Below are 224,268 nucleotides of genomic sequence, written 5' to 3' on the forward strand. Positions count from 1 at the left end.
AGCAATTTCGAGCTCACCACCCAGAAGTTCAGCGCCAACAAGTACAAGGCCAGCGGCCTGGAACTGGAAGCGGCCTATAGCTGGGGCGACTTCAGCCTGAGCGGCGGCGCCACCTTCACCAGCGCCAAGATCAAGGCCTCGAACGACGCCGCCATCGTCGGCAAGAAGCCGCGCCGTCAGGCCAACTTCGTCTACCAGCTGGCGCCGAGCGTGATGCTGGGCCAGATCGAGGTGGGCGCGGCCCTGATTGGTTCGGGCAAGTCCTACGGTGACGATGCCAACACCATCACCATGAAGGGCTACACCCTGGTCAATGCCTTTGTGAATGTGCCCTTGAGCGACAAGGCCCAGCTCTCGCTCTCGGCCAACAATCTGTTCAACACCCTGGCCTACACCGAGATCGAGGGCGACGGCCATGCCGCACGCGCCTTCAACGGCCGCAGCCTGCGCGCCACGCTGAAGTACAACTTCTGATCACGGCGGCCTCATGCAACAGCCTAGCTCTGCCGTCTTGCTGGTGGGCGAGGCGCTGGTGGACGAGTTCCACGAGCGCCAGGTGGCCGGCGGCGCGCCCTTCAATGTGGCGCGCTCGCTGGGGGCCTTGCTGGCCGACGAGGCCGGCGGTTCAGCCCCGGTGTGCCTGGTCAGCCGCATCGGCCATGACGATGCCGGTGGCGCCCTGATCCGCGCCAGCCTGCAACGTTTCGGCCTGGCGACCGAGGCCGTGCAGATCGACCCCACGCACGCGACCGGCCGCGTCACCGTCAGCGAGCAGTTCGCCGCCGACGGCAGCCCGGCCGGCCACAGCTTTCACATCCACACGCCGGCCGCCTGGGACTTCATCGCCTCGGAACCGGCCGTGTCATCACTGGAAGCCCTGCGGCCGCGCTTCCTTTACTTCGGCACCTTGGCGCAGCGCGGCGCGGTCTCGGGCGCCAGCATCCAGGCCCTGGTCGAGCGCGCCCGCAGCCTCGGTTGCACGCGCTACCTGGACCTGAACCTGCGCGCCGGCACCGACACGCCCGAGCTGGCCGCCGCCTCGCTGGCCCAGGCCGATTGGCTCAAGGTCAATGACGAAGAGCTCGGCTTGCTCTTCCGCTGGTTCGGCCGCGACGGTGATGCGGCGCTGAACCCGCTGGGCGATGCTCATGCGCTGGGCCCCGCTCTAGCGGCACTGATGCAGCACTTCGGCCTGGAACGCCTGATCCTGACCCGCGGCAGCGCTGGCTATGCGGCCTTCGCCGCTGACGGTGCATTGCTGGCGCAAGGGTCAGGTCTTGCCATCGCCCAACTGGTCGACACCGTCGGCGCGGGCGATGCCTTCAGTGCCATGCTGCTGGCCGGAAAGCTGCGCGGCCATTCGCTGCCGGACTGCCTGCAACTGGCCAATCGCTATGCCGCGGCCCTGTGTGGCGAACGCGGCCCCATGCCCGAGGTCGACGCCTTCTTCCTGCCATGGCGGCAGGCCCTGCAGCAACCGACGCTGACGGAAAACGCCTCATGAGTCACATGAACAAACCCAGACTCAGCTTCTGGCAAATCGTCAACATGAACATCGGATTCTTCGGCATCCAGTTCAGCTTCGGTCTGCAGCAGAGCAATATGAGCCCGATCTACCAGTACCTGGGCGCGGACGAAGCCAGCCTGCCCTTGCTCTGGCTGGCCGGGCCCATGACCGGCCTGCTGGTGCAACCCTTGGTCGGCGCCTTCAGTGACCGCACGGTCAGCCGCTGGGGCCGGCGCACACCCTATTTCCTGATCGGCGCCCTGCTCTGCAGCCTGGGCCTGCTGGCCATGCCCTTCAGCCCGACGCTGTGGTTTGCCGCCGGCCTGCTCTGGATCCTGGATGCCGCCAACAACGTGACCATGGAGCCTTATCGCGCCTACGTCTCCGACCGGCTCAATCCCAACCAGCATTCCCTGGGCTTTCTGACCCAAAGCGCCTTCACCGGCCTGGCCCAGACCCTGGCCTATCTCGCGCCCACCTTGCTGGTGCTGATGGGCATGGACAAGGACGCGCTGGGCAGCAACAACATCCCGCAGATCACCCTGACGGCTTTTCTCATCGGTGCCGTGTTTTCCATCAGCACGGTCTGGTGGTCGGTGCGGCAGGTGCCCGAGCTGCCGCTCAGCGCCGACGAGCTGGCGCAGATGCGCCAGCAAGCACGCGGCCTGGGCGCGGCGCTGCGCGAGATCTCAAGCGCGCTGCGCGAAATGCCGCGCACCATGCGCCAGCTCTGGTGGATGAAGCTGTTCCAGTGGTACGCCATGATGTGCTACTGGATCTACATCGTGCCGTCCCTGGCCCTGACGCTCTTCCAAAGCAGCGACCCGCATTCCCAGGGCTTCCGAGACGCTGGCCTGGTGAACGGCCAGATCGGCGGCTTCTACAACTTCGTCGCCTTCCTCGCGGCCTTCGCGATGGTGCCCTTCACGCGGCGCTTTGGCCCCAAGCGCGTGCATGCCCTGTGCCTGGTGCTGGCCGGCGCCGGCATGTGGGCCATCCCCGAGATCCAGAACCGCTGGCTGCTGCTCCTGCCCATGCTGGGCGTGGGCCTGGCCTGGGCCAGCATCATGGGCAACCCCTATGTGCTGCTGGCCGGCAGCATCCCGCCCGAGCGCGCCGGGGTGTACATGGGCATCTTCAATATGTTCATCGTCATCCCCATGCTGATCCAGATGGTGACGCTGCCGCTGATTTATCACAGCCTGTTGGGCGGTCGCCCCGACCATGTGATCCGCCTGGCCGGCGCGCTGCTGATCTGCGCCGCGATCGCGATGCTGCGCGTGCAGACCACGCCTCAGCCTTCCCCGTCCGAATTGAAATCATGAAGAACCAAGTCCAACTGATCACCTACGTCGACCGTCTCGGTGGCCGCCTCGACGGGCAGGACCTGCAGCGCCTGCGCCGCCTGCTCGGTGCCGGTGGCGCGCTCGGCGAGGTCTTCGGCGGTGTGCACCTGCTGCCCTTCTTCCATGCCATCGACGGCGCCGATGCCGGATTCGATCCGATCGACCACACCCAGGTTGATCCACGACTGGGGAGCTGGGGCGACATCAAAGACCTGGCGGACAGCCTCGACGTCATGGGGGATGCGATCGTGAACCACATGTCGAGCAGCTCGCCCCAGTTCCTGGACTACTCAGCGCGCGGCGACGCCTCGCCCTATGCCGGTCTGTTCTTGACCCTCGATGCGGTCTTTCCACTCGGCGCCAAGGAATCCGACCTGCTGGCCATCTACCGGCCGCGCCCTGGCCTGCCTGTGCAAGTGGCTACGCTGAAGAATGGCCAAAAAAAGCTGCTCTGGACCACCTTCACCGCTGCCCAGATCGATATCGCCGTGCACCACCCGCAGGGCCGCGCCTACCTGCTGAGCATCCTGCAGACTTTTGCCGAGCGAGGCATCCGCATGGTGCGCCTCGATGCCGTGGGCTATGCCATCAAGAAGGCCGGCGCCAGCTGCTTCATGATGCCGGAGACTTTTGCCTTCATCGACGAGTTCGCGGCACAGGCGCGCGGCTTGGGCATCGAGGTGCTGGTGGAGATTCATGCCTACTACCGGCGCCAGATCGAGATCGCCGCACGCGTGGACTGGGTCTACGACTTCGCCTTGCCGCCGCTGGTGCTGCACGCCTTCTTCTTCGCCCAATCCGGCCCACTGCAGCAGTGGATCGCGCAGCGCCCCTGCAATGCGCTGACGGTACTGGACACGCACGATGGCATCGGCATCATCGACATCGGCGCCGACGCCAGCGACCGCGAAGGCCAACCCGGCCTGGTGCCGCCAGCCGAACTCGATGCCCTGGTCGAGCGCATCCACAGCAACAGCGGCGGCGAGAGCCGTCAGGCCACGGGCGCTGCCGCCTCCAACCTCGATCTCTACCAGGTGAACTGCACCTTCTACGACGCCCTGGGCCGCGACGATGTGCGCTACCTGCTGGCGCGGGCGCTGCAGTTCTTCCTGCCCGGCGTGCCCCAGGTCTACTACGTCGGCCTGCTGGCCGGCCACAACGATATGGAGCTACTGGCCCGCAGCGGCGTCGGCCGCGACATCAACCGGCACTACTACGACGAAGCCGAGATTGCCTCGGAGCTGCAACGCCCGGTGGTGCAGCAGCTGATCCAGCTGATCCGCCTGCGCAACAGCCACCCCGCCTTTGCCGGCGAGTTCAGCAGCGAGGCCAGTGGCCCGCAAGACCTGACCCTACGCTGGAAAGCTGGCACGCAAGAGGCCACGCTGCATGTGAACTTCGCCACCCTGGCCCATGAACTGAGCCACACCGATACGGCCGGCCAACTGCAGCGCCTGCAGTTCCACTGAAGCGCGGCGGGGACGGCTGGAATCGGCACATAGCGGAAATTCAATTGCAACCACAGAGGCACGGAGGCACAGAGCAAAAACCAATTCGGCTTTGTATTTCTCTGTGCCTCTGTGCCTCCGTGGTTGCCTTTTGTATTCGGCTGCTTTGTGCCGACAACTGCCCTTGCCAAGCGACTCAGCGCGGCTCCGCCAGCCAGTCGGTGATCAGCCCCACCACTTCAGATTCCATGCCGACGAAGCCATGCCAATGCTGCGGCTCGCAGGGCTCGCCGCTGGCGGGTCCGCCGCCGTCGGCCCAGATCAGACGCTTGACCGGCGCGCCGCTGAAGCGCTGCAGCAAGGCCGGCACTTCTTGCGGCTTGCACACCCAGCAGGCATCTTTCTCATGGTGCAAGAGCAGCACGGGCTTGCGTATCGCCGCCAGGTCCAGGCTCGGCAGGGCGCCGGGCTTCTTCATGGCGACGATGCTGGAACTGAGCACCAGGCCGGCGATTTGATCGCCGAGGGCGATGGCGCCGGAGGCTGCCGAAATCGTGCCGCGGCTGGTGCCGACCAACCACAGCGGCCGATCGCTGCGCGCCTTCACCGCCGCCACCACATCGGCGATGTCAGCCAGGTGCGCGGGCAAGATGCGGTCTTCGTAGCCGAGCTCGGCGCCGTCGGCGCGCCGGCCAAAGATGGCCACCTGGTAGCCGGCGGCTTGAAACGCAGCCGAGCTGCGCACGAGGAAGTTCCCACCCTGCGGCCGGCCATCGACCAGGCGGCCAAAGCCGCCACCGCCGCCCGGGAACAACAGCACCGTGGCACGCGCCTGATCGCGCTCAGCCCAGAACACTGTCACGCTACTGCCGTCCCGAGTGGGCACCTGCAGCAGCAGACCTTGGGCGGGCGCGGCCACGCTCAAGGCCGAGAAGCAGAGCGTTAGCAGCTGCAGCATCAAGAAGCGAAAGAGAGTCATGGGAATGGCAGCGCAAGGATCGAGGTGCGAGGATCTTAGAGCTGCCACCGCTCACGGTACTGGTGCGTTGTTCCGCCCACCTTGCCCCGAAATGGGGCGCATGCCCTGGCCATGGGCAAAAAAAAGCCCCAGGCACAAGGCCTGAGGCTGGAATCCACCCAGGGGCGGTGGAGGAGACAACTGAAGTTGAGATAGCTATCGCAGCTTCCGTGCCAGCTTTCTTTCACTCCACCGCAGATGCCGGGCGGACTCCCTTTATGGCTTCAAACCTTGCAGGCGCCGCCCCGATGAAGCGAGTCGGAAAGAACTGACGATGTCGGCCAGTTGTCGCGCTTGCTCCTTGAGGCTCTCCGAAGCCGCAGCCGACTCCTCCACCAAGGCCGCGTTCTGCTGGGTGTTGTGGTCCAGCTGGGCGACCGCCGTATTGACCTGGCTGATGCCCGCGCTCTGCTCGCGCGTGGCCGTGCTGATCTCGCCCAGCAAGGCCGTGACCTGGCGCACCTGGCCGACCAGAGCCTCCATGGTGCGGCCCGCTTCGGCCGCCACCTCCGAGCCGCTCTCGACCTTGCTGACACTGTCGCCGATCAAGCCCTTGATCTCGCGCGCCGCTTGCGCGCTGCGCTGAGCCAGGATGCGCACCTCGCCGGCCACCACGGCAAAGCCACGTCCCTGCTCGCCGGCACGGGCGGCTTCCACGGCGGCATTGAGCGCCAGGATATTGGTCTGGAAGGCAATGCCATCGATCACGCCGATGATGTCCGCGATCTTCTTGGAGCTGCCGTTGATCTGGTCCATGGTGCTGACCACGCGGTGCACGGCTGCGCCGCTGAGTTCGGCCGTGCGCGAGGCCAGATGCGCCATCTCATTGGCCTTGTGGGTGGTCTCGGCATTGGTGGTCACCGCCGCGGCCATCTGGTCCATGGACGCCGCGGTCTGCTCCAGCGCAGCCGCCTGCTGCTCGGTCCGCATGCTGAGGTCATTGCTGCCGAGGGAAATCTCACCCGACGCCCCGGACACCGCCTCCGCGCTTTCGCGGATCTGCTCCACCGTTTGCGAGAGCTGGCCCTGCATGCGCTGCATGGCCTGAAGCAGCTGGCCCATCTCGTCCTGACTGCTGATTTCAACGGACGCACTCAAGTCCCGGTTGCTGATCTGGGCCGCCACATGCAAGGCCTGACGAAGCGGCCGCATGATGGACGCGATGATGCGCCAGGCCAGCGCCACGCCGGCCGCCAGGGCCAGGATAAAGACGCCGAGCACCACCCAGATCGACTGCTGGTAGCGTGCCTGGCTGGCCTCGTACTCCAGCTCGGCCACCTTCAGCTGCTCGTCGACCAGGGCCGACACAGCATTGGTGAAGGGGTCGATAGCCGGGTACAGCTCGTGGGTGGCGAACTGCTCCAGGGCCTCGGCATCGCCGGCCTGCAGCAGGCCGCGGAGCTTGAGCGTGGCGGCCTCGGCCTGGGCCCGCAGCGGCAAGGCCAGCGCCAGCAGCCGGGCCTCTTCGCCTTCGATGCGGGTGGCGGTGTAAGCCGCCCATTGCTGCCGCACCAGCTGCTGCGCTTCATCCACCAGCTTCAAACCAGCGGCGGCCTCCAGCTGCTTGGCTCGCACCTTGTGGGTGGTGTCGACGATGTTGACGGCGTAGGCATCCGACACCTGTTTGAGCTGCTTGAGCGGCACGACCCGATCCTTGTAGACCGTGTCCATGCTGTCGTTCATGCGCCCCATGCTGTACAGACACCAGGCCCCCACTCCGGCCAGCAAGGCCATGAGCACAAAGGCCAGAAGAACCAGACGCGATCTGATGCTGCTCAATCGGTTCATGAAGCCCCCCTTCGTCGCAAAGAAGTTCGCGACCGCTTGTGGACTTTAAGACCGCGCTCTCAAGAGGACGAGAATTTTGCACAGGCACAGCACGCAAGCCAGGAAACTCGGCAGAAGTGCGCAATTTGCTTGCAAGCCTGCCACCCGACGGCGAACACCGCCCGCTGTAGCTCCAGGCCCTGGCCCGCGCCGGCCAGCACCACGCTGTTCCTGAGCAGCCTGCTGGGCGTCATGACGGCCGTGAGCCGCCTTCACCAGTCTCTAGACTGAGCGTTCACTGCGGCCCTCAGCCGATCAGTTCCGGGCCGCATCCAGCTCACGCAACACCGCCAGCGCCCCAGCCGCAAAGCCCAGGTCCAGCGGGCCGGGCACCCGTGGCTCCCTGGGGTTGATGCGCAGGAGCCGGCCCCGATGCTGCTGGATCAGGCGGTGGCTGAAGTGCCGCACCGAGGGCACGTCGCTGCCAGCGCCGATTTCGATGACCAAGGGCCGGCGCGAACGGCTCAGCCAGGCGTCCAGACACTCGCCCTGTTCAGCGCTGCGCTCGTCTCGCCAGCCGCCATCGCCGAACATCAGGATGTTGGGCCGGGCCATGCCGCCACAGCGCCGGCAGACCGGGGCGGCGTTGATGAGCAGGCAGGCCTCGGTATCGACCTCGGGTTCGAAGTCCTCGGCCGGCCAGATGGGCTGGCCACAGCCGGCCAGACATTGCAGATGGTGGATGGAGCCATGGCACTCGTGCACAGGCTCCTGCTCGTAGCCGGCCTTCTGGAACTGGCCATCGACATTGCTGGTGAACACCGCCAGGCCCAGAGGCCGCTGTTCACCCCAGCGGCGCAGGATCTGGAAACCAGCATGGGGCTGGGTCCGGCGGTAGAGCTGCAAGCGGTGGCCGTAGAAGCCCCAGGCCAAGCGCGGCTGGCGCTCAAAAGCCAAGGGATTGGCGATGTGCTGGAAGCTCAGCTGTGCACGCGCCAAGGCCGGGTAGGCCTGCCAAAAGCCTTCACGGCCCCGAAAATCAGGCAGACCCGAATCGACGCCCATGCCGGCACCCGCCGCCACGAGCAAGGCATCGGCCTGCTCCAGCAATTCCAGGGCATGGGCGATCACTTCGCCACGTCGCACGTCATCGGAATTCAAGGTGTGATGTTCGGCCATACCCGATTGTTCCCCACGCGCCCCGCTTGTCTGCGCAGGCTTTGCGTCAGCTCAAGTCCGGACCAGCTCAAGAGGCGTTCAATCCAGCCATGGGCCACCCACACCACCGGCCCACAAGGAGCCAGCGATGAGCGTGTTCAAGGATCTGTTCACTTCCGATGTCGGCCTGATGAGTGCCGCCGTGATTGCCATCACCCTGGGCATGGGTGCGTTCTATGTGCGCTACTTTCTGCGCCATATCGCCAGCGACAGCGCCGCTGCCAAGAAGCCGCGCTGAGAACCTCGAGCCCGACGGTTCAAGCCTGAACGATGACATAAGCATCGCGCCCCTCGGACTTGACGCGGTACATGGCCGCGTCGGCACGTGCCATCAGGGCCTCCGCGCCCTCGCCGGAGACGGCCAGGGCCAGACCCAGGCTGGTGCGCACCGCCAGCTGCAGCCCGCCGGCCAGCACGAAAGGCTGACGGACGGCGGCCAGAATTTTCTGCGCCAGCGCATCCAGCTCATGCGCCCGCTGAACATCTTCCAGCAGCACGGTGAACTCGTCACCGGCCAGCCGGGCCACGAAATCGGTCTGGCGCAGGCTCTGGCGCAAACGCCGGCCGAACTCCTGCAGCACCGCGTCGCCGATGGCGTGACCATGGCGGTCGTTGATCTGCTTGAAGCCGTCCAGGTCCAGAAAGCCCAGGGCCAGCTCGCTGCCATGACGCTGCGCCCGCAAGAGACCTTGCTCCAGCTGCTCATGGAAATGGCGCCGGTTGGGCAGGCCGGTCAGGGTGTCGAATCGGGCCTCCGCGGCCAGCTTCAGCTCCAGCTGCTTCATGGCGGTCAGGTCACTGGCCAACACAAAGAAACCCTGCACCGGGCCGCTGCCGTCCAGGCAATCGGGCACGTGGCTGAACTGGAAAAAGCGGCCGCCCTCCGGGTCCAAGGCCCAGAGCCCAAATTCGCGACGTTGCCCCTGCAGGGCCGCCTCCACATGCTCGCGGTGGCGGGCATACTCGGCCTCGCCCAATACCTCGTGCAAGGTATGCCCCAGTACCTCGGACTCGGGCCGGGCACACCATTCCGTCAGCTTGCGGTTGCAGAACTGCACCCGCTGCTGTCCATCGACGTAGGCAATCACGGCCGGCACGTTGTCGGTCACACCGCGCAAACGCGCCTCGCTGATGCGCAGCGATCGCTCCTGCTGCTCCAGCCGAGCCCGCTTGCTGCGCAGCTCGATCAACAAGCCCACCTGGCGCGCCAGCACTTCCAGCGCGTGAATCTGCGAGGCCGTCAGCTCGCGCGGCTGACTGTCGATCACACACAGCGCGCCCAGGGCATGACCCTCGGTGGTCAGCAAGGGGGCGCCGGCATAGAAGCGCACATGGGGCGCGCCCGTCACCAGCGGGTTGTCGGCAAAGCGCGGGTCCAGCCGGGTATCGCGCACCTGCAGCAGCTCATGCGGCTGGACGATGGCATGGGTGCAGAAGGACTGCTCACGCGGCGTCTCGCTGATGTTGAGGCCACAGCAGGCCTTGAACCACTGCCGATCGACATCGATCAGGCTGATGGCCGCCACCGGCACGCCGCACCATTCGGCGGCCAACTGGACGAGATCGTCAAAGGCAGCTTCGCGGCCGCTGTCAAGAAGATCCAATGCCTGCAGGGCCTTCAAGCGTTCGACTTCTTGAGCGGGCAAGGGATAGGACATGGATCGCTCCGCGCGGGGGATGGATGGCATGGTAATCGGAAGCCGCGCCGATCCGCTCATAGGCATTGAAACGCCCCCTATGGCCGCGGCAGCGGCCTAGGCCACGGGAACGCAGCGACGCAAGGAGCGGGCATCCAGCAAGCTCAGCAGCGGCTGGTTCTGGGCAGAAGCCGCCCGTGATCTCAAGGACACCCGCGCCTGGGTCGGACAGTTGATGCGCTGAAGCTCTTCGTCACTCAAACCCGCCATGACCGCCAGCAAGGGCGCCGAGTAGTCCATCGTCGCCGAGAACAGGCCCTGGCCTGCCGCATCGGCGGTGTCGAGCGCCACACCGCGCTGCAACATATAGGCAAACAAGGCTGCGCCTCCGTCGGGGGCTTTGGTATTCAGCGTGGACTCTCGGCGCCGAAGCGCCGCCTCCTCCGGCGTCAATGGGCGCATGCGCTTGTCGATGGACGCGATCTCCGCCTCACTCAGCGGTGGCGGCTTGAACCCATAACGCTCCGTTGAATCATGGCCGAACCGGCGCAAGGTCCAGGACTGCAAGGTCGACCAGTTGCTGACTTCGGTCACCGTCGGCTGTCGCTCGCTGGGCCCAGGCAGGCTCCCGTCCGGTTTCGGTAAACGCACATTGATGAGCAAGCGCGTGGTGACATCCGGCGACAGACCGAGATCCAGCGCAAACTCGATCACGTCGGCGGCCTGGGTCTCAACCGCGAATCTCAAGAGGTCCTGGCCCGATGCGCCATCCCGTTTCAGTTCTACACCCTGGGCCTGCAGGGCGCGCAGCCCGTCGAGCTTCAAGGGCGTGTTTTTCTCCTGCAGCTCCCGCAAGACTTCCTGCCAGAGCCTTTGCCGCGCAGCGGCCGACAGCGGCAGTTGCTTACGTGCGAGAACGGCCAGCAAGTCAGGGTTCATGCTGCGAAACACGGCCGAAGTGATCGCCGCTGGGCCACCAGACTGCTCCTCTGCGTAGCTGCTGTCGTCGAGCAGAAGCGCGAGGATCTCGGCATGCGGGCGCTCAATGGCGCACTCCTTGGCGACGCGGAGCTTCAGGTCCAGCGTGTAGACAGGCCGTGCGGGTGGCGTCGGCACGCTCATCAAGGCCTCTAGCACCGCCTTGGTGTCCGCACAGGCGGCCACTCGCAAGGGCTGTTGTTGCCAGGCCTGATTGGCGAACTGCTCTTCTTGCTTTCTCTGCGCCACATGCCGCTCGGCAGAAAGCCGGTCCCGCTGCAGACGTTCGTAGATGAACCCAGAAATCAGCGCGCCCCAAACCACCAGAGCCAAGACGAAGACGGCAGCACGTCCGAGCCAAGGGCCCCTCAAGGGCTGGTCCGCCGCGCGCGCGTTGTCACGCAACCCCTGGGCAATCCATGACTGGATGGTGGGGCTGGCTGAAGCGATCAGCAGGGGCGGCAGAAAAACACCGGCCAGCACCGCCAGCAGGAGCAGCAAGAGCTGCCCTTCAGAAGCATGGGCAAAGGCCCAGGCCGGCGCGGCCAAAGACAAGGAGACGCCGGCCACGGCCAGCCGAACAGTGGTCTTGTACATTCGCTTGGAAGCCTGCTTCATTGGCTCGGTTCAACTTGGACTCTTTCGCCCCGACACCGGCAGCGCGGGCAGCATAGGGGCCGAACGCCAGTTCTCCATGTGTCCAAAGTCTGCCGTCCGCAAGACTCAGGGCTGGGCCATCAACGCCACCAGCTGGTCCAGCGCCGCGCCCCAACCCTGATGGAAGCCCATGGCCTCGTGGGTCTGTCGGCCGGACTCGTCGCTGTGCATGACCGTGGCGGTGTAGAGCGTGCCCCCATCGGCATGTGGGGCCAAGCTGATAACTGCGGTGAGGAGAAAGGGGTGGGCAGCCGCATCGGCCGGTCGGAAGCCGGCCTTGAGCGCGCCGGTCCAGACCAGGCGCTCGTTCGGCACCAGCTCGAGATAGCAGCCTTCATTGGAGTGCTGCTCTCCGGCGGGCGACTGCATCACGGTGCGGAAGATGCCACCGGGGCGCAGATCAATCTCGCACTCGACGGTCTGCCAGGGCTTGGGGCAGAACCACTGCATCAGCAGGGCCGGCTCGGTCCAGCAGCGCCAGACCTGGGCGACCGGGGTCGGAATGACGCGTTGCAGGACCAAGTCGAGATGGGGCATGGAGCTCATGGCGGGGTTCCGATCGGCCAGGCGTGAGGGGTAGGGGAACAGGAAAGGGCTGCCGGCGATTGTGACCAACCGGGCCGCCCGCGGCAAACCAACGACGGCATTCCTGCGACAGGGCATGGCCAGCCTTGGGCGCCATGTACGCCATCCGCCGTATATGCCGGCGACAGCCGGCTGCCTACATTGGCTTCGTCTGAACGCACCTTCCCACCACCCCGGAACCCTCAGGAGCCCCGCCATGCCCGTCCCTTCCAAGACCCCCAGCCGCCGCGTCTTCTCGCTGAAAGCCCTGGCCGCCGCCAGCGCGCTCGCCGGCCTCAGCGTCACCGGCCTCTCGGCCCAGGCGGCCGACACCATCAAGATCGGCGTGCTGCACAGCCTGTCCGGCACCATGGCCATCTCGGAAACCGTGCTCAAGGACACGGTGCTGATGGCCATCGACGAGATCAATGCCAAGGGCGGCGTGCTCGGCAAGAAGCTGGAACCCGTGGTCGTGGACCCGGCCTCCAACTGGCCGCTGTTCGCCGAGAAAACCAAACAGCTGCTCACACAAGACAAGGTCGCCGTGATCTTCGGCTGCTGGACCTCGGTCTCGCGCAAATCGGTGCTGCCGGTGGTCGAGGAACTCAACGGCCTGCTCTTCTACCCCGTGCAATACGAGGGTGAAGAGCTGAGCAAGAACGTGTTCTACACCGGCGCCGCGCCCAACCAGCAGGCCATCCCGGCCGTCGACTATCTGATGAGCAAGGACGGCGGCGGCGCCAAACGCTGGGTGCTCTTGGGCACCGATTACGTCTACCCGCGCACCACCAACAAGATCCTGCGCGCCTACCTCAAGACCAAGGGCGTGAAGGACACAGACATCGACGAGAAGTACACGCCGTTTGGCCACAGCGACTACCAGACCATCGTCGCCGACATCAAAAAGTTCTCGGCCGGTGGCAAGACCGCCGTGGTCTCCACCATCAACGGCGACTCCAACGTGCCCTTCTACAAGGAGCTGGGCAATGCCGGCTTGAAGGCCAAGGATGTGCCCGTGGTCGCCTTCTCGGTGGGCGAGGAAGAGCTGCGCGGCGTGGACACGAAGCCCCTGGTCGGCCACCTGGCCGCCTGGAACTACTTCATGTCCATCAAGAACCCAGCCAACACCGCCTTCATCCAGAAATGGGGCGAGTACGCCAAGGCCAAGAAGCTGCCCGGCCATATGGACAAGCCGCTGACCAATGACCCGATGGAGGCCACCTACATCGGCATCCATATGTGGAAGCAGGCGGTCGAGAAGGCCAAGAGCACGGACGTGGACAAGGTCATCGCCGCCATGGCCGGCCAGACCTTCACCGCGCCCTCGGGCATCACCTCCAAGATGGACGAGAAGAACCACCACCTGCACAAGTCGGTGTTCATCGGCGAGATCAAGGCCGACGGCCAGTTCGGCGTGGTCTGGAAGACCCCGGCCCCGGTCAAGGCCAAGCCCTGGAGCCCCTACATCGAAGGCAATGACAAGAAGCCCGATGAGCCGATGAAGAAGTAACTTTTCTATTGAGCTGACCAAACGGGCCGCGAGGCCCGTGGTCGGCAGCCTTCCTTTTTGAAACGCGGAGCCCTCATGGCCACACTCGTGCACCGCGCGGCCTCCTTGCTGAGCGCACTGCTGCTGGGCTTGCCGTTGTTGATGCTGCTACCGACGCCGCCCGCCCAGGCGCTGACGCTGGCGCAGGCGCGCACCATGGCCAGCGACGAAGACAGCGAGGCCCGCATCACCGCGCTGCAAGCCGCCTTGCTCGCCGCCGCGCAAACACCCGACCCACGCCTGCAGGCCTTCATCCAGGCCCTGGCCGCCGAGCAACTGAAGACCAGCGGCACCCGCCTGCTGATCCTGCACGCCGACGGCAGCGCTGAGGACGCCCTGAGCGGCGCCATGCTCAGCCCGGTCCCGCAAGACCTGGCCGAGGTGATGATCAACAACCGCCTGCGCGGTGAGTTGGACCAAGCCCTGGCCGCGCTGCAACTGTTCAGCGCCAAGTCTGGCGAACGCCTGGCCGCCGCTCAGGCCCTGCAACAGAATGCCAGCGAACAGCAGCTGCCCTTGCTGGACCGCGCGCTGGCCCGCGAGAGCCATGAAGACGTGCTGGCCGAACTGAGTCTGGCGCGCGCCGCCGCCTTGGCCGGAAGCAGCGACCCGAGCTTGCGTCTGCAAGCTGCGCGCGAGCTGGGCCGCTCAAACCGGCCCGCCACCCAGCTGCTGATCAACCAGCGCCTGGCCGAGGAGACCGACCCCAATGTCAAAAGCGCGCTGGCCGCCTCGCTGCGCAAGCTGGAATTCAGCCTGGCCTGGGGCGAGCGCCTGGGCGAGCTGTTCACCGGCCTGAGCCTGGGCAGCATCCTGCTGCTGGTGGCCCTGGGCCTGGCCATCACCTACGGGCTGATGGGCGTGATCAATATGGCCCATGGCGAGCTGATGATGATGGGCGCCTACGCCACCTATCTGGTGCAGCTGGCCTTCCGCCAATGGCTGCCTGCCGCTGCGTTTGACTATTACTTGCTGGCCGCCCTGCCGGCCGCCTTTCTGGCCGCGGCGGCCGTCGGCGCGCTGATGGAGCGCCTGGTGCTGCGCTGGCTCTATGGCCGGCCGCTGGAAACCCTGCTGGCCACCTGGGGCATCAGCCTGGTGCTGATGCAGGCGGTGCGCAGCCTGTTCGGCGCGCAGAACGTCAGCGTCGAAAACCCGGCCTGGATGAGCGGCGGCCTGCAACTGCTGCCCTCGCTGTCACTGCCCTGGAACCGGCTGCTGATCATGGGCTTCGCCCTGGCGGTGCTGGCCGGCATGAGTCTGCTGCTGCGACGCACCCGCCTGGGTCTGTTCGTGCGCGGCGTGACGCAGAACCGCGCCATGGCCTCCTGCATGGGCGTCAACACCGCCCGCACCGACACCTACGCCTTCGCCCTGGGTTCGGGCATCGCCGGCCTGGCCGGCTGCGCCCTGAGCCAGATCGGCAATGTCGGCCCCGATCTGGGCCAGAGCTATATCGTCGACGCCTTCATGGTGGTGGTGCTGGGCGGCGTCGGCCAGCTGGCCGGCACGGTCTACGCCGCCCTCGGCCTGGGCCTGGGCAACAAGCTGCTGGAAGGCATGGTCGGTGCGGTGCTGGCCAAGATCGCCGTGCTGGTGTTCATCATCGTCTTCATCCAGAAGCGGCCGCAGGGCATCTTCGCGATGAAGGGGCGGGTGGTGGAGGCTTGAATGGGGCTGCTTTTGGTTTCTTCGAGTCTGTGCGTGGGAAGCGGTCTCCGGCCGAGTGCCTCCGCTCATGTCCCCCGGGCGGGGCTGCGCCCCGCCCTCCTCCTTGACTTCGCTTCGACACTCGGCCGAAGCCCGCTTCCTGCCAACGATGGGCGCTCGCGGTGCATGGGTGGGGGGTCTGCCCGAAAGGAAGGGTGGCTGGGTGCTCTGTGGAGCGAAGTCAAGGGGGAGGCACGGGCGCAGCCCGGGCCGGAGGACATGAGCGCAACAGAGCGTCCAGCCACCCTGACCACCCGAACCGAACAAGACCCCACTCAAGCGAGTCGCCAAAGACCATGAAGCCCCAATCCTTCCTCAGCCCCCGCGCCTGGCTGCTCGTCGCCTGCGCCCTGCTGCTGATCTGCGTGCTGGCGCCGGTGCTGAACCTGTGGGTGCCCGAGGGTCAGGTCTTGCACTTGAGCGACTACGGCGTGGCCTTGCTGGGCAAGTTCATGTGCTACGCCATCTGCGCCCTGGCCATGGATCTGATCTGGGGTTTTGCCGGCATCCTCTCGTTGGGCCATGGCCTGTTCTTCGCGCTCGGTGGCTATGTGATGGGCATGCATCTGATGCGACAGATCGGCCGCGAAGGCCAGTACCAAAGCACCTTGCCCGACTTCATGGTCTTCCTCGACTGGAAGACCCTGCCCTGGCATTGGCAACTCAGCGACAGCTTTCTCGCCACCCTGGTTCTGGTGCTGGCGGTGCCGGGCGGCCTGGCCTTTGTGTTCGGCTACTTCGCCTTCCGCTCGCGCATCAAGGGCGTGTACTTCTCCATCATCACCCAGGCCCTGACCTACGCCGCCATGCTGCTGTTCTTCCGGAATGAAACAGGTCTCGGTGGCAACAACGGCTTCACCGATTTCAAGCGCATCCTCGGCCATCCCATCCACACGGCGCAGACCCGCATGGTCTTGTTCGTGCTCAGTGGCCTGGCCTTGGTCGGCTGCTATCTGCTGGCGCGCTGGCTGACGCGATCCAAATTCGGCCGCGTGCTGCAGGCCGTGCGTGACGCCGAATCTCGACTGATGTTCTGTGGCTACTCGCCCCTGCCCTACAAACTCTGCATCTGGACTCTCTCGGCCATGATGTGCGGCCTGGCCGGCGCGCTCTACGTGCCGCAAGTCGGCATCATCAACCCGAGCGAGATGAGCGTGGCCAACTCCATCGAGATCGCGGTCTGGGCCGCGGTCGGCGGGCGCGGCAGCCTGCTGGGGCCGATCGCCGGCGCCTTCGCCGTCAACGGGGCCAAGAGCTGGCTGACGGTCAGCGCGCCCGAGTTCTGGCTCTACTTCCTCGGCGCGCTCTTCATCGCCGTCACCCTCTTCCTGCCGCAGGGCCTGGCCGGACTGGTCACCCGTTTGAGCACCCGATTCAGCACACAGCGAAAGGCAGGCCAGGCATGAGCCCCGATCTGCTCGAACAAGGCCAGGAAAGTCTGGCCGAACAGCAAGGCAAGCACGGAGGCGACCGCAGCCCCGGCTACGCACGCCCGCACCGCGCCGGCGAGTTGGACCTGACCCACGGCCGCATCCTCTACCTCGAAGACGTGCACGTCGCCTTCGACGGCTTCAAGGCCATCAACGGCCTGTCCCTGGACATCGCGCCCGGCGAGCTGCGCTGCATCATCGGCCCCAATGGCGCGGGCAAGACCACGATGATGGACATCATCACCGGCAAGACCCGGCCCGACCGGGGCGAGGTCTTCTTCGGCGGCACCATCGACCTGCTGCGCCACAGCGAGGCCGAGATCGCCTCCATGGGCTTGTGCCGCAAGTTCCAGAAGCCCACGGTGTTCGAGGCGCTGAGCGTGTTCGAAAACCTGGAGCTGGCCCTGCAAGGCCCGCGCGGCGTGGCGGCGGCGCTGTGGCACCGGCTCAGCGGCGCGCAGCGCGACCGCCTGGCCGAGGTGCTGGAACTGATCCAGCTGCAGGCCGAGGCGCAACGCCCGGCCGGCCTGCTCAGTCACGGCCAGAAGCAGTGGCTGGAGATCGGCATGCTCTTGATCCAGGAGCCCAAGCTGCTGCTGCTCGACGAGCCCGTGGCCGGTATGACCGACCAGGAAACCGAGCGCACGGCCGAGCTCTTTCTGCAGCTGAAGGGTCGGCACAGCCTGATCGTGGTCGAGCACGACATGGGCTTCATCGCCCGTCTGGGCGGCACCGTCACCGTGCTCTGCGAAGGCCGCGTGCTGGCCCAGGGCCCGCTGTCCCAGGTGCAGGCCGACGAGCGCGTGATCGAGGTCTACCTCGGACGTTGAGCGGCATGCAAATCAGTTACCTCAACCCATCTTCATCCTTCTGCCTGCCATGCTGATCGCCCAAAACCTCCAGCAGTACTACGGCGGCTCGCACATCCTGCGCGATGTCTCGCTGCGCGTGCAGCCCGGCCGCATCACCGTGCTGCTGGGCCGCAACGGCGTCGGCAAGACCACCTTGCTCAAGTCGCTGATGGGCCTGGTGCCGGTGAAAAGCGGCGAGGTCCGGCTCCAAGGTCAGGACATCACGCGCGCCAAGCCCTTCGAGCGCGCCCGCGCCGGCATCGGCTATGTGCCGCAAGGGCGCGAGATCTTCGGCCGCCTGACCGTGGCCGAGAACCTGGCCCTGGGCCTGGCCACACGGCCGGCCGGCACGCCCATCCCGCCCGAGCTGTTCGAGCTCTTCCCGGTGCTGCAGCAGATGCTGCAGCGGCGCGGTGGCGATCTCTCGGGCGGCCAGCAGCAGCAGCTGGCCATCGCCCGCGCGCTGGCGGCCGGGCCGCGCCTGCTGATCCTGGACGAGCCCACCGAAGGCATCCAGCCCAACATCATCCAGGACATCGGCCGCGTCATCCGCCGCCTGGCGGAGCGCGGCCTGGCGGCCAATGGCGGCCAACCCATGGCCGTGCTGCTGTGCGAGCAGTACTACGACTTCGCCGAGGCATTGGCCGACGACTACCTGGTGCTGGAGCGCGGCGCCGTCATCTCGGCCGGCAGCCGCTCAGAGATGGTCAGCCGCGGCGTGCGTCAGCTGGTTTCAATCTGAGCGCGTGCCCGGGCAGGCGCTCAGGGCCGCGGCCCGGCCGCATTGGCGCGCGATGACGTCGGCAGCCACTCGCGGTAGAAGTTCTCGATGCGCGGACCTTGCTTGCGGATCACCGCATTGATGCCTTCGATGGCCCGGGCGCCCAAGGCCGAGCGCGAACAGCCCACATGCACGGTGGTGGCCGCATCAGCCTCGCGCAGGGGCAGCAGGCGCAGCTCGCTGCTTGGCAGGCCCAGCTCGCGAGCGGCAAAGCTGAGCTCGGTGGGGAAAGCAATGATGGCATCGACCTTGTCGTCTACCAGCATGCGCAGCAGGCCTGAAACACTGGGATTGCCATGGCGCCCGCTCAGACGGGCAGCGGTGGGCAGGTTCTTGATCATCTGGTCGTAGCGCAAGCCCAGTGAGCGCCCACCGGCCACGCCGACCCGCCAACCCTCTTGCGGCAGATGGCCAGGCGGCACCCCCTGCAAGAGCTCGGCCAAGTCCACCCGGCCCTGGGCATCGAGCGCCAGCCGCAGGCGGCCGGCGCGTTCGCGCTGCAAGGTGACCAGCTGGTAGGGCAAGGCGGTCAAATAGGGCTCGCTGAAATGCACGAAGGCCTCGCGCTCGGGCAGGCGCAAGAAGGCCGCCACGCAGACATTGGGTTTGCTGCGCAACTCCACCGCGGCGCGGGCGTAGTTGCCGTCCAGCACCTGGTGCTGCAACTCGGGCAGGCCGGCCTGGAACAGCAGCAAGGCCTTGTCGACAAAACCCAGACCCTGGCCCGAGCCCTGCAGGATGGCCGTCGGCGGGGAATGCACCATGACCCAGAGCAAGGTCTCCTTTTCGGCCGCTGAGCTGGGTGCTGCCGCCGACAGCGGCGCCTGCGCCCAGGCCGCGGACAAACCCAGCAAGGCCAGCGCAAGCCCCCAGGCGCCAGCCCGAGCCACAGCCACTGCTCGATACCTCCCGGCCTTGTTCTGCCTCTTCTTGCTTTGGTCCACGCCCTGTGCCCGCTCTCGCCCTCTTCTGCGGCCAGCATACCCGAGGCCAGCCAGGGCCTGTTGACACTACATCGCCCAGAGCCGCGGTGAAGCCTCGTCCAAATCCCAGAGCTCACGCCGCCAGGCCGCCCGGCACTGGCGCAGCAACTCGAAGGCCGGCTCGACCAGGGGCGCCAGCACGCGCAGCACCAGCAGGCGCTCCTGCGCCGCCGTCACGCCAGCGGTGTCGCGCAGCGGGTGGGCCTCGATGCAGGCGCGCACGGCCTCGAGCGCGCGCTCGCGCCGCTCCCGCGCCAAGGCCTCACCCCCGGCAAACACCAGGCTGGCCAGACAGCGCCGCCCGGCCAGGCCCAGGGAGCCGTCCATCAGCAAGGCGTCGCTGCCGTCGATCAGGCCGCGCTCCAGCCAGATGCCTGGGATCTCCAGATGCTGCTGGAACTGCCCTGTGTCGAAGGGCTGGCCAGCCTGGGGCAGACCCAAGGCGGTGAGGTCCCAGGCCATCAACTCGGCACCCGGCGCCAGTTCGAAGCGCGCCTCGTTGAGCGCCCGGCAGCCCGGGTAGGCCAGGGCCTCGAGAGGCAGCCATTCCAGCCGCGCGCCCGGCGCCAAGCGGGCGCGCAGGCATTGCGTGGCCAGGGCGCCGGTGCTGCTGCGGTAAAAGCGCGTGGCGCCCGGCGTGCTCAGCAAGGCATGGGCGCCCTCGCCCACGCTCAGTTCAATCTCCAAGCGGTCACCCGCAACCAGGCCGCTGGGCGGATGAACCAGCACGTTGTGGCAGATCGCTTCGCCCTCAGGGTAGAGGCTTTTCAGCACCCGCAGCGGCCCCTCGTGGCGGTGCCGCAGCAGACAGCGGCCGCCCTCCAGCCGGTAGTCCAGCGCCAGCCGGGCGCGCCAACCGGGCGTGTCGGCCTGGCACTGCACGCCGGCACCCTGCTCCGCCTGAGGCATGAAGGGCATGAGGGGCCGGGCGGCCGGTTCAGGAGAATGAAAAACGGGGATGCACTGCATCCCCGTCAGGCTCGCAAGAAGCGGGCCAGAGTCAAGCCGACGATCAGCCGCGCTGGCGGCGACGCACCACGGCCAGCAGGCCCAGACCCAGGCCCATCAGGGCATAGGTTTCCGGCTCGGGCACCGGGGCGGTGTTGATGACGAAGGACAGGTTGTCGGCATAGCCGTCGTTGTCGCTGGAATTCAGGCGCTCCATGGACAGGCTCAGATTGATCGTCGTCGTGCCCACGGGCAGGAAGCCCTGGACTTCGCGGAACAGCAGGCCGGTCTGGTTGCCGCGGTCGGCCGGGGTGACCGGGCCCAAGGTGGCGGAGCCGATCTCGATGTTGGCGCCATCCAGGAAGGACACGTAGACCAAGGCGTTGTCGCCCTGGCTGGTCCAGCCGCCCAGATAGCCGTTGAGCTTGAAGCTGGCGGCGCCGCTGCCGATCAGGCCGCTCAGATTGCTGACGTCAAACAGCTGGAAGCCGGCCGAGGCGGGCGAGCTTTGACCGGCGAACAGATAGCTGCCGCGGTCCACGGGGCCCGGCTGGGTCGGCAACACCCAGTTGCTGCCGTAGGCGACCGATTGAAACAAGTCGGTGCCAGCGTAGGCGGTCCAGCCAGCGACGCCGGCTTCGGCATTGCCGTTGACGATCAGGTTCTGGCCCAGGGTGGCGGCGTGAGCGCCGAAGCCGGCTGCGAACAGGGAAAGCGCCAGGGCGCTGCGGGTGATGAGCTTGTTCATGGGTGGGAGGTGGGTGGGTGAGTAAGAGAATCGTGAATGGTGAGTCGTGGGGCGGCGCTTGGGGGTGAACGGGTGGACCGGTGAAGGCGTGAATTCCGGCGATTTCGAGCCGACACGATTCACGATTCACGATTCGCCATTCACCCATTCACTTGTTCACTACGAGTCCTCGGCGCCTCAAGCGCCGAGGCGGTACTGATCCAGCAAGGCCGCGCCGGACATGGCCGGGTCGCTGATCGAGGCCTCGCCGGTTTCCAGATGGCCGGCGAAGCGGCGGCTGTAGTCGCCCTGGCCGGCCACACGCACGCTGAAGTCGTACCAGAAGGCGCTCTCGCGCAGCGGCAGGCGCAGGCTGCTGCTGGTCTTGGCGGCCAGGTGGATCTGCTGGGCCGGCACGTTGTAGTACTTGTTGACCGAAACGATGAAGGTGCAGGCGAAGCTGCCGCTGTTGCTCAGCTCGATCTGCAGTTCGCCGTTGGCGGCATCCGGCGTGACGCGCACTTCGGGGTTGGGCTGGGCAGCAGCGGCCACGCGGCGGGCATTGCCGGTGAAATGGCGGTGGTAGCCGTTCGGGCCCAGCACCCAGAGGTCGTAAGCGCCGTTGGCGGCCGGCTGCCAGCTGCCGCTCAGCTGCTTGCCGGCTTCCACCGTGTAGCGGCGCGGCAAGGCGGCCAGGTTCAGGCGGTCATAGACATGGAAGACGGCGGCCGGGCCGCTGGTGTCGCCGAGGCCGTTGCCGGTGTGGGCAAACTGCAGCTCGACACGGGCGGCGCCGACGCGGCCGGCGCTGACCTTGACGGCGGCCGTGGTGTGAAGCTCATACGGCAAGGCGCGAGCCGGGCGCGGGCCAGCGTCCTGCACCGGCACGTTCAGCGTGGTCGGCGTGGGCGGCGTGGTGGTGCCCGGCAGGGCGCGGGCGCGATTGGCCAGTGCCAGGGTCTGAGGCAGCTGAGCGAAGAAGGCGCTGTCTTCCGGGTCGCGGAAGTTGAAGGCCGAGCTCAGGTCGCCGGCCACGGCACGGCGCCATGCGCTGATGTTCGGCTCCATCACACCAAAACGCTTCTCGATGAACCGGATCACCGAGGTGTGGTCCGCCACTTCCGAGTTGACCCAGCCGCCCTTGCTCCAGGGCGAGATCACGTACATGGGCACGCGCGGGCCGAAGCCGTAGGGCTTGTGCTGGTGGGTGGCGGCCGTGCCGTTGAGGATGTGGTGGTACTCGCCCGTGGTGTCCACGGTGGAGTCGCCGGCGAGATCGGCCTTCTTGGGGTCGGCGTCCCAAGTGATGTAGCTGGGGGCGGCCGGCGGCGGCATGTGGTCGAAGAAACCGTCGTTCTCGTCGAAGTTGATGAACAGCACGGTCTTGCTCCAGACCGCCGGGTTGGCGGTCAGCGCGTCCAACACCTTGGCGGTGTAGTCGGCGCCCTGGGCCGGGCTGGACGGGCCGGGGTGCTCGGAGCCTTCGGCCGTGGCCACGATCCAGCTGACCTGAGGCAGCTTGTCGGCCAGCACGTCTTCGCGCAGCTTGTCCAGATCGCGCGTGCTGATGCCGCGGTCCTTCAATTGCTGGGAGTAGCCAGGGCGGTCGTACCAGGCATCGCGGAAGGGGCGGAAGCCGGCCAAGGAGTTGTCGGTGAAGTTGTCCGCCATGTTCTGGTAGACCTGCCACGTGATGCCAGCGTCCTGCAGGCGCTCGGGGTAAGTGGTCCAGGTGTAGTCGTCCAGCGGGTTGGCGTTGAACCAGTCGTGGCTGTTGTCGGTGGACGGGCCATTGCCCTGGCGCAAGGGGTCGTTCGTGCCGGTCCAGAGGAACAGGCGGTTGGTGTTGGTGCCGGTCTGGCTGGAGCAGTGGTAGTGGTCGCAGATCGTGAAGGCATTGGCCATCGCGAACTGGAAAGGCAGATCGCTCTGCTTGAAGTAACCCATCGAGTGGTTCTGCTTGGCCTTGGGCCAGGCGTTCATGCGGCCCTGGTCCCAGGCAGCCTGGGCGTCGGGCCAGGAATGCGGCGTGCCAGAGACACGCATGTGCGCAAAGGTCTGCTGCGTGTTGAGCGGGAAGGGCGCCAGCGCCACCGGGTTGACCGGCGGGCGGCCCGGTGTGGCCGTCACGGCGTTGGGCTGCATCCACACGCTCTTGCTGCTGATGCCGGTCTTGTCGACCACCGGAACCGGGAAGGGATCGGCAAAACCGCGCACACCGTTGAGGGTGCCGAAGTAGTGGTCGAAGGAGCGGTTTTCCTGGGTCAGGATGACGATGTGCTCGACATCATGGATGGTGCCGCTGCGCACATTGGCAGGGATGGCCAGGGCGCGTTGGATGGCGGGCGGGAAGGCGGTCAGGGCAGCGGCGGCGCTGGCACTGCGCAGAAAGCTGCGACGGTCTTGGGTGTTCATGGCTGGGGGTCCTGCAAATCAGAAGTGGAGACGAACGGCGCTCAGGCCTGACGGCGGCGGCGGACGGCAGCGGCGATACCGATCAAGCCACCCAGCAGCAGCGCGTAGCTCTGGGGCTCGGGCACGGCCGGCGTGAAGCTGAAGTCGTCCATGACGAACTCACCGTGGTTCTGACTCTTCACCTGCACGGCATCGACCAGGCCGGCATAACCGCTGGCCAGGAAAGTCGGGGTGGCCGAGGGGTCGAGGCTCTGCGAGCCGGCGACGCGCTGGCCTTGGAAGAAGAGTTCGAAGCTCAGCACCGCGCCGCTCTGGCCGGCGAACCAAGCGCCGTCGAAGCGCACCGCCTGGCCAAAGCCGATCAGGCTGCTGGCATCGCTGGCCAGGAAGCCGCTGGCCAAGCGGCCGGCGCCCGAGTGGGCGGTGTAGGGGTCGGCCGCGGTGGAGAAGGCCGTCCAACCGAAACTGGACCAGTCCAGGCCGCCATAGTTGAGCGGCACCAGGCCATCGGCCAGGTCATCGAAGTTCAGCACGTCGGCGTGGGCGCCGCCGGCAAAGGACAGGCTGGAAAGCAGCGCGGCAACAAGCGCCACGCGGCGCAAGGTTGAAGGGCAGGACATGGGGAATTCCTCACAATTGGCAGCAGATGCCGCGCAATTTATTGAGAGGATTTGCCGTCCTGATGACAAGGCATGGGCCGAATGGCAGGGGCAGTTGCGACCCCGGGCCCGGGTTCAGTCGCCGGCCAGCTTCTCCATGAACAGCGCAAAAGGATCGGCGCGGTGCGCGCCGAAAGGCCCGCAGCGGCGGAAGCCCAGGCGCTCGAACAGGCGCTGGGCCGAGCGCTGCTGCACGCCGACCTGCAGACGCAGCAAGGGCTGGCCCGCGCGCAAGGCCTCGCGCTGCAGGGCTTGCAGCAGCATTTCGCCCGCACCGCGGCCGCGCCAATTCGGCAGCACCATCAGCGTCAGCACTTCGGCGTACTCGTCATGCAGCAGCAGGCCGACGCAGGCGAGCACGCGCTCCTGGGCATCGCGCAGCACCAGCAGACGCGTCTGCGGGCCGCGCAAGACCTCCAGCTCCGGGGCGCAGGCCGCACGGCTGGCAGGGCAGAGCTGGTGGCGCTCGGCCTCGAACTGTTCGAGCAGCGCCCGCAGCTGCGGCTGATCGACGCGCTCGCACTGCAGGCTCAAGCCCTGCAAGCCGGCCACTGGGCTGCGGATGGCGGCGCGCGGCGGCGGGTCGCCGGCACGCGCCACCCAGATCTGGGACGAACCAAGACTGTGGAAGTTCATGGGGCGGGCCTCCGAGTTTGCGGCGACAAAAGCCATGCGCAGGGGCATGGCACCAAGAACTGGCAGGGCAGAACGGGCGTTGGCGAGACGGGGCATGGCAAGAGCCTTTTTGGGGTGACCTGCACCGCGAGCGAGCAGCGGACAGGCCAAAAGCGGGGAATAGGGCGGATTGCAGGGTTTGTACGCAAGCGCCATGCCAAGTGCGGCGGTCCGCCTGCGCCCTGGTCGCGCTGGCCGACAATGCCCGCCATGCGCCGCGCCGACCGCCTCTTCCAGATCGTCCAATTGATCCGTGGGCGCCGCCTGTCCACGGCCGAATTCCTGAGCCAGCGTCTCGAGGTCTCGGCACGCACCGTCTACCGCGACATCGCCGCCCTGCAGCAGCAAGGCGTGCCCATCGAGGGCGAGGCCGGCGTGGGCTACCGCATGCGCGCCGGCTTCGATCTGCCGCCGCTGATGTTCAGCAAGGACGAGGCGCAGGCCCTGGTGGCCGCCCTGCGCCTGGCCCAGGGCCAGCTCGACAGCGTGCTGGGCCGGCAGGCGGAAGAAGCCATGTCCAAGATCCTGGCCGTGCTGCCGGCGCCGGCCCGTGCGGCGGCCGAAAGCCTGGCCCTGTTCGCACCGCTGACGGGTTTGGACGATGCCATGCGTGAGCGCCTGGCGCGCCTGCGCGAAGCCACCGAAGACCGCCGCAAGCTGCGCCTCGATTACCTGGACCTGGCCGGCAGCGCCAGCCAGCGCACCGTGCGCCCCCTGGCCTGCTATTTCTGGGGACCCAGTTGGACCCTGGCCGGCTGGTGCGAGGTGCGCGAGGACTTCCGTAACTTCCGCGTCGACCGCATCCAGGCCCTGAGCGTGCTGGACGAACGCTTCCGCGACGAGCCGGGCAAGACCTTGGCCGATATGCGCCGGGCTTTTGATGCACCGAACAGCGCCTGAGCGCAGAAGCCGCTACCCTGCTCTGCATGAAGAACACGACAAACATCGCAAGAAGCGCCACACGGTTCTGCCCTGCCCTGCTGATGGTCGCCGGTCTGCTTGGCCCGGGCGCGGCCCAGGCGGCACCCGAGCTGCCCCTGCCCACCGTGGCCCAGGTCGACCTGGCCCGCTACGCCGGCGCTTGGTACGAGATCGCCCTGCTGCCCAACCGTTTTCAAAAGCAATGCGTTGCCGACACGCAAGCGCGCTACCGCCTCGATGGCGAGCGGGTGGAAGTGGTGAACCGCTGCCGCAAAGCCTCGGGCGAGGTGGAGCGCACCGCAGGACACGCCAAGACGGTCGAGGGCAGCGGCAATGCCAAACTGCGCGTCACCTTCTTCTGGCCGTTTTACGGCAACTACTGGGTGCTGGATCTGGACCCGGACTACCAGCAGGTGCTGGTCGGCGAGCCCAGCCGCAAGTACGGCTGGATCCTGTCACGCACGCCGCAAATGGATGAGGCCAAGCTGCAAGCCCTGCTCGACAAGGCCGAGGCGCTGGGCTACGACCGCAAGGCCTTCCAGCGCACGCCGCAGACGCAGCCGCTGGACTGAGAGCTTTCAGGCGCGCAAAGTGCGCGGCCACAGGCGCATCAGCAGCGCCCCCAGGCGCAGGCGCCCGGCCGGCGCTTCGATCCAGCGATGGAAGGGCAAGGCCGCCAGATTGCTCAAGCCCCAGGCACCGACAAAGGCCAGCAGGCCCGAGGCCGGCTGGCTCAGATCGTGCCGCTCCAGCAAGGCATTGCAGAGCAGGCAGATGGGGAAATGCACCAGGAAGAGCGCATAGGAATGCGTGCCCAGATGGGCCAGCCAGGGCCGGGCCGCGGCCGGGGACAGCGGCGCGCGCTGCTCGGCGTGGCGCTGCTGCAGCCAGGCCAGCAGCAAAGCGGTGGCCAGGGCCAGTGCGATGCGTTCGCGGAACTCCAGCAGCAAGGCCACCAGGCCCAGAGCCGTCAGCAGCAGCACGCCGAGGCGGCGCTGCGGCCCGACCAGACCCAGCCAATGCACCAGGGCGCCGAGGCCGTAAGCACCGAAGAAATACGGCGCCCAGTTGTCCAGCCCGGACTGGCGATTGAAGAACAAGAGCGAGGCCGCCATCAGCAAGGCCACCAAGGCCGGGCCGAGGACACGGCGCCAGCCGCGTGGCAGGGCCAGGCCGCGGCTGAACCACAGCAGGCCCAACAAGACGGCGAACAGCTGAAAGTCGATGGCCACATACCAGGCGCCCACGGTCAGCGCTTCATAGCCCAACACGCCATGGCTCAGCGTCAGGTGGGCCAGCAGCTGGGCCAGGCTGACGTGGAACGGCACCAGCTCCGGCAGCCAGCGCGCCACCAGGGCCGAGCAGCACAGGGTCAGCAGCACAGCCGCCATGAAGGGCAAGGCCAGGCGTTGGTAACGGCGCCAGAGCAGCTCGGGCACGGCGCCTTCGAGCAGCTGGCCGCGCGAGGACAAGGCCCGCGCCGAGAGAAAACCACCCACCACCAGGAACACCTGCACCGCCATGCGACCGTACTGGTAGGCCCAGGCCATCAGCTGCGGCAGCAAGGCCTGCATGGCCTCCGCCACCGGGCCGTAGGCGGACAGGTGGTGCAGCACGATCAGCTGGGCTGCGGCGGCTTTCAAGCCGTCGACATGCAATAGGCGGGCAGTGGGGGTCTTGCTTGTGCTCATGGCCAAGCGCCCGAGGCTTGTGGCATCGGGCGCCATTGCTTTTTCAAATCGAGGGGTTCGCGGCAGCCAGGCGTTCTCGGCACCAGCCTTGCACGAAATGCAAAGAGCCCCGGTAGCAGCCCGGGGCCCATCCGCCCCAAACCGGGACGGGCAAATCCAAGAAAACCCTAGATTATAAACGCAGACCAAAAATCGACCGATTTCAGTGCCTCAGACCTTGAGCCCAGCCAGCTCGGCGCTCTTGCGCGGGTGGATCAATTGCACACGGCCGGGCTTGCCGTCGGCCCCGTTCATGCGCTCGGCACCCTGCAGGATCAAGGCCTTGACCTCGCTGGCCTTGAGCGAAGGCTTGAGCGCGATCAGCTTGGCCGCCAGATTGGCCACCTGGGGGCTGGCCATGCTGGTGCCGCTGAGCTTCATGCGCGCGCCGCCGGGGACATAGCTGTCGACTTCGAAACCATTGGCATGCACGACCACGGTCTTGCCGAAGGTCGAGAAGCTGGTCTCCTGGCCGGCCGTGTCCACCGCGCCGGCGGTGATCAGATTCGGCAGCTCAAAGCCAGCCGGGATGTATTCCTGAAAGTCGGCACTGTTGTCTTCATTGCCCGAGCCGGCCACGAACACGATGTCCGGCGCGCCGGCAATGGCCGCGCGCAGGGCGTCGCGCTCGATCTTGAACAAGCGGTTCGCTTCCGCCTTGCGCGCCTCGGGCGCACCGCCGGCGCTGTGGAAGGCCAGCGCGCCCTCGTAGGCGCTGGGGCCATAACGCCAGCTCATATTGACCACGCGCACGCCGGCCTTCTTGAAGCTCTCGACCATCTGGCCATAAGCCGCGGCCGTGGCGCGGGCCTGGGCTTCGGTGGGCAGCTTGGGTTCCAGCTTGGCGCTCCAGAGCTGGGTGGCGGCGAACACGCGGGCAAAGGGGTTGCCCTCGACGGCGATGCCGGCGACATGGGTGCCGTGCACATAGAGGCTGGTCAGGCTCATGTCCTCGCTGAATCCCTTGACCTGCTCGGCCTTGAGGCCGGACATGGTGGCGCGGAACTGGCGCGAATCCGGCGTGTCCAGGGCGGCGCGCTGGTCCATGGCGCCCTTGATCAGGCTGCGCAGCTGCGGCCAGCGGCTTTGCGCTTCACCCAGGGGCCGCAGCAGCTCAGCACTGGGCTTGGCGTCCTCGTCAAACGCCAGGCCGGCCAGCGGCGCGGCTGGCTTGAACAAGGCCATGTCCACACCCGAATCCCAGACCGCCACCACCACCGGCGCGGCCTTCGCCTCGGCCGGGATGGCAAAAGTGCGCGGCGTCCAGAGGTCGGCACGCGCTTGCGTCTTTGTGTTGGCATCGATCACCGCCTGCAAGCCCGCCACGATGGCAGCCTTGTTGGGCGCGAACAGCTCGGCTTGCAAGCGGCTGCTGATGATGGCCAGGGCAATGCTGTCCGGCACCACCATCTTGCCGTTCGTGGCCATGGCGTCGATCTGGCTGCGGAAGGCGCCCAGCACCAGCTCGGGGTTGTAAGTCTCGGCCCCGCCCTTGCCGGACTTGATGCTCTCCTGCACATCGGCCCAAGGCAAGGCGCCATAACGCTTTTCCACCTCGGTGCGCAGCCAGGCGGCGTCGCGCTTCTCCAGGCGCTGCTGCGAGAGCAGGTCGGTCAAGAGGCCGGCGCTGAGCTGGCCGCCGATCTTCTCCTGCAGGGCACGCGATTTGGCCGTCCAGGCCGGCACGGCCGCCCAGTCGCCGCGCAACTGGGCCAGCGTGGCCAAGGCCGAGTAGTAGGCGCGCAGGGTGGCGGCATCCTGGATGTCGTAGCGGGCCAGATCAGCCTGCACCTCGGTCTCCAGCTGCGCGCCCATGGCGCTCAGCTCGCTCAGTGGTGCGCTCAGGTATTCGCTGGGCAGCTTGGCCAGGGTGACGGTGCGGCGCGGCAGCTGGTCGGCGCGGGTGATGGGCTGGCGGGCCGAAGTTGCGGAAGTGGCGCCTTCGGGAGCTGCAGCGGCGGCGGCATGGCTGTCCATGGCCAGCGGGCTCAGGGCGGCTGCGGCGGCCAGGGAAATCAAGGTCTTGGCGTTCATGTCTCAGGTGCTCCAGTTCGGCAAAAAGTGACGAGTGAGGGCACGATAGACAGGCAGCCCGGCCTCGGCCGAGGCCAAGCGACGAGCTGCGGAATGGCCGACATGACTTGCGGGCGGAGCCTCCCCAGCTAGACGCTAGATCAAACGCACACGCGGCTGCGCACTCGCCTCGGCCATGCGGCCGACCACGGCCGCGCGGGCAAAACCATGGCGTGTGAACACCGCCTGCACCGCCGCCACCTCGGCCGGCGCGCAGGCCACGAGCAGGCCGCCGCTGGTCTGCGGGTCGCTCAGCAAGGCCTGGTCCTCGGGCGCGAAGCCGTTCGGCAACTCCACCTCGGCGCCATAGGCGGCCCAGTTGCGGCCCGAGGCGCCGGTCACAAAGCCCTGGCCGGCCAGGGCGCGCACGCCGTCCAGCAGGGGCACGGCCGCCCAGTCCAGCTCAAGGCTGCAACCGGCGCCGCGCGCCATCTCCAGCGCATGGCCGGCCAGGCCGAAGCCGGTCACATCGGTCAGTGCGTGGACACCGTCCAGGGCCGCCAGATCGGGGCCGGGCGTGTTCAGGCGGGTGGTGCTGTCCAGCATCTGCGCATAGCCGGCGGCGTCGAGCGCGCCTTTCTTGAGCGCCGCGCTCATCACGCCCACGCCCAGGGGCTTGCCCAGCAGCAACACATCGCCGGGCCGGGCATCGGCATTGCGCTTGACCCGCTTGGGGTGGATCAGGCCCAGGGCCACCAGGCCGTAGATGGCCTCGACCGAATCGATGGTGTGGCCGCCGGCAATCGGGATGCCGGCCGCACGGCAGATGGCCGCGCCGCCTTCCAGCACCCGGCCAATGGTGGCGACGGACAGGCGCGCAATCGGCATGGCCACCAGGGCCAGGGCCATGATGGGGCGGCCGCCCATGGCGTAAACATCGCTGATGGCATTGGTCGCGGCGATGCGGCCGAAGTCGAAGGGGTCGTCGACGATGGGCATGAAGAAATCGGTGGTGGCGATCAGCGCCTGCTCTTCGTTGAGCTGGTAGACCGCGGCATCGTCGGCCGTCTCAATGCCCACCAGCAGCTCCGGCGGCAGAGCCATGCCGGCCGTGCCACGCAGGATCTCCGACAGCACGCCCGGCGCGATCTTGCAGCCGCAGCCGCCGCCGTGCGACAGGGAGGTCAGGCGGGGTTCTTCAGTCGAGGTGTCGCTGGGCGAAACCGGGGCGGTGCTGGCGCTCATGGCGGGCTTTCTGGCGGGAGGGTCAAAAACGTAGACAAACGAGGCGGCGCGCAGCATAGCCGCTGCAAGAATGCAAACAAGCGCCCAGGCCCGAGAATAGCGGCCTTGCCAACCCGCACACCCACCCCACCATGAAACCGATGACTGCCCTGCCCCGCCGCGCCCTGCTGGGCTCCGCCCTGAGCCTCTTGCTACTGGCCGCCCTGCCCGGGGCCAGCCAGGCCCAGCAAGTGCTGCGCGTCACCGCCATCCCCGACGAGGCGCCGACCGAACTGGCCCGCAAGGCCGCGCCCTTGGTCACCTACCTGGAAAGCCGGCTGGGCATGAAGGTTGAGTTCACCCCGGTCACCGACTACGCGGCCGCGGTGGAAGCCCTGGCCAGCAAAAAGGTCGACCTGGCCTGGTTCGGCGGCTTCACCTTTGTGCAGGCGAATGTGCGCTCGGGCGGCAAGATCATCCCCCTGGTGCAGCGCGAGGAGGACGAGAAGTTCCGCTCCGTCTTCATCACCAGCGAACCGGCCATCCAAAAGCTGGCCGACCTGAAAGGCCGCGACCTCAGCTTCGGCTCGCAGAGCAGCACCTCGGGCCATCTGATGCCGCGCAGCTTCCTGCTGCAGGCCGGCCTGGACCCCGACCGTGACTTGAAGCGTGTCGCCTACAGCGGCGCCCATGACGCCACCATCGCCGCCGTCGCCTCGGGCAAGGTCCAGGCCGGTGCGCTGAACATCTCGGTCTGGGACAAGTTCGTGGCCGAGAAGAAGGTCGACAGCGCCCGCGTGCGCGTGTTCTTCACCACCCCGCCCTATTACGACTACAACTGGAGCGTCCACGCCGACATGCCGGCCGCGCTGCGCGACAAGCTGAGCCAGGCCTTTCTGAGCCTGAGCCGCGACACCGCCCAGGGCAAGGACATCCTGGACCTGCAGCGCGCCACCCGCTTCATCCCGAGCAAGGCCGAGAACTACAAGGGCATCGAGGCTGCAGCCCGCAGCGCCGGCCTGCTTTGAAACTGGAGCTGCAAGGTCTGGCGGCCCGCCACCCGGCGGCCGCCGCCGGCCGGGCGCCCGCCCTGGCGCCGCTGAACCTGAGCGTCAGCGCCGGCGAAGCCCTGGCCGTGATCGGCCCTTCGGGTGCCGGCAAGACCACCTTGCTCCATGCCTTGGCCTGCGCCCTGCCGCCCAGCGCCGGCCGCCTGCAGCTGGACGACGCCGAGCCCTGGGCCTTGCCGCGGCGCGAGCTGCAGCGCCTGCGCGGCCGGTTGTTTCTGGCGCCGCAGACGCCACCGCTGCCGCCGCGCCAGCGCGTGGTCACCGCCGTGCTGGCCGGCGCCCTGCCGCGCATGAGCCTGCTGCAAAGCCTGCGCTCGCTGATCTACCCGCAAGATCTGGCGGCGGCCCATGCCGCCCTGCAAAGTTTCGACCTGGCCGACAAGCTGTTCGAGCGGGTCGACCGCCTCTCGGGCGGCGAGCGCCAGCGCGTCGCCCTGGCCCGCGCCCTGCTGGCCCCGGCCCAGCTCTGGCTGATGGACGAGCCACTCTCGGCCCTGGACCCCAACCGCGCCAGCCAGGCCCTGACCTTTCTGCGCGCCGAGGCCGGCCGGCGCGGCGTCACGCTGGTCGCCTCGCTGCACCAGGTGGAGCTGGCCCTGGCGCAGTTCCCGCGCATCGTCGGCCTGCGCGAAGGCCGGCTGCAGTTCGACCTGCCGGCCGCGCAGGTGAGCCCTGAACTGCTGGCCAAGCTCTATGCCCAGCATGAGGACGAGCTTCAGGCCTGGGCGCCGGCAGACCATGAAGAAGACCTGCCGGCCACCGCGCCTGCGGTGCTGATGCAATGCCGGTGAGCGCGCCCTCTCCTTCCTCTCCCTCTGCTTCGCAAGCACCCCAGCTGCGCGACCCCGCCTGGCAGGGCCGCTTGTTCTGGAGCCTGGCCGGCCTGGCCCTGCTCTGGCCCTTGCTGCGGGCTACGGAGTTCCGCCCCTGGCTGCTCTGGCAGCCCGACAGCCTGCGCGCCAGCGGCCAGTTCCTGGCCGACTTCATGCCCCCGGCCCACAGCGCCGACTTCCTGGCTTTGCTGCTGCGCGAGACCTGGCGCACCGCGGCCATGGCCACCGTGGGCATCAGCCTGGCCTTGCTGCTGGCCGTGCCGCTTGCCTTGGCTGCCACGCGCAGCCTGTCGATCTCGGCGCTGGCCGGGCGCATGGCGCGCGGCCCTTTTTGGCTGCGCCAGTTCCTGCGCGGGCTGATGGTGCTGCTGCGCAGCGTGCCCGAGCTGGTCTGGGCCCTGGCCTTGGTGCGGGTGCTGGGCCTGGGGCCGGCGGCCGGCGTGCTGGCCATTGCGCTGAGCTATGGCGGCATGCTCGGCAAGGTCTATGCCGAGATCCTGGAAAGCGGCGACAGTGCCGTGGCGCAGAACCTGCTGCGCAATGGCTGCTCGCGCCTGCAGGCCCTGGCCTATGGCCTGCTGCCGCAGAATGCCGCTGAGCTGGCCAGTTACACCGTCTACCGCTGGGAATGCGCGGTGCGCAGCTCGGTGGTGCTGGGCTTTGTTGGCGCCGGCGGCCTGGGCCAGCAGATGGACAACTCGATGAAGATGTTCCGCGGCGACGAGATCTGCACCCTGCTGCTGGTCTTCGTCGCCCTGGTGGCCTTGGCCGACCGGCTCAGTGCCGCGCTGCGCAAGGCCTTGGCATGAGGACAACAAGGACAGCAACAAGAATGCCTGCGTCGCCGCTGGCCCTGCCGCCGGAGCTGCGCGCCGCGCGCCGCCGCGCCTGGGCTTTGCTGCTGGCCCTGGCCGGCCTGGTGGTGGCCAGCTTCGCCTCGCTGGATCTGCCCTGGGGCCAGCTGCTCTCGCTGCCGGCCTGGCAGAGCATGGCGCGCTTTGGCGGCGAATTCTTTCCGCCCGAGACACGCCCCGACTTCCTGCTCAAGGTCGCACGCGGCGCCTGGGAAACCCTGGCCATGTCAGCCCTGGGCACCCTGCTGGCGGTGGGCCTGGGCCTGCTGCTAGCCCTGCCAGCCGGCGCCCCGGGCGCCATGCGCGCGCCCACCCGCTGGCTGCTCAACGCCTTGCGCGCGGTGCCCGAGCTGGTCTGGGCCAGCCTGCTGCTGATCTCCGTCGGCCTGGGCCCCATGGCCGGCACCCTGGCCCTGGCCCTGCACACCGGCGGCGTGCTCGGCCGCCTGTTCGCCGAGGCCCTGGAGAACCTGCCCACAGGCCCGGCACAAGCCCTGCGCCACCAGGGCGTGGGCGCACTCAAAGTGTTCTTCTACGCCCAGCTACCGCAGGCCCTGCCGCAGTGGCTGAGCTACACCCTCTACCGCTGGGAGAACAACATCCGCGCGGCGGCAATGTTGGGCGTGGTCGGCGCCGGCGGCTTGGGCCAGCAGCTGGCTTTTCATCTGGGCCTGTTCCAGATGGGCAAGACCGCCACGGTCTTGATCGCGATGCTGGGGCTGGTGGGGCTGGTGGATGGATTGAGTGGGGAGTTGAGGTGGAGGTTGGGGAGATAGTGACGGAGGGGGCGGGGCGCGCATAAACGATTCAAATAATGCCCCGGGGGGATCTCGCCGTTTCCGCCCACAAAAGGTGGAAAGTTACATCCAGGTTCTGCGGGCACTGGCTGCCACAGGCGCATGGTACAAACCCCGAAATTCGACGGGGCGGCTCGCATCTTTGCGTGATTGACCTGTCAAGTTGCCAAGACTGATTCCAGGCGCACTCACTGAGATACGCAGCGTATTGATCGCCCGAACACCGTGCTAAAGGTCTCCCACCGTATGCATCCAACGATTCCTTCTCTGGTCTTTGCTTTTTCCTTCTGCTGCAGCAACTTAGCTTTCGCGCAGGACATTGCTAGCAGTCGCATTGAGCGGATTCAATCGGCCGTCAAGGCTGTGGTTGCACTGCAAAACGCAGAAGGCGAAGCTGCAGTCGTTGCCGCAATTCAAGCCTGCTATGCGTCGCAGCCGGATGCAAATAAGCTTGAGAAGCTCGAAGAATGCATTTCTCAAGACATCGCGTATGCGAACTTTTCAGCCGGAATGTATCGCCACGTTCTTAAGAATATCAAGCAACCGGAATACTTGTCGATGGATGCGCTCAAGAAACGTGTCTATGCCCAGTCAATGCAAGCAGGAATGTCGGCAAGTTTTGCAGACCAGTTTCTCCGAAGGCTCGCGCCTGAGGCAATACAAGCTCTTGTGCCGGCCATTGATGCGTTGAGCTCTAAGTGACCCCTAGCTATTCGCTCAAGCGGGGCCACTACTAAACGCCGACTAAGGGCAAATTTCATTCTAGCCCCTCTAAGCGCTGCCGTTTCAGGTCAGTCAAATCAAACCCTCAAGAGTAAAGATGCGCACTCAATTCCAAATCGCAGCGGTCGCTTGCGCACTTTTGATGTCTGCCAGTTTCAGCAGGGCTGACGAAGTTCTGATCGAAGAAGCCGGTTTGTCGATGACCTTGCCTGTTGCATGGGTTGCAAAGTATGAAACCAGCAGAATCCCTAGCGGTCAATTGATGCAGCGCTGGGTACGCGCGCCGGTTGCGTTGGCTGCCTCAAAGGCTTCCCCGGGCTTGATTGCTTTGGTCTCGCCGGTACCAAAAAATTCGAATTTGGCACTGCTTTCACAAAATGCACTTAGCAAGCCACCCTACGGCTTAAAGCTGGGTGTCGAAACGCAGTGCGTGAAATGCGTGAACTACAAGTTCAAAACGAATGGAGCAATTGTTACCTCTGTTGCCCCAGACGTTCCGCCCAAGTGTCAGGAATACAAGCCAGACATTGATATCGAATCGGACTGCATTTATCAACTAGAAAACAGAATAAACCTAACCATCGAGCCATCCTGGGCCCATCGATTCGAGAAAGAAGCGGCATTCGGAAAGATGTTTATTCTGTCGATACACGCAATCGTTGACAACAAGTTCATCGACATTTCGTTCTTTTACCCCAAAGAAACCGCCGACCAGATACAGCCGGAAATAGCCGCGATCGCGGCTTCTATTAAGAAAGTTCAGCGCTAGCCGCTCATGCGAGTCGACATTTTTCGGAGAATTACCCCCCCAGAAGATGGGTAATCTCAATGAACGGCAACCCGGAGAGAACCGCTCGCACCCAACGGCTTTGTCAATTGGCGATCAATACACAAAATAGACACAGCGTTTATTAATAATTCTTAAAGGTGAAACACTTTGAGCAACAAGATCGCCTTTTATCTGACATTCATGAGTGTTTTGGCGCTGACTGGATGCGCTTCACAACCTCGCCTCTTTGGAAATAGCGAAACCAGCCCGGATCTCGCAAGCAAGCCCATTAGGTCGATCGTGGCCATCACGGTATTGACAGCGGGAAGCCCTTCAACCAGTGGCTCAGATGGAAAGCTTGCCTCCATGACAAGCCTGCTGACTTTTTGCCTGACGAACGAAATCAAAGCCCTCGGTGTTGGTATTGGCACGGCCTATGTTTCAGAGATTGACCTGAACGGACCTGAGACGATTAAGAAGCAGGTTGATCGCGCGCGTCCTTCCCATGTAATGCAGACCACCGTAACTAAAGCCGTAACCAGAGGTTACGTCTTGGAGCGATTCAGTTTTTCGATCGAGATAGTTGATGCGGTAGGACTCAAGCCAGTTTGGAAATACAAGGGCGTCGCAGAGGCTAAAACGGAATGTGGAGCTGTGCAGCCAGTCATTGAGCGAATGAGACTGGACGGGGTATTGCCTCGTTCGGGATCCCGTGGCGGCAGCGCATCGCAGCCCCAAGTAACGAATTCGATGATTCAATACTCGGGTACACCCCTCGAAAATCGACGGATTGACACGGTCGCTGCAGTACCCGGCCGAGATGCCGAGACTGAATATGGAAGTGATCTCGGCAATAAGCAGCACTTGAGTCGCCCGAGAATAAAGTTAGGCACATGCTAAGAATTTTCGCCACCATTTGCATATTTGCATTACTGCACCCATCGGCGCACGCAGCCGATGAGGGGCCATGCTTTTCGGAAGGAGGGTCAGCGCAAATCTCCGCCTGTCTCGACCGAGAGCTTCAGGGTGCTGACAAGCTACTGAGAGATAAGCAAGCTCGACTCGTTGAGCACATCAAGACTATGAAAGCTCCTCATCTGATTGCGGAGGGTCAGTTTCGTTTGAAGTACTTCAACGTGATTCGGAACGCCGACAGGCAGTGGAGAGCTCTAATGGCTACTGAGTGTAGTTCTATTGCGCCAATTGAATTCGAAGGCGCTGGCGCTGGCTCAATGGGGCGCGTTTTGGAGCTGAACTGTCGCGTCAGCCGAACGTATATGCGCATTAAGGAGATCGGTGATGGGGAAGGCTACCGCCATATTTGGTCGCAGTAGGACTGACAGCTAACTCAACCGGACTTGCAACGGCATGCCGCCTGCGGGCCGGTAGATTCAAGCGTTGAACAGCGATAGACGGGAGATTGAGGATGTTCGAAAAAGTACCGCGTACGTTGCTCGTGTTGCTCGGCCTGAATGTATTGGTCATGTTCGTGGGAATCCTTGTCAGTCCCCATTGGACTGCGGGGTCATTCGTAGGTGCCGGCTTGTACCTTTACATTGTTTGGAGCGCGCTCAACGGAAAGCACTTTGCTCTCCGGTACCTAGGCCCGATGACTCTCATTTTTGGAGTTGTCTCGCTTTTGACGTTTATCGGTATGTTCCTTGGCGGACCATTGAGCAGACTTGTCCTCTTTCTAGCCACACCAAGCTTCAAGCCACCGATTCTGATTGCCGTCGAAACCGTCCTTCTACTTGCAACCGCAATCTACATTTGGCGTAGTAGAAAAGTTAGAGCGTATGTTGTCGAAACTGAGGGTTTCGTCCTTTGACTGGTCGTGACTGCTGTGCCTTCGCTTAAGCAGCAATCTGGCCGGTAGCTCAACCGGAACAACAACGGCATACCGGTTTGCTCAAACGTAAAGCAGTTTTCTAGTACCGTGCGGACCAACCGCAGATTGGAAAGCTCCATGCCACACCCGAACAAGCCGAACATGGTAGGTCTGTGGATCAGACTGCTAGAGCTTCTGTATCTTGCTTGCATGGCCTTCGCAATCCTCGTGCTGGTACAGCGGGTGCATCAAGGTCAAACAGTTGCACTGCCGGGCCACTCAGAGGGCTTGCTTGGGTCGCTGCTCTTTGCCTTTATGAGCTTTCTTTTCTTCTATGTTGCAGTCACAGGGTTGGCGCCCGTGAGGTACGTTCCGGTGGGGGCTGTGACCTGGCCCTACTTGCGCGATCGAGTGCTCCGATCCGAGCAGCAAAAGCGGTAGTTTCAACAAGACGCGCACGCGATAAGTCTTACGGAATTCGGGGTCAGGAATTCGGGGTCACAGGAATTCGGGGTCAAGTCTTAAATATTAACCCCCTCCCACCTCCATCCCCGGTCAGCTCAGAATGCTGTCCATGTCCCGACCACTGCGCATCGCAGTTTCCCGGCGCCCTGTACCACGTGACCGCACGTGGGGACAGGCGAGAAGACATTTTTGTGGATGACGCGGATCGGGCGCGATTGCTGACGGTGGTGGCTCAGGGGCTGGGGCGGTTTGATGCAGTAATGCTGTCCTACTGCCTGATGAGCAATCACTATCACTTTGTGATGCAGACAAGGCAGGGCAAGCTCTCACTGCTGATGCGGCACATCAATGGCGTGTACTCGCAGGCCTACAACCGGCGGCACGGCAAGGTGGGGCATGTGTTCCAGGGCCGGTTCAAGGCCATCCTTGTCGACGAGGACGCGTACCTGCTGGAGGTTTGCCGATATGTCGAGCTGAACCCGGTACGGGCGGGCATGGTGGCTGAGCCTGGAGCCTGGCCCTGGTCCAGCTACCGGGCGCATGTGGGCAAGGCTGCAGGAGCGCCATGGCTGGCTACCGCAGCTTTGCACAGCTATTTGTTGGGTCAGGATGCTGAGTCGCCTAGGGACAGGGCTCGTGCGCAAAAGGTGTATGCCGCCCATGTGGCGGCTGGGCGTGGCGTGGCCTTGTGGGAAGAAGCGCTAAACCGGCAGATCTACCTCGGCGACAACGACTTCGTGCAGCGCATGCTGGATGCCGCCGAGCCGGGCGCCGCTGGCAGCCGCGAGGTTCCCAAGGCGCAGCGACCGAAAACCATGAAGCTCAATCTCGCGCAATGGCTGGCTCTGGCCCCAAGCCGTGAGGAGGCGCTGCGCCGGGCGCACACTGAGGGAGGCATGACGATGACCGCGATAGCCGCCGAATTGGGGTTGACCGTGGCGCGGGTGAGCCAACTGGTGAGTAAAGCTGAGCGGGCGCTAGAGACGGATGAGGGGGGCGAGTACTTAACATTTAAGACTTGACCCCGAGTTTGCCGGGAGTCGAGAGGTAGCTGATGGCGGGGCGATCGGGGAAACTTGAGATTAAAGACTTGAATCCAAATTTCGGAAACTACATGTGCGCAAGATATTCAGATGAATTGAGAAAAAGAGGGCCGCAGCCATGAGAGCTTGGAAATCTTTCATTTGTCTTAGTGTTGCAGCTTGCATGCATTCGGCTATCGCGGCAAATGAACCAGCTAGCGCCTCTAGCTTGTTAAGAGTGTCATTGATAGACGTTCGGAGCACCATCGATGAGTTTCGATCCTGCCTCAATCAGACGGACATCAGAAATCAAAGGTTGCCAGACAAAATCTGCGGCGCAGCGGCTGCCGTCAATGCGGATGATTTGCCGCTTGTATCCGCATGCTTGCAGGGTGATCCAATCAGTATTGTGCTGGAAAGCGGGAGCGGGAATCTCGCGGGGTCGGCTGAAAGAGTTTTTCTGGAGTTTCGATGTGCAAAAGAGTTGTTTCTTTCGGTCTCATTGATAAGGGATTATTCGAAGTACCGCATGGGCACAATTGCATTTATTGCCTTTGGCTGAGAATTGCTCATGATTTCTTGGCAATCTGACTGTCGTGAACTCCTAAATTCAGCTCGTTGGTCGTATAAATTGCGAGCGGAGTTCGCCCTTCAGCTTGCCAGTATGGCCAAAAGAGCGAAAGAGCCGAGTTAAATGTTAAATTCCAGGGCAAGAGCTGACCCTAAGCGTATATGCCGGGACTTATCAAGCACCGAGTCTGCACCCTCGCGCGCCAGCAGAGAATGGGTCAGCCTTCACTTTCCTGAAACTCGCCTTCGCATACATACGCAAGCACTAAACGGTGACGCGCCCTGTGAACTTCAGGCTGTTTGACAGCCGCCCTGCTTTTCAAAGCAGAGAAGGCGAAATGCTGAGCGACATCCCCAGCCCCATCGACCTTCGTCTCATGCGCGATGCCCGCGAGTGGGAAGAAACGGCAATGTCCAAGCGCCCATGGCGCACGGAGTTCTTCGAGGCCTTCGCTTCGGAGATCCGGTCCTTAGGCCCCAGCGGCCAGCGCATTCTGGAGCTTGGCTCCGGCCCCGGCTTTTTGGCCGAACACCTCTTGTTGCGCGCAGTTCCACCCCTCGAATATGTGGCCCTGGATTTTTCCCCGGCCATGCACGAACTGGCAGCACAGCGCCTCTGCCCCCTGGGCTCTCGCGTTCACGTTCACGTTCAGTTTGTCGAGCGCAGCTTCCGCGAGCCCGGCTGGTCAGACGGGCTCGGGCAGTTCGGCTGCGTGCTCACGAATCAGGCCGTTCACGAGTTGCGTCACAAACGCCATGCCGCCGAACTTCATCGTCAGGTCAGGTCCTTGCTCTTGCCGGGCGGCGTCTATCTGGTCTGCGACCACTTCGCCGGCGAAGGTGGCATGAGCAACGAGCAGTTGTACATGAGCGTGGCCGAACAGGCCGCCGCTTTGGAAGCTGGCGGCTTCGCCAGGGTTGAACAAGTCCTGCTCAAAGGCGGCCTTGTGCTGCACCGTGCAAGCTAGGGAAGCTCAGCGGCTGTGCTGGGCCATGCCCGCAAGGAACACGAGTTGAGTTCTGTTGTTTTCCCAAAAGGAATCTCTACCTTGAAGCGATTCATGTTTGTGACTTTCACCGAGCCAGATGACGGTGAAGTTCAGGCGCGAGTAGACGCGTTGACGGGCTGCTCGCGGTGAACTTCGAACTGCTCGCCCCGCTGGCCGTACTGGCGCTGATCGACAGCACGAGCTTCGGCACGTTGCTCATCCCCCTGTGGTTGATGTTGGCTCCCGTCCGCCCGAGACCGGGGAGGATTCTCTTGTTCCTTGGCACGGTGGCCGCGTTCTATCTGCTGTTGGGGATTGCCTTGCTCCTCGGAGCTTCGTCGCTGCTCGCCGCCTTGCAGAAGACGGAAAACTTGCAAGCGCTGCGGGTCGCTCAATTGCTTGCCGGTATTGGGCTGATGGTGCTCGGTGTGCTGATGGAGCCTTGGACGAAAGCGGGCAAGGAGCGTCGCGAGGCCCGCCAGGCAGAAAACCTGGCCCGTCACGGGCCCAGCCTCCACATGCGGATGCGGGAGCGTGCGTCCGATGCATCGGCCCCCGTCGGTGCGGTCATCGTGCTGGCCTTAACGGCTGCCGTCATCGAGGCTGCATCGATGATCCCGTATCTGGCTGAGATCGGTGTCTTGATCGCATCGGAGTTGTCGCTGGCGGGGCGCGCTGCGGTGCTGTTCGGCTATTGCCTGATGATGATCGCACCGGCATTGGTGCTACTCGCGGCGCGGCTGTTTCTGCACGAGTATGTCGCGCCCATCTTGACCAAGGTGGAGGCATTTCTGTCCCGCAATGCAAACGAGGCGACGGCTTGGGTGGTGTTTTTGCTCGGCCTGTATCTGGTGAGCGACGGCTGGAACGCGCTCGATGGGCCTTGAGAAACTGTGTCGTCGCACGTAGTGCCGGGGCAGGGGTCAGGCCTTCTGCCGGGGCAGGGGTCATGCCGGGCAGGGGTCAGGCCTTCAGTTTCAAGGCAAGACCTGACCCTCCGTTCGAGTTGCGAGGCTATTCAGCCAGCGCATCGGCAGTGTCGAACCGGTGCCTTCTTGCGAACCGGCGGCACAGCAAGCATCCGCGTCGCTTGAGCTGCCGCGGGCTGGCCGAGGTCAGGACGCCGTGGAGCCTGTATGGCATGGTCCACAATTTTGAGGAGCTCGCGAGGACGGGCTAGGGCAGACCAGGGTTCAGTAATGCGGCCATCAGGCGGCACACTCGCACTCAGGGGTCGCAACAGCCGGCTCCCAGGCGCAAATTCACCGAAGTACCCAGAAATTCAACTTCGTGAGCATGCAGGCGCACGGAAGTATGGAATGGCTGTGGATTTTGGTTTTCTCGACGGCCTCATAGGGCTTCACAAAGGAGACTTCGGTGTCGGACAGCTTTGAGAAAGACGAGTACTTCGCTTTGGTGAAGGCAGTGGCGGACTTTGACCAACGCCTCCTAACCGTGAAGGGGTGGGGCGTCACACTGAGCCTCGCCGCACTCGGTTTGGGCTTTCAGTACCGAGCCTATGGCTTTTTCCTGATCGCAGCAGCAAGCAGCCTTGCGTTCTGGGTCATTGAGCATGCAGGGAAACGTCACCAAATGCGTCACTATGTCCGCATCAGAGAGATTGAATTCAATCAGTACCAGCGAGCTTCAGCTGCTGAGAAGGCCTTCTCGAGTCCAAGAACAGATTGGTCTTGGCAGACGGCCAGTGAGACTCTCGCCGGAGAAGTCGGAAAAGCTGGTAGCCCTCTGGAGCAAAGAGGTAGGAACAAGTGGTATGGCTTCGCTGGTCTCTTGCCCCATGTGGCTCTACCTCACGCAATCACTTTGGCTATCGGTCTGTTTTTCTTTTGTCAGGGCTACCAAGGAAGCCTGCCCACTTTCACGCTAGGCAATCCGCCCGCGGCAACATCTTCAAAGTGAAGCTCATCCCATCGAGTGGAAGTTCTGTCAGCGAGACCCCAAAGTCAGTCTTGCATTTCAAGGCAAGCCCTGACCCTCAGAACAAATGCCAGGACTGATCAGCCTCCGCATCTCCACCAGCGCGACATGAAGCTCAAGCACCTCAAGCGCAGTAATCGGCTGAGCTGCGCGCGGCCATTGCGGCAGCGGCAGCCTGATTCCAAGGAAAGTGTCAGATGACGCTGATTGGCTTTGTCTGGGCCATCTTTGCACCGGCGCTGCTCATCCCCTTGGTTTGGGGCGTAGCCCGCTTGCTCAAGGTTTTGGGGGTCCCGCCAGTTCACCGCCGACTGCCGCGGCTGCCACTGCGCTATGTGCTGGCAGGCGCCGTGGTCTTGCTGCCTATTGCGACGATCTACGTGGAAGACAAACGAGAGTTCCAGGCAATCTGTGCGGCGAATGCCCATCAAGTCGTGGATCCCTTGCAGGCGTCAGAGCCTGTAGAAGGACTGTATTTGGATGACGGCACGGCCAACAGCTTTGGCATGCGCTACCTAGAAACCGAAGGGTTTCGCTGGATGGAGGCGCCCAGCATCTACAAGCCTGAGGGCTACACCCGATACGAGAAGCAGCCGGACGGGGCCATCCGTGCAACAGAGACGGACACGCTGACGGCTGTCTACAAAGTGAGCTCTGAGTCCGCCCCAGTCACCCGGCACACCCGAGTCAGCAGAATCATCGTCAGCGAACGAGAGACCGGGAAGGTCCTGGGATCGGCAGCGAGCGCACGCTTTGATGGCGGCCGGGCCAAGCTGGTCTTGGGCGCGTATGGCTCTTCCAGTTGCCCGGACCCAGCGACGAGCGAGGGACACCACAGGTTCTTGGCGGAGTACCACCTTGCCAGAAACATCCTTCGGCCGGGCACCGGGAAGCCCTAGGGAAGCTCTGCATGAATCAGCCCGGCCCCTGCTAGCGCGGCCTCGGGCGGTCTGCGGCGTTGCGCTTTTCGCCAATAGCTACGGCTATTGGCTTCAAACCGCGCCTTGCAGCCCATCCCGATCCGCACTACATGGTCTCGCCCCGATTTATGCAGAGCTTCCCTAGGGAAGCTCTATCTCGCCTGAACGAAGCCGCAAGCATTCCAAGTTCAGAACGACATCCTCAGCGTGAAGCGGAAGGCGCGCGGCTCGGCCGGATGGATGTGTCGGTCGGCCACCGGTGCCGGCTCGCCCGGCAACTGCGACTCGTAGTGATACTCGATGTCGTTGAGCTTGCGGTCCAGCAGATTGAACACATCCATGCTCAGCTCGGCACGGCTTCCCAGCCAGCGGCCAAGCTGGCGGCTGATGCGAAGGTTGGTCGTCAAGGACGAACGCGAGCGCACGCTGTTGTCTTCTGTCAGTGGGCCGGAGCCAAGGTAGCGCCACTGGACGCTGGCCGACCACGGCCCCAGCTCGCGCACCGTCACGGCCACCGACCCGACCTTGTCGACCGCATTGGGAATACGACGGCCGACCGGGTCGGCATCCGAGAAGCGGGCATGGGTCCAGGCCAAGTCGGCATCGACCAGCAGCCAGGGCAGCGGAATCCAGCGGTTGTTCCATTCGATGCCGCGGCGTGTGCTGGGTCGGGTCGGTTCGGTGGCGCCGGCGTCGCCCACGTAGACCAGTTCAGAGTTGAAGTCCAGCGTCCACAGAGCGAGCGAACTCTGCAGGCCCGGGATCCACTCGCTGCGGGCGCCCAGCTCCATGCCGCGTGAGGCGACCAGGCCGGGCACCTTTGCAACGGCGGCCCCGGTCTTGGGATCGACGCTGGCCGTGGTGCCGCGGGCGTCGTTGCTGTGGAAGCCGCGACCGGCGTTGAAGAAAAACTCGGTCTTCGCCCACGGCCCGGCGATCAGGCTCAGCTTCGGCGAAACCAGGTGGTCGCGGCTGCGGCCCGAGTTGGCGGCCTGGGCCCGGCTGTCCACCGAGAAGTGGGCCGCATCGGCGCGCAAGCCCAGCACGGTGCGCAGCCAGGGCGTCACTTCAAGAGCGGTCTGCGCATAGAAGCCATACAGGCCTTCACGGACCTTGTCGTCGCGGGTGGTGCGCATGAGCTGCCGCTGGACCGTGTCGAACAAGCCCACGCGGATGCGGTCCTGACGCAGCTGCATGCCGACTTCGGAACGTGCAGGCAGCGAGCCGATCTGGTGCTCGACCGCGCGGCTCGCGCTGAAGCCGTAGACCTGGCGACGGTCCTGTTGCGAGAACTGGTCGCCCTCGTCGGGCCGCTCCAAGGCGTAGCTGAAGTTGGAGAACAGCTGGAGCCGGTAGTCGATGACATAGGCAGCGACGCGCGTGGCGCCCGACTCCGTGCTCTCATGCCACTCGCCGGAGAGGCTGCTGCGATGCGTCTTGCCGCCGTCGCTCGGGTCGAGCGAGTCGAAACGGCCGAAGGCTTGGCCCGGATCGCGGCCGGCGCCGAGCAGCCGCTCGGGGATCTGGTCGGTCGAGGTCCAGTGCGCGGCGTAGCCCATCAGGCTCGCGCTCCAGCCGCGGGCAGCTGTGCCGCTGCTGAGGGTGAGCAGACCGTTGCTCTTGCGCAGGCCTTCGGGCACCGTCCAGGGGCCGTCATTGCCTTGCAGCTCGACAGCCGCGAGTAGATGCAGGCTGCCGCCAAGGTCTGTGGACCCGGCGGCGATGGCACGGCGATAGCCATGGCCGCCGAGCGAGATGGCGGCGAATGGAGCATCCAGGCGGCTGCGGTAGGCGATGTCGGTCGAACCGGCGGAGGCGAAGTCGGCGTTCTGGGCGAAGTACGGGCCTTTGCGGTAGTCGATTCGGTCGACCAACTCAGGCATGAGGAAGTTCAAGTCCGAGTAGCCCTGGCCATGGCCGTGTGTCGGCATATTGACCGGCAAGCCGTTGACGGAGGTGGCGAAGTCCGTGCCATGGTCGAGGTTGAAGCCACGCAGGAAGTACTGGTTGGCCTTGCCGTCGCCCGAGTGCTGGGTGACGATCAGCCCAGGGATGAACTCCAGCAACTCGCCCGGGCGCAGCGCGGGGCGGCTCTTCAGCAACTCGGCGCGGATGACGCCCTGCGAGGCCGCATCGGAGCTGCCGATGGCGTTGTCGTAGTGGCGGCCCGCCACCTCGACACGGTCCAGTTTTTCTGCATCGACGGTGACGGCGGGGGCGTCGGGGCCCGCGCCGGCCGGGGCGGATTGACCCAGCGCGGCAGAGGCTTGCAGGCACAGGCAGGCCAGGGCCGCCATCGGCTGAAGCAGCCGGCGCATGTCCGGTCTTCTGCGGGTCATTGGGCTGAGTTGGGACATGGTCACACTGGGGTTCGGCTTAGAAGGTGTTGGCGACTTCTCATACGCAAGGCGCTCGCCCTTGGATGCGTCCTGCCGGACAAAACCAAAAGATGAGCCCGGAGCAAACCTCGTCTGAAGACCGCGCGGGCTCCTGAGCACCGTGCGAATGCGGACGGCCTGAAGAGAAAAGCGCGCGCTTCTGGGGTCAACCCCGACAGGACATTCCCGCAGGCCGTCACAGGCTCGCAAGATCGGGTCGCAAGGCCGCAAGTCGCCATCTGGGCGGCAGGCAGGCGCGGCGCTAGATTGGCATCACGCCACGCAGCAGTTCGCGGGCGCCCTTCACGCCAACCCAACTGGATGCCACGCCCGATGAAATTGCGACTCCTCACTCTCGCCCTGTGCACCAACCTCGGCCTGGCCTGCGCGCCGGCGCAGGCCGGCAAGGTTTTCCTGTCGGGCGGCGGCTATGACGACGCCAACACCGACCTCTTTGTGCAAGGCCTGCGCAAAGCCACCGGGCGCGACTCGGCGTTCACGCCGCTCATCACCAGCACCGCCAACTGCGGCAGCGACTGGGCCACCACAGCCTGCCCGCGCATCGCCGTCATCACCGCCTCCAAAGCCAGCTACGCCGAGGGCCTGGACGCCTTCACCAACGACATCCCCGCCACCAGCACCAGCTCGCTCAAGCGCGGCTACTACAACCTCTTCCAGACCCACGGCTTCTCGCCCAAGTTCATCACCGCGCACATCGACAACCGCGCGGCGCACAGCAGCGCCAGCACACCCGAAGGCCAGGCCAATATCGCCATCCTCAACCAGGCCGATGCGATCTGGGTGGTGGGCGGCGACCAGGCCAAGGTCTCGCGCACCTTCCTCAACGACGACGGCAGCGACACGCCGCTGGCCGCCGTGCTGCGCAGCCGCTGGAGCAATGGCAACGGCGCCATCGTCATGGCCGGCGACTCGGCGGGCAACCACGCCATGAACGTCAAGATGCACGCCGCCGGCATCAGCTACGGCTACCTCTACTACGGCGCCAATCTGCATGACCGCGCGGTCACCGACTACCTCACCCTGGGTGACACCCGCGACGGCAGCAGCGCACTGCGCTACTTCGAGAACGGCGGCACCATGAAGGGCCTGGGCTTCTTGCCCGCCACGCTGCTGAGCGACACCCACTTCGACGCCCGCTCCGGGCGCCTCGGCCGCTTGGTCTCCGCGCTGCGCCATATGGGCATCCAGCAAGGCCTCGGGGTGGACGAGAACACCGGCGTGCTCGTGGACACCGCCGCACAGACCGCACAGGTCTATGGCGCCGGCACCTTGACCGTGGTCGACACGGCAGGCGCCAGCGTGCAGACCGGCACCTACTACAAGGTCAACGGCCTGCGCGTGAGCCTGCTGAGCGCAGGCGACCGCTACAACTACGCGAGCAAGGTCGTCACCAGCAGCAAAGCGCTGATCAGCAGCCGCTATTACACGAGCTTCTACGACTCGCCCGACATCTTCGCGGCCTACGAGACTTCGAAGTCACTGACCCGCGTGGTCGATCAAACGCCGACCAGCAATATCGGCACCGCCCCCAAACCGGTCTACAGCAGCGGCCCGGCCTACCCGAGCGGCGCGCCGGCCATCAAGCTGCGTTTCACCCGCGACGCCTCGACCAAGGGCTATTACAGCGGCGGCAAGTACACGGTGGACAAGGTCAAGGTCGACGTCTATTGAGGGGCGTGCGGCACGCACTGACCGATCAAAGCCCGGATGCATGGATCTGCTGCATTCGGGCGGTTTGCGAACCGAGGGCGGAGTCTCGGAAACCTGACTCTCGATAACGCTGTCAGTAAGCGGCACAATCGCGCTCGGGCGCTGAGAACAACGACTCACACATCCCAAGCTGCCGATGGCTGCGGCCAATCGATGCCATCGGTGGGTGATCGTGCCGATCCAGGGTAGTGGCTGGAGATTCGGCTTCTTGGACAGCCTCCTTGGGCAGCACTCCACAGCCGGGAGCCAGATATGTCAGCCAGCTCTGCATCGCAGACCGAATCGGACAGAAGAACGCATTTCGCCCGCATCGCCGGGGCGATGTATCTCCTCACGGTAGCGAGCGCCCTGTTCGGGGAAGCCTATGTACGCGGCTCCACGCTGGTCAGCGAAAGCGCCGCAGAAACGGCCAAAAACCTGATTGAGGCCAATCAGCTCTTCCGCATTGGCTTGGTGACCGACCTGCTGACCTTCACCGGTGTGGTCGTCCTCGTGTGGGCGCTGTACCAGTTGCTCCGACCCGTGGGCGGGCGACTGGCCGTCCTTGCCGTGTTCTTCCGCCTGATTGAACTGAGTGTGCACTTCTCGGCGGTCGGTCTCGGGATCGTCGCACTCTCCCTGCTGGGTGGCGGGGAGTACACGCGCGGCTTCGACACCGCCCAGCTGCATGGGCTCGTCGGTTTCGCGATTCGCACGCAGATGACGGGCCTCAGCCTTGGATTCATACCTCTGGGCCTGGGCTCGGCGGTCTTTGCCCTGCTTTTGCTGCGCTCGGGCTACGTTCCAAAGCTTCTTGCAGCCTGGGGTGTCTTCGCCTCCCTGCTCCTGGCCGCCTACTCCTTTGGGATCATCTTGTCCCCAAGCACCAGCGACTTCTTCTATGTGGGCATGCTGCCCATGTTTGTGTACGAGGTATCGCTCGGGGCCTGGCTCCTCTTCAAAGGCGCCACGCTGCCTGCGGCGCGTGCGGCTTCAGCGGCCGCGTGAACGTTCCCGAATCGGCTTGCCGCGTTTGGGCCTCATTCGTTTCAGGCCCGACGGGCTCCTGCCATCTGAGCTGGGCGGGTCGAAAAAGAGCAAGACCTGACACGTTTGACAGACTGGATCAGGCGCACATGAAAGCCCAGCACGGCGGACTCTTTCACTGGATCGACGCATCGGGCTAGGCGATGGGAGCGCTGGTCCGCGTTGGCCTCGTGTCTTCAGCCGCCGTGGCCGCCGCACTGGGTCAATTCCTTCTCGCTGCGATTCTTGCCATCATTGCCCTCGGCCTCTGTGAGGCTTCGCGCCCTGCTGGCTGCCGCAGGGCTCGAACTGCTCCTGCTCCTGCTCTCGGGCGCCTGGCTGTGGCTGGGCGACATTTCGCGCGCGCTGGGCCTCTGGGCGGCACTGGGCAGCGTGCTCGGCGTCGGCGTTTGGTACCTGGCGGTTCATGAACTCCTGGTCATTGCCCCGGTCCGACCGCAGCCGCCGGCTGCACCTTAGTCAGCTCAAGTGACCCGCCGCTGCGCCAGCACAGCCGCGCAAGCCAGGGTCAGGCCTAGAGCTCTGCCTTGGTTCCTCCATGTCGAGCTACGGCAGTTCCTGGCTCGCTTCATCAAAACGCTTGCCGCCCCCCAAAAGGTGGAAAGTCACGTCCCGGATTTGCCAACATTCACAGCGCCATTCGCGTGGTACAAACGCCCAAATTCAGCGGATCAGCCAAGGCACCGCAGGGCTCAGCCAAGAGGCCTCAACAGGGGATCGGTGTAAAGGTGGAGACACGCGGCACCTGAGTCTCGCGCGTTGGCCATGAGACCCCGGCACACTTCTCAGGTGAGCAAGCAAGAGTGAAAGAAAGCCAGCCATCTCATGAAGACTTCCGTTCGCCCAATCTTCCTGTTCAGCGCGCTGATCGCCGTCACTTTGGTTCAGGCGCAGACCCCCGCCGTCGTTCCGCCACAGGACTTGGTTCACAACATGACACAGGCCGAATGGTCACGGGCCTGGTGGCAATGGGCCGGTTCGTTTCAGAGGAAGGACAGTCCGGTCGGGGATCGAACCGGTGCCCTCTGTGATCGTGGGCAAGGCGGCCCGGTCTGGTTCTTGGCCGGAACCTACGGCAGCCATCGGGCCATTCGAGACTGCAAGGTCCCCAGCGGCAAGTACCTGTTCTTCCCACTGATCAACTACGTCGTGATGCCCCATCCTGGCGTGCCGATCAGCTGCCAGAGCGTCATGAGCAAGGCCGCTGCGATGACGGACGGGGTTTCTGCCCTCGTTCTCGACATCGATGGGGTTCGTGTTCCTGATCTGGCGTCATACCGGCAAGCGACGCAACAGTGCTTCGATATGGGCGCCCGGTCAGAGGAAAAAATCTCGGTCTTTCCATCCGCCGCGAACGGCTACTACATGATGCTGAAGCCTCTGAGCCGCGGCCGCCACGAGATCAACTTTGGTGGCGCACTGCCCAGCATGATGCAGGCGGTCACGTACACGCTGGATGTGGAATGAAGGTGTCCGATATCGGCACGCTCGCGAGGGCGGCACTAGGGCAAACCGGGATTCAGTCAGACGTCCCCCCGACCACACAATCCCGCCCGAATGGGTAGAGGGTCGGCCCACGGGGCCGCGCCGCCGCACCCGGGAACCCCGTCATCCGAGTTCGTAGACAGGGATTTGCGCCCTAGGGCGGGAGCAGCGGTGACTTCCTCCTTGGTGCGCAAGCTCGTTTGCCGGCGCTCCGTGCGGCGCCGGAGCGAATGGAAGGAGTCGCGGCTGCTCGCCATGGGCGGCAGCGAAGTCCAGTCCGACGGCGGGTAGGCATCGCAACTGACAGAAAACCCCAACCATATGGTTGCCAAAGGAGGCCTCGAATGATTCGCTACACACGCACATTGATTCTTGCATCGGCGCTTTCGGTCGCGGCACTGGCTGCCCAAGCGACGACTGTTTACGACACGCTGGGTCAAGGTGATGCCTACAAACTCAAGCAGACATGGATCCTCGGCAGTGCCGGCATCGGCGCGAACTATTCGCCCTTTGCGCAGTTCTCGCCCTCTCAGTCAGGCTATCTGTTGAGCGCAGTCGCCCCCATCGCGTACACGCAGGGCGATCTTGCCCCGATTCGCTTTGAGCTCCGTTCTGACGCAAGCGGCCGCCCCGGCGCGGTCATCGCATCAACTTTGGTCAACATCAGCGCGCAAGGCGGTCTCGTGTCCGGCTCGTTCGTAGGCGATGTCTTGTTGTCAGATCAGCAGCGCTACTGGTTCGGTTTGGCGACGACGAGCCCGAACACCCAGCTGGGCTGGTACCACAACCCTGTCGGCGCCGTCGGCTTGCAAGCCTTCAGCGGCGCACTCTGGCAAGCGCCCGGAGATTGGTTCGTACAAACCGCCGAGACGGGAGCATTCCAGCTCGATGCACGAATCGTCAGCGATGTCCCGGAGCCGTCCACCACGGCTTTGATGGGTTTGGGCGTGCTGCTCCTGGCCTTCAGGTCTGCAAGTTTGCTGCGTCGCAAAGGCCAGCCCGGTGCAGGGGGCGCTAGCGGCCTCCGCCTTCCCCCCCTGACTCCAGCTGCAGGGCCTCGCGCATGAAGCGCACCAGCGCCCGCGCTGTCTCCGAGCCGGCCGGCATGGGCAGGCTCAGGGCCTGGATCCATTCGCCCTCCTGAACATCCAGGCGCCAGCCGGGCAGCAGCTCGACCAGGCCGCTGCCGGGCACCACGCAGAAGTCGGGGCAAAGCACCACCCCAGCGCCGTGGCGGGCCATGGCCATCAAGGCGTCGAGATCATTGCCCCAGGCGCCGGCGCGCAGCTCCGTCAGCGTCAGGCGCTCGCCGCTGGGCTCATGCAGCCAGCTCAGGCTTGTGTTGTCTTCATGCTGGCCGACCAGCAGGCAGTTCAGCCCCGCCAGCGCCTGCGGCCCGTCCAAGGGCGCGCTGCCGGCCGCCGCATAGGCGCGCACGGCGTAGCGCAGCAGGGGCTGAGCCACCCAGTCCTCGGGCGGGCGGGCGGTGGCGCGCAAGGCCAGATCCACGCCCTCGGCCAGCAGGTCGACACGCCGGTAAGTGAACATCAGCTCGTAGCGCAAGGCTGGGTGCAGGGCCTGGAAACGCGCCAGCAGCGGCGCCAGCACATGGATGCCGAAGACCGGCGGCGCGCTGATGCGCAAGGTGCCGCCGAGCTGGTCGCGCTCGCTGCGCAAAGCCAGGCGGGCGCCTTCGGTGGCCTCCAGCACCACCCGGGCACGCGCCTGCAGGCGCCGGCCGGCTTCGGTCAGGCCGAGGCTGCGCGTGCTGCGGGCGAACAGGGCCAGGCCCACCGCGGACTCGATGGCCGCCACCCGGCGGCTGACGGCCGCACGCGTCAGCCCCAGCTCGCGCGCCGCACGGGCAAAGCTGCCGGCCTGAGCAATACGGGCAAACAGCTCCAGAGCATTGGCGTCCAGGGCCTGGTCGGCCGCCGTGCGGCGGCTCAGGGACAGCCTGGGAGCCTTGGGTTTCGGTGTCTTTGTCAATGAATCAGCACCAATGTGTCGAACCAACGCAGTCTAGTCGCTTGATTGTTGCCAATCTAGACTGGGCCCCAGAGGTTTCCACCGGCCGGCACTTTTTTCCACGCGGTTCCACGCGATTCCACACCGTGCCACCTCACACCACGCCGGACCTCCCCACGCCACATCCCCGCCCCAAGAACCGAGCCCGCCCATGAAAACCCCAACCAGCGCCACCCCTCTGCCCCCGGCCCAAGCCGTGCACCTGCGCTGCGCCGACGGCCGACTGCTACACGCCAGCTGGCAAGAGCCGGCCGGCCCGGTGCGCGCCCTGGCCCTGATCAGCCCGGCCATGGCCGTGGCCAGCCCCTTCTACCGTGGCTTTGCCGAATGGCTGGCCGGCCGCGGCTATGCCGTGCTCAGCTACGACTACCGCGGCATCGGCCGCAATCTGCAGGGCTCGGTGCGGGACGAACGCGCCGGCCTGCGCGAATGGGCGCAGCTGGACATGGCCGCCGCCCTGCGTGCGATCGAACACCGGCGCCAACGCGAGCAGCGGGCGCAAGGCCAACCACTGGGCGTGCTGGCCATCGGACACTCCTTTGGTGGCCAGGCCATCGGGCTGGCGCCCGGCTTCGAGCAGCTGGACGCGGTGCTGGGCGTGGCCGCCCAAGCTGCTGACTTCCGTTACTGGGCTGGCCTGCAAAAAGCCAAGGCTGCGCTGTTCTTTCACGCCCTGCTGCCGACCTTGAGCCATCTGTTTGGCCATGCGCCGGGCTGGGTCTTGGGCGGGCGGGCGCAGAACCTGCCCAAAGGCGCGGCCCTGCAATGGGCACGCTGGGGCCGCCGCCGGGGCTACCTTTTCAGCGACCCGGCCGTGCAGGCCGATCTGGGCTACCACCGCTTCACCGGCCCGGTGCATTTGTGGAATGTGACGGACGACACCTTGTTCGGGCCCGGCCCGGCGGTGGACCAGCTGGGGCGGCAGTTCAGCAGCGCCGAGCTGCAGCGCCACACCCTGGACCCACGCCAGCTGGGCCTGCGGGCCATCGGCCATTTCGGCATGTTCCGGCGCGAGCTCGGCGCCAAGCTCTGGCCCCTGCTGCTGGCGCCGGTGGAGCAGGCCACACCGCGGCTGCGCGACCGCTTGCATGGGGGCCTGCTCTGAGCAGGCATGGCGGAACACGGCTGGCTACACTGGCCGCTCCACTGCCATGGCCCCGCCGGGCCCAGGAGCCGCGCATGAAGAATGCCTTGATGAAGAAGACACGCACCTCCCCTCAGCTGCTGTGTGCAGCCCTGTTGCTGGCCGGCAGCGCGCTGGCCCAGGCCCAGGCCATCAAGCCGGGCCTGTGGGAAATCAAGATGAACCCCCAGCTCAGCCCCGAGCGCCAGGCCGCCATGGCCCAGGCCCAGCAGCAGCTGGCGCAGATGCCAGCTGAGCAACGCAAGATGATGGAAGAGATGATGGCCAAGGCGGGGGTCAACGCCAACCTGGCCACGGGCGCCGTGACGCTCAAGGTCTGCATCACGCCCGAGCAGGCGGCGCTCAATCAGCTGCCGGTCTCCAGCCAGGGCAATTGCAAGCACCAGCTGGAGCGCAAGGGCGCACAGATCCTGAACCGCTTCAGCTGCAGCGAGCCCGAGCTCAGCGGCGAGGGCACGACCACCCTGAGCAGCGCCGAGGCCTACAGCTCCAACATGAACAGCACCACCCGCGTCGGCGGCAAGACCGAGACCATGTCGGTGCAGAGCCAGGGCCGCTGGCTGAGCGGCGACTGCGGCGGCATCGCGCCGATGAAAACCAGCAAGTGAGCCAGCAAGTGAGCACGCGGCGGCCGCGCCACCTCACAGCTTGCCGGTGAAGATGCGGCCCAACCAGCCCAGATACCAAGCCAGCAAAGCCTCGTACCAGCGCGGCTGAGGCTGGGCCGGGGCTGCTTTCTCTGAGGGGGTCGGTTCGGTCATGGCATGCGCCTGATGCAAGAGCGGAAGCCATTGTGCGCCGCGGGCCCGCCCTGCGGCATTTACCATCGCCCCATGGACAACGTCGATCTGCAAATCTTGCGCCAGGTGAGCGCCTGGCGCCACGAGGGCCGGGGCGTGGTGCTGGGCACCATCACCCGTACCTGGGGCTCGGCACCGCGACCGGTGGGCTCCTTGGTGGCGGTGCGCGATGACGGGCAGATCGCCGGCTCCGTTTCGGGCGGCTGCATCGAAGACGATCTGGTCGCCCGCCTGCGCGAGGGCGCCTTGCAGCTGACCGCGCCCGAACTCTTGCGCTACGGCGTCGGCGCCGAAGAGGCCACGCGCTTCGGCCTGCCCTGCGGCGGCACGCTCGAACTCCTGCTGGAACCGCTCCATGCCGATTCGCAGATCGACGAACTGCTGGCCCGCCTGGACCGCGGCGAACGCGTGCAGCGCCGGCTCGATCGGCGCAGCGGCCAGGTCGAGCTGCTGGCGCCCGACTCCAGTGCCGATGCCCTGCAGCTGAGCGAGCAGGAACTGCGCAGCCACCATGGCCCGCAGTGGCGCCTGCTCATCATCGGCGCCGGCCAGATGAGCCAGTACCTGGCGCAGATGGCCCTGGGTCTGGACTACCAGGTGCTGATCTGCGACCCGCGTGCCGAGTACATGGAAGGCTTCGCCGTGCCGGGCACGACGCTGACGCGCGACATGCCCGACGATGTGGTGCAGGCCTTGCGGCCCGACGGCCACACCGCCATCGTCGCCCTGACCCACGACCCCAAGCTCGACGACCTGGCCCTGATGGAAGCCTTGCGCGGGCCGGCCTTCTACATCGGCGCCATCGGCTCGCGCGTCAACCAGAGCAAGCGCCGGGCCCGCCTGGCCGAGCATTTCGGCCTGCAGCCCGAGCAGCTGGCGCGCCTGCATGGCCCGGTCGGCCTGCACATCGGCGCTCGCACGCCGCCCGAGATCGCCTTGTCCATCCTGGCCCACATGACGGCGGAACGCTACGGTGTGCAGCTGCAAGGCAGCGCGGCGCTGCCGGCGTCGGCCGGAGGCAGCGCTTGCGAGACCTGAGACGCCTGCCCCTGCTGGGGCTGCTGCTGGCCGCTTCCGGCCTCTGCTGGGCCGGGCCCGACCTGGCGCTGCGCGAACAGGAGATCCAGCAATGCCGGCCCGAGGACATCGTCACCTGGGGCGATGGCCAGGACCGGCCCGCCCTGGCCTCACCCCTGCTGCTGGCCTATTCGCATGCTGGCGCGCCGGCCTGGTTCACGCCGGCCCAGGTGCTGGCCACGCTGGAGCGGGCGGCGCAGAGCTGGTCGCGTTGCGGCGTGGCCAGCCGGGTCAGCCTGCTGCAGCCCGGCCAGGCCTTGCCGCCGGGCGGCGTCTTCGTGCAGTGGAGCGAGATCGGCAGCGCCGGCAATTTCGGCCTGGCCAATCTGAGCCGGCGCAGCCTGGCCATGAACCCGGCCATGTTCGCCCTGCTGCGCGAGCGCAAACCCAATTACCCGGCCGAGCAAACCCTGCAGATGGTGGTGTCGCATGAGATGGGCCACTTCTTCGGCCTGATGGCGCATTCGCGCCGCTGTATCGACGTGACCTCCTACTACAGCGACGGCAAGGGCGGCGAATGTCAGGTGGCCGACCGGGCCTTGCTCAAGGCCTTCGGCGAGTACCGCTCGGTGCTGCCCACGGCCTGCGATATCGAGCGCTGCCGGCGCGCCAACATCCCGCCCCACCCCTGAGAAGCTTCAGTCGGGCGGGAACATCCAGCGCTCATAGATGCGCTTGGCCGTGCCGTCGTCGACCATGGTCTTGAAGACCGCATTGACCTGGGCTTCGGCCCCCAGCTGGCTGGACTTCTTCGAGAAGGCCACGGTCAAGTGGGTGGTGTTGAGCACCAGCACATCGCCGAACTCGGCCTCCAGCTTGAGCTTGTGGATGATGTGACCGATGGTGGACAGGGAACCGGCCACGGCCATGGCATCGCGGTCGGCCACGGCCTTGCGGATGGCCAGGGTGTAGTCGAGCACCAGGTCCTTGCGGATCTCGGGGTCGATGTCAAAACGCGGGTCGACCTTGAGGCCACGCGGGGCACCAACGATGATTTTCTTCAGGTCTTCATAACTTCGAACCCGCACGCCTTTGCGTGCGCGCACGCCGAACTCCAAGGGCACAATGGCCGTGCCCCGGTTGGCATAGCCGGCGCGCGCATCGCCCCAGGCCATGATGGAAAAATCGCAATCGCCGACTTCGAGATCTCGCTCGACACGGGCGTAGGGCGTCAGGGTCTGGATGGTGCTGTGGCCGCTGCGGCGCTCGAACTCGCGCAGCAGGTCGACGATGATGCCGACATGGGGTTCGGCCGCTGTCGGGTCTGGGTTCCTTTTGGCCCAAGGGTCGAACTGGATCAGGTCAACCTTGAACTCGCGCGCCTGAGCGCTGGCTGCCAGCAAGGCCAGACACAGAGCCCAGGTGGCCCACCGAGTTTGCCCACCACCCACAATGCCCGACCCTTTTCTTGTTTGCTGCCTTGAACCTGAAACTACCTGCCTGCCAATCTAACAGAGCCACAGCGCCGGGGAATCAGGGCTCGGGCCGGTCGCGCGCCACGCCTGCCAAGTAGTCCTGGATTTCACTGTCGCGATCCTGCCCGGCCGCCAAGGGCTTGAGCAGCACACGCAGGCTGTTGATGCGGCGCCCGGCCGGTACGCCCTCGCGGCGGCGCAGCTCGACAAAGCCCTGGCGCTCCCAGAAGCGCTCGCCGCGCTGATTGCCGACCACCACCCCAAGGCGCATCCAGCGTGCACCGGCGCGGAGCGCCCAGTCCTCCAGGCCCTGGTAGGCCAGCGCCGCATCGCCCTGGCCGTGGCGGGCGGTGGCGATGATGAAGAGGCCGAGGTGGCAGACGCCTTCGGCCACCATGTCCTCCAGCAAGCTGCCATAGCCGACCATCGCGGCCTCGCCCTCGGCGTAAATGCCGAAGTGGCGCAAACATCGATAGCTGAGCTCGGGCGGCGGCAGTTCGTCAAACTCCTGCTGCGCTTCGTCAGGTCGCGGCGCCTCGTCTCCCACGGTCCAGAAGTACTCGGGGTTGGCGTCGAGAAAAGCTTGCACGGCCGGAATGTCGGCGGCATCCAGTTCGCGGCATGACAAGGAGCCAGACTTGAATTGCAAAGGCGTGTCGCGCATGGTCACTCAGCTCAAACGGGGCGGCGGTAGATCTCGGGATCCAGGCGTTCCATGAAGGCCTGCGGCTTGGCGGACGGCGTGAAGCCGTACTTGGCGTACAGGCCTGCGGCCGTGCTGGTGGCCAGCAGAAAGCGGCGCAAGGTCTGCAGGTCGGGGTGGGCCATCACGGCGTCCATCAGCGCCCGACTGCAAGCGCGGCCCTGCTGCTCGGGCAGCACGAACACGTCGCAGAGGTAGGCGAAGGTCGTGCGGTCGGTGACCACCCGGGCAAAGCCGACCTGGGCGCCATCCAGAAAAGCCCCGAAGCACAAGGAATGGGCCAAAGCCTGCGCCAATGTCGCCTTGGGAATGCCCAGGCACCAGGGCGCCTGTTCGCTGAGGTAGCGGTGGATGACGTCCAGGTCCTGGTCCTGGAGTTCGGTACTGATGCGGAAAGGGCTGCTGCTCATGACGCTATTTCAGCAGATGTGCGGCCCGGCGCTGTGCGCGCTGCGGACCTCGCGCCAGGGCGGCCCGAGCCTCAACGTTCGCGGCGCTGCTCGCGAATCTCACGCAAGCGCACGCATTCGGCATGACCGGCATAGGCCGGCTTCTCGCAACGCCGGTCCACGCACCAGATGCGCAAGAGGATGTTCTCCTTGGCGCAGGCCTGGCGCGGGTCGAGCGGCGCGGCGGCTGCGTCTTCCGAAGCAGCTGCGGCCGGCGGCTGTGCCAGTTGGACCTGAGCGCTCGGGACAGCGGCCGTCAGGCTGGCATCCTGCTGCGGCATGGCCGGCAGCTTGGCCGCGGCCTGGGCGGGCCCGCCGTCTCGAGGCGGGCGCCGGGCCTCGCCCTTGCCCGGCGGTGCCGAGGCCCGTGCGGCCGGCACCGCAGCCTGCTGAAGCGCGGGCGCAGCCGATGCCAGCACCGTGGGCGAACTTGCCGGCGGCGCGATAGCTGGTGTCGACTGTGCTGGTGCCAGCTCTTGATTCAAGGCCAAGGCCGGCACGGCGGCCGAGGCGGGGCCCGAGGCAGGGTCCGCCAGCGCCATCCCTGGCGACACCAAGGGCGCGGCGGGCCGCTGCAACAGCCACGAGCCCAGCGCCAGCAACACAGGCACGGTGATCCATGCTGCCCAGCGCCAGGCAGCTGGCAGCCCTTGACGCGCAGTCGTCACGGCTGCTGCTGCCGCCGCCGGCCTGGGCTTGCTGCGCCCGGCCGGGCGGGCAGCGGGTGGTGGCGGCGCACTGCGCGGCCGCGGCTCGGGCGCGCTCAGCGGCAGGGGCAGGTCCGCCTCTTGCAAGCCCGGGGGCTCGATGACACCGGTCAAGGCGTCGCGGAAGGCCTCCATGCTCTGCGGGCGCTCGAGCGGGCGCACCGCCAGGGACCAATCCACCGCCGCCAGAAAGGCCCGCGAACAGCCCGCCAGCGCCCGGCCGGCCAGCGGCTCGTAGTCGTCGAACACCGCCCGCGCCGTGGCCGGCGGCGGCGGCTGGCCGGTCAGCATGAAATGCAGCACCGCGCCCAAGGCATAGACATCGGTCCAGGGACCCTGCCGCAAGGCCGTGCTCTCGGCGTACTGCTCGATCGGCGCGTAGCTGGGCTTGAGGATGGCGGTGAAGCTCTGTGTGCGATCGCCGATGGCGCGGCGCGCGGCGCCGAAGTCCAGCAAGATGGGATCGCTGCCATCGTCGGGCAGCAAGATGTTGTCGGGCGCGATGTCGCGGTGGAAGACCGCGGCCCCATGGAGCAGGCTCAGCGCTTCGAGCAAGGGCAGCAGCAGGCGGCGCAGCGCCGCTTCGTCCAGGGCCGGGGCGCGGCCGGCGCTGATGTCCTCGCGGCGTTGACGCAAGGTCTGACCCTGCAGATAGGGCATGGCCATATAGGCCGTGCCATGGGCTTCCCAGAACTGGAAGACCTTGAGCAGGGAGCGGTGGTCGAAGCGGGCCAGCAGACGCGCCTCGTTGACGAAAGAGCGGCGGCCGATCTCGAAGGTCTCGCTCAGCGAAGCGGAACGCACCGACACCGCTGAGCCCTCGCCGCGCTGCGCCAGCTGGCCCGGCATGTACTCCTTGATCGCCAGCTCGCGCTCCAGCGCATGGTCGCGCGCCAGGTAAACGATGCCGAAGCCGCCGACACCCACGGTGCGCAGAATCTCCAGCGAACCGAAGCGGGTGCCGGGCGGCAGGGCATTGACGTCCTCCACAGGAGCGCCCTGCGCGCGGAGGCCGGTGCGGTCAAAGGGGACGTCCGACATGTCAATTCAAGCTGGCTGGGCAAAAAAGAGGCCGGCAGCATCGCCACGATGCCGCCGAGAAGTTCGCCAGCCTACCCGATTCAGCGCGCGCTGCGATTGAAGACGAAACCGAGTGTTAACCAGGATTCCGATCCCCGCAGCGCCCCCACCGTCCGGCGTGCGCGCCAGGCGCAGAGCCCGGCGAACGGCATGGGGCCATCGAAACATAGAGTGGCCTTGCCATGCTGACGCTTCATCTACACTGACTTGAACCGCCACTCCAGCTCGATCCATGAACACCTCTTCGCGCCTTCACACGCGTTGGCCACAACTCAGCACCCTCGCCTTGATGCTGCTGGGCAGCGGCCCGCTTTGGGCTCAGGCAGGTGCAGAGCCATCAGTGACAGCCGCGGCGGCCAGCGCGCCGGCCTCGGCCCCGCTCAACATCCATCTGCGCATCAGCCGCCAGGTGAGCCCGGTCTACCCAGCGAAGGCCCGCAAGGAAGGCATGCAAGGCACGGTCAAGGTCGAAGTCGAGATCGATGCCGAAGGGCGCCAGGGCGAGATCAAGATCCTGGAAAGTCCCGGGGAGCTGCTCAGCGAGGCGGTGCGCCAGGCGATTCAGCAATCCCGTTACAAGCCGCGGGTCAAAGACGGGCAGGCGGTGGCGACCCGCATGCGGCAGGAATTCCACTTCTACCCCTGAAGGGCTGAGCTTCCAGGCGCGCACAACCCCGGCTCAGGGCGCCACCGGCAGCGCCTTCAGGTAATCGTGCAGCTCGCTGGCGATGCGCTGGCGCTCGGCCAGGCTCAAGCCGTCCGGCAGGGCTGGCATGGCGGTGCCAGGCTTGACGGACTGGGGCTGCAGCAGCCAGCTCTGCCAGGTGCGCGAGTCGATCAGCTTGGCGCGCACGGCCAGATTGAGTGGCATCTTGGCGCCGCCGAAGCCGTTGATCTGGTGACAACTCAAACAGTATTTCTGCACCAGGGCGGCCTGCTCGACCCAGCGGCTGCTGTCCATGCCGGCCGGCAGCAAGGCCTCGGGCTTGACCGCGCGCAGGCTGATCTCGGCCACCTGATAAGGCCAGTGCGTGCCACCCTCGACCTGCAGGCTGGGCGCGGCGAGGTTGTCCCAGATCAGGTAGTAGGGACCGAGCGCCACGTTCTTCTCGTTCTGGGCCAGGTTGTCGACCGTGAAGGCCCGGCCATCGGCCAGGCCGAAAGCCAGAAAGGCGCGGTACTTCAGGAAGCGCGACACCGGCATGCGGGCGATGAAGCCGTCCAGGGCTTTGAACTCGAGCTCGCGGTCGGCCTGCGCGTTCCAGTCCGGCCCGAGCACGCGCACGAGCACTTCCTCGATCGGGAAGGCCTGGTAGCGGCGCTGCACGGCATGGTCCTTGCGGCTCAGATGCGGCTCGACCACGGTGATGGTCTGCGGCTTGAGCCCTTGGGCGGCCAGCTGCGCTTGCAAGGCCGGCGGCGTCGGCAAGGCCTCGGCCCGTGCGGCGCAGGGCAGCGAGAGCGCTGCTGCGGCCAGCCACAGAGCGCGCGCGGCGCTGCGCTGGAACCATGAATGCTGCCTTGCCAATGTGCTCATGCCGTGCTCCTGACCCGGGGCGGGTCTGGCCTGCATTGCAGCACAGACCTGCGCTCAGGCGAGCAAACTCGGCACCAGGCCGGTCCAGCGTTTGAAAGAGCGGCGGAAGTTGCTGCGGTCATGAAAGCCCAGGGCCTGGGCCACGCGCTCATGGCTCTGGCCTTGCAAGAGCAGCAGGTAGAGCGCCCAGTGGGTGCGCACCTGGTCAAGCTGGGCCTGGAAATGCGTGCCGTGCTGGGCCAGATGGCGCTTGAAGGTGGCGCTGCTGACGCCAAAAGCCTGGGCGCTCTGCTCCAGCGTGGGCGCTTCACGCAGGCGCGGCAGCAGATGGTCGTAAAGCGCGGCCAGCAGGCCGCGGCCGGCGGCGCCGGGGTCGGCGCCCTGGGCCAGGGCCTGGGCGGCCATGCTGTCGGCCACGCCGCGCGGCCAGGGCTCGTCGAGGCAGGCGGCCGGCACGCGCATGGCGTCGACCTGGCAATCGAACTGCAGGTCGGCGCCGAGGAACACCGCATGCTGCGAGAGGTCGCGTGGGCGGCTGCGGTTGAAGCTGTAGCGCCAGGGCAGGCGCCGGCCGCCCAGCCACTGGCAAAGGGCGGTGACGGCGCTCATCTGCATGTCGACCACGAAATTGCGCTGCGCGGCGCCCACGCCGCAGGCCTCGGTCCAGATCAGCAGCAGCTCGTCTTCATGCCAGAGCAGGCGCGGCGTCAGCAGGGGCGAAAGCCGGGCGCTGTGCGCGGCCAGCAGCTCCAAGGCCTGGCGGCCGTTGCGCGCCTGGCCCAGGGCATGGCTGGCCAGGCCGGCATGGCCGGGCAGGCTGAGCTGGCCCAGCACAAACGCCGTGTCGGGCGCCTGCAGCTGCACTTGCAAGGCGGCCAGAAGATCAAGCAGCTGCTGCGGGCTGAGCAGGCTCGGCACGGTGCTGAAGCCGGCGGCGGCCAGCAGCTCGGACGGCCGCAGGCCGCGGCTGCGTGCGAATTCCAGCAGCAGCACGGCTTGATGCTCCCAGACCAGGCAGCGCGTGCCCAGTTGGTAGACAGCGCCCGGGGCCGGGCTGAGGCCGAGAAGGGCGGCGTTCATAGCCGGGCCGCCAGATGCAGCAGCTGCTGCGCACCGGGCTCTTCAGCATCGACCTCGCACCACACCACCCGCGCCGGCCGCTGGATGCGCTGGCCCTGGCGGCTGTGGTGGGCCAGGCTGCCCAGGGCTTGCTGCAAATGGCCGGCGGTCTGCGCCGCCAAGGCCGGGCCAGCGCCGGGCATCAGCAGGGCGAAGCGGTCACCGGCATAGCGGCAGAGCAGGTCCTCAGGGCGCAGGTTCAAGATCAAGAGATGACCGGCGGCCTGCAGCAGGCGATCGGCCTCGGCCAGGCCATGCTCGCGGGCGATGCTGTCAAAGCCGTCCAGGCTCAGCATCAGCAGGGCCGCGCCGGGCTGGCCCTCGCGCTGCTGTTCCAAGGCGATTTGGCGGGCCAGGTAGTCGGCATCGCCGAGCTGGGTGATGGCATCAAAACTGCGGTGCTCGCGGATCAGGCGCTCGCGCTTGAGCAGTTGATCGCTCAAGGCCCGCTCTTCTTCGCGCCAATGCTGCAGGCCGATGGTGAGCACCAGCATGCCCAGCGGCGTCAGACCCGATTCCAGCCAGTTGTCCCAGACCACGGCCTTGGGCAGGCGCCAGAACTCATCCAGCACATCGACCCATTCGCCCAGCAGGATGCCGGCCAGGCCCAGGCACAGCCAGTTGGTCACACGGCCTCCGGGCCGGCTGCTGCGCAGCTGTGTGATCCAGATGGCGGCCATCAGCACCATGCCGCCCTCGCCGGCCACATCCATCCAGCGCCAGTCCTGCAGCGGCTTGGCCTCGCCGCCCCAGGCGAAGGCCGCCATCAGGCCGGCCATCAGCAAGGCCAGCAGATGGCCGAAATGCGCCAGGCCCAGCACAGGCGCCTGGGGCACGGGCTGCAAAGCCTTGAGCAAAGGTGAGATGAGCATGGGCTGGCGATCCTAAAGAGGCTTTGTGACAGGCCGTCATGCAAGGGCTGGATGTGGACGGCGGGGGTCGAAACAGCTCAGTTCGGGGCCGGATCTGCGCTCTTGCAGCCGCTGTGGCCGCCCGGGGCCCAGCCGTCACGGAACTGCCATGCGGCCTGCCTAAGGTGCGGAGCCATTGCCGATCCGGCGCTTGCCTGTGCTCCACTGCGGAGCCCCCACCCACCATGTCCACCTCCTTCCGCCTGCCCTGCCCGGCCCTGCGCCGCCCTCGCCTGACACCGCTGAGCCTCGGCCTCAGCGCCGCCCTGCTGTCCCTGGCGGCGTCGCCCGCTCTGGCGCAAAGCGCCGCGCCCGCCCCGGCCGGCACCGCCAGCGCGCCCACCACCACGCTGGAGACCGTGCAGCTCAACGGCCAGGCAGCCAATCTGCGCAATGCGCTGGACAAGCAGCGCGCCGCCACCGGCGTGCTGAGCGTGGTCCATGCCGACGGCATCGGCCAGCTGCCCGACATCAATGCCGCCGAGGCCCTGGCCCGCCTGCCCGGCGTCTCGGTCGAGCGCGACCAGGGCGAAGGCCGCTTCATCCGCGTGCGCGGCCTGGGCCCCGATCTCAACGCCGTCAGCATCAACGGCACCCTGGTGCCCTCGGCCGAAGCCGACCGCCGCGCTGTCGGCCTCGATGTGGTGCCGGCCGGTCTGATCCGTTCGCTGGAGGTGCGCAAGACCCTGAGTGCGGACCAGGACGCCAACTCGCTCGGCGGCTCGGTGGCGGTGAACACCGTGTCGGCTTTCGACCAGCCCGGCCGCGTGCTGAACCTCAGTGCCGGCGCCAGCCACGCCGCGCTGAGCGGCAAGACGCGCCCGAACGGCGCCCTGATCTACAGCGACCGTTTCCTCGCCAACACCCTGGGCCTGGCCCTGGCCCTGAGCAGCGATGAGCGCAGCTTCGGCTCCGACAATGTCGAGACCGGCGGTGCATGGAACTTGAGCGCTAGCAGCCCGGCCCTGAGCAAGCTGGAGCGCCGCAGTTACACCATCAGCCGCGTGCGCCACGGCGGCGCCCTGAACCTGGACCTGCGCCCCGATCCCGGCCAGAGCTACTACCTGCGCAGCTTCAGCAGCCGCTTCACCGACACCGAGCAGCGCCAGGCCCAGACCCTGGAGTTCTCGCCCGCCCTGGCCGCAGGCGCCAGCGCCGGCTCGGCCAAGGCGGCTCGCTCGCTGAAGGCGCGCGAGGAGATCTCGCAGGTCGACTCCCTGAGCCTGGGCGGCGAGCGCCGCTGGGGCGACTGGAAGCTCAGCGCCGCCCTGGGCGCCGGCCGCGCCAGCGAGAACAAGCCCGACACCCTGTCCGGCGCCACTTACAAGAACAGCACGGCCTTCAGCGGCCTCAGCTTCGCCGACAGCCAGAAGCCCGTGATCAGCGGCCCGGCCGGCCTGGCCAGCAGCAGCGGCTTCGCGCTCGACAAGATCAAGCTGGAGCAAAGCCGCGCCACCGACCGCGAACGCAATCTGCGCGTCGACCTGCTCAAGGACCTGGACCTCGACGGCGCCGAACTCGAGCTCAAGGGCGGCTTCAAGATTGCCCGCCGCCAGAAGGACAACGGCCGCGAGGTCTGGAGCTACAGCGGCAAGACCTTGGCCAAGGCGCCCTATGGTTTCAGCAGCAGCCAGCTGTCCATGGCCAGCGTGGTGGCCGAGGGCATGCCGCGTTATCCCTGGGGCGAGCTGGGCCCGAATCTGAGCGAGCAAGCGGTGCGCCAGCTGGTGGCCGGCCTCAAGCCGGCCGACTTCCGCGAGGCCAGCGATTCGGCCATTGCCGACTACCGCATCAAAGAAGAGAGCGACGCCGCCTATCTGCAAGCCACGATCGATTGGAAGCACACGCAACTGATCACCGGTCTGCGCCACGAGGCCCTGCGCCTGGAGGCCGACGGCACGGGCAACAGCAAGGGCCAGTTCAGCGCGCAGCACAGCGAGAGCCGCAGCCGCCACTGGCTGCCGGCCCTGCTGCTGCGCCAGCAGCTGAGCAGCGAGCAGCAGCTGCGCGCGGCCTACACGCAATCGGTGGTGCGCCCCACCTTCGGCCAGCTCAGCCCCGGCTTTGTGATCGAGGACAAGAGCGCCGAGTTCGGCAACCCGGCGCTCAAGCCCCTGCGCTCGCGCAATCTGGACCTGGGCATCGAGCAGCGCCTGGACCGCGACGGCAGCCTGTCCGCCTATGCCTTCCACAAAAGCATCCGCGACTTCGTCTACCGGACCAATCTGGCCGGCCAAGGCACATGGGCCGGCTTCGACTCCGCCCTGACTTACGCCAACGGCGAGGATGCCAAAGTCAGCGGCCTGGAGCTGGCCTATGGCCAAGCGCTGCGCGGCCTGCCGGCGCCCTTCAACGGCCTGGTCTTGGGCGCCAACGCCACCCTGGTGCACTCCAAGGCCACCATCGCCGGCTACAAGAACGGCCAGCTGCAAAGCCGCCAGCTGGCCCTGCCCAGCCAATCGGACCGCAGCCTCAACCTCAGCCTGGGCTGGGAAGGCCAGGGCCTGAGCACCCGCCTGGCGGTCAACCACAAATCGGCCTATCTGCTGGAGGTGGGCGATGTGCTGAACCCGGCCAAGGACCTGTGGGTGAACGGCCAGACGCAATGGGACTTCTCGCTGCGCTATGACATCAGCCCCAAGCTGCAAGTCAGCCTGGAGCTGCTCAATCTGAACAACAGCGCCTACTACGTCTACGCCGGCCAGCGCGCCCTGAACGCGCAGTACGAGCAGTACGGCCGCAGCGTCAAGCTGGGTCTGAAACTGGCGGTGTTCTGAGCATGAGGCAGCACACACTCGCACTCTTGATGGCACTTGGCTTGCTGGGCCCGGCCCATGCCACCCAGACAGCCGACCTCAACCCGACCCAGCTCCAGCTCGACAAGAAGGGCCTGCAGCTGCTCGACCGCCAAGGCCGGGAACTGGCGCGTTATGCCGTGCGCGCCAAGCGCTGGGACCAGCGCGCGGAAGGCACCCAGGGCCATGTCGCCGTGCTGCTCGACGCCGACCGCGGCCGGCCGGTGCTGCTTCGCAGCGAGGGCCAGGTCTTGCGCGCCCAAGACCTGCCCGAGCCCGGCTTTGCCGTCGAAGCGCTCTGCCTGCACCGCGACCCGCAAGGCCTGCTGCAGCTCTTCCTGCTCGGCGAGGAAGGCCTGAGCGAGCAATGGTTGATCGCCGGCCCCGAGGGTGCACGTCCGCTGCGCCGCCTGGCCACGGCGCCCGGGGCCAAGGGCTGCGTGGTCGATGACAAGCTGGAGCTGCTGCGCATCGAGGAGCCCGGCCTGGGCCTGTGGGAACACAGCACGCGGGTCGAGGGCAAGCCGCAGCGCCAGCTGCTGCGCGCGGCGAGCCGCTCGGCCAAGGCCCCGGTGGGCAAAACCTGGGACTGGCCCGTGCTGCAGCCCAGCGGGCAGACCGCGCCGGTGGCGCGCTTCGGCGATGCGGCGGACGACCCGGCGATCTGGGTGAACCCGAGCGACGCCCGTCTCAGCCGCATCCTCGGCACCAACAAAAAGCAAGGCCTGCTGCTCTACAACCTGCAGGGCGAGGAAAAGCAGCTGTTGGAAGTGGGGCGCATCAACAATGTCGATCTGCGCCAGGGCCTGCAAGTGGCGCCCGGTCAGTCCATGGACCTGGCCGTGGCCACGCAGCGCGATGAGAACGCGCTCGTGCTCTTCGCCATCGATGGCCAGGGCCATGTGTCCGAGCTGGCCCGGCTGCCCACCGATCTGAAAGACATCTACGGCCTCTGCGTCGGCCGCAGCGCCGAGGGCGAGCTGGACGCCTACCCCAACGACAAAGACGGCCGCGTCCAGCAGATCCGCATCACGCGCAGCGCCGACGGGCGCTGGCAATCACGCCTGCTGCGCCAGTTCCAGCTGGCCAGCCAGCCCGAAGGCTGCGTGGTGGACGAGGCGAACGGCCGGCTCTTTGTCGGCGAAGAGAAGCGCGGGATTTGGCAGTTCGACATCGGCAGCAGTGCCGCAGCAGGCAAGCCACAGCTGATCATGCCGGTCGGCGGCGCACTGGTCGCCGATGTGGAAGGTCTGGCGATCTACCGCGCTCGGCCAGAAGACGCCGGCTATCTGCTGGTGTCCTCGCAAGGCAATCACAGCTATCTGGTGCTGGACGCACAGCCGCCCTACGCGCTGCGCGGCGGCTTTCGCATCGGCATCAATGCCGAGCTGGGCATCGACGGCGCTTCGGAAACCGATGGCCTGGAGGTCAGCGCCACCAACTTCGGCGGCGTCTATGGCCAGGGCCTGATCGTCGTGCAGGACGGCCACAAGCGCCTGCCCGACGGCCCGCAGAACTTCAAGCTGCTGCCCTGGAGCGAGGTGGCGCGCGCGCTCAAACTGCCTTGAGGCGGGCCAGAGCGGCGATGTCGCCGCCGGTGATGGCGGACAGGTGGGCGGTGATCCGCTCGACCGGCCAGTCCCACCAGGCGATATCGAGCAGCTGCTCGATCTGCTCGGGGCTGAAGCGGCGCTTGATCGGGCGGGCCGGGTTGCCGCCCACCACGGTGTAGGGCGGCACGTCCTCGCAGACCACCGAGCGGGCGGCCACGATGGCGCCGTGGCCGATCTGCACGCCGGGCATGATCAAGGCGTCGTAGCCGATCCAGACATCGTGGCCGATCACCGTGTCGCCCTTGTAGGGCAGATCACCGGGCTGCGGCGCGGCCTTCTCCCAGCCTTGGCCGAAGATGAAGAAGGGATAGGTCGAGATGCCCGAGCTCTGGTGGTTGGCGCCGTTCATGATGAAGCGGGTGCCACGGGCGATGGCGCAGAACTTGCCGATGATCAGCTTGTCGCCGATGAAGGGGAAGTGATAGAGCACCTGGCGCTCGAAGTTCTCGGCCGGTTGCGGCGCCTGCCCCGGCTCACCGGGGTCGTCGTAATAGCTGTAGTCGCCGACGATGATGTTCGACTTGCGAATCACCGACTTGAGAAAGCAGACCTGGGGAAAGCCAGGCATGGGGTGAGGCTGGTCGGGGTTGGGGCCGTGCATGGCAGAAGGCGCTGCTGCAGCGCGAGTTCAAGACACCCGGATTGTGCTGGCGCAGGTCGATGCGGCTGAAAGCCATGCCGCATGGCGCAACACGCCCGGGGCCGATTGCCCGCCGGTTCAGAACCTGAACTGCAGGCCCAAGGACAGCACGTTGATGTCGTTCTTCAGGAAGCGGTTGTATTCGAGCTGCAGACCCCAGCTGGGGTTGAAGTCATAGCCCAGGCCGGCGCCCAGGCTGGTTTCGCTGACCGAGTCGTGGCGCATGTTCACCAGCGTGGCTTTCATGGTCGTGCGGCCCACGCCCAGGCGACCATACAGCTGGAACGAATCGCTGAGCGGCGCACTCAGGCGCAGCGCGGCGCCGACATGGTCCTCGGGGTAGACAAAGCCCTTGGGGTCCAGAAAACCAACCATGAAATCGAAATTGAGGGCACGCGTGAACAGTTCGGCCGACAGATTCGGATTGAAGCGGTAGCCGGCCGCCAAGCCGAAGGAAGGCTCTGACTTGCCGTCGTAGACCTTGGACTTGCCCTTGGCCGTGCCCAGATTCGCGCCCAGGTACCAACCGCGAATGTCGGTCTCGGGCCCGGCTTGCGCGGCACCGCCCGACAAGCAGGCCGCCAGCACGACGGCCAGCATTCGCACGCCTTGTTTCCCTTGATTCAGCACAGCCCTCTCCTCGTTCTTGATGAGGGCCGCAGAATAGCAGGGAGTCTTGGCGTTAGGCATCACCCCAAAGCAGGAGCTTGGCTCGGCATGGCACCCGCTGCCGGCTGGCTCAACACGGCCCAGTCACGACGTGCCAGCTGCACCAGCACCAGACCGGCCAGCAGGGGCACCAAGTAGATCAGAGCATCGGCCAGCATCAGGCCTGGCGAGGGCTGCAACCAGGGCGCCACGCCGGCTTGCAGGCCGTCCACCCATCTGCGGCCATACATGGCGAGCAGGGGCAGGACCAGACCCAGCGCCAGCCTTTGCAGGCCGGGGCTCAAGGCCTGGCCCAGAGCCTCACGCCCGGCCAGCAGGAACAGCGCCCCCATCACAAAGAAGACGGTGAAGAACATGCTGGCGATCGCCGCGGCGGCGCCCAGCTCGGCCCGCAAGGCCCAGAAGGGCAGCCAGGCCAAGCACAGCAGGCCCAGGCCCCAGGCACTCTGGCGGGCGCGGCGGTCGGCCAGGGAATCGCTGATCTGCGCGGCCTCGGAGGCCGGCTTCTTCATCAGGTGCATGAGCAACAGGCAGGACAAACCGGCGACCGCATCGATCAGCAGCGTCACCGGATAACCGAAGGATTCGATGGCCTGACCTTGCCAGGTCGCGGTGTAGGCGATGGACAGGTTCATCAAGGCCATATAGGCGGTGAACTGGGTGGCCGCGACCTTGGGGTTGGTCACATCCATGAAGAGGGCGGAGCGCACGCCGTACATCAGGCCCATGAAGACATTGAAAGCCAGCACTGAGACCCAGAGCGCGCTGACCAGGGCCGGCTCCACGGCCTGCTTGCTGTCAGCGGCGCGCGGCATGACATAGCCTTGCTGCTGCAAGACAAAGGCCAGATAGAGCACCGGCAGGCTCATCAAGACCACCGAGACGCTGAGCACCAAGCGGCGGCCGATGCGGTCGGACAACATGCCGCCGACCACCATGGCCACGCCGCTGAGCACGCTGGTGGCCAGGTTCATCCAGGCCACCTGGTCATCGTCCAGACCCAGCTCGACCGAGAGGTTCGACTGCAAAGCCAGGCTCAGCGACATGGCGCCACAAGGCAGCAAGGCGAAGAAGACGCCGGCATAGGCGCCACGCGTGCCAATGAAGGATCGGAAGGAGTCCATGGCAAAGCGGCGCATCTCGCCCAGCGCATCGCGCAGGCCCTTGCCCGTGTGGCTCACTGCATCGCTGGCCTGGGCCAAGGCTTCTTTCATGGGCAGCACGACGAAACCCGTGACCGCCAGGATGCTCACGGCCACGAAGACAAAGCTGCTCTGGAAGCCGATGTAGGCCATCAGGAAAAGTACGCCGCTGCCGCCGACCGCCTGGCCCACGGCCGCGCCGGCAAACATCAGGCCGTTGGCCAGGCCGCGCTCGTCCTCATGCAAGGTGTTGCAGGCCAGGGCGTCGATCGCCACATCCTGCATGGCCGCAAAGCTGTTGTGTACCAGCAGGATGATGGTGAACAAAGCCAGTTGCTCAGGCAGCTTGACGAAGACCAGCACCCCCAGGGTGGCGGCCATGACCAGCTGCGTACCCAAGATCCAGGCGCGACGATGGCCGAAGCGCTGGGAGCGGAACACATCAACCAGAGGACCGAAAGCCCATTTGAAGGCCCAGGGCAGGTAGAAAGCGGCCACGAAGGCACCGATCTCGGCGGGGCCCACGCCCATGCGGCGCAGCTGGGTGGCCACCGCGGTGGCGGCAAAACCGAGAGGGATGCCCTCGGTCATGTAGAGAAAGAAAAAGGCCGACAAACGACCGTTGCGGCTTCCCAGCAGATTGGGCAATCTCATGCGCTCATCCGCGCGCCGGCGGGCGCGCCCCTCATGTTGTTGTGGGGCGGATTATCCCGGTGGGCCGCGGCCGCGGACATGCAGGCCTACCCGCAGGTCGGGCCCGGCAGAAGCTCAGCGCGGGCGCAGGCTGGCCAGGGTTTCCACGCGCTTGAGCAGCTCGCGGTCGTTCCAGGGCTTCTTGAAAATGCCGTAGAGCCCTTGCACCTGGTGCACGCGCGCCTGCATTTCGTCATGGCCAGTGATGGCGATGATGGGCAGGTCTTCGGTCGCCAGGCTGCCCTGGACATCGGCGATCAGCTCAAAACCGTCCTTGTTGGGCATTTCCAGATCGGTGATCAAGACGGCAAAGCGCCGCTCGGCCAGGCATTGCAGGGCTTCCAGACCATCCTTGGCCACGGTCACCTGGTAGCCGACACCCTCGAACAAGCGGGACAGCTTGGCCCGTGCGACGGCCGAATCGTCAACCACCAGCAGCGGCACCGGGCCAGCCGCTGCCTGGGCGACCGCAGGGGCGGCTGGGGCGGTGGGCGCAGGCACTGCGGCCTGTGGCGCAGCCGCCACGCGGTTCACCGGCGCATTGCCTTCCGGCAGCGGTGGCTGCACGGTGTTGTGGCCGGCCGGGGGGATCTGGTCGTCACCGCGGCGCACGCTGATGATGAAGACCACGATGGCCAGGGGCACGGCGATCAGCAGCGGCAGCAAATAGGGACCCAGCAGATCCGGCACTTCAAAAGGCATGGTGAGTTCTCCGCCCTTCCCCGGCCTGGCCTTGTCAGACCGCAGGGAAAAGCTCGATGCGTCGGTGGAGCGCAGAATCTACCACCGCCGCTGCCGGGCCGGCGCGGGAATAGCCCCGTCGCTGGCCGCCAGAACCGAGACTCAGGCCTTTGCCGGCGTGCTGCCGATAGCCTTGTAGGCCACCGCGCCCAGCACGGCGCCCAGGATAGGTGCCACCCAGAACAGCCACAGCTGCTCAATCGCCCAGCCACCCACATACAGAGCCACACCAGTGCTGCGCGCCGGGTTGACCGAGGTGTTGGTGACGGGGATGCTGATCAGGTGGATCAGGGTCAGGGCCAGGCCGATGGCGATGGGCGCGAAGCCGGCCGGGGCGCGGCCGTCGGTGGCACCGAGGATGACGATCAGGAAGAAGGCTGTCATCACCACCTCGGTCAACAAGGCCGCCTGCAGCGAGTACTGGCCGGGCGAATGCTCGCCGAAACCATTGGAGGCAAAGCCCCCGGCCAGGTCAAAGCCGGCCTTGCCGCTGGCGATCAGATAGAGCACGCCGCCGGCGGCGAGGCCGCCGAGCACCTGCGAAATGATGTAGGGCAGCAGCTGGTTGGCAGGAAAACGGCCGCCGGCCCACAGGCCCACCGACACCGCCGGGTTGAAGTGGCCGCCCGAGATATGACCGACGGCATAGGCCATGGTCAGCACGGTCAGGCCGAAGGCCAGGGACACGCCATGCAGGCCGATGCCAACGCCGGGAAAGGCCGCAGCCAGAACGGCACTGCCGCAACCGCCGAGCACCAGCCAGAAGGTACCCAGAAACTCCGCGCCATAGGCTTTTGTATTCATGCTTGCATCACTCCATCCGTTGATTTGAGTCGTTCGCACCGGCACCTGGAGCGGCCGGCGGCGCGCCATGATGGACCAGGCCAGATGTCAAAGCAAGCACGGATACCCCTGGCTTTCGGCACCCCCGCGGCCGGCCTCTCTTTGGGTACTAAGCGGCCGGCCAGTGACGCTGAAACACAGCGCGCACGGCCGGCGCGTCCTCGGTGGCCAACAAGCCCGCATAGAACTCAGGCCGCTGCTGCTGCAGATGCGCGCGGCTGCCCGACCATTTCGACACCACCGTGGCCAGCAAGGCCAGGGCGCTGCAGCGGCCCGGTCCCAGGCAAGCGCTGCCGTACTGGTCGGCAAACAGCTCCCAGAGCTGGTGCAGCCGTGCCCGCGTGCCGCGACGGATGCGCTCCTGCACGGTCTCGTCCTGCTCGGCCTCGGCACACCAGCGCTGCGGATAGTCGATCACGCCGATGGCGGCATAGCAGTTGGCAGCCAGGAAGACCAGGCCGCTCAGAGCCTGGGCGCGTGGCCCCGGCTCGCGCGGCAGCAGTCCGGAATCCGGCGCGGCATCCAGGCCCAGATGCATCAGGATGGCGGCGCTCTCGCTGATGACTTGGCCGCCCGGCAGGCGCAGGGTCGGAATCTGGCGCAGAGGATTGACCCGGCCCAACTCCTCCAGGCCGGGCCCAGGTCGCCAGCTGGCGGCCTCGATCAAGCGGTGCTCCAGCCCCGCAAAGCACAAGGCCGCCTCGACAGCGGCCGAACCGGAACCCTGGCTTCCATACAGCTCATACATCGCTCTGCTCCTTCAAAGCACAGGCCAGGGCCGCTGCGGGCCGCGCAGGCGCTCGAACTCGGCGCAGACTTGCAGCACACCCAGGTCGTCAAAACGTCGGCCAATGACTTGCAGGCCTATCGGCAGGCCGGCCGCGCTGTAGCCGCAGTTGATGCTGGCCGCCGGCTGCTCACTCATGTTGTAGGGCAAGGTGAAGGCGATGTGCTCAAAGGGCCGCGCCGGGTCGTTGAGCGGACTGGCCTGTTCGGCAGCAAATGCCGTCTCAGGGCTGACCGGGCTGAGCACATAGTCAAAGGGCTGGCAGGCCGTCACGGCCGCCTCGCGCAAGGCCTGCATCTGGCTGTAGCCCTGGAACAGCTCGTCCGCCGCCATGCCGGATGCGCCCTCGACCCAGGCCCGGATATAAGGCAGCACCAAAGCCTGCCGTTCAGGCGGCAAGGCGCGGTAGTCGAGCCAGGAGCGCATGCGCCAGAATTTATCCAGGCCGTCGATCATGGCGCGGTGGCAGAACGGGGCCAGCGGCTCCACCTGCGCGCCGGCCTGCTCGAACAGGCTCGCCGCGGCCACGACGGCCGCGCGCGTCTCGGCGCTGGCCGGTGTGCCCCAGCCGGCATCAAGCAAAAGCCCCAAGCGCAAGCCCTTGAGCTCGCGGCGCAAGGCCAGCCAGTCCTGCGCATGCGCGGGCAGGCTGCTGGCATCGCGCCAGTCGGGCCGGCTCAGATGGGCCATCATGCGCGCCGCATCCGCGACCGAACGCGTCATCGGCCCGGCCACTCGGCCGGCATAGGCGGGTTGGATCGGAATTCGGCCCAGGCTGGGTTTGAGCGTGAAGATGCCGCACCAGCCGGCAGGCAGGCGCAGGGAGCCGCCGATGTCGGTGCCAACGTGAAGCGGGCCATAACCCGCCGCCGCAGCGGCCGCCGCACCGGCGCTGGACCCACCCGGGTTCTTGCTCAGGTCCCAGGGATTGCGGCACAGGGCATGGAAGCTGGACAGGCCCGAGCTCAGCATGCCGTAGTCCGGCATGGTGGTCTTGGCCAGCAGCACGGTCCCGGCCTCACGCAGGCGGGCAGCCGGCGGCGCGTCCGCCGGCGCCGGGCTCAGCAGGGAAGCGGCGCAGCCCAAGGGCATGGGCGTGCCACGCGTGGCGATGTTTTCCTTGAGCGTGAGCGGCACGCCGTCCAGGGTGCAGGCCGGGTCCAGGCCCGGCGGGCATAAGGGTTCACCGCGCAGCCAGCGGGCCTCGCTGGCCCGGGCTTGCGCCAATGCGGCCTCGGCATCGAGGGCATAGAGCGCATGGAGCTCGGGTTCGCGCCGCTCAATCTGCGCCAGCACGGCACGCGTCGCCTCGACCGGCGACAGCTGCTTGCTGGCATAGGCCGCAATCAATTCGGACGCAGACCAGAGCTGCAGGGGCTGGCTGGCAATGCTCATGGGCAGACGCCTTTCGCTTCAGGGCCGAGATGCTCGGGGGCCCAGGAATTGTGGCCCAGACCGAGGCCAGCGAAACGCGCCGCTCGGGCGCATCTCGCACGACCCCGACGGCGCTTGTGCATCCAGCCCCCAAGGGGGATGGCGCAGCCCCGGCGACCGTGCCACAGTGCGCCGGCACCCAGGAGTGAAGGCAGGACCGGCAACGAGGCCAGGCCCATCCAGACAAGTCAAACAGAAGCCCGCGTGGACGGGCGCGAGGAACCCCATGAAGCCAAACGACACAAGCACAAGTTGGCGGGCCCATGGCCTGCACGGCGCCGTCACCGCCCTGGCCTTGGCCAGCGCCCTGGTCCTGCAGGCCGGCTGCGGTGGCAGTCCCTTTTCAGATGTCGAGGAAAAGATCGACTGCGCCGTTTTCAATTGCAAGGACTCCGAACTCCTGCAGTCGGACGCACTCAGCCCGCATGCCGTCATCCTGGGCCAGGACGGTCTGCTGAATGTCAGCGTCAGCGTCGGCCAGAGCGCGAATCTGCTGACGCGCATCCGCCTGACCGGCGCCGATCGCCTCTATGCCCAGACCGACAGCCAGCGCATCGAGCTGCGTGACAGCGACGGCCGCGGCAGCAGCTATACCGGCCAGCTTCCGACGAGCCAGGCACAACCGAACATCAGCATCATTCTGGAACGCCGGGGCGAGCAGCATGTCAACAGCGTCACCCTGCCGAAAAGCTTCAGCGTGCTCTCTCCCATAGGGCCGGTGAACCTGGGCCGCAGCGCCGGCAAGCTGATGGTGCAGCTCGGCCAGGAGGCCGGCAGCTCGGTGGACAACCGCAGCAATCTGCGCTGCAAGCGCGCCGACGGCAGCAGCTTTTCGGGTGGCATGAGCGACGCGGTCAGCCTGCCCTTTCTGATCGAAAACCAAGCCGGCACGCCCTGGCTACGCATCAACACCCTGGATCTGGACTTGGCGCTCAACGAGCACAGCCGCAGCCTGGACAAGACCACGCCCAATCTGTCGCCCGTGCAGAGCTGCGAGATCGATGTGAGCTGGCGAGTCTTCCGCATGGGCAGCACCGCCAGCACCTTGTCGCGCTACACGACGGTGCGCGGCGAGCGTGCCGCCCGACAAAGCATCAGCTACGACGCTCGGCTCTGAGCGCTCAGGCGCTCGGTTCTTCCAGGGGCAGGAGCAGCTGATCGGCCAACCAGGCCTGCAACAGGCCAACCACCGCCGGCGCAGCAGCGGCCTCACACCCAAGCTCCAGGGCGGCTTGCTCGCAAAGGTCGCCAAAGACACGACCAGCAGCCAGGGCCTGGAGCAAGCGCCCTTCCAGCGGCGGCAGCGAACGCCAGCGGGTTTCCAATGCCGGGCGCCAGATCAGGCAGACATGGGTCAGCGGATCGGGCGCAGCCAAGGTGGCCTCGCCCACGGGCTCCTCGGCGCGCAAGCGGCGCCAGGCCGGCGCCACCGCCCAGTCCAGGTTCAGCAATTGCACGCCGGGCCGCAGGCGCAGACGCAGGCCGGGCCAGTCCTGGGGCGCCAGTGCCTGCAGGGCCTCTCGGCCCAGGGCCGGGCTGTCGGCGGCGTCAAACGCCATGCGCAAGGCCCAGTCCATGCGAGCCAGGTCGACCAGGGCCGCATGGGGCAAGACCTGACCCCAGGACGAAGGCGATGCCGGCAGACCCTCAGGCGGCCCGGCCAGCTGGCCAGCCATGAAGTCACCCAGGCGATCGCCCCACCAACGCAAGGACGGCGTGCGCGGCGGATGGGCATGCAGATAGGCCAGGCCCAGGGCCTGGAAATCCTCGTCGCCGAGGGCCCGGTGCAGGACCAGATAGTTGTCGCGCAGAGCGGCCAGCAGACGCGCCTGATAGGCATCCTGGTACACCGCCAGGCCCTGGTCCGCGCCGGGCTCGCGCAGCAGGCCATGGCCCGCGCCGGCCTGCCCGCGCACGGCGGCTTGCAAGGCGCGTTGCTGGGCTGCCAGGGTTGCCAGGGTCGCCAAGGGCGGGCTCGTGTTCACCATCATCATGCCGCCTCCCGGGTGGGCGCCAGGGCCTGATCGCTGCGCCGCCGGGCCTGGTCCAGTTCATCCAGCAAGACCTCCAGGGCCGGGATCTGGTCATCCCGTTCGATCATGGTCGGCCGCGCACCCAGGCGCTGCACGGTGTAGGCATAGAGCTGCCAGACCGCTTCGCTGACCGGTTGATCGTGGGTGTCGACCAGCAGCCCATCGCGCTGCTCATGGCCGGCAAGATGGATCTGCCGCACCTGCGTGGCCGGCATGAGGTCGATGTAGGCGTGAGCGTCGAAGCCATGGTTGCGGCTGGAGACGTAAACATTGTTGACGTCCAGCAGCAGGCCGCAGCCGCTGCGCCGCAAGAGCTCGGCCACGAACTCGGCCTCGCTCATCTCGTCGCCGGCAAAACAGACATAGCTGGACACGTTCTCCAGCAGCAAGGGTCGCTGCAGGACATCCTGGACCTCGGCCACACGCGGCAGCAGATGCTGCAGTGCCGCTTCGGTGTAGGGCATGGGCAGCAGATCGTGCAGTTGCTGGTGATCCACGCCGGTCCAGCACAAATGGTCGGACACCCAGGCGGGCTGCACGCGGTCGGCCAGGGCCTTGAGCTCGCGCAGATAGGCCCGGTTCAGCGCGTCACTGCTGCCGATGGACAGGGACACGCCGTGCATGACCATGGGGTAGTCGCGCCGCAGGCGGTCCAGGTGCTGCAGCGGCGGGCCGCCGGGCACCATGTAGTTCTCGGAAATGATTTCCAGCCAATCGGGCCGGCGACCGGCGGGCAAAGGCTGGGACAGCGCCGCGTAGTGTTCGCTGCGCAAGCCCAGACCGAAGCCTTGGATGGGAGCTGAAGGCCCGACCGGGCCCTGCGATCGAGTCAATGGAACAGGCATGGCAGGGCTCCGGTCGGGCTTGGGCTGGCTTGGGCAGATGGGCCCGGCTTACTTCAGCACCTTGCCACCGGCCGTCTTGCATTCCTCGGCGGTCTTCTTCGAGACCCAGCCTTGGCCCTTGCAGCTGTTGTGGCCCTTGCATTCGCTCTTGGCGGTCTTGCACTCCGAGCTGCCCTTGCAGCTGTTGATGCCGGAACACTTGACCATGCCATCGTCGGCCGCCTGTGCGGCGCTGCTGAAGGCGGTGGTGGCGAACAGGGCTGCGGCGGCGGTGGCGATGCTCAGGCCGGTCTTGAGGGTGCTGTGGTTCATGGGAACTCCTGTTGAAGGTCAAGGGACAAAGTTGGAGGGAAACAAGCTCGACAGATCACGCTGTCCTGGTGTGAGTCGCCGCAGTGGCCTCGGCCTTACAAGCGTGCTCAAGTTTTTTTGCAGCTCTAGCGTCCGGCCCGGAAGATGAAGTTTTGGCTAAGGCTGTTGACCTCCATTGAGCCTCCCGCGGGAGGCCCTGCAGTCCGTGCCGCCGCCGGTGGAACACGCCACCTTCGGAGGTGGCTCGGCCCGACGACGGGCGATTTGTGCGCGGCCGAGGGCGCAGCGGAGCGGCTCAGGCGCGCGTACCCGCGCGCTTCAAGCGCTGACTCGGCGCCACTGTTTGACCACAGTGAGCGCAGCGAACGGAGGGAGTTTGGCGCCGCTGAGCCGCGCAGTGAGCACCGAGGGCAGTCGGCTCGCAGAGCCGACCCGCGCACCATGAGCACGGCGGCGGGCCGAGCCACCGAAGCGCGGAAAGCCAGCAAGCGTAGTTCGCCAATGTGCCGAGAACCGACCCCGGGCTAGCTACCGCGAGGGTTTGTCTGCCCACCCGAGATGCATCTGACTGGCCGGCGACCAAGATAATGGGCGGCGCGCACTGAGTTGGCCGGTTGGGGCCGAGCTCAGCGCGCCTGCCCCAGCCCTGTTGCCCCTGGATTGCCTGCCCTTGCCTGCCGCCCGCATGACCGCCCCTCGTTCGCACGACCTGCCCCGCTCCCGCCAGCCCTGGCTCTGGATCCCTTCGCTCTACTTCGCCCAGGGCCTGCCCTATGTGGTGGTGATGACGCTGTCGGTGGTCATGTACAAGAACCTGGGCTTCAACAACACGGACATCGCGCTCTACACCAGCTGGCTCTACCTGCCCTGGGTGATCAAGCCGCTGTGGTCACCCCTGGTAGAGCTGCTGGGCACCAAGCGGCGCTGGATCAGCGCCATGCAGTTTCTGATCGGCGCGGCCCTGGCCGGCGTGGCGCTGACGATCCCGGGCGAGCGGGCGCTGCAGATGACGCTGGCCCTGTTCTGGCTGATGGCATTCGCCTCCGCCTCGCACGACATCGCCGCCGACGGCTTTTACATGCTGGCCCTGCCGCAGCGCAGCCAGGCGGCTTTCGTCGGCGTCCGTTCCACCTTCTACCGCCTGGCCAATATCGGCGGCCAGGGCGGCTTGGTCTATCTGGCCGGCGAGCTGCAGGAGCGCACCGGCAGCATGGTCACGGCCTGGTCCTGGGTGTTCGGCGTGGTGGCGGCCTTGTTCGGCCTGCTGGCCCTGTGGCACAACCTGTTCAGCCTGCCGCGCCCGGCCAGCGACCGACCGTCCGGCATCCAGCCAGGCCAGCTGCTGCCCGAATTCCTGCGCGTCTTTGCGCTGTTTTTCCAGAAGCCGGGCATCTGGGTGATCCTCGGCTTCCTGCTGCTCTACCGCTTTCCCGAGGCCCAGCTGCTCAAGCTGGCCACGCCTTTTCTGCTCGACCCGCCGGCCCAGGGCGGCCTGGGCCTGAGCACCAAACAGGTCGGCATCGCCTACGGCACCGTGGGCCTCACGGCCCTGACCCTGGGCGGCCTGGTGGGCGGCTGGGTGATCTCGCGCCTCGGCTTGAAGCGCGCGCTCTGGCCCCTGGTGCTGGCCATGCATGTGCCCAACATCGTCTTCCTGGCCATGGCGCTGTGGCTGCCCGCCAATCTCTGGCTGATCAGCGGCGCGCTGGCCGTCGAACAGTTTGGTTATGGCCTGGGCTTCACCGCCTACCTGATGTACATGATCCTGGTGGCCGAGGGTGAGCACAAGACTGCCCATTACGCCATCTGCACCGGCTTCATGGCCCTGGGCATGATGTTGCCGGGCATGTGGAGCGGCTGGCTGCAGGACCAGCTCGGCTACACCGCCTTTTTCGTCTGGGTGCTGGTGGCCACCTTGCCCTCTTTCGCCATGGCGGCCCTGCTCAAGATCCCGGCCGACTTCGGCAAGAAGATCGAAGCATGAGGCGACGTCTGCTCCTCGCCAGCGGCCTGAGCCCGGCCCTCGGCTTGAGCCTGGGCGGCTGCGCCGACACACCGCTGCAAGGCAGCAGCTCGCAGGACCCGCCGCGCCTGCGCAGTGCGCCCGAGCTGGCTGCCCTGGCGCCGGCCGCGCCGCGCGAGTTCCGGGCCGTCTGGGTGGCGACCGTGGCCAATATCGACTGGCCCAGCCGCAAAGGCCTGAGCACAGCCCAGCAGCAAGCGGAAGCCCTGGCCCTGCTCGACCTGGCAGCGCAGCTCAAGCTCAACGCCGTGATCCTGCAAGTGCGGCCCGCGGCCGACGCCCTGTATGACTCGCGCCTGGAACCCTGGAGCCAGTACCTGAGTGGCCGCCAGGGCCAGGCACCCGAGCCCTTCTACGACCCGCTGGCCTTCTGGATCAGCGAGGCGCACCAGCGCGGCCTGGAGTTGCACGCTTGGCTGAACCCCTTCCGCGCCCGCCAAAGCCAGGCCGCCAGCGCGCCGGCGGCTGGCCACCTGAGCCGCAACCAGCCGCAGTGGGTGAGGAGTTATGGCGATCAGCTCTGGATCGACCCTGGCGAGCCCGCCGCCGCCGAGCACACCCTGGCCGTGGTCGAGGATCTGCTGCGCCGCTACGACATCGACGGCCTGCATCTCGACGATTACTTCTACCCCTACCCGGTCAATGACAGCAGCGGCCGTGAGTTGGACTTCCCGGACGAGCCCAGCTGGAACCGCTATCGTGAAGATGGCGGCGTGCTCGGCCGCAACGACTGGCGGCGCCAGAACGTCGACCAGCTGGTGCAGCGACTGCAACAGACCGTGCGCGTGCTGCGCCCCGAGGTTCGCTTCGGCATCAGCCCCTTCGGCATCGGCAAGCCGGCGCTGCGCCCCGAAGGCATTGCCGGCTTCAGCCAGTACGACAAGCTCTACGCCGACGTCGAACGCTGGCTGAGCGAGGGCTGGGTCGATTACCTTGTGCCCCAGCTCTACTGGCCGATCGCACAGAAGGCTCAAGCCTTCGGCCCCCTGCTGGACTACTGGCATGGCCAGAATCCGCTCGGCCGGCATGTCTGGCCCGGCTTGTTCAGCAGCAAGGTGACTGAAAAAGCCGACAGCTGGCCGGTGGACGAACTGGTGCAGCAGATTGCGCTGCTGCGCGAACGCCGCCCGGGCAGCGGCCATGCCCACTTCAGCATGGTCGCCCTGGCGCAGAACCGCCGCGGCCTGGCCGATGCGCTGCGCCGGCACAGCTACCCGCAAGCCGCCCTGGTGCCGGCCACGCCCTGGCTGAAAACCGCAGCCGCCGCGCCGCCGACGCTGGCTCTGGACCGCGGGCTGGACGGGATGCTGCGCTTGCGCCTGTCACCGCAGACCGGCGCAGGTCTGCAGCGCTATGCCCTGTGGCTGCACCGCGAGGGCGACTGGGAATTCCTGGCCTCGGCCTTCACCAGCGGCGACCGCGCCCTTGAACTGGAGCTGCCAGCCGCCGGGCTCAGTGGCCTGGTGCTTTCGGCGCTCGACCGCTGCGGCAATGAGAGCGCTCGCCAGGGCTACAGCTTCTGAATCGCCCAGGCTTCCTCAGGCCAAGGGCGCATCGTCATTCAGCGACAGCCCCCACGCGTGAGCAGTGGCGGAGCTCAAACGCGCAGCCCACCGCTCATGCCATCGAGGCTGTGCAGCCAATGGCCATGGGCATGAGACCAGGCCAGCGCGCGCTGGCGCAAGTGCCCCTGTTCGGCCCATTGCAGGGTCCAGAGCGAGGCACTCTCGGCCGATTCGCCCTCGGGTGCCGGTGGCAGGTCCAGGCCGGGTGGGCGCAGCGAGGCGGTTTCAGCGCTGAGCCAGAGCAGGCCGTGGCGGCGCATCAAGCCCTCGACCTCGGCCCGGTGGGCGGCCAGGGCCGGCGCGTCGAAATAGGCCAGCACCCAGCTGTTGAACAGCACCGGCTGCACGCCAGCCGGCAGCGCATCCAACCAGGCGGCCAGTTGCAGCAGCCCCTGCTCGACCCGCTGCACCGGGTGGCGGGCGTCGCGCGCCTGTGCCAGCGCCTGGTCCAGTCGCCGTGCCCGGGCCCGGTCGTGCGGCCAGAGGCAGGCACGCAACCAGCGCACCGAGGCCTCATCCTCCACATCGACCGGTGCCAGATCGACGCCCAGCCGGGCCTGCAGGCGCCAGGGCGTGCGCGGCGGCTCGGCAGCGCTGCGCCACTGGCAGGCCACTGTCGGCCGATCGGGCGCCGCCGGGGCGCCGAGCTGGAAGTGGCCGTAGTCATAACGGTAAGCATCGACGCCCAGGTTGAGGCCGGCACTGCAACCGAAATCGAACAGGGCCAGGTCTTGCCTGCCCGTCTGGGCGGCGATGGCGCTGAGCGCCGGCCAGAGCACGGCGCAGCGGCCGATCTCATTGGTCTGGGTGCTGCGCAGGCGCAGATGCTCAAGCAGGCGCGGCCGCTCGGCCCGCACAAAGCTGTGCAGGGCGTCGGCCAGTTCCGCGTCGGGGGCACGCTCGCCACCCACGCTCGGGTAGTAGGCCGCCAGCGCATGGGGCACGCCGGCCAGCACCCGCTCGTGCAAGGCCGCCAGAAGCAGATTGGGCCGGGCCTGCTGCTGGGCCCGCACATGGGCCATCAAGGCCAGCAGCTCGGGTGAATCGGCCACGATCTCGCACAGGGCCACATAAAGCGGGTCGTTCGGGCATTCCTGTGCGGCGAACTGGCGGTACTGCTGGGCCCAGCGCTGCAGATCGGTGGAAGGGGTCAGGTCGTGATCCATGGCGCCCAGCTTACGAGGCTGGCGCCCGGCACAATGTCCGGAACCCGACATTCATGCAAAGACGCGTCTTTTGCTTTCACCATGGACCGCCCGCCCCCAGCCACCAGCGCCAACGCCGCCTTGCAAGCCCTGATGTGCGCCAACTTCCCCGAGCTGGACGGCGCGCTGATGCCGGCCGAGGCCGTGCTGCAAGGCAGCGTCAGCCTGCGCCGCCTGGCCCGCGGCCGCACCTTGTTCGCCCAGGGCCAGCCGGCCTTGGCTTTCTACGGCCTGGTGGCGGGCGAGATCGAGGCGCGCTTCACCGGCCTGGACGGCACGGTCTCGGTGCTGGAGCATGTGCAGGCACCGCGGCTGTTCGGCCTGGCGGCCTTTGCGGCCGGCCAGGCCGCCAGCTATGAAACCCTGGCCACGCAGAGCAGCCAGGTCCTGGTGATCGACCCGGCGGCCTATGCCATGCTGATGGACCGCTGGCCCGGCTTTGCCCGCGCCCTGATGGCCGAGTTTGCGCGCCGCTACGACGGCACCTTGCGCCTGCTGGAGGCCTCGCGCCACCGCAGCGCGCCCGAGCGTTTTGCATTGGCCCTGGCCCAGCTGCGCCGTGACCGCGCAGCCGGCCCGCCCGACGCCCAAGGCTGGCAGACTCTGCGCGCCACCCAGGCCGAGCTGGCCGCCGTGGCCAACCTCTCGCGCCAGACCGTCAACCAGCTGCTGCAGCAAGCGCAAGCCGAGGGCCGGCTGCGCTGCAGCTATGGCCAGCTGCATCTGCGCGTTCGGCCCTAGCCACGACAGCAGGCCGGCAGCCAGGTCTGTGGCACCGTGCCTGCAAACAAACCCAGGCGCGCCGGCACCTGGCCCGGACGGTACACAAAGCTGCCGAAGATCTGGTCCCACAAGGGAATGGCGGTGCCGTAGTTGTGGGCCTCGGCCTCGACCACGCTGTGGTGCCAGCGATGCAGCTCGGCGCTGCCGATCAAGCAGTTCAGCGGCCCCAGACTGCCACGCAGATTGGCATGCACGGCCAGGCCTTGCACCTGCATGAACAACGCCGCCCACAACATCACCTCGGCGCTGAAGCCCAGCAGCAGCCAGGGCAAGAGCCGCGCTGCCTGGTTCCAGGCGGCATTGAGCGGATGGGCCAGCACCGCATTGGCGGCATTGAGCTTGGCGGGCTGGTGGTGCAAAGCATGAAAGCGCCAGAGCCCCTCATGGCGATGGGCCCAGCGGTGCAGGGCAAAAGGCCCCAGCTCGCCGATGGCGATGGCCAGAGGAAGCGCAACGACGGCCGGCAGCGTCGCCAAAGCGCCCGGCGGACCGGCCTGCCCGGGGGCCCAGCGCAAGACCAGGGCGGTCAGCAGAAAGGCGCTCAGGCTGTCGACCACGGCATTGAGGCCCAAGAAGGCGGCGTCTCGGGCCAGCTCGGGCCGGCGGGCTTGCCAGTCAGGGCGCAGCGGCCACAGGCGTTCGGCCAGCATCAACCAGGCCAGGGCGGCTAGGCTGACCAGGGCCAGAGTCTGCTCATGGGGCCAGCCGTGCAGCGCCCAGGCTGCAGCCGGCAAGGCCGCCAGCAGAAGCAAATGAGGCCAGTTGCTGGCGTGGAGCAGGCGCAGGGCGCCTTGGGTCAAGGTTCGCAGATTCATGCCGCCATGCTGAGGCCGGCGGCGCGCGCATGCATTAACCTCGGTTCATGCCCAAGCCAGAAAGCGCCCCGACCTGCCCGATTTGCGGCCCGGCCCTGCTGGCCTATCTGCAGCAGTCGCCCGCGCGTCTGGCGCGCTGGGCCGCCTTGCCCCGCTTCGCGCTGCAACGGGGTCAGGTCTTGCTGCACGCGGGTGAAACGCCGACGGCGCTCTGGTGGGTGGAGCAGGGTTTGCTGCGCGCCAGCTTCCTCGACGCCGGCGGCCGCGAGCGCAACCATGCCTTCTATCCCGAACAGCAATGGCTGGGCCTGCCCGGCCCGCCCCAGCCCAGCCCGGTGAGCCTGGAAGCGCTGGAAGCCAGCCGCCTGTGCGTGCTGCCCTACGCCGCGTTGCAGCAATGGCAGGCCGAAGAACCGGGGCTGGCCGAGCTGCTCTGGCAAGGCCTGAGCGCCCAGGTCCAGCGCCTGACGGCGCGCGAGCAGCAATGGCTGATGCTGGACGCCGGCCAGCGCTACCAGCGCTTTCTGGCGGAGGAGCCGGAACTGGCGCAGCGCCTCAAGCAACGCCAGCTGGCCAGCTATCTGGGCATCACCGATGTGGCGCTGTCGCGCATACGGCGGCGCCTGCGTGAGCAGACCGGGCTCAGCCTTTGAGGGCCGCCTCGATATCGGCGCTCATTTTTTCAGGTGCGTCGTTGGGCGCATAACGCTTGAGCACCTGGCCATCACGGCCGACCAGAAACTTGGTGAAGTTCCACTTGATGCCCTCGGTACCCAGCAGACCAGGCTTCTCGGACTTCAGCCATTGCCAGAGCGGGTGGGCATCGGCGCCGTTGACTTTGACCTTGGCCATCATTGGGAAGCTGACGCCGTAGTTCAGCTGGCAGAAGGAGGCGATCTCGCTGTTCTCGCCCGGGTCCTGGCCGCCAAACTCATTGCTGGGGAAGCCGACCACCACCAAGCCCTGCTCACCATAGCGCTTCCAGAGTGCTTCCAGGCCCTCGAACTGCGGCGTGAAGCCGCAGGCGCTGGCCGTGTTGACGATCAGCAGTACCTTGCCGCGCTGGCTGGCCAGATCGGCCGGCGCGCCGGCAATGGAGACCGCCTGAAAGTCATAGACGCTTTGGGCCATGGCACAGATCCTCTCGATGTCATCAAGTTTCTATAGTAGCCCGGCTTGGCCGCTCCAGTGCCGAGAGCAGGGCTGCCGCCAGGATGCAGGCGCCGCCGACGGCGGTCTTGAGGTCGAGATGCCCGCCTCCAAGCCAGAGCGCCGACAAAGCGGCCACCGGCACCTCGATCAGCATGACGATGGCGGTGACATTGGCCGGCAGGCGCCCGGCGCCGTACTGCAGGGACAGATTGGAGAAGAAGAACAGCACTGCCATGGCCAGCAAGGGCCAGAGCCAGCCGGCATGGGGCAAAGCGGGCCAGGTGATCAGGCCGCCGCCGGCCATGAGTACGGCCGCGCCGCCGGCCACAAACACACCGCCGCTGAACATGGCCAAGGCGCGGGCATGGGCGCTGCGCCCGGCTTCGCGGCGCAACATCACATTGTTCAGTGCAAAGCAGAAGCCGCCGAACAAGCCCAGACCGTCGGCCAGACTGGCCGGCCAGGGCAGGCCGCCACCCTCGGGCGCCAGCACAAATGCGGCGCCGCCCAAGGCCAGGGCCATGCGCAAGAAGGCCAGGCCAGTCAGGCGCTCGCCCAGGATGAAGCGCGCCAGCAGCACCGCCCATAGCGGCATCAAATAGAAGAGCAGCACCACCCGAAGCACATCGCCCAGGGCGACGCCCCAGTTGAAAGCGGTGTTGGTCAGGCCGGCAGCCATCATCACCAGCCAGAGCGAGGGTGTGCGCAGAAACTCGGCGCAGGCACGCCGGTCGCTCAGCAACACGACCACGAGCGACAGCAGGTAGAGCGCGACCGTGGTCCAGAGCGGGTGCAGGCCGGCGGCTTGGAACTGGCGGAAGGGCCACCAGGACAGGCCCCAGACCAGGGCATTGAACATCAGGGCAAGAACAGGCATGAGCGAAGCAAGCCGAGCACCGCGCAGCGGCAGCCGGACCAGGAAAGCCAAGGGATGGGGGAAGCGCTGGCAGCCGGCGGCCGCAAGCGGTTGGTCGGCCGCAACAGGGCGGCAAAAAAAGGCCGGGAAAGCGCTTGAAAGCACTGGCCTCGTTCGGGTCGGCCGGCCAACAATGCCCAGGGTTTATAGCATGGCGAAATAGGGCCGCCTGGCTTTCAATCGCTGCAAACCCGAGGGTGCGGCCCGCCCGGCCGGCCGCCCGCCCATCTGCAACGCTGAGCTTTGTAAAAAAGGGAGAGTCTTCCTTGGATCATCTGGCCTGCTTCAAGCCGGGGGACCTGCTGTCCACCCCGGCGCCCGACCTGACAAGTTACCGCTGGCGCCTGCTGGCCCAAGGCGATTCCTGGTTCTCGAACTCGGCCGCCAAGCTCAACGCCCATGCCAATCTGCTGCAAGAGATGGTCTTCAAGGCCCCCGTCTGCGCTGTCAACTGCGCCGGCTCGGGCGAAGCGCTCAGCCATATGGTGGACCTGGAGTCGGCGGCCGATTTCGTCGGCCTGCTGAGCGGCGAGGCGGCCCTGGCCTGGGACGGCGTGCTGCTCTCGGTGGGCGGCAATGACCTGATCTCCGCGGCCCAGACTCCAGCCCACGGCGCCGACGGCCAGGATGTGCCCCTGCACCTGCGCCTGATCCGTCATCAGACCGAATGGGGCGCGCCTTCCGCTGGCGTGGCCCGTTACTTCTCGGAACCCGGCTGGCAGACCTACAGCGATTACCTGCGCACCAATGTCCGCCATCTGCTGACCCTGCGCGACCAGGGGCCCTCGGCCGGCAAGCCGGTCTTTATGCATTGCTACGCCGTGCCCATGCCGCGCCCGGCCGGCGCCGACGACGGCGGCCTGGGTGCCTCCGGCCCCTGGCTGTACCCGGCTCTCAAGGCCTATGCCCTGCCCAGCGCCGATTGGGCCGCGGTCAGCCGCCTGATGGTCTTCCACCTGGCCCAGCTGCTCAAGAGCATGGCGGCCGACAAGGAGCAGTTCCCGGGCCTGCATGTCTTCGACTCGACCACCGTGCCCCTGGCCCCGGCCACACCGGGCACCAGCGGCAGCAGCGGCGACTGGCACAACGAGATCCACCTCAACCACAGCGGCTGCTTCAAGATCGCGCGCGCCTGGTCCGAGCACATCGAGGCCGTGCTCGGCGGTGTCAAGACCGTGGAGCCGGCCGCGCGTCGCCGCAACTGAAGGCCAGGCTGCAGCCGAAGAAAAGCCCGCCGCAAGAGCGCTTGCAGGCGGGCTTTCTTTTACCGGCCAGAGCGGGCCGGCAGCTCAGTGGCACTCATCGCAGCGCGCCAGCACCAGCAGGCGCTCCACCTCTTCACGGTGCTGCACACAGTTGCGCTCATGCCAGCGCTTCACGATCCACATGGTCACGGCCACGATCAGGCCGAGAATGGAGATGGCGATATAGGCCGACAGGCCGAGCCTCGTCATGCCGGTGTAGAAGGCGCCCAGACCCAAGATGCAGGCCTGCTCGTTGAAGTTCTGCACGGCGATCGAGCGGCCCGCGCCCATCAGGTTGTGGCCGCGGTGCTGGAGCAGTGCATTCATGGGCACGACCAGATAGCCGCCAATCATGCCCAGCACGATCAGGAAAGGCACGGCCGCCCAGAGGTGGGTGATGCCATTCAACACGATGATGAGCACGCCCATCAGGATGCCCAGGGGGATCACTTTGGTGGCCCGATCCAGGCGCATATACATGGAGGCGACCACGGCACCGACCGCCGTACCGACCGCCACCACGCCGCCCAAATTGGCCGCCTGCGTGGTGTTGTAGCCCAGGGCCACGGCGGCCCAGGCAAACACGATGATGCGCAAATTGGCCGAGACGCCCCAGAACAAGGTGGTGGTGGCCAGGGAGATCTGACCCAGCTTGTCTTGCCACAGGCGCGAGTTGCAAGAGGCGAAATCACGCACCAGCTCGACCGGGCTCAGCGACAGCGGCTGCAGCGCGGCTTGGGTGCGGGGGATGCTGAGATTGAACAGCGCGGCAATCACATACAGAACAACCAGGCTGCTGATGGCGGCTTCGGCAGCCGTGTCGACACCGGTGGTGAAAAAGGGCAGATCCAGGCTCAGCAGCAGAGGCGCCAAGTTCGGACCGACCAACTGCCCTCCCAGGAGAATGCCAAGGATGATGGATGCAATCGTCAGCCCCTCGATCCACCCATTGGCCTTGACCAGTTGCGAAGGGGGCAGCAGCTCGGTCAGGATGCCGTACTTGGCCGGCGAATAGGCCGCGGCACCCAGGCCCACAACCGCATAGGCCGCCAAGGGATGAGCCCCGAACAGCATCATCAGGCAGCCGCAAATCTTGATCAGGTTCGAATAGAACATGACCTTGCCCTTGGGCACGGCGTCCGCGAATGCACCGACAAAGGGCGCCAGCACCACATAGAAGAGCGCAAACATGGGGCCCAGCGCGGGAATCTGCCAGGCCGGCGCTGCCGTGCTCTTCAGCAACTCGATGGCGCCGACCAACAAGGCCTGGTCCGCCAGCGAGCTGAAGAACTGCGCCGACATGATGGAAAAGAAGCCTTTTTTCATGAACCCAATCGGTACTGCGGGGAAATGTCGAGCAAGGCGCGAGAGGACGGGTGCATGCCGGCACTCACGCTGGGACGGTCTGTTCCGGGTTTTCCCCAGGCTGCAGCCACGCCCGTGGCCGCGCCCGGTTTATAGCACGCAGCACTTTCACGCCACTCTCGCCATCCCAAGAACAGGGCGGGCGGGGTGCCACAATATCGGGCATGCCACGCCCGATCGAAGCCCTCATCCATCTCCCCCACCTGGCCCACAACCTGGCGCGCGCGCGCGCCTGCGTGCCGGACGCCCAGGTCTGGGCCGTCGTCAAAGCCAATGCCTATGGCCACGGCATCGAGAACGTCTTCGAGGCCTTCCGGGCTGCCGACGGCATCGCCTTGCTGGACCTGGACGAAGCGCAACGCGTGCGCGCCCTCGGTTGGCGCGGGCCCATCTTGCTGCTCGAGGGCTGCTTCGAGTCGCGGGATCTGGAGCTCTGCTCGCGCCTCAAGCTCTGGCATGCGGTGCACTGCGAACAGCAGATCGACTGGCTGGCCATGCACAAGACGCACGAGCCGCACCGCGTCTTCCTGAAGATGAACAGCGGCATGAACCGTCTGGGTTTCAGCCCGCAGGCCTTCCGCGCGGCCTGGACCCGGCTCAACGCCCTGCCCCAGGTGGACGAGATTTCGCTGATGACGCATTTCTCCGATGCCGATGCGCAGCGCTTTGGCAAAGACGGCATCGCCCACCAGGTCGCCGCCTTCCAGGCCGCCACTGCCGACCTTCCCGGTGAGCGCTCACTCTCCAACAGCGCGGCCACGCTGCGTTACAACCAGATCGAAGGCGTGCGGGCAGACTGGGTCCGCGCCGGCATCATGAGCTATGGCGGCGTGCCCGACTACCCCGAGCATGACGCCGCCCATTGGGACCTCAAGCCCGGCATGAGTTTGCGCGCCAAGGTCATTGGCATCCAACATCTGCAGCCCGGCGACACCGTCGGCTACGGCAGCAGCTTCACCGCCGACCGGCCCATGCGCATCGGCACCGTGGCCTGTGGCTACGCCGACGGCTACCCGCGCCATGCCGGCAGCGGTACCCCGGTGCTGGTCGATGGGCAGCGCAGCGCCACGGTCGGCCGGGTGTCCATGGACATGCTCGCAGTCGACCTGACCCTGCTGCCGCACGCCGGACTGGGCAGCGAGGTGACGCTCTGGGGCCTGAGCAGCCGCGGTGCCGTCCTCGGCATCGACGAGGTGGCCAAGGCCGCCGGCACCATTGGCTATGAGCTGATGTGCGCGCTCACCAAGCGCGTGCCGGTCAGCGTCGTACATGGCGACTGAGCGGCTGCGAGCGGCGCGGTGATCCTGAACTGGACACCCGCCGACTGGGAGCTGGACTTCAGCTTCATACGCGCCAGCGGCCCGGGCGGGCAGAACGTCAACAAGGTGTCGAGCGCCGTGCACCTGCGCTTCGACATTGAACGCTCCAGCTTGCCGCCCCTGATTAAGCAGCGCCTGCTGGCTCTGTCCGACCAGCGCCTCAACAACGAGGGTGTGATCGTCATCAAGGCACAGGATTCGCGCAGCCAGGAGGCCAACCGTGCCGATGCGGTGGCCCGCCTGGTCGATCTGGTCCAGAGCGTGGCCCACACACCCAAGGCCCGCAAGGCCACCAAGCCGACCTGGGGCTCCAAGCAGCGCCGCCTGGAGGGCAAGGCGCAGCGCAGCGGCATCAAGGCCGGGCGCGGCCGAGTGCAGGAATAGGCGATCCGCGGGTATACCCGGATTCCATGCAACTGAGGCGCCGAGCCTTGCAGTTCGTCGCAGCCCGCTGGCCCGACCCTGGCGGCCTGCGCACACTGGCTTCCATGGCAACTCGCCATGCAAGACCTGGAGCCCCGCATCATGTCCCTCAGCAACGAACTGGAACGCCTGGCCGAACTGCATCAGCGCGGCCAACTGTCCGACGATGAGTTTCAGCGTGCCAAGGAGCGGCTGTTGCAAGGGCAGGCCAGCGAGCCGTCCAGCACCTACAGCCGTGCCCAGGCCCAGCCGGATCGCAAGGAGCAAGGCTTGGGCTCGGCCATCAACCGCCTGCAGCGCAGCCGCGATGAACGCTGGTTGGGCGGCGTCTGCGGCGGCCTGATGGAGATCAGTGGCACAGCGGCCTGGATCTGGCGCCTGATCTTCCTGTCCCTGCTGTTCTGCCACGGCGCCGGTCTGCTCGCCTACCTGCTGCTCTGGCTGCTGGTGCCCGAAGCGCCCAAGCCCGTCCCGGGCCTGGGCTGGCAGAACGACGAGGACTCACGCAAGGCACCCTCGCTCTGAGTGCCGACTCAATCGACGCGGAAGGCAAACTCCTGCTCGAAGCGATGGTTGCCGGGACAGACATAGTGTTCGCGCAGCGTGCTCTCAATGGCGCCCATCAGTTGGCGGCGTGTCTTGCCATCGAGGGCGCCGCGCGCGGCCAGCAGCTCGGTGGCCACCACGCGACCCTCGCGCACGGTGGCCAGGATCTTGAACACCGCCTCACCACTCCAACTCAGGGCGGGCAGCTCGGGCCGGGCCATCTGCGTGCAGACCATGCCGGCCTGACGAATCGCCGGCTCAACCACGGGCGGGCTCTGCACGGGCTCGGCCACGGTCGGCCGCGAGCTGTAGTCCACCACCGGCGGGCCGTCGTAGCGGGTCTGGATGTCGGTGGGGCTGGGATCGCGCTGGATCACGATGTCGGGCACCGGCACCTTGATTGGCAAAGGAATGTCGCGCAAGTGCTGCGGCAGCTCCACCGCGATCGGCTGGGGCACAGGCTCGGGCGGCTTGGGCGCATCCATCAGAACCTCCACCTCGGTCTTGGCCGGTGGTTTGGGCAGGCTGGGTCGGGCAAAGCCCTGAATCAAGCCGACCACCAGAGCCACATGCACCAGGACCGCAATGCCCAGGCCGGTGTAGCGGGCCGGGCCCGGCTGAGGCTTCAGTGCGGTGTCGAACACAGAGGAGAGAGAAGTTGAAGTGGAAGCGAGCTGCTGAGTCATGCGATCCATCCTTTCGATCAAGGCAAGAGGGTCTTCGATGAAGGGCCTGACGTCTTCACTGGCGCGGGCCTGAGCCCAGGCTAAAGAGGAGCGGGGCCGCGCGTCAACGGCGAAACAGGCCGCCCACCGCGCCTGTGGCCGCACACTGACAAGCCCAGGCATGACCTCCGGGACCCCTGCGCGCTTGTGCCAAGCTCGGGGGTGCACCGCCCCCGCTTCGGGAAGAATCGCGGCACGCTTCAGGAGGCCCGTCCATGCCCGATTCCTCCGCCGCCCCGCAGCGGCTTGAACATGACAGCTTCGGCGACATCGCCGTTCCTGCCGAGCACCTTTGGGGCGCGCAAACGCAGCGCTCCTTGCAGTTCTTTGCCATCTCCACCGAACGGCAGGCGCCCGAGCTGATCCATGCATTGGTGCTGGTGAAGAAGATCAGTGCCCGTGTCAACGGAGAGTTAGGCCTCTTGGCGCCCGCCAAAGCCGAGGCCATCGTCGCGGCCGCCGATGAAGTACTGGCCGGGCGCTGGGCCGAGGAGTTCCCGCTGTCGGTCTGGCAGACCGGCTCGGGCACACAAACGAATATGAACGTCAACGAGGTGCTGGCCAACCGCGCCAGCGAGCTGCTCGGTGGCGCGCGCGGACCCGCGCGCCGGGTGCACGCGAACGACGAGGTCAACCTCGGCCAGTCCTCCAACGACGTCTTCCCCACCGCCATGCACATCGCCGCGGCGCTGGCGATCGAGCAGCAGCTGGTGCCGGCCCTGGAGAAGTTGCGCAGCCAACTCGACCTCAAGGCACGGGCCTTTGCCGATATCATCAAGATCGGCCGCACGCATCTGCAGGACGCCACGCCCCTCACCCTGGGCCAGGAGTTTTCAGCTTATGTGGCGCAGCTGGCACAAGGCCAGCTGCACCTGCAAGCCGCCCTGCCCCATCTCTACCAACTGGCCCTGGGCGGCACGGCGGTCGGTACCGGCCTGAACGCCCACCCCGCCTTTGCCGAGCGCGCTGCGGCCGGCATCGCCGAGGCGACCGGCCTGCCCTTTGTCAGTGCGCCCAATAAGTTTGAGGTCATGGCGGCGGCCGATGCCTTGGTGCACGGCCATGGCGTGCTCAAGACCATAGCAGCCAGCCTGATGAAGATCGCCAACGACATCCGCTGGCTGGCCAGCGGCCCGCGTTGCGGCCTCGGCGAGCTGCAGATCCCGGAGAACGAGCCCGGCTCCTCCATCATGCCGGGCAAGGTCAACCCGACCCAGAGTGAAGCCCTGACCATGATCTGCTGCCAGGTCTTCGGCAACGATGTGGCGCTCAATTTCGGCGGCGCCAGCGGCAACTTCGAGCTCAATGTGTTCCGACCCATGATGGCCCATAACTTCCTGCAAAGCGCCCGCCTGCTCAGCGACGGCGCGCGCAGCTTCAGCCAACACTGCGTTGCGGGCATCGAGCCGCGGCGCGAGCGCATCCAGCAATTGCTCAACGAGTCCCTGATGCTGGTGACGGCCCTGGCCCCCCATATCGGCTACGACCAGGCCGCTCAGATTGCCAAACTGGCGCATGCCCAAGGCAGCAGCCTGCGCCAGGCGGCCCTGCAGCTGGGCCTCTTGAGCGAGCAAGACTTCGACCGCTGGGTGCGCGTCGAGGACATGGTCGGCCGCTGAATCTCAGTCGACCATGAAAAAGGCGAGCGACCCGAAGGGCGCTCGCCTCGCAGAAAGCTGCGAACGGAAGTTCAGGCGGCCGCGCCGGGCGCCAGCTTACGGCGGCGCGCCAGGGCGCCGATGCCGGCCAGGCCCAGCGCCATATAGACATAGGTGGCGGCTTCCGGCACGGCCGTGACCGAGAAGCTGATCGGGGTCTCGATCGCCTGGCCATCGACCACCTGCAGGTCGAAATGCTGACCCTCGAAGAAATAGACATTGAAGTGGCCGGCGTCACCGCCGCCCACGTCGTAGAGAATGCCGGCGTCGGTGAAGTAATTGCCGCTGTTGGCGAACTGGTTGTCGTAGGCAAAGTTGCCGTCTTCGCCCACGGGCACCAAACCCAGGATGGCCACACCATTGCGACTACCGCTGATGCTGAGGATGTCCTCGGGTACCAGGGCTGCACCGGCGGTCGTGAAAGTGCCAGAGGCGCTCACGCCCGTGCCGGTATAGGACCAGGCCCAGCTCGTGTCGGCCTGCGCCAAGCCAGAGGCCATGAGGGCGGCGCCGCTCAGAAGTGCAGCTGCGACTTGCTTGAGAAACTTCATGGGACGTCCTTTGCGTGAGTGGTACCGCCCGCGAACCGGGTCCTGAAAACCAAATCACGATAGGTCGGACTTTCAGCAGCGTCAACGAGGGCAAAGCCCGAGAGGGCTTGCCCGGCCCCTGAGTTCGATCAAGCCTGCCGACGCCGACGGGCGATCAGGCCCAAGACACCCAACCCGGACAGCAGCAAGGCGTAAGTCTGCGGCTCGGGTACGGCTGCCACGGTGGCCAGAGTCAGGTTGTCGGCGGTGGGCCACAGGACCGCACCGGCCGGCTGGACTGCAGCCAGGGTGGCGGACAAGAGGGCGCCATTGGACACAAAACCGATGAAGCTGCTGGTGGTCGCGCCCGTGATGGTTTGGCTGACCGTGCCGCTGGCATCGGTGGCGGTCAGCACCACGTCGCCGGCCGCAAACAGGCCCGAGATGTTGGAGCCAAAGAAGTTACCGCCGATGGCGCTCACACCGCCGGTGAAGCCGTTGAAGGTCACAGAGTCGGTGGCGAGGTTGGTGGACAACCAGGGATTGGCCACGGTGCCTGCGCCGAAGAAAGTGCTGGTGCTGGCAGTTGCCGTGTAGCCGTAGGAGCCGGCCGTGCGATTGATGGGGCTGGGGGTCGAGCCGGAGATGGAGAAGCCGGTGAAGGTGTCAACGCCGGGCGCCGTCACGGCAGCCAAGAAGGCCGCTTGCGAGGTGTAGACCGTCACCGTGGCCTGGGCGCCGCCAGCGAGGCAGACCATTGCGGCCAAGGCCAGCGGCTGAAGCAGGAATTTGGAAGTGAGCGACATGGACAATTCCCTTGAGGTCAGTGCGTGGAGTTCGCGGAACGAGGCGCCAGAGTGGCGCTTCGAAGCCTCAGTGTCAGCAGTGTGACAAACGCTCACAAGTCTGTGAGCTAGGGGGAGCTGTCCCCGGCAAAGGGCTCGGGCCAACCCTGTGTTTCAGACTGGCACGGGCAGCCCAGGCACCGTGCCTTTGCACTCAAGGCCGCAAGCAGCCCGTCTGATGCAGATCGCAAAATGGTGGGACGCTGAGATTTGATTCGCGGTTAGCATGCCACCGCGCGCCTTCGCCATTGGGGTCAAAGGGCAGCTACGCAACCCTCCGCTTCATGCAATCGTGGCGCCAAGCATTTCGTGAGCAGTCCCTGGCGCGCCAGCTGCTGTTGCAGCTGAGCGCGCTGGTGTTCCTGATGCTGCTGATGCTGGCCGGCATGGCCTACCTCCTGGTCGGGCGCCTGGTGGAGCAAGGCGTCCCGCCGATCTTGCAGCGCAGCGTGGAACTGCAAGCCACCCTGCAAGGCCAGACCTTCAAGTCGGCACAGATCAGCGTGGAGAGGCTGGCCAAGGAATGGCAGCGTCGGATTGACCAGCCTTCAGACGCTGAGATCGAGCGCCGATTCGCACAGCTGTTCGAACGCCAGGCCGATGGCGTCTGGCGCATCCAAGCGCCATGGATCGACACGCTAAGGGCGCCGACCTTCTACCTTCAGCACGGGTCACAGGGGCCTGATGCCTCGGTACGGCGCCGCGCCGTCGTCAGCCATGCCCTGCTCAGCGAGCAAGGGCCGGCGCTGGTGCCCCCGTACTTTTCGGTGTACACCGACTTTGTCGAGAAGGGTCTGATGGTGTTCTCGCTGGGCATCGACTGGGGCAAGAGCGCTAGCTCGGCCACCGACAACTTCAACTACCCCACCATGACCGGCTCGGACCCGGCCCGCAATCCGGAACGACGGAGCTTCTGGACGCCCGTCTACTACGACGGCGAAGCCAAGGCATGGATGGTTTCGGTGATCCAGCCCCTCGATTGGCGCGGCCACTGGGTGGGCACCATGGGGCATGACATCACCATCGACACTTTGCTGCAGCAGATCGCCGAAACCAAGGCACCGCTGGCTTCGGTGTCCATGATCTTCAGCCGCGACGGCCACCTGATCGCCCACCCCGAACTGCGCGAACGAATTGCCGCAGCCCAGGGTCAACTGGCTTTGGGCGATCTGAAAGACCCGGTGCTGAGCTCGGTGCATCAGCTGATCAAGAGCGCGCCCTCCGAGCAGCGCAGCGCACGTACACCGGATGGCCGCTATCTGCTGGTTTGGTCGCGCATCGATGGGCCTGACTGGTGGTCGGTGCAGCTGCTGCCGCAAGCGGCCATCAATGCGCTGCTGGAGCGACTCGTGGGCGCCTTGCTGACAGTCGGCGCCATCACGCTGATTCTGACCTTGCTGCTCCTGAAGGCCTTGATCCGTCAACGCCTGCAACGGCCGCTGAATGCGATCACTGCGTCCACGGAAGCCTTGGCCGCACATCTGTTGAGTGGGGCCGAACCGCAGGCCCTGCCGCCGCAGGCTTCACGGGATCTGCGGCGCCTGAACCAAGCCTTCGACAGCATGGCGACCGAGTTGGCGGTACATCGGCGCCAGGAACAAGCGGCCTTGCTGGCCTTGGAGGGCGAGGTGCAAGAGCGCCGCCACGCCGAGGAAGCGGTGCGCTTGCTGAACCTGTCTCTGGAAGCGCGCGTGCGCGAACGGGGCGACGCCTTGCAACAGGCACAGAACGAACTGGTCCAGCGCGAAACCCTGGCCAGCCTGGGCTCTCTGGTGGCGGGGGTCTCGCACGAGCTCAACACACCCATCGGCAATGCCTTGATTGCTGCCGACACCGCGAGCAGCGCACTCCAGGAGGCACAGCAACAGCTGGCAGGAGGCACGGTCAAGCGCAGCGAACTGCTGTCCCGGATCGCCTTGGCCGAGCAATCACTGGAGCTGTGCCTTGGCAATCTGCGCCGCAGCGCAGGTTTGGTGAGGGACTTCAAGCAAGTCGCCATCGACCGGGCCAGTCTGCAGCGCCGCCCGTTCGAGCTCAGAAAGGTCAGCGAGGAGGTGGTGCACTTGCTGCATTTCGCGCTGAAGACGGGGCAGCATGAGGTCTTGATTGACCTGCCTGAAGACCTCAGCCTGGACGGCTATCCGGGTGCTTTTGGCCAAGTGCTGACCAATTTGGTGCAAAACGCGGTGCTGCATGGCTTCGACGAGCGCACGGGTGGCCGCATCGAGATCAAACTGAAGTCAGCCGATGCACAGAGCGTGGTGATCACCGTCAGCGACAACGGCTGCGGCATTCCGCCCGCGCATCTGGACCAAGTCTTCAAACCCTTTTTTACCACCCGCTTCGGCAAGGGGGGCAGCGGCCTGGGCCTGCACCTGGTCTACAACCTGGTGCGCAATGTGCTCGGTGGTCAGATCGAATTGCACAGCGAGCAGGGAAAGGGCACCTGCCTGACCTTGACCCTGCCGCGCCATGCGCCTGTCGACAGTGGACCGAGCAAAGTGAACGGCTGAGCCGCAGAGGCGTCAGGCAGGCCGTGTCGCCATGAAGATGCTGCCCAGGCACAGCCCCATGCCCGCGAGCGACAGGGCATTGGGCACCCAGCCCTCCAGAGCTGCCGAGATGGCCAAGGCAATCACCGGAATCACCACCCCGGTCAGCGCCGCCCTGGCCGGACCCTGCAATTGCGCGAGTTTGAAATAGAGCACAAAGGCCGTCACCGAGCCGAACACCGCCAGGTAAAGCAGGCTCAGTACATAGGGTGCACGCCAGTCGAAATGCAGGCCTTGGCCGCTCAGCAGCGACATCAGCAGCAGGAACACCGCGCCATAGCCCATGCTCCAGGCCAGGATGGGCACCAGGGGCAGGCCGCGCCGCGTCAAGGTCAGCGTCAGCACATTGCCGATGCAGGCCGCGAGCACGGCCAGCAGCCCCAGACCCAAGCCCAGGGCCGCGGTCGGGCGCGCGCCGGTTTCGGCGATCTCGGGCCAGAAGATCATCACCACGCCGACCACCCCGCCGCTGGCGCACAGCAAAAAGCGCCACGTCACCTTCTGGCCGAAAAAGAAACGGCCGCTCAGCGCATTGCCAAACACCATGAGGCAGAACAAGACGGCCACCAGGCCGGTCGGAATATGGCGTTCCGCCTCGTAGACCGAGTAGTAGTTGCCGCTGTACTGGACGATGCCGGTGGCCAGCATCAAGAGATGCGCGCCCGCCGGCATGCGCAGCGATTCACGGCGCCAGAGCGCCAGGCCGAACAGCAAGGCGGCCGCGATGGCAAATCGCCAGCCCACCGAATTCAGCACCGGCACTCCGCTGTCCAGCTGGTAGAGGATCACATGCCAGGTGCTGGCCCAGATCAGGGTCGGGCCCCAGAACAGCCAACGGGTGGAAATGGTGGGCATCGAAAAAAGAAAACGCCTGCTTCAGGCGTTTGTGAAAGGAAGGAAGGGGGAAGGAAAAAAGGCAGCGCCAAGCGGCCCAACACCAAGTTTCCGTCCCGGCTCAGCCTAACAGGCTTCGACCATAGACCCAGAAGACATAGGCTGTTGCCGCCAAAAGCACAGAAAAAGTCATGGCCATGCCAGCAATGCGAAAGCTGAAATTCTCACGCGCCTGGCTGACACCGTAGGCATGCGAACAGCGGCCAAGCACCAACAGGAAGCCCAAGCCAAGCATCGCCCAAGTCGGAGCGCCCAGGTTCTCGGCGAAAAACAGGAGCAAGAGCGTGATGGGCACATACTCAGCGAAATTCGAATGCACCCGCACCGCGCGCAGCATCTCGCTATTGCCCGCATCACCCAGACCAATCTTCAGCCGATGGCGCAAACGCAGGGTTCGCACACTCAGCGCAAAAAACAGCAAGGCCAGAATGGCTGCAAAGAAGGGGACGATGGGCATCACGAACTGTCCTTCTACAAATCGCCGTCAAACGATTCAAACGCTGCGCTTGAAGCTGGCCAGCAAGGCGCCCGCCACCACAAAGAGGCTGCCGAAGGTGCGGTTCATGGCCTTGATGTGGGCGGGCGATCTCAAGGCCGACAGCACGCGCGCGGCCAGCACGGTGTAGCCGGCCATCACCACCAGATCGGTGAAGCCCAGGGTGGCGGCGATCACCAGGTATTGATGCAACAAGCTGGCCTTGAGGTCGAGAAACTGCGGCACCACGGCCAGCAGGAAGACCGTGCCCTTGGGGTTGACGGCGTTGATGGCCCAGCCACGCAGCACCAGCTGGCGCCGTGTCACCTGGGCCGCTTCGCTGTCGGCCGCCACCATGGGCGTGGCCGGCGCACGCCATTGCTGGATGCCCAGGTAGACAAGGTAGGCCACACCAAGCCATTTGACGATGGCAAAGCCCAGGCTGGATGTGGCGATCAGGGCGCCCAGTCCCGCGCCGACCAGCAGGATCTGGGTCAGGATGCCCAGAATCAGGCCGAAGGTGGTGAAGTAGCCGCGCCGAAAGCCATGGTTGAGGCCTGAGCTCATGGCGGCAATCGCACCAGCGCCCGGCGACAGGCTGATGGCCCAGGAAGCGGCAAAAAATGCCAGCCAGGTCGAAAACTCCATGTACAGCTCCTTGAGGCCCTGGCAAGACGCCGGCCAGGGCCGGATTCTGTCATCTTGGCCACGAACTCGCTGGGGGCGATCTGCGCCCGATGCGCTCCCGGCGTCAGCTCCGCTTGCCCAGCTGCTCCGGCTGAGGAACACTTCAGCCCCATTCAGCTTGACGGCGCTCGCCTTCCTTCCCATGCACAAGACCCGACTTGAAGCTTTCAGCGATGGCGTGCTCGCCATCATCATCACCATCATGGTGCTGGAGCTGAAAGTACCCCATGGCGAAGACCTCGCCACCCTGCTGCCCCTGGCGCCGGTGTTCCTCAGCTATGTGCTGAGCTTTGTCTATGTGGGCATCTACTGGAACAACCACCACCACATGCTGCATGCCGCCCGCCAGGTCAGCGGCGGCGTGCTCTGGGCCAATCTGCACCTGCTGTTCTGGCTGTCCCTGCTGCCCTTCGTCACCGGCTGGATGGGCGAGAACCATTTCGGCGCCCTGCCCACCGCCTTTTACGGTGGCGTGCTGCTGATGGCGGCCATTGCCTACTGGATTCTGGCGCGCTGCATCATCGCGACAGAGGGCCGCCAGTCCCCCTTGGCCCAGGCCATCGGTCGCGACCACAAGGGCTTGCTCTCGGTCGTGCTTTACGCCCTGGCGATTCCGCTGGCCTTCTGGCAGACCTGGCTGGCACAAGCCCTGTTCATTGCCGTGGCCCTGATGTGGTTGGTGCCGGACCGGCGCATCGAGCGCCAGCTTCAGCATCCGGGCTGAGGACAAGCGGGCCGCCTGACGGCGAGCGAGGACAATCGCCCCATGGCCAAAGAGAAATCCATCTACACCTGCTCGGACTGCGGCGGCATCAGCCCCAAATGGCTGGGCAAATGCCCGAGCTGCGGCGCCTGGAACACCTTGATCGAGGGCGTGGCCGAGGCGCCCGGCGCCAGCGGCAAGAACAACCGCTACCAGGCCCTGGCCAAGAGCCAGCCAGTGGCCACGCTCAGCGAGATTGAGGCCACCGATTTCGAGCGCACCCGCACCGGCCAGGATGAGCTGGACCGCGTGCTCGGCGGCGGCATCGTCGCCGGCGGTGTGGTGCTGATCGGCGGCGACCCGGGCATCGGCAAATCGACCCTGCTGCTGCAGGCCATCGACGACCTGTCGCAAAAGCTGCCGGTGCTCTATGTGACCGGCGAGGAATCGGGCGCCCAGATCGCCATGCGCTCGCGCCGCCTCGGTCTGGCCGGGCTCAAGGTGCGGGTGCTGGCCGAGATCAGCCTGGAAAAAATCCTGGCCACGCTGGAGGCCGAGCGCCCGGCCTTCTGCGTCATCGACTCGATCCAGACGCTGTACTCCGAACATCTGAGCTCGGCCCCCGGCTCGGTGGCGCAAGTGCGCGAATGCGCGGCCCAGCTGACACGCACGGCCAAATCCAGCGGCTGCGCCATGGTGCTGGTCGGCCATGTCACCAAGGAAGGCTCGCTGGCCGGCCCGCGCGTGCTGGAGCACATTGTCGACACGGTGCTGTACTTCGAGGGCGACACCCACAGCAGCTTCCGCCTGGTGCGGGCAATCAAAAACCGCTTTGGTGCCGTCAACGAGATCGGCGTCTTTGCCATGACGGAGAAAGGCCTCAAGGGCGTGGCCAACCCCAGCGCCATCTTTCTGAGCACCCACGGCGAGCCGGTGCCCGGCAGCTGCGTGCTGGTGACGCTGGAAGGCACGCGGCCGCTGCTGGTCGAGCTGCAGGCCTTGGTCGACGGCGGCGGGCCCAGCCCGCGCCGGCTCTCGGTCGGCCTGGACCGTGACCGCCTGGCCATGCTGCTGGCCGTGCTGCACCGCCACGCTGGCGTGGCCACCCAGGATCAGGACGTGTTCGTCAACGCGGTCGGCGGCGTGCGCATCAGCGAGCCGGCGGCCGACCTGGCTGTGCTGCTGGCCATCCAGAGCTCGCTGCGCGGCCGGCCGCTGCCCAAGGGCTTCATCGCCTTTGGCGAAATCGGCCTGGCCGGCGAGGTGCGGCCAGCCCCGCGCGGCCAGGAGCGGCTCAAGGAAGCGGCCAAGCTGGGCTTCAGCGTCGCCGTCGTACCCAAGGCCAATGCGCCCAAGAAGCCGATCGAAGGCCTGACCGTCCATGCGGTCGAGCGCATCGAAGAGGCCATGGACTGCGTCAGGGGCTTGTGAAGCCTTCGCCCCCAGCGCCGCTGGCCGGGTCGCGCGAGGGTGCTGCAGGCGCGGCGGGCGGCGGGCCATAGCGGGCCTCGCCCAGCCAGGGTCGACCGGCGCGCTTGTTGCGGTACATGGCGTCGTCGGCGCTCTTGGCCAGGCTCAGCTCGTCCTGGCCGTCCTCGGGGAACAGGGCCAGGCCCAGCGAGCAGGTCATCTCCAGGCGCACGCCGCCGAGTTCCATGGGCTGGGCCACCTGGGTGTAGATCTTGTCGGCCACGCCCTGGGCCGACTCGCGGCTCAAGGGCCCGGTCAAGAGCACCACGAATTCGTCGCCGCCGATGCGACCCACGGTGTCGGTCTCGCGCACGGCCGCCTTGATGCGCCGCGCCACGGTCTGCAGCAGCTGGTCGCCGACGGCATGACCGAACTGGTCGTTGATGGGCTTGAATCGGTCCAGGTCGAGAAGGATCAGGCCGATGGGCTCCTGATAGCGCCGCGCATTGGCCAGGGCAAAACGCAGGCGCTCGTCGAAATGGGCCCGGTTGGCCAGCTCGGTCAGGGGGTCGTGCAAAGCCATGAAACGCACCCGCTCCTCGGACTGGCGGCGCGCATTGATGTCGGACAGGGTGCCGATCATGCGCACCGGCCTTTGCTGCAGGCTGCGTTCGACCACGGTGCCACGGGCCAGCACCCAGTTCCAACGCGCGGCCGGACCGGCCACCCGGTACTCGACCGAAAACTGGGCGGCCGAGCCCTCCAGGCAGGCTTGCGCCTCACTCTGCACCCGGGTCAGGTCCTCTGGATGAATCAAACCCCAGACCTGGCTGATCGGGCATGCGGCTGGCTCGGCCGGCAGACCCATCAGCTGCTTCCAGCGCGCCGAGCTGGCGAGCTGGCCGCTGGGCAGGTGCCAGTCCCAGACGCCGTCGCCGGCACCCTCGACCGCAAAGGCCCAGCGCTGCTCACTCTCACGCAAGGCCTGGGTCATTCGCTCGGCCAGGGCCAGGGCGCGTTCACGGGCGCTGCCCAGCAACCAGGCCAACAAGGCCAGAAGCAGGCTCAGCACCACCCCGGCGCACAGCACATTGGGCGCGTAGTCCGCACCGTGTCGGGCCGCAAAGCCTGGCCCCGCGGCCAGTTGCAGCGTCCAGGTGCGCCCGCCCAGCACCAGGAACTCGCTGGCCTGGCGCACGGCCGGCGGCGGCGCCTCGGCCAAGCCCAGGGGGTCGGGCCGCCAGCCAGCATCAGCACGGCGGTAGAGCAGGCGGCTTTCGTCCAGATCCTGTCCGTCGAACAAGGCCAGGGACAGGGATGCGGGCAGCTCGCCATACAGGCTGGCCATCAGCTCCGCGGCCGCCACCGGTGCCAGCACCCAGGCCTGCAGGGCCTGGCGCCGCTCCTCGATCGAGGCCGGCATGCGCCCGCCACGGTAGATCGGCAAAGCCAACGCAAAGCCGGGCTGCGCCGTCAGGGCCAGCTCACGCAGATTCAACAGCGGCGACAGGGCCAGATGGCCCGAGTCGCGCGCCAGCAGCAAGGTCTGGGACAGGGCCGGCAAGGTGCCCAGATCGAGTGCCATCAGAGCACGGTTGCGCAGCAGGCCAGGTTCCATCTGCTGGATCTTGAATGCCTGACCGGCGCGCGAGGCTTGTGGCAGCACGACGGCGATGCCCTGCAGGCCGGCGAAATCGGCGCCCAGGGGCAAGGCATCCACATAACGCTGTAATGCCACGGCATCGAGCGGGCCGTGAACACCCAGAAAACCCTGCACGCCTTGCAACAGATGCTGCTGTGCGGCCATGCGCTGCTCGATGCGCTCGCTGAGTTCGCGCAAGCTGGCATCAAAGGCCTGGCGCTGCACGGCCTGCTCGCGCGCCTGCTCGGAATGCCAGAAGCTCAGGGTCAGGCTCAGACTGAGCAGCAAGACCGCCAAGGGCAGGCCGCGCCCGCGCAGCCAGTTCGCTTGCGAGTTCAGGCCAAGCACGCCGCTGAAACCTCTGAGGCTGAAACGCTTCATGGCAAGGCCACCATGGCCCGCGCCATCTCGGGGCGAAAGTATTTTTCAAAGATGCGCAGCAGGCTGCCATCGCGGCGCATGCCTTCGATCAGCTCGCGCCAACGCGCCTGCTCGGCCTCGCTGAGGCTGGCGCGCGACATGATCAGGCCATGGGGCACGGGCGCGTCGCCGAAGTCGAGCACCTGGGCCAGCTCGCGGATGCGCGCCGATTGCAAGGTCGGCAGGTCGAAGGGCTCGATGATCATGGCCTGAATCTGCCCGGCGCTGAGGGCATCGAACAAGGCACTGAGGCCGGTGGACTGCACCAGGCGTTGCTGCTCGGCCAGGCTGTCGACGAGGCGGTTGGCGCTTTCGCTGTAACGGAAGCTGCGAATCACCCCCAGCTTCAGGCTGCGCTGCCGCTCGAAGTCCTCGATCTTCTGGACCTGACTGTCACGCCGCAGCAGCAGTTGGTAGCGATTGCTGAAGCACCAGGCGAAGCTGGCAAATTTCTCGCGCTGCGCATTGCTGATGCCGGACAGGCTGAAGTCGAGCGCGCCGCTTTCGACCAGCTGCCAGATGCGGGCGCGCGGCAAGAGCGAAACGAAAAACTTGCAGCCACTGCGCCGGGCCATCTCGTCGGCAATGTCCTTGTCGATGCCGCTGCCGGTCTCGGCCGAGTAGAGCAGGCCATGGTCATGCAGGGCCAGGCTGAAGGGGCGCGAGCAATCCGGGCCGCCGGCGGCATGGGCCGGAGCCACCGGGGCAAGCAGCAGCCCGGCCATCAAGGCGCCGAACCTGATGCACCGCCCGACTCCCATGCTTGCGCTGCACAACTGCACTGCTGCGTCCTCTCTTGCTGAGCCCGGGCCATCACTGGCCCTCCGGCCAGCGGCACCCCAAGCCTGCTGAGGCGCGCTCTGCTGTTGGAGCGCGGCCGCAGCCCTCCCGGAAAAGACTTCGAGAATACGCCAAAGCCATGACCGGCCCAAGACTGGATGGTCAGAAGCCGTAGGATGCAGCCATGAACACATGGATCGGTATTGGTTTGGCGCTGATCGCCCTGCTGGGCGGCGGCTTTCTCTATGGTTGGCAAGGCGTGATGCTCGCCCTGACGGTGGTGGTGTTCTGGCTGCTGCTGCAGTTCTCGCGCCTGATGCGGGTGATGAAAGCGGCGTCAGAGGGCCCGGTCGGGCATGTTGACAGCGCCGTGATGTTGAATGCCAAGCTGCGCAGCGGCATGAAGCTGGTCGAGGTGCTGCCCCTGACGCGCAGCCTGGGCCAGAAGATCAGCGAACAGCCCGAAACCTATGGCTGGACCGACGCCGGTGGCGCCCGCGTCGAGTTGCAGATGGAAAAGGGCACGGTGAGCAGCTGGCAGCTGATCCGCCCCGACGATCAAGCCTCGTAAAATCACGTTTTTGCGTCCGACCTTGTTCACACGAAAGCACCCTCCCATGAGCGAAGCCAAATCCATCGTCGAAGTCACGGCCGCCGATGTACAAGGTCCGGGCGTCGTTGCCTGCCCCAACCCCAAGATGAGCTTGTGGAGCAGCCACCCCAAGGTCTTCATCGACATCAGCCACGACGGCCAGGGCAAGTGCCCCTATTGCGGCACCGTCTACAAGCTCAAGGCCGGCGAAACCCTGCACAGCCACCACTGAGCATGCAGCCGCGCAGCAAAGCTCAAGCCGCCGCCCTGCTGGCCTCGCCCGAGGACACCGAACAGCAGTTCTACGAGGCCCTGCAGCAGGCCGACCTGGAGCGGCTGATGGAGGTCTGGGCCGACGAGGATGAGATCTCCTGTGTGCACCCGGGCGGCCCGCGCGTGGTCGGCCTGGGCGCGATCCGCGCCGCCTTCGAAGCGGTGTTCCAGCAAGGCGCCATCCCAGCCCACCCCGAGCGCGTGCGGCGCCTGCACACCGGCGACACCGCCATCCACCAGGTGCTGGAGCGGGTGCAGGTGCAGGGCCCGGACGGCCAGCAAAGCGCCTGGGTGATCGCCACCAATGTCTACCTCAAGACGGCCTTTGGCTGGCGCATGGTCTTGCACCATGCCAGCCCCGGCAATGCGCATGACATTCAAGAAGTGATCGAAGAGCCCTCGGTCCTGCACTGAGCGCGCCGCAAGCGATGCAGTATTCCGCGCCGCGCTGGCTGCCCGGCGGCCACGCCCAGACCATCTGGTCCGCCCTCTATGCCCGTCACAAGGGTGGCCCCGAGCTGCGCTTCCAGCGCCAGCGCTGGGACACGCCGGATGGGGACTTCGTCGATGTCGACTGGCTGAACTACGCGCCGCCCGAAGCGCCGGCCGGCAGCTTTTTGGCCCACCCCGGAGCAAGTGACGAGCGCGTGCCGCCCCTGTTGGTGCTGTTTCACGGCCTGGAAGGCAGTTCGCAAAGCCAGTACGCGCAAGCCTTCGCCACGGTGGCCCGCTCGCGCGGCTGGGCTTGTGCCCTGCCGCATTTCCGCGGCTGTTCGGGCGAGATGAACCTGGCCCCTCGCGCCTACCATTCGGGCGACTTCGAAGAGATCGGCTGGATGCTGGCCCGCTGCAAGCAGCAGCACGAGGGCCCGGTTCTGGCGGCTGGCGTTTCGCTGGGCGGCAATGCCTTGCTGCGCTGGGCCGAGGAGTCAGGCCAAAGCGCCGCCACCACGGTGCGCGCGGTCTGCGCCATCTGTTCTCCGATCGACCTGGCGGCCTCGGGCCGCGCCATCGGCCGGGGTTTCAGCCGCCTGGTCTACACCCGCATGTTTCTACGCAGCATGGTGCCCAAGGCCTTGCGCAAGCTGGAACAGCACCCGGGCCTCTTTGACGGCGAACGCCTGCGTGCCGCGCGTGACCTGTACGAGTTCGACAACCTCTTCACCGCACCCCTGCACGGCTTTCGCAACACCGAGGACTACTGGGCGCGCGCCTCGGCCAAACCCCATCTGAAGCGCATCGGCATCCCGGCCCTGCTGCTTAATGCCCGCAACGACCCCTTTGTACCGGCGCACTGCCTGCCGCGGCAGCAGGACGTCGGCTCCTTCGTGCGCCTCTGGCAGCCGGCCCATGGCGGCCATGTCGGCTTCACCCACGGCAAGCCGCCCGGTGAAGTTTTCACCATGCCCGAGCAGGTCTGCGACTGGCTGCTGCGGGCCTTGGACTGAGCCGTCAAGGCCATTCATAGCGCATAACCTTCCACTCAGGCGTGCCAGGCCTCCAATCGCCCGAGCCACGCAGCTTGTCATATCGTTCACCGTATGCTGCGGGCGCGAGACATTGAGGAAGGAGGATCGGCAGATGAATCAGAGCTCGACACCGGCCGCAAGGCAGGCGCCGCTGATGCAGCTCAGCGCGGCGGCCAAGCGCTACCAGCGCGGCGGGTCCGCCGTCCAAGCGCTGCAGGATTTCGAACTGCGGCTGGACACAGCGGAGGTGATCGGTTTGCTGGGGCCCAATGGCTCGGGCAAAACCACCCTGGTCAAGATTCTGACCGGCCTCTGCGGCGCCGACCAAGGCGAGCTGCGCTGGCGCGATGGACCGGCCCAGGCCGCCGGCTTGCCCGGCCCGCATCTGCGCGAGATCGGCGTGCTGCTGGAAGGCCGGGGCGCCGCCTACGAGCGCCTCACCGCACAGGAGAATGCGCGTTACTTCTGCGAACTGCGCGAGCAGCGCTTCAGCCCTGAGTACTTTGGGCACTTGGCGCGTCTGCTGGGTCTGGCTGATGTGGACACGCCGATCCGCCAGCTCTCCACCGGCAACAAGCTGCGCGCCGCCTTGATCGGCGCCCTGATCCACCGGCCAGCGCTGGTGCTGCTGGACGAGCCCACCCTGGGCCTGGACCTGGAGGGCGTGGAGCGCCTGCATGAGCTGGTCCACCAGGGTGCATCCGCAGGCCAGACCTTTCTGATCGGCTCGCACGATCTGCATTTCATCGAGCGCCTGTGTCCACGCATCGTCAGCATCCACCGCGGACGCAAGCGTTTTGACGGGCCGCGCGAGACCTTTCTTCATCAGGAGTTCCGCTACCGCCTGCAGGTGTGCAGCGACAGCCCCTGCCCGCCGCCTCCCGACTGGCTGAACGGACGCCCTTGGCAGCAGCAGGCCGGCCACTGGGTCTTGCCCCTGCGCGACCCGGCCGAGGCCGCGCGCCTGATGGCCGAATGGGCGCCCTGGCTGGGCGGCTGCAGTTCGCTGCAGCTGCGTGCCATCGAGCTGCGCGAGCACTACCTGGAACAACTGGGGCTCTCGGCCTCAGAAGGCGTGCAAGAGGAGGCGCTGGCGTCATGAGCAACACCCCCTGGGTTCGCCATCTCCTCAACGAGGCCCGCCGCAGCCTGGCCCTGGCGCGCCGCTACTGGGTCGAAACCTTGCTGAGCCTGGGCTTTGTCTTCAGCCTGTTCGGCGGCTTGGTCTTTGCGGTGCTCAAGGCTAGCGGCCAGTCCTTGGACTCGGGTCAGGCCGATGGGCTGATCACCGGCTTTGCCCTGTGGATGTTCGCCAGCGGCCTGGCCCATGGCTGTGCCAAAGAAATCACCGAGGAAACCCAGCAGCGCACACTGGAGCAGCTGCAGCTGGCACCGCTGAGCCTGGAGCGGCTGCTGGCCGTGCGTTTGCTGCTGGAGACGGCCGTCGGCCTGGTCCTGCTGGTCCTGACCTTGGCCTTGATCGCCCTGCTGACCGAGGGGCGGGTGCAGCTGAGCGCGCCAGCCCTGAGCCTGGCGGTGCTGGGTGCGCCGGCCATGGCCGGCCTGGGCTATGCGCTGGCGGGCCTGAGCCTGCTGGTCAAGCGCGGCGAGCTACTGATGATGGCCGCCTACCCGCTGGTGATCGGCCTGGTGTCCCTGCCGGCACTGCCGCTCTCGGGTCTGTCGGCCCTGCCCTATACGCTGGCGGCAGCGGCGGCGCGCGCGGCATCCGGTGGTGACGCCTTCCCGAGAGAGGTCTGGGGCTGGGTGGCGCTCAACAGCGCGGTCTTCCTGGCGCTGGGCCTGGTGGTGTTCCGTGCCTGCCTGCGCCAGGCACGGCAGCTCGGCGTGCTCGGCCACATCTGAGTGGCGCACTGGCAGCGGAACCTACACTGGGGCTATGGATGCCATCGTCGAAGCGGCCCTGAAGAAGTGGCCAAATGTTCCGCACTGCTACGGCTGGCTGGCCCTGGACGCGCGCGGCAACTGGTATATGCGCGATGAGCGCTGCCAGGCGGCCGGGCCCTTTCCGCAGGTCAAAGGCAGCCGGGTCACGCACGAAAAATTGCGCGAGTTCATCGAGCGCAACTACGCTGTTGACGAGCGCGGCGCCTGGTTTTTCCAGAACGGCCCGCAGCGCGTCTATCTGCAGTTGGAGGCCGCCCCCTGGATCTGGCGTCTGGACGGCGATGCGCTGGCCACACCGTCGACGGTGCGCAGCCACACAGGCTTGAGCAGCACGGTCGACGCGGTCTGGCTCGATGAACAGGACCGCCTGTTCCTGAGCACCCCGCTCGGCCTGGGCCTGGTACACAGCCTGGACATGGACTGGGCGGCGCAAGCGGTCGAACAAGGTTTGTGGGTGCCCGAGGTCCGCAGCCACGAAACCTTGTTGCAACAGTTCGGCATCGTGCTGGCGCCCGCTGCCGACTGAGCCCTGCCGCTGTGGCCCGGGCGAGTCAACCCGCCCTCAGGAAGCGACGTTCAGGAGCATTGCCGCTCGAAGGTCTTGCATGAGAAAAAACACCCTGGTCGCGTCCAAGCTCTGTGCCATCGCCATCGGCGCCATGCTGTTGGCTCCCTCGGCCTGGGCCTTCCGCTGCAACTCCTATGTCATCGACGCCGGCATGCCCAAGTTCGAAGTGCTGCGCAAATGTGGGCAGCCAAGCAACAAGGAGCAACGCATCGACCGCCGCATCGTGCGGGTTCGCGTGCCCGCGCCTGCCGGCCCGAATGTGCCGCTGGGCGGCCAGGTCGAAGTCGAGCGCGAGGTGCAGGTTCAGGTCGAAGAGTGGATCTACAACTTCGGACCCAACCAGTTCATGCAATTGCTGGTTTTTGAAGACGGGCGTTTGATGTCCGTGAAGGACATTGGCTACGGCAGCTGAGGCGCAGCGCTCGCCTTGCCTCGGTCGCTGGCATCGTTCCATCAAAGCAGCGGGCACAAAAAAACCGGCCAGTGGGCCGGTTTTCGGGAGGTAGAGCTTGGCTCAGTTCGCAGCAGAAGCGGCAGCAGCCGGCGCCTTGGGCTCATCGAACTTGGCACCACCCTTGTTGGACATGTAGACCACGGCGCGCGCGATTTCAAAGTCGCTGAAATCTCCGCCGCCTTGGGCGCCCATGGCGCCCTTGCCCTTGAGTGCGGAGCTCAGCAGCGCCTCGTAGCCAGTCTTCACGCGCGGGCCCCAGGCGGCTTCGTCGCCAACCTTGGGCGCGCCCGCTGCGCCGGTGGCGTGGCAAGCCGCGCATTGGGCCTGGAACACTTGTTCGCCGGTCTTGAGCGCTGCGACATTGTTCAGGTCCTTCAACTCGATCGCGCCGACCGGCTGGATGCGGGCAGCCACGGCCTGGGCCTCCAGGGCCTCGGTACCGGCCGAAGGCTTGCTGTCGGTCGTCACGTAGTTGGCCAGCATGATGATCACGATGATGGGCACGACAAAGGCGAAGAACACGGCCCAGGCCAGTTGCTTGGGCGTCTTGATCGGGCCTTCATGGGCTTCGTCAGCATGATCGTGCTCGTGTGCGTGATTCTGGTTTCCGCTCATGAAATCCTCGTTGGCGTCGGCAAGGGAAGATGCGCTGCCCGGCAAATCACCGGACGCAAAACCGACAGATTATATCGTCGCCTACCCCAGAGCCTGGGCAAGCATTGAGCGTGATCACGGAGCTGCCAGCCACTGAGGTTAGAATGCGCGCTCCCGGCGACCGTGGTGAAGTGGATATCATTGGGCCCTCCGAAGGCTTAGGCGCAAGTTCGATTCTTGCCGGTCGCACCACCGGGACACTTCATTCTTCCCCACCAAGCCACCCGGCTGCCTGATGGTGCCGAGCCTGCTGATTCACGCAAGGTCCCCGCTCCACCATCACCATGTCTGCAGACCGCGCTCAGTGGCAACGCTTATCCGCTCTGCTCCATGAGGCCCTGGATCTCAGCGCCGCGGCCCGCAGTGCATGGCTGGAACGCCTGCACCAGGAAGACGCCCCTTTGGCACGCCAAGTGGCCGACCTGCTCGCCAATGACGCCACCCTGCCCAGCGCCAATGTGACGCGAAGGGCCGCCACAGCGGCGGCGCCCGAGTCGCCCACCGAGCCCCCGGTCACATCTGAGTCTGCGCACTCCGCCACGCCCACCACCCCGCAGCCACCGCCGCGGCCACGGTTGGGCGCTTGGTGCTTGCTCGAACGGATTGGCCAAGGCGGCATGGGCGAGGTCTGGTTGGCGGAGCGTGGCGACGGCCTGTATCAGGCGAAGGCCGCCATCAAGCTGCTGCGCAGCGATCTCGACGCCCGTCAGCTGAGCGCCCGTTTTGCTCGTGAGCGCGCCTTGCTGGGGCGCCTCAACCACCCGGCCATCGCGCGTCTGCTCGACGCCGGCATCGGCGAAGCGGGCCAAGCCTATCTGGTGCTGGAACATGTGTCCGGCCAAGCGCTCGACGCCCATGTTCGCGAGCATTGCCCGAGCGTGCGTGAACGCGTGCAGCTGCTGATTCGCGTGGCCGAAGCCGTGGACCATGCCCACGCCCAGCTGGTGGTCCACCGAGACCTCAAACCCTCCAATGTGCTGGTGATGGCCAATGGCCAACCCAAGCTGCTCGACTTCGGCATCGCCTCCCTGCTGGAAGACGAGGGCAATCACGACCTGACCCGCCAGGCCGGGCTCAGCCTGACGCTGAACTACGCCGCGCCGGAACAGGTGCTGGGCGAAGCCATCGACACCCGCGCGGATGTGTTCGCCCTCGGCGTGATGTTGTTTGAGCTGCTGTGCGGCCACCTGCCCTTCGCGCCGCGCGGCAGCAAAAGGGCCGCCAGCGAACATGCTTTGCTGCACGACGAGCCCCGGCGCCTGCTCCCGGCCGGCGAGCACAGCGGAGACCTGCAGGACCCGCTCAGCCCAGGGCCACCGCTTGATGCCAAGCTGGCCCAGGGCGACCTGGAGGCCGTGGTCAGCAAAGCCCTGCGCAAGCGGCCGGCAGACCGCTACGGCAGCGTGCGCGAGCTGATCAACGATTTGCAGGCTTGGCTGGAACACCGGCCGGTCAGTGTCCGGCGCGAGGACTGGCGCCATCGCAGCCGCCTGCTGCTGCGCCGCCATGCTGTCCTGGCCGGTGCCGCGGCCATGGTGGTGTTGAGCCTGAGCCTGGGATTGGGTGCAGCCACCTGGCAATGGCAGCGCGCCGAGCGCTCAGCTCGCCAGTCCGACCATGTGACCCGTTACCTGATGGATCTGCTGGCGTCGGCCACACCGGAGGCCCATGGCGGCCAATGGCCGACCGTGTTGCAGCTGCTCAATGAAAGCCGCGCCGAGCTGCCGCAGAAGTTCGCAGATGACCCGGACACCCGGCTGCGCCTGCTCGAGGTTTTCAGCAACACCTATGCGGCACTCAACCATTTCGATGCCGCATTCCCCCTCGCCGAGCAATGGCTGAAGCTGGCCCTGGAACGCCATGGGGAGGGCACGCCCGAGGCTCTGAAAGCCCAGCTGGGGCAGGCTTGGCTGTGGCAGATCAGCGGCCACCATGTCGAATCGATGAAGCTGCTGGAACCCCAGCTCGGCGCCATCGTCAAAACCTTCGGCGAGGTCTCCGAGCCGCACAGCCTGACTCTGCAAGTGCTGGCCGCGAACGCCATGCACCTGGGCCGCTTGGATGACGCCGAACGCATCCTGACCCAGAGCGGCGCCCTGCAGCAGCGCCTGCACCCGGGTGGCGCCTTGGAGCGCGCCGACTATCTGAACAATCTGCGCGTGCTGCGCAATGAGCAAGGCCGGCCGCGCGAGGCACTGGCCGCGCTGGAAGGTACACGCGACCTTTGGAGCACGAGCGACCCCAAGCTGGCCATGCAGATGCTGGTCATCCGCCAGAACCACTTGACCGACCTGCTGCGCCTGAACCAGTTCGAGGGTGCGCTCAGCACCCACCGCACCCTGGTGGAAGACATGAACCGCGTGCTGGGGCCGGGCAATGCCCTGAGCTTTCTGGAGCATCGCAGCTTCATCAACGAGTACTTCCTGGCACGTGGCCAGTACGGCGAGGCGCACAGCGAGCTGCAGGCCTTGATCGACAAAGCCGCGCACGAGAAGGCCTGGCCCGAAAGCTCACAGCTGCGCCTGCTCAGCATGGCTTTGCTGGCCCAGACCCGCCACCAATTGCAGTCTGCGGGGATGCACAAGCTGCGCGGCGAGCAGGCCATGCCGGCTCCGCTAAGGCAGGAACTGATGCACTTGCTTGATCGGCTGCGCCAGAACAGCGCCCTCACCGCCCGACAGCGCAGCGGCATCGCCCTGGACTTGGCTGAGCTGGCCTTGGCCTATGACGAAGCTGCGCTGGCCGAGCTTTGCATGCAGTCCATCGAAGCCAGCGACCGGCGTGAAGCCCATGGCAAGTCGCGCCTGCTGATGGTGGAAGCGCAACTCGCTCGCGCCCAAGGCGAACTGAGCCGCAGTCGCAGCTTGCAGGACAAGCGCGTGACCGCACTGGAAGCCAGCACCGACCCGGCCAGCGCCTTCAACTGGTCGGCCCATCTGGACCTGGCCTACACCCAGCTGCTGCAAGGCGATACCCAGGCTGCCCAAGCCAGCTTGGAACGCGCCCTCGCACGGCGCCCCGCCACGCTGCCCGGCGGCCATCCACTGGACAGCCTCGGCGCCAGCCTGCAGGCTTGGATCAAAGCCGGCACCAAGGCCTTGCCATCCAAGCCACGCGCTTCACTGGGGGCGGCATTCATCAGCGGCTGAGGGCCTGACGCAAGGTACTCAGGGCTGAGGGCGATCGATCACCTGTTTGAGGATCGTCAGGCTCTCAGCGACCACCCAATGACTGTTGAGATCCAGGCGCAGCACCTGGCCGTCCTTGTCGTCGCTGACTTCGATGCGGGCCGGCTCGCCGGCCTTGATGATCAGAGCCGGTTTTGCAACCACCCGCAGATTGCCGTGCCAATCCTCGCCCGAGGCATAGGGCACGCTGGAATCGCCACGCAGGATGACCAAGTCCAAGCGGAACTTGTTATCGGCCATGGTCGTGGGTTCCAGACGAATCATCCAAACATCCTCCTCGGTCTTCTCGCCTGCTTTTTTGCTGAAGAAGAAGTTGGACTTGGACTGGTAGGACGTCACCCGCAGCGCTCGACGCAACTCGCCATTGACACTCAAGTCCACATCGGTCTCCACCAAGTGATAGCCCTCCTGTACCGGTGGAACGGTCGGCTTCGTGGCCACCGGAGCCGGCGTGGGCTTCAGGGCATGAACCAGGCCGGCGCTGCCGAGGCTGAGCCCCAAGGTCAGGGCCAGGGCCAGGCGGCGACGCCACTGGGGCAGGCGGTGGTGGTCTTTCAGCATATGAACTCTCTCCAGCAAAGGGTGTTGGGCCTGCCAGCTGCAGGCCAAGGTACTGCCATGGGAACTCGGCGTCAGGGACTGCAGGTCTTGGGCCTTGAGCAAAGCGCTGGCGTAGAGCGCCAAGGCGCTGCGCGGTTGCTGCAGGAGCACGCGGGCATCGCAAGCCAGCTCCTGATCGGCACGCAGGCGGCGCAGGCCCCACCAGGCCAGGGGGTTGAACCAGTGCAGGCAGCAGAGCAGACTGGCCAGCAGCTGGCTGAGGTTGTCGCGCCGGCTCAGGTGCACACCCTCGTGGGCCAAGATCAAGGCCTGCTCGGCCGGGCTGAAGCAGGCCTCGAAATCCTCGGCCAGACACAGGCGCGGACGCAAAAGCCCCACGAGGGCCGGGCCAGTGCCGGCCGGCGAGCGCCAGCAACCCGTCGCCGCATCAAAGCGCAGCCGCCCCAGCAGCTGGGCATGGCGCAGGGCCAGCAGGCCCAGGCACAGCAGGGTTCCGAGCAACCAGATCAGGCACAGCCAAGCTGGCAGCCCCAAGCTCGCGCCGGCTGCGGCGCCCTCGGGCAGGCCAGCCCATGCGGGTAAAGCCTCGCTCCAGGTGCCCAAGGCCTGGGCCTTCAGGCGCAGCACCACGGCCGGGCTCCAGGCCTCGGAACTGGGCAGGGTCTGCGCCAGCAAGACCAAGGGCAGGGCCAGCCAGGCCGCATAGCTGGCACCGGCGCCAAGCAGGCGCAGCAGTACCGGCCGAAGCAGCCACAGCAGCAAGACCACGCCGCTGAGCATCAGCGTTTGCACGCCCAGCCCGTGCAACAGCCACGTGGACACCGAGCTCAGGTCTTGGGCCTCAATCATTTTCATAGTCCTGGATCAGCTGCTTGAGCGCCTTCAACTCGGCGGCATCGAGCTTGCGCTGGGCCGAGAAGTGCGCGACCAGCGGGGTCAGGCGCCCCTGAAACAGTCGGTCCAGCAAGCCCATGCTCTGCGCGCTGAGCCAGCTCTCGCGCTGCAGCACGGGGCTGTAAAGATAGCGGCGGCCGTCTTTCTCGGCGCTGATCGCACCCTTGTTGAACAGGCGGTTGACGAGGGTCTTGATGGTGGCCAGCTGCCAGTCCTGGCGCTCGACCAGGGCTTGAGCGATTTCATCCGTGCTCTGTGGATGGCGCTGCCAGAGCACCTCCATCACCTGGGCTTCGGCCTCGGAAATGCTCATCGTCGCGGCTTGGTCTGGCGGGCTCATGAGGATTGATTACTTTTGTAAACGATGAGTGATGTTTACTTATGTAATCGACAGCGTCAAGCAGATTTTTCACTTGATCGATATTTGCAGGCGGCGCTATAGCAATATCTGACACCCCTGGCAAGCCCTGATATGCGGGTGTCACAGAGCGAACTTAGACTCGCGCCCACAAAGTGTGATCAAAGTCACGGTCATTCGGGTCCAGCGCCCTGCGCACCCACCGGACTTTTCAGCACGACAGAGAGGACGTCGTACGTGGAACTGCTTGAAACATCGGCCTTGCTGCGCATGTTTGCGCTTTACACCCATGTGCTGGCCTGCTTTGCCGCAGCCGCCGGCGTGGTTCTCGGCGATATCGCCATCTTCATGCCCAAGCGCGTCGATCGGCTGCTGCTGCAGAAATCCACGCGCCTGGTCAGCCTGGCCTTGCTGGCGCTGTGGATCTCCGGTCTGGGGCTGATCGCCATCGACACCGGTTTCGACCCAGCCGTCATGCTGGACAAGCCCAAGCTTCTGGCCAAGCTCAGCGTGGTCGTGGTGCTGACCCTCAATGGCTGGGCCCTGCACCGCTGGGCCTTCCCCTTGCTGGCCTCGCCCCAGGAGGAGCCACAAAAAGCCGCCGGCCTGCCGGCGCTGCTGGGCGGTATCAGCAGCGCCTCCTGGTTGTTCGCTGCTTTCCTGGGCGTGGCCAAGCCCCTGGCCATCGTCTTGCTTTACCCCGGATTCATGGGCCTCTATGGCGCCAGCCTGCTGGTGGCCATCGGCGTTGCGCTGAGTCTGGGTCGCCAGCGCCTGGCGCGCCAGTTGTTGGTCAGTGACGACGACACCATCTACAGCGTGCTGCAGGACGAACCACGCGGCATTCAGGCCACCTAGGGCCTGGGTTCGGATTTAGCCGGCGCGCTGAACCAGGCGCTGCGCGGCACGAACTTGGGGCTGGCCGGGTCGCTGCGGTAGTGCGGCGACATGATCTGCACGCCGTACTCGTTGAACACATCTTGGATGTGGGCGTGCAGATTGCTGAGCACCTCGGCACGCGGGCGTGGCTGGCTGGGCACGGCCTGACAGACCAAGCGGTACTCGGGGTAGAAATCCGACAGCGCGGTCTGGAACACCCGCGCCGGCGGCATGTCGAGCACGCCCGGTGTACGGCGCGCCGCTTCCAGCAACATGGCCTCAACCTGGCGCCAAGGTGTGTCGTAGCCGATCGTCACCGTGGTGTCGACCACATAACCGCTGCCATGCACGGCGCGCGAATAATTCTTGGTGACCGAGCCCATGACCAGGGAATTGGGCAGGGTCAGTTCTTCGCCCAGGCCGGTACGGATGCGGGTGGTGAACATGCCCAGCTCGGTGATGGTGCCCTCGTGCTCCTGAACCCGCACATACTCGCCGACGCGTATGGTGCGCGAAAACATCAGGATCAAGCCGCTGGCGCCCTGGCCAACGATGCTGGAGGCACCCAGTGAAATCATCAGGCCCAGCAGCACCGACATGCCCTTGAAGGCCTCGCTGCCCGAGCCGGGCAAGTAGGGATAGGCCATCACCAGAGCGAACAACCAGATGCCGGTGTTGATGATGCGGCGCGAGGGCCGCACCGTGTCGCGATCCATCCAGCCCAGGCTGGCCTCACCGGTCTCGATGCGGTCGAACACCGGCTTGAGCATGCCAGTCGCCGCACGCGCCATGCCAAAAATAATCAGGGCGATGAAGAGGTCGGGCAAGGCGCGCAATATGCCGCCGCCGATCTTCACCAGCACCTGCAGCAGGTAGGCGCTGAGTTGCTCGCCCCAGGGGCGTGTGTAGGGGAACTGGCTCAGCACCAGGCTCAGCCACTGGTAGCTGAGCAGGGCAATCAGGCTCCAGCTCAGGCCCAGCACCAGCCAGTGGCTGAAGCTCAGCAGCTTGTCCCGCTGCAGCAGCGGCGTGCCGGCCAGATGCAAGGCGCCGCTGCGCTGCGCCATCTGGGCGGCCAGGCGCCCATCAAGCGCCTGCTGGCCGCGCCGTACCGCCCACACCAGGCCGGCAAACACCAGGCTGGCTGCCAGGCTGAGCAGAGCAGCGTGCCAAAGGCGCGACTGATCGCGGCTTTCGCGCGTCTCGGCAATCAAGAGCTCCAGCTGCCGTTTCGCATGGGCCACGGTGCTGTCGAGCGTGGCGCCACTGGCCACGTCGACATCCTCGGGCGTCAGGATCAGGGCCATCTCGCCGTCCAGCATCAAGACCTGACCCTGCCCCTCCTTGCGCACCAGCACCACGCCTGGCCCCGAACGGGCCAGCACCTCGTTCATGTACAGATGGGTGCGACGCGCACGCTCGGCGGGGCTGACGCCCAAAAACGGCGCACGGTACTCGGCGATACGGCGATTGAGGATCTCCACCGGTGCGTGGGTCGGCGCCGCCGAGGCCGCCGCGTCCGCCGCCAGCGCCTGGGCACTCGAAGGTCCGGCCGAGATCGCCAGCACAAGGACCAGAGCCCCAGAGCCGAACACTGACTTCAATGACATGCGCATGCGACGACGCTCCCCCGGCTGATGGACAGCCAGCGCACAGCTGGCGCGGCAAGCATATCGCCAGGCGCGCACCAATCTGTCTCAAAGCGGATGCACCAAAACCGGTCTCTCTGGCGCCCGGCACCAAACAGGTTCATGCTGGGCCGGAGCAGGCCGCAGCAGCGCCGCAAGCCGGATCAGGCACAGCCCTTGCATTCATCGCCAGCACTGGCCACGGAGACACCATGCACGCCCTCACCCTGCCCGCCCCGGGCCATTACGACGAGATGCTGCTGCCCAGCGGCGCCCTGCGGCCGCATTACCAGTCCTTCGCGCACTGGTTGCATGCCCAGACCCCCGAGGCCCTGGCCAAGAAACGGGCCGAGGCCGACCTGCTCTTCCACAAGGTCGGCATCACCTTCGCCGTCTACGGCGACGAAGCCGGCGCCGAGCGCCTGATCCCCTTCGACACCGTGCCCCGCATCGTGCCGGCGGAGGAGTGGCGCATGCTGGAAGCCGGCCTGCGCCAGCGCGTCAATGCACTGAACCGCTTCCTCTGGGACATCTACCACGACCATGAGATCGTTAAAGCAGGCCTGGTGCCGGCGGAGCAGGTCTTCGCCAACGCCCAGTACCAGCCGGCCATGCAGGGCCTGGATCTGCCGCATGGCATCTATGCCCACATCACCGGCGTCGACCTGATCCGCCACTCCGACGGCGGCTATTACGTGCTGGAAGACAATCTGCGCGTGCCCAGCGGCGTCAGCTATATGCTGGAAAACCGCAAGATGATGATGCGGCTCTTCCCCGAGCTCTTCGCCAAGTACCCGGTGGCGCCGGTGGCCCACTACCCCACCCTGCTGCTCAACACCTTGCGCCATGCCTCGGTGGCCGAGAACCCGACCGTGGTGGTGCTGACACCAGGGCCCTTCAACAGCGCCTACTTCGAGCATGCATTCCTGGCCCAGCAGATGGGTGTGGAGCTGGTTGAAGGCCAGGACCTGTTCGTCAAGGACGAGTTTCTCTATATGCGCACCACGGTCGGCCCCAAGCGGGTGGACGTGATCTACCGCCGCATCGACGATGCCTTCCTCGACCCGCTCGCCTTCCGTGCCGATTCGATGTTAGGCGTGCCGGGCCTCTTGTCCGTCTACAAGCAGGGTCACCTGATTCTGGCTAATGCCATCGGCACCGGCGTGGCGGACGACAAGTCCATCTACCCCTATGTGCCGGACATGATCCGCTTCTACCTCGGCGAAGAGCCCATCCTGCACAACGTGCCGACCTGGCAATGCCGCAAGCCGGCCGATCTCGACCATGTGCTGAACCACATGGCCGAGCTGGTGGTGAAAGAAGTGCATGGCGCCGGCGGCTACGGCATGCTGGTCGGCCCGGCCTCGACGGCGGCCGAGGTGACAGAGTTCAAGGAAAGGGTCAAGTCCAACCCGGCCAACTACATCGCCCAGCCCACGCTCTGCCTGTCCAGCTGCCCGACCTTTGTCGAGGCCGGCATCGCGCCGCGCCACATCGACCTGCGGCCCTTTGTGCTGACCGGCCGCGAGGTCAATATGGTGGCCGGCGGTCTGACCCGCGTGGCCTTGAAGCAAGGCTCCCTGGTGGTCAATTCGTCCCAGGGTGGCGGCACCAAAGACACCTGGATCCTGGAGGCCTGACATGCTGTCGAGAACCGCCGCCCAGCTCTACTGGATGAGCCGCTATGTCGAGCGCGCCGAGAACCTCGTGCGCATGCTGGACGTCACCCATTCCCTGTCCCTGCTGCCTCAGTCGCGTGGCGCCATGACCGAGTTGGCGGCACCGCTGGCCGTCACCGGCACGCTGGAAGCCTTCACCGCCAGCCAGCAACCGCTGGAGGCCGAGCGCCTGTTCAACTTCATGGCCCTGGACCTGGACAACCCGGCCTCGGTGCTCAGCTGCCTGCGCTCGGCGCGCGAGAACGCCCATGCGGTACGCGGCCAGATCACCGCCGAGATGTGGGAGGCCATCAACAGCACCTGGCTGGAAGGACGCGAGTTCCCCAAGCGCGGTATCGCCAGCGTCTCCAGCTTCTTCGACTGGGTGAAAGAGCGCTCGCACCTGTTCCGCGGCGCCACCTACGGCACCTTGCAGCGCAACGATGCCTACTGTTTCATCCGCCTGGGCACCTTCATCGAGCGGGCCGACAACACCGCCCGCCTGCTCGATGTGAAGTCGCAGCTGATCGAGCCTGCGGTCGACAGCCTGATGCCCGTGGATGTGCCGCAAGAAAGCGCGCCTGATTTCTACGCCTGGAGCGCGCTGCTGCGCTCGCTCTCGGCCTTCGAGGCCTACCACGCCGTCTACCGCGACGCGCTGGACAGCCGGCGTGTGACCGAGCTGCTGATCCTGCGCCCCGATGTGCCGCGCTCGCTGCGCGCCTGCTGTGACGAGATCCGCGCCATCCTGCCGCAGATCGAAGCCCGCAGCGGCTCGCTGGACGCCGGCCGCCAGGTCAAGCAGCTGGCCGGCCGCCTGGCCCTGAGCCTGGAGTATGGTGAGGTCGGCGAAATCCTCGCCACCGGCGTGCACCGCTGGCTGACCGGCTTTCTGCAGGAATCGGCCGAGCTCAGCGATGCGATTCGTGCGGCGTATTTGGAGGCGAATTGATGCCAGGGGATTTGGTGAATCGTGAATGGTGAATCGTGATCGGCTGACTGCCAAGTCACGCATGTTCAGCGAACCACTCACCACCACCCATTCACGATTCACCAGTCACCACTCACCACTCACCACTCACCACCCCCACCATGCACCTCGCCATCCACCACGAAACGGTCTACCGCTACCAGCACCCCGTGCAGCGGAGCACCCAGTATCTGCGTCTGACGCCGAGCGAGGGTGCGCGGCAGAAGGTGCTCAGCTGGGACCTGAGCCTGCCGGGCGCGGCCAGCCGATGCCTGGACGCCTACGGCAATGTCATGCATGTGCTGGCGCTGGACCGGCCGCACAGCGAAATCCACCTCTACGCTCGCGGCGTGGTCGAGACCGACGACAGCCCGCCGACGCCCGACCCACAGGACGGCCGCTTCCCGCCCGAGGTGTTCCTGCGCGACTCGCCCCTGACCCAGGCCGATGCAGCCCTGCGTGACTTTGCTGCGGCCCACGCCGCCGCTGTGGCGGCCGACGCGCGCGAAGGCTTGATGGCCATGCTGCAGGCCTTGGCCGTCCACATGCCCTACACCCCCGGATCGACCGACGCCGCCACACCGGCCGCCGAGGCCTTTGCCGCGCGCCTGGGCGTCTGCCAGGACCATGCCCAGGTTTTTGCCACCTGCGCTCGCCTGCTCGGCGTGCCAACGCGTTATGTCAGCGGCTATCTGGCGGCGGACACCGAACATGTGGCCAGCCACGCCTGGGCCGAGGTGCGCCTGCCCGGCGGCGCCGCCGAGGGCGGCGGCTGGCTGGGCTTTGATGTCAGCAACCAATGCCTGGCCGGTGGCCGCTATGTCCAGCTGGCCATCGGTGCCGACTACCTGGATGCCTGCCCGGTACGCGGCATGCGCTTGGGTGGCGGCAGCGAGGCCTTGCGAGCCAATGTGCAGGTGTCGGTCGCGCCGGCGCCTCAGCAATGAACGGCGACGGGGGCCCGGAACCAGCGGAGATAATCGCAGCGCCCCCGTTCTCCTGAACCTTACATTCCCCCGGCTGCCCCATGACCTACTGCGTTGCCATGCGTCTCGACGCCGGCCTCTTGTTCGCCTCGGACTCGCGCACCAATGCGGGCGTCGACCACATCGCCACCTTCCGCAAGATGAATGTCTTCGAAGCGCCGGAAGAGCGCCTGATCGTGCTGCTGAGCGCCGGCAACCTGGCCACCACGCAGAGCGTGATCAGCCTGCTGCGCCAGCGCCTGGAGCATGAAGGTGAGCATCTGCTGAACCGCAAGTCCATGTACGACGTGGCCGAGCTGGTCGGGCGCACGGTCAAGGAAATCGTCGCCCGCGATGCCAATTCGCAAAGCCTGGGCCAGGGCGTGGACTTCGGCGGCAACTTCATCGTCGGCGGCCAGATCCGCGGCGAAGAGCCTCGGCTTTTCCATGTCTACGCCCAGGGCAACTTCATCGAAGCCTGCGAAGACACGCCCTATTTCCAGATCGGTGAGTCCAAGTACGGCAAGCCCATCATCGACCGCGTCATCAACACCGGCACCTCGTTGAAGGAAGCGGCCAAGTGCACGCTGATCTCGTTTGACTCGACCATACGCAGCAACCTCTCGGTCGGCCTGCCCATCGACATGCTGCTCTACCGCGCCCACAGCTTCGCGCCGGCCGCACCGCACCGCGTCACCGCCGACGACCCCTACTTCAACAAGCTGCGCCGCGGCTGGGGCGAAGGTTTGAAGCGGGTGTTCGCCAAGCTCCCAGACGAAGACTGGTTCGCCTGAAGACCAAAGAAGCTAGCAGGACCCAGACCAGCGTCCTTGTTTCGAACGCTGGCCTGGGCCGCTGACACTCAGAACGAGGTTTGAGCTGAGAACGAGAGCAGTTTGTAGTCGCCAAAGAAGTTGTACTTGCTCTGGTCTTCCGAGAGGTCGTACTGCGCCTTCAAAGCCAAGTTCTTGTTGAAGTCCCAGCGCAAGGCCAGGGTCTTGGTGCGCCGACCTTCTATCGCGGCGCCAAAGGCGTTTTCCTCGGTCCGGTAACGTGAGATGGTGTACATGCCCGTCCAGTCGCCCAGCTTGTAGCCAGCCCCGAGCAGGAAGTAGTTGTAGGTGTAGCCCGACACGTCCTGCTTGAACTTGTTGAGTTCGCTACGCAAGATCAGGGACCGGCCGTCATAGTTCAGCGACAGGCCCATGATGTCGGTCTTGTAGCCGTCCAGATTGATCGTCGTGGAGCCATCCGCCTTGATGGTCTTCTGATCGTTCTTAAAGCTCATCATCATCAGCCTTGCGCTGATTTCGCCGTCGCTCAAGGTGGCATAGGCGCCCACAATCCGACGCCAGCGCTCATCCGTCCGATCACCGAAATAGATCTTGGTGTCATAGGGGTTGTTCGGGTAGTTGAACCCACCGGCCCACACATTGGCGTCGAGCGTCCACTTACCGAACACCTGCCGGCTGTAGGCCAGGTTGGCGCCGTCGTAGGCGTAGATGGGCCAGCCGTACACGTCAGGTGCTGGCCGGACCCAAGGATAGGCCGTGCCGATGTAGAGAAAGTCGCTGTAGTAGTAGAGCGGAATGCGTTTGCGCCCGGCCTGCAGCGTCAACTCGTCGCTCAAGGCGTAGGACACGTACGCCCAGTCCACGCTCGGCTGGTAATGGTCATTGTTGGGCCGAGACAGGACTTGCATCGTGGCGGACAGCTTGTCGTTCAGATGAAGGGTGCCTTGCAGACCCAGCAGCGACTCCTGATCGGCCTGCCAGCCACGCGACTTCTGATAGACGCCCACGTACTCCCAGTTCTGGATCGTGCACGGGCAGTTCCACTGCATATAGCTGCCTTGCTTGCCACTCAGGACCTTGGCAACGGTCAAATTGGCGAAGCCAGACCAGGTGAAACGGATACCGCTGTCTTGTTCGGCCTGTGCCGTCATGGGCAGAAGCGCACAAGCCGCCAGAAGTGCGCAATGAAGACTCTTGTTCATGGTGTGCATCCTCTTCTGCTTCACTTGATTTCGGACAGGACTTTGACGCTGCCGTCCACTTGAGCGGCATCGATGTAGCCGACCAAATTCGGATTGGCAGCCACCAACTTCTTGACCGCTGCACCGTCGCCGGCATCCTGTGGAGGCGCTCCCTTGCCAGTGAACACCATGCGCGACCAGTAGGCTTTCATCTGGGCTTCACTGCGACCGGCAGCCCGGTTGTAGAACTCGATATAGCTCGCAGTGCCCGGGCTCTGATCAACCGGCACCGCTTTTTCGCCGCCAGGAAAGCTCTTGACACTGCCAAGGAAGATGGACGCCACCTGATCGACCGTCAGCTTGGCCGCATCACTCTTGGCTGACACAACCACCACCAAGTTCTGTGCCCACGCCGGAGCGCAGAGCATTGGCAGCAACAAGGAAACTGCCAGGGACGGAACCTGGCATCGACGAAGAAATGGACGGAATCTGAGCACGACAACCTCCAGAGCGACGAATTCATCAACACCCAGCCGCAGCAGAACTGCGGCCACCATGGACTCCTCCTCGACAGGCATCCCAGTGTCGGGATGCCCTCGCTTCTGGCGCGCAGTTTCATCTCGCCTGAACCCATGGGTCGGCCAAAGACTCCGCGCTAAGAATTCAGCTCTAGGGCTGTGCTTTCATTGTTGGCGGCCTGTCGGATGGTGTGCAAGCCCGAACTGATGCAACAACACAAAGCAAGTCACGCTTGCCAAGCAAAGCCGACTGCTGTAGTTGACGTTCGCCTCAATGGCAAAGATTGCGCCCGGCTCATGCCGTCATTTTTAGAGGTTATGACAACATGGCGCGGAGCGAACATGTTGCCAGCACACTCAGCCAGCCAGGCCGACGTAGACCTCTTGCACATCATCGTGCGCGTCGATGGCGGCCAGAAAGGCCTCGACCTCTTCCAGCTCGGCACCACTCAGGCTGACGGTGTTCTTGGGCCGATAACCCAGCTTGGCCGAGACGACATTGAAGCCATGCTGCGGCAGGGCGCGGCAGACCAGGTCCAGATCGGCCGCATCGCTGAGGAAAACCGTGGGGGCCACTTCGCCGTCCTCATCAGCCTCGCCGAGCTCGAAATCCTGCGCGCCGGCTTCGATGGCGGCGAGTTCGGCATCAGCGCCTGCTTGGGCCGGGTTCGCCTCGATCAGGCCCAGATAGCTGAAGTCCCAGGACACCGAACCGGCCGCGCCGAGCTGGCCCTTGCGGAACAGCACGCGGATCTCGGAGACGGTGCGGTTGACGTTGTCGGTCAGGCATTCCACGATGACCGGCACGCGGTGCGGGGCAAATCCTTCGTAGGTGACGCGCTCGTAGTGCACTGCATCGCCGAGCAAGCCGGCGCCCTTCTTGATGGCGCGCTCCAGAGTCTCGCGCGGCATCGAGGCCTTGCGAGCCTGCTCGACCACCATGCGCAGTCGCGGGTTCAGATCAACGTCGGCGCCGCTCTTGGCGGCCAACTGAATTTCCTTGGACAGCTTGCCGAAGATCTGCCCTTTGGCATTGGACGCCAGGTCCTTGTGCTTTGCTTTCCACTGTGCGCCCATGGTGCTCGGTCCTTTTTGTTGTTTCGAGGGGATGACTCAGCCCCGATTGTCGCGGACGCGTGAGCAGCGCCGCCCGGTATCGAAATCTGCCTTCTTGGCCCTGCAACGGTGCAGTTAGCGCACCTTATGGGGGCAGGTCTTGCCTCCGACTCGGCCGCTGGGTGCCGGCAATGCGTGCAGTTTGACAAGTTTTGAAACAAATCAAACCCGCATGAGGAATGGCAGACCGGCCACAAGCGGCGATATTTGAGTCCACAACACCCCAGCGACGCTGAAGCCAGGAGCCAGCCATGAACACCAGCGGTCCCACCGCCCCCAGTTTTCTCTACCGCAGCGAGGCCTTTGCCGAAGACCTGCCCGACCTGCCCGTCTGGAGCGCGTCGGAACGCCGGCCGCGCCGTGTGCTGAGATCGCTGTGGGTGGCCGCCGCCCTGTTCATAGGCGCGGGTAGCACCGCCCTGGCCTGGATCGGCTACCGCATTTAAGAGTTCGCGCCTTTTTTACTGCGCGACTGTCATCCGTCGTTGGTCCGGTGCTCGGAATCCTCACGTACAGAAAGTACGTTCCGGTTCCTGCGCTCCGTCCGCCTCGGCCAGAGGCTGAGTCCTTCGCCAGTCAGATCCAGTCCTCAGGACTGGATCCGTCCGGGCTCAGCCTAGCCTGACAGCCGCTCGCTACAAAAAATCGCAAACTCTAAGACTGCACATTCCGGGGCGCTGCTCCCGCAGCCCCCCATTCACATCACATCAAGGCCTCAAGCGTCGCGGCGACGCTTGACCGCGCCCAGCAGGCCCACCAGACCCAAGGCCATCAAGGCGTAGCTGCTCGGCTCCGGCACCGGCGCCATGGCCGACAGCACGATCAGCTGGGACTTGACGCCTGGCAGGGCCGAACCGGTCTGATCCTGTTCGGCGACCAGGTAGATGGTGCCCTTCTCGTCAATGGTCACACCCTCAATGCCGTTGTTCGGCAGCACATTGCTGAGATCGAAGCTGCTCAAGACCTGACCCTGGCGGTTGACCTCGACCAGTTTGCGTGAGCCCAGGCTCAGCAGCAGCAGGTTGTCGGCACCGGCCGTGCCGGTCAGGCTGTCCACGCCCGAGAGGCTGGCCACGTCCGACAGCGTGCTCAGGCCCAAGCTGCTCGGGTCGAACAGGCTGCTCATGGCGGCCACACCGCCGCCCGGCGGGGTGGAACCATCGCCCGAGGTGGACGGCGGGTTGCCGGTGGCCGCGGCGAAGCTCAGGCTGCCGATCAGCAGGTTTTGCGGTGTCTGCTGCTTGACGGTGATGAAACTGCCGCCATTGCGGGCGTCGTAGGCCAGGCCTTCGATGCCGTTGTTGCCGACCGCGTTGTTGGCAATCGAGACAAAGGCGTTCTTCAGTTGGGCGCTGCCGCCATCGACAAAGCTGAAGCGGTAAACATCCTGCAGGCGTTCTTCGCTCAGGGCCAGCACGCCGTCACCCAGATAGGCCAGGCCTTCGGTGTCGTGCTTGGTGCTGCCGGTGCCGCTCCAGTTGAAGGCCATCTTGCCCAGGGTCTGGCCGGTCAGCGAGATCTCGACCACGCCGGTGCCTTCATCGCCCACGTAAAACAGAGTGCCGCGGTCGCGGGCATAGCTGACAGCTGACGCTTCCAAGCCGGAGATCTGACCGGCTGTCGTGCCACCGAGCAGGTCCAGTGCATAGCTGGCTTTGACTTGGTAGTTGGCGAGGTTGAGGCTGTTGCCGGCTTGAGCCAGGCTGCAAGCAGCGGCGAGCATCGCGAGAAGCAGAGGTTTGATTTTCATAAGGATGAGAAGTCCGTGAATGTGAGCGGGCGAGGCGGGCCGGCAATCAGCGCGTGCGCTTGCGTGCGACGGCGGCCAGCAGGCCCAGACCGGCCAGCATCAAGGCATAGCTTTCGGGTTCCGGAACGGCAGCAGCGATCAGGCCGGGTGAGCCGATTTCTTGGCCATCGGCCGAGAGGAAGGCGCCGTTGACGCCGACCACGCTGAGTTGGCTGATGGGGCTGTTGTTCAGGCCGGCTGCGTTGTCGAAGGTCCGCAGCGGCGCGGCTGTGCTGGAAGCGCCGAACTCCACCCGGGCCTTCAAAGTGCCGCTGGCGTCAAAGACATTGACCGCGTCACCGCCGGTACTGAGGCCCACGCCGGCACCCACATACAAGCCGATCTGCAGGCCCGCTGGCGCCAGGGCTGCAAACCAAGTGTTCAGAAAGCTGGCCGTGACCGCTTTCTCGGTGAAGATCACGGACTCGCCCGCGCCGATGCTGGTGATGCCGGTCAGAGCCACTTTGGCCGTACCGTTGGAGTTGTCGTCCATGGTCCAGCCGACCAAGCTCAGGGCGCTATTGCCGAAGTTCGTCAGTTCAAACCAGTCGGCGCCATAGGCGGAATTGCCGCTAGACCAGGCCGAGACTTCGGTGATCTTGAGCTGGGCCTGGGCCGGTGCACTGGCGAAGGCCAGGAGGGCGACCAAGGCGCTCAGGGCGGAAGGAGCGGAGAAGGGACGAGCTGATTGCATGTTCTGCCTTGTGAAGTGATGAGGCCCGGTCGCCTGGGCCAGGGGGCGCAAGCAGGGGCCAGCCCCCAAGCGCGGCGCCAGTGTGTCCAGGGCCTGTGACAGCTTGATGTGACGCACCGGTGGCGGACCGGCCGGCAGCCGGATGCCCCCTGGGTGCGGGGGTACGGCGTTGCTGGCGCCATGAAGCGCGCCGCTTTCGGCACACTTTGCTGCAGTGCACAATATGGCCATCGCCAACAAGCAGGGGTCCCTGATGCGCCGTGTTGTGTTCAATCAAAAAGGCGGAGTCGGCAAATCGACCATCACCGCCAATCTGGCCGCCATGGCCGCGCACCAAGGCCGGCGCACCCTGCTGGTGGATTTGGACCGGCAAGCCAATTCCAGCCGCTACCTGATCGGCGACGCCGCCGACGAGGAACAAGCCGGCGCGGCCGAGTTCTTCGAGACCACGCTCAAGTTCAGCGTGCGCAGCCCAAAGACCAGCGACTTCATCGTCGCCACGCCCTGGGAGAACCTGCACCTGATGCCGGCCAGCGCGGCGCTGGACGAACTACACAGCAAGCTGGAGAGCCGCTACAAGATCTACAAGCTGCGCGACGCCCTGGCCGAGCTGAGCGAGGACTATGACGAGATCTGGATCGACACCCCGCCCTCGCTGAATTTCTACACCCGCTCGGCCCTGATCGCTGCCCAGAGCTGCCTGATCCCCTTCGACTGCGACGAGTTCTCGCGCCGCGCGCTCTACGAGCTGCTCGACAACGTCAAGGAAATCCAGGCCGACCACAACCGCGAATTGCAGGTCGAGGGCATCATCGTCAACCAGTTCCAGGCCCGCGCCGCCCTGCCCCAGCGCACGGTGCAAGCCTTGATCGATGAAGGCCTGCCGGTGCTAACGCCTTACTTGAGCGCCAGCGTCAAGATCAAGGAGTCACACGAACTCTCACGCCCCATGGTCCATCTGGACCCGCGCCACAAGCTGACGTTGGAGTTCGCCGAGCTCTACGCAGGCCTGGCCTGAAGCCGCCGGCAACAGCGGCCCGAGAGCGGGAACCAGGCTGAAACCGCAGCCCCAGGCTTGAAAAGCAAGGAAATCGTGGCCGCACGCCAGCGGCTGTCACGGTTGCGTCACAGAGCGTCCAAAGAATGGCTCGCAGGTCGCGGCATGGGTGTCATAGCGCACACCCGCTGCTCCGGCCTGCGCCCTTTGTTTGCCCCACTCTGAGGACTTTGCATGCTGTCTGCACTTCAACTCAAGCTGGGCATGCGCCTGGCATCCGCCCTTCCTGTCGCGCTCTCCCTCTCGCTATCGTTCTCGCCCGCAAGAGCACAGGTGCTGGAAGTCGCCGGCTCGTCCACCGTGGCCAAGTCCATCGTCGAGCCCAGCCAGGCCAAGCTGCGTGAGGCCACGGGCATCGAACTGAAGATGTTGTCCGTGGGCACCGGCAAAGGCATGCAGATGCTGTTTGAGGGCAAGGTCAAGGTGGCGGCCGTGTCGGCCTCGCTGGACGAGGCCGTGGACGACGCCAAAAAGGCCGGCAGCGCGGCCGCGCCCGGCGGCCTGAAGCTGCACACCCTGCTGACCGATCAGCTGGTGCCCATTGTTCACAACGACAACCCGGTCAAGGAGCTGAGCCGGGACCAACTGCGCGGCCTGCTCAGCGGCAAGCTGCAGAACTGGAAAGAGGTCGGCGGCCCCGACCTGGCCGTGCTGGTCGTGACCGGCGCGCCCGGCTCGGGCACGCGCGGCGTGCTGGAAAAACAGTTGCTGGCCGGCCAGGCCTTCGCCAGCAGCGCCAAAGAGCTTCGCACCAGCGCCGCCGAGCTGGCCGAGGTGGCGCGTGACAAGGCCGCCATCGGCTATGTCGGCTCGGGCACGGCCGAATCGGCCAAGGGCAAGATCAAGGAACTGAAGGCGCCAGCGCTGTCGCGCCCCCTGGGGCTGGTGACGGTCGGTGAGCCCACGCCGGAGGTGCGCAAAGTACTCGACTACCTGCTCAGCACGGAGGCCAAAAAGCTGTTCCTGCAATAGCGCCCCGCAGCCCGTTCGGATCCAGGGAGTTCAGATGAAAAAAGAGACCACGATCCAACGCACGCTGCTCGCCGCCTTCGCCACCGTCATCCTCAGCCTGTCGGCTCTGGCGGGCGTGGCCTTGTGGCAAGTGCACGCGCTCAGCGAACAGCTGCAAGCGGCCACCCAAGACCTGGTGGCGAAATTGGCCTCGGTGTCCAGTCTTGAGGCCAACAACCTGGGCCGCGCCATCACCGTGCGCGACCTGGCCATCAACGAGGACATCAAGGTCCAAGCCCAGCTGCAGGCCGAGCTGAAAGCCCAGGCCGACGCACTGGGAGCATTGGCCACGCAGCTGGACCAAAGCCACTGGACGCCCGAACAGGCAGCCCAATGGGCTCAGCTCAAGGCCGGCACGGCGGCCATGGAAGCCCTGACGCGCCAACTGCCCGGCATGATCGACGAAGGCCGCTTTGACGACGTCAAGGCGCTGGTGGTCGAGAAGGTCCGGCCCGCGCAGCTGGCCTTGAACCAGGTCACGGCGCAGCAGCGCCAACTGGTCAACCAGGAAGCGCAGCAGATGCGGGCCCAGGCCGAAGCCGCCATCCGCGAGGCCCGGCAATCACGGGCCGGCATCGTCCTCGGCCTGCTGCTGCTGGCCAGCGCCTCGATCGCCATCAGCCTCTGGGTGGCGCGCCGCATCAGCCGCCAACTTGGCGCCGAACCGCAGGAGCTGATGCGGGTCTGCCAGGCCCTGGCTCAGGGTGACTTCAGCGTGCCGCTGCAGGGCCGGCCGGGCAGCGTGATGGACAAGCTGGAGCACACCCGACTGTCGCTGGCGCAGTTGGCCGGCGGCATCGCCCAAGCGGTGCAAAGCATGAGCCTGGCGGCGCAGGAGATCAGCGTCGGCAACCAAAGCCTCAGCGGCCGCACCGAGCAACAGTCCTCCTCGCTGCAACAGACTGCCGCGGCCATGGAGCAAATGACCGGCTCCATCCGCGAGGCGGCCGAGCACTCACGTTCCGCCACTCAAATGGCCGACTCGGCGCGCAGCGTGGCCGAGCAGGGCGGCCAGCATGTGCAGCAGGTTGTGCACACCATGAACGAGATCGCCGGCGCCAGCCACAAGATCGCCGAGATCATCGGCGTCATCGACGGCATTGCCTTTCAGACCAATATCTTGGCGCTCAATGCCGCGGTCGAGGCAGCCCGCGCGGGGGAACAGGGGCGGGGCTTTGCCGTGGTGGCCAGCGAGGTGAGGCAGCTGGCCCAGCGCAGCACCCAGGCCGCGCGCGAGATCAAATCCATGATCAACAACTCGGTCGAACGGGTCGAGGTGGGCAACCGCCTGGTCAACGAAGCCGGCTCCTCCATGGAACGCATCGTCGACGAGGTCCGCCAGGTCTCGGCCCGCATCGCCCAGGTCACCCAGGCGGCTGAAACCCAAAGCCGGGACATCTCCCAGATCAACGCCTCCGTGTCCAGCATCGACGCCGGCACCCAGCAGAACGCCGCCCTGGTCGAGCAGACCGCGGCCGCGGCCGAGAGCCTCAAGTTCCATGCCGAAAAGCTGGCGCAATCGGTGGCGGTGTTCCGCTTCGCCTGAGCCGACGCGAGCGCCGTTCAGCCATGAAAAAAGCGGGCTCTGCCCGCTTATCCTTTTCTTTGCGCTGGCCCCGCCGGCAAGCGGCGTGGCCCAGGCCTGGTTCAGACCTTGCGGCTGCGCCGGGCCATGAAGCCGACCACACCCAGGCCCACCATCAGCAAGGCATAGCTGCTGGGTTCCGGCACCGGGCTGACGTCGACGTTGAAGGTGTAGAAGCTGTTGTTGCGGTTGGAAATGCCGCTGACCGTGATGGTGTAGTTGCCCGCGATCGTCGGGCCCGAGCCTTCCAGGATCTGGAAGGAATTACCGCTGGTCAGGTTCAAAGCCACCTGGCCGGGCAAATTGCCACCGCTGACAAAGGCCTGGAAATTGCTGAAGGCAAATTCGGGGCGGGCGAAGTTGGCGCTGATCAGCGCCGCCACATCATTGGCGCCGGTGAGCGAGAAGTTCCAGCTGTCGGTGAAGTTCGCGCCATTGGCGAAGCTCGCAGAATTCTGGGACGCGCCGGTGGCGGTGATGTCGCCGAGGTTGTAGCTGGCCGCTTGGGCCACGCTACCGGCCAGCGCCAAGGCGGCCGCCACGGTCAAGGTCGAGAATTTCATGAGAAGGTCCTCCACTGAGAAACTACGCCGGCAACTTGACCGGCTCTTGAGGGCCAGGATAGCGCAGGCCAGGAAAAACCAGATCCGCAAAAACGGGGGGCTGGGAAAACACGGGGCCCAGGGCCGATCAGACCGGGCCTTCCACCCGCATTGAATAGTCCACAGCCTTGATGTCCTTGGTCAGGCGGCCGATCGAGATTCGGTCCACGCCGGTGGCGGCAATCCAGCGCAGCTGATCGAGGGCCACGCCGCCGGAGACCTCCAGCAAAGCGCGGCCAGCGTTGAGGCGCACCGCTTCGATCATCTCGGCCTCGCTGAAGTTGTCCAGCAGCACGCTGACGGCGCCAGCGGCCAGGGCTTCCTGCAGCTCGGCCAGGGATTCGACCTCGATCTGGATGTCCACCCCAGCGTTCAGCGCCTGGGCGGCACGCAGGGCCTCGGACACGCCGCCGGTCGCGGCGATGTGGTTTTCCTTGATCAGGATGCCGTGATACAGCGCGAGGCGCTGGTTGGCCCCGCCGCCCACGCGGACCGCGTACTTTTGCGCCAGGCGCAGACCGGGCAGGGTCTTGCGCGTGTCCAGCACCACACAGCCGCGCGGGTTGCTGCTGGCGCCGGCGATGGCGTCGACATGGGCGCGGGTCAGCGTCGCGGTGGCCGAGAGCAGTTGCAGAAAGTTCAGCGCCGGGCGCTCGGCCGTCAGCAACAGGCGGCCGTCTGCTTCAATCTGGCACACCCGGGTGTCGGCGACCATGCGCGCGCCTTCCTCGTACAGCCAGTCGATGCGGCTGCTCGGGTCGAGGGCGGCGAACACCGCCTCGAACCAGTCGCGGCCGCACAGCACCGCGTCCTCACGCACCCGCACATGGGCTTTGACGCGCCGGCCGGCCGGCACCAGCTGGGCCGTCCAGTCGCACACGCCGACATCCTCGAACAGGGCGTCGCGCACATTGCGCTGGCGGGCTTGGTCCAGGGTTTCGTTGTGGTCAAACATGGCGGGCGGCTTCCGGCAAAAACAAAGACCGAGAGTCTAGTCGGGCTCACCGATGCGCAGGCTCAGGGCCGGCAGGCCGTCGATATGACCGCTGATCTCGTCGCCGGGCCGCACGGCACCGACACCGTCCGGCGTGCCGGTGTAGATCAAATCGCCCGGCTGCAGGTGGTAGTACTGCGAGAGGTTGGCGACGATCTCAGGCACGCTCCAGATCATGTCGGCGATGTCGCCGCGCTGCTTCTGCGCGCCGTTGACGGCCAGGGTGATGGCGCCCGCTTGCAGCACGCCGGTGTCGCTGACGCGCACCAGCTCGGTGATGACGGCCGATTGCTCAAAGCCCTTGGCCGTGTCCCAGGGGCGGCCATTGGCCTTGGCCTCGGCCTGCAGGTCACGGCGCGTCATGTCCAGGCCGGCGGCATAGGCCCAGACGGCAGCACGCGCCGCCTCGGGCGTGACCTTGAACACCGGCGCACCGATGGCGATCACCAGCTCCATCTCGTAGTGGTAATTCTGCGTGCCGGGCGGATAGGGCACGGTGGAACCCGAGGGCACCAGGGCGCTGGCCGGCTTGCTGAAGTAGAACGGCGGTTCGCGGTCAGGGTCCGAGCCCATCTCGCGCGCATGGGCGGCGTAGTTGCGTCCGACGCAGAAAATGCGGCTGACCGCATAGCGCGCGCTGCTGCCGCGCACCGCCACGCTGGGCTGTTCGGCCGGGGGGAAGATGTAGCTGAAGCTCATGTCGGGAGGTCCTGCATTGCCGTGTGAGGTTGCCAAGCATACGACCGGGCGACGTCGCGGCGCTGCTGCGCACTTGGCAATCCGGTCGCCGGTGTGTAGGGTGGCGGCCATGTCGATCCGCCCCTCGGCGCCAACGCGTCCTTCTGCACTCCTTCACCTCCTCGCCGCCTGCTGCCTGGCCAGCCTCTTCGGCTGCGCCAGCGGCCCGTCCGGCACCAGCGAGCCCAAACCCCGCGCCACGCCCACACCCAGCAGCATCGAACGAGATGGCCCCGAAGCCATCATCCCGCCCGGCTTGGCCCAGGTGCCCGATGCCACGCCCAAACTGGAGCCGGTCCGCAAGGGCGGGCCCAACAAGCCCTACGAGGTCTTCGGCCAACGCTACGAGCCCATGACCGAAGACCTGCCCCTGGTCGAACGCGGCTTGGCCTCCTGGTATGGCAAGAAGTTCCACGGCAAGCCCACCTCCAGCGGCGAGATCTACAACATGTACGCCATGACCGGCGCCCACGCGACCATCCCCATCCCCGGCTATGCCCGGGTGCGCAACCCGGCCAATGGCCGCGAAGTGCTGGTACGCATCAATGACCGCGGCCCCTTTCACCGCGGCCGCATCATCGACCTCAGCTACACGGCCGCGCTCAAGCTCGACATCCTGCGCGGGGTGAGCCCGGTCGAGGTGGAGCGCATCACTTTCGAAGACATCCGCAGCGGCGCTTGGCAGCGCCAGCGCTCGCCCGAAACGCCCGTGTTGCCGGACCAGGAACCGGTCTACGCCGCGACCGGCGCGGCCGGTGCCGCAACCCAGGAAACCACCCAGCAAATTGCCCAGGCCAGCCTGCCTGCGGCGGAAGCACCACTGCCACCGGCCCCCAAAGCCGCCGCGCGCGGTTTCTGGGTGCAGCTCGGTGCCTTCTCGCGCCTGGACGGCGCCGAGGCCATGCGCCGCGATTTGTTGGCGGAGCTGGGCTGGCTGGCGCCCCTGCTGGCGGTCTTCAAGGACAGCGGCCTGCACCGCCTGCAGGCCGGCCCCTATGCCTCGCGCGAGGACGCCCGCCGCACCGCCGAGCAACTCAGAACCGCCCGCGACCTGAAAGCGCTCGTGGTCGAGCGGCGCTGAAACAGGCGGGCGAATCGGCCACAGTTTCGGCGGCCGGGCCATTGTGTCGGCCGCGGGGCTCAGCGATCATGAGGCAGGCCATGCCTGCTGCCCCTCACTTGCCGTTCTGAGCTGTCGATGTCGCTGTTCGATGCCAATACCCTGCTGCAAGTGAGTGCCGCCTTCCACGGCTTCATGGCGCTGGTCTGGCTGATCATGTCGAGGGTGTTCCGCATCGCCCCAGCCGCAGCCTTGCTGCTGGCGGCGGCCTATTTCGCCATCATTCCGGCCCTGCTCTGCCTCGATTGCCAGGCCTGGTGGCCGGATGTGCTGCAAGGCTGGTTGCAGAAACTCCTGAGCCTGCTCGGCTTCACCCTGATGGCCCTGGGCATACGCCGCATGATGCGGCTGCGCATGCGCCGGCTGGACATCGCGGGCGTCGCCGGCCTGGCGTCGCTGGGCATGCTGGCCTGCAGTGCCAACGGCCACAGCGCCGCGGCCCTGGCCGCCACCTCAGCCGGCATGGGTTTGCTGACTCTGCTGGCAGCGAAGGACGTGCACACCGGCGGCCGCGCCACCCTGACCGATGGGGTCCGGCGCTTTCTGCTGCTGCCCTATCTGCTGCTGGCGGCCATGTTGCTGGGTCGCAGCCTCACGCTGCTTTGGATGAACGAGCAGCGACCCTTCTTTGTGCAAGGAGACCACGCCAGCGCTTGGCTGGCCTGGGCCTATCTGCTGCTGACCCTGGCCATCGGCATCGGCCTGGTCGGCATCGTCGTGACGCGGCTGATCGACCGCATCCGCTACATGACCTTGCGCGACCCGCTGACCGATGCCCTGAACCGGCGCGCCCTGGGCAGCGAATTGCAGACCCTGCAGGCCCAGGCCGAGCGGGGCCAGTGTCACTGCCTGGTGATGCTCGATGTCGATCACTTCAAGCGCATCAACGACAGCCTGGGTCACGCCGCCGGCGACGCTGCCCTGCTGCATCTGGTGGGCGTGCTGCGCGCCAATATGCGCGACCTCGACCGCCTCGGCCGCCTCGGAGGCGAGGAGTTTTGCGTGCTGCTGCCGCATACCTCGCTGGCCGACGCCAGCCGGGTGGCGCAGCGCATGTGCGAGGCCTTGCGGCGCAGTCCGCTGATCTGGCGCGAGCAGCCCCTGAAGTTGAGCGCCAGCTTTGGCGTGGCGCCCTGCCAAAGCGGTGACCCGCAGGGCGAACACAGCCTGGCGCTGGCGGACTGGCTGGTCTACCGGGCCAAATCCGAAGGGCGCGACCGCATCTGCGTCGCCGAGCCCGGCGCTGCCCTGGGCCGGGTGCTCAAGCCATGATCAGCAACACGCCCACCGATGCCCTGACCCTCTTGGCCGCCACGGTGCTGGAGTTTGGCGTGGCCAGCGTGTTCTGGGCGGTGATGGCTCAGGGGGCCCGACTGGCGCCGCGCGCCTCCTTCGGGCTGGCGGCGGTCAATGCCTTGCTGGCGGTCTCGCTGAGTCTGCACGCACTGCGCGGCACAGCGCCAAACCTGCTCAGCTTCTGGGCCTCGGACGTGCTGTCGATTGCCTCGCTGGCGGTGCTGCGCGCTGTGTTGCCGACCCTGGTGCGGCGGCCGCTGGCCTGGCGCAGCGCCCTGACGGTCCTGCTGATCGGCGCGACAGTGCTGGCCACGCTGCCCTACACCGGTGACATGCGCATGGAGACCCGCAGCGTGTTTGCGAGCCTGTTCGTCCTGGCGCTGATGGCGAGCCTGGACACCTGGTGGGCGCTGCGCCAGCGTGTCTCGGTGCAGATGTCCCTGCTGCTTTCTGGCCCCCTGTTCCTGATCAGCATCCTGCTGCTGGGCCGGCTGCTGGAATCCCTGCTGCTGCCCGGCAACAACACCGACATCCTGGGCTCGGGCGATTTCAACATCGCCTGGCTCTGGTCCATGCTGGCCATGAATCTGGTGCTCAACGCCACCATGGCCTTTCTGATCCTGGCCAAGCTGATCCGACGCATCCAGCGCCTGACCCGCCACGACCCGCTGACCGATGTGCTGAACCGGCGCGCCCTCAGCGAGGCCATCGACACCGAGCACGCTCGCCTGCAACGCGGCAAGCCCTATGCCCTGGTGATGATCGACATGGACCGCTTCAAGCAGCTCAACGACAGCCTCGGCCATGCCGCCGGCGACGCCGCGCTCCTGCGTCTGGTCGAGGTGCTCAAGCCCTGCGTGCGCGAGGTCGATGTTCTCGGCCGTTTGGGAGGCGAGGAGTTCTGCGTGCTGCTGCCCCTGACCGACATCGCCGGTGCCGCCCTGGTGGCCGAACGCATGCGCCTGAACCTTGAGGAAAGCCAGTTCAGCTGGCAAGGCCGGGCCTGGCCCTTGACGGCCAGCTTTGGCATCGCCGAGGCCGAAGCCTCCGACCCTAGCGCCGACAGCGTGCTCAGCCGCGCCGACCGCGCCATGTATCGGGCCAAGGCGCAGGGCCGCAATGTGGTGCAGGCGCTGGACGCCTGAACCTCGCCTCAGGCCAAGGCGACGCGGTTGCGGCCCAGGTGCTTGGCGCGGTACATCGCACTCTCGGCCCGCGCCACCAGCAGGTCGGTGGCATAGGGAGGCGCATTGGCCAGGCCGATGCTCAGGGTCACGTCCAGGCCCTCGGCCAGCTGAGCCCAGGGGTACTGCTCCACCGCCATACGCAGGCGCTCACAGACCTCGACGGCGCGGTCGGCCACGGTGTCGGGCAAGGCGACCAGAATCTGGTCGTCGGCCAGGCGCAGCAGCAGGTCGCGCGCGCGGGTGTTGTCGCGCAACATCTGCGCCAGCACCTGCAGCACCTGGTTGCCCACGTCCAGGCCGTGCTGGCGGGTCAGGGCGGTGAAGCGGTCGACATCGATCAGGGCCAGGGTCAGCGGTGCCGCGGTCAACTCGGCGGCACGTACCAGGGCCGGCATGCGTGCCGCCATGCACAGGCGATTGCCCAAGCCGGTCAAGGGGTCGCGCCAGGACGCGTCCTCGGGTTCGGCCGGCTCGGCCAAGGCGCGCTGCTCGGCCAGGCCCTGAGTCGCCGGGCGGCGCTCTTCCAGCGAGCGCTCGGCCTCGACCCGGGTGACAAAGAAGCGAGCCTGGGCGGCCAGCTGTGCGACGGCGCGGCCACGCATCAGCGACAGGTGCTGCTCCAGGTGCCACAGGGCCAAGGTGGCGTCACCCTGCATCTGCGCCGCCCGATAAGCGGCATGGTGCAGGCGGATGCGCAGCTCGCTGAGCGCGCGGCCCTCCGACTCCAGCAGGATGGTGGCCAAGGCTTGCTGAGCGGCCGCAGCGTCGCCACGCGCCAGCTGCAGCTCAGCCAAGGAGCAGCGGGCGCGCCAGCCGAGCGCCGGATAGCCATGGGCGTCGATATCGGCCAGGGCTTCATGCAAGACGGCCTCGGCCTCCTCCAGGCGGCCCAGGTGCAGCAAGATCTCGCCACGGTTGCTGTCGCTGATGGCCAGCACAAAGCGCTCGCCAATCGCCAGGGCATGGGGGCGCGCTGCCAGCGTGTGCTGCAGGGCGCGCGAGAGCGCATCCTGGCCCTCGCGGCGCTGCTCAGCGCTCTCGCTGTGGCGCAAAAGCTTGAAGTGACTCAGACCCACGGTGGCGAGGTTGTTGTGGGCAATCAAGCGCTCGGCCGCGCCGGCCTGCTCGCCCACCAGGGCGGCCGCTTCGTTCATCAGGCGCTCGGCCTGCCAGGGGTCGCCCATGCGTTCGAGCACGGCCCCGACGGCGTTCAGGGCCAGCGCAATCAGCTTGGGGTCGGCCAGCTCGCGGGCCCGCGCCAAGGTTTCATTGACATGAGCCAGGGCCGATTCGAAGTCCCCCTGCTCGGCAGCCGAAAAAGCCATCCAGCGCAGCAGCTCGCACAGGGAAGCGCTGTTGCCCTGCTCGCGGAACAGCGGCATCAGGTGCTGGGCGGCGCTCAGCATCTCGACCATCTCGCCACGCCGGTACAGGTAGAAGCAGCGCCAGCGGCCGGCTTCCAGGTACTCGCTGAACTGGCCCTGGCTGCTGGCAATTTCCCAGGCTCGGGTGGCGGCGGCAAAACCCAGGCTGAGGTCGGCCTGTGCTTGAGCGCGCGCCACTTCCAGACAGGCGGTCAGGGTTTCACCGCTGGCTTCCTCGTCGCTGTGCAGTACGGCTTGCATGGGCGTCTCGATTCAATGGAGGCGCAAGCGTAGCCGATTTGCAGGCCGGTTTTGCCCCCGCAGCCGGGCGGTAAGGCCTCAGATGTTTGCGCTGGGCTCCGCGGCCTCGAGCACGCTGACAATGAACCGGCTCTTGGCCTCACGGTAGCCATGTTCGCCAAGGCCGACCGAGCGCCGCTTGACGAGGTTGTACTGCTCGACCAGGGCCGGGTCGGCCCGCAGGGCATCGCGGAAGCGCAGAAAGTCCTCGAACTTCGAGCCCGCTGCCACCACCTGGATTGCATGCTCGGACGCCTGCTGCGGCGCATTGAGCATGCACAGCTCGGGCGTGCGCAAGGTGTCGCGCTGCTCGGTGTAGCCCTGGGCCAGCAGCCGGGCCACGGTATCGGCATGAGCCGCGGCGGCCACGATCAGACAAACGTCCAGATCGCCCTTGGACACCGCACCCGGTACGGCCGAGGAACCGATGTGTTCGAGTCGCCCCTCAGGCACCCAGTCGCGGAGGGCGAGGGCCAGGGCCTCAAAACGGGCGGCCAGCGGGGCTTGGTAAGCGTCGGCGGTGAACAGTTGCATCGGTCGGTAGCGTGGATGAGCCGGCAAAGGCCCGATCCTGCCATCTTCTCCCAAACCGGGCTGAGTCCGACGCCGCTCGCTCAGCGGCTGGTCGGCATCACGAACTCGGCGCCCTTGGCGACGCTGGCCGGCCAACGCTGCATCACGCTTTTCTGCTTGGTGTAGAAGCGCACGCCCTCTTCGCCGTAGGCATGCATATCGCCGAACAAGCTCTTCTTCCAACCGCCAAAGCCCTGCCAGGCCATGGGTACCGGGATGGGCACATTGATGCCCACCATGCCGACCTGGATGCGGCGCACGAATTCGCGGGCGATGTGGCCGTCGCTGGTGTAGCAGGCCACGCCGTTGCCAAACTCATGGGTGTTGACCAGCTCAACCGCGGCCGCGAAATCGGGCACGCGCACGCAGGCCAGCACCGGGCCGAAGATCTCCTCGCGGTAGATGCGCATCTCGGGCCGCACATGGTCGAACAAGGTGCCGCCGGTGAAGAAGCCGCCCTCATGGCCGGCCACCTGATGGCCGCGGCCGTCCACCACCAGACTGGCGCCCTCCTCCACGCCCAGGGCGATGTAGTTCTCGATGCGCGCCAGCGCCTCGCGGCTGACGATGGGGCCCATTTCGGCATCGAGTTCCATGCCGTTCTTGATCTTGAGGCGGCGGGCCCGTTCTGCCACGGCCGGGATGATGCGATCGGCCACATCGCCGACCAACACCGCCACCGAGATCGCCATGCAGCGCTCGCCGGCCGAGCCGTAGGCCGCGCCGATCAAGGCGTCGACCGTCTGTTCGATGTCAGCATCGGGCATCACCACCATATGGTTCTTGGCCCCGCCCAGGGCCTGCACGCGCTTGCCCTGGGCCGCGCCGGTTTGATAGATGTACTGGGCGATGGGCGTGGAGCCGACGAAGCTGAGCGCCTTCACATCGGGGTGGTGCAGCAAGCCATCGACCGCCAGCTTGTCCCCCTGCAGCACATTGAAGACGCCGTCCGGCAGGCCAGCACGTTGCAGCAGCTCGGCCACGAAGAGGCTGGGCGAGGGGTCGCGCTCGCTGGGCTTCAGGATGAAGCAGTTGCCAGTGACCAGGGCCAGCGGCGCCATCCACATGGGCACCATAAAGGGAAAGTTGAAGGGCGTGACGCCGGCCACCACACCGAGCGGCTGGCGCAGGGTCCAGTTGTCCATGCCGGCCGAGACTTGGTCGCAGAAATCGCCCTTGAGCAGCTGCGGCGCACCGCAGGCGAACTCGACGATGTCGATGCCACGCGCCACCTCGCCCTGGGCGTCGGTGAAGACCTTGCCATGCTCGGCCGTGATCATGGCGGCCAGTTCGTCCTTGTGCACATGCAGCAGCTCCAGGAACTTGAACATCACCCGGGCGCGGCGCAGCGGCGGCGCATCGGCCCAGGCAGGGAAGGCGGCCTGGGCCGCCGCCACAGCGGCTTGCACATCGGCGGCATCGGCCAATTGCACCTGGCGCGCCACCTGGCCGGTGGCCGGGTTGTAGACCGGCTGGCTGCGCCCCGAGCTGGCGGCCTGCGCACGGCCGTTGATGAAATGGCCGACGTCGTCGCGGCGCTCGTAGGGAGGAACAGGGTTGTGGCTCATGGCGAGGGTCTCCGGGTCGGTGGCCCAGTCTAGGCAGGCCGGGCTGGGCTGCCAATCCGGATTCAGCAACTTGATTGTTCGGCAAAATGAACAATCATGAAGTCATCCACCAGCACCGAGGCCCGCCCTGACCAGCTCTGGGGCCAGCTCCACGCCCTCAGCGTGATCGCCCAACTGGGCAGTTTCACCAAGGCCGCGCAGCGCCTGGGCCTGTCCAAGGCCGCGGTCAGCCAGCGCATCGCCGATCTGGAACGCAGCCTGGGTCAGAGCCTGGTGGCACGCACCACGCGTTCGGTGCGCCTGAGCGAAGCCGGCCAGCGCCTGGTGGCCGAAACAGCCGCGCCGCTGGCCCAGATCACGACCGCCCTGGGTGCCAGCCGCGACGCTGTCGGCCAGCCGCGCGGCCGCTTGCGGCTGAGCGCACCGGTGGCCCTGGGGCGCCAGCATCTGGCGCCGCTGCTGAATCGTTTTTGCCAGGACTACCCGGAGATCCAGATCGAGCTGGACCTGTCCGACCGCCTCGTTGCCCTGGCCCAGGAAGGCTTCGACCTGGCCGTGCGCCACTGCAGCGCGCCGCCCGACAGTCATGTCGCCGTCAAGCTCTGCGACAGCCGCGCGCTGCTCTTGGCCAGCCCGGCCTATCTGCGCCAGCGCCCGGCGCCGCACGGCCCCGAGGATCTGGCGGAACACGCCTGCCTGGCCTACTTGCGCCCCGGACCGGCGCAGTGGCTGTTCGAGCGCCAGGAAGTCGGGCAGGAGGCGGAGCGCGTGAGAGTGCAGGTGCAAGGCCCGCTGCGCGCCGGCAATAGCGAAATCCTGCGCGAAGCGGCGCTGGACGGACTGGGCCTCGCCCTGCTGCCCGATTTCAGCGCCGCTGCGGCGCTGGCGAGCGGCGAGTTGGTCGAACTGCTGCCGGACTGGCGGCCGGTCGGCTTCTTTGGCGACGCCATCTACGCCCTGCGGCCCTGGAGCAGCGCCACGCCGCGGCCGGTGCAACTGCTGGTGGCGGCGCTGCGCCTGGCCTTGGCGGGCGGCTTTGGCGCACCGGCAGCGCCGGGGCAAAAAAAACGCCCACCTGGCAGGCCAGATGAGCGTTGAAAGTCCTCGAAAGGACGTCGTTGGGACGTTTGCAAGGGTTCGTGGAACGCCTCGCTTGGTCCGTACTCTAGGTGGCGACAGCTGGCCTGGGTATCCCCATTCGGTGGGAGTTCTCCGGCACTTGACCTGACAGCCGTGGACAAGCACAGCTTCGGCCGGACAATAGCGTCATGAATTCAAACACCAAGCCGCCGCGCCCACGTTCGCCCGCCCACGCCCCCCGACAGGCCCCCGGCCGTCGCCCAGGCTCGGCGCCGGGCCATGGCCCCAATGCCCGGGCTGGCAGTCGGCCTGGCGAGCGCCCAGCACCGGCCGCCGCCGTGAAGGCGCCGGCCGAGCCTCTGAACGAAGCCGAACTCGAGCATTTGCAGGCGCTGCTGGACCAGGTGCCTGCGCCGCTGGAACCGCTCGATGTCAGCATGCTGGACGGCTTTCTGGTCGGCGTGCTGCTGCAGCCCAAGGCCGTGCCGGCCTTCCAGTGGACACGCCATGTGCTGGACAGCGAGGAAGGCCGCAACCCGCCCGAGCGCTTCGACAGCCGGCCCCTGCTGGCCCTGGTCAAGCGCCGCTACCAGCAGCTCAACCAGGCCATCGTCGACCGCCAGTGGTTCGACCCCTGGGTGTTCGAGATGCAAGGCGAGGATGAAGAAGACGAGGCCGAGCCCTCTGAAGTGGTCTTCCCCTGGGTGGCCGGCTTCGCCCTGGCCACCGAACGCTTCCCCGAGCTGATGCGCGAGGACGCGGCCGACCTGCTGGAGCCCCTGGCCGCCATCTTCATGCACCTGGACCCGGATGACCTCGAGGACGCCGACGACTTGCTCGAAGAAATCGAGTCGCTGGAGCCGCCCAAGGATCTGGAAGAGGCGGTCGAGGGCCTGGTCAGCGCCTGCCTGATGCTGGCCGATGTCAGCCGGCCTCAAGCCAAACCGGCCGCGCCACAGCGCCCGCCGGCCCGGCGCGGCCCGCCGCCGCGCGGCCGCTACTGAAAAAGCCGGCTCAGGGCTTGGGGGCCCGCGGATCGCGGGTCTGGCGCTTCATCCAGTCGCTCATCTCGCGCAGCACATGGCCTTGCGACTCGCGCGCCGCATAGCCGTGGGACTCCAGCGGCAGGGTCACATAACGAACATTCCCGCCGGTGCCGGCCAGGGCCTGGTACAGGCGCTGGGTCTGGATCGGGAAGGTGCCCGGGTTGTCGTCGTTCTCGCCGTGGATCAGCAGGATGGGTTCCTTGAGCTTGTTGGCGTAATTGAACGGTGACAGGCGCAGGTAGACCTCTTGCGCCTCCCAGTAGGTGCGGCGCTCGCTCTGGAAGCCGAAGGGCGTGAGCGTGCGGTTGTAAGCGCCGCTGCGCGCGATGCCGGACTTGAACAGATCGGTGTGGGCCAGCAGATTGGCCGTCATGAAGGCGCCGTAGCTGTGGCCGCCCACCACCATCTGCGAGCGCTCGCTGACCCCCAGCTCCACCGCTTTGTCGATGATGGCCTGGGCATTGGCGGTGATCTGCTCGACAAAGCTGTCGTTGACCGTCTTCGGATCGCCGACCACGGGCATGGTGGCGTCCATCAACACCACATAGCCATCGAGCACCAGCATCAGCGGGCTGGTGCCGCCGAAGGTGTTGAAGCGCGTGGCCGAGCCGCTGACCTGGCCGGCGGTCGAGGCGTCGGTGAATTCCAGCGGGTAGGCCCAGACGAAGGTCGGACGCGGCTCCCCCTTCTTGAAATCAGGCGGCAGGTAGAGCCAGAAGCTCAGCTCCACGCCATCGGCGCGCTTGAACTTGACCAGCTCGCGCTGGATGTCGCGCAGCTGCGGCGTCGGGTCGCGGTGCTGGGTCAGGGCCTGCATCTGGCCGAAATCGGCACCACTGCGCAGCACCAGATTGGGCGGCTCGTTGAAGGTCTCGCGGCTGCTCAGCAGGCGGCCATCGGCCAGCAGGGTGATGGGCCGCTCGTAGTGCGTGCTGCCGGACTGGAACAGGCGCTCGGTCTGGCCGGTCTTGAGGCTCAGGCGGTCGATGAAAGGCCGGTCGCCGGCCGGGCTGGCGCCTTGGCCGACCAGCAGCAAGCGGTCTTCGGCATCCAGGCGCGCGACGCTGTGACCGTTGGGCAGCACGCGGGTCAGCGGCTGGCCGGGGTCCTTATACCGGTCACGCTGCGAGCGGTCCTGCAGGCGCTGCGGCGGCGCGCTGCCGTCCAGCGCCAGCAGATCGACGCTGAGCCAGCGGCGGTCACGGTCGAACTCGGCCACCAAGGCGCGGGCCTTGGACTCGACAAAACTCAGGTTGACCAGGCGGCCGGCGGTGCGATGGACCTCGCGCGCCTCGCCCTGGTAGGGCGCGTCTAGTCGCATCAGGCGGTCCCGGTGGCTGACCTTGGTGTTCGGGTCGCCACCGTCCAGTGCTTCCACCCAGTAGACGGCGCCATCGGCCAGGGGCGATGCCCAGTAGTCACGCGGGCCAGTGATCACTCCTTCGACCGGCACACCTTGGCGGATCTTGACGGCACCGAGGCTGCGCAACAGCTTGCCCTGGGCGTCACGCAGCTCGACCTCGCGACCGAAGTCATTCGCGCCGACCTGGTAGCTGAAGGGCGGGACCAGGCGCTCGACCAGCAACACGCCTTGCGTGCCCACGGTCTGCACCTGGGCGATCAAGCCCGGTGTGCCGATCTCGCGCGAGGCCCCGCTGCGCAGGTCCACCCGGCGCAGCACGGCGCTGGCCTGGTGCTGGAACAAGGCCTCGTCCTGGCGGTTCTTGAGCAAGTCCTGGCGCGTGAACTCGGGCGAGGTCTGGCCCATGGACTCCTGGATGGACGGGCCGCTGGGCACGCTGAACTGCGGTGCCGGGCCGCGCTGGTCCGGCACCGCCACCACCACCAACTCCTCGGCATTGAGCCAGGCCACATTGCGCTCGAACATGGGGTTCAGGCGCAGGCCGCGCAGCGGCTTGAGCGCGCCGGTGGCCACCTCACCGACCCAAAGCTCGATGGCCTTGTCGGTGCGACGGTTGAGCAGGAAGCGGCGGCCGTCCGGCGACCAGCGCAGTTGGTGGAAGGCACCGCCTGCCGGCAAGCGCACCTCGCGCGCTGGAGCTTCGGGCCGGGCCAGGTCGCGCAGCTGCAGCGATTCGATCGCGGTGATCATCTGCGGGCCGCCGGCTGCGGCGTCATACCGGCCACCGGCCAGGCGATGGATGCGGCGGGCCAGCTCGGCGATCGTGCGGTGGCGCTGCAGCTGGGCCACGGCCAGGGTCTTCTGATCGGGCGAGAGCTGGTGCACCGGCAGGCCCGGCGCATCAAGCACGGCGCGCATGGCCGCGGAGGGCTGCTGATAGCCCTCGGCATCAGCCGCGGCCGTCGTTGCTTGCGGCGCTTGCGCGAACGAGGAATTCAGGCAGCCCAGGGCCAAAGTGATGGCCAGGGGCAGAAGACGGGGGGCGGGGCTGAAGCGCATGGGTCTGTGTCGCCGTTATGAAACGAAGCGAGGACTCTAGCAGCGCCGACCACGGCGCCCGACCTGCCGGGTTTACTGAGTGAAGAGCCGTGCGGCGTGCAGACCCAGGCCCGTGGCCACCGAGGCAAAACGGTCGCCGCGCACATGCTGGGCTTGCGGGTAGTCGGCAGCGATTTTCTCGGCCAGGAAGCGCAGGCCGGTGGAGCCGCCGGTGAAGTAGAGCGCATTGATCTGATCGGGCCGCAGGCCAGCCTGGGCCACGGCCTCGCGGCCGGCTTGGACGATGCGGCCGATGTCAGCCTCCAGAGATTGCACCGCCACCGTTTCGCTCAGGGCGACCTCGAGGCCACTTTCGACCAGACCGAGGTCGATGACGGTGTCGCCACCGCCGGAGACGGCAATCTTGGCGCCCTCGGCACGGCCGGCGAGTTCGTGGCCGAGGTGATCCTCCACCACCGTCATCAGGCGCTGGTGGTGCTTGATATTGCCGTAGAAGCTGCGCATCTGGCGCAGCTCGGCCACGCGCTGCGGGCTGTAGACGGTGTTGATCAAGTGCCAGGTGGCCAGGTCGAAGTAAACGCCGCTGGGCACTTCGCGCGGCGGCGAGCCGGCGCGCTCGGGGCCGAAGCTGCGGTAGCCGAACTCACGCAGGATGCTGGCCAGCTCGATGTGGCGGTCGAAATCAGTGCCGGCGATGTGCACGCCGTGGTTGGCCAGGATGTCGTCGCGGCGGTCCAGGCGGTTCATGCGTTCGGGGCCGACGCGCACGACGGAAAAGTCGGAGGTACCGCCGCCGATGTCGGCGACCAGCACGATCTGTTCGCGGTCGATCTGGTGCTCGAAGTCAAAGGCCGCCGCGATGGGCTCGAACTGGAAATGCACCTCGTCGAAGCCGACCTTGTGGGCGGCCGCTTCCAGCGAGGCTTGCGCTGCGGCGTCGCGCGCCGGCTCGCCATCGACAAAGAAGACTGGCCGGCCCAGCACCAGTTTGTTCAGGGCACCGACGGCACCCGAAGCCTGCGCCGTGTTGCGCAAGCGCTTGAGGTAGCCGGCCAGGATGTCCGAGTACTTGACGCCACGGCCGCCGCCGACGTCGGTGGTCTGTTCGATCAGACCCGAGCCCAAGATGCTCTTCATCGAGCGCATCAAACGGCCGTCCGCCCCCTCCACATAGGCCGCCACTGCCGCACGGCCGAAGGCGCGCGGCGGGCCGTCGGCGTCATGCCGGCCTTCCACAAAGTAGAAAACCGCCGTGGGCATGGTGGTGTTCGCACCTTCCAACTCCACCAGGCGCATGCCCCCGCCCTCCTTGGGCACGGCAATCGCCGAGTTGGAGGTGCCAAAGTCAATGGCGCAGAAGGACGGGGCGGAAGCGTGGCTCATGGGAAAACGGCAGGAATGGGCCGAACGGCAGGGGGGCACGGATTGTACCGGCCCGCCTGCGGCACGCACGCCCAAGCTGCCTGGCTCAGAGGCCCGAACCGTAGAAGTTGAACTCCATGGGCGGGCGGCGTCCGGCCATCAGTTCGGCCAGGGCATGGCCGGAGCCGGCGCCATGGGTCCAGCCCAGGGTGCCGTGGCCGGCATTGAGCCAAAGATTGGCAGCCTTCTTGCTGCGGCCGATGTAGGGGATGTTGGTCGGCGTGCTCGGGCGCAAGCCGGTCCAATAGTTGGCTTCGCTGAGGTCGGCCACACCGGGGAAGAGCTCTTCGTAGCGCTTGACCAGGGCCTCGCAGCGGGTGCGCGAGGTTGGGCGGCTGAGGTCGCTGTCGAAGCCGCAGAGCTCGGCCGTGCCGGCGATGCGGATGCTGTCGCCCAGGCGCGAAATGGCGATCTTGCGGGTGTCGTCGAGCAGGCTGACGACGCTGGCCTGCTCCGGCTTCTTGAGCTTGAGCGTGGCCGAGTAGCCCTTGGCCGGGTAGATGTTGAGGAATTCGCCGAGGGGCTTCACCAGCGCGGGCGTGAAGGATCCCATAGCGGCGACAAAAGCGTCGGCGCGCAGCTCGCGCTTCTTGCCGCTGCGCACGTCGGCGATCTGCACCGCGTCGACCTGCTGGCCGCTGCGCGAGAGCTGCAGGATGTCGTGCTCGTACAGGAAAGTGGCGCCGCGCTGCTGACAGAGCTGGGCCAGCTTTTGCGTGAAGACCTTGGCGTCGCCCGATTCGTCGCTGGGCGTGAAGGTGCCGCCGTGGATGTTGCGGCCGAAGGCAACCAGGGCCGGCTCGATCTTCAGCACCTCATCGCGGCCCAACACGCGGCGGTCCACGCCGTGGCGACGCATGATCTCGGCACCGGCCGCGCCGGCTTCGAAATCGGCCTGCGAGGAGAAGAAGTGCAGGATGCCGCGCTCCAGACGCTCGTACTCGATGCCGGTCTGGCTGACCAGGGCCTTGAGCGACTCATGGCTGTAGCGGCCCAGCTGCACCAGCTGCTCGACATTGCGCTCGAAGGCGGCGTTGGTGCATTGGGTCAGAAAGCTCAGGCCCCAGATCCACTGCTTGGGGTCCAGACTGGGTCGGAACAGCAGGGGCGAGTCGTCGCGGAGCAGCCACTTGGCCACCTTGAAGGGTGCGCCGGCATTGGCCCAAGGTTCGCAGAAGCTGACCGAGATCTGCGCGCCATTGGCGAAGCTGGTTTCCAGCGCCGCATCGGGCTGGCGGTCCACCACGGTCACCTCATGGCCTTGCTCCAGCAGGTACCAAGCGGTGCTGATGCCGATGATGCCGGCTCCCAGGACGACGACTTTCATTGCGTGTACTCCACAAGTTCAAATTCAAACGCCAAGGGGACCCAGCAGCAGTTGTAATCCCAAGGCAAACATCAGCAAAGCGATCAGTGCGTCAATGCCGCGCCAAACCAACGGCCGGCGCAGGGGGCCGGCCGCCGCAGCTGCGCCAAAACCCAAAAGCGTGAACCACATCACGGATGCCAAGGAGGCGCCCGTCGCAAAGGCCCAACGCAAATCGGCCGGCTGCTGGTTGCCAAGCAGGCCCAGGAGCACCACGGTGTCCAGATAGACATGAGGGTTCAGGTAGGTCATGGCCAGCGCGCTGAGCAATGTGGCGGCCAAGCCGGCCGAACCGGCGGCGGCTTCGAGCGCGCCGGCGCCGCGCCAAGCACGACGGGCCGCCTGCACGCCGTACCAGAGCAGGAACAGGGCGCCGCCGTAGCGAAAGGCATTCATCAACCAGGCACTGGAGGCGATGGCGGCGCCGAGGCCGAAGACGCCGAGGCAGATCAACAACAGATCCGACAGCGCGCACAGGGCCACCACCGGCGCCACATGGTTTCTCAGCAAACCTTGGCGCAGCACCAAAGCGTTTTGCGCACCAATGGCCATGATCAAACTGGCTCCGCTGAGCCAGCCTTGGGTCATGGCGCCGAGGGCGCTGGGGCTGCTATCCATCATGGGTGGCGGATTGTCGGCAGAGTCCGTGCAAACCAGAAGCGTGATTCATATTTGTCGGCGTACATTAGCCAAACTTATGAAAGACCTGGATTCCGCCGGACTGGACTGCCTGGCTGCGCTGGCCGATGAGCGCAGCTTCGAGCGCGCCGCTCAGCGCTTGTCCATCACCCAGAGCGCCATCTCGCAACGCCTGCGCAGCCTGGAGGCGCAAGTCGGCCAGTTGCTGGTGGTGCGCTCACGGCCGCTGCGTCTGACCGAGCCCGGCAAGATCCTGCTGCGCTTTGCGCGCCAGCTGCAGGCACTGCGCACCGATGTGGCGCGCGAACTGGGCGCCCAGGTCGCGCCGAACGAACGCATTGCCATCGCCATCAACGCGGACAGCCTGGCCACCTGGGTGCTGCCGGCCCTGGACCCGGTGGTCCAGGCCGGTTTGCGCGAAGGCTATGGCTTGGAGCTGGTGGTGGACGACCAGGACTTCACCCATGATTGGTTGCGTCAAGGCGAGGTCTTGGGCTGCGTCAGCACGGTCAGCCAGGCGCTGCGAGGCTGCCTGGTGCAACCGCTGGGGGTGATGCGCTATGTCGCAGTGGCCAGCCCGGAATTCCTGAGGAGGCAACTGCCTGAGGGCCTGAACGAAGCCAACTTCGCCAGCACGCCCTTTCTGGTCTTCAACCGCAAGGACGACAGTCAAGTGCAGTGGGTGGCGAAAGCCTTTCAGGTGCAGGCGCCGCGGCTGCAGGAGCGCTATGTGCCGTCCAGCGAGGCTTATGTGCAGGCCGTCCGCATGGGCTGGGGTGTCGGCGTGGCGCCGGAGTTGCAGGTGCGGCCCTTGCTGCAGAGCGGTGCACTGGTGGTCCTGCGGCCGGAGTTGAGCGTGGATGTGACGCTGTACTGGCATCAGTGGAAGCTGATGTCGGATCTGGTGGCAGCGCCGGCGCGAGTGGCCTTGCTGGACCAAATCGGCCGGGCGCTGGCCCAGGGGGCGCGCGCGGCCTTGTCGATGTGATACGCGCTTATTCGGCCCGTGCCGAAGATGCAGCCGGCGCCACCGCGGCGGCCACCACCACATCAGCATTCACTTCCGCCTGGGCCAGGCGGCGGGTCGCGGGGCGGGTCTGATCCTGAACCGAGCTGGCTAGCACCACGGCGCTGCTCATGACCATACCGACCATGCTCAGAGCGAGCCACTTCATCAGAGATGCATTCATCGGGACTTCTTAGTTGGTGTTCGTGACGCAGTTGGCGTCTTGGATGGCATGAAGAATAGCCACAATGGTCTGGGCTGACCATCCATCCAAGGGGGGTACGAAGGGTTTTTCCCCTCACATCCTGGTAAGGATTTGTGAACGGGTAATTTTGCCACACCCCAAGACCGTGTCTTTTTACCAACTGCACGGCGAAGAGCACCCAGTTTGGGGATTCGCGAACTCGGCCCATCGCGCACACTGGTTTCGCACCATTTGATGCCCGCTTTACCTACCGATGTGCGAGGTTTGACATGCGATTCGCCCCAGCTTTGCGCTTCTTCCGCCGCAGCTCGCCCACCGCGCATGAGCAAGACCCGGCCGACCTCGGCACCGCCTTCGGCATGGAAGCCAGCCTGGAAGATGGCGACAGCTACCGCGCCAGCATCAGCGAGGTGGAACTGGAGTCGCAGCGCTCCCGCGCTGCGCTTGAATCACCGCTGGCTTGGCTGTCGGCCAAGCGCAGCTGAGGCGGTTTTCAGCGCACCAGCAGAACCGGCACGCTGCAATGGGCCATCACTTTGGTGGCCACTGAACCGAGCACCAAATTGCCGATCGCGCTGTGGCCATGCGAGCCCAGCATAAGCAGATCGAACTTGCCTTTGTCGGCCGCGCTGGCGATCACGTCAGCCGCCGGCCCCACTTTGTTGATGAACTCGGCGGGCAATTTCTGCTTGGCAAAAAAGCTGCGCAGAGTTTTCAGGACCTTCTCGCCTTCGTCGGCGTAGTAACCCTTCAGCAAGTCCTTGTCGAGCACGGCGGCCGCCCGAGCCGGAATGGCCGGCACCGCATGCAGCACGGTGTACTGGTGTGCACCACCCAGCCACTCATCGTGGGCCGCCAGATAGGCCAGCATGCGCTTGGTGTAACTGCTTCCATCAACGGCAACGAGAATCTTCATCGACCACACTCCTTGATAAGCCGGAAACACGTGCCCGGCGCCTGGCTTGGAGTCTGACACAGACGCAAGCCGGACCACTGACGAGGATCAAGTCCGCTCCGGGAACACCTCGATCAGCATATGGGGATCAAAGCCTGCCGGCTCACCTTTTCGACCATGTCCTCGTGCATTGCAGACCACACGCGTGTAGCCGCCGGCATGCTCGAAGCGATAGTCGTTCTGGCAGTGCAGATGGCCATGCAACCACAGACGTGCGCGCGGCAACAGGGCTTCGTCGTCATTGCAAAAACTGGCTGTGCCCGGCTGCTTGCCGTAGCGCGGGTCCGCGCTGCGCAAGCTGGGCGCGAAATGGGTGATGACTACGGTAGCGTCCCAGTCCGCGCCATGCTCAAGCTGGCTCAGCGCGCCCTCCAACCAGTGCAAGCAGTGCAGGGCCTGCTCACGCACGGCGGCAGCATCAAAGGAAGCGCCGCCACGGGTGGCGCCCATGACCCGCTGAAAGTAACTGCCGGCGCGCATGGCGCGTTCGCGCTGCCCCGGGCCGAAAGCGTCGAAATCGCTCCAGCGCGTGCTGCCCAGAAAGCGTACACGTCGCCCGGCTGCATCGCTGCGGATGCAGGCGCTGTCGTCCAGCAAGGTGAAGCCGAGTTCGTCCGACAATGCCTGCAGGCCCGAACGGGCCTGATCAAAGTCGCGCCCGTCGTATTCGTGATTGCCGGGCACAAACAAAACCGGCACGGGCCAGTCGCGAAAACGGCGCAAGCCGTCCCAGCGGCTGTCCACATCGCCTGCCAGCACCAGCAGGTCGGCGCCGGGCGCGGGCTCAGGGTCGAAGGACTCCGTCTCTAAATGGAGATCGGACAGCAGTTGCAGGCGCATCAGGGTTGCGCCAGCTCAGCAAAACCGCGCCACGCTCAGTTGGCGCCGTGGCACTGCTTGTACTTGCGGCCCGAGCCGCAGTGGCAAGGGTCATTGCGGCCGAGCTTGGGGCCTTCCCGACGCAGGGTTTCAACGTGGTAGCGCTGTTCTTCGGTCAGATCGCGCAGATCAGCCACGGTGACGATCAGTTCCTCGATCGCCTCGTCCAGATCCTTGAGCGGGTGCTCGCGGTCCAAGGTGGCGACCACTTCCTTCTCTTCGTCCGTTTCCGCGGGCAGATGGCGGTACAGGCGCGCCAGCGCGGCCATCACGGCATCGTCCGGCATATCGGCCAGATCGGGGAAGCACAAAGCGGCATGCTGGAAACCCGCCACCCAGGGCATCAGCGTGCGCGAAATCAAGCTCATGCCGGCATAGGTGGCCCGGGCCTGGGCGTCTTCCTCGCTGCCATCGGCCGGCGCCGGCGCTGCAGCTTCCACATCGCCTTCAGCAGGCTCATCCAGGTCGAGCACGACGGGATCAAACCAGCCGTCTTCCACCATAGCCTTGTTCAGGGCGGTGTAGCGGCGCTCAACGAGTTCACGGATACGGGCCAGCCAGGTCGCGTCGACTTCCTCGGGCAGCACGCCGCCGTCATAGTCGAAGATATTGGGCAGCCACTCCTCGATGTCGATCATGCGCGGCTGCACCAGCACGCCACACAAATAGCCGTCCAACATGGACGCGTCCAGGGCCTGCAGCGGTGCGGGCGTGGTGGCAAGAAGTTCGTCGAGTTCGGCGAACTCGGTGTCGGTCAGATCGATGCTCATGGTGCGATTGTCGCCGCAGTGGCTTCGTTCGCAAGCACTCCCACCGCCTGGGCTCGCCGAGCGGCCTCGATCACACGTTCACGGAGCCAACTCTCGGCACTGCGCCCTTCGCTCCGCAAATGCCAGAGCATGTCCACATGAACCCGCGACAAAGGCACCGGCAAGGGGCGCTCGATCAACTGACTGCGGTAGCCCGTGGCTTCGATGAAGCTGGCAGGCAGCACCGTCAGCAAGTCAGATTGAGCCACCACCCGCCCGGCTGTGAAGAACTGGTTGACCGTCAGCACGATGCGACGGCTGCGGTTCACGGCATTCAAGGCTTCATCGACAAAGCCATGGGGCCGCCCGGAAAAGCTGACCAACAGGTGGTGGGCCGAGCAGTAGGCATCGAGGTCCAAGGTCTGCTCCGCCAAGGGGTGGCCGCGGCGCATGACACAGACGTACTCGCTGTCGTAGAGCCGATGCTGGCGGATCACCGACTGGCCGCCCTGAGCGCGCAAGGCGGCCACGGCGCCAGGAAAGTAGCCCACGGCAATGTCCACCTCGCCTTGGTCGAGCAGGGCGCGCGGATCGCGTGTGGTCAAGGGCAGCACATGGACATTGGCCAAGGCGCGCGCCTGCTCCAGCTGCGCCACCAAAGGCGGCAAGAGCAAGGCCGCCGTGGCATCGGCCATGGCAATGCGAAAGGTGTGTTCCTCCTGCTCGGGCTGGAACTCCCCCGGCGCCAACAGCGATTGCAGACGCTGCAAGATCAGGCGCACCTCGGGCCACAAGCCTTCGGCCCGCGAGGTGGGTTTCATGCCGAAGGCCTGGCGGACAAACAGGTCCTCGCCCGTGGCCTCGCGCAAACGCTTGAGCGCGTGGCTGACAGCGGGTTGGGTCATGGCCAGACGCTGGGCCGCCCGGGTCAGGCTCTGTTCGGCCATCACAGCATCAAAGACTCGCAGCAAGTTCAGATCGAGATTGCGGAAGTTCACGGCGTTCACCCTGACTCAAGATATATTAATCGTTTATATCTTCAATTCCAACAATTCATTGGCAATCGCACTAGGGTTTACCCGACAATCACGCATCGGTTCAAAAAACCACCCAACAGGAATTGCCATGAGCATCGCGACCCAAACTTTCGGCCTCCCCGCACGTCAGAACCTGCGTCAAAACGTGCGACATGGCGGCACCTTCACCGCCATCGGCGCCCGCGTCTGGCTGCGCTTGATTGAATCCGTCAAGGCCCGTATGGCCGCAGCCGCCGAAGCCCGCGCCCAGCGCGAACTGCTGGCCCTGGCCGACTTTTACCAGGACAGCATGCCCACGTTTGCCGCTGAACTGCGCGCCGCCAACTGCCGCCGCTGAACCGGTTTAGGCAGCCTCGCGCTGCCTACGGACGTAAAAAAGCCCGCTTCTGCGGGCTTTTTGCTTTTCGAACAGGCCTTTGCTGCGATCGCGACAAAGGCCAACTCTGAGACCAATCACTCGGCGGCCAGGCGCGCTTCGATTTTGGCCTTGGTGGCGGGCAGCTCAGCCGGCAGGTGGTAGGCCAACTGCGCGAACAGCTCTTCATGCAGACCCAATTCGACGGCCCAGGCGGCCTTGTCGATGTGGGTGGTGATGTTGAACTGCTCCTGGCTGAAATCCAGGCCTTGCCAGTTGATGTCCTGGTAGCGCGGGGTGACACCGAAGGCATGCTTCTCACCTTGGCCCGTGCCTTCGACGCGGTCCAGCATCCACTTCAGCACGCGCATGTTTTCGCCGTAGCCGGGCCAGACGAACTTGCCGTCGGCGCCCTTGCGGAACCAGTTCACGCAGTAGATGGCCGGCAGCTTGGCGCCAGACGTCGCGCAAAGGGCATGCAACTTCTTGCCCATGTCCAGCCAATGCTGGAAGTAGTCGCTCATGTTGTAGCCCATGAAGGGCAGCATGGCGAAGGGGTCGCGGCGCACCACGCCTTGCTGGCCGGCAGCGGCTGCAGTGGTTTCCGAGCCCATGGTGGCGGCCATATAGACGCCTTCCACCCAGTCACGGGCTTCGGTCACCAGGGGAACGGTGGTCGAGCGGCGGCCACCGAAGATGAAGGCATCGATGGGCACGCCGGCCGGGTTGTCCCAATCGGCATCGAGCGCCGGATTGTTGATGGCCGAGACGGTGAAACGGGCGTTGGGATGGGCGGCCTTGGCGCCGGTTTCCTTGGCGATTGCCGGGGTCCAGTCCTTGCCTTGCCAGTCGATCAGGTGAGCCGGGGGGGTATCGGTCATGCCTTCCCACCAGACATCGCCGTCGTCGGTCAGGCCGACGTTGGTGAAGATCACGTTCTTGTTCAGGCTGGCCATGCAGTTGAAGTTGGTCAGCGTGTTGGTGCCGGGGGCGACACCGAAGTAACCGGCTTCGGGGTTGATGGCGTAGAGGCGACCATCGGCACCGGGCTTGATCCAGGCGATGTCGTCACCGATGGTGGTCACCTTCCATCCGTCAAACGCGGCCGGCGGGATCAGCATGGAGAAGTTGGTCTTGCCGCAGGCGCTGGGGAATGCGGCTGCGAAGTGGTACTTCTTGCCCGCAGGCGAGGTCACGCCCAGGATCAGCATGTGCTCGGCCAACCAGCCTGGGCTACCGGAGGGCCCCTGCGAGTCCGCGCGGCCCATGGTCGAGGCGATGCGCAAAGCAAAACACTTCTTGCCCAGCAAGGCGTTGCCGCCGTAGCCCGAACCGTAGGACCAGATTTCACGGGTTTCCGGGAAATGGACGATGTATTTGGTCTGGTTGCACGGCCACTTCACATCGGCCTGGCCCGCCTGCAGCGGCGCACCGACGGTGTGCACGCAAGGCACGAAGGTGCCGTCTTGGCCCAACACATCCAGCACGGCACGGCCCATGCGGGTCATGGTGCGCATGTTGACGGCAACGTAGGGGCTGTCGGACAGCTCGATGCCGATGTGGGCAATGGGCGAGCCGATCGGACCCATGCTGAAGGGCACGACGTAGAGGGTGCGGCCGGCCATGGCCCCCTTGAACAGAGCCTTGTCGCCGGTCTGCAGCCGGCTGCGCATCTCGGCGGGGTCCATCCAGTTGTTGGTCGGGCCGGCGTCTTCCTTCTTGGCCGAGCAGATGTAGGTGCGGTCTTCCACGCGCGCCACATCGCTGGGGTCGCTGCAAGCGAGGTAGCTGTTGGGGCGCAGAGCCGGGTTGAGTTTCTTGAAGGTACCGGCGGCGACCAGCTGGACGCACAGGCGGTCGTACTCTTCTTCAGAGCCGTCGCACCAGTACACATCCTTGGCCTGAGTCAGTGCGGCGACCTCGGCCACCCAAGCGATCAAGCGCTGGTGTTTGACATAGGCCGGCACATTCAGGCGCAGCCCTTCCATCACGGGTTGGTTCATAGCGTTCCCAATCAATATAAAAGCAGAATTGGGTCAAGCTCGTAAGCATGCACTCACTTGACAGGGAGTACACGCAGGTCGGGCCTGACCCAATGCCGCTGATGACCAAGCCCGCTGTGACGGTTCCGGCTCTCTCAGGCAAGGCTCACTCCGGTGGGAGCGGCGCGCTTTGATCGATGCAGTTTCCCGACCGGCTTACGGCGGGGAAGCAATTGTCACTCCAATGTAACGACGCCGTAACTCTGGGAGAACCCGCTGTTATGCATTTCCAGAATGAAGTCATGCCCGCGTCGGATTGCAGCGGCATTGCTCGATGGAGGCGCCAGATTTGTCACACTTCAGCCCATGAGCAAACTGATCAGCATCAATGTGGCGGCCGCCCAGACCTTGCGCTGCCTGGACGGGCAAGAGGTGCGCAGCGGCATCGCCAAGCGCCCCGTTCAGGGGCCGATCGCCTTGAACCCCATGGGACTGGCTGGCGATGAACAGGTCGACCTGAGCGTCCACGGCGGGCTCAGCAAGGCCGTCTACGCCTACCCTCAGGAGCACTACGCCTTCTGGCAGACCGTGCGCGCCCAGGCCGGCGCAGCTGCCTGGGGCGAAACGCTGCCACCGGGCAGCCTGGGCGAAAACCTGACACTGACGGGCTTGCTCGAAAGCCAGGTCTGGGTCGGCGATGTGCTGCGCTTCGCTGCAGCGGAACTGATCGTCAGCGAGCCGCGCCAGCCCTGTTTCAAATTCAACGCCGTCATGGGCTTCAACAAGGCCGCCAAGCTGATGAGCGAAAGCGGCTGGTGCGGCTTCTACCTGGCCGTCAAGACGGGCGGCTCCCTGCAGGCCGGCGAGAGCTTCGAGCTCCTGCCGGGGCCGAGGGATGTGTCGATACCGGAACTCTTCAGGGCGAGGATGAGACGCTGACCCTCAAGCTACACGGAGTAGCCAGCTCGCCTATTCCCCGGGCAAACACCCATCGCCAGTTCCAGGACAGCATCAAAGAATGCGGGCCATTCCAAACAACGATGGCCACAAGGCCCGGGAGGCAGGCAGGGATGGCAAGTTTCAAGCGACGCAAAGTTTTGCAAGGTCTGGTCGGGGTTGGCGCTGTCACGACCCTGCCCTCCTGGGGGCAGACCCCAGCGGCATCCAACCAGCCGCATCCACTGGAGGCCTTTGCCCGGCGGCCACTGATGCAGCAAGTGGCCATTTCCCCCAATGGTGAGCGCATTGCAGCCATCATCAACAACGGCAGCACCAGCACGCTCGTGACCCGGGCCTTCGCCGGGGGGCCGGTACAGACAGTCACATCGACCGACAACCTGGAATTCATCTTCCAGTGGTTCCGTTGGGTGAACAACGATCGACTGGTTCTCAGCCTGCGCTTCCCGGCCAAGCGCATGATCAATTTCGTGCAAAGTCAACCCACCATGGAGACACGCTTGGTCGCTGTCAATGCAGACGGCAGCCAGTTGGTCAACCTGGTCAAAGCCAAGGTCGGGAGCAATGAGCTGCGGTGGGTGAGCAACCAGGACCGGGTCATCGATTGGCTGCCCGAAGACGGCAAGCACATTCTGCTCCGCCTGCCCAATAGCGAGCGCAGCTACACACGGGTCATCTACAAGGTCAATGTGGACACGGGCGAGCGCAAATTCTATGCAGGAGGGCGCCCCGAAGCGATTGACTGGGTGACCGACAGCCAGCACCGGGCACGCGTCGCCATGACCATGAGCGAAGAGGGCGACTACACCATCTGGGTGTGTGACACCGACGGCAACAACTGGCGAATCCTGCGCAGTTTTGGTCCGCTTTCGCAGCGCTCGCTCGCGGTACTCGGCTTTGGTCTGGATCCCCATCAGCTCTACGTGCTTGCTGAGCACAAGGGCATGACCGCGGTTCAAGTGGTGGACCTACGGGACCCTAGTTTGGCTATGAACGTCAAGCTCAGTGATGAACGCTACGACCTTGATGGCAGCCTGATTCATGACCCCAAAGGTGAAGCCGTCGGCATCAACACCACGCGCCTGGGTGATTCCAGTATCTATTTTTGGGACCCTCGATACAAAGAATGGCAGAAGGCCATTGACGAGGCCTTGCCGCAACGGTTCAACCAAATCGGCAGCGTCAGTGCCAATGGTTTGCGCTATGTGCTTCGGTCCAGCAAAGTCGGACTCCCAGGCACGCTCTATTTGGGCGAGGAGGGAGACAACCCGAGCATCAAGACCTTGGCCCCGCTCTACCCAGAGCTCAATCTCCAGGCCCTGGCCTCAAAGCGACCGATTCAGTTCAAGGCGCGCGACGGCCTGACCCTGCACGGCTACCTGACCCTCCCCCATGGCAGCCAAAAAGACAAGGCCTTGCCCCTGGTGCTGTTTCCGCACGGCGGTCCGCAAGCCGACGACGGCCCGGAGTTTGACGAATGGGTGTCCTTCATGGCAGACCGCGGTTACGCCGTGCTGCAAGTCAATTTCAGAGGTTCCACCGGCTACGGGCGCGCCTTCATGGAAGCCGGTCTCCGTCGCTGGGGCCTCGAGATGCAGGATGACCTCAGCGACGCCGTCGCGGAATTCATCAAGCGAGGCATTGCAGACCCTGCCCGCGTAGCCATCGTTGGCGCCAGTTACGGCGGTTATGCGGCCTTGATGGGAGCGATCAAGACACCGTCGCTGTTCAAAGGAGCGTTTGCATTTGCTCCGGTGACCGATCTCGTCGAACTGACAGAAAACGAAGGCCAGGACTCCAGCAAGGAAGCCGTACGTCGGCAGATTGGTCATTACCGTGATGACCGAGAGCGCCTGCTTGCTACATCGCCCCGGCACCACGCTGACAAGATTCAAATCCCTGTTTACCTGATTCACGGCACCCATGATCGCCAGGCCGATTACCGCCACAGCGTTTTGATGGCGGAAGCGCTCAAGACCGCCGGCAAGCCCCATGAGTTTGTGACCCTGGAAAACGGCGACCACCAGCTGAGCCACTACCCCTACCGCCTGCGGCTGTTTGGCGACCTAGAAAAGTTCCTGACCAAGACCATCGGCCCTGGCCGCACCGTAAGCTGAAGTATCGGCAATAGAACGAGCCCCGCCTCAGCCCCCCAAAACCGGATAGTCCGTATACCCCTGCGCCCCGCCACCGTACATGGTGGCGCGCTCGGGGGTTTGCAGTTCGGCGTTGAGGCGCAGGCGGCGGACCAAATCGGGGTTGGAGATGAAGGGGCGGCCGAAGGCGACCAGGTCGGCGCGGCTTTCGGCCACGGCTTGCAGCGCCATCTCGCGGGTGTAGCCGTTGTTGACCATCCAGGGGCCGGCGAAGCGTTCGCGCATGGCGGCGTAGTCAAACGGCGCGTAGTCGCGCGCGCCGCCGGTCTGGCCTTCCACCACATGCAAGAAAGCCAGCTTGAGCGGCGCCAGCTGCTCGGCCACATGATTGAACAGCGTCTGGGCCTGGCTGTCGGGGCCAGCGTCATTGCTCGGTGTCACCGGGCTCAGGCGGAGGCCGGCGCGGCCGCTGCCGATGGCCTGGCTGACCGCCGTCATCACCTCGACAGTGAAGCGCGCACGATTGGCGATCGAACCGCCGTAGTCATCGCTGCGGTCGTTGATGCTGTCGCGCATGAACTGGTCGAGCAGATAGCCATTGGCACCGTGCACCTCGACCGCATCAAAGCCCGCCTCCATGGCGCAGCGGGCCGCGTGCGCAAACTGGGCCACCACGCCGGCGATTTCTTCGGTGCGCAGCGCACGCGGGGCGGAGTTGGGCAAAAAGCCCTCTTTCGTAAAGCTCTGGCCCGTGGCCGCGTGCGCGGTCGAAGACACGGGCGCCCGGCCTTCAGGCTGGAAACTGGTGTGGGATATGCGGCCCACATGCCAGAGCTGTGCAGCGATCTTGCCGCCTGCCGCATGCACCGCGTCGGTCACCCGCCTCCATCCCGCCACCTGCTCGGGCGTGTGGATGCCGGGCGTGTCGATATAACCCTGACCTTCAGCGCAGATCTGCGTACCCTCGCTGATGATGAGCCCGGCCGTGGCGCGCTGGCGGTAGTACTCGACCACCAGCTCTCCCGGCACCAAGCCAGGTGAGCGGCTGCGCGTCAGCGGCGCCATGACGATGCGGTTGGCCAGCGAAACATCGCCGATCTGGATGGGGTCGAAAAGATTGGGCATGAGCAGCAACAAAGATGCGCCGGAACGCGACAGAAGAACGATGGAACACCTTGAACCGCTCGCAGATTAACCCGCCCGGAGCTCAGCCCCGCGGCTGCAAGTGTTTGCGTCCTGTGGCATGGCCAGCTGGCGCCTGCTTAGATGGATAGACTCTGCCGCCATGCCTGCCGCCTCTGCTTTCATCAGCCCCCCCTTGCTCACACGGCGCCGCTGGCTGGCCGGCGCACTCGCCTGCAGCGGGGCTGCCGCCTGGGCGCAGCCCCGGCACGTGCTGCAGGTCGGCCCGCGCCGCGCGCTGCGCAGCCTCGCCGCCGCCGCGCAAGCCGCAGGCGACCACTGTCTGATCGAGGTAGATGCGGGCGAGTACCGGGCCGACGTGGCCCACTGGCCGCAGAACGGCCTCCATTTGCGCGCCGTGGGCGGCCGGGTGCAGCTCAAGGCTGAGGGCGCCCACACCATGGGCAAAGGCATCTTCGTCACCGCCGGCCAGGATCAGCGCATCGAAGGCTTTGACTTCAGCGGCGCCAGCGTGCCCGACGGCAATGGCGCCGGCATCCGCATGGACCGCGGCTCTTTGTATCTGCGCGACTGTCGCTTCCACGGCAACCAGATGGGCCTGCTCACCAACAACGAGGCCGACGCGCGCCTGCAGCTCGAAGACTGCGAGTTCGGCCCCATCCTGCCGGGCCAGCGCCACAACCACAACCTCTACGTCGGCCGCATCGCCGAGCTGCGCGTGATCGGCTGCCATCTGCACCACGGCCATTTCGGCCACCTGCTGAAAAGCCGCGCCGCCTTCACCCAGCTGCTCTACAGCTGCCTCAGCGACGAACCCGACGGCCGCGCCAGCTACGAGCTGGAGTTCCCCAACGGCGGCCGCGCCTGGGTGATGGGCAATCTGATCGTGCAAGGCGCGCAAACTGACAACCCGGCGCTGCTGGCCTACGGCGCCGAGGGCCAGGTCTGGCCCGAGAACGAGCTGAACCTGATCCACAACACCTTGATCGACCGGCGGCCATCGGGAGGAAAGTTTCTGCAGCTGAAGACGAACACCGGCCCGGCGCCGGTGCGCGTGCGCCTGCTCAACAATCTGCTGGCCGGCCCCAGCCGCCTCGAGCTCGCGCGCGACTGGGAAGCCTCCGGCAATGGCCACGCTTCTTGGGACGATTTCCTCAACGCGTCTGAGGGCGACTACCGCCTGCGCCCCGGCTCGCGCTGGCGGGGCCGGGCTGTAGCGGCCGGCATGGCCCAGGCCCCCGGCGGCCAGCGCCTGGCCCTGCGCCCCGAGCGCCAGTACCAGGCCCCGCACCACAGCCTAGCCCTTCCTGTCGCAGCCAGGGACCTGAGCCCCGGCGCCTTTCCGCTCGATTGATCACGCATTCCAGGCCCCGCCAAGCCCGGGGAAAACCCCTCGCGCGGGCCGCGCACGCTACAGTTCGCCCATGCTCGCCTATCGCCACGCCTTCCATGCCGGCAACCATGCCGATGTTCTCAAGCACCTGGTCCTGACCCAGGTGCTCCGCTATATGGCGGAAAAAGAGAAGCCCTACACCCTCGTTGACACCCATGCGGGTGCCGGCGGTTACTCGATCGAAGGCAAGTACGCGCAGAAGAAAGGCGAATACGTCCACGGCGTGTCCAAGCTCTGGGACGCCAAGGACCTGCCCGAACCCCTGGCCCGCTATATGGAGCCGATCCGCCTGTTCAACCCGGACGGCCAGCTGCGCCAGTACCCGGGCTCGCCGGCGATCGCCAACCTGCTGATGCGCGAGACCGACCGCCTGCGCGTCTACGAGCTGCACCCGACCGACTACCGCATCCTCGAAACCTACCTCGCCACCCGGCCCAACACCCAGGTCAGCGACAAAGACGGTTTCAGCGCCATCCGTGCCGAGCTGCCGCCACCCTCCCGCCGCTCGGTGGTGCTGATGGACCCGTCCTACGAGCTCAAAACCGATTACGCCAAGGTCGTCACTGCATTGCGCGAAGGTCTGGAGCGCTTTGCCGACGGCGTGTTCCTGATCTGGTACCCGCAGCTGCAGCTGCTCGAGGCTGCGCAGCTGGTCCAGCGCCTCAAGGCCGCCGCCGATGCCGGCGCCAAGAAGGGCTGGCTCCATGTGCGCCTGACCGTCGAGCAGCAAGGCGATGTGCGCGGCTTCGGCATGTTGGGCAGCGGCATGTTCGTGGTCAACCCGCCCTTCACCCTGCACGACGATCTGCAAGCCTGCATGCCCTATCTGGTCGACAAGCTGGGCCAGTACGACGGCGCCAACTTCGTGCTGGAGCAGCGCACGTCCTGAGCGCTCGAGCTCAATAGGCCACGGTGAAGCGTTCGCGGTGGTGCCGCGGCGCTTCCAGCTCATCCACCAAGGCCACGGCCAGGTCGGCCACGCTGATGCGTGACTGGCCCTGCGCATCGCTGAGCAGCTCTTCGCCGCCCAGGCGGTACTGGCCGCTGCGCTCGCCCGGCTCCAGTTGAATCGGCGGCGAAACAAAGGCCCAGTCCAGCTCCTGCTCGCCGCGCAGGCGGTTCAGCGCTTCGCGTGCCGCCAGGGCGCCGGCCTTCCACTCCGCCGGGAACTGGGGCGTGTCCACCAGCTGCACGCCGGGCGCCACGTAGAGGCTGCCCGCGCCGCCCACCACCAGCAGCCGCGCCACGCCGGCCTGCTTGACGCCGACCGTGATGGCGGCCGAGCCGCGCAGGAACTCCTCGAACAGCGCCGGGTGGCCCCAACCGGGGTTGTAGGCGCTCAGCACCGCGTCCACGCCCTGCACCGCCGCGGCCACGGCCTCGGCCTGGGTGGCATCGGCCTGATGCACCTCCAGCCCCGGCTGCGCGGCCAGCTTGGCCGGGTCGCGCAGCAGCGCTCGCACGCTGTGGCCGCGCGCCAGCAACTCTTTCAGCAGCGCCGAGCCCACGAAACCGGTGGCGCCAATCAATGCGATCTTCATAGTCAGTCCTTCAGTTCATATACCAGCCACAGCGGCCGGCGGGTTGCGATGGACTCAACTTTATGGACTTCACAATCAAGCCATAAGTCCTCAGAATCGCCTTGGACTCTTTAGAAAAACTTCATTTCATGCTGGACCAACTCAAGCGCATGGCCGTGCTGGCCACGGTGGTGGAGCAAGGCAGCTTTGTCGCCGCCGCGCGCCAGCTGCAGACCACCACCTCGGCCGTCAGCCAGCAGGTGCGGGCGCTCGAGCGCGATATGGGCGTCACGCTCTTGCACCGCAGCACCCGCAAGCTCAATCTGACTCCGGCGGGCGAGCTTTTTCACGCCGGCTGCGCCGCCATGCTCAGCGCGGCCCGCGGCGCGCAGCAGCAGCTGATCCAGCTGCGCGACGCGCCCGAGGGCGAGTTGCGTGTCGCCGCGCCGGTGGGCTTTGCCCGCCAGCTGGGCCCGGCCCTGACACCCTTGTTGCAAGCCCATCCGGGCCTGAGCCTGCATCTGGAGGTGGAAGACGGGCCCACCGATCTGGTCGACCGGCGCATCGATCTGGCCATCCGCTTCGGCCGCCTGCCCGACAGCAGCTGGGTGGCCCAGCGCATCGGCGAGAAAAGCATGGGGCTCTACGCCGCGCCTGCTTACCTGGCGCAGCGAGGCGTGCCAGCCAGCCTTGCCGATCTGGCCGATCGTGGCCACGACTGGCTGGCCCTGCGCAGCGGCACCGACCAGCCCCTCGCCCTGAGCCTGCGGCGAGGCGACGAAGCCCTGCAGCTGAACCTGCGGCCGCGCGCCAGCAGCAACAACCAGCTCAGCCTGCAGCAGCTCTGCGAAGCCGGGCTGGGCCTGGCCATGCTGGGCGGCGACGATGTCCACGCCTCGGTCCAGGCCGGCCAGCTGCTGCCCCTGCTGCCGGGCCTGCAACTGCCGCCCCTGCCCATCCATGCGCTGACGCCGCAGCGCGATGCCCAGCCGGCCAAGGTGCGCCACGCGATTGCCGCGCTGCGCGCCCAGCTGAGCCCCGCCCCACCGGGCTGACCCCGGGGGAAGCCGTCATGGTTTCGCGGTACGCTGCGCGTCTTGTCCGACCCACCAGCGACCATGAAGACAGCCCCTCCCCTCGGCCTCAGCGCCGCCGCCCTGGCGCGCAGCATTCCCTTTGCGCTCTTCATGGGCTTGCTGGCCTTGCGTGGCGCGCTGCCGGCCGGCGGAGCGCTGGACCCGCGCTGGGTCTACGGCCTGAGCGTGGCCATCGTCGGCGGCGCCCTGTTCTGGTTCTGGAAGGACTACGGCGAGCTGGCCCGCCAGAACCGCCCCAACGCCCGCCAGACGCTTTGGAGCGTGGGCATCGGCGTGGCCGTATTTGGCCTGTGGATCCACCTCGACGCGCCCTGGATGCAGCTGGGCGAGGCCACCGCCAGCTTTGTGCCGGTGAACGACCAAGGCCAGCTCGACTGGCCGCTGATCGTGCTGCGCTGGATCGGCGCGGCCCTGCTGGTGCCGGTGATGGAAGAGCTGTTCTGGCGCGGTTTTCTGATGCGCTGGATCGAAAGCCCCCAGTTCGAAACCGTGGACCCGCAGCGCGTCGGCCTCAAGGCCATCGCCCTGTCCACCTTTGTCTTCATGCTGGCCCACACCTTGTGGCTGGCCGCCATCGTCGCCGGCCTGGCCTATGCCTGGCTCTATGTGCGCACCGGCCGGCTCTGGTGCGCCGTGATCGCCCATGCCGTGACGAATGGCTTGCTGGGCATCTGGGTGGTCCATTCGGGGCAATGGCAGTTCTGGTGAGCCCCAGCGATGCCCTCCTTGACTGCTTGTCTGCCCGCCGCAAGACCTGACCCCCACGCCGGAACCGCCACCCATGTCCCAAGCCGATTCGACGCACAGCAGCCAATTCGCACTGCTGCGCCAGCGCCGCTTCGCGCCCTATTTCTGGGTGCAGTTCCTCAATGCCGGCAATGACAACCTCTTCAAGTTCCCGTTGATCATCCTGATCACCTACCAGCTGCAGCTGGACTGGTTGCCGGCCTCGCAGGCAGGGCTGTTGATCAACGCGCTCTTCATCCTGCCCTATGTGCTGTTCTCAGCCACCAGCGGGCAGCTGGCCGACAAGCTGGACAAGGCGCGGCTGATGCGCTGGGTCAAGTCGGTGGAGATCGCCATCATGGCCCTGGCCGCCTGGGGCTACTTCACGACCCAAGTGCCGGTGCTGCTGGCCTGCGTGCTCTTGATGGGCTTGCACTCCACCCTGTTCGGCCCGGTCAAATACGCCTACCTGCCGCAGCAGCTCAGCGAGCGCGAGCTGCTGGGCGGCAACGGCATGGTCGAGATGGGCACTTTTGTCGCCATCCTGCTGGGCCAAGTGCTGGGCGGCCTCTTGATCGCCATGCCTGGCGTGGGCGCGCAGTACGTGGCCATCGCCTGCCTGCTGACCGCCGTGCTCGGCCGCTGGCTGGCGCACTACATCCCCGCCTCGCCGCCCACCGACCCCGGCCTCACCATCAACTGGAACCCCTTCACCGAGACCTGGCGCAACCTCAAGCTGGCACGTGAAGAGCCTGTGGTGTTCCGCTCCCTGCTGGGCATCTCCTGGATGTGGTTCTTCGGCGCGGTCTACCTGAGCAACTTCCCGGCCTTTGCCAAAGAGGTGCTGCATGGCGACGCGCAGGTGGCCACCGCCTTGCTGGTGATGTTCTCGGTCGGCATCGGCATCGGCTCCCTGCTTTGTGAGCTGCTCTCGCGCCGCGCGGTCGAGATCGGCCTGGTGCCGGTCGGCGCCATCGGCATGACGCTGTTCTCGGTGGACCTGTACTTCGCCTCGCGCGGCCTGCCGGCCAAGGCGACGCTGGAAGGCCTGTCGGTCTTCTTCTCCCAGCCCGCGCATTGGCGGGTGATGGCCGATCTGGGCCTGCTGGCCCTGTTCACCGGCCTCTACAGCGTGCCCATGTACGCGCTGATCCAGCTGCGCTCCCAGCCGGCCTACCGCGCCCGCATCATCGCCGCCAACAACATCCTCAACGCCCTGTTCATGATCGCCAGCTCCCTGGGCGCCGGCCTGCTGCTCAGCGCCGCCGGCTTCAGCATCCCCGAGCTCTTCCTGGCCGTGGGCCTGGCCAATCTGGCCGTCAGCCTCTACGTCTTCATCCGCGTGCCGGAGTATCTGCAGCGCTTTGCTGCCCTGCTGCGCGGGGCCTAGGCCTCAGCATTCAATCGAATTGAAGCCTGACTTCAAGCCAGCGCACCGACTTCGGGCCTGAGGCACCCTACAGTGCGGCTCACCCCCCACCGCACCGGAGCCGCACCATGAGCCACGTCAGCAGCCAGGTCCTCGACCAAGCATTCCGCCAAGCCCGCACTTTCAACAAGTTTCAAGACCAGCCGGTCAGCGATGCCGTGCTGCAGCAGATCGTCGAGTTGGCCCAGTGGGGCCCCACGGCCATGAACGGCCAGCCGGTACGCTATGTCTTCGTGCGCAGCCCCGAGGCCAAGCAGCGCCTGGCGCCGGCCATGGCGGCGGGCAATCTGGCCAAGACCTTGGCCGCACCGGTGACCGTGATCGTGGCCGCCGACAGCCAGTTCTTTGAGCACCTCCCGACCCAGTTCCCGGCCGTGCCCGGCGCGCGCGACTCCTTCGTCGGCAACCCCGCCATGGCCGCCAGCACCGCCAGCCGCGACTCGCATCTGCAAGGCGCCTACTTCATCATCGCCGCCCGTCTGCTGGGCCTGGACTGCGGCCCCATGGGCGGCTTCGACGCCGCCAAGGTCAACGCCGAGTTCTTCCCCGACGGCCGTTTTCAGTCGCAGTTCCTGATCAACCTCGGCTACGGCGACCCGGCCGGCAACTACCCGCGCGGCCCGCGCCTGGGCTTCGACCAGGTCGCGCAAATTCTCTGATCGGAACGCTCGCTCAGGCCTGGCGAAAGCGGCGCCACTGCAGGCGCAGCAGCCTGCGCATCGCCCGGGCCTGGCGCCAGACCCAACTGGCGTGCAGCCAGCCCAGGAGCCCGGCCTTCCACAAGCTCCAGCGCTGGTAGCCGCGGGCGAACCAGGCCAGCTGCATCAGCGCCGGTCGGGTCAGGCTGAACAAGCGCGCGAGCACGGCCGTGCCCAGCAGCTTGGCCAGCACGATGAGGATCAGCCCCAGGCCGGCACGGCCGCTGCCGATCAGCCACAGCGCGCCGATCTTGACCGGCAGCAGCGCCAGCGCCGGCAGCAGCAGCACGGCCAGCGCGCCATAGGCCGGCAGCCGGCCTATGGCCGCTTCCAGGCGCCGCAGTGGCGGCCATTGCGCCAGGCGCGCGAGTTGCCGGGCCAGCGGCTCCCAACCCCATTCCTCGAACAGGATCAGCAGCGCCAGCAGCAGGCGGATCACGCCGCGCAGCGGCAGCCACAAGAATCGCAGCGGCAAGAACTTCATGAGGAGGCCATCATGGCCCAGCGCTGCAGGCGCTCACCGTGCCAAAGGACACCCTGGGCGCCCGGATGGCCGTCAATGCAGGCGTCAGTTCGCGCCGTGGCACAGCGGATAGGGCCGGCCACTGCCGCAAGCACACAGCGCCGGCGCCCCTGACGCGGCGGCCGCCTCCGCAGCATCGCGCTGGCCCTGCCAGTAGCGCTGAATCTGCTGCGCCTGCCGTACCAGCTCGGCCGCAGCTTGGTCGTGCGCCGCTTCGCTGGGCGGCTGCTGTTCCAGGCGTTCCCAGCCGGCCTCGCTGCCGTAGAGCTGCAGGGTCTCGAACCATTCCGGGTGCGCAAGCAGCAGCGGCTGCCAGGCCGACGCGTCCAGCTGGATGCCGCACAGATAGCCCTGGCACCAATCGTCGAGGATGACCAGCGGCTGGCCGTCTTCGCCCTCGGTGCAGCCGAACAAGGGCTGGTAGACCTGCCGCTCGGGCTCGCGCAAGGCCGCGGCCGTGGCCTGCCATTGCTTGAGCAGCAGGGCTTGCACCTGCTGGGCTTGGGCCGGGTCGGCGAAGCTGGGCTGCTGCTGGCCGTGCTCGGCATCAAAGACCCAGGCCAACACGTGCTCGGGCGCCACAGGCTTGGGGCCGCTGACCAGGGCGCAGATGAAGCCGTCGATCATGGGCGCTTGCATGGGCTGATCGAGGCCGGCGTCGTCGGCAAACAAGGCGTCTTCAAGCGCGGCGATGTCGTCCAGCGACCAGCCCAGCTCGACATTGAGCGCCTTGAGAGCGAACACCGAACTAGACCCCTCGGGCGCGGTCGGCCGCGAACTTGGCCTGGAAGGCGGCGAAACCACCCACATCCAGCGCATCGCGCGCTTCCTGCATCAGGTTCAGGTAGTAGTGCAGGTTGTGAATGCTGGTCAGCATGGGGCCCAGCATTTCGCCGCAACGGTCCAGGTGGTGCAGGTAGGCGCGACTGAAGGTCTTGCAGGTGTAGCAAGTGCAGGTCTCATCCACCGGCCGCTCGTCGGTCTTGTAGCGGGCGTTGCGCAGGCGCAGATCGCCGAAGCGGGTGAACAGATGGCCGTTGCGTGCATTGCGGGTGGGCATGACGCAGTCGAACATGTCGATGCCGCGGCTGACGCCTTCGATCAGGTCCTCCGGCGTGCCCACGCCCATCAAGTAACGCGGCTTTTGCGCGGGCAGCTGGTGGCCGATATGGGCCAGCACGCGCTGCATGTCTTCCTTGGGCTCGCCCACCGACAGGCCGCCGATGGCATAGCCGGGCAGGTCCAGCTCGGCCAGGCCGGCCAGGGAATGGTCGCGCAGGTTCTCGAACATGCCGCCCTGGACGATGCCGAACAGGGCGTTGGGGTTCTCCAGGCGAGCGAACTCGTCCTGGCAGCGCTTGGCCCAGCGCAAGCTCATCTCCATGCTCTTGCGGGCTTCCAGCTCGGTGGTGATGTGGCCCTTGCTTTCGTAAGGCGTGCACTCGTCGAACTGCATGACGATGTCGGAGTTGAGCACCGTCTGGATCTGCATGGAGATCTCGGGCGTCAGGAAGAGCTTGTCGCCATTGACCGGCGAGGCGAACTTGACGCCCTCTTCGCTGATCTTGCGCATCTCGCCCAGGCTCCAGACCTGGAAGCCGCCGCTGTCGGTCAGGATGGGCTTGTTCCAGCTCTCGAACTGATGCAGGCCGCCGAACTTGCTCATGATGTCCAGGCCCGGCCGCATCCACAGGTGGAAGGTGTTGCCGAGGATGATCTGGGCGCCCATCTCCTCGAGCGAGCGCGGCATCACGCCCTTGACAGTGCCATAGGTGCCCACCGGCATGAAGATCGGCGTTTGCACGACCCCATGGTTGAGCGTCATCTGGCCACGGCGGGCGTGGCCTTCGGTCTTGAGCAGTTCGAACTTCAGCATAGTGCCGCGATTGTCGCAGCTGTCATCCGGCCGTAAACTGGTCGTTCAGGGGCCATTCAAGATCCGCCCAGCGGGCAGGCCAGCGACCCCGAGTCGCCACACGAGCCCATGCCGTCCTTGTTTCGCCTTTCACTGCCCCGGCTCATGCCCCCAATCCTTCGCCTGGCCCTGCTGCTCGCAAGCCTGAGCGTCGCGCCCGCCACCGCCGTGGCCTGCGGCCCCTACAGCGTGGCCCTGTATGAATTCGGCAGCCTCGGCTATTTCGATGCCCAGCGCCAAGCGCAAGGCGTAGACAAAGACGTGGTCGAGGCGCTGGCCCGGCGCAGCGGTTGCGTGCTGAACACCCGTGTCGACTCGCGTGCGCGCATCTGGGAGCAGCTCAAGCAAGGCACGCTGGAGATGACGGTGTCCGGGGTGGCGACGCCCGAACGCGAGCAGCTGGCCGAGTTCTGGCCCTATCTGGGCACCCGCAACTACGCCCTGATGTCGCGCGACACCGCCCGCAGCTTGGCGAGCTTCGACGATTTCCTCGCTGACCCCAAGCTGCAGCTGCTGGTGGTGCGCAGCTTCAGGCATGGGCAGCAGATCGACGCCTGGATCGAACAGCTGCGAGCCCTGAAGCGGGTCAGCGAAGTGGGTGACTTCCCGACCGCCCTGAAGGTTTTGAAAGCCGGCCGCGGCGACCTGATGTTTGCCCACCCCATGGTGCTCGAGCATTGGCGCGGCGACGCCATGAAGGGCCTGACCATGCTCGACTGGGCGCCGGGCGACAGCGCCATCGGCAGCATCGTCGCCAGCAAAACCCTGGTCAGCGCGGCCGACCGCCAGCTGATGCGCCGCCATCTGGCCGCCATGGTGGCCGACGGCGAGCTTGAGCGAATTCTCAGCAAGCATGTGGGCGCGGACATGGCCAGCCGCCTCCGCTTGCCGCCCGGCACCCAGCCCTGAGGGCCTCGACCCCGCCGATTTCAGCGGCGCGCAGCGGCGTTCAACGGCCTTCGAAAACCCCCAGCGCCTGCTGCGTGGAGCCCCAGGCCAGCCAGACCGCCAGCGCCAGCGGTGGCAGCCAGCGCTCCAGGCCCTTCAGGCTCAGCGCCTCGGGCGAGCCCCAGGCGCTCAGACCTTCGGGCAACAGCCAGAGCAAGGCCGCCGCGGCCAGACCCAAGGCCAGTGGCATCAACCAGGCCAGCAGCCGGGTGGCGGCCGAGGTGACCGAGGGGGCCGCGGGCAGCCCCACGGCGACCGCCGCCCGCTGCTGCGCCGGCAAGGCCGCCATCACAGCGGCGCTGAAAGCAGCCTCTTCATCCAGCGCCGCCGCCTCCTGCGCCAGATCGGCCGCCGCCTCGCGCAGCAGGCCGTCCAGCCAGGCTTCGTCGGCGGCGTCCAGCCGGTCGCTGCTTGGCATTGATGGTGGGGTTGGGGTCATGGCAACACCTCTTCTTCAGTCGCATGCGGCGCCCAGGCCTGCAGAAGTTCCTTGAGCTTAATCTTGCCACGCAGCAAATGGGTTTTGAGCGTGCCCAGCGGCCAGCCCAACAGGGCCGCCGCCTCGCTGTGCGAGAGCTCGGCCAGATAGCAATGCACGATGGCCTCCTGCTCCGGCGCGCTCAGCCGCGCCAGCGCGCGGCCCAGGTCCAGGCGCAGGGCCACCTGATGGGGCAGCTCGGCCGGCAGGCCTGCCGCGGTCTCGCCCTCCCAAGCCCCATCGTCCTCCACCAGGCTCTCGCTGCGCAGCGCCAGCTCGCTCGCGCCCAGGCGCTGCTGCTGCAAAAAGCAGTTGCAGGCGATGCGGTAGAGCCAGCTGCGAAAACGCGCTTCACCGCGAAAAGCGGGCAGCGCGCGGTAGGCCTGCAAAAACGCCTCCTGCGCCAGCTCGTCGGCGCGCGCCGCGTCGCCCCGGGTCAGGCGGCGCAGCAGGGCACGCACCATGCCCTGGTGGCGGCGCAGCAGGCAGGCAAAGGCCGCACGGTCGTCGTGCTGCTGCACCTGGCGCACCCAGAGGCGGTCCTGGGCGTCCTTGGCATCCTCGGAGCTGAGGGCTTGTTCGTCCATGCGCAGGCAAAAACGTTATCAGGCCTCGCTCAGCTGTTCTTCTCGCTGCGCGTTTCCACCCACCACACCAACAGCAAAGCGAGGCCGATGAAGCCTGGGAGGCAGCCGATGGCCCAGAGCCAGCTGCCGGGCTGCATCGCATAGAACATCAGAGCCAGCGCCAGACCGAGGGCAACGTTGACCGCACCGCCGAGCAAGCTGTTGAAGGCTCGAACTCTGGGCGCCTGAGTTCGCAAGCCCATGTCCACACCCAATTGACCCAACAGCTCGGGCGGCAGTGGCTGGCCTTTGTCGGCCAGCTGGCGCAGGGTCTCGTGCAAGAGCTGATCGCGCCGCATCTTGGACTGCACGCCCATGACGATGGCGACGATGGGAATCAGCAGCGCCACGATGGGCACCAGGAAGGGGACGATGTGACGCAAATCGAGGAAGTCCATGGTTGCTGCTCCTGTAGCGGGTGCCTGAGTATTGGGCCGATCAAACAACAAAACTGATCGGGACGCAGGCTTGGATGCGTGGGCGGTGGCGTTTGGATTCAAACGACGCAAAGAATTTTTTTGGAGCGGGCTCTCTTGCCTTCTGCGCCGGCCCGGCCCGGCCCGGCGGCGGGCCCTGCCAACCCTGCCGCGAGAATAGCGCCCATGTCTTCATCGCCTTCGAGCTTCTCCATCGCCCAGGCCGTCCACAGCGAGCTGATCATCAAGAAGAGCCGCTTCATCGGCTGCGTCGAGCCCTGCAGCGGGCGCGAGGCGGCGCTGGCGCGGGTGCAAGAGCTTCGGGAACAGCACCCCACCGCCGTGCACGTGTGCTGGGCCCTGCTGGCCGGCGGCCAATCGGCGGCGGTGGACGATGGCGAGCCCAGCGGCACGGCCGGGCGGCCCATGTTGGAGGTGATGCGCCACCAGGATCTGGAGGGCGTGCTGGCCACCGTGGTGCGCTACTGGGGCGGCACCAAGCTCGGCGCCGGCGGCCTGGTGCGCGCCTACACCGACAGCGTGGCCCAGGCCCTGCTGCAGGCCGAGAAAGTGCCGCGCGTCGCCCTGCACACCCTGCGCTGCACCGTGCCCTATGCGTTTGAAGGCCTGCTGCGCCGCGAGATCGAAGGCGCCGGCGCCGAGCTGCTCGGCGTGCAGCATGGCAGCCAGGTCGAGTTCCGCTTTGCTTTGCCTGTGCCTGCCGTGGCGCCCCTGCTGGCACGGCTGCAGGAGTCGGGCCAGGGGCGCATTGGCTGGCTCAAGGATGAGGGGGCGGACGAGGCCTAAATCTCGTCACGCTGAACTCGTCAGAACAGGCTGCCCTGCGGCGGGCCTGCGCGCAGCCGGGAGAGCAAGGCATCGGTGTGCTCGGCCGGGCCCAGATCAAACGCCTCCGGCGCCGGCAGGCGCTCCGCCGCCAGCAAGGCCTGCGCCTCGCTGACCGAGCCGCGCAGCCAGGCCTGCCAGTCCTCGGGCCGTATCGTCATCACGGCGCGCTTGTCCTGCGCGTCCGGCGGCAGGGCCGGGTCGGGCTTGTGCAGGCGATTGAGCAGCGGGTGTGCGTCGCAATTGAGCGTCAGCATCGAATAGTTGGGGATGAGCTCGCCCGTCTCGGGGTGCTGCCACTCGGACCAGATGCCGGCCAGCGCCCAGGGCAGGCCATCGGCGCGGCGCAGCGGCCACCAGATGTTGCGGCCGGTCTCCCAGTTGGGCTCCTGGTAGCTCTGCGCCGGGATCAAACAACGCCGGCCGCTGAGCCAGGCATCGCGGTACGTGGGCCGCTCGGCCACCGACTCGATCCGCGCGTTGTTCGTCAGAATCGCCCGCCCCGCCGGCCGTGGCTGCTTGGAGCGCGGCGGCACCATGCCCCATTGGCCGATCACGGCCTGGCGGCCAGGTTCATCGCCTCCAGCGGCGGTACTGCCCGCCCGGATGAACAGGCCGCGCCCGAACGGCCCCACCGGCGCCAGCGGGTAGGCCTCTTCGCCCGCCCCGCCGGCTTTCACCACCACCCGGAAATGCCGCTCGACCTCTTCCTTGGGGCTGACGTTGTAGAGATTGCACATGGTGGGGCGACTGTAGCGAGTGCACGCCGCCTCACCGGCCCGAGCGAGTGCCCCGGGCCGCGCTGAGCTCAGCGTTGGCGACGGCGTCGCACCACTACGCCGACAAGGCCGGCACCTAGGGCCATCAAAGCCAGGGACGAGGGCTCGGGCACCGGCGACACGTTCAAAACCAGCGTTTGCTGTCCAAACGTGCTCATGCTTGAAAACAGGAAGTAGTTGTTGGACAAACCTGCAGTCGTGTTGCGCATGCCCAGGGCGAAGCTGTTGCCCTTGGCGGCCTCCAGGGAGCTCAATGCGTTCGCGTTCAGCTCGATCACAAAAGTGCTGAAGTTGTTGGCCTCGCTGATCGAGAAACTGCCGTAGTTCAGGCCGCTGCCGAGGTCCGCAAAGATGCTGGTGCCACGTCCACCGCCGTTCTCCAGACCCAAATAGGCCAGATTGCCGTTGTCAACGTCGTACATCACCCCCGTCTGCAGGCCCTGGCTCACACCCAGGGAATAGGGCAGAGCCATCTCCAGCCGAGCAGACAGCAGCTGCCCCGAGAACGAAGGCAGGCTCCAGCGGTAGAAGCTCCGGTACTCGCTTTGCAGCTGCCCGGTCAGCGTGTTGTTGTTCGCGCTCTGGTGCAGGCCAGCCTCGGTGAACCAACCCAGATTGCTGGCATTCAGGCGAATTTCATCGGCTTGGCTGCCGCAGGACGCCGCCGCCACACACAGGCTCAGCAGCAATTTCTTGTTCAGGGTCATCGTGTCTCCGCATCCACGGGGTTTTGAGTGCGCGGATTCTAGAAAGCGATTTCGCACCGACCATCCGGGACTTCTCGCAGCACGCCCCCTGATTCACGGGGTACGGGCAGAAAAGGCGGGCGCGACGCCGCGCCCGCCGCCCCTCGGCAAACGTGGCTGTCAATCGAAACGGAAGCGGAACTCCTGCATGGCCTCCACCACCTTCTTGTTCTTGCCCATGCTGCACTGGTAGGACTCGATGGCGCGGCGCACGGCGGACTGTAGGCGCTCGTCGCCTTGCAGGCTCAGCACTTCCACCTTGTTCGAGGCGTCGATGCGGAAGCGCGCGCTCAGGGTGAACTCGCCGTGGATGTCCAGCTCGGGGATTTCAGGGCGCGGCATCACGCGGCAATAGGTGGAGGCGCGCTCCGCCTTGGCCGCAGCGGCGGGCTGGGCCTCGGTCTGGCCGCCCGTGGACAGCGCCGCCGACACGCCCAGGCTGGCCGCAGCCAGGCTCAGGGCCAAGAGCAAGCCGCCGTGACGGCGCAGGCGGGACGAGGAACGGGCAACGCTCAGGCTGTTCATCTTCTTCAACATGGCGATTCTTTCAATCAAGGGATGGGTGGATTGCCAAGCCGTGGCAAGAGGCGGTACTGCCGAAGGCAGGCCCTGAGCCTTGAGCAAGGCCTGGGCATACACAGGCCAAGCCTCGGGGCGCCTGGCCAAGACCTGCGCATCGCAGGCCAGCTCCTGGTCCTGGCGCAGGCGGGGCAAGGCCAGCCAGACCAGTGGGTTGAACCATTGCAGCGCCGCCAGGCCCCAGGCCAGCGCACGCAGCGCGTTGTCGTGGCGGGCGGCATGGCCCTGTTCATGCGCCAGCACCAGGCTGCGCTCCTCGGCGCTGAAGCGCTGGGCAAAGTCGCTGGGCAGCACCAGGCGCGGCCGCCAGCAGCCGAGCAAGGCCGGGCTGCTGCCCGCAGGCGCCCACCACAGCCCAGGGCCGGGTCGCAGACGGCGCCGGTAGACCCGGTGCTGTGCGCCGGCCCACAAGCCCAGGCCAAGCACGCCCAGGGCCCAGCCCAGCAGCAGCAGTTGCACGGCAAGGGGCTGGATGCCCGCCAGCCAAGCCTGCACCAGCTGCCAGGCACCCCGCGCCGGAGCGCTCCAGGCCTGCAGCAGCACCATCACCGCAGGCAGCTGCAGCGCCTCGGTCCCGGAGGCTTGAGCCGCCAAGCCGGGCGCAGCCGCCACAGCCAGCGCCATCAGCGGCGGCAAGGCCCAGAGGCTGTACTGACCCTGCGCGCCCAGCCACGCGCGCAGCGGCCGACGCAAGAGCAGCACCCAAACCAAGCCCAGGCTGAAGCCCAGGCTCACGCGGCCCAGCAGGGCCAAGGCCGAGGCGGCATCGATGTCGCTCAGCGCAGAAATAGCGAAGCCGTTCATCGCACACCGCCGCGCCGTTTGCTCGCTGTACGAGCGTTCGCGGCGTTTGCCGGCTTGGCCTTGGATCCTGATGCAGGAGAGGCCGTTGGCGGCTGCTGGTCCAGCAGTTCGCGCAAGGCCTGCACGTCCTCGGGGCTCAGCTGCCGCTGGGCCGAGAAATGCGCCACCAGCGGCGACAAGCGACCACGAAACAGGCGGTCCAACAAGCCCAGCGATTCCTGCCCCTCCCAGGCCTGCTGCTCCAGCAAAGGGCTGTAGAGGTAACGCCGCCCTTCACGCTCGGCATTGATGGCGCCTTTGTTGAGCAAGCGGTTCAGCAAGGTCTTCACCGTGCCCAGCTGCCACTCGCTGGCTTCACCTGGCGCCTCGGCCGCCTGGGCCGCCAGAGCGGCGGCAATGTCCTCAGCCGCCAAAGGCTGCAGATCGGGCTGCGCCCAAAGCACTTGCAAGATGCGGCTTTCCGCGTCGGAGATCGATCCCATCGTCTGGCCCTTTACCCTTTCTCTGCACTTCGCGGCCTTTCGACCGCAATCGACAACAAGTGTTAACGGACGCAATGTTTACGCTTGTTGTCGTTCAAGGCAAGGGGGTGGGAACCCGGAGCGTGGATCCAACACTCCGTACCCATCCGATCGAATCAGATCAAGGCGCGGCCCGGCCCAGGGTGCTGCTGGCGCGCCACTCACGCGCCAACAGCCCGTACTGCAGCAGATCGTGGTGGCGCCCGCTCCAGAACGCGACTTCGCGCTGGCGGCCCTCCTGGGCAAAGCCCAGGCGCTGCAGCAGGGCGACCGAGGCCACGTTGTCTTCGTGGACCTGGGCCTCCACCCGGTGAAGTTGCATGCCCTCGCCGAAACCCCAGTCGAGTGCCGCCGTCAGCGCTTCGCGCATCAGGCCCCGGCCCGCCAGCTCGGGCGCCACCTCGTAGCCCAAGCTGCACTTCGCTCTTCCAGCCACGGTTCCAAGCGAACGAACAAGCCGCAGCTGCCGATCAGGCCGGGCTGGTCTATCAATTGCAGACCCCAACGCACACCGGGATTGGGCAACTGCCGCCAGCTGGCGAAGGTGGCAATCAGCCGCTTGGCCTCGCTCAAGTCCGTCAGCGGTTCGCTGCCAAACCAGGCCATATGGCGCGCATCGCTGTGGATGCGAAACAGGTCCTCGGCGTCGGCCTCGGTGATCTCGCGAAGGAGGAGGCGGGGGGTTTGGAGGAGGGGGAAGTCGGGCATGTCGTCTTCAGCAGATGGGGTCAGTCAGAGCCGGGCGGCGTGCGAAACGGCAAGCTGGGCAGTCAGAGGCCGAATGGCACCCCGGGCGAAACGGCCTGGGACTTCAAATTTAAGGTCTGCCCCTCCTAGATCCCTCGCAGCTCGCTGACTCACCAGGTAGGAACAGGTCTGTTCTTTCGAGTCTTCCCGTCTCGAGCGTTCAGCCGATCGACCTCTGCTTCGATGTGACTTGCGAACGTCGGGCTCTGGAGCAAATGGATAGCATGCGCCTTCAGGTCCGCCGCGGCCGAGAGATCAAGATTGCCAATGAGTCCCACCACGCGCACCACGTAGCTCAGCATGACCGTGCATGGCATTGAGCGCGTAGCGTCCACCTCGGACTCCAACTCCTCGAGCTCGGCATTGGCGCTTCCTGTCGCCCCAAGGCTAATGGTCAGCCAAGGAAACGCAGACTGGAAGTCGGCCAGGGTCTGCTCATCGGATTGGGTACGTGGTTTTTTGTCGAACGTGACGCCATCGCCCTCCGGGTACGGGCTCGCCCAGTAGCCCGCCGCCCTGATGGAAAGGAGCGACGCTTCTAAGAGAGCTTCCTTGCCGGCCAACTGTGCGACATGCCACAAGAGGTTGCCAGTGAAGTCGCCGCGCGGGGGAAGAAGTCTGGCCTTCATTGATCAGTCCTCAGAAGCTGCCGATACGGTTATTCAGAACCATTCGTTCGCTGTACAGGTGAAAGATTGGCCCGTCATCGCCAGCCCGGCGGCCGAAACAACGCCCGCCGGGAAAGGCAATCTGCTCGGCACAGCCACCGTCATGACCAGATAGCTCCCGGCCAACTTCTCTCAAAGCAGCGGTTTCAAGCTGGACTGCAGCTCGGTCATACGTAAGAGGACTTCCTTTACGGCTGCCTCCGGCGCTAGATCGCGCTGGTAGAGGTCAAACCACTCCGCCCCCTTCTTCGGTCGCTGACGCCCTTCGCCTTCACGGGCAACCGACGGGCTCTGCTCGTGAGAGCGAAGGAATTCCGACAGCCATCCGTAGCCCACGCCGAGCCACTTCTCGTGGCCTGGCACCTCGTCGCGCTTGTCCAGGAATATGTGAATGCGGGTGTACTTTGGAAAAAGGTTTGCCAGCCCGTCCATGTACCGCGTCAGCTGAGTAGGGCCCTCTGCTGCGCCAAACTTGTTCTCGATAGCCACGCATAACTGGAGACCGGGATCAATGGCCACGATGTCCAGCAGGTCTCTCTTGCGCTCTGTCGCCTTGACTGCCGAAGCCTTGCCTTTGGCTGGCAGTTTGGCCAGCACATTGAGCTCTGTCTTGACGATCAACGACGAGAGCGCCAGGTTGTGGACCTTCGCAGGCTCAAGGAAGCGGTACGTCTTCAAGTCCAGGTTCGCCGCGTTCTCTGAGCGTCCCGCCTGTGCAAGCAACGATCTCAGTGCCTTGTCGCCCAATCCATGCCCTTCGTTGGGATCGAGCAGCCAGGCGATGAGCCGCGAGACGTTGATCTCTCGGGGCGTGCAGATGTGCAGTGCATGATGCCGTGCACCCAGAGCCAAAAGCTGGTGAACATCCGGATCGCCGTACAAGGCGTTTGCGTACTCGGTATGCCTGGTCATTAGCCCATTCCCCTGATTTCTCGTTGTTGACGCCAGGCATGCTATTGCATCCTTGGAGGGCCAAAGGGTCAGGGCCCGAGGGTCAGGCCTCGAGTTTCAAGTCCTCGTACTCGTACCGCTTAGCTTGGAGCTCGATGGTGCCTCGGCGAATTGGCGAGAAAGGCTAATGGCCGAGACTATCAAAGGGACGCGCCGGCTCATTTGGCAAGCGGCGCAGCCCCGCAATCAGGTTCACATGGCGCCATCTGCCCCATTAAACGGCTCAACGGTATTGCAAGCCGAAGCGTGGGCGCAAACAAAGAAGGAGATGCAAGTTGAAAGACCTGGATCACACGTTTCCTCAGCCCTTCACTACGGCCACTGAGGATGGCCCAGAGGATATGGCCTGATCCCGACCCTTATGCGGCTAAAGTAAGCGCCCATAGCGCCAGGGAGGCGCACGGAAGCTCGACTCATGGCTGCATCAACCATTCAGGTAACTCAGTATCAACGCGGTCGAGTCGAGCGCCTTTCCGCTGAACTAACTTTTGGAATTGCACAGATCGGGAAAGCTGAACTGGCTGGATGGGCCACCATGAGCGCCAAGCACTTTGGTGGGTGCATGATTCGTCGAATCGGCAACATAACTCTACTAGCCAGAGACATTGCCGCTGGCGCTGTTGGCTTCTCGACCGATGCTGTTCGAGCCAGTCAAGATAATCGGCTGTTGGACTTTCTGTGCAAGTCGGCTGGCACTGCTGCGACGACAGCTGGTGACGCTGCAAAAGCTGCAATCGATGCAGCTTCAAAAATCCGAAGACAGCTCACGGAATCACCGGTAGATGCCGTCCCTCAGTTGCTTTCGACAGTCGCCGCCTCCCTGATCGTCGCAGGCGGTCCCAACGCTGACGGCGGTGCGGCCGACCTTGATTTGATGTTCGGAATCGGCGCACACCGGTCTATCCTCAGCCACTCCATCATCATGGGTTCTGCGCTGGAAGCGGGGATCATGAGCGTCCTTTCTTTGGTTGAGCTGGTTCACGATAAGTTGCCCTCCGAGCGAGACCCTCTTTGGGACTCCCTTCACGCACAGGCATCGACTCTCGCCGATGCCATCAAAACAGGTGCAGCGATTGGCTTGGCGTACCACCTATTTGTCGACGGGACCCTTCAAGCAGCGCCGTACCATGACTTGCCAGTTTCAGCGCCGCTGCCAGTTCATCAAGGCATCTTCGTTGTCAACGCTGTCGCTGAAGCCAAGAGCGCGATGCAACCGACAGGTAAGCCATCCCAACCCCGAGCCTCGTCGCAAGGCAAGCGCCACATTGGAAATAGGGCAAGTGCTAACGCAAAAGGGAGAGACTTCGCGCAACAGCACGGCAAGGCGTCTCAACTTGCGCACAAGGCCTATTTGGCCGTTGGTTTAGTAGTTGAGCCCCCCATTGCTAGAAGGATGTCAATCGAGCACTGCACGTTAATTCGTCGCTATGGCGTATGGATGCAAGCTCTCGCCAATGGCGACCTCGAACCAATAACACTGGAGCAACACGAGTTTGTCTCTGTGGCACATAAAGTGGCAGCAGCACAGACCCCATACGAAGTAGCATGGCGCGCATACGAATTAGCATGCTGGCAGGCAGACAACACTTGATCAACCGGTCGGAGTACTGGTTTTTACCTTTCGTTTTAGGGCTAGTGGTCCGGAGAAATCCCCACTTTGTCCTTGTAAAGGAAATTACTATTTTTGCCGATTAATTCGGTATTACGTTGTTCGCCCACCTATTTAGGGGCATTGAACAGTGGAGGACCTCGCAAGAGCAATTCATTGCGAGATTTATAACGAGTCCTGAAGGGCCGGAAGTTTATGTCAAGAAGCACATCGGTGTTACCAAGTAGCGATGATTCCGCTACATCATCTATTGCATCAAAGCGTTGGATTCCACCCGTAGAACGCTTCGCGTCCCACTATGCTCGATACAACGGTCCAATCGGTAAGCTTGGCGCCAACCCGACGACGCATACTGCTGAAGTTCGTTTTTTGGGCAAACCCGGCCTAGGCGTTGTGAAAGCCTTTGCGCTGAGTGATTTTGGCTGGGTGAACGAAGCAATTGCCTGGGCCCTTGGTAATTGCCTCGGAGTTGTAATGCCGCCGCAGGGAATGCTTCTTTTAGTCGCACCTGGTGAACTAGGCTCCGATAAAGAGCCTGAACTCATGGCGGCTCACAACCTGTGGGGCACAGGGGCTATTGTTCTTTGGTGCACCAGTCGCCTTGATATTAAGTGCCCCCAGAATGTCTGGCCGATTCACTGGGAGCGAGTTGTGATGTCAAAGCCGTATGGTCGCAGACTTGCAGCATTTGATGCGTGGCTTGGCAACTGTGACCGCATTGCTCAAAATGCACCGTATTGGTCGAGCAAAGGCTTGGTCGCAGCAATTGATCATGAAAGACTAGCCTTCGCGCAAGATTGGCGCAAAGGAGTACCGATTCATATGGACCGACTAGATGCCCATCAAACACATCTAATGAAGGTCATCCGAGAAATGATTGCAGCCAAAAAGCTCAGAGCAGCGGAAGCGAATGAGCTAGTCGCAGAGTTGGCGGTTATGAGTGAGCCTCATGCAGATACATTAAGTCTGGTTCATGCAGATGCGACGTCACTAGTCGGCGACAACTTTGGAACTGCTGCAGCAGCAAACCTTCTCAAATTCTTATCAGATAGAGCAACACCGGCATTCATCAATGAACGGTTGGAGCAATTGCGATGAACTTCGAATCTCTACTGCGAGACACAACCGTCACTTCTGCGTGGCGAGGAAGTTGGGCACGCTTGTGGCTTCGTCCGGACGTCTTTAGTGCACAAGAATTTTTGGTAGGCTGTGCTGCAATCGATGAACGAGGTCTGTCCGATTTCCGCGTTATTACAGATTCCCAGAAGTTCGAGTGCATTTACGGCGCTGGAACTAAAAGCATGTTCGACCGCATGCTGAGCGATCTGAGACGAGTGCTTGCCCGCGCTCGTGAAACTCGATCCACCTTAGCCGCGGAAAGCTTACCGTTCCCCTTCCGTATAGAAATGGTTGGCCAGCTTAGAGAGCAACTACCGAGCGAGGCACTTGAACGCATGCTCACTGATGGCACTGTTCCAATGGCCGACGATGGCCCGAAAGGAAAACGCCCTCGGTTTGCATCACGTGCCGCTGAGGACGTAGTTGCAGACATCATGGACCAGGTCCGGGGAAAAGCGGGGCTGAGTGCAAACTCGTTTATCAACGAGGGCTACTACGGAGACCAACAACACCAAGTGGGGGTAAATCTAGTAACGTCGAGTGCCGCAGGCGTCATTGCAAGCGGCTGGTTTGCTTCCGCGGATCGTATACAGCTTGAGTTCCTGCTCGGAGTAAACAAACTAGATACCTATGTATCGGTCACCGGCCGAGATCGCGCAAAGAGTGGTTTCTTCTTTATGCGACCGACTATTGAAGACGGACTCACTCGCGCTGTCGCCCAAGAGGTGGAAACTAGGCTAGATAACCTCGAATGGCGCCTCAAGCAAATGCATGTCCGTGTGGTTGTACTATCCAATGCAGAAGAGATTGCGTCTGAGGTCTGCGACTGGGCCGCGACCATTGATTGAGCTAGCGCAGTTTTGCAAGGCAAGACACAGTCATTCAATGTCATATTGATTGAGATCGACCTAGTTCTCACCCTCCCTACAGTGGCCCACGGAGTCACCTGAAGCCCGAGGGTCGCGCCTTGAATTTCAAGGCCTCGCTCCGTACTCGCCCCTTCATTGGAGGTGACCCAGCACCGTTGCCTCGGACGAAGCCGTCCCCAACCCGCTTCGGCAACAATGTCCCCCTAACGCACCCACCCGCCCCAGCCGACGCCATTTCCCGCCCATGAAGCCCCCCCGCCCCCGTTTCTCCCTCCTCCCCACCGCCGCCCTCGCCCTGCTCCTCAGCGCCTGCGCGACGACAACCCCCAGCACCCCAACGGAACCCGCCGGCCCCAAGATCGACCGGACGTATACCTCCGTGGCGCAGGACAGCCGGGCGCTGTTCATCGTCTTGCACTACACGGCGCTGGATTGGGAGAAGTCGCTGAAGGTGCTGGCCACAGGCGGGCAGGTGAGCGCGCATTACCTGGTGCGGGACGAGCCGGCGGCGATTTACCAGCTGGTGGATGAGAACCGGCGGGCCTGGCATGCGGGGGCGAGCTTCTGGGCGGGGCACAGCAATCTGAATTCGGCATCCATCGGCATCGAGATCGTCAACCCCGGCTACAAGGACACGGAGCTGGGCCGCGTCTACCCGCCCTACCCGCAGGCGCAGGTGGACGAGATCATTGCCCTGGTGCGCGACATCGCCAAGCGCCACAACATCCGGCCAGAGCGCATCATCGGCCATTCGGACATCGCACCCGGCCGCAAGCAGGACCCGGGCCCGAGCTTCCCCTGGAAGCAGCTGGCCGATGCCGGCCTGATCCCCTGGCCCGATGCGGTGCAGGTGGCGGCCAAGATTCCGCTCTACGCCGCCTTACCGCCGGACGCGGCCTGGTTCCAGGACAAGCTGACCCGCGTGGGCTACAGCACTTCGCGCAGCGGCATCGAGGACGATCTGACCAAAGCGACGATTGCCACCTTCCAGAGCAAGTACCGCCCGCGCGACTGGAGCGGCGCCATGGACGCGGAAACCGCGGCCCTGCTCGATGTGGCCACCAGCCCGGGCGGTATGCTGCTGGCCAAGTCCATGGCGGCGCCGGCGAACGAGCCGGCCAAGCCGCTGAGCTCGCGCTTCTGATGTGATGGGTTACACGGGCACAAAATCAACTCCGAATCAATGCAACCACAGAGGCACGGAGGCACAGAGGAATTCAATCCCTGCTGGGTGTTGGCTCTGTGCCTCTGTGCTTGCCTTGGAATTGATTGCTGCTTCTCGCCATCGACGCCCGGCTCATTCATAGCCCTTTCGCCCCGACCTCCCCATCGTGCTGACCTTTCTGCTCAAGCGACTCGCCACCCTGCTGCCCACGCTGCTGGGCATCACTCTGGTGGCCTTTGGCCTGATCCGGCTGGTGCCGGGCGACCCCATCGAGATCATGATGGGCGAGCGCCGCCTGGACGCGGCCACCCATGCGGAGCTGATGGCGCGCATGGGCCTGGACCAGCCCCTGCATGTGCAGTACGGCCAGTACCTGGCGCAGCTGGCGCGCGGTGACCTGGGCCAGAGCCTGGTCAGCCGCGAGCCGGTGGCCAAGGAGTTTGCGGCCCTGTTCCCGGCCACGGTGGAGCTGGCCCTGGCGGCCTTGCTGCTGGCCGTGAGCCTGGGCCTGCTGCTGGGTGTGACGGCGGGGCTCAAGCGCGGCTCGCTGCTGGACCAGGGCGTGATGGGCGTGGCCACGGTGGGCTACTCCATGCCGGTGTTCTGGTGGGGGCTGATCCTGATCATGTTCTTCTCGGTGCAGCTGGGCTGGACGCCGGTGTCGGGCCGCATCGGCATCGAGTACGACGTGCCCGTGCGCAGCGGTTTTCTGCTGATCGACAGCTGGCTCTCGGGCGAGGAGGGCGCCTTCCGCTCGGCCTGCCTGCACCTGTTGCTGCCGGCCACCGTGTTGGGCACCAGCACCATGGCGGTGGTGGCGCGCATGACGCGCTCCAGCATGCTGGAGGTGCTGCGCGAGGACTACATCCGCGCCGCCCGCGCCAAGGGCCTGAGCCCGGCGCGCGTGGTGCTGCGCCACGGCCTGCGCAATGCGCTGATCCCGGTGCTGACGGTGATCGGCATGCAGACCGGCAGCCTGCTGGCCGGCGCGGTGCTGACCGAAACCATCTTCTCCTGGCCCGGCATCGGCAAATGGCTGATCGACTCGATCGCCCGGCGCGACTACCCAGTGGTGCAGGCCGGCATCCTGATCTCGGCCCTGACCTTCATTGGCGTGAACCTGCTGGTGGACGTGTTGTACGGCGTGGTCAACCCGCGCATTCGCAGCGAGCGGTAACGAGATGACGACCCCTTCGACACCGACGCCGCTGCCCCCCAGCGCACAGGAAGACGAACTGCTGTTGATGCAAGAGCAGCCGCCCGGCCCGCTGCGCGAGTTCTGGCAAGGCTTTGCCGCCAACCGCGGCGCCCTGGCGGCGCTGGCCGTGTTCGCGCTGATCGCCCTGGCCGCGCTGTTCGCGCCCTGGGTGGCGCCGCACAGCCCGATCGAGCAGTACCGCGATCACATGCTGCAGCCGCCGGTCTGGGCCGAAGGCGGCAGCGCGCGCTTCCTGCTCGGCACCGACGAGCTGGGCCGCGACATGCTCTCGCGCCTGCTGCACGGCGGTCGGGTGTCGCTGGGCATCGGCCTGGCCTCGGTGCTGCTGTCCCTGCTGCCGGGTGTGCTGCTGGGCTTGCTGGCGGCGTTTCACCAGCAATGGCTGTCGCCGGCCATCATGCGGGTGATGGACATCATGCTGGCCTTGCCGGGCCTGCTGCTGGCCATCTGCGTGATCACGGTGCTGGGCCCGGGCCTGGTGAACACGGTGATCGCCATCGCCATCGGCGCCCTGCCCGGCTACACGCGGCTGACGCGCGCCGCCGCCCTGGCCGAGATCCACAAAGACTACGTCACCGCCAGCCGCGTGGCCGGCGCCGGCCCCTTGCGCCTGATGTTCAGCGCCGTGCTGCCCAACTGCATGGCGCCGCTGATCGTCAACGCGACGCTGAGTTTTTCCTCCGCCATCCTGGAAACCGCAGGCCTGGGCTTTCTGGGCCTGGGCGTGCAGGCGCCCACGCCCGAGTGGGGCACCATGCTCAGCGCCGCGCGCGACTATATGCAGCGCGCGCCCTGGGTGGTGACGCTGCCGGGCCTGACGATTCTGTTCAGCGTGCTGAGCATCAACCTGATCGGCGACGGCCTGCGCGACGCGCTCGATCCCAAACTGAAACGGACGCGCTGAGCCATGGCTGAGGACGCAAGCGTGCTGCCGCCCCCCCTGCTGCGCATCGAAAACCTGCGGGTCGAGTTCGGCCGCTTCCCGGCCGTGGACGGGCTGGATTTGAGCCTGGCGCCGGGCGAGCTGCTGGGCATCGTCGGTGAATCGGGCTCGGGCAAATCGGTGGCCATGCTGGCCTTGATGGGCCTGGTGGACGCGCCCGGCCGCGTCAGCGCCGACCGGCTGGAGTTCCAGGGTCAGGACTTGCTGCGCTTGAACGCGCGGGAACGCCGCCGCCTGATCGGCCGCGACATCGCCATGGTGTTCCAGGACGCGCTCTCCAGCCTGGACCCGAGCTACACCGTGGGTGCGCAGATCGCCGAGGTGCTGCAGACGCACCTGGGCCTGCGCGGCGCAGCCGCAAGGCAGCGGGTGGTGGAGCTGCTGGAGCTGGTGGAGATCCCCGATGCGGCGCGCCGCGCCGAGGCCTACCCGCACCAGCTCTCGGGCGGCATGAATCAGCGCGTGATGATCGCCATGGCGATCGCCTGCGGCCCCAAGCTCCTGATCGCCGACGAGCCCACCACCGCCCTGGACGTGACCATCCAGGCCCAAATCATGGAGCTGCTGCTGCGCCTGCAACGCGAGCAGGGCATGGGCTTGCTGATGATCACCCACGACCTGGCCGTGGTGGCCGAGATGGCCCAGCGCGTGGCCGTGATGTACGCCGGCCAGGTGGTCGAGACCGGCCCGCTGCCGGCCCTGTTCGACGCGCCGCGCCACCCCTACACCGCCGCCCTGCTGGCCGCCATCCCCGAGCACAACCGCGGCGCCCGCCGCCTGGCCGCCCTGCCCGGCATCGTGCCCGGCGCGCTGGACCGCCCGGCCGGCTGCCTGCTGAGCCCGCGCTGCGCGCAGGTGCAGGGGCGCTGCCGGAACGAACGGCCAGCGCTCACGAACGAAGGCGTGCGCTGCTTCTTCCCGCTGCCGCCTGCGGCCCGATTGGAGGCGCATCAGCATGGCCAATGAACACGTGAGCCAGCCGGTGCTGCTGCAAGCCGAGAACCTGAGCCGCCACTACCGCGTCAGCCAGGGCCTGTTCCAGGCCAAGGCCACGGTGCGTGCGCTCGATGGCGTGAGCTTCAGCCTTCGGCAGCGCCAGACCCTGGCCGTGGTCGGTGAATCGGGCTGCGGCAAATCGACCCTGGCGCGCCAGCTGACCCTGATCGAGCCGCCCAGCGCCGGCCGCCTGCTGCTCGGCGGCGAGGCCACGGCCGGCGCCGACGGTGCGCGCCTCAAGGCGCTGCGCCAGCAGGTGCAGATGGTGTTCCAAAACCCCTTCAGCTCGCTCAACCCGCGCAAGAGCATTGCCGCCACGCTGGACGAGCCGCTCTTGATCAACACGGCGCTCAGCAAAGCCGAGCGGCGCGAGCGCATCGAGGCGCTGATCACCCAGGTGGGCCTGCGCCCCGAGCATCTGGCGCGTTACCCGCATATGTTCAGCGGCGGCCAGCGGCAGCGCATCGCCATCGCCCGGGCGATGATTCTGCAGCCGCGCATCGTCGTGGCGGACGAGCCGGTTTCGGCCCTGGATGTGTCCATCCAGGCGCAGATCCTCAACCTCTTCATGGACCTGCAGGAGCAATCGGGCACCAGCTACGTCTTCATTTCCCACAACCTCAGCGTGGTCGAGCATGTGGCCGACGAGGTGATGGTGATGTACCTGGGCCGCTCGGTGGAGCTGGGCGAAAAGCGCCGCATCTTTGCCCGGCCCCTGCACCCCTACACCCGCGCACTGATGAGCGCCACACCGGCCCTGCACGCGGCCGAGCGGCGCGAGCGCGTGTTGCTCAAAGGCGAACTGCCCAGCCCGCTCAACCCGCCCAGCGGCTGCGCCTTCCACAAGCGCTGCCCGATGGCGGTGGCGCGGTGCGCGCAGGAAGCGCCGGTGCTGCGCGAGGTGGACGGGCGGCAGGTGGCGTGTCATCAGGTCTGAAGCGCGGCAAGCCCGGCCGAGAACCCAGTCTCGGCTTTCACCGACAATTTGCCTTCGTTGCGCAGCCCGCTGTTTGCGCATTCCACACCCAAGCCTCACTCACGCCATGCTGACCGACCTGATCGCCGCCTCCGCCGAAGACGCGACCGTGATTCCCCACACCCCGGGCCACGCCAACATCTGGCCCACGCTGGAGGTCTCGGGCGTCGAGCCCACGCAATGGGCCAGCCTGCGCCTGATCCTCAAGCAGCAAGCCCTGCCCGGCGCCATGGACGCCGCCCCGGTGGCCCTGAGCCATGCCATGCAAGATTTCGAGCGCGTGGGCCCGGCCGGCGAGCAAGGCGACCCCTGGCTGGTGGCCCTGCCCGAGGAGCTGGGCACCTTGCTGGCCCAGCTCTCGGAAGACCAGTTCCCCGCCCTGGCCCGCGCCTGGCTGACGGCCGAGGCCGAGCGCCGCCCGCACTGGGAAGCCGAGGCGCTGGAGTTTCTGGTCGCGGACCTGGCTGCGTTTGCGGCCACGGCCGTGGCGCAAGGACATCGCCTGTTCCTGTGGATCTGCCCGTGAAGTCAATGCCGACCACAGAGACACAGAGACACAGAGTTTTCTAACTTCGCATTCCTCTGTGCCTCTGTGCCTCTGTGGTTGCATTGAATTCCCACCCCACGCCGGAGCACATGACGATGAGCCACTTTGCTTTTCTCAGCCAGAACGCCTTCATGGGCTTGTCGCCCTCCCAACAAGGCAACAGCGACACGCCCTTCGGCCTCGCCGGCATTGCCTGGGACGGCTGCGTCACCAACCGGCCCGGCGCGCGCTTCGGGCCTTCGGCCATCCGCCAGGCCAGCCAGATGCTGTGCGACGGCATTCACCCGCTGTTCGACACCACACCCGAGGGCCAGCTCCACGACCACGGTGATCTGGCCCTGCCCAACACCAGCCTGGAGGCCATGCGCGCGGCCATGATGCCGCTGATCGCCCCGCTGATCGCGCGCCAGCACATGGTCTGGCTGGGCGGCGACCACAGCATCACCCTTCCTTTGCTGCGCGCTTACCGGGCGCAGCAGGGCCAGCCGCTGGCGGTGATCCATTTCGATGCGCACTGCGACACCTGGGTCGACCACTTCGGCGAACCGAGCGGCCACGGCACCTGGGTCTATGAGGCGATTCAGGAAGGCCTGGTGCGGCCCGAGTGCTTTGTGCAGTTCGGCATCCGCTCGGCCGGCCAGCGCGAGGCCCGCGAGTATGTGGCCGACCAGGGTGGCCTGATCTTCAACGCCCGCGCCCTGCGCGGCCTGGACAGCCCCGCCCAGCTTGCGCCGCTGCTGCAACAGGTGCGCGAGCGCATGGCCGCACACGGCCACCCGCCCGTCTACCTGAGCCTGGACATCGACTGCCTGGACCCCGCCTTCGCCCCCGGCACCGGCACACCCGAGCCCGGCGGCATGAGCAGCAACCAGGTCTTCAGCATCCTCGAAGAGCTGGTGCCCCAACTCAACTTCGTCGGCATGGACTGCGTGGAAGTTTCGCCGCCTTACGACCACGCTGAATTGACAAGTTATGCGGCCGCCCAGTTCGTCTGGACGTACCTGTGTGCGCGGCTCAAGCGAGCGGCGTGAGACCCAGGCTGACAGCATCCACCTCATCAGAAATCGAACCATGGCCGCAGCCCCTTTTGTTCCCGAAAGCTTCCAGCCTCCCGAGACGCTGAGCCTGCCCGGGCTTGTGCTGCAGAAGCTGGCGCCCCAGCACGCCGACGCCGACTTCGCCGCCGTGCGCAGCAGCGCCGAACGCATCCGCCATGTCTTCGGGCCGGACAACGGCTGGCCTGCCGCTGGGCTGAGCTTCGCGGAGAACCTCGCCGATCTGCAGCGCCATGCCGCCGAGTTCGAAGAGCGGCGCGCTTTCAACTACGCCCTGTTCTCTCCTGATGGCCAGGACTATCTGGGCTGCCTCTACCTGAAGCCCATCAAGTCTCGTCTGGAACATGACGCGCGGCGTGAGCGCTTCCGGGCTCAGCTGTTCTTCTGGCTCAGCGAGGCCGGCTTGAAGGCTTTGAGCGAGGCCCAGGTGCTGAGCACGCTGCAGGCCTGGCTGGCGCGCGACTGGCCTTGGCCGGCCGGCACGGTCGCTTGCCCGGGGCGTGCAGAGAGCTGGCCAGACTGGGCCGCCCTGGCCGACGCGAAGCGCTGAAGCCGCCGCCGGCGCACAAGTGCGCAGCATTGCTGGTTTTCCGGGAACACCGGCCATCTGTGCCGAATCCCCACGCCCCTGCTCATGCAAAATGGCTCGCCACTCGGGTGGCCGCGAGCCCTCGCGCCACCCCCACGCCACCAAGGAAGCGCCGCATGAAGGTCTCTCAAATCACCCTGCGTGAGCACGACGATATGAGCGCCGCCCTGGCAGCGTGGCAGCCGGAGGCGCCCGATCTGCTGCTGGCCTTCAGCGCCATCCCCTTGCTGCAGCGCCTGGCCGATCGGCTGGCGGCCCGTTTTCCTCAGGCCCTGCGCATCGGCTGCTCCACGGCCGGCGAGATTTCCAAGGACGGCGTCAGCGACCACAGCTGCGTGCTGACCGCCCTGCAATTCGAGGCCCGCGAGGGCAGCGCGCCGAGCCGCGCCATCGAGGCCAGCACCCAGCTGCTGGGCATGGCCGACTCCCAGGCCGCCGGCCGCCGCCTGGCCGAACAACTGCCGCGGGCCGGTCTGCGCGCGGTGCTGCTGCTGGGCCAGGGCGTGGCGGTGAACGGCAGCGCTTTGATCGCCGGCATGGTCGAGGTGCTGGGCCCGGACCTGCCCATCACCGGCGGCCTGGCCGGCGACGCTGCGGCTTTCAGCGAGACCTGGGTGCTCCACAGCGCCGGCGTGCGCAATGACCAGCTGGTCTGCGTGGGCCTCTATGGCGAGGCGCTGCTGTTTTCGCACGGCTCCTTCGGCGGTTGGTCGCCCTTTGGCCCGGCGCGGCGAGTCACGCGCTGCGAGGGCAATGTGCTGTTTGAGCTGGACGGCGAACCGGCCCTGGCCGTCTACAAGCGCTATCTGGGCGACTACGCCAAGGACCTGCCGGCCTCCGGCCTGCTGTTTCCCTTCGCCATGCTGGGCAGCGACCACAGCGAGGTCGGCCTGATCCGCACCATCCTGGGCATCGACGAAGCCGTCGGCAGCCTGACTCTGGCCGGTGACATCGACCCCGAGGGCTACCTCAAGCTCATGCACGCCAGCACCGATGCCCTGGTGGACGGCGCCGAGGCGGCCGCTCAGGCCGCGGCCGAAGCCACCGCCGTGGCCCAGGCCGGCGGCCAGGGCCTGGCCTTGCTGGTCAGCTGCGTCGGCCGCAAGCTGGTGATGGGCGGGCGGGTGGAGGAAGAGATCGAAGCCGTGGCCGACGTCTTCGGCCAATCGGCCGTGCTGACGGGTTTCTATTCCAACGGCGAGATCAGCCCCTTCACCGGCAACCTGGAGTGCAAGCTGCACAACCAGACCATGACCATCACCTACCTGGGCGAGCGGCCCTGAGGCCGGCGCCGGCCCCTCTGGCTCGATCGACGCTCGGCCCTTCTATGCACAAGCTACTGGCTCGCCAGATCAAGCGCCTGCTGGGCAGCGAGGAGCAGCAGCTGCCCCTGCTGCTGCAGGAGCTCTTACAGCTGTCCTTGCAGCCGGGCCTGTCGCCGGCCGCAGCGCGGCTGCTGGGCGGCCTGGGCAGCTTTTTTGACCGGGTGGACGGTGCCTATGAGCAGAGCGACCGCGACCTCGACCTCAAGACCCGCAGCCTGGAGCTCAGTTCGGTCGAGTTGAGCGGCAGCAACGACCGCCTGCGCAGCGAACTGGCCAGCCGGACCCGGGCCATCGAATCGCTGCGCAGCACCGCCCAAGGCCTGCTGCAGACGACCGGCACGGCGCTGCCGCCCTTGCATGACGACAACAATCTGGAGGCGTTGTCGCAGCTGATGTCCGAGCTGGTGCACCAGCGCGAGATCAGCCAGCAGGAGCTGCAACAAGCGCTGGGTGAACTGGCGCTGCAGCAGTTCGCGCTCGACCAGCATGGCATCGTCAGCATCACCGACCTGGCCGGCAACATCAGCTACGTCAACGACAAGTTCTGCGAGATCAGCGGCTACAGCCGCGCCGAGCTGCTCGGCTGCAACCACCGCATGATCAACTCGGGCCACCACCCGCTCAGCTTCTTCGAGAACCTCTGGGACACCATCTTGAGCGGCGAGGTCTGGCACGGCGATGTCTGCAACCGCGCCAAGGCCGGCCACCTCTACTGGGTGCAAGCGACCATCGTGCCGCTGAAGGGCGCGTCCGGCCTGCCGGAGCGTTTCATCGCCATCCGCACCGAGATCACCGAGCGCAAGTCCATGGAGGCCGCCATCAAGGCCGCCGAGGCGCGGCTGCGCCACATCACCAACACCGTGCCCGGCGTGGTCTACCGCTGCCGCGTCAATGTCCGCACCGGCCAGACCCATTTCACCTTTGTCAGCGACCGGCTCAAGGAAGTCCGCGGCCTGGAGCCGGCGGCGCTGCTGGCCGACGGCCGCATCTCGGCGGCCCAGATTGCGCCCGAGTACCGCGAGCGCTGCGTCCAGGGCGTGCTGCAAGCGGCCGCGCAGCGCGGCCCCTGGCGCGAGGACTACAAGATCATCCTGCCCGATGGGCAGGAACGCTGGCTGCGCGCCGAGATCCGGCCCGAGGCGGAGCTGGCCGATGACGGCTCCATCATCTACACCGGCATCTGGCAGGACGTCAGCCAGCTCAAGGAAGCCGGCGCCAGGCTGCGCGACATCACCGACAGCATCCCGGTGGCCGTGTTCCAGGCCCATCGCTCGGTGGGCGGGCGCTACGCCATCCCCTTCTGCAGCCGCGCGCTCGAACGCATCTGCGGCGTCAGCCCCGAGGAGGCCATGGCCGACACCCGCCATCTGCTGGCGCGTCTGGACCCGGAGCAAGCCGCGCAGCTGCGAAGCGTGTTCGACGCCTCGGCCACGGACTTGCGCCCTTGGGCCCTGGACTTCCGCCTGCGCCACAAGCTCAGTGGCGAGACCGTCTGGGTCCATGGCGAGGCGCAGCCCAAGCGGGCGGCCGATGGCGGCGTGCTCTGGAACGGCTATCTGGCCGACATCAGCGAGGCCAAGCGGGTGTCCGAGGAGCTGCGCCGCGCCAAAGAAGGGGCGGAGAGCGCGAACCGCGCCAAGAGCGACTTCCTGGCCAATATGAGTCACGAGATCCGCACGCCCATGAACGGCATCATCGGCATGGCCGAGCTGGCCCTGGACGGCCCGCTGGAGGCCAACCAGCGCGAGTACCTGAGCATCGTGCAGAGTTCGGCGGAATCGCTGCTGCGGGTGATCAACGACATCCTCGATTTTTCCAAGATCGAAGCCGGCAAGCTGCAGATCGAACACATCCCCTTCGAGCTCGGCCGCAGTGTGGCCGACACGCTCAAGACCCTGGCCCTGCGCGCCAATGACAAAGGCCTGGAGCTGGTCTGCTCGCTGGCGCCCGAGTTGCCCAGCCAAGTGCGGGGCGACCCCGGGCGGCTTCGCCAGGTGCTGATCAATCTGATCGGCAATGCCATCAAGTTCACCGAGCATGGCGAGGTCGTGCTGCGGGTCAGCCTGGCCGCCGGCGCGCCGGCCGCAGCCGGGGCCGAGGCGGACGAGCCGCCGAGCGTGCTGTTCACCGTCAGCGACACCGGCATCGGCATCCCGCCCGAGAAGCTGCAGTCCATCTTCGACGCCTTCTCGCAGGAAGACAGCAGCATCACGCGACGCTACGGCGGCACCGGCCTGGGCCTGACCATCTCGGCGCGCCTGGTCGAGGCCATGGGCGGCAGCATCTGGGTGGACAGCGAACTGGGCCGCGGCAGCAGCTTCAACTTCGTCCTGCCCTTTGCCAGCGCACCCGAGCCCGCCGCCACCGGCGAGCTGCCGGAAGCCCAGCGCATCCAGGACAGCCTAGGCGCCCTGCTGGCCGGCTCGGCCTTGCCGGGCGAGCAGCCGCAGATGGAGGTGCTGCTGGTCGAGGACCACCCGGTCAACCAACAGCTGGCCTGCGCCCTGCTGCAACGCTGGGGCCACCGCGTGAGCGTGGCCGACAACGGCCAACTGGCCCTGGAGCAACTGGCCCGGCGCCGCTTCGACCTGGTGCTGATGGACATGATGATGCCGGTGCTCGACGGCCTGGAAAGCACCCGCCGCTTCCGCACCCTGGAAGCGCAGCAGCGGCCGGGCGAACGCACGCCCGTGATTGCCATGACCGCGCGCGCCACGCCGGCCGACCGCGAGCTCTGTCTGGCCGCCGGCATGGACGACTATCTGTCCAAGCCCATCGACGTGACAGAGTTCCAGCGCTTGGTGCAGCGCTATGTGATGAACAAAGGCCACAAGCCAGCTGCGCTCCCGGCCAGCGCAGACGGCGCCGAGCCGCAGCGCCCGAGCGCCGCAGCGCCCGATTTCGACTACGCCCAGGCCCTGGCCGAGGTCGACCAGGACGTGGTGCACATCGTGCGCAACATCTTCATCCGGCGCTGGCCCCTGGACCTGGAAAAAATGCAGACGGCCCTGGCCGAGCAAAACTGGGAGTCCTTGATGCACAGCGGCCACGCCCTCAAGGGCACACTCGGCATGTTCGGCGCACAGCCGGCGGTCGAGCTGGCCCGGCAGATCGAGCACGGCGCCGAACATCGCCGCACTGCGGGCCTGGCCGAACGCGTGCAGGCCGTGGCCATGGAAGTCGACAAGGTCGTGCAAGCCCTGGCCGCTTTGGCCCCACCCGAATCCCCACCATGAAGTACAGCCAACGCCACATCCTGATCGTCGACGACAGCGAGATCAATATCGCCCTGTTCGAAGCCCTGGTGGCCAAGCTGGGCGCGGGCGAGGCCAAGTCCTTCAGCTCGGCCCGCGAAGGCCTGGCCTGGGCGCAGACCCATGAGCCGGACCTGATCATCGTCGACTACATGATGCCGGAGCTCGACGGCGTCGAGTTCATCGAACGCCTGCGGGCCACGCCCGGCAAAGAGGCGGTGCCCATTTTGATGATCACCGCCAACGACCAGAAGCAGGTGCGCTACCGGGCGCTCAATGTCGGCGCCTCCGACTTTCTGATCAAGCCGGTGGACCGGGTCGAGTTCCTGGCCCGCTGCGCCAATTTGCTGGCCATGAGCGAGATGCGCCACAAGCTCGACGACCGCGCCGCCTGGCTGGCCGAGGAGGTGCGCAAGGCCACGGCCGAGATCCTGGAGCGCGAGCGCGAGACCGTGATCCGCCTGGCCAAGGCGGCCGAGTACCGCGACCCCGAGACCGGCGCCCACATCCTGCGCATGGCGCACTACTCACGCCTGATCGCCCAAGGCCTGGGCCTGAGCGAGGCCGAGCAGGACTTGCTGCTGCAGGCCGCGCCCCTGCACGACATCGGCAAGGTCGGCATCAGCGACAGCATCCTGCTCAAGCCCGGCCGCCTGGGCCCGGCGGAGTTCGAGCTGATGAAGCAGCATGCCGCCTATGGCTACGAGATCCTCAAGGACAGCAAGTCCGCCATCCTTCAGGCCGGCGCTTCGATCGCCCTGGGCCACCACGAGAAGTTCGACGGCAGCGGCTATCCGGCCGGCCTGGCCGGCAGCGACATCCCGATCTTCAGCCGCATCGTCGCCGTGGCCGATGTCTTCGACGCCCTGACCTCGGCCCGCCCCTACAAGCCGGCCTGGGAACTCCGGGATGCAGCCGCCCACATCCAGGCCCAGTCCGGCAGCCATTTCGACCCCGACTGCGTGCGCGTTTTCTTCGAGCACTGGGGCGCGGTTCTGGACATCCGCGCGCGCTTCCAGGACGAGGACAACTGGCTCAGCTGAGCGGCGTCAAAGCAAGCTCCGCCGCGGGCAGCTCGGCTGCAGGGCCGCGGCCCGGCCAGCGGCGCACAAAGGTGCGCCGCACCCGATCAGAGCTGAGCAGGTACCAGGTCCACAGGCCCAGGATGCCGGCCGTCATCAGCTGGCGGATGAACTCTTTGGATTCGGCCTTGTCGGCGAGCGTTGGGACCTGCTGGATCGCCCACTGGTCCAACATCGCGATGGCCACCGAAGCCCACATATAGACCAAGTAGATCCGCACCGCGCTGCTGCGCCGCTTGAAATACACCAGCGCCAGCAAGATCCAGCCGACCAGCTGAACCAAGATGGCAATCAGTTCGGCCAGCAGCAAGGGCGCCATGGCCGGGTGATAGCGCGCTCCCCCCGGGACCGTGAACATATTCCAGGTCTGCATGCCATAGGCGGGCAGCGCGCTCCAAGCGCCTTGAACAATCATGACGCCATTGATCAGCAAGCCCAGGGCGAGCAGCAGCAGCGGACCGCCTAGCCCTTCACCCTCCGGGCCGGCCACGCTGGGGGCAGGCGCCGGATCCCAGGCATAGAGACGCTGAGCGCCACGGCCCAAGACGGCCAGCAGCAGCAAGGCAAATGCGAGCAGCGGCAACTGCGACTGGGCGATTCCGCCCAGGGTCGCCTCCGCCGAGGGCGTCGGGCTGTCGTCGCCCTTGTAGACCACATAGCCCAGCATCTTGCGAGCCTTCTCGACATTGGCCGCGTAGGCTGCGGTTCCCTCGGGCAGCACATGGTCGGCCAGCGAGCGGTAGTGATCGCTGATGTGCAGCCGCTGCGCGCCGCCCCGGATCTCGCGGCGTAGCGAGAAGGCCGGGTCCTGGATCTCCTTGACATCGTCCTGGAAGGTCCAAGTTTCGGGGAGAAGGAGCTCCAGTTCATGGTGCAGCTCCTGCGGATGCGAGAGTGCAAGAGGTGCATTGCGAATGGCGTCTCGCGGCGTCTGCAAGAGGCCCAACAGCTCCGGCACCTCCAGGGAAGCCTCCAGGCGTCGCTCGCGCTCGACCCGGGCAAAAAAGTCCTTGACCCGGTAGCGTTCCACCACCTTGAGGTGATTGCTTGCCGGCTGCGCATCCTGCACCTCGAAGTCCTGCTCCAGACTGATGCCCGGGTAGGAGCGCGCGTAATAGTTCAGATAGCGCTGCTGCAATTCCTTGGCGTTCTCGGCGGCAAGGCTGAGGCGCATTTGCTCGGCGCTCAAGCCCTCCAGCTCGGTGCTCACGGTCATCAGCGCGGCCTCGTTCAGGCCGGCGCGCGCATCCAGCTGTACCGTGACATGCCGTTTGCTCAACATGGCCGGCCCCGGCTCCATGGGGCTCAGGCCGGTGCTCGCCGGGTCCACCACCAAGGCCAGACCGAAGTTGGCCTGGGCGATGCTGTCCAGAGGACCGGGCTGGCTGGCGCGGGTGGGATCCAGCCAGTAAGGCTTGCCGTCAATCTCGGCCCGCACGATGACGTGGTTGAACGCCGTCGGCCGCGGCAAGACCTGGGCCAGGGATTGCTTCATCTGGGTGTGCACCAGGGCCGCCCGCGCCGGCACCCCCAGCGCCTGGAGCAGACTCAGGGTCAGCAAGGTCTTGTCCTTGCAGTCCCCAAAGCGCCGCTTGAACACCAGATCGGGCGCATTGGGCGCATGCGAACCCATGCCCACCTCGACGCCCAAGTAACGAACCTCGCGCTGCACAAGACGCAAGGCCTCGGCGGTGCGCAGCTTGGGGTCGCTGCCGAGCGCCGCAATGCGCGCCACCTCGGCCTGCAAGCGTGCCGACAAGGGGCTCGGGATTCGGTACAGAGGCTGGGCCCAGGCAGCCACCTCGGCCCAGCGGCCGAAGTCGCCCCATTGCACCTGGGCATAGGGCTCGTACCAGGACGGAGCATCGGGGCTGGGCTGCAAGCCCGCCTGGGCCTCCTGCCGCCAGACGTACTCTTCCTCGCCCGCCAACTGCCGCTGGCGAGGCGCCGGAGCACCATTCAGCGCCTTGAGATGCAAAGGGCGACCGGACGGCCACAGCAAGCGCGTGTGCAGGCGACTGACCGGGCTGGACCATTGCAAATCGAAGCCGCCAAAGAATCGATCGCCAAAGACCGGGTTGCTGCCTGTCAAGGTGTAGGCGTACTCGACCACATCGCCGACACGCACATCGTCCAGAAAGGCATGCGCCGTCTTGCTGCCATCGAAGATCAGGTAGTCCAACTCCTTTTCGCGCTGGAGCACGCGCAACTCGGTCGCCGGTAGGCGCTCAACACGCTGGCCGCCGCGATGGACCACGATCGAATGCAGGGCCAGACGTTCGTACGCAGGATCGAACCGGACCTCGATATTGGCCACACTCTCCACGCCCTTCGCGTTCAGGGCCTTCATGGCGTAGTGGCGGTAGACCTGGCGCTGCCGCCCATCGACCCGGGCCTGCACATCGGCCAGCAGGTAGTGCACACCCTGCCGTACCTGCTCCGCCTCCAGGACTTGCTCCAGCGGCGCCTGTGCCGGCGTGACCCAGCTCGGCAGCTGCGGTGCCCGCAACTCTTGGTGCTGCGTCAAGGCCTGCGCTTGCCGCGTCGGCACTTGCGCCTGGGCTTGCGCGTGCGCCTGCACCGACCCGAAGGCCAACAGGGCCACCGCAAGCACACACCGGCCTGCCGGCCCCCAGCTCTGAATCATCTCCGCTCCCTGAATGTTTTTTGAGGCTCATGGGCCCGGCCCGCTTGGGGCTCGACGGCGCGACGGCCGGCGCCATTGTCAAAGCCGGCGCGCAGTGCTCGGCCTAGGGCTTGCCCGCGGCGGGCAAAATAGCCCCAGCCCAGACCTGCCCGGATCCGCCCGCAACCATGTACCGACTCACCATCGCCGAGAGTTTCCAGGTCCAGATCGGAGACCGCCCCGCCCGCACCTGGTATGCGCTGGAGGGCGAGTTCGAGTCCGAGCAGCAGCTGCCGCCGCTGGGCAGCCTGCTGCTGCTGCAAAGCCCCGACGGCCGCACGGTGGCCGCCCAGCTGGCCGGGCGCTCGCTCTGGGAACGCGAGGCCTCGCTGCGCTTCAACGAACTGGAGGCCCAGAGTTTCGAGCCCGGTTCTCTGGTCTTGTGGCGCAGATCGCCCAACTGAGCGGCGCTCACAGCGAGTTTTCCCGAAGCTGAGAGGCTGAGCTCGGTCAGATCGGTCAGAATCGCGCCGCCCGGTTCGAATCCCATGAGCCACCGGGCAGGCCTCGCACCTGCAACTGCGCTGCGAGCCCCTGGCTCAGGAGATTCTTGCCATGCATCCGCTTCGCCGCCTCGCTTGCCCTGCCCTGACCCTGTCCACCCTGCTGCTGTTGAGCGCCTGCGGCAGCTATGAGCCGCCCAAGCCCGGCAACTACACCGAGATCGGCAGCAGCAAGGTCGAGTACGCCTGCGGCACCGAGACGCCCACGGCCACGCGCTTCAGCGTGACGCGTTGCCACAATATTGCCGACGCCAAGGCGCGCGGCGAAGCCAGCCGCGCGGCAGCCGACTCCCTGCGCGCGCCGCCGCCGGACGTGCGCTCGCGCTGAAATCAGCGCCAAGCAGCGGCGAGCCGCTGTGACCATGGCGGGGGCTATAGTCCTTTTTCTGACCCCGCTACCCTGCCCCCAATGAGCCCGACACGCCGCTTCTGCCTGCCCACCACGGCCGCCCTCAGTTGGGCCCTGGCCACCGCCGTGCTGCCCAGCAATGCCCTGGCGGCCAAGCCCCTGATCTTCTGTGCCGACGCCAGCCCCGAGGGCTTCGACCCCGGCCTCTGGGACAGTTCCAGCACCAACAATGCCAACCGGCAGATGTTCCAGGGCCTGCTGGCCTTCAGGCGCGGCGGCACCGAGCTGGTGTCCAAGCTGGCCACGGCCTGGCAGATGTCGCCCGATGCCAAGACCCTGACGCTGACCCTGCGCCGCGGTGTGCAGTTCCACAAGGCTGCCGGCTTTATGCCCAGCAGGGCCATGAACGCCGACGATGTGCTGTTCACCTTCGGCCGTTTCCTGAACCCCGAGCACCCCTTCAACAAGGCCTTCCCGGCCACCTTCGTCTACCCGCAGAACATGGGCCTGGCGCAGATGGTCGAAGGTCTGGACCGGGTGGACGACTACACGGTGCGCTTCCGCCTGAAGAATGCCAACGCCGGCTTCGCCAGCAATCTGGCCATGGTCTGGGCATCCATCCATTCCGCTGAATATGGCGCCCAGCTGCTGCAGCAAGGCCGCGCCAGCCAGATCAACAACCAGCCGGTCGGCACCGGGCCCTATCGCTTCAAGTCCTACGCCAAGGACGATGTGCTGCGCATGGAGCCTCACCCAGAGTACTGGGGCAACAAGCAGGCCGGCGCCCTGGTCTTCAGCATCAGCCGAGAGGCCAATGTGCGGGTGCAGAAGCTGGTGGCGGGCGAATGCCAGGTGGCCGCGGCCCTGCGCGATGTGGACCTGGCCGCGCTCGACGGCAAGCCCGACATCAGCGTCATGAAGACCCAGGCGCTGAACATCTCCTACCTGTCCTTCAATCTCAAGAAGGCACCCACCGACCAGCGCGAGGTGCGCGAGGCCCTGGACATCGCCATCGACCGCAACGCAATCTTCAAGGCCTTGTTCCCACGCGGCGATGCGCTGCAGGCGGTCAGCGCCTTCCCGCCAGCCATCCCCGGCTACAACAGCAAGCTCAAGAACGAATACAACCCGACCCGCGCCCGCGAGCTGCTGGCCAAGGCCGGCCATGCCAAGGGCCTGGAGCTGGACCTCTGGGCCCTGCCTGTGGCCCGGCCCACCAACCCCAATGGCCAGCTGATGGCCCAGCTGATCCAGCAGGATTGGGCCAAGATCGGCGTCAAAGCCAACATCAAGACCTACGAGTGGGGCGAGTACCTCAAGCGCGCCAACCAGGGAGAGCACAGCGTCTATATGAGCGGCTGGAGCGGCGAAACCGGTGACGCCGATGAATTCCTGACGCCCAATCTCAGCTGCGCCGCCAACCAGAGCGGCATCAAGTTCTGCAACAAGGAATTCGACGCCCTGATCGACACCGCCCGCGCCACACCCGACGCCAAGAAGCGCCAGGCTGCCTACGAAAAGGCACAGGAGATCTTCAAACGCGAGCGCCCCTGGATCACCATGGCCCACTCGGCCATCTACATGCCGGTGCGTCGCGACGTCAGCGGCTTCATCATGGCGCCGAACGGCAGCGTCGATTTCGAGAACGTGCAGCGCAAGTAAGCGACACGCGCGACGGCCCAACCAGGATCGTCAGGGTTCGGCACATTGCTGAAACTCAAATGCAACCACAGAGGCGCAGAGGCACAGAGCTAAAACCAATTCAGCTTTGTATTTCTCTGTACCTCTGCGCCTCTGTGGTTGCCTTTTGTATTCGGCTGCTTTGTGCCGACTGCTGAAGCTCGCAGCGCTCACTTCGAGCAGGGCGAGGCCGGCAAGGCATAGGGGCGGATCAGCTCGGCCGTGCGGCCGCTGCGGCAGAGTTCGCCCAGGGCCGCATTGAAGCGCTTGAAGTCGGTGGCGCTGACGCGCTGACGGACCAGGCCGAAGCTGTAGCTGAACTGCTTGGCCACGCCGGCCGCCTGCAGGCCAGTCAGGCCATGCTCGCGCAGCAACCAAAGGGCCACGTTCTCGTTCATGAAGGCCAGACCGTCAGGGCCGTAGCGGCCGCTGATGAGCTTGCGCAGCACGGTCAGGTTGTCGGGTTCCAGCACCAGTTGTGCCGGCTCGGCCGCGCTCTGGCCCTCGATCAGGGTCTTCAGGCTGATCGAGCTGCCCGAAGGCCCGTAGACGCCGATCTGATGGCCGGCCAGGGAATCGGCGCCGGCGTAGGAAAAGGCTTGGCCGGCGCGCGCGAACACGCTGTAGCGGGCATCCAGCACCGGCAGGGAGGCGCGCACCAGGGCCTGGCGTTGCGGTGTGTCCAACAAGGTGAACAAGCCGTCGGCCTGTCCGCGCTCGGCCATGGCCAAGGCGCGCCGCCAAGGCAGAAGTTCAATGCGACAGGACCAGCCCAGGCGAGCACAGGTCGCCTTGAGCACATCGACCATGGGGCCGGCCGGTTCACCGTTCTGCACGAAGGTGTAGGGCGGAAACGATTCGGTAACGAACAGCCGCTCCGGCACCGTTGTCAAAGCCACAGCCGAGGCCACGCTGGCCGCGAGAAACAGTCCACACATCGGAATCGCCAGCCTCAGCCTGCGTTGCACATTGCACTCCTTGTTCTGACACGTCCACAGCACCGCGGGCGTGACGCCGGCGGCCAGCATAGCGCCATGCCGAGGCGAACCGGCATCGCGGCCGCCGAAGCACCCGTCATTCGCCCGGCATCACACGGGGCGGAGGCAAGCAGATCTCGAAGCAGCTGCCCTGGCCCAGCTCGCTCTGCACTTCCAAGCTGCCACCGAGCACGGCGGTGGCGAGGTGGTGGGCAATGTGCAAGCCCAGGCCGCTGCCGCCCTGGCCGAAGCGGGTGCTGAAGAAGGGGTCGAAGACCCGGCTCAGATGCTCGGGCGCGATGCCCACACCATCGTCCTGCACCTGCAGGCGCGGGCCCTGGGCGCCGTCCGGCAGCAAGCGCAGGCACAGGCGGCCGCGCTCGCGGCCCACAAAGGCATGGATCAAGGCGTTGTCCAGCAGCTGTTGCAGCACCTGCTGCAAGGCCGAAGGCTGGCCTTGCAGGACGATCTCGGCCTCGGGCGCCTCCAGGCTCAGCTCGATGCCGGCCGCAGCCGCCGCCTCGCGGAAGCCGGCCAGCATGAGCTGACACAGAGGCAGCACGGCAAAGCGCTGCAGCGGCTCGCCCCCCGGGTCGCGCGCCAGCTGCTTGAACTGCCGCACCAGCTCGGCGGCACGTTGCAGACCACGCAAGAGCAGGTCGGCCGAGGCTTCGGCGTCGCTGAAGTAACGCTCCAGATCGCTGCGCTTCATGCTGCGTGATTCGGCCTGCACGGCCAGTTGCAAGGTACGCTCCTGCCAGGTGCTGGCGGCCAGCAGGCAATTGCCGATCGGCGTGTTCAGCTCATGGGCCACACCTGCCACCAGGCGGCCCAGCGAGGCCAGACGCTCCTGCTGCAGCAGCTGGGCCTGGGTGCGTGCCAGCATTTCGGACCGACGTGCCTGCTCCTCGGCCAGCTGGCGCAGATGCTCGGCCTCGGCCAGGGCGCGTTCGGTCTGGTGCAGCACTTGCAAGGCCAGCAGGCGCTTGTTGGCCGCGTCGCTCTGGATCTTCAGGCGCGCGCCCGAGGCCTGGCGGATCAGCTGGTAAGCGAGGTCCACATCGCCCTGCTTGCGGTGCTCCTCGGCCAGGGCCTCGAAGAGTTCGCCCGGCACCAGATAGCCGGCCATGCTGTGCGCCAGGGCCAGGGCCTGCTCCAGCAGCTGCAACGCGGCCTGCCCCGGCGCCTCGCCGGCCGGGCCGTTCAAGCCATGCTGGCTGTGCAGCTCGGCCAGGGCACGCAGGCTCTCGATCTGGCGCAGCACATGGCCGGTCTGGCGCGCGCCCTCCAGGGCCTCCTGCGCCAGTTGCAGGGCCGGCGCGACTTGGCCCTGGCGGGAGTGCAGCTGGGCCAGGGCGCGGCAGGCGTGGATGTGCAGATCCGGGTGGGCCTGGCGCAGCGTCAAGGGCAGCAGCTCGGCCAGCGCCGCCTGGGCGCCCTCGAGCTCATCGAGGTCCAGGCAGAGGTCGGCCCAGTATTTCAGGGCGATGCAGAAATTGCGGCCCGGCGGCAGCCGGCGCAGCAGCTGCAGCGCGTCTTGCAGGCTGCTGCGCGCCGGCTCCAGCCGGCCCAGGCGGCGCAAGGTCTCGCCCATCTGGGCCAGGCCGTGGCCGGTGCTCAGCGGCAGCTCATGCTGGCGCGCCAGAGCCAGAGCTTTTTCCATCCACTGCAGGGCCAGCTCATGCTCGTTGAGGCTGTTCAGAGCATCGGCGGCATTGAAACCGGCGGCGATCGCGCGGCTGAGCTGGCCGGTCATCAGACCCAGCTGCATGGCGCTCATGCGCTCGGCCGCGGCATGGCCGTAGTCGCTGGCCTGGGCCGCCAGGGTGCCGCGCAGCTCATGGGCCCAGGCGGCCACGGCCGGGCTCATGCCGGCCAACTCGGCGTCGCTCGGTGCGCCGTGTTGGCGGCCACGCACCGGGTCGATATAGGTCAGGAACAGCGCGGACATCAACTCAGTCACCTGGGCGCGCTCCTCGTCGCCGCCAGCCCTCGCGGCCAGGGTCGCCTGCCCCAAGGAGGCGATGGCCTCATGGCTGCGCCCTTGGGCGATGTCCACCCGTGCCAGGGTCAGCCAGGCTTCGCAGCGACCGAGCGCATCGCCCAGGCGCTCGAACGCCGCCAGGGCCAGCTGCGCCTGGCGCTGGGCGGCGAGCAGTTCGATCTGCTGTAAGAGCAGCAGCTCCGCGTCCAGCAAGTCCAGCCAGGCGCTTTCAGGGCTTTCGGCGCATTTCTGAGGGCCCGCGGCCAAGGCGACCCGGGCCTGCTCGGCCAGCAGGCGGGCGCGCCGGCCATCGCGCTGGCGCAGATGCCAGGCCAGGGCAAGGCGGCGCGAGATCGGCAGCGGCCAAGCCGGTTCATCCAGCTCGGCTTCCCAGACCTTGAGTACCTCATCGCGAACGCTGAAATCCATCGAGCCCTCGTTGGCAAGGCCCAAGAATACGGGCAAATGACGGGCCACGCCCCTACCCATTCACCCATTCACCCATTCACCCGTTCACCCGTTCGCGATTCACGATTCAACACGCCCCTACTGCCTGGCCACCCAGTCCGCCAGCGCATCGAGCACCGGCCGGCCGCGCCGCCCGGCCTGCTCATCGTTCACAAAAGCCACCAGCACCCAGGTGCGGCCGCGTCGGTCCGGCACATAACCGGCCAGGGCCACGGCCTCATTGAGACTGCCGGTCTTGAGGCGTGCGCGGCCCTCGGCCGGGCTGCCTTTGAGGCGGCGGCGCAGCGTGCCGTCCACGCCGGCCAGGGGCAGGCCGCTCAGCAGCTCGGGTGCCAGCGGCAGGCGGGCCGCGCGCGCCAGCACGGCGGCCAGCAGCTCGGGCCGGATGCGCTCGCGCCGCGACAGGCCGGAGCCGTTCTCCAGCACCAGGCCCTGAGCGTCCAAGCCTTGCCCGGCCAGCCAATCACGCACCGCGCGCTCGGCCGCGGCCAGGGTCTCTTCGCCGGGCCGCGCGACGGCGGCGCCCAGGCGCAGGTAGACCAGGCGGGTCAGCGGGTTGTCCGAGCTTTTCAAGGCGCCGCGCAGCAGCTCGCCCAGCGGCCGGTCCTGATGCTGGGCCAGGACCTGAGCGCCCGCGGGTGTGGCGGCCTCCTGCACGGCCGGTCCCAGGCTGCCGCCCAGCTCTTCCCAGAGCGAGCGCACAACCAAGGGCACAAGAGCCTGACGGTCGACGAGATTCATGTCCTGACGCTGCTGGCACTGGCGCGGAAAGCTGCCCTGCAGGCGCAGCAACCAGCCCTGGCCCTCGGGCGCAGGCACAAGCAGCGGGCGGCCGAAATCGAGTTCCCATTCGGCGCAAGGGCGCGCGCTCCAAGCCAGGGCACTGAGGTCCAGCTGCAGGCCGCGCCAGGCCGGGCTCAAGCGGCCGCGCACCGTCTGCCCATCGGAGGCCAGGCTCAGTCCGAGCAGATTGCCGTTGAGCATCAGGGCGTCGGGCACCATGTTGTAGGCCGACTCGGGGTATTCGTCGAAGGGCAGCAGGGCCGGCAGGGGCCGCGTGGGGAGGAACAAACTGCGGTCCAGCACCAGGCCGGCCGGCACCTCGCGCACGCCCTGCTCGCGCGCCTGACGCAGCATCAGCCAGAGTGCGCCCCAATCGAGTTGAGCGTCGGCGCCACCGCGCAGATAGAGCGGGCCGGCCAGGCGGCCCTCGGCATCGGGCGGGCCTTCGCTCAGCAGCTCGGTGCGGCCGCGCGAGGCGGCGCCCAGGCGATCGAGCGCGACCACGGCGGTCAGCACCTTGATGGACGAGCTGGGCGCCATTGCCCGATCGGCCTGCCAGCGCAGGGACGGCGATCGGTGCATCCGTCCACCGGGCCCGGCCGCTTCGTCGAGCGGAAAGGCCACCACGCCCAAGGCCGTGGCCGGCAGACCGGCCTGCTCCAGCGCCGCCTGCACCGGGGCAGGCAGCTCCGCGGCCTGAGCCGACACGGCCGCCAGCGCCAGCAACACACTCAGCAGCCAGCCGGGCGCGCGATGGAACGAGGCAGCGCCGCTCACTTCAGCGCGCGCACGAACTCCAGCACCTGGGCCACCATGGGCGCATTGGACTGGGGCGACTCGATGTCGCCGGCCAGCACATGCTGGCTGGGGCTCTGGCTGTAATCCACCTCGACCAGACGCTTGTCCGGGTGGCTGAAACGCTCGAAGGCCTCGCGTGCCGCCTGCACATTGATGACCTGGTCGCGCGGCGACAACATCATCAACAAAGGCGCCTTGACCTTCTCAAGTGCGCTGTCACGCACGCGCGCCACCAAGGCCATCATGGGGAACAGGGCCGAGGTCGGGTACTCATGCGTCCAGTAGCGGGCCTTGGCCGGGCTGTTGGGCGTCCAGCGGCTGGTTTCGCCCTGGACCCAGCGGGCCAGGATGCGGCCCCAGGGCCAGTTGATCACCGAAGCCCAGATGTTCTTGGGTCCGAAATTCGGCGAGACCATGACCCAGCCGGCCACGTCCTGCGCCTCGGGGCGCAAGGCCAGCCAGGCCGACAGGGTGGCGCCGGTCGAGGTGCCCATGACCAGCACGCGCTCACCCAGCTGATGACCGATGGCCAGGGCCTCCAGCGCATCGGCCTTCCACTCGCTGACGGTCATCGTGCCCATGGCGGCGCCGGGCCGACCATGGCCGGCCAAACGGGCGTAATAGACATGGCCGCCCAGCTCTTTGGCGATCAGCTCGGGCACCGGGGCCAGCTCTTGCCGCGTGGCGCTGAAGCCATGCAGATAGACCACCACCCAAGGCGCGCGCTGGCGGCCGGCTGGGCCCCAGACGATGTGCTTCTCGGCGCCCGGGGTGACATCACCCAGGCGCGCCTCGGCGGCGGCCAGATGAGCGTCGAACTGATCCAGCTGCGAAGGCAGCGGCGCCACCGTGTCCGGCGGCAACCAGGCTTGGTCGGCGTTGCGCGGCCCCATCAGCAGCACAGCGCCCAGCAGGGCAGCGACAAAGAGAACCGGGCCTTTGGACTTCAAGCCAGCACAGCGGCCATGGCGCTGGCCGTGGCCTCAACGTTCTTGTTGTTCAGGCCGGCTACGCACATGCGGCCCGAGCGCACCAGGTAGACGCCGAACTCGTCCTTCAGACGGTCCACCTGGGCGGCGGTGAGGCCGGTGTAGCTGAACATGCCGCGCTGGGTCAGGAAGTAGTCGAAGTTGCGGCCCGGCAGCTTGGCCGTCAGCACCTCGTACAAGGCGTTGCGCATAGCATGGATGCGCTCACGCATCTCGGTCACTTCGCCTTCCCAGAGGCTGCGCAGCTGCGGGTCGCTGAGCACGCGGGCGACGATCTGGCCACCGTGCAACGGCGGGTTGGAATAGTTGCGGCGGATCATGAACTTCATCTGACCCAGCACCAAGGCGGCCTGGGCCGCATCGGGGCAGACCACGCTCAGTGCGCCGCAGCGTTCGCCGTAGAGGCTCATGCTCTTGGAAAAGCTGTTGGCGACGAAGAAGGACAGGCCGGCATCCAGCATGGCGCGGATGGCAAAGGCGTCTTCGTCGATGCCGTCGCCATAGCCCTGGTAGGCCAGGTCCAGGAAGGGCAGCAGCTCGCGCTCTTTCAGCACCGGGATCAGCTCGTCCCACTGCAGGGGGCTCAGGTCCACGCCGGTCGGGTTGTGGCAGCAGGCGTGCAGCAGCACGACGCTCTTGGCCGGCAGGGCGCGGATGGCTTCCAGCATGTCCGCAAAGCGCACACCACCGGTGGCGGCGTCGTAATACGGGTAGGTCTTGACCTCGATGCCCGAGCCTTCGAACACCGCGCGGTGGTTGTCCCAGGTCGGGTCGGACACATAGATGGCGCTGGCCGGGAAGTAGCGCTTGATGAAATCGGCGCCGACCTTCAAGCCGCCGCTGGAGCCCACGCTCTGGATGGTGACGATGCGGCCTTCGGCGCGCGCCGGGTGGTTTTCACCGAAGAGCAGGCCTTGCACGGCGCTGCGGAAATTGGCCGCGCCTTCCATGGGCAGATAGGGGCGGGCGCCGGCGTCGGCCACCACGGCCAGCTCGGCCTTGCGGACCGAATCCAGCATGGGAATGCGGCCTTCGTCGTCGAAGTAGATGCCGATGGACAGATTGATCTTGCCCGGGCGGCTGTCCTTCTGGAAGGCCTCGTTGAGGCTCAGGATCGGGTCGCCGGCGTAGGCGTCAACGTGCTGGAACATGGTGCATCACTCCAAGGGCAAGAAATTAAGCGGCATTATCGGCGCTGCGCTGCAAAAGCATGGCGTCGCCGTAGCTGAAGAAGCGGTAGCGCTGCGCAATCGCGTGGCGGTAGAGCGCCATCACACGCCCATGGCCGGCCAGGGCGCTGACCAGCATCATCAAGGTGCTCTTGGGCAAGTGGAAGTTGGTGACCAGGCTGTCGACCACGCGGAAGTTGAAACCCGGGGTGATGAAGATCTCGGTCTCGCGCGCCCCGGCCACCAACTCGCCGCCCTGGGCGGCTGACTCCAGCGCGCGCAGGGTGGTCGTGCCCACGGCCACCACGCGGCCGCCGCGCGCCCGGCAGGCGGCCACCGCGGCCACGGTCTCGGCCGGCACCTCGAACCACTCGCTGTGCATCTTGTGCTCGCTCAACTGCTCAACGCGCACCGGCTGGAAGGTGCCGGCGCCAACATGCAGGGTGACATGGGCTGTGGCCACGCCGCGCTCGGCCAGGCGGGCCAGCACGCCCTCGTCAAAATGCAAGGCCGCGGTCGGAGCGGCCACCGCGCCGGGCTCACGGGCGAACACGGTCTGGTAACGGCGCACATCGTCGGCCTCGTCGGCATGCTCGATGTAGGGCGGCAGCGGCACATGGCCGTGCTGCTCCAGCAGGGCAAAAGGGTCGCTGGGGAAGCGCAGATGGAACATGCCGCCATCAGGCCCGCAGCGGCCCAGCACCTCGGCATCAAAGGCCTCGTTGAAGCGGATCCAGGTGCCCGGTTTGGGTGATTTGCTGGCCCGCACATGGGCCCAGACCTCCAGCGTGCCGGGCAACACCCGCTCGATCAGCGCTTCGACCGAGCCACCGGTCGCCTTGGCGCCGTACATGCGGGCCTTGATCACCTTGGTGTTGTTGAAGACCAGCAAGTCGCCGGGGTGGAGCAGATCGGGCAGCTCGCGGAACACGCGGTCCACCGGTGTGTCGCTGCGGCCATCGAGCAGGCGCGAGCCGCTGCGTTCGGCCGCCGGATGCTGGGCGATCAGCTCGGGCGGCAGTTCGAAATCGAAATCATGGACGGTGAAGCCGCGCGAAGCGCCGCTGATGACGGAAGAAACCATGGGATTGAGGGCCGGACGGACCCGTGCCAAACGCTGAGAAGCGGCGATTTTCCCATGAGCCAAGGCGCGCTGCCGAGCCTCAGAAGCCGCCGGTCCCGGTGGCCAGTAGGCTGCCCTCGGCACCGACGATCCAGCCGGTCCGGCTGTCCAGCATCTGCACGCTCTGCAGGCTCTTGGCGCTGGCGGAGTCCTGGGCCGACCAGGACTTGCCGCCATCGCGGGTGGCGAGGACCGTGCCGGCCTCGCCGACGATCCAGCCATTCCTGGCATCGCTGAACTGGATGTCATTGAGGATGGCCTGGGCCGGCACGGCCACCCAGCTCCAGCTGATGCCGCCATCCTCGGACTTCAGCACCGTGCCGGGAATGCCGAGTGCCCAGAAGGTCTTGCCGTCGAGGGAGTAGAGGCGGCGCAGCGACTCGCGTGCGCCGGAGTAGCGCAGCTGCCAGGTCTTGCCATCATCCTTGGACTGGGCGATGCCGCCGGCGGCACCGACGGCCGTCACCAAGCCATCGCTGCCGATGCGCAGATCGGCCACCTGGAAACTGGGCTGAGGCAGCGTCACCCAGGTCTGGCCACCATCGTGGCTCAAGGCCATGATGCCGCTGTCATTGCTCGCCCAGCCCTGGAGCTCGTCGCTGAAGCGGAAGGCGGTCCAGGTGCTGCTGTTCAGGCCAGAGCTCCAGCTCTCGCCACCATCGATGCTCTTGTAGATCTGGCGGTTCGGCGCCAGCAGGAAGGCCGTTCGGGCATTGACGTACTGCAGTCGGGCCAGAAAGCTGTAGTAGCCCCCGGTTCCGAGATCGGCGCGCTTGAGAGACCAGGTCTTGCCTGCATCGGCACTGGCCAGCAGCTCGCCCTTGGAGTTGACCATGAGGCCGTTCTTGGCATCCCGGAACGCCACCGTGTGCGCGCGGCCTTGCAGGCTGTTGTCGGCCTCTCGCAATTGCCGCCAGGTATTGCCCTGATCCAGGCTGGCGAAGACGCCGCGAACGGGGTCGTTCAGCAACAGCCCGGCGCCGGCCGCGGCCAGCGTCAGGCCATAGCTGTTGCCAGTGCTGAAGCCATCTGGCAGCTTGAGGTCTTTCCAGCTACGGCCCTGATCGTCGCTGTAGTGCAAGCTGCCGGACCACTGCGCATAGACCCGGCTGCCTTGCACAAAGACGCCATTCATGCCGTTGCCGCCAGATGGCGTTGCCACAGTCCAGCTGGCGCCACCGTCCTCGGATCGGTAAATCTGGCTGTAGGCGCTGGCCAGCAGTTGCTGGCCCGCGGCATCGAGTGCCCGAAACTGCAGAACATCCGCGTCTGCGCTCAGGCCGGTGCCGGCCACCTGGGTCCAGCTCTTGCCGGCATCATCGCTGCGCCAGAAAGCCTGGCGACGGACATATTGCGACGTCTTGGGATCCCAGGTCCCCCAGTCCCGGGCGCGCGCGATCAGCGACTGCTCGCCGATCGACTCGACCGTGCTGCCGTAGGCGCCCAATGTCGTGCCGTCGCTGTCCTTGAATTGCAAGACCTCGACCGGCGCGGCATCGAGGCTGGCATAGCGGCGCAGTCGGTCCGAGGACAGCGCCACATAGGCGCCATCCGCCGTGCCAACCAGACCTTGAACACGGGCCATCTTCCAGCTCTGACCGGCGTCCTGGCTCAGGTAGACCGCCGTGCTGCCGCTGAATTCCAGGATGTCGGCCGATCGCAGCCGCAGCCGCGCCGGATCGAAGTCATATTGCCAAGGCGCGGCCACGCTGCGCCAGGTAGTGCCGCCATCGCGGGTGCTCAGCAGGCTGCTGTTGCTGCCGCGTATCCAGCCGGTCTTCTCGTCCAGAAAGACCACTTCCAGCAGATCGGCCGTGATGCCGCTGCGCTGGCGCAGCCAGCTCTGGCCGCCGTCCGTGGTCTTGAAGATCTCGCCCTTGGCGCCAATCCGCCAGCCGGTGCTGGCACTGACAAAGGTAAAGGCATTGACCGCGTTGCCGGTCGGGCGCGGTGCCTGCCAGCACCAGCCGCTGTCGGCCGCGCCGCTGCATTCCAGACCGCGCACGCCGGCCAGATTGTTCACCGTGAGCAGCGAACGCACCTCCTTCGACTGACCCGCCTCATTGCTGATGCGCAGCCGGACTTCGTACTCACCGGGCTTGGCATACAGATGCTTGGGCGCGGCTTCGCTGCTCGAGGCCGCGCCATCGCCGAAATCCCAGCTGAACTGCAGCTTGGACAGGCTGGCCGCGCTGCTGCCGAAGCTGAAGGCATCGGCCATGTCGCCGCTGGCCGGCGCGCTGATGCTGAGGTTGTCCGGCAGAGGGGTGACCGGGACGGGGGGCGGCGCATCCGAACCACCACCACAGGCGGCCAGAAGCAGAACCAGTCCTGAAGCCAGGACCTGGCGGATGGCTGTTGCAGCCGGGGCGATCTTCATGGAATTTCCTCTCTCGTGGGCCATCTAGGGCAGCAGGCCTTGAACGGCGGCCTTGTCGTTTTGCGTGCGAGATCTTAGGTGGCATTCCCAGCAGCCAAGCCCCCCACAAGGGGGGACTCCAGACACCGCAGCCACCACTTGTGCGACGGTTGACCCAGGTCAATACCTGGCCCCGGCCGGCTGCCAAGATGGCAGCAAGGAGATCGTCATGAACCCGTCTTTCACCGAGGAACAAACGCAGCAGTTGCGCGGCGACCTGCTGCAGCGCCGGTTGGCCCTGGAGCAGGAACTGGACGGACTGCTGGGCAGCCAAAGCCGGGCCGAGCATGCACGCGAGCAGCTGCTGCAGGACGGCGACGGCAATGGCCAGCGCGAGACCGCGCTCGATGCCGAACGCGAGATCGATTTGGCGCGCAGCGACCAGATCCTGCAGGCGCTGCGCGAAGTCGGCGTGGCCCAGGCCGCGCTGGAGCGCGCCGACTTCGGACATTGCCAGGACTGCGGCGAGGCGATTCCCTGGGCATGCCTGCAGGCGCAGCCCGCCAGCCTGCGCTGTCTCAGCTGCCAGGGCCTGCACGAAGGCCCGGCAGCCACGGCACGCGCACAGACACAGCGGCTTTGAGCGGCTATCAAGCAGGACCGACCGAGTTCCGACCTCCGATCACCTCACCGCCTTTCTTTCCCTCACCCCCTTCTCTCTCTCTTTTTCTTGCCTTCATCAGGACCATCGCCATGAACCATTCCAGCACCAGCCACATCACCACCTTCCACGCCGTCGTCTGGCTCGACCATCAGCAGGCCAAGGTTCTGCAGTTCGACGCCGAGCATGTGCAGGCCGAGAAGATCAAGGCCCACAGCCACCACACCAAGCAGCATGGCAGCGCCGTGCGCAGCGAACATGAGTTCTTCGCCGAGGTCTGCGATGCGCTGAACGGCATTGAAGAGATCCTGGTCGTCGGCTCCAGCACCGCGCAGAGCGATTTCAAGCATTACGCCGACAAACACCGCCCATTGACGGCCAAGCACATCGTCGCCTACGAGACCGTGGACCACCCGACCGAGCCGCAGCTGGTGGCCAAGGCACGCCAGTTCTTCGTCAAATACGACCGCATGGCCGGCACACCCTCGCCGATGTAAGCCAAGGCATGGTCTGAGGACCGTAGACTCCGTTCTTTGCAGCTTTTGAGCCATGAACGTGGGTCGTCGATTTCTGCGCCCCACCGGCGGCGCCTCGCATCATGCAGCGCCGTGAATGCATGTGGGAAGGCCTGGCACTTGGTCTCAGCTCCGCTTGCGGAAGCAGCCTGCTGAACGCCTTGGTCATGAGCCAATCGGCTCATGCCGCTGGGCTTGCCGTTGCGGGCATGGCGTCCCTGCAGGCCTTCACCGAGCACCTGCCACCCCTGAACTTTCAGGACGACAGCGGCCGAGCTGCGGGCTTCAGCACCGAGCTGCTGCAGCTGATGGCGGCGCAAGCGCGCATCCAGGTGGACATCCAGGTGCAGCCCTGGCCGCGCGCGGTGCAAGCGGCCGCTGTTCAGCCCAACAGCATCCTCTATTCCCTGACCCGCCTGCCTGAGCGCGAAAGCAAATACCGCTGGGTCGGCCCCATCAGCGAGCGCCGCATCATGCTCTACAGCCTGAGCAAGCGCCGCGACATCCAGCCGCTGAAAGACCTGCGTGACTTGCGCGAGCTCAAGGTGGGCGTGGTGCGCGAGTCGGCGGCCGCACGCCTGCTGCAGGCCGAAGGGCTGCGCCCCGGCGAGGAGCTGGAACTGGCGCTCGATGACGGCAGCAATCTACGCAAGCTGCTGGCCAGCCGCATGGACCTGATCGTGCTGCTGGACTGGGCGGCCGCCTGGCACCTCAAGCAGCTGCGCCTGGACTACAGCACGCTTCGGCCGCTGCTGGAGCTCGACACCCGCCACAGCTATTGGTACGGCCTGCACCCCGACAGCGACGATCGCGTGGTGCAGGCCCTGCAGGCTGCGCTCGACCAGCTGCGCAGCGATGGCCGCTACGCCCGCTTGCGCCAGCGTTACTTCGGCTGAGCCGCGGCGCGGTAGATGCTGCGCCCGGCCTTGATGGTCTCGCGCACCTGAATGCTGCGCAACTGCGCCGGCGGCACGGTCAGCGGGTTCTTGGACAAGACCACCAGATCGGCCAGCTTGCCCACTTCCAGCGAGCCCTTGCTCGCCTCCTCGAAATGCTGCCACGCGGCCCACAAGGTGATGGACTTGAGCGCCACCTCGACCGGCAGGCGCTGATCGGGGCCGAGGATGTCGCCGCTGCGGGTGCGGCGGTTGACCACCGCGTCCAGGATGGCAACGGCGTCGGGGAAAGCCACCGGCGCATCGTGATGCTGGGTGAAGATCATCTGGCGGCGCAGCGCCGATTGCGCCGGCGAGATGCGGTCGCCGCGCACCGGGCCCAGGGTTTCGTCGCGGTGCCAGTCGCCCCAGTAGTAGGCATGCATGCCGAAGAAACTCGGCGTCACGGCCAGGCGCTTCATCGCATCCAGCTGGTCCTCGCGCACAGTCTGGGCGTGGATCATCACCGTGCGCCGGTCGGCTGCGCCGTACTTGGCCGTGGCCGCTTCGACGGCGCGCAGCATCTGGTCGGAGGCCGCATCGCCATTGGTGTGCACCAGCAGCTGCCAGCCCTTGGCATAGGCTTGCTCCACCGCCTGCTGGGTGGCCTCGTCGCTGAGCGCGGGGTAGCCACGATAGTCGTCCGCCTTGCCGGCCGGCGGATGGTGATAGGGGTGGGTCAAGAAAGCGGTCTTGCCCTGGGGCGAGCCATCGAGGCTCAGCTTGACGCCGCCGATGCGGAAGCCGCCCTTGTACTCGCGGCTCCAGTAGCCCCCTTGCTGGTTCATCAAGCCGGCGGTGAAGGGCAAGGTGATGTCGGGGTAGGAGACCAGGTCGATCAACATCTTGCCGCTCTGCGACAGCGCCACCCAGGTCTTGTTGCTGTTTTCGTCCGAACGGCCGTCCTGGCCGGTGGTGAAGCCAAACTTGGCGTACAGCTTCTGGCCCTCCAGCAACATGGTGGCGTAGTCCTGCGGCGAAGGTTGGACCAGGCCCATGCCGGCGCTGAACCAAGCGGTTTCTTCCAGCACACCGTTGGGCGTCTTGCCATCGGCTTCGCGCTGGATGTGGCCGCCCTCGGGGTCCTTGCTGTCGGCATTTAAACCGGCCAGCTGCAAGGCCTTGCTGTTGAGCACACCCAGATGGCCGCTCTGGTGAATGATGATGACAGGCAGGTCCTTGGAAACGGCGTCGAGTTCCTGGCGCGTCGGCGCCCGTCCTTCCTTCAGCTGCGCTTCGTCATAGCCGAAGCCGAGGATGATTTTGTGGCTGCGCGCCACCGGGCCCTTGGCGTAGTCTCGCAGCAGACCCTGAATGGCGGCCACGCTGCTGCCCTTGCCATCGGGCGGCGGCAGCAGATTGGCCGACACCGCCTGCAAGCCTGTCAACGAGACATGGCCATGGGCATCGACAAAACCCGGCAGCAAGGCCTGACCCTTGAGGTCGACCACCCGGGTCTTGGCACCTTGCAGGGCGCGCACCTCGGCCTCGCTGCCCACCGCCTGGATTCGGCCGGCGCGTACGGCCAAGGCCTGGGCGCGCGGCTGAGCGTCGTTCATGGTGATCACATCACCGTGCAGATAAATGGTGTCGGCCGGCGGCAGCGCAGCGGCCTGAAGGTTCAGGCTGAGCGCCAATGCACTCAGGGCCAGGGCACGGTGAAGGACGACAGGACGCATGGGCAAGGCTCCCGGGGCGCGTTGCCCCAATCGTGGAAGCACCAAGAATACTTGACGGCTGTGACGCCACGGCCCGTCAAAGCACAGCGTAACGCCCCGGCTTGTGGTTGACCGCGATGAAGAGGTTCATCACCACCGCGGCCAGCACCGAATAGGCCACGCGGGTCGGGTCCACCACGGTCAGCGCGCACAGCACGATCACGCAGTCGATGCCCATCTGCACCTTGCCGGCCCGCCAGCCTTTCGCATGCTGCAAGTAAAGCGACACGATGGTGGCGCCGCCCAGGCTGGCGCGATGGCGGGCCAGGAACAGGCAGCCCGAGCCGAGCAACAAGCCGCCCAGCACGGCGGCATAAGCCGGGTGCAGGCGCTCGATGGCGAAGAGCTTGGGCGACCACTCGGTCAGTGCCGACAGCCAGGCGATGGCGATGAAGGTCTTGAGCGTGAACTCGCGCCCCATGCGCTGCCAAGCAAACCAGTAGAAGGGAATGTTGATGAGGAAGAACAGCTTGCCCAGGCTGATGCCGGTGGCGTAGTGCAGCACAAAGGCCGCGCCGGCCGTGCCGCCGGTCATCAGACCGACCTGGGCGAACAGAATCAGGGCCAGAGAAACGAAGAGCACGCCGGTGAAGATGGCCTGTGCATCCTCAAACAAGCTGTGGGCATGGATGTTCGGGTCGAAGTAGGGCGCGGGGCGCGCCGCGTCGGCGGCTTGCGGCTTCGGGGCAGGCGTGACTTCGGGGGCCGGTGCTTCGCTCATGGACGCAGTTTTGCATGAAGCGGCGGGCTCGGGAAGACAGCTGAGGCTCTCAATCCCGCCCATGAGACCTGCTCCGGCCCGCGCTTCAACCCGCGCCGCAGCTCCGGCTCGCCCGCAAACCCTTGAGGAAGGCACGGCGCACACCGCCGGCAGTGATGGCTGCTGCCACCTGGCGCGAGTGGCGTTCGGCGCCGCTCAGCTTGCGGATCCAGCCGCGGAAGGGGATGACGCCCTCGGCCGTGCGCTGCAAGGCGCCGACGGCCGCGCCCGAGCCGGCCTCGGCGCCGCGCTCCAGCAGGCCCGGGTGGCTGTCCGAAACCGGAGCATCGATATCCGGGCCCAGCACCTCATCCAGGGCCTGGATGTCCAGCGCCAGGCTGGCGCAGTCCTGTGCGGCCGGCAGTCCGTAGGGTGCCCGCTGCGCCGCTGCCAGCACGGCAGGTATGGTGGCACTGACTAGGTTCAAGTCACTCAGCGGCGTGGCGACGGCCGTGCCGGCTTTGCCTTGATCAGTGCTGGAACAGGCAGCCAGCAGGCACAGAGCGGTCAAGGGAATCAGGGATTTCAGGCTTCGCATGGGCGGGACGATAGCAGAGCGCCGGTCCTTCAAAGGGCCGCGCTCGGCGCCGGCCGGCTGCTCCTGCATCGGCCGCAGGCTGGCGATCTCGAAGTACCCGCCCCAGATGAGATCTCCTGGACCTCGGGTGACTGTAGATACAGCGTCATGTCGCCAAGCTGATACAGGGCATTCAGAGGCGCTTGATCAGCTCCACGCGGCGGTTCTTGGCCCGGCCTTCCTCGCTGCGCCGGTCGGCCACCGGCAGGTCCGCGCCATGGCCGAGCGCCGACAGGCGGGCGGGTGCGATGCCCAGTGCACAGACGGCGCGCTGCACCGCTTCGGCGCGCTGCAGCGAGAGCTTGCGGTTGTCGGCGGCCGAGCCGATGTGATCGGTATGGCCTTCGATGGAGAGCTTGAGCGTGGGCTCGGCCCTGAGCAATTCGGCCACGGCCTGCACGGCCGCCAAGCCGTCGGCCTTGAGATCGGCCCGGCCGGTGTCGAACTGAAGGTGCAAGGTGGCCAGGCCACGGCTCTGGATCTCGGCCGCCAGCTGGCGGGCCGTGACGGCCTGGACCAGGGCCGCCGGCTCGACGATGGTCAGCACATAGCGGTAGGTGTCCGAGCCCAGGTCCAAGGCCACCCAGCGGCTGGCCGGGCCCTGCCCCAGCTGGAACAGAAAGCGGCCACCCTGGGCGATTTGCGCATTCGACAGCCCGGTGTTCAGCGCCTGCGCACCCAGGCTGGCCAAGGCATGGAGGTGGTTGCGGTAGATGGCCAACACCGAGCCGCGCTCCTGCTCGTCGATGTAGGCGATCTCGGTCACCCGCCCCTCCACCTCGATCTGGCCGCCGGGCAGGCGCACGGTGCCGGGCAGCACCTGGCCTTCGCCGCCGAAACGGCGTGCGCCGAAAGCTTCTTCCTTCTTGTCCTCGATCACATAGCCCGGCATGCGCGAAAGCAGGGGGTGGTCGCTCGGCGAGGCGGCTGTCGCTGCTGTGGCGGCCGGTGCGGGTGCGGCGGATGCGTCGGATGTGGCCGCGCCGAGCACCAAATTCAGTGCCAGCACCCAGCGAGCGCAAGGGCGCGGGGCCCAAAGAAGTGAAGTCACGGTCATAGGTCCTTGCTTGCCCACGGCGGGGCCTGTGGGCCGCGAGTCTAGGAGCGGCAGCGCTGCCGGCAGCCCATATTGCAAAGTTGTCGCAATTCGTCATCTGCGGTGCAAGTGGGTGGCCAGCGGGGCAAGTCCAATCGATCACACCCCCTCCAGCATTGCCGCCCCAGGCGGCTGCCCCATCAGCCCGAACGGAGTTCTTCATGCACAGCCAGACTTCATCGCCATCGCGCTCCAAGCTCAGCTCCGTGCGGCGCCGCGGCCTTCAGGCCCTGACCGTTGCCACCCTGGCCCTGGCCTGCCTGGCCGCCAGCGCCGCCGGGCCCTGGCGCGAAAGCCGTCAGAACAGCCCAAGCGGCCTGGGCGGCGAAGGCCTGCTGACCCTGAACTACCAGGGCGAGCCGCGCAGCTTCCTGCTGCGCCTGCCCGGCTCGCTGCCGCGCGATGGCGCCCGCCTGCCCCTGGTGATCGCCCTGCACGGCGGCGGCGGCCATGCGGCCAATATGGAAGAGATGACGGGCTTCACAGCCAAGGCGCGGCAGGAGGGCTTCATCGTCGTCTACCCCGAAGGCAGCGGCCGCCTGCGCCACAGCTTCTTGACCTGGAACGCCGGCCACTGCTGCGGGCAAGCCATGGAAAAGCGCGAGGACGATGCCGGCTTCATCCGCGCCCTGATCGAGCACCTGGAGGCCAACTACCCGGTCGACCCCATGCGCATCTACGCCACCGGCATGTCCAACGGCGGCATGATGACCCACCGCCTGGGCAGCGAGCTCGGTGACCGCCTGGCCGCCATCGCGCCGGTCGTGGCCACGGTGTTCGGCGACGAGCGCCGGCCCCAACACGGTGTGCCGGCACTGATGATCAATGGCGGGCTGGACCAGTCCGTGCCTCCAGCCGGCGGCCCCCCGGGCGGCGCCTTTCCCGGCGCCTGGGACGGCACCCCGACCTTGCCTGCCCTCGCCCAGCTGAGCTTCTGGGCCGGTGCCAATGGCTGCGTCGGCGAAGCGGAGACCTCGGTGCAAGGCGTGCTGAGCCGCTGGCGCCACAGCTGCCCGGCCGGACACAGCGCCGAGCTGCTGCTGGTCGGCGACAACGGCCACGCCTGGCCTGGCGGGCGGGCCGGCAGCCGGCGCGGCGACACGCCCAGCAACGCCGTCAATGCCACCGACGAAATCTGGGCCTTCTTCCGCCGCCACAGCAAGTAGACGGAAGCCGGGCCCCGGCCTGGTTTCGGTTCAGCCGCGATTCAAAGGCAGGCGCACCGTCACCCGGTGCCGCCCCGCCTCATGCGCAAAGCTCAGGCGGCCCTGCATGCGCTCCACCACCCGACTGACCACGGCCAGACCCAGGCCAGTGCCCGGGTGGCTGCGCGCCAGGTCGCCACGCGCAAAAGCCGGCAGCAGTTCGCTGACGGGGCCGGGCAGGCCCGGGCCACCATCGCTGACTTCGATGCACACCTCGTCACGCTCGCAGCTCAGGCGCAGACGCACCGGCGGCAGGCCGTGCACACGGGCGTTGTCGAGCAAATTGGCCAAGAGGCGCTCCAGCAGCAAGGGGTGGCTGGCGGGCAATAGCAAGGTCGAGGCGGACGGCGGCAGGTCCAAGTCCAGCTGCACGGCCGGGCCCCGCTCCGGCTGCGGCGGCAAGGCGGCCAGCAGCTGGCGCGCCAGAGCCAGCAGATCGGTGCTTTGATTCAACGGCAACTCGCCGGCGCGCACATGGTCGAGAAAGCTGCCGATCAGGCGATCGGCTAACTCGGTGTTGCGCACGATGGACTCCCGCCAGCTGGCGGTGTCGGCGCTGTCCGGCAGCAAGCCGGCGGCGACGCGAATGCGCGCCAGGGGGCCGCGCAAGTCATGCGAAACCCCGGCCAGCAGCAGGGCACGTTCCTGCTCATGCAGGGCAAGGCCTTGCAGCAGGCTCTGGTAGGCGGACTCGATGGCCTGCAGCTCCGGGGGCGAGCTGAGCAGCGGCGTGCTGGCAGACGCCGTGCTGGCAGCCGACGCCCCAGCCGCCAGTGCCAGGCCCGGGCGATAGCCCTGCATGCGCAGGCGCAGGTCCTGCAGCGGCCGCATCAGACGGCGCGTGAAGACCCAGCTCAGGCCCACGCACAAGAGGCCGGTGATCAGCAGCGCCAGCAGCAGCCGGCGCGACACATTGGGCAGCAAGGCACGGTCGTTCAGGCCCAGCCACTGGCGCTGCCCCGACGGCCCGGCCACCTCCAGCCACAGCATGGGCGCGTCGGCGCCGCGCGTGATGCGCGCCGCTTGCACCGGCACGCCCTGGCGCTCCAGCTCCTCCACCAAGGCGGCCATGCGCGGCCCCATCAGCAGCGAGCGCATGGCCGGCGGCGGCGCCTGGCGGCCGTACTGCAAGGGCCGCGCTTGGCTCAGGCCCGGCTCGGGCCAGCCAGCGGCCTGGCGCAGGCTGGGCGCCCAGCGCTCGCCCACCAGGCGCGCCACCGCCTTGTTGCGCTCCATATAGACCAAGGCACCGAACACCAGTATCAGCAGCAGGGCCAGCAGGATCTGCAGCAAGAGCAGGCGGGCGAACAGGCTGTCGAAGCGCCGCCAGCCCTGGGGACGCTTGGGGTCGCTCGGGGAGCCGATGGAGGGGCGCGCACTCATGGTTCAAGCCGGCAGAAAGACATAACCCTCCCCACGCACGGTGTTGATCCAGACCCGATCGGGGCTGGCCTCTTCGAGCTTGCGGCGCAGCCGCGCCACCTGCACATCGACGCTGCGGTCCTGCGGCCGGTAGCGGCCGGGCTGCACCGCCTCGCTGAGCGCTTCGCGCGGCAGGATCTGCCCGGGCACCCGGGCCAGGGCGGCCAGCAGCTTGAACTCGATGCCGGTCAGCGCCACCACCCGCTCGCCGACGCGCAGCTCGCGCTTGAGCAGATCAATGCTCAGGCCCTCGAAGCGCAGCAGACCGGCCTCGCTGCGCCCGGGGGTCTGGCGGCGCAGCAGGGCCCGCACCCGGGCCACCAGCTCGCGCGGCTCGAAGGGTTTGCTCAGATAGTCGTCAGCACCGAGCTCCAGGCCCAGCACGCGGTCCATGGGCTCGCCGCGCGCGGTGAACATCAGAATGCCCAGCTCCGCATGGCTGGCACGCCAACGGCGGCAGAGCTCATAGCCGCTGGCATCGGGCAGCATCACATCCAGCAAGACCAGGTCGGGGCGCAGCGCGCGCAAGGCGCGCTCGCCGTCGCCGCCGGTCAGCACCGTGTGCACCTCCCAGCTCTCGCGGCCCAGCAGCGTGGCCACCAGGGCGGACAGTTCGGCGTCGTCATCAACGATCAGGATCAGGGGTTTGCCTTGCTGCATGCGGGCGCAGTGTAGAGGCGGCGGCGGGCCTGCAGGCCGAGGTTTCAGAAACGTCACAAAACTCGCGGCGCGCCGGCAGTCAGGCCCACGGCGCCGACCTATCATCGCCAGCGCCAGCCGGGCGCTGCCCGGCCTTCCCTCACGATCAAGGCGTCGGACTCTGATGATGATGAACACATTCGCTGCGGCACACGCGCCCGGCCGGCCGCGCTGGCGGGCTCTGCTGAGCTTGGCCCTCTGCCTGCCCTTTGGTCTGTCCCTGAGCCTGGTGGCCACCGGCGCACACAGCGAGCCGGCGCCCACCTTTCAGTGGCCCGGCAGCGCACGGGCGGCTGTCAGCCTGTCCTACGACGACGCCCTGGCCAGCCAGCTCGACCACGCCATCCCGGCGCTGAACGCGCTGGGCCTCAAGGCCACCTTCTACCTGACCCTGGCCAGCCCGGTCGTCCGGCAACGCCTGCCGGAATGGCGGCGTGCCGCGGCAGCGGGTCATGAACTGGGCAACCACACCCTGTTCCACCCCTGCTCCCGCTCGGCGCCCGGCCGCGTTTGGGTGGCGCCGCACCGCGATCTCGACAAGATCAGCGTGGCCCAGATGCTGGAAGAGGTGCAGCTGGCCAATGCCTACTTGTATGCCATCGACGGCCAGACCGAGCGCACCTACACCGCCCCCTGCACGGACCCACTGGCCGGCGGCAAGCCTTACCTCCCAGCCGTGGCTGGGGAGTTTCTGGCCATGAAAACGCGCGTGGGCGGGGTCGTGCCTTCGCTGGCCACGCTGGACCTGGCCGATGTGCCCACGGCCGGTCCGGTGGGCTCCAGCGGCGCCGAGCTGATTGCCACCGTCGAGCAGGCCGCCGCCCAGGGCACGCTGGCCAGCATCACCTTCCACGGCATTGGCGGCGACCACCTGAGCGTGTCCAAAGAGGCACACCAGGCCTTGCTCCAGCACCTGGCGGCCCACCCGGAGCGCTTCTGGGTGGACAGCTTCGTCAACATCGCCCGGCACCTGCGGGCGCAGCGCGTGGGGCTCAAGCCCGAGGCGGCGGCCGGCTCCTCAAGCAGCGGGCGCTGAGAGCCCGTCTGCCGTCCAGACATACGCTTCGTCGTCGTGCATCTGGCCGGCGATGCAGTCCTTGTCTTTCAGGATGCGATCGAAAACGAAGCCGGCTTTTTGCAGCACCCGTGCCGAGGCCTGGTTGCCCACCGTCACCGTGCTGACGATGCGCCGCACGCCGCGCTCACGCAACGCGGCCGTGGTGGCTTGCACCGCCTCGCTGGCATAGCCCTGGCCCCAGGCGAGGCGCAGCAGGTAGTAGCCGAGATTGGGGGCGTTCAGCTGGGCATCGATCTCGGCATCCAGCCGACCCAGGCAACGCCCATCGGCTTTGCGCCGCACCGCCCAGATTGGCCAGGCGAACTGGCCATCGGGTGAACGTCGGCCCTCCAGCTTTCGCCAATGGGCGGCCAGGGCCTCCACGCTGTCGGGCTTGTGCATGGAGATCCAGCGGTAGAGCTCGGGCTCTTGCAAGCCTTCAAACAGCTCGGCCGCATGGGTGGCACGCAGGGGCTCCAGCCACAGGCGGGGGGATTCGATGGGTGCGGCCAGGCGGGCCAGCAGGTCGTCCGAGATCATGAGGGGTCGCTCAAGCCCGATCGCGCAACTGCGCCAAGAGCGCCAGCGCCTCGCGCGTGGTGGCCTGCTTCGGGTCCTGCAGCTGCACCCGCAGGGCCAAGGCCTGATTGAAGCGCGATTCCGCCTCGTCGAGGCGCCCCTGCTCCACCAGGCTGCGGCCCCAATGCTGCAGCGCCATGGCGCGCAAGCGCGCCCAGCCGCCAGCCTCGCACAGGCCCACCGTGCTGGCGAAGATGGGCTCGGCCTCGGCACGCTGGCCGAGGTATTGCAAGGCGGTGGCGTAGGCACACCAGAACCAACCCAGGGCTTCGTGCGGCACCGGAGTCTCCAGACCTTGAGCCAGGGCCTCATGCGCCTGCAAGAGCTGCAAGGCCTCACCCTCCTGGCGGGCCGTGATCAAGAGTCCAGCCAGATCGGCCACCACCTCCAGCAAGGCCGTCTCATCCACGGCCCTGCCGACCGATGCATTCCCCTGCAGCAGCGCCAGCTGCTCGCGCAAGGCAGCGATGCTGCGCGCATGGGCCTCAGGGTCGGGGGCGGTGAAGCGGAGGAATTCCGCGATGGGAAATCGGTCGGATCGCATTGTGTTCAATTGAAATGCCCTTCACAGGGTGCTCTGATTAGTCCAGCCTGCGCTCATTTCCGAGCCCAGCTATGAAACCGTGAGTCCAAGCCGTCTGACGAACGAAGCAAGGGCATCGGCGGACTTCTCAGGTACACCCTGCAAAAGGCAATGGGGAGCGTCAAGCCGCACCAGCTGAACCGATGCCAGCACACTTCTGATGAGTGTCGCAGCCCTTGCCGGCACCACTCGATCTGCAGAAGCTTGCAGATAAAGGCAGGGCACCCTCATCTGCGACAACTCTACCGTCACATCAACTTCCAACACGGCGCGAACCCTGGCGCGCATCACCGATGGACTGACTCGCCCTACAGCCTCCTTGAGCAGGCTGCGCAACGTACCCTTTGCGAAGGACCCCAGCAATGCCCAGCTGAGCAGAGTCGAGGGAATCCAAGTGAATGGCACCGACGGAAGAAGACCCCGAAGCCACGCCAGGGCAGGACGGGGATTCCGCGCAAAAGTACAGCAAAGAATCACGCCTTGCAGACCTGGCCGAGATGCCGCCGCTAGCTTGATTGCGACAGGGCCTGAGAAAGACTCGCCAAGAAGGACAAATGGCTCCTTCGCGGGAAGCAAGCCACCCACATACGAAACAAGATCGTCGTAGCCGAGGCTTTGCATCTCGGGATAACGCACCACCAAGACCTTGAAATCGGCCCCCAGGGATTCAATCAAGGGCTCGAACAAATCGCCGGTTCCATCCATGCCGGGCAGCAGCACAAGCGTCGGGAGACGGGTTGATGAGCGGATCGGAACATGATCGCTAGAACTTGCTTGCACTGACTCGCGCTGCATGAGAGGCTCTCTAGTGGTCGTCCACAATCTGCACCCGCGGCCACCGTTGCCCGTACTGCTTCTGCGCAATCCGCTGGCGAAAGGTCTCGACACTGACCCGCGCCGGGTTGCGGCGAATGCGCATGGCAAACAGGTCGTCCAGGCCGTAGGGGGCGATCACGGTCAGCGTGTCGTCGGCCTCCAGGCGCACGGCCACCGAGGTCGCGAACTCGGGCCAAGAGGCGACCGCGTCCTGAAGCGAGCGCAGCGGTGCCACGGCATGGCCGAAGCAGGACTCGAACCAGAGATGCACATGGGCCTGGTTCGTCAGCTCCCAGGGCAGATCCGGACAGTCGCGCGCCAGGGCCGCCTGATGCCCCGCCTCCAAGCCCGGCGGCTCCTCGGGGTCGAAATAGACCAGGTCCAAGTCGGCCAGACGCGAGGGCTCGGTGTGGCCATGCAAATGGT

The 224,268-nt window shown here is 66.3% G+C and carries 212 protein-coding genes, 1 tRNA gene and 2 pseudogenes (2 of these 215 running past the window's edge); 110 read left to right on the forward strand and 105 right to left on the reverse strand.

Translation table 11 applies throughout. The features are described 5' to 3' along the window. The 4 genes in view from LNV23_RS04215 to gtfA are tightly spaced (at most 13 nt apart) and all read left to right on the forward strand, a layout consistent with a single transcriptional unit that may run on beyond the window. Positions 1-474 carry the final stretch of a TonB-dependent receptor gene (locus LNV23_RS04215; protein WP_263561821.1) on the forward strand. Its footprint begins 1,827 nt before the window's first position, so 474 of the gene's 2,301 nt are visible here — the last part of the coding sequence; the start codon falls outside the window, past its left edge; its stop codon occupies positions 472-474. Positions 475-487: 13 nt separating this feature from the next. Beyond that, positions 488-1,504: a PfkB family carbohydrate kinase gene (locus LNV23_RS04220; RefSeq protein WP_263561822.1), complete on the forward strand. Its 1,017-nt coding sequence runs from the start codon at positions 488-490 to the stop codon at positions 1,502-1,504. Positions 1,505-1,509: 5 nt separating this feature from the next. After that, positions 1,510-2,832: an MFS transporter gene (locus LNV23_RS04225; protein ID WP_263561823.1), complete on the forward strand. Its 1,323-nt coding sequence runs from the start codon at positions 1,510-1,512 to the stop codon at positions 2,830-2,832. After that, on the forward strand, positions 2,829-4,322 hold the full coding sequence (gene gtfA / locus LNV23_RS04230) for a sucrose phosphorylase (protein WP_263561824.1): 1,494 nt from the start codon (positions 2,829-2,831) through the stop codon (positions 4,320-4,322). The genes LNV23_RS04225 and gtfA overlap by 4 nt, the downstream gene beginning before the upstream one ends. Positions 4,323-4,497: 175 nt before the next feature. On the opposite strand, the gene LNV23_RS04235 is transcribed toward gtfA, so the two are convergent. The 3 genes from LNV23_RS04235 to LNV23_RS04250 form a co-directional block, all read right to left on the reverse strand. Further along, positions 4,498-5,280, reverse strand: a complete 783-nt coding sequence (locus LNV23_RS04235; protein WP_263561825.1) for an alpha/beta hydrolase — start codon at positions 5,278-5,280, stop codon at positions 4,498-4,500. Between the two features lie 255 nt (positions 5,281-5,535). After that, positions 5,536-7,107, reverse strand: a complete 1,572-nt coding sequence (locus LNV23_RS23950) for a methyl-accepting chemotaxis protein (RefSeq protein ID WP_318023205.1) — start codon at positions 7,105-7,107, stop codon at positions 5,536-5,538. Positions 7,108-7,401: 294 nt separating this feature from the next. Beyond that, positions 7,402-8,265, reverse strand: coding sequence for an SIR2 family NAD-dependent protein deacylase (locus LNV23_RS04250; protein ID WP_263561826.1), 864 nt, complete (start codon positions 8,263-8,265; stop codon positions 7,402-7,404). A gap of 127 nt (positions 8,266-8,392) precedes the next feature. Here LNV23_RS04250 and LNV23_RS04255 point away from each other — a divergent pair, with 127 nt between their 5' ends. Next, positions 8,393-8,542: a DUF3149 domain-containing protein gene (locus LNV23_RS04255; RefSeq protein ID WP_263561827.1), complete on the forward strand. Its 150-nt coding sequence runs from the start codon at positions 8,393-8,395 to the stop codon at positions 8,540-8,542. Between the two features lie 19 nt (positions 8,543-8,561). Here LNV23_RS04255 and LNV23_RS04260 read toward each other — a convergent pair whose 3' ends face one another. The 3 genes from LNV23_RS04260 to LNV23_RS04270 all read right to left on the reverse strand — a co-directional run bounded on the left by LNV23_RS04260 (position 8,562) and on the right by LNV23_RS04270 (position 12,122). Next, positions 8,562-9,962: a diguanylate cyclase domain-containing protein gene (locus LNV23_RS04260; RefSeq protein WP_263561828.1), complete on the reverse strand. Its 1,401-nt coding sequence runs from the start codon at positions 9,960-9,962 to the stop codon at positions 8,562-8,564. Positions 9,963-10,058: 96 nt separating this feature from the next. Beyond that, positions 10,059-11,516 carry a hypothetical protein gene (locus LNV23_RS04265; protein WP_263561829.1) on the reverse strand — a complete coding sequence of 486 codons (1,458 nt, stop codon included), beginning with the start codon at positions 11,514-11,516 and terminating at the stop codon, positions 10,059-10,061. Positions 11,517-11,642: 126 nt separating this feature from the next. Next, on the reverse strand, positions 11,643-12,122 hold the full coding sequence (locus LNV23_RS04270) for an SRPBCC family protein (protein WP_263561830.1): 480 nt from the start codon (positions 12,120-12,122) through the stop codon (positions 11,643-11,645). A 235-nt stretch (positions 12,123-12,357) separates the two neighbouring features. Between LNV23_RS04270 and urtA the strand changes: the two genes are divergently transcribed. From urtA to urtE, 5 genes are all read left to right on the forward strand, one after another. Then, the gene (gene urtA / locus LNV23_RS04275; protein ID WP_263561831.1) at positions 12,358-13,650 is read left to right on the forward strand and encodes an urea ABC transporter substrate-binding protein; all 1,293 of its coding nucleotides are present in this window, start codon (positions 12,358-12,360) and stop codon (positions 13,648-13,650) included. Positions 13,651-13,791: 141 nt separating this feature from the next. Then, on the forward strand, positions 13,792-15,360 hold the full coding sequence (gene urtB / locus LNV23_RS04280) for an urea ABC transporter permease subunit UrtB (protein ID WP_263562264.1): 1,569 nt from the start codon (positions 13,792-13,794) through the stop codon (positions 15,358-15,360). Positions 15,361-15,695: 335 nt separating this feature from the next. Further along, a complete protein-coding gene (gene urtC, locus LNV23_RS04285; protein ID WP_263561832.1) occupies positions 15,696-16,805 on the forward strand; it encodes an urea ABC transporter permease subunit UrtC in 1,110 nt (369 codons plus the stop codon). Beyond that, positions 16,802-17,659 carry an urea ABC transporter ATP-binding protein UrtD gene (gene urtD, locus LNV23_RS04290; RefSeq protein WP_263561833.1) on the forward strand — a complete coding sequence of 286 codons (858 nt, stop codon included), beginning with the start codon at positions 16,802-16,804 and terminating at the stop codon, positions 17,657-17,659. The genes urtC and urtD overlap by 4 nt, the downstream gene beginning before the upstream one ends. 49 nt (positions 17,660-17,708) lie before the next feature. Further along, positions 17,709-18,422, forward strand: coding sequence for an urea ABC transporter ATP-binding subunit UrtE (urtE, locus tag LNV23_RS04295; protein ID WP_263561834.1), 714 nt, complete (start codon positions 17,709-17,711; stop codon positions 18,420-18,422). Positions 18,423-18,442: 20 nt separating this feature from the next. Here the strand turns inward: urtE and LNV23_RS04300 are convergent, their stop codons facing one another. The 6 genes from LNV23_RS04300 to LNV23_RS04325 all read right to left on the reverse strand — a co-directional run bounded on the left by LNV23_RS04300 (position 18,443) and on the right by LNV23_RS04325 (position 24,829). Further along, positions 18,443-19,357 carry a hypothetical protein gene (locus LNV23_RS04300; RefSeq protein ID WP_263561835.1) on the reverse strand — a complete coding sequence of 305 codons (915 nt, stop codon included), beginning with the start codon at positions 19,355-19,357 and terminating at the stop codon, positions 18,443-18,445. Between the two features lie 114 nt (positions 19,358-19,471). Beyond that, positions 19,472-20,353 carry an urease accessory protein UreD gene (locus tag LNV23_RS04305; RefSeq protein ID WP_263562265.1) on the reverse strand — a complete coding sequence of 294 codons (882 nt, stop codon included), beginning with the start codon at positions 20,351-20,353 and terminating at the stop codon, positions 19,472-19,474. A gap of 103 nt (positions 20,354-20,456) precedes the next feature. Next, on the reverse strand, positions 20,457-21,140 hold the full coding sequence (locus LNV23_RS04310; RefSeq protein ID WP_263561836.1) for a PEP-CTERM sorting domain-containing protein: 684 nt from the start codon (positions 21,138-21,140) through the stop codon (positions 20,457-20,459). A gap of 177 nt (positions 21,141-21,317) precedes the next feature. Beyond that, entirely contained in the window at positions 21,318-23,534 is a 2,217-nt protein-coding gene (locus LNV23_RS04315; protein WP_263561837.1) for a phosphocholine-specific phospholipase C, read from the reverse strand. Positions 23,535-23,575: 41 nt separating this feature from the next. Next, positions 23,576-24,154: a PEP-CTERM sorting domain-containing protein gene (locus tag LNV23_RS04320; protein ID WP_263561838.1), complete on the reverse strand. Its 579-nt coding sequence runs from the start codon at positions 24,152-24,154 to the stop codon at positions 23,576-23,578. A gap of 114 nt (positions 24,155-24,268) precedes the next feature. Next, complete coding sequence (locus LNV23_RS04325; protein WP_263561839.1) at positions 24,269-24,829, reverse strand: GNAT family N-acetyltransferase; 561 nt, start codon at positions 24,827-24,829, stop codon at positions 24,269-24,271. Positions 24,830-25,078: 249 nt separating this feature from the next. On the opposite strand from LNV23_RS04325, the gene LNV23_RS04330 reads away from it, so the two are divergent. Together LNV23_RS04330 and LNV23_RS04335 are read left to right on the forward strand one after the other, a co-directional pair. Further along, the gene (locus LNV23_RS04330) at positions 25,079-25,768 is read left to right on the forward strand and encodes a helix-turn-helix transcriptional regulator (protein ID WP_263561840.1); all 690 of its coding nucleotides are present in this window, start codon (positions 25,079-25,081) and stop codon (positions 25,766-25,768) included. A gap of 26 nt (positions 25,769-25,794) precedes the next feature. Next, positions 25,795-26,361, forward strand: coding sequence for a lipocalin family protein (locus LNV23_RS04335; RefSeq protein WP_263561841.1), 567 nt, complete (start codon positions 25,795-25,797; stop codon positions 26,359-26,361). A 6-nt stretch (positions 26,362-26,367) separates the two neighbouring features. On the opposite strand, the gene LNV23_RS04340 is transcribed toward LNV23_RS04335, so the two are convergent. The 3 genes from LNV23_RS04340 to selD all read right to left on the reverse strand — a co-directional run bounded on the left by LNV23_RS04340 (position 26,368) and on the right by selD (position 30,777). Further along, positions 26,368-27,480 carry an acyltransferase family protein gene (locus LNV23_RS04340; protein WP_263561842.1) on the reverse strand — a complete coding sequence of 371 codons (1,113 nt, stop codon included), beginning with the start codon at positions 27,478-27,480 and terminating at the stop codon, positions 26,368-26,370. A gap of 210 nt (positions 27,481-27,690) precedes the next feature. Then, positions 27,691-29,553 carry a S8 family serine peptidase gene (locus LNV23_RS04345; RefSeq protein WP_263561843.1) on the reverse strand — a complete coding sequence of 621 codons (1,863 nt, stop codon included), beginning with the start codon at positions 29,551-29,553 and terminating at the stop codon, positions 27,691-27,693. A gap of 135 nt (positions 29,554-29,688) precedes the next feature. Then, positions 29,689-30,777 carry a selenide, water dikinase SelD gene (gene selD, locus LNV23_RS04350; protein ID WP_263561844.1) on the reverse strand — a complete coding sequence of 363 codons (1,089 nt, stop codon included), beginning with the start codon at positions 30,775-30,777 and terminating at the stop codon, positions 29,689-29,691. Between the two features lie 140 nt (positions 30,778-30,917). Between selD and LNV23_RS04355 the strand changes: the two genes are divergently transcribed. The 14 genes from LNV23_RS04355 to LNV23_RS04415 all read left to right on the forward strand — a co-directional run bounded on the left by LNV23_RS04355 (position 30,918) and on the right by LNV23_RS04415 (position 43,513). Next, positions 30,918-31,784 (forward strand): putative selenate ABC transporter substrate-binding protein, encoded by an 867-nt coding sequence (locus tag LNV23_RS04355; protein WP_411910545.1) that lies wholly within the window; start codon positions 30,918-30,920, stop codon positions 31,782-31,784. Further along, entirely contained in the window at positions 31,781-32,617 is an 837-nt protein-coding gene (locus LNV23_RS04360) for a phosphonate ABC transporter ATP-binding protein (protein WP_263561846.1), read from the forward strand. The genes LNV23_RS04355 and LNV23_RS04360 overlap by 4 nt, the downstream gene beginning before the upstream one ends. After that, complete coding sequence (locus tag LNV23_RS04365) at positions 32,608-33,468, forward strand: PhnE/PtxC family ABC transporter permease (RefSeq protein ID WP_263561847.1); 861 nt, start codon at positions 32,608-32,610, stop codon at positions 33,466-33,468. Before LNV23_RS04360 ends, LNV23_RS04365 begins: the two co-directional genes overlap by 10 nt. A 23-nt stretch (positions 33,469-33,491) precedes the next feature. Next, positions 33,492-34,289: a phosphonate ABC transporter, permease protein PhnE gene (gene phnE / locus LNV23_RS04370; RefSeq protein ID WP_263561848.1), complete on the forward strand. Its 798-nt coding sequence runs from the start codon at positions 33,492-33,494 to the stop codon at positions 34,287-34,289. A 267-nt stretch (positions 34,290-34,556) separates the two neighbouring features. Beyond that, a complete protein-coding gene (locus tag LNV23_RS04375) occupies positions 34,557-35,012 on the forward strand; it encodes a hypothetical protein (protein ID WP_263561849.1) in 456 nt (151 codons plus the stop codon). A 118-nt stretch (positions 35,013-35,130) separates the two neighbouring features. Next, positions 35,131-35,802: a hypothetical protein gene (locus LNV23_RS04380; RefSeq protein ID WP_263561850.1), complete on the forward strand. Its 672-nt coding sequence runs from the start codon at positions 35,131-35,133 to the stop codon at positions 35,800-35,802. A gap of 168 nt (positions 35,803-35,970) precedes the next feature. Then, positions 35,971-36,702: a hypothetical protein gene (locus tag LNV23_RS04385; protein WP_263561851.1), complete on the forward strand. Its 732-nt coding sequence runs from the start codon at positions 35,971-35,973 to the stop codon at positions 36,700-36,702. Then, positions 36,696-37,136, forward strand: a complete 441-nt coding sequence (locus LNV23_RS24050; RefSeq protein WP_411910538.1) for a lysozyme inhibitor LprI family protein — start codon at positions 36,696-36,698, stop codon at positions 37,134-37,136. The genes LNV23_RS04385 and LNV23_RS24050 overlap by 7 nt, the downstream gene beginning before the upstream one ends. Before the next feature lie 1,150 nt (positions 37,137-38,286). Then, a complete protein-coding gene (locus LNV23_RS04390; protein ID WP_263561852.1) occupies positions 38,287-39,117 on the forward strand; it encodes a transposase in 831 nt (276 codons plus the stop codon). Positions 39,118-39,301: 184 nt separating this feature from the next. Beyond that, on the forward strand, positions 39,302-39,679 hold the full coding sequence (locus tag LNV23_RS04395) for a hypothetical protein (protein ID WP_263561853.1): 378 nt from the start codon (positions 39,302-39,304) through the stop codon (positions 39,677-39,679). 385 nt (positions 39,680-40,064) lie between these two features. Continuing rightward, the gene (locus LNV23_RS04400; RefSeq protein WP_263561854.1) at positions 40,065-40,655 is read left to right on the forward strand and encodes a class I SAM-dependent methyltransferase; all 591 of its coding nucleotides are present in this window, start codon (positions 40,065-40,067) and stop codon (positions 40,653-40,655) included. A gap of 167 nt (positions 40,656-40,822) precedes the next feature. Continuing rightward, positions 40,823-41,563 (forward strand): GAP family protein, encoded by a 741-nt coding sequence (locus LNV23_RS04405; RefSeq protein ID WP_263561855.1) that lies wholly within the window; start codon positions 40,823-40,825, stop codon positions 41,561-41,563. Positions 41,564-42,053: 490 nt separating this feature from the next. Beyond that, positions 42,054-42,596, forward strand: coding sequence for a hypothetical protein (locus tag LNV23_RS04410; RefSeq protein WP_263561856.1), 543 nt, complete (start codon positions 42,054-42,056; stop codon positions 42,594-42,596). Positions 42,597-42,811: 215 nt separating this feature from the next. Beyond that, positions 42,812-43,513 carry a hypothetical protein gene (locus LNV23_RS04415; protein ID WP_263561857.1) on the forward strand — a complete coding sequence of 234 codons (702 nt, stop codon included), beginning with the start codon at positions 42,812-42,814 and terminating at the stop codon, positions 43,511-43,513. A 209-nt stretch (positions 43,514-43,722) separates the two neighbouring features. On the opposite strand, the gene LNV23_RS04420 is transcribed toward LNV23_RS04415, so the two are convergent. Further along, positions 43,723-45,852 (reverse strand): TonB-dependent receptor, encoded by a 2,130-nt coding sequence (locus LNV23_RS04420; protein WP_263561858.1) that lies wholly within the window; start codon positions 45,850-45,852, stop codon positions 43,723-43,725. A 393-nt stretch (positions 45,853-46,245) separates the two neighbouring features. Between LNV23_RS04420 and LNV23_RS04425 the strand changes: the two genes are divergently transcribed. From LNV23_RS04425 to LNV23_RS04445, 5 genes are all read left to right on the forward strand, one after another. After that, positions 46,246-47,604: a cyanophycinase gene (locus LNV23_RS04425; RefSeq protein ID WP_263561859.1), complete on the forward strand. Its 1,359-nt coding sequence runs from the start codon at positions 46,246-46,248 to the stop codon at positions 47,602-47,604. A gap of 291 nt (positions 47,605-47,895) precedes the next feature. After that, a complete protein-coding gene (locus tag LNV23_RS04430; RefSeq protein WP_263561860.1) occupies positions 47,896-48,630 on the forward strand; it encodes a DUF4386 domain-containing protein in 735 nt (244 codons plus the stop codon). Positions 48,631-48,918: 288 nt separating this feature from the next. Beyond that, on the forward strand, positions 48,919-49,128 hold the full coding sequence (locus tag LNV23_RS04435; RefSeq protein ID WP_263561861.1) for a hypothetical protein: 210 nt from the start codon (positions 48,919-48,921) through the stop codon (positions 49,126-49,128). Positions 49,129-49,494: 366 nt separating this feature from the next. Beyond that, positions 49,495-50,136, forward strand: a complete 642-nt coding sequence (locus LNV23_RS04440) for a hypothetical protein (RefSeq protein WP_263561862.1) — start codon at positions 49,495-49,497, stop codon at positions 50,134-50,136. 362 nt (positions 50,137-50,498) lie between these two features. Beyond that, positions 50,499-51,221 (forward strand): PEP-CTERM sorting domain-containing protein, encoded by a 723-nt coding sequence (locus LNV23_RS04445; RefSeq protein WP_263561863.1) that lies wholly within the window; start codon positions 50,499-50,501, stop codon positions 51,219-51,221. Here LNV23_RS04445 and LNV23_RS04450 read toward each other — a convergent pair. Beyond that, positions 51,169-52,143: a LysR family transcriptional regulator gene (locus LNV23_RS04450; RefSeq protein WP_263561864.1), complete on the reverse strand. Its 975-nt coding sequence runs from the start codon at positions 52,141-52,143 to the stop codon at positions 51,169-51,171. The genes LNV23_RS04445 and LNV23_RS04450 overlap by 53 nt on opposite strands. 190 nt (positions 52,144-52,333) lie before the next feature. Between LNV23_RS04450 and LNV23_RS04455 the strand changes: the two genes are divergently transcribed. The 4 genes from LNV23_RS04455 (at position 52,334) to LNV23_RS04470 (ending at position 55,835) form a co-directional block, all read left to right on the forward strand. Beyond that, on the forward strand, positions 52,334-53,287 hold the full coding sequence (locus LNV23_RS04455; protein ID WP_263561865.1) for an alpha/beta hydrolase family protein: 954 nt from the start codon (positions 52,334-52,336) through the stop codon (positions 53,285-53,287). A 74-nt stretch (positions 53,288-53,361) separates the two neighbouring features. Further along, positions 53,362-53,934, forward strand: a complete 573-nt coding sequence (locus LNV23_RS04460; RefSeq protein ID WP_263561866.1) for a DUF3617 domain-containing protein — start codon at positions 53,362-53,364, stop codon at positions 53,932-53,934. Between the two features lie 225 nt (positions 53,935-54,159). Further along, positions 54,160-55,164 (forward strand): XdhC family protein, encoded by a 1,005-nt coding sequence (locus LNV23_RS04465; RefSeq protein ID WP_263561867.1) that lies wholly within the window; start codon positions 54,160-54,162, stop codon positions 55,162-55,164. Continuing rightward, the gene (locus LNV23_RS04470) at positions 55,152-55,835 is read left to right on the forward strand and encodes a hypothetical protein (protein ID WP_263561868.1); all 684 of its coding nucleotides are present in this window, start codon (positions 55,152-55,154) and stop codon (positions 55,833-55,835) included. Before LNV23_RS04465 ends, LNV23_RS04470 begins: the two co-directional genes overlap by 13 nt. Positions 55,836-55,841: 6 nt before the next feature. Here the strand turns inward: LNV23_RS04470 and LNV23_RS04475 are convergent, their stop codons facing one another. The 4 genes from LNV23_RS04475 to LNV23_RS04490 all read right to left on the reverse strand — a co-directional run bounded on the left by LNV23_RS04475 (position 55,842) and on the right by LNV23_RS04490 (position 59,518). Next, positions 55,842-56,546 (reverse strand): substrate-binding periplasmic protein, encoded by a 705-nt coding sequence (locus LNV23_RS04475; RefSeq protein ID WP_263561869.1) that lies wholly within the window; start codon positions 56,544-56,546, stop codon positions 55,842-55,844. 130 nt (positions 56,547-56,676) lie between these two features. Then, positions 56,677-57,282: a GNAT family N-acetyltransferase gene (locus LNV23_RS04480; protein ID WP_263561870.1), complete on the reverse strand. Its 606-nt coding sequence runs from the start codon at positions 57,280-57,282 to the stop codon at positions 56,677-56,679. A gap of 11 nt (positions 57,283-57,293) precedes the next feature. Next, the gene (locus tag LNV23_RS04485) at positions 57,294-57,731 is read right to left on the reverse strand and encodes a GNAT family N-acetyltransferase (RefSeq protein WP_263561871.1); all 438 of its coding nucleotides are present in this window, start codon (positions 57,729-57,731) and stop codon (positions 57,294-57,296) included. Positions 57,732-57,802: 71 nt separating this feature from the next. Beyond that, positions 57,803-59,518 (reverse strand): serine/threonine protein kinase, encoded by a 1,716-nt coding sequence (locus LNV23_RS04490; RefSeq protein WP_263561872.1) that lies wholly within the window; start codon positions 59,516-59,518, stop codon positions 57,803-57,805. 271 nt (positions 59,519-59,789) lie between these two features. Between LNV23_RS04490 and LNV23_RS04495 the strand changes: the two genes are divergently transcribed. Next, positions 59,790-60,203, forward strand: coding sequence for an energy transducer TonB (locus LNV23_RS04495; RefSeq protein ID WP_263561873.1), 414 nt, complete (start codon positions 59,790-59,792; stop codon positions 60,201-60,203). 33 nt (positions 60,204-60,236) lie between these two features. Here LNV23_RS04495 and LNV23_RS04500 read toward each other — a convergent pair whose 3' ends face one another. From LNV23_RS04500 to LNV23_RS04510, 3 genes are read right to left on the reverse strand one after another with little or no spacing between them, the layout of a single operon-like run. Further along, a complete protein-coding gene (locus LNV23_RS04500) occupies positions 60,237-61,094 on the reverse strand; it encodes a cytochrome c (protein WP_263561874.1) in 858 nt (285 codons plus the stop codon). Between the two features lie 54 nt (positions 61,095-61,148). Then, entirely contained in the window at positions 61,149-62,174 is a 1,026-nt protein-coding gene (locus LNV23_RS04505) for a helix-turn-helix transcriptional regulator (RefSeq protein WP_263517959.1), read from the reverse strand. Beyond that, on the reverse strand, positions 62,171-63,085 hold the full coding sequence (locus LNV23_RS04510; RefSeq protein WP_263561875.1) for a GGDEF domain-containing protein: 915 nt from the start codon (positions 63,083-63,085) through the stop codon (positions 62,171-62,173). Before LNV23_RS04510 ends, LNV23_RS04505 begins: the two co-directional genes overlap by 4 nt. A gap of 224 nt (positions 63,086-63,309) precedes the next feature. Between LNV23_RS04510 and LNV23_RS04515 the strand changes: the two genes are divergently transcribed. Both LNV23_RS04515 and LNV23_RS04520 read left to right on the forward strand, forming a co-directional pair. Then, positions 63,310-65,901: a TonB-dependent receptor gene (locus LNV23_RS04515; protein ID WP_263561876.1), complete on the forward strand. Its 2,592-nt coding sequence runs from the start codon at positions 63,310-63,312 to the stop codon at positions 65,899-65,901. 2 nt (positions 65,902-65,903) lie between these two features. Continuing rightward, entirely contained in the window at positions 65,904-67,487 is a 1,584-nt protein-coding gene (locus LNV23_RS04520) for a phytase (RefSeq protein WP_263561877.1), read from the forward strand. Here the strand turns inward: LNV23_RS04520 and LNV23_RS04525 are convergent. From LNV23_RS04525 to LNV23_RS04555, 7 genes are all read right to left on the reverse strand, one after another. Next, the gene (locus tag LNV23_RS04525) at positions 67,474-68,133 is read right to left on the reverse strand and encodes a Vat family streptogramin A O-acetyltransferase (protein ID WP_263561878.1); all 660 of its coding nucleotides are present in this window, start codon (positions 68,131-68,133) and stop codon (positions 67,474-67,476) included. The two genes, LNV23_RS04520 and LNV23_RS04525, sit on opposite strands and share 14 nt — an antisense overlap. 117 nt (positions 68,134-68,250) lie before the next feature. Next, entirely contained in the window at positions 68,251-68,772 is a 522-nt protein-coding gene (locus LNV23_RS04530) for a porin family protein (RefSeq protein ID WP_263562266.1), read from the reverse strand. Between the two features lie 89 nt (positions 68,773-68,861). Beyond that, positions 68,862-70,637 (reverse strand): MFS transporter, encoded by a 1,776-nt coding sequence (locus LNV23_RS04535; RefSeq protein WP_263561879.1) that lies wholly within the window; start codon positions 70,635-70,637, stop codon positions 68,862-68,864. A gap of 114 nt (positions 70,638-70,751) precedes the next feature. Beyond that, positions 70,752-71,378: a response regulator gene (locus LNV23_RS04540; protein WP_263561880.1), complete on the reverse strand. Its 627-nt coding sequence runs from the start codon at positions 71,376-71,378 to the stop codon at positions 70,752-70,754. A 141-nt stretch (positions 71,379-71,519) separates the two neighbouring features. Further along, on the reverse strand, positions 71,520-72,221 hold the full coding sequence (gene aqpZ / locus LNV23_RS04545) for an aquaporin Z (RefSeq protein WP_263561881.1): 702 nt from the start codon (positions 72,219-72,221) through the stop codon (positions 71,520-71,522). A 148-nt stretch (positions 72,222-72,369) separates the two neighbouring features. Further along, a complete protein-coding gene (locus LNV23_RS04550; RefSeq protein WP_263561882.1) occupies positions 72,370-73,008 on the reverse strand; it encodes a glutathione S-transferase in 639 nt (212 codons plus the stop codon). A gap of 12 nt (positions 73,009-73,020) precedes the next feature. Beyond that, entirely contained in the window at positions 73,021-74,442 is a 1,422-nt protein-coding gene (locus LNV23_RS04555) for an amidase (RefSeq protein WP_263561883.1), read from the reverse strand. Between the two features lie 265 nt (positions 74,443-74,707). Here LNV23_RS04555 and LNV23_RS04560 point away from each other — a divergent pair, with 265 nt between their 5' ends. Beyond that, positions 74,708-75,598, forward strand: a complete 891-nt coding sequence (locus LNV23_RS04560; RefSeq protein ID WP_263561884.1) for a hypothetical protein — start codon at positions 74,708-74,710, stop codon at positions 75,596-75,598. A 4-nt stretch (positions 75,599-75,602) separates the two neighbouring features. Here the strand turns inward: LNV23_RS04560 and LNV23_RS04565 are convergent, their stop codons facing one another. Genes LNV23_RS04565 through bufA2 form a run of 3 tightly spaced genes read right to left on the reverse strand, consistent with a single transcriptional unit; the run spans position 75,603 to position 77,671 of the window. After that, the gene (locus LNV23_RS04565; protein ID WP_263561885.1) at positions 75,603-76,472 is read right to left on the reverse strand and encodes an HvfC/BufC N-terminal domain-containing protein; all 870 of its coding nucleotides are present in this window, start codon (positions 76,470-76,472) and stop codon (positions 75,603-75,605) included. After that, on the reverse strand, positions 76,472-77,359 hold the full coding sequence (gene bufB / locus LNV23_RS04570; protein WP_263561886.1) for an MNIO family bufferin maturase: 888 nt from the start codon (positions 77,357-77,359) through the stop codon (positions 76,472-76,474). The genes LNV23_RS04565 and bufB overlap by 1 nt, the downstream gene beginning before the upstream one ends. Before the next feature lie 48 nt (positions 77,360-77,407). Next, positions 77,408-77,671: a BufA2 family periplasmic bufferin-type metallophore gene (gene bufA2, locus LNV23_RS04575; protein ID WP_263561887.1), complete on the reverse strand. Its 264-nt coding sequence runs from the start codon at positions 77,669-77,671 to the stop codon at positions 77,408-77,410. Between the two features lie 685 nt (positions 77,672-78,356). Between bufA2 and LNV23_RS04580 the strand changes: the two genes are divergently transcribed. Beyond that, positions 78,357-79,655, forward strand: coding sequence for an AmpG family muropeptide MFS transporter (locus LNV23_RS04580; protein WP_263561888.1), 1,299 nt, complete (start codon positions 78,357-78,359; stop codon positions 79,653-79,655). Further along, positions 79,652-81,217 carry a glycoside hydrolase family 10-like protein gene (locus LNV23_RS04585; RefSeq protein ID WP_263561889.1) on the forward strand — a complete coding sequence of 522 codons (1,566 nt, stop codon included), beginning with the start codon at positions 79,652-79,654 and terminating at the stop codon, positions 81,215-81,217. The genes LNV23_RS04580 and LNV23_RS04585 overlap by 4 nt, the downstream gene beginning before the upstream one ends. 74 nt (positions 81,218-81,291) lie before the next feature. Here the strand turns inward: LNV23_RS04585 and LNV23_RS04590 are convergent, their stop codons facing one another. Further along, on the reverse strand, positions 81,292-82,425 hold the full coding sequence (locus LNV23_RS04590; RefSeq protein ID WP_263561890.1) for a DUF2332 domain-containing protein: 1,134 nt from the start codon (positions 82,423-82,425) through the stop codon (positions 81,292-81,294). 81 nt (positions 82,426-82,506) lie between these two features. Here LNV23_RS04590 and LNV23_RS04595 point away from each other — a divergent pair, with 81 nt between their 5' ends. After that, positions 82,507-83,205, forward strand: coding sequence for a Crp/Fnr family transcriptional regulator (locus LNV23_RS04595; RefSeq protein ID WP_263561891.1), 699 nt, complete (start codon positions 82,507-82,509; stop codon positions 83,203-83,205). Here the strand turns inward: LNV23_RS04595 and LNV23_RS04600 are convergent. Then, a complete protein-coding gene (locus tag LNV23_RS04600) occupies positions 83,202-84,062 on the reverse strand; it encodes a sterol desaturase family protein (protein WP_263561892.1) in 861 nt (286 codons plus the stop codon). The two genes, LNV23_RS04595 and LNV23_RS04600, sit on opposite strands and share 4 nt — an antisense overlap. 47 nt (positions 84,063-84,109) lie before the next feature. Here LNV23_RS04600 and LNV23_RS04605 point away from each other — a divergent pair, with 47 nt between their 5' ends. Beyond that, positions 84,110-84,715 (forward strand): Crp/Fnr family transcriptional regulator, encoded by a 606-nt coding sequence (locus tag LNV23_RS04605; protein ID WP_263561893.1) that lies wholly within the window; start codon positions 84,110-84,112, stop codon positions 84,713-84,715. Here the strand turns inward: LNV23_RS04605 and LNV23_RS04610 are convergent. Both LNV23_RS04610 and LNV23_RS04615 read right to left on the reverse strand, forming a co-directional pair. Further along, positions 84,705-85,193 (reverse strand): glutathione peroxidase, encoded by a 489-nt coding sequence (locus LNV23_RS04610; RefSeq protein WP_263517980.1) that lies wholly within the window; start codon positions 85,191-85,193, stop codon positions 84,705-84,707. The two genes, LNV23_RS04605 and LNV23_RS04610, sit on opposite strands and share 11 nt — an antisense overlap. A 22-nt stretch (positions 85,194-85,215) precedes the next feature. After that, complete coding sequence (locus LNV23_RS04615) at positions 85,216-86,091, reverse strand: DMT family transporter (protein ID WP_263561894.1); 876 nt, start codon at positions 86,089-86,091, stop codon at positions 85,216-85,218. 305 nt (positions 86,092-86,396) lie between these two features. Between LNV23_RS04615 and LNV23_RS04620 the strand changes: the two genes are divergently transcribed. Next, positions 86,397-87,335: a hypothetical protein gene (locus LNV23_RS04620; RefSeq protein ID WP_263517982.1), complete on the forward strand. Its 939-nt coding sequence runs from the start codon at positions 86,397-86,399 to the stop codon at positions 87,333-87,335. 84 nt (positions 87,336-87,419) lie between these two features. Here the strand turns inward: LNV23_RS04620 and lplT are convergent, their stop codons facing one another. Next, positions 87,420-88,700, reverse strand: a complete 1,281-nt coding sequence (lplT, locus tag LNV23_RS04625) for a lysophospholipid transporter LplT (protein WP_263561895.1) — start codon at positions 88,698-88,700, stop codon at positions 87,420-87,422. A 203-nt stretch (positions 88,701-88,903) separates the two neighbouring features. Here lplT and alr point away from each other — a divergent pair, with 203 nt between their 5' ends. The 3 genes from alr to LNV23_RS04640 all read left to right on the forward strand — a co-directional run bounded on the left by alr (position 88,904) and on the right by LNV23_RS04640 (position 91,006). Then, positions 88,904-90,019, forward strand: coding sequence for an alanine racemase (alr, locus tag LNV23_RS04630; RefSeq protein WP_263561896.1), 1,116 nt, complete (start codon positions 88,904-88,906; stop codon positions 90,017-90,019). Positions 90,020-90,037: 18 nt separating this feature from the next. After that, complete coding sequence (gene arfB, locus LNV23_RS04635) at positions 90,038-90,442, forward strand: alternative ribosome rescue aminoacyl-tRNA hydrolase ArfB (RefSeq protein WP_263561897.1); 405 nt, start codon at positions 90,038-90,040, stop codon at positions 90,440-90,442. Positions 90,443-90,583: 141 nt separating this feature from the next. Beyond that, positions 90,584-91,006: a PspC domain-containing protein gene (locus LNV23_RS04640; RefSeq protein WP_263561898.1), complete on the forward strand. Its 423-nt coding sequence runs from the start codon at positions 90,584-90,586 to the stop codon at positions 91,004-91,006. 8 nt (positions 91,007-91,014) lie between these two features. On the opposite strand, the gene LNV23_RS04645 is transcribed toward LNV23_RS04640, so the two are convergent. Then, entirely contained in the window at positions 91,015-91,671 is a 657-nt protein-coding gene (locus tag LNV23_RS04645) for a hypothetical protein (protein ID WP_263561899.1), read from the reverse strand. 296 nt (positions 91,672-91,967) lie between these two features. On the opposite strand from LNV23_RS04645, the gene fumC reads away from it, so the two are divergent. Then, positions 91,968-93,371: a class II fumarate hydratase gene (fumC, locus tag LNV23_RS04650; protein ID WP_263561900.1), complete on the forward strand. Its 1,404-nt coding sequence runs from the start codon at positions 91,968-91,970 to the stop codon at positions 93,369-93,371. Between the two features lie 71 nt (positions 93,372-93,442). Here fumC and LNV23_RS04655 read toward each other — a convergent pair whose 3' ends face one another. After that, a complete protein-coding gene (locus tag LNV23_RS04655; RefSeq protein ID WP_263561901.1) occupies positions 93,443-93,961 on the reverse strand; it encodes a PEP-CTERM sorting domain-containing protein in 519 nt (172 codons plus the stop codon). Positions 93,962-94,089: 128 nt separating this feature from the next. Continuing rightward, a complete protein-coding gene (locus LNV23_RS04660) occupies positions 94,090-94,746 on the reverse strand; it encodes a PEP-CTERM sorting domain-containing protein (protein WP_263561902.1) in 657 nt (218 codons plus the stop codon). A 323-nt stretch (positions 94,747-95,069) separates the two neighbouring features. On the opposite strand from LNV23_RS04660, the gene LNV23_RS04665 reads away from it, so the two are divergent. Beyond that, the gene (locus LNV23_RS04665) at positions 95,070-97,298 is read left to right on the forward strand and encodes a sensor histidine kinase (RefSeq protein WP_263561903.1); all 2,229 of its coding nucleotides are present in this window, start codon (positions 95,070-95,072) and stop codon (positions 97,296-97,298) included. 12 nt (positions 97,299-97,310) lie between these two features. Here the strand turns inward: LNV23_RS04665 and LNV23_RS04670 are convergent, their stop codons facing one another. From LNV23_RS04670 to LNV23_RS04680, 3 genes are all read right to left on the reverse strand, one after another. Then, positions 97,311-98,192 carry a DMT family transporter gene (locus tag LNV23_RS04670; RefSeq protein WP_263561904.1) on the reverse strand — a complete coding sequence of 294 codons (882 nt, stop codon included), beginning with the start codon at positions 98,190-98,192 and terminating at the stop codon, positions 97,311-97,313. A 100-nt stretch (positions 98,193-98,292) separates the two neighbouring features. Beyond that, a complete protein-coding gene (locus LNV23_RS04675) occupies positions 98,293-98,688 on the reverse strand; it encodes an MAPEG family protein (protein ID WP_263561905.1) in 396 nt (131 codons plus the stop codon). Between the two features lie 36 nt (positions 98,689-98,724). Then, positions 98,725-99,354, reverse strand: coding sequence for a LysE family transporter (locus tag LNV23_RS04680; protein WP_263561906.1), 630 nt, complete (start codon positions 99,352-99,354; stop codon positions 98,725-98,727). Positions 99,355-99,535: 181 nt separating this feature from the next. Here LNV23_RS04680 and LNV23_RS04685 point away from each other — a divergent pair, with 181 nt between their 5' ends. Together LNV23_RS04685 and radA are read left to right on the forward strand one after the other, a co-directional pair. Continuing rightward, a complete protein-coding gene (locus tag LNV23_RS04685; protein WP_263561907.1) occupies positions 99,536-100,117 on the forward strand; it encodes a TMEM175 family protein in 582 nt (193 codons plus the stop codon). Positions 100,118-100,159: 42 nt separating this feature from the next. Then, positions 100,160-101,527, forward strand: a complete 1,368-nt coding sequence (radA, locus tag LNV23_RS04690; protein WP_263561908.1) for a DNA repair protein RadA — start codon at positions 100,160-100,162, stop codon at positions 101,525-101,527. Here radA and LNV23_RS04695 read toward each other — a convergent pair. Both LNV23_RS04695 and LNV23_RS04700 read right to left on the reverse strand, forming a co-directional pair. After that, positions 101,514-103,529, reverse strand: a complete 2,016-nt coding sequence (locus tag LNV23_RS04695) for a sensor domain-containing diguanylate cyclase (protein ID WP_263561909.1) — start codon at positions 103,527-103,529, stop codon at positions 101,514-101,516. The genes radA and LNV23_RS04695 overlap by 14 nt on opposite strands. Next, positions 103,526-104,293 (reverse strand): substrate-binding periplasmic protein, encoded by a 768-nt coding sequence (locus LNV23_RS04700; protein WP_263561910.1) that lies wholly within the window; start codon positions 104,291-104,293, stop codon positions 103,526-103,528. The genes LNV23_RS04695 and LNV23_RS04700 overlap by 4 nt, the downstream gene beginning before the upstream one ends. Before the next feature lie 239 nt (positions 104,294-104,532). On the opposite strand from LNV23_RS04700, the gene LNV23_RS04705 reads away from it, so the two are divergent. The 8 genes from LNV23_RS04705 (at position 104,533) to LNV23_RS04740 (ending at position 109,570) form a co-directional block, all read left to right on the forward strand. Next, positions 104,533-104,919 (forward strand): hypothetical protein, encoded by a 387-nt coding sequence (locus LNV23_RS04705; protein ID WP_263561911.1) that lies wholly within the window; start codon positions 104,533-104,535, stop codon positions 104,917-104,919. A gap of 46 nt (positions 104,920-104,965) precedes the next feature. After that, a complete protein-coding gene (locus LNV23_RS04710; RefSeq protein WP_263518000.1) occupies positions 104,966-105,172 on the forward strand; it encodes a zinc-finger domain-containing protein in 207 nt (68 codons plus the stop codon). 2 nt (positions 105,173-105,174) lie between these two features. After that, positions 105,175-105,627 carry a YybH family protein gene (locus LNV23_RS04715; RefSeq protein ID WP_263518001.1) on the forward strand — a complete coding sequence of 151 codons (453 nt, stop codon included), beginning with the start codon at positions 105,175-105,177 and terminating at the stop codon, positions 105,625-105,627. A 14-nt stretch (positions 105,628-105,641) separates the two neighbouring features. Next, positions 105,642-106,661 carry a YheT family hydrolase gene (locus LNV23_RS04720; protein ID WP_263561912.1) on the forward strand — a complete coding sequence of 340 codons (1,020 nt, stop codon included), beginning with the start codon at positions 105,642-105,644 and terminating at the stop codon, positions 106,659-106,661. A 133-nt stretch (positions 106,662-106,794) separates the two neighbouring features. Beyond that, entirely contained in the window at positions 106,795-107,784 is a 990-nt protein-coding gene (locus LNV23_RS04725) for an ATP-binding cassette domain-containing protein (RefSeq protein ID WP_263561913.1), read from the forward strand. Continuing rightward, positions 107,781-108,548: a hypothetical protein gene (locus LNV23_RS04730; protein ID WP_263561914.1), complete on the forward strand. Its 768-nt coding sequence runs from the start codon at positions 107,781-107,783 to the stop codon at positions 108,546-108,548. Before LNV23_RS04725 ends, LNV23_RS04730 begins: the two co-directional genes overlap by 4 nt. 34 nt (positions 108,549-108,582) lie before the next feature. Then, complete coding sequence (locus LNV23_RS04735) at positions 108,583-109,116, forward strand: DUF2946 family protein (RefSeq protein WP_263561915.1); 534 nt, start codon at positions 108,583-108,585, stop codon at positions 109,114-109,116. Positions 109,117-109,195: 79 nt separating this feature from the next. Beyond that, the gene (locus tag LNV23_RS04740) at positions 109,196-109,570 is read left to right on the forward strand and encodes a DUF2845 domain-containing protein (RefSeq protein WP_263518006.1); all 375 of its coding nucleotides are present in this window, start codon (positions 109,196-109,198) and stop codon (positions 109,568-109,570) included. A gap of 102 nt (positions 109,571-109,672) precedes the next feature. Here LNV23_RS04740 and LNV23_RS04745 read toward each other — a convergent pair whose 3' ends face one another. Then, positions 109,673-110,227: a c-type cytochrome gene (locus LNV23_RS04745; protein WP_263561916.1), complete on the reverse strand. Its 555-nt coding sequence runs from the start codon at positions 110,225-110,227 to the stop codon at positions 109,673-109,675. Positions 110,228-110,383: 156 nt separating this feature from the next. On the opposite strand from LNV23_RS04745, the gene LNV23_RS04750 reads away from it, so the two are divergent. Further along, positions 110,384-110,458: transfer RNA gene (locus LNV23_RS04750), tRNA-Arg, on the forward strand. 92 nt (positions 110,459-110,550) lie between these two features. After that, the gene (locus tag LNV23_RS04755) at positions 110,551-113,415 is read left to right on the forward strand and encodes a serine/threonine-protein kinase (RefSeq protein WP_263561917.1); all 2,865 of its coding nucleotides are present in this window, start codon (positions 110,551-110,553) and stop codon (positions 113,413-113,415) included. An 18-nt stretch (positions 113,416-113,433) separates the two neighbouring features. On the opposite strand, the gene LNV23_RS04760 is transcribed toward LNV23_RS04755, so the two are convergent. Continuing rightward, the gene (locus LNV23_RS04760; protein ID WP_263561918.1) at positions 113,434-114,864 is read right to left on the reverse strand and encodes a M56 family metallopeptidase; all 1,431 of its coding nucleotides are present in this window, start codon (positions 114,862-114,864) and stop codon (positions 113,434-113,436) included. Further along, positions 114,857-115,249: a BlaI/MecI/CopY family transcriptional regulator gene (locus tag LNV23_RS04765; RefSeq protein ID WP_263561919.1), complete on the reverse strand. Its 393-nt coding sequence runs from the start codon at positions 115,247-115,249 to the stop codon at positions 114,857-114,859. Before LNV23_RS04765 ends, LNV23_RS04760 begins: the two co-directional genes overlap by 8 nt. A 255-nt stretch (positions 115,250-115,504) precedes the next feature. On the opposite strand from LNV23_RS04765, the gene LNV23_RS04770 reads away from it, so the two are divergent. Further along, positions 115,505-116,125, forward strand: coding sequence for a hypothetical protein (locus LNV23_RS04770; RefSeq protein WP_263561920.1), 621 nt, complete (start codon positions 115,505-115,507; stop codon positions 116,123-116,125). Here the strand turns inward: LNV23_RS04770 and LNV23_RS04775 are convergent. Continuing rightward, complete coding sequence (locus tag LNV23_RS04775; protein ID WP_263561921.1) at positions 116,122-117,756, reverse strand: mechanosensitive ion channel family protein; 1,635 nt, start codon at positions 117,754-117,756, stop codon at positions 116,122-116,124. The two genes, LNV23_RS04770 and LNV23_RS04775, sit on opposite strands and share 4 nt — an antisense overlap. Positions 117,757-117,986: 230 nt before the next feature. Between LNV23_RS04775 and LNV23_RS04780 the strand changes: the two genes are divergently transcribed. The 4 genes from LNV23_RS04780 (at position 117,987) to LNV23_RS04795 (ending at position 122,161) form a co-directional block, all read left to right on the forward strand. After that, a complete protein-coding gene (locus tag LNV23_RS04780; protein WP_263561922.1) occupies positions 117,987-119,414 on the forward strand; it encodes a circularly permuted type 2 ATP-grasp protein in 1,428 nt (475 codons plus the stop codon). Position 119,415: 1 nt separating this feature from the next. Then, positions 119,416-120,384: an alpha-E domain-containing protein gene (locus tag LNV23_RS04785; protein ID WP_263518017.1), complete on the forward strand. Its 969-nt coding sequence runs from the start codon at positions 119,416-119,418 to the stop codon at positions 120,382-120,384. A gap of 140 nt (positions 120,385-120,524) precedes the next feature. After that, complete coding sequence (locus LNV23_RS04790; RefSeq protein WP_263561923.1) at positions 120,525-121,349, forward strand: transglutaminase family protein; 825 nt, start codon at positions 120,525-120,527, stop codon at positions 121,347-121,349. Between the two features lie 80 nt (positions 121,350-121,429). Continuing rightward, positions 121,430-122,161: a proteasome-type protease gene (locus LNV23_RS04795; RefSeq protein WP_263561924.1), complete on the forward strand. Its 732-nt coding sequence runs from the start codon at positions 121,430-121,432 to the stop codon at positions 122,159-122,161. Positions 122,162-122,229: 68 nt separating this feature from the next. Here LNV23_RS04795 and LNV23_RS04800 read toward each other — a convergent pair whose 3' ends face one another. The 3 genes from LNV23_RS04800 to LNV23_RS04810 form a co-directional block, all read right to left on the reverse strand. Then, the gene (locus tag LNV23_RS04800) at positions 122,230-123,363 is read right to left on the reverse strand and encodes a porin (RefSeq protein ID WP_263561925.1); all 1,134 of its coding nucleotides are present in this window, start codon (positions 123,361-123,363) and stop codon (positions 122,230-122,232) included. 20 nt (positions 123,364-123,383) lie between these two features. Then, positions 123,384-123,899, reverse strand: a complete 516-nt coding sequence (locus tag LNV23_RS04805) for a type 2 periplasmic-binding domain-containing protein (RefSeq protein WP_263561926.1) — start codon at positions 123,897-123,899, stop codon at positions 123,384-123,386. A gap of 318 nt (positions 123,900-124,217) precedes the next feature. Continuing rightward, positions 124,218-124,937, reverse strand: a complete 720-nt coding sequence (locus tag LNV23_RS04810) for a YebC/PmpR family DNA-binding transcriptional regulator (RefSeq protein WP_263518020.1) — start codon at positions 124,935-124,937, stop codon at positions 124,218-124,220. 290 nt (positions 124,938-125,227) lie between these two features. On the opposite strand from LNV23_RS04810, the gene LNV23_RS04815 reads away from it, so the two are divergent. Then, complete coding sequence (locus tag LNV23_RS04815; RefSeq protein ID WP_263518021.1) at positions 125,228-125,422, forward strand: hypothetical protein; 195 nt, start codon at positions 125,228-125,230, stop codon at positions 125,420-125,422. A 269-nt stretch (positions 125,423-125,691) separates the two neighbouring features. Here the strand turns inward: LNV23_RS04815 and LNV23_RS04820 are convergent, their stop codons facing one another. Further along, a complete protein-coding gene (locus LNV23_RS04820; RefSeq protein ID WP_263561927.1) occupies positions 125,692-126,726 on the reverse strand; it encodes an SdiA-regulated domain-containing protein in 1,035 nt (344 codons plus the stop codon). A 46-nt stretch (positions 126,727-126,772) separates the two neighbouring features. Then, positions 126,773-127,459 (reverse strand): lamin tail domain-containing protein, encoded by a 687-nt coding sequence (locus tag LNV23_RS04825; protein WP_263561928.1) that lies wholly within the window; start codon positions 127,457-127,459, stop codon positions 126,773-126,775. A gap of 253 nt (positions 127,460-127,712) precedes the next feature. On the opposite strand from LNV23_RS04825, the gene LNV23_RS04830 reads away from it, so the two are divergent. The 3 genes from LNV23_RS04830 to LNV23_RS04840 all read left to right on the forward strand — a co-directional run bounded on the left by LNV23_RS04830 (position 127,713) and on the right by LNV23_RS04840 (position 131,073). Beyond that, the gene (locus LNV23_RS04830; protein WP_263562267.1) at positions 127,713-128,477 is read left to right on the forward strand and encodes a ParA family protein; all 765 of its coding nucleotides are present in this window, start codon (positions 127,713-127,715) and stop codon (positions 128,475-128,477) included. Between the two features lie 213 nt (positions 128,478-128,690). After that, positions 128,691-129,488, forward strand: a complete 798-nt coding sequence (locus tag LNV23_RS04835) for a substrate-binding domain-containing protein (RefSeq protein ID WP_263561929.1) — start codon at positions 128,691-128,693, stop codon at positions 129,486-129,488. Positions 129,489-129,522: 34 nt separating this feature from the next. Beyond that, positions 129,523-131,073: a methyl-accepting chemotaxis protein gene (locus tag LNV23_RS04840; protein ID WP_263561930.1), complete on the forward strand. Its 1,551-nt coding sequence runs from the start codon at positions 129,523-129,525 to the stop codon at positions 131,071-131,073. Positions 131,074-131,174: 101 nt separating this feature from the next. Here the strand turns inward: LNV23_RS04840 and LNV23_RS04845 are convergent, their stop codons facing one another. From LNV23_RS04845 to LNV23_RS04855, 3 genes are all read right to left on the reverse strand, one after another. Beyond that, a complete protein-coding gene (locus LNV23_RS04845; RefSeq protein WP_263561931.1) occupies positions 131,175-131,675 on the reverse strand; it encodes an FxDxF family PEP-CTERM protein in 501 nt (166 codons plus the stop codon). 127 nt (positions 131,676-131,802) lie between these two features. Beyond that, the gene (gene nadC / locus LNV23_RS04850) at positions 131,803-132,669 is read right to left on the reverse strand and encodes a carboxylating nicotinate-nucleotide diphosphorylase (protein ID WP_263561932.1); all 867 of its coding nucleotides are present in this window, start codon (positions 132,667-132,669) and stop codon (positions 131,803-131,805) included. Between the two features lie 36 nt (positions 132,670-132,705). Then, positions 132,706-133,407, reverse strand: coding sequence for a fumarylacetoacetate hydrolase family protein (locus tag LNV23_RS04855; RefSeq protein WP_263561933.1), 702 nt, complete (start codon positions 133,405-133,407; stop codon positions 132,706-132,708). 109 nt (positions 133,408-133,516) lie between these two features. Between LNV23_RS04855 and LNV23_RS04860 the strand changes: the two genes are divergently transcribed. From LNV23_RS04860 to LNV23_RS04870, 3 genes are all read left to right on the forward strand, one after another. Continuing rightward, positions 133,517-134,527 (forward strand): septal ring lytic transglycosylase RlpA family protein, encoded by a 1,011-nt coding sequence (locus LNV23_RS04860; RefSeq protein ID WP_263561934.1) that lies wholly within the window; start codon positions 133,517-133,519, stop codon positions 134,525-134,527. A 117-nt stretch (positions 134,528-134,644) separates the two neighbouring features. Next, a complete protein-coding gene (locus LNV23_RS04865) occupies positions 134,645-135,838 on the forward strand; it encodes a GGDEF domain-containing protein (protein ID WP_263561935.1) in 1,194 nt (397 codons plus the stop codon). Continuing rightward, complete coding sequence (locus LNV23_RS04870; protein WP_263561936.1) at positions 135,835-137,007, forward strand: GGDEF domain-containing protein; 1,173 nt, start codon at positions 135,835-135,837, stop codon at positions 137,005-137,007. Before LNV23_RS04865 ends, LNV23_RS04870 begins: the two co-directional genes overlap by 4 nt. Before the next feature lie 8 nt (positions 137,008-137,015). Here LNV23_RS04870 and LNV23_RS04875 read toward each other — a convergent pair whose 3' ends face one another. The 3 genes from LNV23_RS04875 to LNV23_RS04885 form a co-directional block, all read right to left on the reverse strand. Then, positions 137,016-138,674, reverse strand: coding sequence for a tetratricopeptide repeat-containing diguanylate cyclase (locus tag LNV23_RS04875; protein ID WP_263561937.1), 1,659 nt, complete (start codon positions 138,672-138,674; stop codon positions 137,016-137,018). Between the two features lie 78 nt (positions 138,675-138,752). After that, complete coding sequence (locus LNV23_RS04880) at positions 138,753-139,247, reverse strand: GrpB family protein (RefSeq protein WP_263561938.1); 495 nt, start codon at positions 139,245-139,247, stop codon at positions 138,753-138,755. A gap of 80 nt (positions 139,248-139,327) precedes the next feature. Continuing rightward, the gene (locus tag LNV23_RS04885) at positions 139,328-140,854 is read right to left on the reverse strand and encodes a CoA-acylating methylmalonate-semialdehyde dehydrogenase (protein ID WP_263561939.1); all 1,527 of its coding nucleotides are present in this window, start codon (positions 140,852-140,854) and stop codon (positions 139,328-139,330) included. 96 nt (positions 140,855-140,950) lie between these two features. On the opposite strand from LNV23_RS04885, the gene LNV23_RS04890 reads away from it, so the two are divergent. Next, on the forward strand, positions 140,951-141,952 hold the full coding sequence (locus LNV23_RS04890; protein ID WP_263561940.1) for a LysR family transcriptional regulator: 1,002 nt from the start codon (positions 140,951-140,953) through the stop codon (positions 141,950-141,952). Between the two features lie 170 nt (positions 141,953-142,122). Continuing rightward, positions 142,123-142,938, forward strand: a complete 816-nt coding sequence (locus LNV23_RS04895) for a YecA/YgfB family protein (protein ID WP_263561941.1) — start codon at positions 142,123-142,125, stop codon at positions 142,936-142,938. Between the two features lie 10 nt (positions 142,939-142,948). Here LNV23_RS04895 and LNV23_RS04900 read toward each other — a convergent pair whose 3' ends face one another. The 4 genes from LNV23_RS04900 to LNV23_RS04915 all read right to left on the reverse strand — a co-directional run bounded on the left by LNV23_RS04900 (position 142,949) and on the right by LNV23_RS04915 (position 148,811). Continuing rightward, the gene (locus tag LNV23_RS04900; protein ID WP_263561942.1) at positions 142,949-145,402 is read right to left on the reverse strand and encodes an alpha/beta hydrolase family protein; all 2,454 of its coding nucleotides are present in this window, start codon (positions 145,400-145,402) and stop codon (positions 142,949-142,951) included. A gap of 72 nt (positions 145,403-145,474) precedes the next feature. Then, a complete protein-coding gene (locus LNV23_RS04905) occupies positions 145,475-146,785 on the reverse strand; it encodes an Hsp70 family protein (protein WP_263561943.1) in 1,311 nt (436 codons plus the stop codon). Positions 146,786-146,870: 85 nt separating this feature from the next. Then, complete coding sequence (locus tag LNV23_RS04910) at positions 146,871-148,151, reverse strand: D-amino acid dehydrogenase (RefSeq protein ID WP_263561944.1); 1,281 nt, start codon at positions 148,149-148,151, stop codon at positions 146,871-146,873. Positions 148,152-148,175: 24 nt separating this feature from the next. Continuing rightward, positions 148,176-148,811, reverse strand: coding sequence for a LysE/ArgO family amino acid transporter (locus tag LNV23_RS04915; RefSeq protein ID WP_411910539.1), 636 nt, complete (start codon positions 148,809-148,811; stop codon positions 148,176-148,178). Between the two features lie 76 nt (positions 148,812-148,887). On the opposite strand from LNV23_RS04915, the gene LNV23_RS04920 reads away from it, so the two are divergent. Further along, complete coding sequence (locus LNV23_RS04920) at positions 148,888-149,817, forward strand: LysR family transcriptional regulator ArgP (RefSeq protein ID WP_263561945.1); 930 nt, start codon at positions 148,888-148,890, stop codon at positions 149,815-149,817. Between the two features lie 7 nt (positions 149,818-149,824). Here the strand turns inward: LNV23_RS04920 and LNV23_RS04925 are convergent, their stop codons facing one another. After that, entirely contained in the window at positions 149,825-150,019 is a 195-nt protein-coding gene (locus LNV23_RS04925) for a hypothetical protein (protein WP_263561946.1), read from the reverse strand. A gap of 290 nt (positions 150,020-150,309) precedes the next feature. Between LNV23_RS04925 and LNV23_RS04930 the strand changes: the two genes are divergently transcribed. Beyond that, a complete protein-coding gene (locus LNV23_RS04930; RefSeq protein WP_263561947.1) occupies positions 150,310-150,525 on the forward strand; it encodes a hypothetical protein in 216 nt (71 codons plus the stop codon). Between the two features lie 8 nt (positions 150,526-150,533). On the opposite strand, the gene LNV23_RS04935 is transcribed toward LNV23_RS04930, so the two are convergent. The 4 genes from LNV23_RS04935 to LNV23_RS04950 all read right to left on the reverse strand — a co-directional run bounded on the left by LNV23_RS04935 (position 150,534) and on the right by LNV23_RS04950 (position 153,621). Beyond that, positions 150,534-150,956, reverse strand: coding sequence for a universal stress protein (locus LNV23_RS04935; RefSeq protein WP_263561948.1), 423 nt, complete (start codon positions 150,954-150,956; stop codon positions 150,534-150,536). 87 nt (positions 150,957-151,043) lie between these two features. Next, the gene (locus tag LNV23_RS04940) at positions 151,044-151,835 is read right to left on the reverse strand and encodes a metallophosphoesterase (RefSeq protein WP_263561949.1); all 792 of its coding nucleotides are present in this window, start codon (positions 151,833-151,835) and stop codon (positions 151,044-151,046) included. Positions 151,836-151,870: 35 nt separating this feature from the next. Next, positions 151,871-152,644: a UPF0149 family protein gene (locus LNV23_RS04945; RefSeq protein WP_263561950.1), complete on the reverse strand. Its 774-nt coding sequence runs from the start codon at positions 152,642-152,644 to the stop codon at positions 151,871-151,873. Further along, a complete protein-coding gene (locus tag LNV23_RS04950) occupies positions 152,641-153,621 on the reverse strand; it encodes a LysR family transcriptional regulator (protein WP_263561951.1) in 981 nt (326 codons plus the stop codon). The genes LNV23_RS04945 and LNV23_RS04950 overlap by 4 nt, the downstream gene beginning before the upstream one ends. Before the next feature lie 127 nt (positions 153,622-153,748). On the opposite strand from LNV23_RS04950, the gene LNV23_RS04955 reads away from it, so the two are divergent. After that, positions 153,749-153,997 (forward strand): hypothetical protein, encoded by a 249-nt coding sequence (locus LNV23_RS04955; RefSeq protein WP_102769034.1) that lies wholly within the window; start codon positions 153,749-153,751, stop codon positions 153,995-153,997. Between the two features lie 116 nt (positions 153,998-154,113). Here LNV23_RS04955 and LNV23_RS04960 read toward each other — a convergent pair whose 3' ends face one another. Next, on the reverse strand, positions 154,114-156,018 hold the full coding sequence (locus LNV23_RS04960) for a phosphoenolpyruvate carboxykinase (GTP) (RefSeq protein WP_263561952.1): 1,905 nt from the start codon (positions 156,016-156,018) through the stop codon (positions 154,114-154,116). Between the two features lie 345 nt (positions 156,019-156,363). Here LNV23_RS04960 and LNV23_RS04965 point away from each other — a divergent pair, with 345 nt between their 5' ends. Next, positions 156,364-156,936, forward strand: coding sequence for an MOSC domain-containing protein (locus LNV23_RS04965; RefSeq protein WP_263561953.1), 573 nt, complete (start codon positions 156,364-156,366; stop codon positions 156,934-156,936). A 269-nt stretch (positions 156,937-157,205) separates the two neighbouring features. Then, a complete protein-coding gene (locus tag LNV23_RS04970) occupies positions 157,206-159,071 on the forward strand; it encodes a S9 family peptidase (protein WP_263561954.1) in 1,866 nt (621 codons plus the stop codon). Between the two features lie 27 nt (positions 159,072-159,098). Here LNV23_RS04970 and LNV23_RS04975 read toward each other — a convergent pair whose 3' ends face one another. Continuing rightward, the gene (locus LNV23_RS04975; RefSeq protein WP_263561955.1) at positions 159,099-160,175 is read right to left on the reverse strand and encodes an alkene reductase; all 1,077 of its coding nucleotides are present in this window, start codon (positions 160,173-160,175) and stop codon (positions 159,099-159,101) included. Positions 160,176-160,335: 160 nt separating this feature from the next. Here LNV23_RS04975 and LNV23_RS04980 point away from each other — a divergent pair, with 160 nt between their 5' ends. After that, complete coding sequence (locus LNV23_RS04980) at positions 160,336-161,547, forward strand: hypothetical protein (protein ID WP_263561956.1); 1,212 nt, start codon at positions 160,336-160,338, stop codon at positions 161,545-161,547. A 70-nt stretch (positions 161,548-161,617) separates the two neighbouring features. Beyond that, positions 161,618-162,475 (forward strand): 23S rRNA (adenine(2030)-N(6))-methyltransferase RlmJ, encoded by an 858-nt coding sequence (locus tag LNV23_RS04985; protein ID WP_263518052.1) that lies wholly within the window; start codon positions 161,618-161,620, stop codon positions 162,473-162,475. 10 nt (positions 162,476-162,485) lie between these two features. Here LNV23_RS04985 and LNV23_RS04990 read toward each other — a convergent pair whose 3' ends face one another. Further along, positions 162,486-163,127, reverse strand: a complete 642-nt coding sequence (locus LNV23_RS04990; RefSeq protein ID WP_263561957.1) for an NAD(P)-dependent oxidoreductase — start codon at positions 163,125-163,127, stop codon at positions 162,486-162,488. A 131-nt stretch (positions 163,128-163,258) separates the two neighbouring features. On the opposite strand from LNV23_RS04990, the gene LNV23_RS04995 reads away from it, so the two are divergent. The 4 genes and pseudogenes from LNV23_RS04995 (at position 163,259) to LNV23_RS05010 (ending at position 167,017) form a co-directional block, all read left to right on the forward strand. Continuing rightward, positions 163,259-164,161, forward strand: coding sequence for a LysR family transcriptional regulator (locus LNV23_RS04995; protein WP_263562269.1), 903 nt, complete (start codon positions 163,259-163,261; stop codon positions 164,159-164,161). Positions 164,162-164,224: 63 nt separating this feature from the next. Continuing rightward, positions 164,225-164,911, forward strand: a complete 687-nt coding sequence (locus LNV23_RS05000) for a CAAX prenyl protease-related protein (RefSeq protein ID WP_263518054.1) — start codon at positions 164,225-164,227, stop codon at positions 164,909-164,911. 73 nt (positions 164,912-164,984) lie between these two features. Then, positions 164,985-166,301 (forward strand): annotated as a pseudogene (locus LNV23_RS05005) (MFS transporter); the annotation flags it as partial. A gap of 125 nt (positions 166,302-166,426) precedes the next feature. Then, positions 166,427-167,017 carry a malonic semialdehyde reductase gene (locus LNV23_RS05010; RefSeq protein ID WP_263561958.1) on the forward strand — a complete coding sequence of 197 codons (591 nt, stop codon included), beginning with the start codon at positions 166,427-166,429 and terminating at the stop codon, positions 167,015-167,017. A gap of 13 nt (positions 167,018-167,030) precedes the next feature. Here the strand turns inward: LNV23_RS05010 and LNV23_RS05015 are convergent, their stop codons facing one another. From LNV23_RS05015 to tgt, 3 genes are all read right to left on the reverse strand, one after another. Beyond that, positions 167,031-167,540: a hypothetical protein gene (locus tag LNV23_RS05015; protein ID WP_263561959.1), complete on the reverse strand. Its 510-nt coding sequence runs from the start codon at positions 167,538-167,540 to the stop codon at positions 167,031-167,033. Positions 167,541-167,624: 84 nt separating this feature from the next. Then, on the reverse strand, positions 167,625-168,323 hold the full coding sequence (locus LNV23_RS05020) for a UPF0149 family protein (RefSeq protein ID WP_263561960.1): 699 nt from the start codon (positions 168,321-168,323) through the stop codon (positions 167,625-167,627). Between the two features lie 4 nt (positions 168,324-168,327). Then, complete coding sequence (gene tgt / locus LNV23_RS05025; RefSeq protein WP_263561961.1) at positions 168,328-169,455, reverse strand: tRNA guanosine(34) transglycosylase Tgt; 1,128 nt, start codon at positions 169,453-169,455, stop codon at positions 168,328-168,330. A gap of 144 nt (positions 169,456-169,599) precedes the next feature. Here tgt and LNV23_RS05030 point away from each other — a divergent pair, with 144 nt between their 5' ends. Next, complete coding sequence (locus LNV23_RS05030) at positions 169,600-170,403, forward strand: substrate-binding periplasmic protein (protein ID WP_263561962.1); 804 nt, start codon at positions 169,600-169,602, stop codon at positions 170,401-170,403. Positions 170,404-170,443: 40 nt separating this feature from the next. Here the strand turns inward: LNV23_RS05030 and LNV23_RS05035 are convergent, their stop codons facing one another. The 3 genes from LNV23_RS05035 to LNV23_RS05045 are packed head-to-tail and all read right to left on the reverse strand — an operon-like array spanning position 170,444 to position 171,944. Further along, positions 170,444-170,881 (reverse strand): hypothetical protein, encoded by a 438-nt coding sequence (locus LNV23_RS05035; protein WP_263561963.1) that lies wholly within the window; start codon positions 170,879-170,881, stop codon positions 170,444-170,446. Next, positions 170,878-171,507: an RNA polymerase sigma factor gene (locus LNV23_RS05040; protein WP_263561964.1), complete on the reverse strand. Its 630-nt coding sequence runs from the start codon at positions 171,505-171,507 to the stop codon at positions 170,878-170,880. Before LNV23_RS05040 ends, LNV23_RS05035 begins: the two co-directional genes overlap by 4 nt. 29 nt (positions 171,508-171,536) lie before the next feature. Continuing rightward, positions 171,537-171,944, reverse strand: a complete 408-nt coding sequence (locus tag LNV23_RS05045; RefSeq protein WP_263561965.1) for a DUF6249 domain-containing protein — start codon at positions 171,942-171,944, stop codon at positions 171,537-171,539. A 204-nt stretch (positions 171,945-172,148) separates the two neighbouring features. On the opposite strand from LNV23_RS05045, the gene LNV23_RS05050 reads away from it, so the two are divergent. After that, the gene (locus tag LNV23_RS05050) at positions 172,149-172,769 is read left to right on the forward strand and encodes an IMPACT family protein (RefSeq protein ID WP_263561966.1); all 621 of its coding nucleotides are present in this window, start codon (positions 172,149-172,151) and stop codon (positions 172,767-172,769) included. A 20-nt stretch (positions 172,770-172,789) separates the two neighbouring features. On the opposite strand, the gene LNV23_RS05055 is transcribed toward LNV23_RS05050, so the two are convergent. From LNV23_RS05055 to LNV23_RS05090, 7 genes and pseudogenes are all read right to left on the reverse strand, one after another. Then, positions 172,790-173,548 (reverse strand): SOS response-associated peptidase, encoded by a 759-nt coding sequence (locus LNV23_RS05055; RefSeq protein WP_263518068.1) that lies wholly within the window; start codon positions 173,546-173,548, stop codon positions 172,790-172,792. A gap of 68 nt (positions 173,549-173,616) precedes the next feature. Continuing rightward, positions 173,617-174,294 (reverse strand): PEP-CTERM sorting domain-containing protein, encoded by a 678-nt coding sequence (locus tag LNV23_RS05060; RefSeq protein WP_263561967.1) that lies wholly within the window; start codon positions 174,292-174,294, stop codon positions 173,617-173,619. Positions 174,295-174,453: 159 nt separating this feature from the next. Beyond that, complete coding sequence (locus LNV23_RS05065) at positions 174,454-175,716, reverse strand: M56 family metallopeptidase (protein ID WP_263561968.1); 1,263 nt, start codon at positions 175,714-175,716, stop codon at positions 174,454-174,456. Beyond that, entirely contained in the window at positions 175,713-176,198 is a 486-nt protein-coding gene (locus LNV23_RS05070; protein ID WP_263561969.1) for a BlaI/MecI/CopY family transcriptional regulator, read from the reverse strand. The genes LNV23_RS05065 and LNV23_RS05070 overlap by 4 nt, the downstream gene beginning before the upstream one ends. 160 nt (positions 176,199-176,358) lie before the next feature. Continuing rightward, positions 176,359-176,945 (reverse strand): annotated as a pseudogene (locus tag LNV23_RS24055) (GNAT family N-acetyltransferase). 149 nt (positions 176,946-177,094) lie between these two features. After that, on the reverse strand, positions 177,095-177,613 hold the full coding sequence (locus LNV23_RS05085) for a hypothetical protein (RefSeq protein ID WP_263561972.1): 519 nt from the start codon (positions 177,611-177,613) through the stop codon (positions 177,095-177,097). Between the two features lie 171 nt (positions 177,614-177,784). Next, the gene (locus LNV23_RS05090; RefSeq protein ID WP_263561973.1) at positions 177,785-178,534 is read right to left on the reverse strand and encodes a PD-(D/E)XK nuclease family protein; all 750 of its coding nucleotides are present in this window, start codon (positions 178,532-178,534) and stop codon (positions 177,785-177,787) included. A gap of 484 nt (positions 178,535-179,018) precedes the next feature. Here LNV23_RS05090 and maoP point away from each other — a divergent pair, with 484 nt between their 5' ends. The 14 genes from maoP (at position 179,019) to LNV23_RS05160 (ending at position 195,312) form a co-directional block, all read left to right on the forward strand. Then, entirely contained in the window at positions 179,019-180,194 is a 1,176-nt protein-coding gene (gene maoP / locus LNV23_RS05095) for a DUF413 domain-containing protein (RefSeq protein ID WP_263561974.1), read from the forward strand. Positions 180,195-180,425: 231 nt separating this feature from the next. Beyond that, entirely contained in the window at positions 180,426-181,310 is an 885-nt protein-coding gene (locus LNV23_RS05100; RefSeq protein WP_263561975.1) for a hypothetical protein, read from the forward strand. Then, entirely contained in the window at positions 181,307-182,179 is an 873-nt protein-coding gene (locus LNV23_RS05105; protein WP_263561976.1) for a hypothetical protein, read from the forward strand. Before LNV23_RS05100 ends, LNV23_RS05105 begins: the two co-directional genes overlap by 4 nt. Positions 182,180-182,444: 265 nt before the next feature. After that, complete coding sequence (locus LNV23_RS05110; RefSeq protein WP_263561977.1) at positions 182,445-183,344, forward strand: N-acetylmuramoyl-L-alanine amidase; 900 nt, start codon at positions 182,445-182,447, stop codon at positions 183,342-183,344. Between the two features lie 187 nt (positions 183,345-183,531). Beyond that, complete coding sequence (locus LNV23_RS05115; protein WP_263561978.1) at positions 183,532-184,542, forward strand: ABC transporter permease; 1,011 nt, start codon at positions 183,532-183,534, stop codon at positions 184,540-184,542. 67 nt (positions 184,543-184,609) lie between these two features. After that, positions 184,610-185,488 carry an ABC transporter permease subunit gene (locus LNV23_RS05120; protein WP_263562270.1) on the forward strand — a complete coding sequence of 293 codons (879 nt, stop codon included), beginning with the start codon at positions 184,610-184,612 and terminating at the stop codon, positions 185,486-185,488. 3 nt (positions 185,489-185,491) lie between these two features. Continuing rightward, a complete protein-coding gene (locus tag LNV23_RS05125; protein ID WP_263561979.1) occupies positions 185,492-186,493 on the forward strand; it encodes an ABC transporter ATP-binding protein in 1,002 nt (333 codons plus the stop codon). After that, a complete protein-coding gene (locus LNV23_RS05130) occupies positions 186,483-187,460 on the forward strand; it encodes a peptide ABC transporter ATP-binding protein (protein ID WP_263561980.1) in 978 nt (325 codons plus the stop codon). Before LNV23_RS05125 ends, LNV23_RS05130 begins: the two co-directional genes overlap by 11 nt. 106 nt (positions 187,461-187,566) lie before the next feature. After that, positions 187,567-188,025 carry a hypothetical protein gene (locus tag LNV23_RS05135; protein ID WP_263561981.1) on the forward strand — a complete coding sequence of 153 codons (459 nt, stop codon included), beginning with the start codon at positions 187,567-187,569 and terminating at the stop codon, positions 188,023-188,025. A gap of 110 nt (positions 188,026-188,135) precedes the next feature. Next, entirely contained in the window at positions 188,136-189,077 is a 942-nt protein-coding gene (speB, locus tag LNV23_RS05140) for an agmatinase (protein WP_411910540.1), read from the forward strand. 40 nt (positions 189,078-189,117) lie between these two features. Further along, positions 189,118-189,651: a hypothetical protein gene (locus LNV23_RS05145; protein ID WP_263561983.1), complete on the forward strand. Its 534-nt coding sequence runs from the start codon at positions 189,118-189,120 to the stop codon at positions 189,649-189,651. A 155-nt stretch (positions 189,652-189,806) separates the two neighbouring features. Continuing rightward, complete coding sequence (locus LNV23_RS05150; RefSeq protein WP_263561984.1) at positions 189,807-190,973, forward strand: FIST signal transduction protein; 1,167 nt, start codon at positions 189,807-189,809, stop codon at positions 190,971-190,973. A 44-nt stretch (positions 190,974-191,017) separates the two neighbouring features. Then, complete coding sequence (locus tag LNV23_RS05155) at positions 191,018-194,251, forward strand: hybrid sensor histidine kinase/response regulator (protein ID WP_263561985.1); 3,234 nt, start codon at positions 191,018-191,020, stop codon at positions 194,249-194,251. Next, positions 194,248-195,312, forward strand: coding sequence for an HD domain-containing phosphohydrolase (locus LNV23_RS05160; RefSeq protein WP_263561986.1), 1,065 nt, complete (start codon positions 194,248-194,250; stop codon positions 195,310-195,312). Before LNV23_RS05155 ends, LNV23_RS05160 begins: the two co-directional genes overlap by 4 nt. Here the strand turns inward: LNV23_RS05160 and LNV23_RS05165 are convergent. Continuing rightward, on the reverse strand, positions 195,305-197,998 hold the full coding sequence (locus LNV23_RS05165; RefSeq protein ID WP_263561987.1) for a DUF3857 domain-containing protein: 2,694 nt from the start codon (positions 197,996-197,998) through the stop codon (positions 195,305-195,307). The genes LNV23_RS05160 and LNV23_RS05165 overlap by 8 nt on opposite strands. A 167-nt stretch (positions 197,999-198,165) precedes the next feature. On the opposite strand from LNV23_RS05165, the gene LNV23_RS05170 reads away from it, so the two are divergent. From LNV23_RS05170 to LNV23_RS05180, 3 genes are all read left to right on the forward strand, one after another. After that, positions 198,166-198,441: a hypothetical protein gene (locus LNV23_RS05170; protein ID WP_263561988.1), complete on the forward strand. Its 276-nt coding sequence runs from the start codon at positions 198,166-198,168 to the stop codon at positions 198,439-198,441. Positions 198,442-198,592: 151 nt separating this feature from the next. Next, positions 198,593-198,868 (forward strand): hypothetical protein, encoded by a 276-nt coding sequence (locus tag LNV23_RS05175; protein ID WP_263561989.1) that lies wholly within the window; start codon positions 198,593-198,595, stop codon positions 198,866-198,868. Between the two features lie 81 nt (positions 198,869-198,949). Beyond that, on the forward strand, positions 198,950-200,551 hold the full coding sequence (locus LNV23_RS05180; RefSeq protein WP_263561990.1) for an ABC transporter substrate-binding protein: 1,602 nt from the start codon (positions 198,950-198,952) through the stop codon (positions 200,549-200,551). Positions 200,552-200,739: 188 nt separating this feature from the next. Here LNV23_RS05180 and LNV23_RS05185 read toward each other — a convergent pair whose 3' ends face one another. From LNV23_RS05185 to LNV23_RS05215, 7 genes are all read right to left on the reverse strand, one after another. Then, positions 200,740-201,507 (reverse strand): substrate-binding periplasmic protein, encoded by a 768-nt coding sequence (locus LNV23_RS05185; protein ID WP_263561991.1) that lies wholly within the window; start codon positions 201,505-201,507, stop codon positions 200,740-200,742. 136 nt (positions 201,508-201,643) lie between these two features. Next, positions 201,644-203,959: an ATP-binding protein gene (locus tag LNV23_RS05190; RefSeq protein ID WP_263561992.1), complete on the reverse strand. Its 2,316-nt coding sequence runs from the start codon at positions 203,957-203,959 to the stop codon at positions 201,644-201,646. Between the two features lie 117 nt (positions 203,960-204,076). After that, entirely contained in the window at positions 204,077-205,558 is a 1,482-nt protein-coding gene (gene dacB / locus LNV23_RS05195) for a D-alanyl-D-alanine carboxypeptidase/D-alanyl-D-alanine endopeptidase (protein ID WP_263561993.1), read from the reverse strand. Then, positions 205,555-206,529, reverse strand: a complete 975-nt coding sequence (locus LNV23_RS05200; RefSeq protein WP_263561994.1) for an alpha/beta hydrolase — start codon at positions 206,527-206,529, stop codon at positions 205,555-205,557. The genes dacB and LNV23_RS05200 overlap by 4 nt, the downstream gene beginning before the upstream one ends. Continuing rightward, positions 206,526-207,719, reverse strand: a complete 1,194-nt coding sequence (locus LNV23_RS05205; protein WP_263561995.1) for an amino acid aminotransferase — start codon at positions 207,717-207,719, stop codon at positions 206,526-206,528. The genes LNV23_RS05200 and LNV23_RS05205 overlap by 4 nt, the downstream gene beginning before the upstream one ends. Before the next feature lie 25 nt (positions 207,720-207,744). Then, positions 207,745-208,821: a tRNA preQ1(34) S-adenosylmethionine ribosyltransferase-isomerase QueA gene (gene queA, locus LNV23_RS05210; RefSeq protein WP_263561996.1), complete on the reverse strand. Its 1,077-nt coding sequence runs from the start codon at positions 208,819-208,821 to the stop codon at positions 207,745-207,747. Between the two features lie 79 nt (positions 208,822-208,900). Next, the gene (locus LNV23_RS05215; RefSeq protein ID WP_263561997.1) at positions 208,901-211,240 is read right to left on the reverse strand and encodes a YCF48-related protein; all 2,340 of its coding nucleotides are present in this window, start codon (positions 211,238-211,240) and stop codon (positions 208,901-208,903) included. A 208-nt stretch (positions 211,241-211,448) separates the two neighbouring features. Between LNV23_RS05215 and LNV23_RS05220 the strand changes: the two genes are divergently transcribed. From LNV23_RS05220 to LNV23_RS05230, 3 genes are all read left to right on the forward strand, one after another. Beyond that, on the forward strand, positions 211,449-211,862 hold the full coding sequence (locus LNV23_RS05220; protein ID WP_263561998.1) for a TraR/DksA family transcriptional regulator: 414 nt from the start codon (positions 211,449-211,451) through the stop codon (positions 211,860-211,862). A 110-nt stretch (positions 211,863-211,972) separates the two neighbouring features. Next, positions 211,973-212,377, forward strand: coding sequence for a hypothetical protein (locus LNV23_RS05225; RefSeq protein ID WP_263561999.1), 405 nt, complete (start codon positions 211,973-211,975; stop codon positions 212,375-212,377). A gap of 185 nt (positions 212,378-212,562) precedes the next feature. After that, positions 212,563-213,291, forward strand: coding sequence for a substrate-binding periplasmic protein (locus LNV23_RS05230; protein WP_263562000.1), 729 nt, complete (start codon positions 212,563-212,565; stop codon positions 213,289-213,291). On the opposite strand, the gene LNV23_RS05235 is transcribed toward LNV23_RS05230, so the two are convergent. From LNV23_RS05235 to LNV23_RS05250, 4 genes are all read right to left on the reverse strand, one after another. Then, positions 213,279-215,009 (reverse strand): amidohydrolase, encoded by a 1,731-nt coding sequence (locus LNV23_RS05235; RefSeq protein WP_263562001.1) that lies wholly within the window; start codon positions 215,007-215,009, stop codon positions 213,279-213,281. The genes LNV23_RS05230 and LNV23_RS05235 overlap by 13 nt on opposite strands. A gap of 76 nt (positions 215,010-215,085) precedes the next feature. Beyond that, the gene (locus LNV23_RS05240; protein WP_263562002.1) at positions 215,086-215,769 is read right to left on the reverse strand and encodes a YitT family protein; all 684 of its coding nucleotides are present in this window, start codon (positions 215,767-215,769) and stop codon (positions 215,086-215,088) included. Between the two features lie 85 nt (positions 215,770-215,854). After that, positions 215,855-216,346: a hypothetical protein gene (locus LNV23_RS05245; RefSeq protein ID WP_263562003.1), complete on the reverse strand. Its 492-nt coding sequence runs from the start codon at positions 216,344-216,346 to the stop codon at positions 215,855-215,857. Between the two features lie 172 nt (positions 216,347-216,518). Then, entirely contained in the window at positions 216,519-217,436 is a 918-nt protein-coding gene (locus tag LNV23_RS05250) for an OmpA family protein (protein ID WP_263562004.1), read from the reverse strand. Positions 217,437-217,642: 206 nt separating this feature from the next. On the opposite strand from LNV23_RS05250, the gene LNV23_RS05255 reads away from it, so the two are divergent. Then, positions 217,643-218,647 (forward strand): extracellular catalytic domain type 1 short-chain-length polyhydroxyalkanoate depolymerase, encoded by a 1,005-nt coding sequence (locus tag LNV23_RS05255; RefSeq protein ID WP_263562005.1) that lies wholly within the window; start codon positions 217,643-217,645, stop codon positions 218,645-218,647. A 30-nt stretch (positions 218,648-218,677) separates the two neighbouring features. Here the strand turns inward: LNV23_RS05255 and LNV23_RS05260 are convergent, their stop codons facing one another. Together LNV23_RS05260 and LNV23_RS05265 are read right to left on the reverse strand one after the other, a co-directional pair. Next, positions 218,678-220,069 (reverse strand): ATP-binding protein, encoded by a 1,392-nt coding sequence (locus tag LNV23_RS05260; protein WP_263562006.1) that lies wholly within the window; start codon positions 220,067-220,069, stop codon positions 218,678-218,680. A 3-nt stretch (positions 220,070-220,072) separates the two neighbouring features. Next, positions 220,073-220,768, reverse strand: a complete 696-nt coding sequence (locus tag LNV23_RS05265) for a response regulator transcription factor (RefSeq protein ID WP_263562007.1) — start codon at positions 220,766-220,768, stop codon at positions 220,073-220,075. A gap of 163 nt (positions 220,769-220,931) precedes the next feature. On the opposite strand from LNV23_RS05265, the gene LNV23_RS05270 reads away from it, so the two are divergent. Further along, entirely contained in the window at positions 220,932-221,843 is a 912-nt protein-coding gene (locus LNV23_RS05270; protein WP_263562008.1) for a polysaccharide deacetylase family protein, read from the forward strand. Here LNV23_RS05270 and LNV23_RS05275 read toward each other — a convergent pair. From LNV23_RS05275 to LNV23_RS05290, 4 genes are all read right to left on the reverse strand, one after another. After that, positions 221,826-222,404, reverse strand: a complete 579-nt coding sequence (locus tag LNV23_RS05275) for a GNAT family N-acetyltransferase (RefSeq protein WP_263562009.1) — start codon at positions 222,402-222,404, stop codon at positions 221,826-221,828. The genes LNV23_RS05270 and LNV23_RS05275 overlap by 18 nt on opposite strands. Positions 222,405-222,414: 10 nt before the next feature. Next, the gene (locus tag LNV23_RS05280; protein WP_263562010.1) at positions 222,415-222,987 is read right to left on the reverse strand and encodes a tetratricopeptide repeat protein; all 573 of its coding nucleotides are present in this window, start codon (positions 222,985-222,987) and stop codon (positions 222,415-222,417) included. Between the two features lie 69 nt (positions 222,988-223,056). After that, positions 223,057-223,821 carry an alpha/beta fold hydrolase gene (locus LNV23_RS05285; RefSeq protein ID WP_263562011.1) on the reverse strand — a complete coding sequence of 255 codons (765 nt, stop codon included), beginning with the start codon at positions 223,819-223,821 and terminating at the stop codon, positions 223,057-223,059. A 10-nt stretch (positions 223,822-223,831) separates the two neighbouring features. Then, positions 223,832-224,268, reverse strand: partial view of a nucleotidyltransferase family protein gene (locus tag LNV23_RS05290; protein ID WP_318023207.1) — the 3' portion only. The gene runs 148 nt beyond the window's last position; the window shows 437 of its 585 coding nt (coding positions 149-585); the start codon falls outside the window, past its right edge; it ends in the stop codon at positions 223,832-223,834.

The sequence above is a fragment of the Kinneretia sp. DJ1R-11 genome, assembly GCF_025717595.1.
Taxonomy (GTDB): domain Bacteria; phylum Pseudomonadota; class Gammaproteobacteria; order Burkholderiales; family Burkholderiaceae_C; genus Paucibacter_A.

Coding starts and splice junctions, on each gene's coding strand:
- LNV23_RS05015 (WP_263561959.1), bottom strand. CDS start 167,540: ATGAAGTTCTTGCCGCTGCGATTCTTGTGGCTGCCGCTGCGCGGCGTG.
- LNV23_RS05010 (WP_263561958.1), top strand. CDS start 166,427: ATGAGCCACGTCAGCAGCCAGGTCCTCGACCAAGCATTCCGCCAAGCC.
- LNV23_RS04305 (WP_263562265.1), bottom strand. CDS start 20,353: ATGCCTCAGGCGGAGCAGGGTGCCGGCGTGCAGTGCCAGGCCGACACG.
- lplT (WP_263561895.1), bottom strand. CDS start 88,700: ATGAAAAAAGGCTTCTTTTCCATCATGTCGGCGCAGTTCTTCAGCTCG.
- LNV23_RS04940 (WP_263561949.1), bottom strand. CDS start 151,835: ATGCGCCTGCAACTGCTGTCCGATCTCCATTTAGAGACGGAGTCCTTC.
- LNV23_RS04970 (WP_263561954.1), top strand. CDS start 157,206: ATGCAGCAAGTGGCCATTTCCCCCAATGGTGAGCGCATTGCAGCCATC.
- LNV23_RS04480 (WP_263561870.1), bottom strand. CDS start 57,282: ATGCGCGACACGCCTTTGCAATTCAAGTCTGGCTCCTTGTCATGCCGC.
- urtA (WP_263561831.1), top strand. CDS start 12,358: ATGCCCGTCCCTTCCAAGACCCCCAGCCGCCGCGTCTTCTCGCTGAAA.
- LNV23_RS04665 (WP_263561903.1), top strand. CDS start 95,070: ATGCAATCGTGGCGCCAAGCATTTCGTGAGCAGTCCCTGGCGCGCCAG.
- LNV23_RS04365 (WP_263561847.1), top strand. CDS start 32,608: ATGCCGGTGAGCGCGCCCTCTCCTTCCTCTCCCTCTGCTTCGCAAGCA.
- LNV23_RS04550 (WP_263561882.1), bottom strand. CDS start 73,008: ATGTATGAGCTGTATGGAAGCCAGGGTTCCGGTTCGGCCGCTGTCGAG.
- LNV23_RS04705 (WP_263561911.1), top strand. CDS start 104,533: ATGAACACATGGATCGGTATTGGTTTGGCGCTGATCGCCCTGCTGGGC.
- urtD (WP_263561833.1), top strand. CDS start 16,802: ATGAGCCCCGATCTGCTCGAACAAGGCCAGGAAAGTCTGGCCGAACAG.
- LNV23_RS05220 (WP_263561998.1), top strand. CDS start 211,449: ATGAACCCGTCTTTCACCGAGGAACAAACGCAGCAGTTGCGCGGCGAC.
- LNV23_RS05240 (WP_263562002.1), bottom strand. CDS start 215,769: ATGAGCGAAGCACCGGCCCCCGAAGTCACGCCTGCCCCGAAGCCGCAA.
- LNV23_RS04520 (WP_263561877.1), top strand. CDS start 65,904: ATGAGGCAGCACACACTCGCACTCTTGATGGCACTTGGCTTGCTGGGC.
- LNV23_RS04235 (WP_263561825.1), bottom strand. CDS start 5,280: ATGACTCTCTTTCGCTTCTTGATGCTGCAGCTGCTAACGCTCTGCTTC.
- LNV23_RS05030 (WP_263561962.1), top strand. CDS start 169,600: ATGCCCCCAATCCTTCGCCTGGCCCTGCTGCTCGCAAGCCTGAGCGTC.
- LNV23_RS04330 (WP_263561840.1), top strand. CDS start 25,079: ATGCGCCGCGCCGACCGCCTCTTCCAGATCGTCCAATTGATCCGTGGG.
- LNV23_RS04375 (WP_263561849.1), top strand. CDS start 34,557: ATGCATCCAACGATTCCTTCTCTGGTCTTTGCTTTTTCCTTCTGCTGC.
- LNV23_RS04830 (WP_263562267.1), top strand. CDS start 127,713: ATGCGCCGTGTTGTGTTCAATCAAAAAGGCGGAGTCGGCAAATCGACC.
- LNV23_RS05060 (WP_263561967.1), bottom strand. CDS start 174,294: ATGACCCTGAACAAGAAATTGCTGCTGAGCCTGTGTGTGGCGGCGGCG.
- LNV23_RS04355 (WP_411910545.1), top strand. CDS start 30,918: ATGACTGCCCTGCCCCGCCGCGCCCTGCTGGGCTCCGCCCTGAGCCTC.
- LNV23_RS05285 (WP_263562011.1), bottom strand. CDS start 223,821: ATGCAGCGCGAGTCAGTGCAAGCAAGTTCTAGCGATCATGTTCCGATC.
- LNV23_RS05230 (WP_263562000.1), top strand. CDS start 212,563: ATGAGCCAATCGGCTCATGCCGCTGGGCTTGCCGTTGCGGGCATGGCG.
- LNV23_RS05170 (WP_263561988.1), top strand. CDS start 198,166: ATGTACCGACTCACCATCGCCGAGAGTTTCCAGGTCCAGATCGGAGAC.
- LNV23_RS04250 (WP_263561826.1), bottom strand. CDS start 8,265: ATGGCCGAACATCACACCTTGAATTCCGATGACGTGCGACGTGGCGAA.
- LNV23_RS04840 (WP_263561930.1), top strand. CDS start 129,523: ATGAAAAAAGAGACCACGATCCAACGCACGCTGCTCGCCGCCTTCGCC.
- LNV23_RS05000 (WP_263518054.1), top strand. CDS start 164,225: ATGAAGACAGCCCCTCCCCTCGGCCTCAGCGCCGCCGCCCTGGCGCGC.
- selD (WP_263561844.1), bottom strand. CDS start 30,777: ATGAGCGCCAGCACCGCCCCGGTTTCGCCCAGCGACACCTCGACTGAA.
- LNV23_RS04325 (WP_263561839.1), bottom strand. CDS start 24,829: ATGAACTTCCACAGTCTTGGTTCGTCCCAGATCTGGGTGGCGCGTGCC.
- LNV23_RS04465 (WP_263561867.1), top strand. CDS start 54,160: ATGGACAACGTCGATCTGCAAATCTTGCGCCAGGTGAGCGCCTGGCGC.
- LNV23_RS04310 (WP_263561836.1), bottom strand. CDS start 21,140: ATGAACAAGCTCATCACCCGCAGCGCCCTGGCGCTTTCCCTGTTCGCA.
- LNV23_RS04710 (WP_263518000.1), top strand. CDS start 104,966: ATGAGCGAAGCCAAATCCATCGTCGAAGTCACGGCCGCCGATGTACAA.
- LNV23_RS05035 (WP_263561963.1), bottom strand. CDS start 170,881: ATGACCCCAACCCCACCATCAATGCCAAGCAGCGACCGGCTGGACGCC.
- LNV23_RS04380 (WP_263561850.1), top strand. CDS start 35,131: ATGCGCACTCAATTCCAAATCGCAGCGGTCGCTTGCGCACTTTTGATG.
- tgt (WP_263561961.1), bottom strand. CDS start 169,455: ATGCTGAAGTTCGAACTGCTCAAGACCGAAGGCCACGCCCGCCGTGGC.
- LNV23_RS04640 (WP_263561898.1), top strand. CDS start 90,584: ATGTCCCTCAGCAACGAACTGGAACGCCTGGCCGAACTGCATCAGCGC.
- LNV23_RS04740 (WP_263518006.1), top strand. CDS start 109,196: ATGAGAAAAAACACCCTGGTCGCGTCCAAGCTCTGTGCCATCGCCATC.
- LNV23_RS04670 (WP_263561904.1), bottom strand. CDS start 98,192: ATGCCCACCATTTCCACCCGTTGGCTGTTCTGGGGCCCGACCCTGATC.
- LNV23_RS04730 (WP_263561914.1), top strand. CDS start 107,781: ATGAGCAACACCCCCTGGGTTCGCCATCTCCTCAACGAGGCCCGCCGC.
- LNV23_RS05110 (WP_263561977.1), top strand. CDS start 182,445: ATGAAGCCCCCCCGCCCCCGTTTCTCCCTCCTCCCCACCGCCGCCCTC.
- LNV23_RS04860 (WP_263561934.1), top strand. CDS start 133,517: ATGTCGATCCGCCCCTCGGCGCCAACGCGTCCTTCTGCACTCCTTCAC.
- LNV23_RS05175 (WP_263561989.1), top strand. CDS start 198,593: ATGCATCCGCTTCGCCGCCTCGCTTGCCCTGCCCTGACCCTGTCCACC.
- LNV23_RS04315 (WP_263561837.1), bottom strand. CDS start 23,534: ATGAACACCCAAGACCGTCGCAGCTTTCTGCGCAGTGCCAGCGCCGCC.
- aqpZ (WP_263561881.1), bottom strand. CDS start 72,221: ATGAATACAAAAGCCTATGGCGCGGAGTTTCTGGGTACCTTCTGGCTG.
- LNV23_RS04445 (WP_263561863.1), top strand. CDS start 50,499: ATGATTCGCTACACACGCACATTGATTCTTGCATCGGCGCTTTCGGTC.
- LNV23_RS04880 (WP_263561938.1), bottom strand. CDS start 139,247: ATGCAACTGTTCACCGCCGACGCTTACCAAGCCCCGCTGGCCGCCCGT.
- alr (WP_263561896.1), top strand. CDS start 88,904: ATGCCACGCCCGATCGAAGCCCTCATCCATCTCCCCCACCTGGCCCAC.
- LNV23_RS05235 (WP_263562001.1), bottom strand. CDS start 215,009: ATGCGTCCTGTCGTCCTTCACCGTGCCCTGGCCCTGAGTGCATTGGCG.
- LNV23_RS04960 (WP_263561952.1), bottom strand. CDS start 156,018: ATGAACCAACCCGTGATGGAAGGGCTGCGCCTGAATGTGCCGGCCTAT.
- speB (WP_411910540.1), top strand. CDS start 188,136: ATGACGATGAGCCACTTTGCTTTTCTCAGCCAGAACGCCTTCATGGGC.
- LNV23_RS05125 (WP_263561979.1), top strand. CDS start 185,492: ATGGCTGAGGACGCAAGCGTGCTGCCGCCCCCCCTGCTGCGCATCGAA.
- LNV23_RS04565 (WP_263561885.1), bottom strand. CDS start 76,472: ATGATGGTGAACACGAGCCCGCCCTTGGCGACCCTGGCAACCCTGGCA.
- LNV23_RS05215 (WP_263561997.1), bottom strand. CDS start 211,240: ATGAAGATCGCCCCGGCTGCAACAGCCATCCGCCAGGTCCTGGCTTCA.
- LNV23_RS05085 (WP_263561972.1), bottom strand. CDS start 177,613: ATGAAGGCCAGACTTCTTCCCCCGCGCGGCGACTTCACTGGCAACCTC.
- LNV23_RS04685 (WP_263561907.1), top strand. CDS start 99,536: ATGCACAAGACCCGACTTGAAGCTTTCAGCGATGGCGTGCTCGCCATC.
- LNV23_RS04780 (WP_263561922.1), top strand. CDS start 117,987: ATGCACGCCCTCACCCTGCCCGCCCCGGGCCATTACGACGAGATGCTG.
- LNV23_RS04485 (WP_263561871.1), bottom strand. CDS start 57,731: ATGAGCAGCAGCCCTTTCCGCATCAGTACCGAACTCCAGGACCAGGAC.
- LNV23_RS04590 (WP_263561890.1), bottom strand. CDS start 82,425: ATGGATCACGACCTGACCCCTTCCACCGATCTGCAGCGCTGGGCCCAG.
- LNV23_RS04870 (WP_263561936.1), top strand. CDS start 135,835: ATGATCAGCAACACGCCCACCGATGCCCTGACCCTCTTGGCCGCCACG.
- LNV23_RS04225 (WP_263561823.1), top strand. CDS start 1,510: ATGAACAAACCCAGACTCAGCTTCTGGCAAATCGTCAACATGAACATC.
- LNV23_RS04785 (WP_263518017.1), top strand. CDS start 119,416: ATGCTGTCGAGAACCGCCGCCCAGCTCTACTGGATGAGCCGCTATGTC.
- LNV23_RS04920 (WP_263561945.1), top strand. CDS start 148,888: ATGAAAGACCTGGATTCCGCCGGACTGGACTGCCTGGCTGCGCTGGCC.
- queA (WP_263561996.1), bottom strand. CDS start 208,821: ATGGTTTCTTCCGTCATCAGCGGCGCTTCGCGCGGCTTCACCGTCCAT.
- LNV23_RS04855 (WP_263561933.1), bottom strand. CDS start 133,407: ATGAGCTTCAGCTACATCTTCCCCCCGGCCGAACAGCCCAGCGTGGCG.
- LNV23_RS04430 (WP_263561860.1), top strand. CDS start 47,896: ATGTCAGCCAGCTCTGCATCGCAGACCGAATCGGACAGAAGAACGCAT.
- LNV23_RS04530 (WP_263562266.1), bottom strand. CDS start 68,772: ATGCTGGCCGTCGTGCTGGCGGCCTGCTTGTCGGGCGGTGCCGCGCAA.
- LNV23_RS05130 (WP_263561980.1), top strand. CDS start 186,483: ATGGCCAATGAACACGTGAGCCAGCCGGTGCTGCTGCAAGCCGAGAAC.
- LNV23_RS05070 (WP_263561969.1), bottom strand. CDS start 176,198: ATGGGATCGATCTCCGACGCGGAAAGCCGCATCTTGCAAGTGCTTTGG.
- LNV23_RS04955 (WP_102769034.1), top strand. CDS start 153,749: ATGAGCATCGCGACCCAAACTTTCGGCCTCCCCGCACGTCAGAACCTG.
- phnE (WP_263561848.1), top strand. CDS start 33,492: ATGCCTGCGTCGCCGCTGGCCCTGCCGCCGGAGCTGCGCGCCGCGCGC.
- LNV23_RS04260 (WP_263561828.1), bottom strand. CDS start 9,962: ATGTCCTATCCCTTGCCCGCTCAAGAAGTCGAACGCTTGAAGGCCCTG.
- LNV23_RS04615 (WP_263561894.1), bottom strand. CDS start 86,091: ATGCCTGTTCTTGCCCTGATGTTCAATGCCCTGGTCTGGGGCCTGTCC.
- nadC (WP_263561932.1), bottom strand. CDS start 132,669: ATGTTTGACCACAACGAAACCCTGGACCAAGCCCGCCAGCGCAATGTG.
- LNV23_RS05135 (WP_263561981.1), top strand. CDS start 187,567: ATGCTGACCGACCTGATCGCCGCCTCCGCCGAAGACGCGACCGTGATT.
- LNV23_RS04865 (WP_263561935.1), top strand. CDS start 134,645: ATGTCGCTGTTCGATGCCAATACCCTGCTGCAAGTGAGTGCCGCCTTC.
- LNV23_RS04935 (WP_263561948.1), bottom strand. CDS start 150,956: ATGAAGATTCTCGTTGCCGTTGATGGAAGCAGTTACACCAAGCGCATG.
- LNV23_RS04340 (WP_263561842.1), bottom strand. CDS start 27,480: ATGAGCACAAGCAAGACCCCCACTGCCCGCCTATTGCATGTCGACGGC.
- LNV23_RS04835 (WP_263561929.1), top strand. CDS start 128,691: ATGCTGTCTGCACTTCAACTCAAGCTGGGCATGCGCCTGGCATCCGCC.
- LNV23_RS04915 (WP_411910539.1), bottom strand. CDS start 148,811: ATGATGGATAGCAGCCCCAGCGCCCTCGGCGCCATGACCCAAGGCTGG.
- LNV23_RS04660 (WP_263561902.1), bottom strand. CDS start 94,746: ATGTCGCTCACTTCCAAATTCCTGCTTCAGCCGCTGGCCTTGGCCGCA.
- LNV23_RS04555 (WP_263561883.1), bottom strand. CDS start 74,442: ATGAGCATTGCCAGCCAGCCCCTGCAGCTCTGGTCTGCGTCCGAATTG.
- LNV23_RS05280 (WP_263562010.1), bottom strand. CDS start 222,987: ATGCGATCCGACCGATTTCCCATCGCGGAATTCCTCCGCTTCACCGCC.
- LNV23_RS04345 (WP_263561843.1), bottom strand. CDS start 29,553: ATGAACGCCAAGACCTTGATTTCCCTGGCCGCCGCAGCCGCCCTGAGC.
- LNV23_RS04700 (WP_263561910.1), bottom strand. CDS start 104,293: ATGGCCGGGCTGCTGCTTGCCCCGGTGGCTCCGGCCCATGCCGCCGGC.
- LNV23_RS04505 (WP_263517959.1), bottom strand. CDS start 62,174: ATGAACGCCGCCCTTCTCGGCCTCAGCCCGGCCCCGGGCGCTGTCTAC.
- LNV23_RS05180 (WP_263561990.1), top strand. CDS start 198,950: ATGAGCCCGACACGCCGCTTCTGCCTGCCCACCACGGCCGCCCTCAGT.
- bufA2 (WP_263561887.1), bottom strand. CDS start 77,671: ATGAACCACAGCACCCTCAAGACCGGCCTGAGCATCGCCACCGCCGCC.
- LNV23_RS04510 (WP_263561875.1), bottom strand. CDS start 63,085: ATGCTCATCTCACCTTTGCTCAAGGCTTTGCAGCCCGTGCCCCAGGCG.
- LNV23_RS04980 (WP_263561956.1), top strand. CDS start 160,336: ATGCCTGCCGCCTCTGCTTTCATCAGCCCCCCCTTGCTCACACGGCGC.
- LNV23_RS04815 (WP_263518021.1), top strand. CDS start 125,228: ATGAACACCAGCGGTCCCACCGCCCCCAGTTTTCTCTACCGCAGCGAG.
- LNV23_RS05255 (WP_263562005.1), top strand. CDS start 217,643: ATGCACAGCCAGACTTCATCGCCATCGCGCTCCAAGCTCAGCTCCGTG.
- LNV23_RS04680 (WP_263561906.1), bottom strand. CDS start 99,354: ATGGAGTTTTCGACCTGGCTGGCATTTTTTGCCGCTTCCTGGGCCATC.
- LNV23_RS04600 (WP_263561892.1), bottom strand. CDS start 84,062: ATGAATCTGCGAACCTTGACCCAAGGCGCCCTGCGCCTGCTCCACGCC.
- LNV23_RS04595 (WP_263561891.1), top strand. CDS start 82,507: ATGGACCGCCCGCCCCCAGCCACCAGCGCCAACGCCGCCTTGCAAGCC.
- LNV23_RS05150 (WP_263561984.1), top strand. CDS start 189,807: ATGAAGGTCTCTCAAATCACCCTGCGTGAGCACGACGATATGAGCGCC.
- LNV23_RS04820 (WP_263561927.1), bottom strand. CDS start 126,726: ATGAAAATCAAACCTCTGCTTCTCGCGATGCTCGCCGCTGCTTGCAGC.
- LNV23_RS04975 (WP_263561955.1), bottom strand. CDS start 160,175: ATGCCCAATCTTTTCGACCCCATCCAGATCGGCGATGTTTCGCTGGCC.
- LNV23_RS04560 (WP_263561884.1), top strand. CDS start 74,708: ATGAAGCCAAACGACACAAGCACAAGTTGGCGGGCCCATGGCCTGCAC.
- LNV23_RS04790 (WP_263561923.1), top strand. CDS start 120,525: ATGCACCTCGCCATCCACCACGAAACGGTCTACCGCTACCAGCACCCC.
- LNV23_RS04930 (WP_263561947.1), top strand. CDS start 150,310: ATGCGATTCGCCCCAGCTTTGCGCTTCTTCCGCCGCAGCTCGCCCACC.
- LNV23_RS05225 (WP_263561999.1), top strand. CDS start 211,973: ATGAACCATTCCAGCACCAGCCACATCACCACCTTCCACGCCGTCGTC.
- LNV23_RS05270 (WP_263562008.1), top strand. CDS start 220,932: ATGATGATGAACACATTCGCTGCGGCACACGCGCCCGGCCGGCCGCGC.
- LNV23_RS05265 (WP_263562007.1), bottom strand. CDS start 220,768: ATGCAGCAAGGCAAACCCCTGATCCTGATCGTTGATGACGACGCCGAA.
- LNV23_RS04395 (WP_263561853.1), top strand. CDS start 39,302: ATGCATTCGGCTATCGCGGCAAATGAACCAGCTAGCGCCTCTAGCTTG.
- LNV23_RS04905 (WP_263561943.1), bottom strand. CDS start 146,785: ATGAGCCACGCTTCCGCCCCGTCCTTCTGCGCCATTGACTTTGGCACC.
- LNV23_RS05155 (WP_263561985.1), top strand. CDS start 191,018: ATGCACAAGCTACTGGCTCGCCAGATCAAGCGCCTGCTGGGCAGCGAG.
- LNV23_RS04420 (WP_263561858.1), bottom strand. CDS start 45,852: ATGCGCCGGCTGCTTCAGCCGATGGCGGCCCTGGCCTGCCTGTGCCTG.
- LNV23_RS04895 (WP_263561941.1), top strand. CDS start 142,123: ATGAATTCAAACACCAAGCCGCCGCGCCCACGTTCGCCCGCCCACGCC.
- LNV23_RS04985 (WP_263518052.1), top strand. CDS start 161,618: ATGCTCGCCTATCGCCACGCCTTCCATGCCGGCAACCATGCCGATGTT.
- fumC (WP_263561900.1), top strand. CDS start 91,968: ATGCCCGATTCCTCCGCCGCCCCGCAGCGGCTTGAACATGACAGCTTC.
- urtE (WP_263561834.1), top strand. CDS start 17,709: ATGCTGATCGCCCAAAACCTCCAGCAGTACTACGGCGGCTCGCACATC.
- LNV23_RS04765 (WP_263561919.1), bottom strand. CDS start 115,249: ATGAGCCCGCCAGACCAAGCCGCGACGATGAGCATTTCCGAGGCCGAA.
- LNV23_RS04795 (WP_263561924.1), top strand. CDS start 121,430: ATGACCTACTGCGTTGCCATGCGTCTCGACGCCGGCCTCTTGTTCGCC.
- LNV23_RS04965 (WP_263561953.1), top strand. CDS start 156,364: ATGAGCAAACTGATCAGCATCAATGTGGCGGCCGCCCAGACCTTGCGC.
- LNV23_RS05045 (WP_263561965.1), bottom strand. CDS start 171,944: ATGGACTTCCTCGATTTGCGTCACATCGTCCCCTTCCTGGTGCCCATC.
- LNV23_RS04265 (WP_263561829.1), bottom strand. CDS start 11,516: ATGTACAAGACCACTGTTCGGCTGGCCGTGGCCGGCGTCTCCTTGTCT.
- LNV23_RS04460 (WP_263561866.1), top strand. CDS start 53,362: ATGAAGAATGCCTTGATGAAGAAGACACGCACCTCCCCTCAGCTGCTG.
- urtC (WP_263561832.1), top strand. CDS start 15,696: ATGAAGCCCCAATCCTTCCTCAGCCCCCGCGCCTGGCTGCTCGTCGCC.
- LNV23_RS04760 (WP_263561918.1), bottom strand. CDS start 114,864: ATGATTGAGGCCCAAGACCTGAGCTCGGTGTCCACGTGGCTGTTGCAC.
- LNV23_RS05055 (WP_263518068.1), bottom strand. CDS start 173,548: ATGTGCAATCTCTACAACGTCAGCCCCAAGGAAGAGGTCGAGCGGCAT.
- LNV23_RS04500 (WP_263561874.1), bottom strand. CDS start 61,094: ATGAGCACATTGGCAAGGCAGCATTCATGGTTCCAGCGCAGCGCCGCG.
- LNV23_RS04755 (WP_263561917.1), top strand. CDS start 110,551: ATGTCTGCAGACCGCGCTCAGTGGCAACGCTTATCCGCTCTGCTCCAT.
- LNV23_RS04925 (WP_263561946.1), bottom strand. CDS start 150,019: ATGAATGCATCTCTGATGAAGTGGCTCGCTCTGAGCATGGTCGGTATG.
- LNV23_RS04515 (WP_263561876.1), top strand. CDS start 63,310: ATGTCCACCTCCTTCCGCCTGCCCTGCCCGGCCCTGCGCCGCCCTCGC.
- LNV23_RS04695 (WP_263561909.1), bottom strand. CDS start 103,529: ATGAAGCGTTTCAGCCTCAGAGGTTTCAGCGGCGTGCTTGGCCTGAAC.
- gtfA (WP_263561824.1), top strand. CDS start 2,829: ATGAAGAACCAAGTCCAACTGATCACCTACGTCGACCGTCTCGGTGGC.
- radA (WP_263561908.1), top strand. CDS start 100,160: ATGGCCAAAGAGAAATCCATCTACACCTGCTCGGACTGCGGCGGCATC.
- LNV23_RS04540 (WP_263561880.1), bottom strand. CDS start 71,378: ATGCCTTTTGAAGTGCCGGATCTGCTGGGTCCCTATTTGCTGCCGCTG.
- LNV23_RS04535 (WP_263561879.1), bottom strand. CDS start 70,637: ATGAGATTGCCCAATCTGCTGGGAAGCCGCAACGGTCGTTTGTCGGCC.
- maoP (WP_263561974.1), top strand. CDS start 179,019: ATGGCTGCATCAACCATTCAGGTAACTCAGTATCAACGCGGTCGAGTC.
- LNV23_RS04885 (WP_263561939.1), bottom strand. CDS start 140,854: ATGAGCCACAACCCTGTTCCTCCCTACGAGCGCCGCGACGACGTCGGC.
- LNV23_RS05245 (WP_263562003.1), bottom strand. CDS start 216,346: ATGCGAAGCCTGAAATCCCTGATTCCCTTGACCGCTCTGTGCCTGCTG.
- LNV23_RS04890 (WP_263561940.1), top strand. CDS start 140,951: ATGAAGTCATCCACCAGCACCGAGGCCCGCCCTGACCAGCTCTGGGGC.
- LNV23_RS04745 (WP_263561916.1), bottom strand. CDS start 110,227: ATGAGCGGAAACCAGAATCACGCACACGAGCACGATCATGCTGACGAA.
- LNV23_RS04400 (WP_263561854.1), top strand. CDS start 40,065: ATGCGCGATGCCCGCGAGTGGGAAGAAACGGCAATGTCCAAGCGCCCA.
- LNV23_RS04455 (WP_263561865.1), top strand. CDS start 52,334: ATGAAAACCCCAACCAGCGCCACCCCTCTGCCCCCGGCCCAAGCCGTG.
- LNV23_RS04255 (WP_263561827.1), top strand. CDS start 8,393: ATGAGCGTGTTCAAGGATCTGTTCACTTCCGATGTCGGCCTGATGAGT.
- LNV23_RS04580 (WP_263561888.1), top strand. CDS start 78,357: ATGACCGCCCCTCGTTCGCACGACCTGCCCCGCTCCCGCCAGCCCTGG.
- LNV23_RS04220 (WP_263561822.1), top strand. CDS start 488: ATGCAACAGCCTAGCTCTGCCGTCTTGCTGGTGGGCGAGGCGCTGGTG.
- LNV23_RS05050 (WP_263561966.1), top strand. CDS start 172,149: ATGTCTTCATCGCCTTCGAGCTTCTCCATCGCCCAGGCCGTCCACAGC.
- LNV23_RS04495 (WP_263561873.1), top strand. CDS start 59,790: ATGAACACCTCTTCGCGCCTTCACACGCGTTGGCCACAACTCAGCACC.
- LNV23_RS04490 (WP_263561872.1), bottom strand. CDS start 59,518: ATGTCGGACGTCCCCTTTGACCGCACCGGCCTCCGCGCGCAGGGCGCT.
- LNV23_RS04320 (WP_263561838.1), bottom strand. CDS start 24,154: ATGTCCTGCCCTTCAACCTTGCGCCGCGTGGCGCTTGTTGCCGCGCTG.
- LNV23_RS04775 (WP_263561921.1), bottom strand. CDS start 117,756: ATGTCATTGAAGTCAGTGTTCGGCTCTGGGGCTCTGGTCCTTGTGCTG.
- LNV23_RS04810 (WP_263518020.1), bottom strand. CDS start 124,937: ATGGGCGCACAGTGGAAAGCAAAGCACAAGGACCTGGCGTCCAATGCC.
- LNV23_RS04825 (WP_263561928.1), bottom strand. CDS start 127,459: ATGCAATCAGCTCGTCCCTTCTCCGCTCCTTCCGCCCTGAGCGCCTTG.
- LNV23_RS04800 (WP_263561925.1), bottom strand. CDS start 123,363: ATGAACAAGAGTCTTCATTGCGCACTTCTGGCGGCTTGTGCGCTTCTG.
- LNV23_RS05190 (WP_263561992.1), bottom strand. CDS start 203,959: ATGGATTTCAGCGTTCGCGATGAGGTACTCAAGGTCTGGGAAGCCGAG.
- LNV23_RS04605 (WP_263561893.1), top strand. CDS start 84,110: ATGCCCAAGCCAGAAAGCGCCCCGACCTGCCCGATTTGCGGCCCGGCC.
- LNV23_RS04525 (WP_263561878.1), bottom strand. CDS start 68,133: ATGCACGGCCCCAACCCCGACCAGCCTCACCCCATGCCTGGCTTTCCC.
- LNV23_RS04655 (WP_263561901.1), bottom strand. CDS start 93,961: ATGAAGTTTCTCAAGCAAGTCGCAGCTGCACTTCTGAGCGGCGCCGCC.
- urtB (WP_263562264.1), top strand. CDS start 13,792: ATGCTGCTACCGACGCCGCCCGCCCAGGCGCTGACGCTGGCGCAGGCG.
- LNV23_RS04585 (WP_263561889.1), top strand. CDS start 79,652: ATGAGGCGACGTCTGCTCCTCGCCAGCGGCCTGAGCCCGGCCCTCGGC.
- LNV23_RS04610 (WP_263517980.1), bottom strand. CDS start 85,193: ATGGCCCAAAGCGTCTATGACTTTCAGGCGGTCTCCATTGCCGGCGCG.
- LNV23_RS04335 (WP_263561841.1), top strand. CDS start 25,795: ATGAAGAACACGACAAACATCGCAAGAAGCGCCACACGGTTCTGCCCT.
- LNV23_RS05105 (WP_263561976.1), top strand. CDS start 181,307: ATGAACTTCGAATCTCTACTGCGAGACACAACCGTCACTTCTGCGTGG.
- LNV23_RS05145 (WP_263561983.1), top strand. CDS start 189,118: ATGGCCGCAGCCCCTTTTGTTCCCGAAAGCTTCCAGCCTCCCGAGACG.
- LNV23_RS04675 (WP_263561905.1), bottom strand. CDS start 98,688: ATGCCCATCGTCCCCTTCTTTGCAGCCATTCTGGCCTTGCTGTTTTTT.
- LNV23_RS05205 (WP_263561995.1), bottom strand. CDS start 207,719: ATGTTCCAGCACGTTGACGCCTACGCCGGCGACCCGATCCTGAGCCTC.
- LNV23_RS04900 (WP_263561942.1), bottom strand. CDS start 145,402: ATGCGCTTCAGCCCCGCCCCCCGTCTTCTGCCCCTGGCCATCACTTTG.
- LNV23_RS04875 (WP_263561937.1), bottom strand. CDS start 138,674: ATGCAAGCCGTACTGCACAGCGACGAGGAAGCCAGCGGTGAAACCCTG.
- LNV23_RS04720 (WP_263561912.1), top strand. CDS start 105,642: ATGCAGTATTCCGCGCCGCGCTGGCTGCCCGGCGGCCACGCCCAGACC.
- LNV23_RS05275 (WP_263562009.1), bottom strand. CDS start 222,404: ATGATCTCGGACGACCTGCTGGCCCGCCTGGCCGCACCCATCGAATCC.
- LNV23_RS04990 (WP_263561957.1), bottom strand. CDS start 163,127: ATGAAGATCGCATTGATTGGCGCCACCGGTTTCGTGGGCTCGGCGCTG.
- LNV23_RS04715 (WP_263518001.1), top strand. CDS start 105,175: ATGCAGCCGCGCAGCAAAGCTCAAGCCGCCGCCCTGCTGGCCTCGCCC.
- LNV23_RS04945 (WP_263561950.1), bottom strand. CDS start 152,644: ATGAGCATCGATCTGACCGACACCGAGTTCGCCGAACTCGACGAACTT.
- LNV23_RS05260 (WP_263562006.1), bottom strand. CDS start 220,069: ATGAGTGCGCGCCCCTCCATCGGCTCCCCGAGCGACCCCAAGCGTCCC.
- LNV23_RS24050 (WP_411910538.1), top strand. CDS start 36,696: ATGCTAAGAATTTTCGCCACCATTTGCATATTTGCATTACTGCACCCA.
- LNV23_RS04440 (WP_263561862.1), top strand. CDS start 49,495: ATGAAGACTTCCGTTCGCCCAATCTTCCTGTTCAGCGCGCTGATCGCC.
- LNV23_RS04270 (WP_263561830.1), bottom strand. CDS start 12,122: ATGAGCTCCATGCCCCATCTCGACTTGGTCCTGCAACGCGTCATTCCG.
- LNV23_RS05040 (WP_263561964.1), bottom strand. CDS start 171,507: ATGGACGAACAAGCCCTCAGCTCCGAGGATGCCAAGGACGCCCAGGAC.
- LNV23_RS04735 (WP_263561915.1), top strand. CDS start 108,583: ATGGATGCCATCGTCGAAGCGGCCCTGAAGAAGTGGCCAAATGTTCCG.
- LNV23_RS05120 (WP_263562270.1), top strand. CDS start 184,610: ATGCAAGAGCAGCCGCCCGGCCCGCTGCGCGAGTTCTGGCAAGGCTTT.
- bufB (WP_263561886.1), bottom strand. CDS start 77,359: ATGCCTGTTCCATTGACTCGATCGCAGGGCCCGGTCGGGCCTTCAGCT.
- LNV23_RS04415 (WP_263561857.1), top strand. CDS start 42,812: ATGACGCTGATTGGCTTTGTCTGGGCCATCTTTGCACCGGCGCTGCTC.
- LNV23_RS05185 (WP_263561991.1), bottom strand. CDS start 201,507: ATGTGTGGACTGTTTCTCGCGGCCAGCGTGGCCTCGGCTGTGGCTTTG.
- LNV23_RS04910 (WP_263561944.1), bottom strand. CDS start 148,151: ATGAAAGTCGTCGTCCTGGGAGCCGGCATCATCGGCATCAGCACCGCT.
- LNV23_RS23950 (WP_318023205.1), bottom strand. CDS start 7,107: ATGAACCGATTGAGCAGCATCAGATCGCGTCTGGTTCTTCTGGCCTTT.
- LNV23_RS04845 (WP_263561931.1), bottom strand. CDS start 131,675: ATGAAATTCTCGACCTTGACCGTGGCGGCCGCCTTGGCGCTGGCCGGT.
- LNV23_RS05065 (WP_263561968.1), bottom strand. CDS start 175,716: ATGAACGGCTTCGCTATTTCTGCGCTGAGCGACATCGATGCCGCCTCG.
- LNV23_RS04725 (WP_263561913.1), top strand. CDS start 106,795: ATGAATCAGAGCTCGACACCGGCCGCAAGGCAGGCGCCGCTGATGCAG.
- LNV23_RS04805 (WP_263561926.1), bottom strand. CDS start 123,899: ATGGTGGCCGCAGTTCTGCTGCGGCTGGGTGTTGATGAATTCGTCGCT.
- LNV23_RS05165 (WP_263561987.1), bottom strand. CDS start 197,998: ATGATTCAGAGCTGGGGGCCGGCAGGCCGGTGTGTGCTTGCGGTGGCC.
- LNV23_RS05160 (WP_263561986.1), top strand. CDS start 194,248: ATGAAGTACAGCCAACGCCACATCCTGATCGTCGACGACAGCGAGATC.
- LNV23_RS04425 (WP_263561859.1), top strand. CDS start 46,246: ATGAAATTGCGACTCCTCACTCTCGCCCTGTGCACCAACCTCGGCCTG.